Raw genomic sequence first — 230,686 nt, 5'->3', positions numbered from 1 at the left:
GTCGCGCGGCGCGGCGTCATCCCGCAACGACCTGATCCTCCGCTGGTACTCAGCCGCCACACGTTCGCTCTCGGCAACGTTCTGCATGAGCCAGGTGGTCATCAGGTACTCCTGCACCTTGCGCAGCATCGGGAACCCGGGCCAGTCCCGCAGGTCACGCCCGTACGCGGCCACGAAGTCGGCGTACTGCTCCTTCGTCTGCCACCCGAGACTGTGGTGTTCAACCGAGGTGACCATGAGGTCCCACTCCGGGTGGTCGAAGCTGAAACGCTCGAAGTCGATCAGCACGACCTCGTTGCGAGCGTTGACCATGAGGTTCTGGACATGCGCGTCCCCGTGGACCGGCCCCTTCCCAGAGTCGAAGTGCAGCTCCCTCAGCTCCCGCCGCAGCACCTCACCACGCCCCCGCAGGAACTCCCGGTCGGCTTCCGGAATCCCGGCAGCCCGCTCTACCCGCAGGTCGGTACGCCCCAACACGTCGTAGGCGGGCAGTTCCAGGCCGGCGGGCAGTTCAAGCGCGTGCAGCTCCCGCAGTACACCGCCCAACTCCCCGTACGTAGGCTTGCGATGGCCCTCGTTGATCAGATGCCAGAAGGTGACCGGGCACCCCTCCACCACCACCGGCTGCTCAACGTCATCCACGACGCGAGCCGCAGGAACCCCCTCAGAGGCGAGCCAGCGGGAGACCGCCACCTCGCGTCGTGCTGAGGCGAGGTACTCCGGGCCCCGCGCCACACGCACCACCACGGACGGCGAGTCCAGGCGGAACAGCGCGTTCTCGCCGAAGCGCATCAACCGAGCCGTCTCGCCGTCGAGACCAACCTTCCTGCACGCGGCAGCAACCACCCGCGCAGCCCCCGCCGAACTGAACCCGTCCTCCGATGCCCGAGCCACCTCAGACGCCATGCCGGTACCAGCTCCCTAGTCGCGCGACCCTCCCCCACGCGCGTCAACGGCGACCAACCTCGCGCACGGCGGACACGACGTAGACCGTACCCACTAGGCTTGGGATGAACGAGTTCAGAGTTGACGGCCCCTGGCGAGACGCTCTCCACAGGCGTACGCCACAAGCTCACGAGCAGGCAGCGCGGTTCACTGCCGAGCGGTCGACCGCGTTCCCCAGTCGCGTCAGACGGATGATCCACCCGGACTTCGACATCCCAAAGCCCACGGAGCCCATCCGCCATATCCGTATCGGACTGGCCGCCTCAGAACTATTTTCCCTCACACGCTCGCAAGCGGCAGGGAGAGGGCGGGCGCCCATAAGGCGTCAGAGGCGCCAGAAGGCTTTGGCGGACGGCGATGAGCGCGCTATGTGTCACGACGCGCAAGAACAGCAGTACGAAGCCGCCTTTCCCAGCCACTACTGTGTACGATGCGTTCGAATCCACGCCCGGGTCCGGCCAACAGTTCCAGACGCGTGAGACGGCTCAACGCCTCCCACTGCTCGAACATGACATACAATGCATTGCCGTACTCAACATTTTCAAAAGCAACCAAATTGGGAGCAAAACGCGCTCCTACGTATCGCTGAAATCCACTCGTTCCGTAAATTAGTTCACTTGGGGAAAGGTCAAGGAGCACACCCATCCGCTCCTCCAGCATTGTTCGGCGCGAGTCACTATTAGCAATACCGATTCGCCGAGACAAATCAGAAAGCACCCCATCGCGCGCCCCAACAGGCAGGAACTCCCAGGCGACCGAAACGGAACTCAGCCACTCCGAGTTAGACACTTCGCTCTCTACGACGTCTACAGATCCGACGTTCTCCTGGAGGAGCGATAGGGCGAATACCAGTTCGCGTACTTCCTCTACAGATCGGTGAAATATTCGATTCACACGAAACACAATGGAAATTTCATCACTGAAATCTTGGGCAATAGCTACGGAGATGGTAATTTGCTGCCCGTGGAGCACCTCGACCGGGTAGACAAAGCGACTAAACGTCGTCGTGTGACTTCCTTTTCCCCAGTCCCCGAAATTGGGCGTCTCGACACTCCAGGTCCGTTCAACCTTGGGAAGGTCAGACCGCCGCACCATCTTTCCCACAAGGTTCCACCGCGAGAAACGACCGTTTTCAGCTGACGGCAGGACAGTCTCAAGTGAGTGGACTTCACCGTTCCGAAACTGGACCCCGAGACTTTCGACTGCCCCCTCATCGAGTGACTGAATTGAGTAGGCTTTGCGAACGCCGACCTGGTAGCTGTCCCCCCGCAGCGCATCGATCTTCGCCTGGATCCCGTCGGGAACCTTCCTGAAGCTCTTCTTACCCACTGACGCCTCCGGGTGACGAGAGGCAGACTCCCGTTCGGCAGCGTCTACCAAGGAGGTAAGGCTTACCGATGTAGGGTCTGCACGACACGACCAATGCGCAGGTCCATGTTCCGAGGCTTGACTGCAAGTCAAAGCTCCACTGGCCTGTTGGGCTCTTCTGGATCCAGTAGAGCACTCCTGACGTTTAACCAGCAACCATTCCGTGCAGTCGGATTGTGGTCAGTATCGAGGCCCGCAACAAGGCCCAGTGATGTGTGCGCACGCTAAGGGCTGGCTAGCGCCCGTACCAGGTGCTGAGCGGATGCTCGCGGGGTCGTGACAGCCTGCAGACATGACAGAGTTGCGTGTTCATGCGGGTCGCCGCACGCCATCCAGATTCACTACGCCTTGCCGGACGGCGCCTGGTGTGTGGAGCTGAGCGAGACCGTCCCGCCGCCCGACCACGGCAACGTCGGCGAAGTCCCGACACCAGGAACCGCCCAACGACCCCACCGTCCCAAGCGGCCGACCCAAGAAGCCGTCCAGCATCACCGACATCTCAGACCGGGAAACCGCGACGACCGTCCCATGACAGACGTCACCGACGCGGACCCCTGCCAGAAACCTCCGGGCACCCTGCCCAGCCGCCGCATCCCCCACGCCGCAGAGGGTCTCATGGAGGGTCCGCTAGACCCACTCCACCTCGGACCGAATGCCTTCGCCGCTCGCCGGCACCGGCACCGGCGTACGGGAGGAGGCCGAAGGCACCAACCGACGGGGACGCGGAGGACGCACCGCGGTCATCAGCGCGGCCACCTCCTCCTCGCTCGCCCCCGCAAGCGCCTCAATCACCCGATCGAGTGCCCCCCTCGCGTCAGTGGGCATGGCCGCTCGACGCGGGCTCCGAGCCGGCGTTCTTCACCGTCAGCGGCAGCAGCTTCTTGCCCGTCGGGCCGATCTGGATGGCGGTGTCCATCTGGGGGCACACGCCACAGTCGAAGCACGGGGTCCAGCGGCAGTCGTCGACCTCGGTCTCGTCGAGGGAGTCCTGCCAGTCCTCCCAGAGCCAGTCCTTGTCCAGGCCGGAGTCCAGGTGGTCCCAGGGCAGGACCTCCTCGTAGCCGCGCTCGCGGGTGGTGTACCAGTCGACGTCCAGCCCGAACCCGGGCAGCACCTTGCCCGCGCACTCCATCCAGCGGTCGTACGAGAAGAACTCGCGCCAGCCGTCGAAGCGGCCGCCGTCCTCGTACACCGCGCGGATCACCGCGCCGAGGCGGCGGTCGCCGCGCGACAGCAGGCCCTCGACGATGCCGGGCTTGCCGTCGTGGTACCGGAAGCCGATGGAACGGCCGTACTTCTTGTCCCCGCGGATCTTGTCCCGCAGCTTGGCCAGCCGCGCGTCGGTCTCCTCGGAACTGAGCTGCGGCGCCCACTGGAACGGCGTGTGCGGCTTGGGCACGAAGCCGCCGATGGAGACCGTGCAGCGGATGTCGTTGGAGCCGGAGACCTCGCGGCCCTTGGCGATCACCCGGGTCGCCATGTCGGCGATCTGCAGGACGTCCTCGTCGGTCTCGGTGGGCAGGCCGCACATGAAGTACAGCTTCACCTGCCGCCAGCCGTTGCCGTAGGCCGTGGCGACCGTGCGGATCAGGTCCTCCTCCGAGACCATCTTGTTGATGACCTTGCGGATGCGCTCGCTGCCGCCCTCGGGGGCGAAGGTCAGGCCGGAGCGGCGGCCGTTGCGGGTCAGTTCGTCGGCCAGGTCGATGTTGAACGCGTCGACCCGGGTGGACGGCAGCGACAGGCCGATCTTGTCGTCGGTGTAGCGGTCGGCCAGGCCCTTGGCGATGTCACCGATCTCGCTGTGGTCGGCCGACGACAGCGACAGCAGGCCGACCTCCTCGAATCCGGTCGCCTTCAGACCCTTGTCGACCATGTCGCCGATTCCGGTGATGCTGCGCTCGCGCACCGGGCGGGTGATCATGCCCGCCTGGCAGAAGCGGCAGCCGCGGGTGCAGCCGCGGAAGATCTCCACCGACATCCGCTCGTGCACCGTCTCGGCCAGCGGCACCAGCGGCTGCTTCGGGTACGGCCACTCGTCCAGGTCCATCACGGTGTGCTTGGAGACCCGCCACGGCACGCCCGACGCGTTCGGCACGACCCGCGCGATGCGGCCGTCCGGCAGGTACTCGACGTCGTAGAAGCGCGGCACGTAGACGCCACCGGTCTTCGCCAGCCGCAGCAGCAGTTCCTCGCGCCCGCCGGGGCGGCCCTCCGCCTTCCAGGCGCGCACGACGTCGGTGATCTCCAGGACCGCCTGCTCGCCGTCGCCGATGACGGCGGCGTCGATGAAGTCGGCGATCGGCTCCGGGTTGAACGCGGCGTGCCCGCCGGCGAGGACCACCGGGTCGTCGATGCCGCGGTCCTCGGCGTTCAGCGGGATGCCGGCCAGGTCGAGGGCGGTGAGCAGGTTGGTGTAGCCCAGCTCGGTGGAGAACGAGACGCCGAAGACGTCGAACGCCTTCAGCGGGCGGTGCGCGTCCACGGTGAACTGCGGGACGTCGTGCTCGCGCATCAGCGCCTCGAGGTCCGGCCAGACGCTGTAGGTGCGCTCGGCCAGCACGCCCTCGCGCTCGTTGAGCACCTCGTAGAGGATCATGACGCCCTGGTTGGGCAGGCCCACCTCGTACGCGTCCGGGTACATCAGGGCCCAGCGCACGTCGCAGGCGTCCCAGTCCTTGACGGTGGAGTTGAGCTCCCCTCCGACGTACTGGATCGGCTTCTGGACGTGCGGGAGGAGTGCTTCCAGGCGCGGGAAGACCGACTCGACAGGCATCAGAGTGTCTCGGTGTCTCTCGTGTGCTGGCAGGGGACCATCCAGCGTAACGCGTCGGGGCCCGGGGCCGCTCCTTCGCGGGCGGCCCCGGGCCCCGGGCACGGTTCGGTGAGTCCGCTACGCGGACATCGGGCGCTGTATGCGGACCGACTGCAACAGGCCCAGCCCGATCCAGATCGCGAACATCGACGACCCGCCGTAACTGACGAACGGCAGCGGGATGCCGGCGACCGGCATGATGCCGAGCGTCATCCCGATGTTCTCGAAGGACTGGAAGGAGAACCAGGCGACGACGCCGGCCGCGATGATCGTCCCGTACAGGTCGGTGGCCTGGCGGGCGACCCGGCAGGCGCGCCACAGGATGACCCCGATCAGCAGGATGATCGCGATCGAGCCGACGAAGCCGAGCTCCTCGCCCGCGACCGTGAAGACGAAGTCGGTCTGCTGCTCGGGCACGAACTGGCCGGTGGTCTGCGAACCGTGGAACAGCCCCTCGCCCAGCAGCCCGCCGGAGCCGATGGCGATGCGGGCCTGCGCGGTGTTGTAGCCGACGCCCGACGGGTCGAGGGCGGGGTTGGCGAAGGCGGCGAAGCGGTCGATCTGGTACTTGTTCAGCAGGTCGAGCTTCCAGATCGCCAGCGCGCCGGCCGTGCCCGCGCCGATCAGCCCGAAGACCCAGCGCTTGGAGGCGCCGGAGGACAGCAGCACGCCGAGCACGATGACGACCAGGACCATCGTCGAGCCCAGGTCGGGCATGAGCAGGATGACGCACATCGGCACCACCGCGAACCCCAGCGCCTGGAGCACGGTGCGGTGGTCGGGGTTGAGCTGGTCGCCCGCGTCCACCTTGGCCGACAGCACCATCGCCATGCTCAGCACGATGGCGATCTTGGCGAACTCGGACGGCTGGAGCGAGAATCCGCCGCCCAGCACGATCCAGGAGTGCGCGCCGTTGACCGTCGAGCCCAGCGGCGAGAGCACCGCCAGCAGCAGGACGATCACGATGCCGTAGAGGATGGGGATTATCCCGCGCATCCTGCGGTGGCCCAGCACGATGGTCCCGACGCACAGCCCTATCCCTATGGCCATGTTCATCAGGTGGCGGATCAGGAAGTACTGCGGGTCGCCGTGGTTGATGGAGGTACGGCCGCGGGTCGCCGACCACACCAGCAGCGAGCCGACGCCGGACAGCGCGAGCGCCGCGGCCAGCATCACCCAGTCCATCCGCCGCACCGCGGAGTCGCGGGCCAGCAGCTTGGACAGCGTGCCGCGCTCCGGGCTGAAGCGGCGGACGGTGAAGTCGCCGAAGCCGGTGCCGCTCGTCACGTCTGGTACCTCCGGCCGAACGGCAGCTTCTGGTGGCGGTCGGGTTCCAGGGCGGTCAGCGAACCGGCGTCCGCCCCGGACGAGCCGCCCTCCAGGGAGTTGGCGAAGGCGTCAGGGCCGGGGACGTCGTAGGCGGCCTGGGAGACGAGCCCGTCGGTGTCGATCTTCGGCAGGGCGACCTGCGGCGAGGGCATCATGGCCTTGCTCGCGTCGATCGAGCCGTTGGACTGCACGCCGTACAGGTGGTTGTAGATGTCGCGCACCGCGAGACCCGAACCACCGGAACCCGTACCACCCTGCGAGATCGTCATCACGATCGCGTAGTCCTTGGTGTACGTGGAGAACCACGAGGTGGTCTGCTTGCCGTAGACCTCCGCGGTACCGGTCTTGGCGTGCAGGGTGATCTTGTTCTGCGGCCAGCCGCCGAACTTCCACTCCGCCGTACCGTCGGTGATGACGCCGGCCAGCGCGTTGTCGATGTACTTCAGCGTGGCCTGGGAGTCCGGGAGCTTGCCGACCGCCTTCGGCTGGATCGGGGCGACGTTCTTGCCGTCGGCGCTGACCACGGCCTTCCCTATGGTCGGCTGGTAGAGCGTGCCGCCGTTGGCGATGGCCGAGTAGATCATCGCCTCCTGGATCGGGGTGACCAGGGTGTCGCCCTGTCCGATCGCGTAGTTGACGGAGTCACCGGCGCGCATCATGTAGCCGTCGGCGCAGTCCTCACGGGCGATGTCGGTGCTGTAGTCGTGCTTGCCCGTCTTGGCCTGGGCGCACCACGACTTCTTCATCGCCTGGTAGTAGTCCTTCTTCCACTGCCGGTCCGGGACGCGGCCGCCGACCTCGCCCGGCAGGTCGATGCCGGTCGTCTCACCGAGGTGGAACTCGTGGGCGGTCTTGTAGAACCAGTCCTTCGGGCTCTTCGGGTTGTTCCCGCCGTCCTTGAGCCACTGGTCGTAGGCGAGCCGGTAGAAGACGGTGTCGCAGGAGACCTCGAGCGCGCGGCCGATGCTGATGTCGCCGTAGGACTCGTTCTCGTCGTTGTGGAAGACCTGGTTGCCGATGGAGAAGCTGGAGGTGCAGGGGTAGTCGCTGGCGCCGAGGTCGTAACCGGCCTGCGCCGCCGCCGAGGTGGAGATGACCTTGAAGGTCGAACCGGGCGCCGACTGGCCCTGGATCGCCCGGTTGAGCAGCGGGTAGTCCGAGGAGGGGTCGGTGAGCGCCTGGTAGTCCTTCTCCGAGATGCCGCCGACCCATTCGTTGGGGTCGTACGTCGGCTCGCTGGCCATCGCGATGACCTGGCCGGTGTGCACGTCCATCACGACCGCGGCGCCGGAGTCCGCCTTGAAGTTCTCGTGGGTGACCGGGTCGTAGGTCGTGCGGGCCTCCTTCATCGCCTGGTTCAGGTCCTTCTCGGTGAGGGCCTGCACGCGCGAGTCGAGGCTGGTGACGAGGTCGTTGCCGGGCTGCGCCGGGGTGTCGCCGGCGTTGCCGATGACCCGGCCGCGGTTGTCGACCTGGTAGCGGGTCACGCCGTTCTTGCCGCGCAACTCGCTGTCGTAGGTGTGCTCAAGGCCCGAGCGGCCCACCTGGTCGGAGCGCTCCAGGGTCGGCTGCCCGTTCTTCATGGACGCCTGGATCTCCTGGTCGGTGACCGGCGAGAGGTAGCCGAGCACCTGGGCCGCGCTGGCACCGCTGGGGGATCCGTAGTGCCGTACGGCGGTGGGCTGGGCGGTGATGCCCGGGAAGTCCTCCCGGCGCTCCATGATCTCCAGCGCCTGCTGGCTGGTGGCCTTGTCGGTGATCGGGACCGGCTGGAAGGGCGAGCCGTTCCAGCACGGGCGGGGGGTGTGCGCGTCGCAGAGCCGGACCTGGTCGGCGATGTCCTGGTACGACATGCCGAGGACGCCGGCCAGCCGGGTCAGCACCGCCTTGCCGTCGTCCTTCATCTGCATCATGTCGGTGCGGTTGACGGTGACGACCAGCTTGGTCTGGTTGTCGGCCAGCGGCACGCCGTGGTCGTCGAGTATCGAGCCGCGCACGGCCGGGGCGACGACGTTCTGGATGTTGTTGCTGGCGGCTTCCGCGGTGTACTGCTGCCCGTCGCGGATCTGGAGGTACCACAGCCTGCCGCCGAGCGTCAGCAGCAGCGAGACGACGAGGATCTGGAGGATGACCAGCCGGATCGTCACCCGCTGGGTGCGGCCCGTTTCGGGGATATTAGACATGGCGCGTAGCGCTTCCGCTGGGGGTGGTGGCGGGCGACGGGTGGGAACTCACAGCTTGCGGCCTCCCTTGAGCAGGCTGTCGCGCTGGCCGCCGGGGCGCATGCGGGTGAGGCGGTTGCCGGAGCGGGCGTTGCCGGCGCTCATCCAGCGGTACGGGCTGGGCCCCCCGGCGCCGGTGTCCGAGGCCATCGGGTCGCGGTCCAGCCGTCGCGCCAGCGCCATGATCCACGGCACGGTGAACGGTGCCAGCAGCAGGTCGTAGACGAGCGCGGTGAACAGCAGGCTGACGATGCCGACATGGCGGGCGGCGGTGTCACCGACCAGGGCGCCCACACTCGCGTACAGCAGGGTGGACAGCACCGCGGCACCGGCGACGACCGTCATCGGCAGCGCGGCGGAGCGCAGTTGCCCGTTCTCCGGCTTGGTCAGGCCGGCCAGGTAGCCGATGACGCACAGCACGAGGGCGTAGCGGCCGGCGGCGTGGTCGGCGGGCGGGGCGAGGTCGGCGAGCAGTCCGGCGAAGAAGCCGATGAGGCAGCCCGCCACGTGTCCGTAGGTCATCGCGAGGCCCAGGACGACCAGCATCAGCAGGTCGGGGACCGCGCCCGGCAGGTGCAGCCGGGCCAGCACGCTGACCTGGATCACCAGGGCCAGGACGACGAGGACCGCGGGGAGCAGGATCCGGTTGACGCGCATCGGTCAGAATCCGTCCTGTGAGTCGGGGCTCTCGGACGGGGTGTCGCTGGGCGCTCCGGAGGGCGCGCCGGACGGCTTGCCCGAGGGCGCTCCGGAGGGGCCGACCGTGACGGTGACCGTCGGTGTCGGCTTCACCTGCGGCTTGGGCGGCAGGACGGTGTCGCGCGGGTCGGTCCTGGGCGGTACGACGACCACACCGACGATGTCCAGTTCGGAGAAGGAGACGAACGGCTGGACCTCGACGGTGCGGGTCAGCGCGCCCGCGCCCGGGTCTATCCTCACGACCTTCCCGATCGGCACCCCGGGCACGAAGGGCTTGTCGCCCTGCGAGCCGAAGGTCACCAGGCGGTCGCCGACGTGCACGTCGGCCCGGCCGTCGAGCAGTTGGTCCTTCATGGGCCGGTCGCCCTGGCCGGTGCCGAAGCCCAGCTCCATCGACTTCTCCATGCGGGTGCCGACGGTGAAGTCGGGGTCGCAGGCGAGCAGCACGGTGGAGGTGGTGGCACTGGCCGTGGTGACCCGGCCGACCAGTCCGTCGCCGTTGATGACGGTCATGTCGCGCTGGATGCCGTCGTTGGTACCCGCGTCGATGGTGATGGTCCAGGAGAAGCCCTGGGCCGCTCCTATGGCGATGACCTGGGCGCCCTTGATGCCGTACTGGCCGGCGCCCGCGGTCTTCAGCAGCTTGTCCAGTTCGTTCGCGCGGTTGCGGGTGAGCGCGCTGGAGCCGAGCTGCTGCTTGAGCTTCTCGTTCTGCAACTGCAGCTGGGCGATGCGGTCGTGGCGGGAGCCGGAGTCCCGGACCGCCGCTATGGCGTTGCCGACCGGGTTGACGGCGGAGGCGACCCCGTTCTCGACCGGGCCGAAGACGGCGGCGGCCGCGCTGCGCGCGCCGTTCAGGGGGGACTGGTCGCCGCCGCGGATGTCCGCGGTGATCAGGGCGAACGCGATGGCGACCAGCAGGACCAAGAGCAGCCGGCTCTCTTTCGTGTCCCTCACGTGCGGCGGCCGTGCCTTCCTCGTCGGACCGGTCGGCTACGGGACCAGGCCGGTCAGCGATGTCGTGTGCGGATCGGCGTCCCCGGGGCGGTGACCGCTCCGGGGACGCCGCGTGCTCATCGGCGGGGCTGGGCGTCCAGCACCTGCTGGAGCGCCTCGAACTCCTCGACGCACTTGCCGGACCCGAGAGCCACCGAGTCCAGCGGGTTCTCTGCGATGTGGATCGGCATGCCGGTCTCGCGGCGCAGCCGTTCGTCCAGGCCGCGCAGCATGGCGCCGCCGCCGGTCAGCACGATGCCGCGGTCCATGATGTCGCCGGACAGCTCGGGCGGGCACTTGTCGAGGGTGGTCTTGACCGCGTCGACGATCGCGTTGACCGGCTCCTCGATGGCCTTGCGGACCTCGCCCGCGGAGATGACCACGGTCTTGGGCAGGCCACTGACCAGGTCCCGGCCGCGGATCTCGGTGTGCTCGTCCTGGTCGACGTCGTACGCGGAACCGATGGTGATCTTGATCTGTTCGGCGGTGCGCTCGCCGAGCAGCAGGCTGTACTCCTTCTTGACGTGCTGGATGATGGCGTTGTCCAGCTCGTCACCGGCGACCCGGATGGACTGCGCGGTGACGATGCCGCCCAGCGAGATGACGGCGACCTCGGTGGTGCCGCCGCCGATGTCGACGACCATGTTGCCGGTGGCCTCGTGCACCGGCAGGCCCGCGCCGATCGCGGCGGCCATCGGCTCCTCGATGATGTGCACCTGGCGGGCGCCGGCCTGGCTGGAGGCCTCGATGACGGCGCGGCGCTCGACGCCGGTGATGCCCGAGGGCACGCACACGACGACCCGGGGGCGGGCGAGATAGCGGCGCTTGTGGATCTTCAGGATGAAGTACCTGAGCATCCGCTCGGTGATCTCGAAGTCGGCGATGACGCCGTCCTTGAGCGGACGGACCGCCACGATGTTGCCAGGGGTGCGGCCGATCATCTTCTTGGCTTCGGCGCCGACCGCCAGGATGCCGCCGGTGTTGGTGTTGATGGCGACGACAGACGGTTCGTTGAGGACGATCCCGCGACCCCTGACGTACACCAGCGTGTTGGCGGTGCCGAGGTCGACAGCCATGTCACGGCCGATGAACGACATGTTGTTCGCCATGAGGATACGTCTGGCCTTCCCGAGCTGGAGCGACTGGAGCGATGGGGGGTGTGAGGGCGCGACGGTGCTGCGTGCTGCGGGGTCCGTAGCGGAGGTTCCATCTTAGGTGTGCCCACCGGACCGGGGGTGAGGGCACCTCGGCCATTGTCAGCGGAACACAGCGTGCTTCCCCTGTAATGGTGACGTCGTGTCGGAGCGAATGGTTCCCTTGGATCCTCCGGCATATGCCACCCGGCGACCGGTGTCAACCCGGTCGCCGCATGACGACCCGTCAGGCGGACGCGCCGCCCCGTACGGGCTCCCCCGCACGGCCCGGCGCCGCCGGGAACCGCCCGATCGGCGCACCCCGCGTTCCCCCGTCGGGGTCGGCCGCGGGATCCGCCGCGCCGCACCCCGTCCGGCGCCGGTCAGCCCAGTTCGGGGAAGAAGATCTTGATCTCGCGGTCCGCGGACTCCGGCGAGTCGGAGGCGTGCACCAGGTTCTCCCGCACGATCGTGCCGAAGTCACCCCGGATGCTGCCGGGCGCGGCGGCGATCGGGTCGGTCGGGCCGGCCAGCGCGCGCAGGCCCTCGATCACCCGCTCCCCCTCGACGACCAGCGCGACCGACGGGCCGGAGGACATGAACTCGACCAGGGGCTCGTAGAAAGGCCTGCCGACGTGCTCCGCGTAGTGGCGCTCCAGCGTCTCCCGGTCCAGCGTCCGCAGCTCCATCGCGCTGACGGTCCATCCGGCCTTGCGCTCGACGCGGCCGATGATCTCGCCGATCAGGCCGCGCCGAACGGCGTCCGGCTTGAGGAGGACGAGGGTGCGCTGGCTCATGCTGCGGCTCCTTGACGTACTGCGACGTTGCTGCGTACTGCCTGGTGGGACCGGGCACGGCGTCGGCACCGCGGCCCGGACCGCCGACCCTACCGGGCGAAGCTGTCCGGGTGGGCGGCGGCTACGCGCTCGTCGCCGCGGCCTGATCGTTCAGGCGCTTGAACTCGTCGATCCTGCGCCCGAAGTGCACCGCCGCCCACCACAGACCGGCGAACGACGCCCCCAGGAAGAACATCATCGGGATCACCAGACCGGACGCCACCAGCGCGGCCTGGAGCACCCAGCCGACCGCCACCCCGCCCGGGCGGGTCACCAGGCCGCACAGCAGCACGCACAGCGCCATCGCGCTGCCGCACACCGCCCACACGGTGCCCGACGGGTAGCCGGAGAGGTTCATCGCGACCAGACCGGCCAGGCCGATGACGAAGGCCTCCCCGATCAGGGTGCTGGCACACAGGGTTCGCATGTCCGCCGTCTCACTTCCGGCCCAGCAGCAGCCGGGCCTCTCCCACGGTGATCACGGAACCGGTGACCAGGACACCGGCGCCCGCGTACTCACCCTCCTCCTCGGCGAGGGTGATCGCCGCCTCCAGCGCGTCGTCGAGCCGCGGCTCCACCTGGACCCGCTCGGTGCCGAAGACCTCCACGGCGAGGGCGGCCAGCTCGTCCACGTCCATCGAACGGAAGCTGGAGTTACGGGTCACCACGACCTCGGCGAAGATCGGCTCGAACGCCTCCAGCACCCCGCGCACGTCCTTGTCCGCGCTGGGCGCGACCACCCCGACGAGGTGGGTGAAGGCGAACGCCTCCCGCACGGCCTCGGCGGTCGCCTGCGCGCCGGCGGGGTTGTGCGCGGCGTCCAGCACGACGGTGGGGCTGCGGCGCACCACCTCCAGGCGGCCTGGCGAGGTGACCGCGGCGAACGCGCCGCGCACCGTCTCCAGGTCCAGCGGCCGGGCCGGGCCGTTCGCGCCGACCCCGAAGAACGCCTCGACGGCCGCCAGCGCCACTACCGCGTTGTGCGCCTGGTGGGCGCCGTGCAGCGGCAGGAAGACCTGCTCGTAGTCGCCGCCCAGGCCGCGCAGCGTCAGCATCTGCCCGCCGACCGCCACCTCGCGCGCCGTGATGCCGAACTCCATGCCCTCGCGCGCCACCGTGGCGTCCGCCTCGACGGCCCGCTTGAGCAGCACCTGCGCCGCGTCCACCGGCTGCTGGGCCAGCACCACGGTCGCCCCGGCCGCGCCCTCGGCGTCGCCCCTGGGCTTGATGATGCCCGCCTTCTCCTGGGCGATCTCGCCGGGCGTGCTGCCGAGCCGGTCGGTGTGGTCCAGCGAGATGGGGGTGACGACGGCGACCTGGCCGTCGACGACGTTGGTCGCGTCCCAGCTGCCGCCCATGCCGACCTCGACCACGGCCACGTCCACCGGCGCGTCGGCGAACGCCGCGTACGCCATGCCGGTCAGCACCTCGAAGAACGACAGCCGGTGCTCCTGGGCGTCGTCCACCATCTCCACGTACGGCTTGACGTCCTGGTACGTGGCGACGAAGCGGTCGACGGGGATGGGCGCGCCGTCCAGGCTGATGCGCTCGGTGACGGACTCGACGTGCGGGCTGGTGTAGCGGCCGGTGCGCAGTTCGAAGGCGCGCAGCAGCGTCTCGATCATGCGGGCGGTGCTGGTCTTGCCGTTGGTACCGGTGATGTGGATCGCCGGGTAGGCGCGCTGCGGCTCGCCGAGGATGTCCATCAGGCGGCGGATGCGCGTCAGCGACGGTTCGAGCTTGGTCTCGCCCCAGCGGCCGGCCAGCTCCGCCTCCACCTCGCGCAGCGCCTGGGCCTCCTCGGGGGTGCGCGGCCCGGCGGGGGCGTCGGCGGCCTGGCTGAGCGGCACACCGGCGCGCAGGGTACGGCTGCCGGCCTCGATCACCGCGAGGTCGGGATCCCGCCGGGTCTCGTCGTCCACCATCTCGTCGAAGGCGTCGAGGGCGGAGTCGTCGGGAACCGGCTCTTCGTCACGGGGGCGCTCGCTCACGCGGACCAGTCTACGGAAGCCGGACCCCCGGAACGGGCCGGACCCCCGCGCGCCCCGCGAGGGGCGGACGGGGGTCCGGCGGCGCGTGCGCGGGCCCGGGGACTACGCCTCGGGCAGCGAGGCCAGCTGGGCGGTGATCCGCTCGATGTCCGCCTCGGCGGTGGCCAGGCGGGCGCGGATGCCCTCGACCACCTTCTCCGGGGCCTTCGCGAGGAATCCGGAGTTGCCGAGCTTGGCGTTGGCCTGCTTCTGCTCCTTCTCCGCCACCGCGAGGTCCTTGGCCAGGCGCTTGCGTTCGGCGGCGAAGTCGATGGCGCCGGACAGGTCGAGTTCGACCCTGGCCCCGGCCACCGGCAGCGACGCGGTCGCGGTGAAGCCCTCCTCGACCGGCTGGAGACGCAGCAGTGAGCGGATCGCGTCCTCGTGCGGCGCGAGCGGCGTGCCGTCCAGCGTGAGGCGGGCCGGGACCCGCTGGCCGGGCTGCAGGCCCTGGTCCGCGCGGAAGCGGCGGACCTCGGTGATGACCTGCTGGAGGGTGGCGATCTCCGCCTCCGCGGCGGCGTCGCGGAAACCGCTGTCCTTCGGCCACTCGGCGATCACCACGGACTCGCGCCCGGTCAGCGTGGTCCACAACTGCTCGGTGACGAAGGGCACGATCGGGTGAAGCAGACGCAGCGTCACGTCGAGCACCTCGCCCAGAACGCGCCGCGAGGCGTTCGCCGCCTCGCCCCCGGCCGCGAACGTGGTCTTGGACAGCTCCACGTACCAGTCGAAGACCTCGTCCCACGCGAAGTGGAACAGCGCGTCCGACAGCTTCGCGAACTGGAAGTCGTCGTAGTACGCGTCGACTTCGGCGACGACCGAGTTCAGGCGGGACAGGATCCAGCGGTCGGCCGCCGACTGCCGCTCGGCGGGCGGCAGTTCGCCCTCGATCGTGGCGCCGTTCATCAGCGCGAAGCGCGTCGCGTTCCAGATCTTGTTGGCGAAGTTGCGCGAGCCCTGGACCCAGTCCTCACCGATGGGGACGTCCGCTCCGGGGTTGGCACCCCGTGCGAGGGTGAAGCGCACGGCGTCGGCGCCGTAGGCGTCCATCCAGTCCAGCGGGTCCACCGAGTTGGGGTTGGACTTGGACATCTTCTTGCCGTGCTCGTCGCGGACCAGGCCGGTCAGCGCGATCGTGCCGAAGGGGATCTGCCCGTCCATCGCGTACAGGCCGAACATCATCATCCGGGCGACCCAGAAGAAGATGATGTCGTGGCCGGTCAGCAGGACGTCGGTCGGGTAGAACTTCGCGAGGTCCGGGGTCTGCTCCGGCCAGCCCAGCGTGGAGAACGGCCACAGGCCGGAGGAGAACCAGGTGTCCAGGACGTCGGACTCCTGCGTCCAGCCCTCGCCGGACGGCGGCTCCTCGTCCGGTCCGACGCAGACGACCTCGTCGTTCGGCCCGTACCAGACGGGGATCCGGTGGCCCCACCACAGCTGACGCGAGATGCACCAGTCGTGCATGTTGTCGACCCAGTCGAAGTACCGCCTCGACATCTCGGCCGGGTGGATGGCGACACGGCCGTCGCGCACGGCGTCGCCCGCGGCCTTCGCGAGCGGGCCGACCTTGACCCACCACTGCATCGACAGGCGCGGCTCGACGGTGGTCTTGCACCGCGAGCAGTGGCCCACGGAGTGGACGTAGGGCCGCTTCTCGGCGACGATCCGGCCCTGCTCCCGCAGCGCGCCGACGATCGCGGAGCGGGCCTCGAAACGGTCCAGGCCCTGGAAGGGGCCGTGCACGGTGATGACACCGCGCTCGTCCATGACCGTCAGCGCTTCGAGGTCGTGGCGCTGGCCGATGGCGAAGTCGTTGGGGTCGTGGGCCGGGGTGACCTTGACCGCGCCGGTGCCGAACTCCGGGTCCACGTGGGCGTCGGCGACGACCGGGATGGTGCGGTCGGTGAGCGGCAGCTTGATGCGGGTGCCCACCAGGTGCCGGTAGCGCTCGTCGTCCGGGTGGACGGCGACGGCCGTGTCACCGAGCATCGTCTCGGCGCGGGTGGTCGCGACGACGAGGCTGTCGTCGCCCTCGCCGTAGCGGATCGAGACCAGCTCGCCGTCGTCGTCCTGGTACTCCACCTCGATGTCGGAGATGGCGGTCAGACAGCGCGGGCACCAGTTGATGATGCGCTCGGCGCGGTAGACGAGCCCGTCGTCGTAGAGCCGCTTGAAGATGGTCAGGACCGCGCGGGACAGGCCCTCGTCCATCGTGAAGCGCTCACGCGACCAGTCCACGCCGTCGCCGAGGCGCCGCATCTGGCCGAGGATCCGGCCTCCGTACTCGCTCTTCCACTGCCACACGCGCTCGACGAACGCCTCGCGGCCCAGGTCATGCCGGGACCTGCCCTCGTCGGCGAGCTGCTGCTCGACCTTGTTCTGGGTGGCGATGCCCGCGTGGTCCATGCCCGGCAGCCAGAGGGACTCGTAGCCCTGCATGCGCTTGCGGCGGGTCAGGGCGTCCATGAGCGTGTGCTGGAACGCGTGGCCCAGGTGCAGGCTGCCGGTGACGTTCGGCGGGGGGATGACGATGGTGTACGGAGGCTTGTCGCTCTTGGCGTCGGCCTCGAAGTAACCGCGCTCCACCCAGCGCTCGTACAGCGTCCCCTCTACCTCGGCCGGGACGTACTGGGTCGGCAGATCGTCGGGAGAGCTGGGGGCGGCGCCGCCCGGGCGCTGGTTCGTGTCGGTCACGCCGCAATTCTAGGGGCGGCACGGCGGTGTCTCCGAACGGCTTTGGGTGGGTAACGACGCGGGGCCCCGGGTTTCTGCGGAGGCCGGTCATCCGCAAGGATGTGCGCGCACGAAGTCAACGGGAGGAACCGGAAGTCCATGAGCTACAACCAGCCGCCGCCGAACCCCTACGGCGGTCAGCCCCCGCAGCCCGGTTACGGCGGTCAGCCTCCGCAGCCGGGCTACGGCGCCCAGCCCCCGCAGCCCGGATACGGCTACCCGCAGCAGCCCCCGCCGCCCCAGCAGCCCTACGGCTACCCGCAGCAGGGCGCGCCGCAGCCGGGGCCCTACGGCCAGCCGCCGCAGCCCAACCCGTACGGCCAGCAGCCCGGTTGGGGCGGCCCGCAGGTCCCGCCGCCCCCGGTGCCGCCGAAGAAGAACACCGGCAAGGTGGTCGCCATCATCGCGGCGGTGGTCGTGGTGGTCGGCGGCGGCATCGCGATCGCGGTGAACGCGAGCGGCGGCAGCAGCGGTGACACCGCCAAGGGCGGCAGCGGCGGCACCTCCGGGAGCAGCGGCGGAGGCGGCGGCACGTCGTCGGTGAAGTACAAGCTGGTCCTGCCGGACTCGCTGCCGGGCGGTTACGCGGCGGTGCCGAACCAGAGCAGCCAGTCGCAGTCCGATCAGCAGGCCAAGGCCGCCGTTCTGTTCTCGGGCGTCTCCGGCGGCACCGCGGTCTCCAAGAGCTACACGGCCGGGACCACGTCGATGAGCGTCGTGGGCTCGTACGGCAGCGTCAGCGACCCGGCGTCCGCGGTGGACGGGACCTTCACCGCCCTCAAGGCGAGCATGGCGGCCAGCAACAGCGGCAGCTCGGGCTTCACCATGACCGGGCAGGGCTCGCCGCAGCAGGAGAGCCCGGCCGGGTTGCCGTCCGGCAGCGTCATGAAGTGCCAGTCCTTCGCGATCACGGGCAGCGGCGCCGGTTCCGGCAGCACCATCCCGGTCTGCGTCTGGGCGGACTCCAGCGACGAGGGCGAGGTCGTGCCGATCCAGATGACGCCGGGCGGCGCGATGTCGCTGAGCGACTCCGCCTCGCTGGCGGCGAAGATCAAGCAGGCCGCCGAGGTCAAGGCGTCCTGACGCCCGGCACGAAACCCCTGGCATGAGGAAGGGGCGCCCGGATCGGTCCGGGCGCCCCTTCCTCATGCATGACGCGCGTGCGTTACGCGCTCTTCTCGTGGCGCTCCGTCTCGCCGCCGCGGTTGCGCGGGACCAGCGTCGGGTTCACGTTCGAGTGGACGACGTCCTGGGTGATGACGACGCGGGCGACGTCCTTGCGGGACGGCACCTCGTACATCACCGACATCAGGACCTCTTCCATGATGGCCCGCAGGCCGCGGGCGCCGGTGCCGCGCAGGATCGCCTGGTCGGCGATGGCCTCCAGCGCCGGGAGGTCGAACTCCAGCTCCACGCCGTCGAGTTCGAAGAGCCGCTGGTACTGCTTGACGAGCGCGTTGCGCGGCTCGACCAGGATCTTCAGCAGCGCCTCGCGGTCGAGGTTGTGCACGGAGGTGATGACCGGCAGGCGGCCGATGAACTCCGGGATCATCCCGAACTTCACCAGGTCCTCCGGCATGATCTCGGCGAACTGGTCGACCGAGTCCAGGTCCCGCTTGGAGCGGATCGTCGCACCGAAGCCGATGCCCTTGGCGCCGGCCCGGGACTCGATGATCTTCTCCAGGCCCGCGAAGGCGCCGCCCACGATGAACAGCACGTTCGTCGTGTCGATCTGGATGAACTCCTGGTGCGGGTGCTTGCGGCCGCCCTGCGGCGGGACGGAGGCCGTGGTGCCCTCCAGGATCTTCAGCAGCGCCTGCTGGACGCCCTCGCCGGAGACATCACGGGTGATCGACGGGTTCTCACTCTTGCGGGCGACCTTGTCGATCTCGTCGATGTAGATGATCCCGGTCTCGGCCTTCTTGACGTCGTAGTCGGCCGCCTGGATCAGCTTGAGCAGGATGTTCTCGACGTCCTCGCCGACGTAGCCCGCCTCGGTGAGCGCGGTGGCGTCCGCGATGGCGAACGGCACGTTCAGCATGCGGGCCAGGGTCTGCGCCAGCAGCGTCTTGCCGGAGCCGGTCGGGCCGAGCAGCAGGATGTTGGACTTCGCCAGCTCGATGCCGTCGTCGTGCCCGGGGCGGCCGTTCTCGCCCGCCTGGACGCGCTTGTAGTGGTTGTAGACCGCGACCGACAGGGCCTTCTTCGCCGGCTCCTGGCCGACGACGTAGCCCTCCAGGAACTCGTAGATCTCGCGGGGCTTGGGGAGGTCCTCCCACCGCACCTCGGAGGACTCGGCGAGCTCCTCCTCGATGATCTCGTTGCACAAGTCGATGCACTCGTCGCAGATGTACACACCCGGCCCTGCGATGAGCTTCTTCACCTGCTTCTGGCTCTTCCCGCAGAACGAGCACTTGAGCAGGTCGCCGCCGTCACCGATGCGTGCCACGAGGTGCTTCCCCTTCGCCTGGGTCCCGTCAGTTCGACAGGGCCTGGTGCCTAATATCCGACGGTACCTTGCCGAGGCCCTCGCGCGGGCCCCCCTTGAGCCGACTCGTCCGTGGGACATGCCACGGTTCGACGCCGGCTCAAGGGGTCACCGGCTTGAAGTCAGGCCGAGACCCCGGCCTTCCGGGAGGCCGTGATCTGGTCGACGAAACCGTAGGACAGGGCGTCCTCGGCCGTCAGGATGTTGTCGCGCTCGATGTCCTCACGGATCTGGTCGGCGGAGCGGTTGCTGTGCTTGGCCAGCATCTCCTCCATCTGGGCGCGGATGCGGGTGATCTCGTTGGCCTGGATCTCCAGGTCCGAGATCTGCGCCCGGCCGGTCTCCGTGTACGGCTGGTGGATCAGCACGCGGGCGTTGGGCAGCGCCATGCGCTTGCCGGGGGTGCCCGCGGCCAGCAGCACCGCCGCCGCCGAGGCCGCCTGGCCCAGGCAGACCGTCGCGACGTCCGGCTTGACGAACTGCATGGTGTCGTAGATCGCCGTCATGGCGGTGAAGGAGCCGCCGGGCGAGTTGATGTAGATCGAGATGTCGCGGTCCGGGTCCATCGACTCCAGGCACAGCAGCTGCGCCATCACGTCGTTGGCGGAGGCGTCGTCGATCTGGACGCCGAGGAAGATCACCCGCTCCTCGAAGAGCTTGGCGTACGGGTCGTACTCGCGCACGCCCTGCGAGGTGCGCTCCACGAAGCGCGGCACGATGTAGCGCGACTCCATGCCGTACGCGGCGCGGGGGGCCAGGCCCGGCTGGGCGAGCTGACTCGGGGTGACCATGGGGTTCACCGGGTTGATCATGGTGGGGTTCACCGTCCTGGAAGTGGGGCGTGGGCTGACTCGGGGTGTGCGGTCACTGCGGCGCGGTACGCGCGGGGGCCGGGCGCCGCGGGCCACGAGGGCCCGTCGGGCGCGGTCCCGCGGTGGTCACGCGCCGGTGCCGCCGCCACCGGGCACGTCGGCGGCGGTGTGCATCACCTGGTCGATCAGCCCGTACTCCTTGGCCTCTTCCGCGGTGAACCAGCGGTCGCGGTCGGCGTCACGGTTGATCGTCTCGACGGTCTGGCCGCTGTGCATGGCGGTCAGCTGCTCCATGCGCTTCTTGGTGCGCAGCAGCTGCTCGGCCTGGATCTTGATGTCGGACGCGGAGCCGCCGAGGCCCGCCGAGCCCTGGTGCATCAGGATGTCCGCGTTGGGCAGCGCGAAGCGCTTGCCCGGGGTGCCCGCGGTCAGCAGGAACTGGCCCATGGAGGCCGCCAGGCCCATCGCGATCGTCACCACGTCGTTCTTGATGTACTGCATGGTGTCGTAGATCGCGAAGCCGGCGGTGACCGAGCCGCCGGGCGAGTTGATGTAGAGGTAGATGTCCTTGTCCGGGTCCGCGGCGAGCAGCAGCATCTGCGCGCAGATCCGGTTCGCGATGTCATCGTCCACGGCCTGGCCGAGGAAGATGATGCGTTCGTCGAGCAGTCGGTTGTAGACCGCGTCGCCGAGGCCGGCTCCGGCCGGCGCGCCGTTCGCGGTGGGCATCAGATGTCCCGGCGTCTGGATCTGCGGAGTCGTCACGTATCCACCTGCTCGTTGTCGGACGGCGACACACCGTCTTCGCGTTCTGACCTGAGTGCCGGGGAGCGCCTCGCCGCTGCGTTCCCGCATCGTGCTCCGGCTTCGTTCAAGGGTCTCCCCTGCCCTCGTTACTACGGACCCTAACGCGCAGGTCGGGCCCAGCGATCCCGCACGCTGAACTGTTCGCTGTGAGCGCAGGCTGTGGTGACGGTGCCGACGACAGCTACGACAACGGACCCGGACACGCGCGCATGCGTGTTCGGGCCCGTTGTACGTGGTGCGGCAGGAGTACCGGTCGACGCTCGGCGGAACGGCTCGACCGGCACGGCCGGGTGCCCCGGGGCGGTCCGCCCCGGGGTCCGGCGGGCGGCTGTCAGGCCTCGGTGCCTTCGGCGTCCTCGGCCTCGTCGGTGGTGGCCTCGACCGTCTCAGCGGTCTCGTCCTCCTCCTCGTCGTCCAGGTCGACCTCGGCGCCGTTGGTGTCGACGACCTTGGCGCCCTCGACCACGGTGGCCAGGGCCTTGCCGCGGGCGACCTCGCCGACCAGCAGCGGCACCTGGCCGCCCTCGACGACGGCCTGGGCGAACTGGTCGGGGCTCATGCCGGAGGAGGCGGCGCGGCGCATGAGGTGCTCGGTGAGCTCCTCCTGGTTGACCGACAGCTCTTCCTTCTTCACGAGCTCGTCCAGGACGAACTGGGTCTTGATGCCCTTCTTCGCCTGCTCCTCGACCTCGGCGTCGTACTCCTCCTGGGTCTTGCCCTCGCGCTCCAGGAAGCTCTCCCAGTTCAGCCCCATCATCGGGAACTGGTGGTGCTCCAGGTTGTGCTTGCGGGTCTCGACCTCGTCCTTGAGGAGCTTCTCGGGGACCGGGATCTCGACGAGCTCCAGGAGGGCGTCGAGCACCTTCTCCTGGGCCTGGGTGGCCTGGTCGTACTTCTTCATCCGCTCCAGGCGCTTGACGCTGTCGGCGCGCAGCTCCTCGAGGGTGTCGAACTCGCTGGCCAGCTGGGCGAAGTCGTCGTCCAGCTCGGGCAGCTCGCGGGCCTGCACGGCGGTGACGTCGACCTTGACCTCGGCGTTCTTGCCGGCCGCCGAGCCGCCCTTGAGCTCGGAGGTGAAGGTGGCGGAGCCGCCGGCCTCCAGGCCGGTCACGGCCTCGTCGATGCCGTCGAGCAGCTGGCCGGAGCCGATGGTGTAGCTGACGCCCTTGGCGACGCCGTCCTCCAGCACCTCGCCGTCGACCGTGGCCTCCAGGTCGACCACGACCACGTCGCCGTCGGCGGCGGCGCGCTCGACCGGGGAGGTGGAGGCGAAGCGCTCACGCAGCTGCTCGATCGACTCCTCGATGTCCTCGTCGGAGACCTCGACCGCGTCGACGGTGACCTCGATGCCGGAGAAGTCCGGGATCTCGATCGCGGGGCGGACGTCCACCTCGGCGGTGAACTTCAGCTCCTCGTTGTCGTTGAACTCGGTGATGTCGATCTCGGGCTGTCCGAGGACGTTCAGCTCACCCTCGTTGACCGCCTCCGTGTAGAACTTCGGCAGCGCGTCGTTGATGGCCTCTTCGAGGACCGCACCGCGGCCGAACCGCTGGTCGATGACGCGCGCGGGGATCTTGCCCTTGCGGAACCCCGGCACCGTGACCTGCTGGTTGATCTTCTTGTACGCCGCGTCGAGGCTGGGCTTGAGCTCCTCGAAGGGCACCTCGACGGTGAGTCGAACCCGGGTGGGGTTCAGAGTCTCGACGGCGCTCTTCACGGTTGGGTCTCCTTGGGCTGACATTTGGGGGTATGCGTGGCCGACGAGACGTACTGCCTGGGGCGTCCCGGAGTCCCGCGCCCCTACGTCGCCCCGTATACAGGGCCAGCCTGCATAGTACCGGTAGCCACGGCGGACCTGTCCCGCCGCCCGGAAAGGACTCGAACAAATGGTCGGGGTGGCCGGATTCGAACCGACGGCCTTCCGCTCCCAAAGCGGACGCGCTACCAAGCTGCGCCACACCCCGTTTCAGTGCGACACGTAGAGTACATGCCTCCGCACGCGTCGGCCGCCACATTATGGCGACGGTGACGCGGGGGCGGGGTGGCGACGGGGGGCGGATCGACCGGCTACGATTCGGTGTGCCACAATGACTGGCCGTTGCGGGCGTAGCTCAATGGTAGAGCCCCAGTCTTCCAAACTGGCTACGCGGGTTCGATTCCCGTCGCCCGCTCTGCAACCCGAAGACCCCTGGTGACAGGGGGTCTTCGGCCTTTTGGCGGTCAGAAGTCCGCGGTGGAGAGCGCGAAGCCGAAAGGCTCCGGCAGGTCCACGTCCTTGCCGAACGGCAGCGTGAGGCGCCGGGTGTAGTCGCCCGCGTCGGGGTCGGAGAAGAGCACCGCCTCACGGCGCTCGCGGTCGGCCAGCAGATACAGCGGGATGCCGGCGCGGGCGTAGCAGTGGCGCTTGCCCTCCCGGTCGCCGTGGGCGTTGCCGCTGGTGGCCGCCAGGACGAGGACGACGCCGCCCGGCGGCATCCAGCCCGGGGCGTCCTTGAACACATCCGCGTCGACAGGCGCGACGGTCAGGTCGGGGATCACGTGGTCCCGCGGGCAGCCGCCTCCCACGGGCACCAGGAGCCCTTTGCGTCCCGCCGTGTCCATCTCCTCGGCGGACAAGCGGGTGATCTGCCGGTTGACGCGGGAGACGATCCGCTCGTGGTTGCCGTCGGGAGCGCCGCTGATGACGATCTCCCCTTCGATGAGTTCGAGCGTGAGGTCCTCGGGCGCCTCACGCTCCGCGAGGGCGAAGACCCGCTCGATCCAGGCACCGTCCTCGGCGTCTCCCGACAGCAAGCGCGTGGATGTGACGGTCATACGGCTCTCCTCGCTCGTCGTCCCACACGCTCCCCGTACGGGCCCTGGCCCGGCCCGTACGGGGCGGCACGCAAGAACGCGGGCGCGTGACGTGAACACGCGTCCGGCGGGGGTAGGCGGGACTCAGAACTTTATCTGCGCGATGGAGCTGGCCAGTGAGTTGAGGAAGCGTTGGATGCCGGGGGCCATGCCGGTCGAGGCCAGGAAGAAGCCGAAGAGGATCGCCACGATCGCCCCTCCGCCCTTGATGGACCCACTGCGGATCATCACCGCCAGCACGACCGCCAACAGCACCACTACGGACAGGGAGATGGCCACCAGGGATCACATCCTCGCTCGCTACGCCTCACACCGGACCGGGGGTGCGCCGCCACCGCGCTCCCCCGCGCCGTCCATCGTGCCACCAACGCGCCCTCCAGTGGACCCGACCACGCATTGACACGTGGTCAACTGGCCAATCGGTCACGCGAGATGATCAAAAGGGCACGGTCGTCGTTGACGTCCTTGGCGACCGCGTCGATCAGCGGCCAGGCCGCGCCGTGGAAGCCGCGGGCCACGAAGCGGTCGGCGGCGCCGATCAACCGGTCGATGCCCTCGGACAGTTCACGCCCGGGCGCCTCGACCAGACCATCGGTGAACAGCAGCAGCACGTCGCCCGGCCGCAACGTCCCCTTCACGCCGTCGAACTGGGCCTCGTCCATGACCCCGAGCATCAGTCCCTCGGCCGCCTTCTCCTCCCAGCGCCCGGTCCCCGCGTGCAGCTGGACGGCGGGGAGGTGACCGGCGGAGAGCAACTCGTAGTCCCCGCTGTCGAGATCGAGCACCAGGTGGATCGAGGTGGCGAACCCCTCGTCCCAGTCCTGCCGCAGCAGGTAGCCGTTGGCGGCCGGCAGGAAGCGGTGCGGCGGCAACGAGCCCAGCAGCCCGCCGAACGCGCCGGACAGCAGCAGCGCCCGCGATCCCGCGTCCATCCCCTTGCCGGAGACGTCGGTCAGGACGGCCTCCAGGATCTCGCCGCCGCCGGTGCGCCCGGCGACCACGAAGTCGCCGGAGAACGACTGCCCGCCGGCCGGGCGCAGCGCCATCTGCGCGTGCCAGCCGGGCGGCAGGTCGGGCAACTGGCTCTGGACGCGGATGCGTTCGCGCAGGTCGAACAGCATGGTGCCGCCGCGCCGCCAGGGCACGCCGACCCTGCTGCGGAACTGCGCGATCAGCAGCCCGGCGAACGCGACCGCGCTCACCACCAGCACCGTGCCCGGCGTCACCGCCCGCGCGGCGGCGTCCGGGTAGGGCCCGAGGACGGCGTCCTCGACGACCAGCGCGGTGGCGGCGGCGGTGTAGAGCAGCAGCAGGCTCGCCGGGCGCAGCAGCAGCCCGCCCAGCAGCATCGGGAAGACCAGCGCGGTCGGTGGGCACCAGGCGGGCAGCACGGTGGTGGACCAGGCGAGCGCGGGCACCGTGAGCAGCAGGGTGGTCAGCGGCAGCCACTCGGCGGCGTCACCGCGGAAGTAGTCGACGGCGGACTTGCGCAGGGCGGTCCTGGCCCGGTGCAGCGCCCCGCGCCACCGCGCCACGATCCCCTCCGCGGTCGCCCGCCTGTCAGTCATGTGCGGCGACCCTATCCACCCGTTCGGCGGCGCGTCGATTCGCGACCCGCCGGGTACCGGCCGGATCCGGACCGGGACCGGGACGGACGGTGCGTCCGGGGGTGGGGCGCCGGAAATTCGCTGGGCGGCGCGCGGGGGCGCTGGTAGGCAGGAGGCCATGACGAAAGAGGCGGCAGAGGCGGCAGAGGCGACGCGGGCAGCAGGAGCGACGGCGGGGACGCGCTTCGAGGTGCTGGAGCCGGAGCGGTGGGAGGAGTGGTACGGCGCCCTGGAGCGGGCCTTCGGCGGTCCGCCGGAGGCTCCCGAGGAGCGGGCGTTGTGGCACGGGCTGACCGAGTGCGACCGGTCGCTGGTGGCCCTGGACGGCGACGTGATCGCGGGCGGCGCCTCGGCGTTCTCGTTCCGGCTGTCGCTGCCGGGCGGCGCGGTGGTCCCGGCGGCCGGGGTGACGATGGTGGGGGTGACCCCGACGCACCGGCGGCGCGGGGTGCTGACCTCGTTGATGCGGCGGCAGCTGGACGACGTGCGCGAGCGCGGGGAGTCGCTGGCCGTGCTGACCGCCTCGGAGCCGGCGATCTACGGGCGGTTCGGGTACGGGGCGGCGATCCGGAAGCTGCGGATCGACGCGGAGACCCGGCGGGTGTCGCCGGTCGGGCCACAGGGCACGGACGACGTGCGGCTGCGGCTGGCCGACCCGCGTGAGGCGCTCGGGGCCTGCGAGGCGGTCTACGCGGCGCTGGTGCCGCGCAGGCCCGGGATGCTCGCGCGGCGGCCCGGCTGGGAGGAGCTGCCGCTGCTGGACCCGCAGCGCGATCGCGAGGGCTTCGGGGAGCGGCTGTGCGTGCTGGCCGAGCGGGACGGCCGGGTGACCGGCTACGCGCGGTACGCCACGCGGCTCACGCAGTCCCGCGGCGGGCAGGACGGCACGGTGAACGTGGCGGACGTCGAGGCGCTGGACGCGGCCTCGTACGCGGCGCTGTGGCGCTACCTGTTCGCGCTGGACCTGGTCTCGACGCTCACGTGCCACGACCGGCCGGTCGACGATCCGCTGCTGCACCTGGTCCCCGACATCCGACGGCTGCGCCTCGGCGTGGTGGACTCGCTGCACCTGCGGCTGGTGGACCTCGGCGCCGCCTTGTCGGCGCGGGCCTACGCGGCGCCGGTGGACGTGGTGCTGGAGGTGGCGGACCCGTTCTGCCCGTGGAACGCGGGGCGTTGGCGGCTGACCGGGGACGCGAAGGGCGCGGTCTGCGAGCGGACCACGGACGCGGCCGAACTGTCGCTGCCGACGGGCGCGTTGGCCACCGCCTACCTGGGCGGTCCCTCGCTGGCGTCGCTCGCCGGGGCGGGCCGGGTCGTCGAGGAGCGGGCGGGCGCGCTGGCGGCGGCGTCCCAGGCGTTCGGCGCGGGTGTCGCGCCATGGCTGCCGCACGGCTTCTGATCCGCCGCCGGACCGGGCCCGGGGCGCTTCTGGCCGAAAATCGCCGGGTGCGCCCCGAAACGGGTTTCGCCGCCCCGAACTCGGTTTCCGGGCAGGGGAGTTCAGCGGCTCTGGCAGCGCGGGCACCAGAAGAGGTTGCGGTTGCCGAGGTCGGCGGTGCGCACCTCGGTGCCGCAGACCAGGCAGGGCTGCCCGGCGCGCCGGTAGACGTAGACCTCGCCGCCGTGGTCGTCCACCCGGGGCGGCCGCCCCATCGCCTCGGGCGTGTGCTCGGGGCGGACGGTGTCGATGCGGTTCGCCCTGACGCCCTCGCGCATCAGCGCCACCAGGTCGTCCCAGACGGCGTCCCATTCGGCGCGCCGCAGTTCACGGCCGGTGCGGTACGGGTCGACGCCGTGCCGGAAGAGGACTTCGGCGCGGTAGACGTTGCCGACGCCCGCGACGATCTTCTGGTCCATCAGCAGCGCGGCGACCGTGGTGCGGCTGCGGGAGATCCGGGCCCAGGCCCGCTCGCCGTCGTCGTCCGCGCGCAGCGGGTCGGGGCCGAGGCGGTCGTGTATCGCGGACTTCTCGGCGTCGGTGATCAGCTCGCAGGCAGTCGGGCCGCGCAGGTCGGCCCAGCCGCCGGGGCCGGTCATCCGCAGCCGCACGGTGTCGCCGGCGGGTGGTGCGGTCCCGGGGCCGTGCGCGTACTTGCCGAACAGGCCGAGGTGGACGTGGATCCAGCCGGTGGCGCCGAAGTCGAGGAACAGGTGCTTGCCGTGCGCCTCGGCGCCGTCGAGCACCTGGCCGTCGACGAGGGCGGCGCCGTCCGCGAACTTGCCCTGCGGGCTGGAGGCCCGCACCGGGCGGCCGCCGAACCGGTCACGGTGGTCGGCGGCCAGCCGGTGGATGGTGTGCCCCTCCGGCATGCGCCGCTCAGTCCTGTTGCGGGTGGTGCGCCGGGATCTCGGGGAGCTTGCCGGTCAGCTCGTAGGAGCTGAGCATGTCGATGCGGCGGATGTGCCGCTCGCCCTCGGAGAACGCGGTGTCGAGGAAGACCTCCACGAAGCGCACCGCCTCCTCGGTGGTGTGCATGCGGGCGCCGATGCTGACCACGTTGGCGTTGTTGTGCTCGCGGCCGAGGGCGGCGGTCTGCTCGCTCCAGGCGAGGGCGGCGCGCACCCCCTTGACCTTGTTGGCGGCGATGGCCTCGCCGTTGCCGGAGCCGCCGATCACGATGCCGAGGGCGCCGTCGTCGTCCGCCGCGGTGCGCTCGGCGGCGCGCAGGCAGAACGGCGGGTAGTCGTCGTCGGCGTCGTAGACGTGCGGGCCGCAGTCGACCGGCTCGTGGCCGGCGTCCCTCAGCCATTCGACGAGGTGGTTCTTGAGTTCGTAACCGGCATGGTCGGAGCCGAGGTACACGCGCATGTGTGCAGTCTGTCATGCGCCCCAGGGGCCCCGCGCGGACCCCCACGACACCCTCCGCACATACCGGTGACGCAAACGGGTAGTGGACGCAACGATTCGGACACAGGTATTCCATTCGCGGTCGTGCCTGCGATTCCATGCCTGAACTCGTGACCCGAGAGAGAAGGAAACGGCGCATGGGCGCGCAGCCACCCGTAACAAAGGACGGCCTGGACTCCGGTCACCCCGGAACCGCCGCTTCCGCCCCCACCGGGCACGGCCTCCAGGCCGGACTGAAGAACCGCCACCTGTCCATGATCGCCATCGGCGGGGTGATCGGCGCCGGCCTGTTCGTGGGTTCGGGCGCGGGCATCGCGGCCGCGGGCCCGGCGATCCTGCTGTCCTACGCGCTGGTGGGCGCGTTGGTCGTCCTGGTGATGCGGATGCTGGGCGAGATGGCCGCGGCCCACCCGGTCTCCGGTTCGTTCTCCGCGTACGCCGACCGGGCGCTCGGCCGCTGGGCCGGGTTCACCATCGGCTGGCTGTACTGGTTCTTCTGGGTGGTGGTGCTGGCGGTCGAGGCGACCGCGGGTGCGGGCATCCTGCACGGCTGGGTGTCGGCGGTGCCGCAGTGGGCGTGGGCGCTGATCGTGATGTTCGTGCTGACCGCCACCAACCTCTTCTCGGTCGCCTCCTACGGCGAGTTCGAGTTCTGGTTCGCCGGTATCAAGGTCGTGGCGATCGCCGCGTTCGTGGTGCTGGGCGGTCTGGCCGCGTTCGGCGTGCTGCCGGGCGCGCACGACCACGCGGTCGGGATGACCAACCTCACCGGCCACCACGGCTTCTTCCCCAAGGGCCCGGGCGCGGTGCTCACCGGTGTGCTGCTGGTGGTCTTCTCCTTCATGGGCAGCGAGATCGTCACGCTCGCCGCGGGCGAGTCGCCCGACCCGCGCAAGGCGGTCAGCAAGGCCACCAACAGCGTGATCTGGCGGATCGCGGTGTTCTACCTGGGCTCGATCCTGATCATCGTCAGCGTGCTGCCGTGGGACAGCCCGGCGGTCGCCAAGAGCCCGTACGTGGCGGTGCTGGACCACATCGGGATCGCGCACGCCGGTCAGGCGATGAACGTGATCGTGCTGACCGCGGTGCTCTCCTGCCTCAACTCAGGGCTCTACACGGCCTCCCGGATGGCGTTCTCGCTCGGTGGGCGCGGAGACGCGCCGCGGGCGTTCACCAAGACCACCTCGCGCGGTGTGCCCGCGGTGGCGATCCTGTCGTCGGTGGTCTTCGGCTTCGTCGCGGTCTTCTTCGACTACGCCTATCCGGACTCGGTCTTCCAGTTCCTGCTGAACTCCTCCGGCGCGGTCGCGCTGTTCGTGTGGCTGGTCATCTGCTTCTCTCAGCTGCGGATGCGGCGGATCATCGAGCGGGAGTCGCCGGAGCGGCTGACCGTGCGGATGTGGGGCTACCCGTACCTGACCTGGGCGACGATCGCGCTGATCCTGTTCGTGATCGGCTACATGTTCACCGACTCCAGCGGCCGCGATCAGATGATCATGTCGCTGCTGGCCGCTGCGATCGTGCTCGTCGTGGCGCTGGTGCGGGACCGGATACGCAAGCGGGCGCCGCAGGACTGACCACCCCTGAACGACGGCGAAGGGCCCCGGAGGATCGTCTCCTCCGGGGCCCTTCCGCGTCGTGCGGCCTACCGCTCGCCGCCGTGGCTCACTGCCCGCGGCGCTCCAGCAGCTTCCAGACGGCCGGCAGCGCGCCCATGGCCAGCGCCGCCTTCACCGCGTCGCCCAGCAGGAACGGGGTCAGGCCCTCGGCGATCGCCTGGGTCGCCGACAGGTGGGCGGCGACCGCGAGGTACGGCACGCCGACCGCGTAGATGATCGCCTCGCCCAGCACCATCACGCCCGCGGTGCGCAGGACCGAGCGGTCGGCGCCGCGCCGGGCCAGCGCGCCGACCGCGGCGGAGGCCAGCACCATGCCGAGCACGTAGCCGAAGCTGACGCCCGCGGCGCCCGAGGCACCCCCGGCGAACCACGGCACGCCCGCGACGCCCGCGACCGCGTACAGCAGCAGCGAGAGCATGCCGCGCCGGGCCCCGAGCGCGGTGCCGACCAGCAGCGCGGCGAAGGTCTGGCCGGTCACCGGGACCGGGGAGCCGGGGACGTGCACGGACAACTGCGCGGCGAGCCCGGTGAGCGCGGCGCCACCGGCCACCAGCGCGGCGTCCCGCAGCCGGGCGCGGGCGTCGGTGGAGGCGGGGAGCAGGTCGGCGAGGACCGTTCCGGGGCGGGCGGCTGCGGTGGCGGTGGTCATCGGGTCTCCGGTCGGGCGAGGTACGGGTCGGACCAGGTGACCGTAACCCGGCGCGCTTGAGCGGGACACGGTCAGTCGGCCACAAGGCCGCTCGGGCGACTTGGTGACATCCGTACAAACATCCGGTCATCCCGGCAGGTCACGCCGCGTTCCGCCACCACTGCGAGTGGTGGTCAACGCCTGACGACGTTCCGGACACATTGCGTCAACGAAGTGTCCGGATAGCGAACCGGACGGCCTGCCGGGCGGTGCCGTCCCGCAGACTGTGGCGGTCCCGAACCGCCCCCGACCCCCTGGACGGATCGAGCTTTGAAGCGGATACCCGGGCCCACCGAGACGACCCCGGCGACCGGACCGGTTGCGGGCGAACGCCTCGGACACGGGCTCAAGCAGCGGCACCTGTCGATGATCGCGCTCGGCGGCGTGATCGGCGCCGGGCTGTTCGTCGGCTCCGGCGCGGGCATCGCCGCGGCCGGGCCGTCCATCGTCGTCGCCTACGCGATCTCCGGGCTGCTGGTCATGCTGGTGATGCGGATGCTGGGCGAGATGTCGGCGGCACGTCCGGCGTCCGGTTCGTTCTCGGTGCACGCCGAGCGCGCGATCGGGCCGTGGGCCGGGTTCGCGGTGGGCTGGCTGTTCTGGGTGCTGCTGTGCGTGGGCGTGGCGGTGGAGGCGATCGGCGCGGCCGGGATCATCAGCGGCTGGCTGCCGGGCACGCCGTCCTGGCTGTGGGTGGCGGTCCTGATGGCCGTCTTCTGCGGCTCCAACCTGGCGGCCGTCAGCAACTTCGGCGAGTTCGAGTTCTGGTTCGCCGCCCTGAAGATCGCGGCGATCTCGCTCTTCCTGATCGTGTGCGTGCTGGCGATCTGCGGCGTGCTGCCCGGCACCCACGCCCCCGGCGCCGCCGACCTCACCGGCGACGGCGGATTCCTGCCGAAGGGGGCGAACGGGCTGATCGTCGGACTGCTGGCGTCGGTCTTCGCGTACGGCGGGCTGGAGACGGTCACCATCGCGGCGGCGGAGTCGCGGGACCCGGTGGCCGGGGTGGGGCGCGCGGTGCGCACCGCGATGTGGCGGATCGCGGTGTTCTACGTGGGCTCGATGGCCGTCATCGTGACGCTGATCCCGTGGAACGACCCGGCGGTCGTCGGCCACGGCCCGTACGTCGCGGTGCTCGACCACCTCGGCATCCCGGGCGCGGGCCGGGTGATGGACGTGGTCATCCTCGTCGCGCTGATGTCCGCGATGAACGCCAACATCTACGGCGCCTCGCGGATGGCGTACTCGCTGGTCGACCGGGGGCAGGGACCGCGGGCGCTGCGGCGCACCTCCGGCGGGGTGCCGCGGCGCGCGGTGGTGGCCTCCTCCGCCTTCGGTTTCCTGGCGGTGCTGCTGAGCTACTGGTGGCCCACGACCGTCTTCAGCTGGCTGCTGAACATGGTGGGTGCGGCGGTGCTGGTGGTCTGGGCGTTCATCGCGGTGGCCCAACTGCGCACCCGGCGGCGGCTGGAGCGGGAGGAGCCGCACCGGTTGGTGGTGCGGATGTGGGCCTACCCGTACCTGACCTGGGCCGCGCTGGTGGGCATCGGCGTGGTGCTGGTGCTGATGGCGCGCCAGCCCGACACCCGTACCCAGCTGTACTTCACCGGTGGCGCGACGCTGGCGCTCGCCGCGGCCGGCTACCTGCGGCAGCGCGCGGGCCGCCGGGGCTGAGATCAGTCGAAGATCGGGCCTTCGGTCCTGGTCCGCTTGATCTCGTAGAAGCCCGGGATCGAGGCGACCATCAGCGTGCCGTCCCACAGCCGGGCGGCCTGCTCGCCCTTCGGGGCGGGGGTGACGACGGGGCCGAAGAACGCGATCTGCTCGCCGTCCGAGCCGGGCACCGCGATGACCGGGGTGCCGACCTCGGTGCCGACCAGGCTGATGCCCGCCTCGTGCGAGGCGCGCAGCTCGGTGTCGTAGGCGTCCGACTCGGCGGCGTCCGCCAGGTCGGCCGGCAGTCCGGCCTCCTCCAGGGCGGCGACCAGCGTCTCCCTGGTCTTGGGCTCCTGCCGGTTGTGGAAGCGGGTGCCGAGCGCCGTGTAGAGCGGGCCGAGGACGTCGGAGCCGTACTTCTGCTCGGCCGCGACGCACACCCGCACCGGGCCCCAGGCCTGCTTCATCCCCTCGCGGTACTTCTCCGGCAGTTCGTCGAGACGCGGCTCGTTGAGCACCGCCAGGCTCATCACGTGCCAGCGCACCTGCACCGGCCGGACCTTCTCCACCTCCAGCATCCAGCGCGAGGTCATCCAGGCCCAGGGGCACAGCGGGTCGAACCAGAAGTCGGCAGGGGTCTTCTCGGTCACGGTCTCTCCCAGTGAGTCGTCACGTCCGACGGGTGCAACGCGCGTGACCGGGCCCACATTCCCTGCATACCGCTGATCAGTGCCGCATGCGATGATGCGATTCCTTCAGAGCCCTGAAGGAACCACGGCGCACCCCGCCGTACGCACCACAGCGACCGCCAGCGAAGACGAAGGAGTCACCGTGCCCGGCGAGAACCTGACCCGCGACGAGGCCCACGAGCGGGCCGGGCTGATCCGCGTGGACGGCTACGAGGTGGAGCTCGACCTGCGCTCGGCCGTCCGGCTGGACGAGCCCGCCTTCCGGTCGGTGACCACCGTCAGGTTCGGCTGCGCGCGGCCCGGCGAGTCCACGTTCGTCGACCTGATCGCCCCTTCCGTGGAGACGGTGACGCTCAACGGGCGCGAGCTGGACCCGGCCGAGGTCTTCGACGGCGCGCGGATCACGCTGGACGACCTGGCCGCGACCAACGAGCTGACAGTGGAAGCCCGTTGCGCGTACAGCAGGACGGGCGAGGGGCTGCACCGGTTCGCCGACCCCGAGGACGGCGAGGTCTACCTCTACACGCAGTACGAGCCCGCCGACTCCCGCCGGGTCTTCGCGAACTTCGAACAGCCCGACCTCAAGGCGCCGTTCACCCTCACCGTGACCGCCCCGGCGACCTGGACGGTGCTGGGCAACGGCGAGCAGGAGGGCGCGGCCGAGCCGGTCGGCACCGACGCGGCGACCTGGCGGTTCGTCACCACCGAGCCGATGTCCACGTACATCACGGCGGTCGTCGCCGGTCCGTACCACGTCGAACGCGACGAGTACACGCGGGAGTTCGCCGACGGCACCCGCCTGCGGGTCCCGCTCGGCGCCCTGTGCCGCAGGTCGCTGGCGAAGCACTTCGACGCCGACGACATCTTCACCGTCACCAGGCAGGGCCTGGACTTCTTCCACGACCACTTCGACTACCCCTACCCGTGGGGCAAGTACGACCAGGCGTTCGTGCCGGAGTACAACATCGGCGCGATGGAGAACCCGGGCCTGGTCACCTTCCGCGAGGAGTTCGTCTTCCGCGGCAAGGTCACGCGGTCGTCGTACGAGAGCCGGGCCAACGTCATCCTGCACGAGATGGCGCACATGTGGTTCGGCGACCTGGTGACCCCGAAGTGGTGGGACGACCTGTGGCTCAAGGAGTCGTTCGCCGACTTCATGGGCGCCTTCTCGCAGGTCGAGGCGACCCGGTTCACCGGCGGCTGGATCACCTTCGCCAACCGCCGCAAGGCGTGGGCCTACCGCGCCGACCAGCTGCCGTCCACCCACCCGGTCACCGCCGACATCCACGACCTCCAGGACGCCAAGCTCAACTTCGACGGCATCACCTACGCCAAGGGCGCCTCCGTCCTCAAGCAACTGGTCGCCTACGTCGGGCGGGACGCGTTCCTGGAGGGCAGCCGCCGGTACTTCAAGCGGCACGCCTTCGGCAACACCCGGCTGGAGGACCTGCTGTCGGTGCTGGCGGAGACCTCCGGACGTGACATGGCCGCCTGGTCGCGGGCCTGGTTGCAGACGGCGGGCGTCAACTCGCTCACGCCTGAGGCGGTCTACGACGACGCGCACGGCCGGATCGCCGAACTCGCCGTGCTCCAGGGCGCGTCGGAAGACCACCCGACGCTGCGCCCGCACCGGGTCGCGATCGGCCTGTACCGGCGCGGGGCGAGCGGCGCGCTGGAGCGCTACGCCCGCGCCGAGGCGGACGTTGCGGGCGAGCGCACCGTGATCACCGAACTGGCCGGTGCCGAGCGGCCGGAGCTGATCCTCCTCAACGACGAGGACCTGACGTACTGCAAGGTGCGCTTCGACGAGACCTCGCTCGACACCCTCCGCGACCACCTGGGCGACCTGGCCGACCCGATGGCCCGGGCGCTGGTGTGGTCGGCGCTGTGGAACCTCACCCGGGACGGGCTGCTGCCCGCGCGGGAGTACCTGGGCATGCTGCTGCGCTTCGCGGGACGCGAGTCGGACATCGGGGTGCTCCAGATGCTGCACTCCTGGGCGCACGTCGCCCTCGACCACTACGCGGCGCCCGACTGGCGGGCCGAGGGCGCCCGGCTGGTCGCCGAGGGCGCGCTGCGCGAGCTGCGGGCGGCCGAGCCGGGCAGCGGCCACCAGCTGGCGTGGGCCCGCTTCTTCGCGTCGGTGGCCGGCTCCGCGCAGGACCTGCGGCTGCTGTCCGGGCTGCTGGACGGCGGCTCGGTCGTCGACGGGCTCGACGTGGACCAGGAGCTGCGCTGGGCGTTCCTGGAGCCGCTGGTCGCCGAGGGGGTCGCCGGGGAGGCCGAGGTGGCCGCAGAACTGGCCCGCGACGACACCGCCTCCGGCAAGCGCCACCAGGTGCGCTGCCTGGCCGCGCGGCCGTCCGCCGAGGTGAAGGCGGCGGCGTGGCACGACGTGGTGGAGACCGACACGTTGTCCAACGCGCTGGTGGAGGCCACCATCGCGGGCTTCGCCCAGCCGGGGCAGCGGGAGCTGCTGGCGCCGTACGCGCCGCGCTACTTCGAGGCGATCGCGGACGTGTGGGCGAGCCGGTCGATCGAGATCGGGATGGCCGTCGTGCGCGGCCTGTTCCCCGAGTTCCAGGCGCACCCCGGCACGCTGGACGCGGCCGACGCGTGGCTGGCCGGGCACGCGGACGCCCCGGCGGCGTTGCGCCGGCTGGTGGCGGAGGGCCGCGACGACCTGGCCCGGGCGCTGCGGGCGCAGGAGTGCGACGCGCAGGCGGGGGCGTAGCGAGGGGCCGGAGGGCGGGCGGCGAGGCGGCCCGCCCTCGCTACCGCGAACGGGTGGATCGGCGACCGGAGTTGACGGTGCGCATTGTCGGCCATCGAACGCGCGTACTTTAGCCCTGAACCGTCCCGGTTTGTCGACGGGATCGTAACGGCGGTTAAAGCCCGGGGAGTTGGCGGGAATCGCGAGGGCATGAGCCACGACGCCACACCACTCGGTCCCCGTCCCCTCGTTCACCTGGAGCGCACCCGCCGCAGGGTGATGACCGCCCGCGAACTGCGCGCCCACGGCGTCCCCGCGGCGGTCCTCCAGGAGCGCTGCCGCCCCGGCGGGCCCTGGCAGCAGGTCCTGCCGGACGTCTTCCTGCTGCACGCGGGCCCCGCCTCCGGCGAGGAGCGCGTGCACGCCGCGCTGCTGTACGCGGGCCTGCCGCCGAAGGGGCAGGAGGGCGGCGGCGACGCGATGGTCACCGGTCTCGCCGCGCTGGCCCTGCACGGCTTCACCGGGGTGCCGCCGCTGGAGGCGCTGAACCAGGTGGACGTGCTGGTGAGCCGGGGGCGGAAGGTCAAGGACACCGGGGAGGTCCGGGTCCGCAGGGCGCACACCCTGCCCCGTGCGCGGCACGTCGCGGGGCTGCCGTGCGCCCCGGTGGCCCGGGCGGTGGCCGACGCCGTCGCGGTGCTGGACGACGCGCGGGCGGTACGGGCCCTGCTCACCGAGGCGGTGCGCACCGGCGACTGCGAACCGGCCGCCGTGGTACGGGAGTTGAACACCGCACGGCTGCTGGACCGCCCGCACGTGGTGAACGCGGTCGACGCGCTGCTCGCCGAAGGCCGCGCGATCGCGGAGAGCAGGCTGTACGAGATGGTGCGCCGCTACGGCCTGCCCGACCCGGTGTGGAACGTCGACCTCAGGCTGCCCGGCGGCCCGTACCTGGGCAGCGTCGACGCCTACTGGCCGGACCACGCGGTCGCCCTGGAGCTGGACGCCCGCGCGCCCCGGCACGACGACCCGCAGCTGTGGACGCAGGCCCGGCGCGCCCGGGAGCACCTGGACCGGCTCGGCATCGAGGTGGTCCGCACCACCCCGAAGAAGCTGCGGACCTCGCTGGAGACGCAGGCGGCGGTGGTGCGCACCGCGCTGCTGTCGGCGGCCGACCGCCGACCGCACGGGTACGTGGCGGTGCTGCCCCGGTGAGGCCCGGCGGGGAGTGACGGCGCCCGAGGGCGCGCAGGTCGGCCCGGCCGGGGCGCGTGGCAGGATGGCGCCACAGTCCACCGATCGGACGATCACAGCACACTCCCAGAAGGAGCTCACACGTGCCGGGTACCAACCTCACCCGTGACGAGGCGCGCCGCAGGGCGCACCTGCTGACCGTCGACTCCTACGCGGTCGATCTGGATCTGAGCGGGGCCAAGGAGGGCGGCACGTTCCGCTCGGTCACCGTGGTGCGCTTCGACAGTTCCGAGGCGGGCGCGGAGACCTTCATCGACCTGGTCGCGCCGGGCGTCGCCGAGGTCACGCTCAACGGCGCGTCCCTCGACCCGGCCGAGGTGTTCGCCGACAGCCGCATCGCCCTGCCGTCGCTGCGCGAGGGCCGCAACGAGCTGACGGTCGTCGCCGACTGCGCGTACACCAACAGCGGCGAGGGCCTGCACCGGTTCGTGGACCCGGTGGACAAGGAGACCTACCTCTACACGCAGTTCGAGGTGCCGGACGCCCGCCGGGTGTTCGCCTCCTTCGAGCAGCCGGACCTCAAGGCGTCCTTCCAGTTCACCGTGAAGGCCCCGGCGGGCTGGACGGTGGTGTCCAACTCCCCGACGCCCGAGCCGGTGGACGGGGTGTGGACGTTCGAGGCGACGCCGCGCATCTCCTCGTACATCACCGCGCTGATCGCCGGTCCCTACCACGCCGTGCACAGCACCTGGGAGGGCGAGGGCCGCAGCGTGCCGCTGGGGCTGTACTGCCGCCCCTCGCTCGCGGAACACCTGGACGCCGACGCGATCTTCGAGGTCACCCGGCAGGGCTTCGACTGGTTCCAGGAGAAGTTCGACCACGACTACCCGTTCGCCAAGTACGACCAGCTGTTCGTGCCGGAGTTCAACGCGGGCGCGATGGAGAACGCGGGCGCGGTGACCATCCGCGACCAGTACGTCTTCCGGTCCAAGGTGACCGACGCGTCGTACGAGCTGCGCGCCGAGACCATCCTGCACGAGCTGGCCCACATGTGGTTCGGCGATCTGGTCACCATGGAGTGGTGGAACGACCTGTGGCTGAACGAGTCGTTCGCCACCTACACCTCCATCGCCTGCCAGGCCGCCGCGCCCGGCAGCCGCTGGCCGCACTCGTGGACGACGTTCGCCAACTCCATGAAGACCTGGGCGTACCGGCAGGACCAGCTGCCGTCCACCCACCCGATCATGGCCGAGATCCGCGACCTGGACGACGTGCTCGTCAACTTCGACGGCATCACGTACGCCAAGGGCGCCTCCGTCCTCAAGCAGCTGGTGGCCTACGTCGGCGAGGACGCGTTCTTCCGCGGCGTGCAGACCTACTTCAAGCGGCACGCCTGGAGCAACACCCGGCTGACCGACCTGCTGGGCGCGCTGGAGGAGACCTCGGGCCGCGACCTGAAGGCGTGGTCGCAGGCGTGGCTGGAGACCGCGGGCATCAACGTGCTGCGGCCCGAGATCACCCTTGCCGACGACGGCACGATCGCCTCGCTCGCGGTGCGGCAGGAGGCGCCCGCGCTGCCGGAGGGCGCGCAGGGCGAGCCGGTGCTGCGCCCGCACCGCATCGCGATCGGCGCGTACGACCTGCGGGACGGCCGTCTGGTGCGCACCGATCGCGTCGAGCTGGACGTGGACGGTGAGCTGACCGAGGTGCCGCAGTTCGCGGGCAAGGCCCGTCCGGCGGTCGTCCTGCTCAACGACGACGACCTGTCGTACGCCAAGGTCCGCCTGGACCCGGAGTCGCTCGCGGTGGTCACCGAGCACATCGCGGACTTCACCGAGTCGCTGCCGCGCGCCCTGAGCTGGGCGTCGGCGTGGGACATGACCCGCGACGGCGAACTGCCCGCCCGCGACTACCTGGACCTGGTGCTGTCCGGCATCGGCAGGGAGACCGACATCGGCGTGGTGCAGTCGCTGCACCGGCAGGCGAAGCTGGCGCTCGACCTGTACGCGGATCCCGCGTGGCGTCCGGCCGGGCTCGCCCGGTGGAGCGAGGCGACGGTCGAGGGGCTGCGCGCGGCCACCCCGGGCGGCGACCACCAGCTGGCCTGGGCCCGCGCGCTGGCCGCCACCGCCCGCACCGACGAGCAGCTGGACCTGCTGGCGGGCCTGCTGGACGGCTCGGCGAGCGTGGACGGCCTCGTGGTCGACGACGAGCTGCGCTGGGCGCTGCTGGAGCGGCTCGCGGCGACCGGCAGGGCCGACGGGGCCGCGATCGACGCGGAACTGGCCCGGGACGCCACCGCCGCCGGTGAGCGGCACGCGGCGACCTGCCGTGCGGCGATCCCCACCGAGCAGGCGAAGGCCGCGGCGTGGGCGGCGGTCGTGGAGGCCGCGGAGCCGCTGCCGAACGCGGTGCAGGAGGCCGTGATCGACGGCTTCGTCCAGGCCGACCAGCGCGACCTGATCGCGCCGTACGCGGACCGCTACTTCGCCGCGCTCAAGGGCGTGTGGGAGTCGCGTTCGCACGAGCTGGCCCAGCAGATCGCCGTCCGGCTCTACCCGACGCTCCAGGTGGCGCCGGGGACGCTGGAGGCGACCGACGCCTGGCTGGCCTCCGCCGGGCCCGGCGCGGCACTGCGGCGGCTGGTGACCGAGGAGCGCGCGGGCGTCGAGCGCGCCCTGCGGGCCGCCGCCGCCGACCGGGCGGCGGGCGAGCGGGCCTGACCACCGGGTCGCGGACACGCGTGAAGGCGCCCGGGAGCCGACCCCCCACTGAGGGGGCCGGTCCCGGGCGCCTTCGTCGTTCGCGAGGGCGCCCGAGCGCGTCGGGCGAGCCCGGGGACCACTCAGTCCCGCGGGCTCAGTCCTGCGGCTTCTTGCGCGACTTGTCGGTCACGATGACCAGACCGGCGATGATCACGAAGAGGGCGACGGGAATGCCCACGTAGAGCCCGAGGGTCTGGCCGATGCTCAGACCGGGGCCGGGGTCGTCGCCGCCCGTCGCGAAGGCGGGGGACGACAGCAGCATCATCAGTGCCGTACCGGCCGCGAGGGTGCCGGCGCGCAGAGCGTTCTTGTTGACCACGGTCCAAACGTAGCGAAGGCTCGTCGGGCCCGCGCGCCCGGGGTCCTCGTTAGCGGAGCTAACGGCCCGCCGCGGGCTGTTCGAGACCCCGGCGCACCTCGTCCACCAGGGCGTACAGCCGCTCGCAGGACACCAGCCGCTCCAGCGTGACCGGGTGGCCGCGGCCGTCCGCGACCGGCAGCCGCCAGTTGGGGTAGGCGTCGGAGGTGCCGGGGACGTTCTGCGGGCGCCGGTCGCCGACCGCGTCGGGCAGCCAGACGCCGACCATCCGGGCGGGGGTGCGCACCAGGAAGCGGTGCACCGCCTTGATGGCGCCCTCCTCGTCGTCCGGTCCCTCCGGCAGCAGCCCCTCGGCGCGCAGCAGTTCCAGCCACTCGGTGACGTCGGCCGCGTCGGCGGCGCGTTCCTGCTCCAGCGGGCGGGTCAGCAGGCCCAGCCGGTGGCGCAGCCCCACGTGGTCGCCGGTCAGGCGGGACGCGGTGCTGGGCAGGTCGTGCGTGGTGACGGTGGCCAGGCAGTCGGCGCGCCAGCGCTCCGGCGGCAGCGGCGGCCCGGAGCCCTCCCCGCCGCGTTCGAACCACAGCACGGAGGTGCCCAGCACGCCACGTTCCGCGAGGCGTTCGCGGACACCGGGCTCGACGGTGCCCAGGTCCTCGCCGATGACCACCGCGCCGGCCCGGTGCGCCTCCAGCGCCAGCACGCCCAGCATCGCCTCGGCGTCGTAGCGCACGTAGACGCCCTCGGAGGGCGGGCGGCCCGCAGGCACCCACCACAGCCGGAACAGCCCCATCACGTGGTCCACCCGCAGGCCCCGGGCCCGGCGCAGCACCGACCGCAGCAGCTGCCGGTAGGGCGCGTACCCGGCGGCGGCCAGCGCGTCGGGGCGCCACGGCGGCAGGGCCCAGTCCTGGCCGAGCGGGTTGAAGGCGTCCGGCGGGGCGCCGACCGACATGCCGGGGGCGAGCACGTCCTGCCCGGCCCACGCGTCGGAGCCGTCGGGGTGCACGCCCACCGCGAGGTCGTGGACGATGCCGACGGCCATCCCGGCGTCCTCGGCGGCGCGCGAGGCGCGGGCGAGCTGTTCGTCGGTGAGCCAGGCCAGCCAGGAGTGGAAGTCCACCCGGTCCAGCACCCGGGCGCGGGCCCATTCGGTGCCGGCCGAGCGCGGGTCGCGCAGGTCCCCGGGCCAGGAGCGCCAGTCGGGGCCGTGGAGTTCGGCGAACGCGCTCCAGGTGGCGTGGTCCTCCAGCTCCCGGCCGCGCGCCGCCAGGAAGTCGCAGTACGCGGCGCGGCGGCCGGGCGGCAGCGGCACCTCGCGCACGGCGTCCAGCGCCTCGCGCTTGAGCCGCCACACCGCGTCCCGGTCGATGAGCGCGTCGTCCTCCAGCACCGCGCGCCGCAACTCGCCCGCCCGCTCCAGCAGTTCGTCCACCCGGGCGCGGGCGGCGGCGGGCAGGTAGGCGTACTCGGGCACGTCCCGCACGCGCAAGTAGACCGGGTCGGGGAAGTGCCGGGTGGAGGGGCGGTACGGGGACGGGTCGGTGGCCGCGCCGTCGGCGGCGGGGACGGCGCTGTGCAGCGGGTTGACGGTGAGGAAGTCGGCACCGAGCGTGCGTCCGGCCCACCCGGCGAGTTCCGCCAGGTCGCCGAGGTCGCCCATGCCCCACGAGCGGTCCGACAGCAGCGAGTACAGCTGGACCATGAACCCGAAGCCGCGCCGGGGCGGCCCCGGCAGTCGTTCGGGCACCACGATCAGGGCGGCGTCGGCCTCCCGGCCGTCCGTGGCGCGGGCCCGCAGCCGGTGGTAGCCGAGCGGCAGCGGCCCCGGGGCGGTCGCGGTGGCGCCGTCCTCCAGCTCGACGGTGAGCGCGGTGCCCTCGGGCACGTCCGGCTTGAGCGGCGCGCCCTCGCGCAGGACGACGCAGGGCGGCAGGAGCCTCGCCGCGAGCAGTTCCTCGTGGCGGGCCAGCGCCCGGGCGACCGCGTCGGGACCGGACGCGTCGACGCCCAGGGCCCGCAACGCGGCGACGACGCCCGCTTCGGGGGCGTCGACGGTGATGCCGGGGGTGGTCTCGTACCGGGTCTGTACTCCGTGCGCGGCGGCCAGTCGCCGCAGAGCGTCACCAGCCACCGGGCCGGACGCCCGGTCCGGCCGCTCGGGTCCGCCCATCGCGGTCCGCTCAGCCTTCGGCGCCGACGCCGACCACGGCGGTGGGCTCGCTGGTCAGCGCCGGTTCGACGGCGAGCGGGGGTTCGCTGGTGAGCGGGACGTCCTCCGCCATCGCCGGCTCCGAGGTCAGCGGCTCCTCGAAGCCGCAGTCGCACTCGGAGAAGGCGGACAGCAGAAGATCGGCTGGGACGGGCACGGAGTTCCTCCGGTGGGGGATCGGTCGGGACAGCCGGACATCTGAGCCCTACCCACTGTCCGCGAGCGCATCCCATACTCACCGCACGCGACCGCCCGCACACGGAAGGTCATATCAACGCCAGTTGAGCGTACGGTCGGGCGCCATCCCACCGGCCGGGCGCCGCCTCGTGCGACCCGGGTCCGGCCGCTACGCGAACCCCTCCGGCACCGCGCGGTCCGCCCACGGCGCCGCCTCCTCCAGCTGCGCGGCCAGTGCCAGCAGCGGGCCCTCCTCGTCGTGCCGGGCGCCCAGCATCACGCCGATCGGCAGGCCGTCGCGCGACCAGCCCAGCGGCAGCGACACGGCGGGCAGTCCGGCGATGTTCCACGGCGCGGTGAAGGGCGTGAACGCGGTCTGCGCCGCGAAGTCCGCCTCCGGGTCCGCGTCGTTCCGCAACGCGCCCACGGGCTGCGGGAGTTGGGCGAGCGTCGGGGTGAGCACGGCGTCGTAGCCGTCGATCGCGGTGGCGAACTTCCGCCCGATCGCCTGCATCGCGCCCAGCGCCCGCGCGTACTCGACGCCGGTCACCGCCTCACCGCGCTCGCGCAGCCAGCGGGTCATCGGCATCAGCAGCGCCTCGTCCCGCTTCGGCACCGGGGTGAGGGCGGCGAGCACCGACCACACCGGCGTGAACGCGTCGCGGTCGCCGGGGGCGAGCGGCTGCGGGATCTCGCGGACCTCGTGGCCCAGGTCTTCGAGGAGCGCGGCCGCGCGGTCGCAGGCCGCGAGCACCTCGGGGTCCACCGCGACCCCGGCCGGGTCGGGGTCCGACCAGCGGCCGATCGTCAGGCGGCGCGGGCGCGTGCCGCACCAGTCGAGGAAGAGCCGGTCCTGCCTGCCCGCGGGCCACGGGTCGCCCGGCACCCGCGCCGCGACGACGTCCAGCAGCGCGGCGGCGTCCCGGACGGTGCGGGCCAGCGGGCCGTCCGTGGCGAGGCCGCTGACGTCGCCGCGCGGGGCGGGGCTGACCCGGCCCCGGCTGGGCTTGAGCCCGACCAGGCCGCAGCAGCTCGCCGGGATGCGGATCGAGCCGCCGCCGTCGCTGCCGACCGCCGCCGGGGCGAGCCGGGCCGCCACCGCCGCCGCGGCGCCCCCGCTGGAACCTCCGGCGCCGCGGCTCGTGTCGTACGGCGTGCGCGCGGGCGGCCCGACGCGGCTCTCGGTGTACGCGGGAAGTCCGAACTCGGGGGTGTTGGTCTTGCCGACCATCACCGTGCCCGCCTCGCGCAGCAGCTCGGGGACCCGGGCGCTCGCGTGCGTCACGCGGTCCGCGAAGGCGGCGGACCCGGAGGTGAAACGGACCCCGGCGACCGGCGTCAGGTCCTTGACCGGCACCGGCACGCCCAGCAGCGGCGGGAGCGGTCCGCCCGCCGCGCGCAGCCGGTCGGCCCCCGCGGCCTGCTCCAGCGCCAGGTCGGCGGTGACGGTGAGGTACGCGCCCACGGCGGCGTCGAAGCGCTCGATCCGGGCGAGGTAGTGCTCGGTCAGCGCGACCGCGGAGATCTCGCCGTGCCGTACGGCGGCGGCCTGTTCCAGCAGGGTCAGCTCGTGGGGTTCCGCCATGAGCCGACCCTACGCCGCTGACGGCCCTCAGGGGTGGCCGGTGATCCCCCGCGGCCCTCAGTAGTCCTTGAGCCGCAGGTTGTGGACGACGTCCTCCAGGCGGGGCAGGTCGAGGGCGGCGTCCGCCGTGCCGTCCACCCGGGCCGCCATCCGCTCCCGGCTGGTCAGCGCGATCGCCTGGTTGTCGGCGACGTACTCGCGCAACTCCCTTTCGTACGCGGCGAACGCGGCCCGGTGGTCGCCCGCCGCCGCCTTCAGTTCGCCCGCCAGGACGTACGCGCCGACCATGGCCATGCTGGTGCCCTGGCCCGACATCGGCGAGCCGCAGTAGCCCGCGTCGCCTAGCAGCACCACCCGGCCGCGCGACCAATGGTCCAGGTGGATCTGGCTCATGGAGTCGAAGTGGAAGTCCGCCGCGTCCCACAGGTACTTCACAGCGCGGTCGAACTCCCAGCCCGCCCCGGTCACCCGCTCGGCGACCAGCCGCCGCTGCGCGGTGACGTCCCGCACGTCGTACTCCAGCGGCTGCGCGCTCTCGAAGCCGAGGTAGACCCGCGACTCGGCGTTGCCCCGGGCGCTCATGACGCCGCCGAACACCTCGGCGCCGGGGGCCCCGGCCCGGCAGAAGACCTGCCAGCGGTCCAGGTCCAGGAAGTTGGGAGCGGTGAAGACGGCCAGGTAGCTGCCGAGGTGGCGGATGACGTCACGCTCCGGCCCGAACGCGGCCGCGCGCACCGCCGAGTGCAGCCCGTCGGCGCCGACGACCAGGTCGTAGGTCTCCGGCGGCGCCTCGCGGAACTCGACGCGCACCCCGTCCTCGCCCCGGTCGTCGAGGGCGGTCACGGAGTCGCCGTACCGGTAGGCGACGCCGTCCGGGCGGGCCCGCTGGATGATCTCGTTCAGGTCGTCGCGCATGATCTCGACGTCGGGGCTCGCCAACTCGCCGCCGGTGAGCGTGTGTTCGGTGCTGCGATAGATCTCGCGGCCGGAGCCGTCGACCATCGACATCCCGCGCATGTCGGTGGCGTGCTCCCGCAACCGCGGCAGTATTCCCATCCGTTCGGCGACTTCCAGGGCGGGCCCGCGTACGTCGATGGCCTGGCCGCCGGGCCGGAAGGCGGGGGCGCGCTCGACGACGGTCACCTCGAAGCCGCCGTGGCGGGAGAGCCAGTGGGCGAGGGAGGATCCGGCGATGCCGGATCCCGAGATCAGGACGCGGGTGCTGACGGCCATGGGACTGCTCCGTTTCAGTTCGTCCGGGCGGTACGCGTCCAACCTCCCCCGGGCCGCTGACAGCGGGCTGACCGCGGGCTGACGGACGCCGGCCCGGGGACGCCCGCGGTGTCAGCGCGCTGTCAGGCCCGCGGGCCCTCAGGCATCCGGTCCGCGCTCGCGCCGTTCCTCGCGTTCGCGGTCCCGCTTCTCGATCGCTGCGGCCCTGCGCGCCTCCTCCTGCTCCCACAGCGCCTTCAACTCCAGGGTGCGGGCGTCCAGTTCGAGGGGCTCGTCCTCGTCCTTCCACTCCCCCGCCGCCTTCAGCTGCCGGACGTGGACCTCGATGGGCGGTTCCGGGTCGAAGTCCGAGGGGCGCGGTCCCTCGGGGCCGTCCGGGCCGATGCGGACCATCCGCTCGACCCGGGTGACCCGGAAGCGGCGGCCCGCGACGGTGGCGACGTTGGCGCGCTTGTCGTCCAGCCGGTCGGCGGCGGCCGCGTAGACGGCCCGTTCCTCGTCGTCCAGGCGCATGCTGAACGGCGCCATCACCCGCAGCCAGGACGCCAGGCCGTCCCGCGCGCCCTGCGGGGTGGCGTACGTGACACCGGGGTGGTGACTGCGCCACTCGCCGTCGACCCGCTCGGACAGCGCGAAGACGGCGGGCAGCAGCACCCCGCCCGGATACTCCTCGGCCGCACGCCTGGCGTCCCGGGACACCTCGGGCGGCGCGCCGCGCACGACGCCGACGAAGCGCATCAGGTCCAGCTTGAGCAGCCCGTCCGACAGGCCGGTGCCGGTGAACGGGTCCACGACGAAGCCCTGCGTGCCGCGGTGCGCCCGGTCGCCGTCGCCGACCTCGCCCGGGTCGGGGTCGGACGGGCGCGGCGGCTCGGGACCGCTCGGACCCATGCGCACGAAGTGCGAGGCCCGCACGATCCTGAACCGCTCGCCGCGCACCTCCAGTTCGTCGACCACCTCGCGGTCCATGCGCAGCGCGGCGGCCATCCACTGCCGGGCGGCCCCGGCGTCGTCCTCCTGCTCCGCGGCCTGCGACCGCATGCGGAAGTGCGAGCCCAGCGAGTCGCGGGCCTGCTGCGGGGCGTCGGCGCCGAACTCCGACAGCTCCCACCCGCCGGCGTCGTGCTCGCGGGCCCAGAAGAACTCCGGCGCGCCGACGCCCATCACCCGCGGATAGCGCTCCCTGGCCTGCCATGCCTCCTGCTCCGCGAAGGCCGCGATCGGGCCGTTCAGCGGGGTGACCCGGATCGTCAGGTAGGCGGGCACGCTGTCCTCGAAACCGCCGGGCCCACCGCTGCTGTAGCCGCTCATGTACCGACTGTGCCCGAAGCCCACCGCCGGGCGCCCGTGGATTGGGGGAACTCGGCACTCGGGAGGGGGATTTCGGGCCGGATGTGGTTGGCTTCCGGCGTGATCCCCGACCTTCGTACCGGCCCACCGCACCTCGGCGGCGAACGCGAGACGCTGCGCGCGTTCCTCGACTTCCACCGGGCGACGCTGGAGATGAAGTGCGCGGCGCTGGACGACGAGGCGCTGCGCACCCGTTCGTGCCCGCCGTCCACGCTGACCCTGCTGGGGCTGGTGCGGCACATGGCCGAGGTCGAGCGGGCCTGGTTCCGCCGGGTCTTCGAGGACGACGACGCACCGATGGTGTGGTCGAAGGAGGTGGACTTCCAGGCGGCGTACGACGCGAGCGCGTCGACCCGTGACGAGGCGTTCGCCGCCTGGCGGGCCGAGGTGGAGGTCTCCCGCCGTGTCGAGCGCGCGGCGGCGACGCTGGACGCGCGCGGGCTCCAGCCGCGCTGGGGCGAGGAGGTCTCGTTGCGCCTGGCGATGGTCCACGTGCTGCTGGAGTACGCGCGGCACAACGGGCACGCCGACTTCCTGCGCGAGGCGATCGACGGCGAGGTGGGCGCGTAGGCGCGGGCGCACGCGGTGGGGAGCCGGGCCGTGCGGCCCGGCTCCCCACCGCGGGTGTGCCTCCGGAAGGCGTGCTGCGCGTACCTACACGAAGGCCCGGATGTCAGGCGGAGATGCCGTCGATCCGGGCCATGGCGTCCTCGGCGCCATACGCTTGCAGGTATGGCAGCCATCGCGGGTCCCTATGGCCGGTGCCGATGATGCGCCAGGCCAGGCCGGAGGGCGGGGCGGGCTGATGGCGCAGGCGCCAGCCGAGTTCCGCGACGTGCCGGTCGGCCTTGACGTGGTTGCAGCGGCGGCAGGCCGCCACCACGTTCTCCCAGGAGTGCTGGCCGCCCCGGCTGCGCGGGATGACGTGGTCGACGCTGGTTGCGGCGCTGCCACAGTAGGCGCACCTCCCGCCGTCCCGGGCGAACAGCGCGCGCCGGGTGAGCGGGACGGGCCCGCGGAACGGGACACGCACGAATTTCGTGAGTTTTACGACACTGGGCGCAGGAAGTACGCGGGTCGCGCTGTGCATGAGGGCGCCGGACTCCTCAAGGCAGACGGCCTTGTTGTTGAGGACGAGAACGAGCGCGCGGCGGAGCGGTACGACGCCGAGCGGCTCGTACGACGCGTTGAGGACAAGGACATGCGGCACGGATGCCTCCCTTAATACGCCGGCGGCGCGTGGCTCGCGCCGGGACGATCTCCCCTCAGTGTCGCCGCACTCCTGGTCGTGGCGCCACCATGACCGGGTAACGACCTCAGGGTGTTTTCCCGCACACCTCTTTATATCCACGCATTACGGCCCCGGTAACCGGAGAGGCGTTCGGTCGTCGTCCGGGGGCCCGGCGATTGCCCCGTTAGGGTGGTTGACCGGCCGTCCGCAGGCCGGGGCCCGTTCCGGGCCCGTCCGGACGGCGCGCCCGAAGCCCCCGTCCCGAGGGAAGGTCCCCCACCGTGTCCTGGTCCTGGTCCATGATCGCCGCCGCCTCGCCGGACCCCGGCGACCCCGGTCAGGTCACCCTCGACCACGCCCAGCAGTCCGCCAACAACGCGGCCAACTACGTGCAGGTCCACTGGGCGAACTGGGTCGAGGCGGCCCTGCGGATCATCCTCATCCTGGCGATCGCGATCGTCCTGCGGGCCATGGTCCGCCGCATGATCACCCAGCTGATCTCGCGGATGAACCGCACCGCGGAGTCCCGTGCCAGCGCCGCCCTCGGCGGGCTGCTGGTCAACGCGGAGCGGCGCAGGCAGCGCAGTGAGGCCATCGGCTCGGTGCTGCGCAGCGTGGCCTCGTTCCTGATCCTGGGCACGGCGGCGCTGACCGTGCTGTCGGTGCTCCAGATCAACCTGGCCCCGCTGCTGGCCAGCGCCGGGGTGGCGGGCGTCGCGGTCGGCTTCGGCGCCCGCAACCTGGTCACCGACTTCCTCTCCGGCGTCTTCATGATCCTGGAGGACCAGTACGGCGTCGGCGACACCATCGACGCGGGCGTCGCCTCCGGCACCGTGATCGAGGTGGGCCTGCGGGTGACGAAGCTGCGCGGCGACAACGGCGAGATCTGGTACGTGCGCAACGGCGAGGTCAAGCGGATCGGCAACCTCAGCCAGGGCTGGGCCACCGCGATGGTCGACATCCAGGTCGGCTACGGCGAGGACCTGGACCGGGCCAGGGAGGTCATCACCTCCGCCGCCGAGCAGATGGCCAAGGAGGAGCCCTGGGACGAGGCGCTGTGGGAGCCGGTGCAGGTCCTGGGTCTGGAGACGGTGAGCGCGGACTCGGTGGTGATACGGGCGCAGGCGAAGACCATGCCGGGCAAGGCGACGGGTGTGGCGCGCGAGCTGCGCTGGCGGATCAAGCGGGCGTTCGACGCGGAGGGCATCACGATCGCCGGCGGCAGCGCGACGGCCTCCGACGCCACCAGCACGGACCCGGCCCAGGCGCCGCTGGTCGAGACCTCCCCCGCCTCCGCCGCGGCGGTGTCCGCCCCGGTCGCCCCGGCGGCCCCCGCGTCGGAGACCACCGGCAGCACGGCGATACCGCACCCGTCGACCCCGCCGGACGCCTCGCGGCCGCCGCAGGCCTCGCAGGCGCCGGACGCCTCCAGCACCTCCGGTGCTTCCAGTGCCTCCAGCTCTTCCGGCGCTTCCGGCAAGCAGGCCGAGGACTCCGAGGGCGCGGAGGGCGACGAGAAGCGCCCCGGCCGCCACTCGCTGTTCCGGCGACGTTGAGACGCTGAACGGCGGCGGCCCGGCCGCCGCCCGCCCGCCACGCCGCCCGACGGCCCCCGCGACACCCGTCGCGGGGGCCGTCGGCGTTTCCCCGGGTAACGCTTCGGTCGAGGCGCCCGGAGTACTCGCGGGTAGCCCCTTGACGGGCCTGATGCGGGGGCTTAACTTTCCAGTCACCGATAGGAAAGTTTCCTAATAAAGCGGCGCGGGCACCCCGCCGCGCCGCACCCCGGACCATTACCGTTAGCCGTCGACGCCGTACGAGGGAGGGATCAGGACCGTGGCCGGGACACCGGGAACGCCGCGCGTACTGCGCGCCATGAACGACCGCGCCGCGCTCGACCTTCTGCTGGAACACGGCCCGCTGTCCCGTACCCGGATCGGCGAGCTGACCGGACTGTCCAAGCCCACCGCCTCCCAGTTGCTCGGCCGCCTGGAGGCCGCCGGGCTGGTCGTCGCCACCGGCACGACGGCCGGCCGGCCCGGCCCGAGCGCCCAGCTGTACCGGGTGAACCCCGACGCGGGCCACGTCGCGGCGCTGGACGTGACCCCCGACCGCATCACCGCGGCCGTCGCCGACATCGCGGGCGACGTGCGCGGCGAGCACACCGTGACGACCAGGGGCCGGGGCACCACCCGGACCGTCGGCCACGTCACCGAGGCGATCGACACGGCGGCCACGGCGGCCGGGGTGGAGCGCGCGCGGCTCAACCGGGTCGTCATCGGCTTCCCCGGCGCGTTCGACCCGGTGACCAACGTGCTGCGCTACGCGGGGCACGTGCCGGGCTGGCACTCCCCCGACCTCCTCGGTGAACTCGCCGCCGCCCTCGGCGTCCCGGTCGCCGTGGAGAACGACGTCAACCTGGCGGCCGTCGCCGAGCAGCGCCTCGGCGCGGCGGTCGGCTGCGAGGACTTCGTGCTCTTCTGGGCCGAGGAGGGCATCGGCGCGGCCGTCGTGCTGGGCGGCCGGCTGCACCGCGGTGCCACCGGCGGCGCGGGCGAGGTCGGCTACATGCCGCTGCCGGGGGCTCCGGTGCTGCACAACGTCAGCCGCGCCAACACCGGCGGCTTCCAGGAACTGGCGGGCGGCGAGGCGGTGTTGAAGCTCGCCCGGCAGAGCGGCATCAAGGCCCGCACCCCGCAGGAGGCGATCGCGAAGGCGGTCGCGGACGGCGAGGACGGCGCCGCGGTGCTGGACGAGCTGGCCGTCCGGATGGCCACCGGACTCGCCTCCGTCGTCGCCGTGCTGGACCCGCAGCTCGTCGTGCTGTCCGGCGGCGTGGTGGCCGCGGGCGGCGAGGAGCTGCGTTCCCGGGTCGAGCAGCGCCTTCGTGAACTGGCCATCCCACAGCCCGCGTTGCGGCTCAGCGAGCTGACCGGCAACCCGGTGCTGGTCGGCGCGGTCCAGCGGGCCCTGTCCGCCGCCCGCGACGAGATCTTCGACACCACGGCCGAATAGGCCGGACAGCACGCCCCCGAGCCCCCTCCCCGGACCTCGACTCGACACCCGCGTCCTCGGACGCGACACCCGCACACCTCACCCCGACCCCCGCGCACCGACGCCTGCTTCCGCATGCCCTCCTGGAGGTTCCGCATGTCCACATCCCACAGATTCGCCCGCATATGTACCGCTCTCGCCACCGGCGCCGCGATGACGCTGCTGGCCAGTGCCTGTACCGGGCAGAGCACCGACCAGGCGGGCGACAACCCGAACAAGGACGTCACGATCAACTTCTGGCACGGCTGGAGCGCGCCGAGCGAGCTGAAGGCGATCAACGACGACATCGCCGCGTTCGAGAAGGTCCACCCCAACATCCACGTCCACGCGGTGCCCAACGTCAACGACGACAAGATCAACCAGGCGCTGCGCGCGGGCGGTCCCGACGCGCCGGACGTGGTCTCGTCGTTCACCACCGACAACGTCGGCAAGTTCTGCTCGTCGGGCGCGATGGCGGACCTCGGGCCGTTCCTGAAGAAGTCCGGCATCGACCCGCAGGCCACGTTCCCCAAGCCGATGCTGGACTACACCCAGTACGACGGGACGCGCTGCACGCTGCCGCTGCTCGGCGACGCCTACGGGCTGTACTACAACAAGGACGCGTTCAAGGCCGCCGGGATCACCTCGCCGCCGCACACCTGGTCGCAGTTCCAGACCGACGCCGTCAAGCTGACCAAGCCGAGCGGGAACTCCTACTCCCAACTGGGCTTCATGCCGGACTTCCACGGCTACGAGTCGACGCCCGCGCACTACGCCGCCCAGTGGAGCCCGACCTACTTCGACGCCAAGGGCGACTCCGAGGTCGCCAAGGACCCGGCGTTCGCCCAGATGTTCACCTACCAGAAGGGGCTGGTGAACGCGCTCGGCGGGTTCACTGAGCTGGAGAAGTACCGCAGCACCTTCGGCGACGAGTTCGGTGCCAAGAACCCGTTCCAGACCGGGCAGGTCGCGATGGCCATGGACGGTGAGTGGCGGCTGGGGATGGCGCAGCAGGCGGGCGTGAAGTTCCCGATCGGGGTGGCGCCGCTGCCGGTGCCGGACGACCAGGCCGACACCTACGGCAAGGGCTACATCACCGGCACCGTCGTCGGCATCGCCGCGCACAGCCAGAAGCAGAACGCCGCCTGGGAGTTCGTCAAGTTCATCACCACCGACACCGACGCGGTGGTGGACTTCTCCAACGAGATCCACAACGTGCCCTCCACCCTGGCCGCCCTCAAGTCGCCGAAGCTGAACCAGGACCCGGGCTTCCAGACCTTCGTGGACATCGCGGAGAACCCGAACAGCAACACCACGCCCGCGAGCCCCAACGGCGGCCAGTACCAGGTCACGTTGCAGGACTTCGCCTACAGCTACGAGGCGGGCAAGGTCTCCGACCTCACGGCGGGCCTGAAGGGCGTGGACAAGCAGGTCGACGAAGACACCGCGCAGGCGAAGTAGCGATGGCCGCCTCCCTCACCTCCCCTCCGGCGACGGCTACCGGGCGCACGGTCACGCTGAGGGCGAAGCGCCGCCGCTCGGCGCTGGTCACGCTGGCGTTCCTCGCGCCCTGGCTGATCGGGTTCGCGTTCTTCTTCGCCTACCCGCTGCTGTCGACCGTCTACTTCTCCTTCATGCACTACGACGGCTTCCGGCCGCCGACCTGGACGGGGACGCGCAACTGGTCGTACGTCTTCACCGAATACCCGCTGTTCTGGCCCGCGTTGCGCAACACGCTGTGGCTGGTGGTGGTGATGGTGACCACCCGGGTCGTCTTCGGACTGGGCGTCGGACTGCTGATCACCAGGATCAAGCTGGGCACCGGAGTGTTCCGCACCGCGTTCTACCTGCCCTACCTCGCCCCGCCGGTCGCCGCCACCATGGCGTTCGCCTTCCTGCTCAACCCCGGCACCGGTCCGGTCGACCACCTGCTCGGCGACGTCGGACTGCCGCAGCCCGGCTGGTTCAACGACCCCGCCTGGTCCAAGCCGGCGCTGACCATGCTGGCGCTGTGGGGCGTCGGCGACCTGATGGTGATCTTCATGGCCGCGCTGCTCGACGTGCCGAGGGAGCAGTACGAGGCCGCCGAGCTGGACGGCGCGGGCGCCTGGCAGCGCTTCCGCTTCGTCACGCTGCCGAACATCTCGCCCATCGTGATGTTCGCCGTCGTCACCGGGGTCATCCAGACCATGCAGTACTACACCCAGCCGATGATCGCCGGTCAGGTCGCCAGCGGCGTGATCGGCAACTCCGGGCAGCAGTTCGAGCCCGGCTATCCCGACAAGTCGACGCTGACGCTGCCCCAACTGGTCTACAACCTCGGCTTCCAGCACTTCGACACCGGCTCCGCCTGTGTCATCGCGCTCGTCCTGTTCGCCCTCGCCATGGCCTTCACCGCGCTGCTGATGCGCCGCCGTGGCGGACTGATCCAGGCGGGAGACTGATCCGCCATGACCGACGTCCTCAAGGCCCCGGCCCCGGCGTCCGCACCGGCCTCCCGGCGCGGCACCGACGCCAGGACGGCCCGGCGCAGAGCCGCGCTGGAGTGGGTCGCGATCCACTCCCTCGGGGTGGCCGCCGCGCTGTTCTTCGTGCTGCCCTTCGTCTTCGTGCTGCTGACCTCGCTGATGAGCGACAACCAGGCGCTGACCCGCTCGCTGTGGCCGCATCCGTTCGAGTGGCACAACTACGTGACCGTCTTCCACACCGCGGGCTTCCTGACGTGGTGGAAGAACAGCCTGGTCTACGCGGTCAGCGGCACGGTGCTGACCGTGGTCTCCAGCGTGCCGGTGGCCTACGCGCTCGCCAAGTTCCGCTTCCGGGGCCGCAACACCGCGCTGATGCTGGTGGTCGCGACGATGATGCTGCCGCCGCAGGTCGTCATCGTGCCGATGTACCTGTTCTGGGCCAACCAGATGCACCTGACCGGCACGCTGTGGCCGCTGATCATCCCGATGGCGTTCGGCGACGCGTTCACCGTCTTCCTGCTGCGGCAGTTCCTGGTGACCATCCCCAACGAGTACGTGGACGCCGCCCGCGTGGACGGCTGCGGTGAACTGCGTACCCTGCTGCGGGTGATCCTGCCGATGGCCAGACCGGCGATCGCGGCCGTGGCGCTCTTCCAGTTCTTCTCCTGCTGGAACGACTACTTCGGCCCGCAGATCTACGCGAGCGAGAACCCCGCGGCCTGGACGCTCAGTTACGGCCTGGAGACGTTCAAGGGCGCCCACCAGACCAGCTGGAACCTCACCATGGCGGCCACGATGCTCGTGATGGCGCCGGTGATCATCGTCTTCTTCTTCGCCCAGAAGGCGTTCGTCGAAGGCGTCACACTGACAGGAGTGAAGGGCTGATGAAGCTCGCCGTAGTAGGGGGCGGTTCCACCTACACCCCCGAACTCATCGACGGTTTCGCCCGGTTGCGCGAGACGCTGCCCGTCGAGGAGCTGACGCTGATCGACCCGGCCGCCGACCGGCTGGAGCTGATCGGGGCGCTGGCCCGGCGGATCTTCGCCCGCCAGGGCCACCCCGGCCGCGTCGTCACCACCGGCGACCTGGACGCGGGCGTCGCGGACGCCGACGCGGTGCTGCTGCAACTGCGCGTCGGCGGCCAGGCGGCCCGGCAGCAGGACGAGACGTGGCCGCTGGAGTGCGGCTGCGTCGGCCAGGAGACCACCGGCGCGGGCGGCCTGGCCAAGGCGCTGCGCACGGTGCCGGTGGTCCTGGACATCGCCGAACGGGTGCGCGGGGCCGCGCCTCACGCGTGGATCATCGACTTCACCAACCCGGTCGGCATCGTCACCCGCGCCCTGCTGAAGGCCGGGCACCGTGCGGTCGGGCTGTGCAACGTGGCGATCGGCTTCCAGCGCAAGTTCGCCGCGCTGCTGGACGTCGCGCCCGCCGACGTGCACCTGGACCACGTGGGCCTCAACCACCTCACCTGGGAGCTGGGCGTGCGCCTCGGCGGCCCGCACGGCGAGGACGTGCTGCCCAAGCTGCTCGCCGAGCACGGCGACGCGGTCGCCACCGACCTGAAGCTGCCGCGCCCCCTGCTGGAGCGGCTCGGCGTGGTGCCCTCGTACTACCTGCGCTACTACTACGCGCACGACGAGGTGGTGCGCGAACTGCGCGAGAAGCCGTCACGGGCCGCCGAGGTCGCCGCGATGGAACGCGAGCTGCTCGCCCTGTACGCCGATCCGGCGCTGGACACCAAGCCGGAGCTGCTGGCCAAGCGCGGCGGCGCGTTCTACTCCGAGGCGGCCGTCGCCCTCGCCTCGTCCCTGCTGCGCGGCACCGGCGACGTCCAGGTGGTCAACGCGTTCAACAACGGCACCCTGCCCTTCCTGCCCGACGACGCGGTCATCGAGACGCAGGCGACGGTGGGCGCCGACGGCGTGACCCCGCTGCCGGTACCCGCGCTCGACCCGCTGTACGCGGGACTGGTCGCCGACGTCACGGCGTACGAGGACCTGGCGCTGGACGCGGCGCTGCGCGGCGGGCGCGAGCGGGTCTTCCGGGCCCTGCTCGCCCACCCGTTGATCGGCCAGTACGCGTACGCCGAGACGCTCACCGACCAGTTGATCGCGCACAACCGGGAGCACCTCGCGTGGGCCTGATCCCTTCCCCTCCGCCGTCGCGGCCGGCACGACCGTCCGGGCGGCCGGCCGTGCCGGGCGGCGTGCTGGCGATCGACGCGGGCAACAGCAAGACCGACGTGGCCATCGTCGCCGCGGACGGCACCGTGCTCGGCGACGCCCGCGGCGGCGGCTTCCAGCCCCCGGTGGTCGGCGTGGCCGAGGCGGTCGCCGGGCTCGCCCCGCTGGTGGCGCTCGCCGCGCACGAGGCCGGGATCGCGGTGGACGCGCCGCCGCTGGTCGAGCAGGTCTCCGCGTGCCTGGCCAACGCCGACTTCCCCGTCGAGGAGCAGCAGCTCGAACTCGCCCTGCGCGCCTACGGCTGGGGACGGCACACGCACGTCGCCAACGACACCTTCGCGATCCTGCGCGCCGGGGTGGCCGAGCCGCGCGGCGTGGCCGTGGTGTGCGGGGCGGGCATCAACTGCGTGGGCATGCTCCCCGACGGCCGCACTGCCCGGTTCCCCGCCATCGGCCGGATATCCGGCGACTGGGGAGGCGGCGGCTACCTGTCGGAGGAGGCCCTGTGGTGGGCGGCGCGGGCCGAGGACGGACGCGGCGAGCCGACCGCGCTGGCCACCGCGCTGCCCGCGCACTTCGGCCTGTCCTCGATGTACGCGCTGATCGAGGCGCTGCACCTGGAGGTGGTCCCGGCGGCCGCCCGGCACGAACTCGTGCCGGTGCTCTTCCGCGTCGCGGACGGCGGCGATCCGGTCGCCCGGCGCATCGTGGAACGGCAGGCGCAGGAGATCACCGCGCTGGCCCAGGTGGCGTTGCGCAGGCTGGACCTGCTGGAGTCCGACGCGGTGGTGGTGCTCGGCGGCGGTGTGCTGGCAGCCCGGCACCCGCTGCTGCTGGACGGCGTCACGGCCCGGCTCGCGGCGGTGGCGCCGCGGGCGGTGGCCCGGGTGGTCGGCGCGCCGCCGGTGCTGGGGGCGGCGCTGCTGGGGATGGACCGGGTGGGCGCGGACCCGGCGGCCGTGGCGCGGCTGCGTCAGCATTTCGGTGCCGGCGAGACGTCCGCTGACGTGCCCGCCGACACACCCGCCAACGCGGCCGATCCGGCGGGGCGTTGAGGCTGCCGGTGTCATGAGACCGCCGGACGCCGTCGCCCCGTGGGGGGAGCGGCGGCGTCCGGCACCCTTCAGTCCTCGGTCGTGGCGTCTCAGTCCTCGGTCGTGGCGTCGATCCCGAACAGCCGCGCCGCGTTGTCGTGGCAGACCGCGCGCAGCCACGCGTCGCCCAGGTCGAGCCGGGTCAGGGTTTCCAGCGCGTGGGCGTACGGATAGGGGATGTTGGGGAAGTCGCTGCCGAACAGCACGCGGTCGCCCAGGGCCGCGAGCCTCGGCAGCGCGTCGCGCGGGAACGGCGCCGACCGCTCGGCGAAGTCGGTGAACGCCATCGTGGTGTCCAGCCGGACGTGCTCGTACCGTTCGGCCAGCGCGAGGAAGTCCGCGTACTCCGGCATGCCGAGGTGGGCCACGATCACCGGCAGCCGCGGATACCGGGCCAGCAGTGCGCGCATCGGCCCCGGCCCGGTGAACGCGCCCGGCGCGGGCCCCGAGCCGCAGTGCGTGACGACCGGCGTGCCGCTGTCCTCCAGCAGCCCCCACGCGCCGTCCAGCAGCGGGTCGGCGGGGTCGTAGTCGCCGACCTGGAGGTGCGCCTTGAACACCCGCGCCCCCGACTCCAGCGCCTCGCGCACGTATCCGGTGACACCCGGCTCCGGGTAGAGCGTCGCGGTGTGCAGGCAGTCCGGGACGCGGTCGGCGAACCCCGCGGCCCAGGCGTTGAGCCAGGCGGCCATGCCGGGCTTGTGCGGGTAGATCATCGAGGTGAACGCCCGCACGCCGAAGCCGCGCAGGATCGCCTTCCGCGTCTCTTCGTCCTCGCGGTAGGCGATCGGCCACTCCCGCCCGATCAGCGGCCCCGCGGCGTCGAAGTACGCCCGGACCTTGGCCATGACACGTTCGGGCATGAAGTGGGTGTGCACGTCGATCAGCGCGGTCAGGCCGGCCGCGCGCGTGAACGCGTGCACGCGTTCGCGCTCGGCGTCGTCCTCGCCCGGGTCCCGCACCGCCATCGGCCGTCTCCGTCCTGCTCGCGTGATTCTGCTCGCATGGTTCTGCTCCGGTGGTCCCGCTCGCGTGATCCTGTTCACGTGGTCCTGCCCGGGGTCCTGTTCACGTGGTCCTGCCCGGGGGTCGCGCCGGGGCGCGAGCCGGGGCACGTGCCGGGGCGTTCCAGGCAAGATCGCGGGAAAGCCTAGGAGGATGTCAGTGGGGGTGGCCATACTGCTGGGTGAGAAGTGACGGTACGGTACGCCGTTCGCCCGGCGGGGCGGGCGGCGAGGGGCGACGCCCAGGGGGGAGGGTCACGGTGGCAGGCATGCCGACGCGCGCCGGGGACGACGGCCCGGCGGCGTCCCCGGGCGACGAGCCGACGGCGGCCCCGGGCAACGGCCGCGCGGCGCACCCCGGTTCGGGCGGCGGCGCGGTGCCCGTGGGTCCGACCGCGCTGTCCGGGCTGCCCGCGCCGCGCCGTCCCGTGTGGGCCGAACGCGCCGAGCGACTGCGGTCCGCCGCGACCACGGAACCGGGACGGCTGCGGCTGATCGCCGCGTTGCTGACCGCGCTGCTGCTGGCGTTCGGCACGGTCGCCGCCTGGCAGACCGCGCAACGCGGCGACGCGGCCCGGGCCGTGGCCACCAGTAGTCAGCCGCTGTCCGCCGACGCGGCCGAGATCTACCGCAGCCTCGCCGACGCCGACACCACGGCCGCGACCGGTTTCCTGGTCGGCGGCGCGGCCCCCGCCGACGTGACGAACCGCTACGGCACGGACGTGCGCACCGCCGCGCAGCTGATAGCCAAGGCGGCGGCGCACAACGCCGGTTCGCCGCTCGGGCAGGCCCAGGTCACGCTGCTGAGCGAGCAACTGCCGGTCTACACCGGCCTGGTGGAGACCGCGCGGGCCGACAACCGGCAGGGCCTGCCGCTGGGCGGCGCCTATCTGCGGTACGCCAACGAGCAGATGGCCGGGACGCTGCTGCCTGCCGCGCAGAAGCTGTACCGGGCCGAGACCGGCAGCCTCGGCGTGGACTACGCGCACGCCGAGGCGGTGCCCTGGGCCGCGCTGGCCCTGGGCGCGGTCACCCTCGCCGTGCTCGCCTGGGCGCAGCGGCGGCTGTACCGGCGCACCCGCAGGGTGTTCAACCCGGGTCTGCTGGCGGGCTTCACGGCCACCGCCGCGGCGCTGCTGTGGCTGGCCGGGGGCCAACTGGTCGCCCGCGCCGACCTGCACGACTCCTGGGCGCACGGCGCGCGCTCCCTCGAAGTGCTCAACGCGGCGAGGATCGACGCCCTCCAGGCGCGCGGCGACGAGAACCTGACGCTGGTCGCCCGGGGCGGCGACACCCAGTACGAGACGCTCTACGAACGGGAGACGACCGATCTGGCCGGGCCGGGCCCGGGCGGCGACGGCGGGCTGCTGGGGCAGGCGCTCGCGCTGGCCGACGAGGACGGCGGCCGTGCGCCGGTGCGCGCGGTGGCCGCCGACGTGGTGACGTGGCGCGCCCGCCACCAGGTGGTGCGGGCCGACGACACCAAGGGCGACTACGACTCGGCGGTGGCCGGTGCCATCGGCGGCACGGACTCGGCCGGTCACCTGGTATCGGCGACGACGGGCCAGTCGTTCGACGCGGTCGACGCGGGACTGCGGCAGGCGCTGGACCACGAGACCGGTGAGTTCCAGCGGTCGGCCGGCGCCGCGCGGGACGCGCTGGACGGAGTGCCTCAGGGCGCCGCGGCGCTCGCGGCACTGGCCGTCGCCGGTGCGCTGGTGGGCGTCTCCCGGCGGCTTTCGGAGTACCGGTGAGCTTTGGGAGCACCGGTGGGGTGGGTACGAGGACTTCGGCACCGAAGACGCGGGCCGACGGGACCGACGGCGGGAACGGGACGGCAGGGCACACGGGAGCGACGGGGAGGCCGGGGTGACGCGACGATGAGCGGTGCGGCCGGGAGGCTGACGCGCGGGCTGCGGGGGTGGGGCGGGGTCGGCGCGATGGCGGGCGCCTGCGCGCTCGCGCTGACCGCGGCGCTGGTGCTCGTACCGTGCGAGCCCACCATGGACGCGTCGCCCGGGTCGCCGCCCGGCACCGCGACCGTCGCGGACGGACCCGGCGCGCCGGACCTGGCGCGGGCGCGTCCGGCGTCCGACGAGACGTGCGCGCACCCGGAGGCGAGCCTGCGCCCGTCGACCGCGGCGGGCCCGGCGGTCCGGCGCATCCAGGAGCGCGGCTACCTCGTCGTCGGCGTGGACCAGGACAGTTACCTGTGGGGGTACCGCGACCCGAACACCAACCAGCTCGCGGGCTTCGACATCGACCTGGTCAAGGCCATAGCGCGCGACATCCTGGGCCCCGACCCGAGGATCGTCTACCGCACCGTCCCCACCGACCAGCGCATTCCCGCGGTGCGCTCGCACGAGGTGGACATGGTGGTGCGCACGATGTCGATCACCTGCGACCGGATCCAGCAGGTCGCGTTCTCCACCGCGTACTTCGAGGCGGGCCAGCAGCTGCTGGTGCCCAGGACCGGCACCACGGTGACCGGCTTCGACGACAGCCTGCGCGGGAAGCGGGTGTGCACCGCGTCCGGTTCGACGGGCGAGGCGCTGCTGGACGCCGAACCGCACGGCGCCCGGATCGTGCTGGTCGCCAATCAGATCGACTGCCTGGTACGGCTCCAACTCGGCCAGGTGGACGCCGTGTTGACGGACAACGCGCTCGCCGCAGGTCAGGCCGCCCAGGATCCGGCCGTCCATCTGATCGGACAACCGCTCACCCATGAGCCGTACGGCGTGGCGATGAACCTCGGTGACACGGACCTGATACGCCGGGTCGACGCCGTCCTCGACGCCTACCGCGCCGGCGGCGCGCACAGCCCGTGGACGCGGGCCTACGACAAGTGGCTCGCGCACGACCTGCCGGGGATCAGCGGTCCCCCGGCGCCGCTCTACAAGGACTGACCGCGCCCCGCGACGGACGCCGCCGGGGCGAGGGACGAGGCCGAGGAGGGAGTGCGATGGCGGTGGCGGGATCCACCGGGCCGGTGATGAGCCGGGAGGAGGTCGACCGTGCCCTGGCGCGGCTGGCCAGCGAGCACGAGGCGATCGAGGTCTCGCTGCTGGCCCTCCAGGACCACGCGGGCCGCAGGCTGCTGGAGGGCACCGCGCTCAGCGGGCTCACCAAGGAGCGCTGGGCGTCGGTCGAGCCCGTGATCCCCGCGCTGTGGGACCACTTCGAGGTCTACGGCGCCGCCCTGCGCGCCGCCCGTGAGCTGCGCGGCGACCGGCGCTGGCCGCCGTCGGGCGATCTGGCGGGGCTGACCGAGACGTTGCGCGGCGCGGGCGTGACGGTGCCCGGTGGTGTCCTGCCGGACGTCGGGCACGACGCGCCGGGCGATCCGGTGCTGCTGGCCGAGCCGACCGGCCTGGAGCGGCTGGCCGAGCGGATGAACGACTGGTACGCCGAGGTCATCGCGGTGGTGACGGCGGCGGACGCGGTCTGGTCGGCGCTGCCCGCCCGCGTCGACCTGCTGTCCGCGGAGGCCCGCAGGGTCGAGTCGCTGGCGCGGTCGGTCGGCGTGCGGCCCTCGGAGCACCCGGCCGGGGACGACCTGGAGGAGCTGACCGCCGAACTCGCCGCGCTGCGCGCCGAGGTGGTCGCCGACCCGCTGGCGTTCTGGCTGCCCGCCAAGGGCCGCAGGGCGGGCGGCGGCCGTCCCGACACCCGGCGCTACGAGCGGGCGGAACGCGAACTGGAGGACATCAGACGCGAGGTGGAGGCGGTGCTGCACGTCCGGGAGGACGCCGAGCACCGGCTGATGCGGCTGCGCGACGTGCTGTCGCGGGCCGACCGCACGCTGACCGAGGCGCGGTCCGCGCGCGGCGAGGTGCTGGCGAGGATCGCCGGATCGGTCGTCCCGGCGGTCAGCGGTCCGTCCGCCGCGCTGCACGAACGGCTGGCCGTCGCGGTCGGCTACCACCGGGCGGGCCACTGGCACCGGCTCTCCCCGCTCCTGGACGACCTGGAGGAGCACGCCGACGACGAGCTCCAGCGCGCGCGGGCCTCGTTGACGGCGGTGACCGCTCCGCTGGCGGTCCGCGCGGAACTGCGCGGCAGGCTCGACGCCTACAAGGCGCGGGCCGCGCGGCACGGCACGGCGGACGATCCGCTGCTGGTGGAACGCTATGACCAGGCACGGCGTCTGTTGTGGAGCGCGCCCTGCGACCTGCGGGCGGCGGAAGGCGCGGTGCTGCGCTTCCAGCAGGCGGTCGCCGAGGCGCTGGCGCCGGCCGCCGAGGGGGCGGCGGACGGGGGAGGGAGCGGGGGATGAGGTGCGGCAGACCGGGCTGCGACGGCCGCCTCGAGGACGTCGGCGGCGCCACGCCGTACTGCGACGTGTGCGGCCTGGCACCGGACCCGGTGACGACCCGGGACGGCGACCTGGGCGAGATGGACGAGGGGGAGCCCACCGTCCGCGGTGACAGCGCCTCGTCCGGCGGCTCGTGGCCGTCGCGTTCGTCGTCCTCGCGCCGGTCGGTCTCCGGGCGGCTGTCGCGCTCCTGCGGTGCGAGCGGCGGGCGTTCGGTGTCGGTGCGCGGATCGGGTTCGCACTCGCGCGGCGGCTCGTCGGGCCGTGGCGAGCTGGGCGTGGGCCTGGTGACCGTGCCGCCGGTGCCCAGGAGCGATCCGCGCGCGGCCGTGCTCGCCGATCCCCAGGTCGCCGAGCGCAAGCGGTGGTGCGGCAACAGCGCGTGCGGCGCGCCGGTCGGCCGCTCGCGCGGGGAGCGCGCCGGGCGCACCGAGGGCTACTGCACGCGCTGCGGTCACCCCTACTCGTTCACGCCCAAGTTGCGCCCGGGCGACGTGGTGCACGGGCAGTACGAGGTCGCGGGGTGCGTCGCGCACGGCGGCCTCGGCTGGATCTACCTCGCCCTCGACCACGCGGTCGGCGACCGCTGGGTGGTGCTCAAGGGGCTGCTGGACACCGGCGACAAGGACGCGCTGGCGGCGGCGGTCTCGGAACGGCGCTTCCTCGCCGAGATCGAGCACGCCACCATCGTGCGCATCTACAACTTCGTCGAGCACCTCGACCCGCGCACCGGCACCCTCGACGGGTACATCGTCATGGAGTACGTCGGCGGCCGGTCGCTGAAGGAGATCGCCGCCGCGAGCCGGGACGCCGACGGACGCCGTGAGCCGCTGCCGGTCGAGCAGGCCGTCGCGTACGGGATCGAGGCGCTGGACGCGATCGGCCACCTGCACGAACGCGGCCTGCTGTACTGCGACTTCAAGGTCGACAACGCGATCCAGCAGGGCAGCACGCTCAAGCTGATCGACCTCGGCGCGGTGCGCAGGATGGACGACACGGCCGGGCCGGTCTACGGCACCATCGGCTACCAGGCCCCCGAGGTCGCGAGTGTCGGCCCCTCGGTCGCCTCCGACCTGTACACCGTGGCGCGCACGCTCGCGGTGCTGAGCTTCGACTTCCAGGGCTACTCCAGCGTCTTCGCCGACAGCCTGCCGCCGCCGGACGAGATCGAGGTCTTCTCCCGCTACGAGTCGTTCTACCGGCTGCTGGTGCGCGCCACCGACCCCGATCCGCAGCGGCGTTTCGATTCGGCGCGGGAGATGGCCGAGCAGCTGACCGGGGTGCTGCGGGAGGTCGTCGCGCTGAACACCGGCCGGCCGCGGCCCGCGTTGTCGGTGCTGTTCGGCCCCGAGATCCGCGTTCCCGACACCGAGTTGGTGGCCCCGCTGACCGGCGACCACTCGGCGCTCGGCGCCAACGGCCCGCGCCGCCGCGGTCGTCGGCGCGACGCCCGCCCGGCCGTACCGGCACCGCGCACCGGGGACGGCGACGCGCGCGCTGCCGTACCGCGGACCGTGGCCCCCGGTGCCATGCCCTCCTTCGGCGCGGCCCCCGCCACCGTGCCGCCCGGGACCGTCGCCGATCTCGACCCGCGCGCCTGCGCGCTCGCGCTGCCGCGCCCCTACCCGGACCCGGACGACCCCGAGGCGGGCCTGCTGGCCGGGCTGTCCGGCACCGGCCCCGCCGAGACGCTCACCGCGCTGGCCGCCTCCCCCGCCACCTCGCCGGAGAAGCGGCTGCGTCAACTGCGCGCCCTGCTGGAGCTGGACGACCGCACGGGCACCGCGGCGACGCTGGCCGCGCTGGAGGCCGAACGGCCCGACGACTGGCGGGTGGTGTGGTACCGCGGCCTGGTGTCGCTGGCGACCCGCGACCACGCGAGCGCCGCGAGCGCCTTCGACGCGGTGTACGACGCGTTCCCCGGCGAGACCGCGCCCAAGCTGGCGCTGGCGGTCTGCGCGGAGGCGCTGGGCCAGGCGGACAACGCGGCCGAGTACTACGCGTCGGTGTGGACGACCGACCGGACCTACGTCAGCGCGGCGTTCGGGCTCGCCCGGGTGCGGCTGGCGGCGGGCGACCGGCCGGGCGCGGTGGCCGCGCTGGAGTCGGTGCCGGAGTCCTCCGTCCACCACGCCGCCGCGTGCGCCGCCTCCGTCCGGGCCCGGCTGCGCGCCCGCTCGCCCCGGGAGCCACTGCTGCCGGATCTGCTGAGCGCGGCGGAACGTATCGAGCAACTCGGACGTTTGGGAATCGACGCGGTACGGCGGGAGACGTTGCGGGCGGAGTTGCTGGGCAGCGCCCTGGACTGGGTGCTGGCCGGACGCGACGGCGCGCCGCCCGGTACCGTTCCGCGGACCGCCCTGCTGGGGGACGCCGTGGAGGAACGCGATCTGCGCTTCGGCCTGGAGCGCTCGTATCGCACGCTCGCCCGGCTCGCTCAGCGGGGTGAGGACAGGATCAACCTGGTGGAGGCGGCCAACCGCTTCCGCCCCCGGACGTGGGTGTAACCGATGCCGCAAATGACCGTCTGCCCCTCCTGCGCGGAACACCTCGAACCCGAGGACAGATTCTGCGGCAACTGCGGTACGGCGCTCGTCGCCTCCCCCGAAAGGGAGCGGCCCGTGGCCGGACAGGAGATCCCGCGCCAGCAGCAGGCGCCCGCCGCGACGACCTCCGACGACGCGCGGTCCGACGACGGCGCGGCCGATGACAGGGCTTCCGATGACGGGGCTTCCGACGGCGGAATCTCCGACAGCGGTCCGGCCTCGGACACCGAGGTCTGCGACGAGGACGACGCGCACTCCGGTGACTACGGCCTCGCGCCCCCGGCGCAGAATGTCGACGCGCGCGGGCCGCGACCGCCCGCCGAGCCCCCGGTGCCGCCCGTCGCGGCGGCCGCGCAGCCGCGACCACCCGCGTCCGCCGTGTCGCAGCCGCGTCCCGGAGTCGCCGACCCGCGACAGGAGTTGCTGATGACGGAGACCGGCACGCCGGACGCCTGCGTGGCGTGCGGCGCGGACGGTTCCGGCGACGGCCCGGGCGTGGGCGAGGACGGCGTCTGCCGCCGCTGCGGCCATGTCCAGCCCAAGGAACGCGACCACGTGGAGCGGGAGTTGCCCGAGGTCGCCGCGGTGACCGACCGGGGCCTGCGGCACCACCGCAACGAGGACGCCTTCGCCGTCTCGCGCGCCGACCTGCCGGACGGCGGCCCGGCCGTGATCGCGGTCGTCTGCGACGGCGTGTCCTCGGCGACCCGGCCCGACGAGGCGTCCGCCGCGGCCTGCGAGGCGGCCGACGCGTCGCTGCGGATCACGCTGGCGGCGGGCGGCGACCCGGGCACCGCGATGCGCGACGCGCTGCTGAGCGCGGCGGAGGCGGTCAACGCGCTGGCCGATCCGGAGACCCGCGACGACCCCCACCGCAACGCCCCGGCCTGCACCTGCGTCAGCGCCGTCGTCACCGGCGACCTGCTGACGGTGGGCTGGATCGGCGACAGCCGCGCGTACTGGATCCCGGACGACCGCTCCGGCGAACGCCCGGCGCGGCTCACCGAGGACGACTCGTGGGCGGCCAGGATGGTCGAGGCGGGACTGATGTCGCAGGACGAGGCGTACGCGGACCCCCGGGCGCACGCCATCACCGGCTGGCTCGGCGCCGACGCGGTCGAACTCGACCCGCACACCGCCTCGTTCCAGCCGGACCTGCCGGGTGTGGTCGTGGTGTGCAGCGACGGGCTGTGGAACTACGCGGAATCCGCCGCCGAGTTGGCGGCCGTCGTCCCCGCGGACGCCCGCGCCCATCCGCTGCGGGCCGCCCAGTCCCTCATCGGCGTCGCACTCGACGGCGGCGGGCACGACAACATAACGGTCGCGGTAGTGCCCTTCCCCGTGCGGGCATAGAGGACTCGGGCGGGGAGACAGGGGCCCAGGGGCGTGCACAGGAGGACGGGCGGGGCCGCCCGTCCTCCCCGGGGGGAGTGCTTGACGGATGAACGGCCTTTTCGACGCGGGGACTCCGCGGTTCACCGCGGAGGTCCAGCGGTACGCGTACGTGCCGGAGGGCGGCGGCGACGTCCACGCGGTCGTGACGGTGACGTCACGCGACGACGAAGGCGGCACGGGTGTCCCGGGTGGCGGGGCCGGACTCGCTGGACTCATGCTGCGGTTGTGGACGCCGCGTGGGGCACGGGTGCGGTGGCTGCGGCAGGTGGCGCCCGTGGCCGAGGACCTGACCGGCCGCCGCGAGGAGACCGGGCCGCGCACCGGCGACTACCCGGTCGGCCGCTGGGACCGGCGGGCCCGGGCCTACGACCTCCAGGTGCGGGTGCCGCCCGTCGGCGCGGGACAGGAGATGCTGGCGGCCCGCCTCTCGCTGCTGCGGCCGTCACCCGACCGGGACGAGCCGCCGCAGGTCCTGTGCCAGGCGCTGGTGCGGGCGGTGTGGGCCGGGACCCGGCCGGAGGCGGACCGTACCGCGAAGCTGCTGGCCACGGTGGACGGCAGGGGTGACGAGGGCCGAGCGGCGGACGGTACTGTGCGACTGAGGCGCGAGGTCGCGGACACCGGCCGGCCTGCCCCGCAGACGCGGTCGGTCGTGACGGTGCGCGTCAGGAAGTAGTGCGCGGCGGGCGCCCGCCCGTGGGAGGGGATACATCGACATGGCGACTTGTCCTGGCGGTCACGCGTCACGGAACGCCCAGTGGTGCGAGGTGTGCGGCCGGCCCATACCCGGCGCGGCCGCCCCGGCGCCGCTGCCTCCCACGGAGCCGCTGCCCGTCCTCGACCCGGCGCCCTCCGGCGCCCCCACCGCCGCCGTCGAACGCTGCCCGCGCTGCGGCACCCCGCGCGAGGAGCGGGCGGCGTTCTGCGAAGAGTGCAGCCACCACTTCCCCGGAGCGGGCGCGGCGGGCGCGGGCACGACGGACCCGGCCGGTGCCACGGCGCCCCCTCCCCCGTTCCCGAGCGGCACCTTCCCCGGCGGCGGCTTCCCTCCCCCCTACGAGCGGACCACCTCGCGGCCGTCGCAGACGAACCGCACGGCGGAACCGCTCCCGGAGGACGCCACGATCACCGGCGAGAGCCTGGCACGGGCGGCCGCGGCGACCGCCGACACCACCGGCCAGGCCGGTCAGACTGATCAAGCCGGTCAAGCCGGTCAAGCTGATGACGACGGGGACTTCCTGCTGCCGCCGCCCACCGGTGGCCGCAGGCCCGCCGCCCCCGCCGCCGAGCCCCCGGGGCCGGGGACCTGGACGGCGGTCGTGGCCCCCGACCGCGCGTACTTCACGGCGATGATGGCCCGCAGCGGCCCGGAGAGCGAGGGCCTGTACTTCCCGTCGTACTCCCCCGAGCTGCGCGTCGCGCTCACCGGGCCGCAGGTGGCGATCGGGCGGCGCCGCAACAGCACCGGCGAGGCCCCCGAGATCGACCTGTCGCGTCCGCCGGAGGACCCGGGCGTCTCGCACCGGCACGCGGTGCTGGTGCGCAGGCCGGACGGCGGCTGGGCGGTGGTGGACCAGAGTTCGACCAACGGCACGACGGTGAACGGCGCCGCCGACCCCATCGCGCCCTACCAGCCGGTCGACCTGGCCGACGGCGACCGCGTGCACGTGGGCGCCTGGACGACGATCACACTGCACCGCGACTGAGCGGCGGCCGACGCCCACCGGCTCAACCGCGCCCGGTCAGGTCCCAGGTGCACGGGCCCTCCGGGTCGTCCAGCCACGCCCACTGCCGGTCGCCGTCCACCGTCACCCCGAACCGCTCGCGCCCCGGCATCCCGGCGTCCCGCCACAGCGCGTGGCAGCGTTCCACCTCGGTCCACAGGTCGTACGGTCCGGCGAGGTGCACGGTGCCGTCCCGGTCGGCGCGCGCGGTCGCCCCGTCACCGGCGGTCAGCGCGACGCCCCGGCCCCCGTAGGCCCAGTTGACGTCCAGCTCGCCGACGGCCAGCGTCAGCAGGAAGCGGAAGGAGTCGTCGTCCAGCACCGCGGGCGGCGTCCCGGTCCGCCGCACCCGCTCGCCGTCGCCGACCACGACCGGCGGCGGCACGTACCCACCGGGCCCGCGCAGCGCCACGAAGTACGCGGGCGTGTCCAGGAAGCGGCCCCCCGCCCGGCCGCGTCCGGCCACCCGCAGCGCGATCAGCCCGCCCGCCAGCGGCGCGAGCACCACGCCGCCCGGCACGCACTGCCGGGTCCACGGCGCCGGGACCGCGGCGAGTTCGCAGGTGGCCACGATGCGGTCGTAGGGGCCGCGTTCGGGACAGCCGAGGGCGCCGTCGCCGGTCACCACGGCCACCGTGCCCAGGCCGTCGGGACGCGGGGAGAAGCCCGCCGCGTCCAGGTGCTCGCGCGCGGCGTCGGTGATCTCCGCGTCCAGGTCCACGGTGGTGACCGCCTCGGGCCCGAGCCGGTGCGCGAGCAGCGCGGCGTTGTAGCCGGTGCCCGCGCCGATCTCCAGCACCCGGTGTCCCTCCCGCACCTGGAGTGCCTCCAGCATCATGGCCATCAGTGACGGCTGGCTGCTGGAGGAGACCAGCCTGCCTCCGCTCACCCGCGTCACCAGCGGCGCGTCCTCGTACGCCCCGGTCAGCCAGCGCGTCCTGCGCCGCGCGTCGGGGTCGTCGGCCGCGAGCCGGTCGTACCCGGCGCCGCCGGGCAGCGGCCGGAAGTAGTACGGCACGAACAGATGGCGCGGGACCGCCTCGAACGCCGCTCGCCAGGCCGGGTCGGCCAGCCGACCCGAGTCGGTGATCCGGCGCACCAGCCGGGTCCGCAGCGCGTCGGCGGTGTGCGCCCAGCGATCGGTCCTCACCCTTCCATCGTGCGGCCTGATCCCACGACGGCCCAAGCCGCCGGACGTCATCGTCTGCCACCATGGACGGGTGAATGAGATCCCGCGCGGCACGGTGCAGCAGCAGACGTTCTTCGAGGCGGTCGGCGGCGAGCCGACCTTCCGGCGGCTCGTGCACCGCTTCTACGAGGGGGTCGCGCAGGACCCGCTGCTGCGCCCGATGTACCCGGAGGAGGACCTCGGCCCCGCCGAGGAGCGCCTCACGCTCTTCCTGATGCAGTACTGGGGCGGCCCGCGCACCTACAGCGACAACCGCGGCCACCCCCGGCTGCGCATGCGCCACGTCCCGTTCCGGGTGGACCGCGCGGCGCACGACGCCTGGCTGCGCCACATGCGGGACGCGGTCGACGAACTCGGCCTCGCACCCGAGTACGAGCGGCAGTTGTGGGACTACCTGGTGTACGCGGCCAACTCGATGATCAACACCGCGGACTGAGGGCGCGCGGGCGCCCCGCCGCAGGACCGGGCCGACGCCGCTAGACCGGGCTGACGGTGAGGCCGACGCCTGGTCCGCCCGTGCGCACCACGACCGAGCCGTACGCGGTGCGCAGCCGCAGCCACGGACCCGAGGCGAACAGCGCGACCTCGTCATCGCCTTCCGTGGCCACCTCCGGCGCCCCGGCGGCCACCGTGGCGCGCACCGGGCGCAACAGGCCCAGCGCGTACGCCGCGTGCACCGCCCGCGACGGCAGCGGCGTGCCCTCGTACCCGCGCGACCAGATCTCCTCGGCCAGCGCGTCCAGCCCGGCGCGTGTCCGTTCCTGCGGCGCCAGCGCCTCGGTACGCGTCCTGAACTCCGCGACGATCTCCAGGGCCCGCAGGCGCAACGCCTCGGGCCCGAGGTCGGCGACCTTCCGCCAGCCGCCGCGCGGCGGCAGCAGCCCGGCCCAGGACGGACCGGTCACCCCGGCCGGAACGGCCACCGCGCCCGCCGACTCCTCGACGCCGTCCAGGAGTTGACCGGCGGACACGGTCGCGTCGACCGCGCCGGGCTCGGCGAGCGCGTAGGCCCGCACGGCCAGCACCTCGCCGAACGGCGGCCGTCCGAAGACCGCCAGCGTCGATTCCGGTCCCTGGAGGCGGACCACCGCGGCCTTGTCCCAGCGGACCAGCCTGCCGAGGAAGGCGGCGAGATCCGCCGCCTCCCCGGTGTCGGCCAGCCGGAGCACGGTCATACCGCCACGGCCTCCTCCGGCGCGCGCTCACCGCTGTCCGGCCCCTCGGCCCCGTCGTCCCGGTAGCCCTCCAGGAACTCCCGCTCCTCGGGCGTGAGGCGGCGCGGACGGCCCTCGGTCAGGTCGTAGGGCACGACAACCGTCCGCGCCCGCACGTACACCTGCTCGGCGTCCTTGATCTCGTAGGCGTAGGTCACCGACGCGGCGGTCATCCGCGTCACCCACGTCTCGACGGTCACCGGCTCGTAGGAATGCACCAGCGGGCGCAGGTAGTCGATCTCGTGCCGCGCGACCACCGAGCCGCCCGAGAACGACCCGCGGCCCTCGCCCGGCGCCCGCCGGAACGTCAGGTCGATGCGCGCCTCCTCCAGGTACCGCAGGAAGACGGCGTTGTTGACGTGGCCGAAGGCGTCCATGTCCGACCACCGCAGCGGGCAGCGGTAGATGTGGCGTGCCATCGCGTCCTCAGCCCCGGGTGAGCTTCTTGTAGGTGGCCCGGTGCGGACGCGCGGCGTCGGCGCCGAGACGCTCGACCTTGTTCTTCTCGTACGACTCGAAGTTGCCCTCGAACCAGAACCACTTGGAGTCGCCCTCGTAGGCGAGGATGTGGGTGGCGACCCGGTCGAGGAACCAGCGGTCGTGGGAGACGACCACGGCGCAGCCGGGGAAGTCCAGCAGCGCGTTCTCCAGCGACGAGAGGGTCTCGACGTCGAGGTCGTTGGTCGGCTCGTCGAGGAGCAGCAGGTTGCCGCCCTGCTTGAGGGTGAGCGCGAGGTTGAGGCGGTTGCGCTCACCGCCGGACAGGACGCCGGCCGGCTTCTGCTGGTCCGGGCCCTTGAAGCCGAACGCCGAGACGTAGGCACGCGACGGCATCTCGACCTGGCCGACGTTGATGTAGTCCAGCTCGTCGGAGACGACGGCCCACAGCGTCTTCTTCGGGTCGATGTTGGCGCGGCCCTGGTCGACGTAGGAGATCTTGACGGTGTCGCCGACCTTGATCCCGCCGGAGTCCGGGGTCTCCAGTCCCTGGATCATCTTGAACAGCGTGGTCTTGCCCGCGCCGTTGGGGCCGATCACGCCCACGATGCCGTTGCGCGGGAGGGTGAAGGACAGGTCGTCGATGAGGACCTTCTCGCCGAACGCCTTGGACAGGTTGTTGACCTCGACCACCACGTTGCCCAGCCGCGGGCCCGGCGGGATCTGGATCTCCTCGAAGTCCAGCTTGCGCATCTTGTCCGCCTCGGCGGCCATCTCCTCGTAACGCGCCAGACGCGACTTGGACTTGGCCTGCCGCCCCTTGGCGTTGGAGCGCACCCACTCCAGCTCTTCCTTGAGGCGCTTGGCCCGCTTGGCGTCCTTCTGGCCCTCGACCTTCAGGCGGGAGGCCTTGTTCTCCAGGTAGGTGGAGTAGTTGCCCTCGTACGGCAGCGCCCGGCCGCGGTCCAGCTCCAGGATCCACTGGGCGACGTTGTCCAGGAAGTACCGGTCGTGGGTGACGGCGACGACGGTGCCGGCGTACTTGGCGAGGTGCTGCTCCAGCCACTGCACGGACTCGGCGTCCAGGTGGTTGGTGGGCTCGTCCAGCAGCAGCAGGTCGGGCGCCTCCAGCAGCAGCTTGCACAGCGCGACGCGGCGGCGCTCACCACCGGAGAGGTTGGTGACCTGCCAGTCGCCGGGCGGGCAGCCCAGCGCGTCCATCGCCTGCTCCAGTTGCGCGTCCAGGTCCCAGCCGTTGACGTGGTCGAGCTGTTCCTGGAGCTTGCCCATCTCCTCCAGCAGCGCGTCGCTGTAGTCGGTGGCCATCTGCTCGGCGATCTCGTTGAACCGCTTCAGCTTGGCCATCGTGTCGGCGGCGCCGTCCTGCACGTTCTCCAGCACGGTCTTGGAGTCGTCCAGCGGCGGCTCCTGCAGCAGCATGCCGACCGAGTAGCCGGGGGCGAGGAACGCGTCACCGTTGGACGGGTGCTCCAGACCAGCCATGATCTTCAGGACGGTCGACTTTCCGGCGCCGTTGGGGCCGACGACGCCGATCTTCGCTCCGGGCAGGAAGCTCAACGTGACATCATCGAGGATCACCTTGTCGCCGTGGGCCTTGCGGGCCTTGCGCATGGTGTAGATGTACTCAGCCAAGAGAAACCGTCCGGACCAATCTGGGGATGGGCAGATACACCCATCTTGCCGTACGCCCGGCACCGCACGGAAACCCGCGCCCGAGCCACCCGCACCGGGCCCCCCGCCCCATGCCGAAGCGGTCACCCAGCGTCATCCTCCGGCCGCGCGGTACCGCGAAGGCCCCGGTACGCCCTGGAAGGGGCGGCCCGGGGCCTTCGTCCGGGCCGGATCAGGCCGCGCCGCCGCCCTTGCGCTTGCGCAGGAAGAAGACGGTGCCGCCGCCCACCACGACCAGCACGACCGCCATGCCGCCGATGATCGGGGTGGCGCTGCTGCTACCGGTCTCGGCCAGACCGCCACTGCTGCCGCCGGTGCTCCCGCCGGTGGTCGACGAGGTGGTGCTCGACGAGGGGACCGGGCTCGGGGTGCTGCCGCCACCGGTGTTCTTGCAGTCCAGCACACCGGAGAACGTCTTCTTGAAGCCGTTCGGACCGCTGATGGTGATGGAGTAGGCCTGGCCCTCCTTCACCGGGACCGTGATGGTCTGCGACTTGCCCGGCTGGATCGTGTAGGTCTTGCCGGCCAGCGAGAAGGTGAACGCGTCGTCGCCCTGGTCGGTGGCCGTGACGTCCACGCCGCTCTTGGCGCAGTCGACCATCGCGGAGACCGCCGGTATCGCGCCCTGCTTCGCCCAGCTCGCGGTGGCCTGCGCGGCGACCGTCGAGGCGGACGAGCCCGCGAGGATCTGGGTCTGCTTGCCCACCGACCGGCCGACGCCGATGAACGCCCGTCCGATCGGCACCGTCGTGGTGGCCTGCACCGACAGCCCGGCGCTGCCCGGCGCGGTACCGGCCGGAACGTCGAAGTAGACCTGCGTGCCGTTGGCCGCGTCGGTGATCGCGTGACCGCTCTTGTCGACCAGCTTCACACCGGCGGGCGCACCGGCGCCCAGACTCAGCTGGGCGGAGGTGGCGTTGGTGTGGACGGTGACCGGGCCGATCTCGGTGCCGGCCTTGCCGGAGACCGAGGGCGGGCTGACGGTCAGCGACGCGGAGGGCTCGGCGAGGTCCTGCTTCTGCTGCGACAGCCACTCCGAGAGCTTCTCGGCGTTGGCGTCGTCGGCCGTGACCTTCACGTGGTCGGAGTAGCGCCAGATCGCGACCTGGGTGCCGGCGGCGGCCTCGTCCTTGGTCAGGTGGGGGACGCCGGCCTCGGAGGCGAGCTTGGAGAGGTCGTCGACCTGGGGGTAGGAGTTCTGGAGGATCCAGCGGATCTTGCCGGCGTCGGGGTTGGTCGCCAGCGAGGTGCCGCTCCAGGGGCTCTCCTGGTACGTCTCGCCCGGGCTGGTCGGGTGGTGGATGTCTATGCAGTAGGTGGTGAGGTCGCCGCCGCCGTCGATCGTCATGTCGAAGAGACCGGCCTCGACCTGGCCCTCGCCCTGGACGTGCGCCGTTCCCTTGGCCACCAGGCCGCCGAGGGTGCCCGCCGCGCCGCCGGCCTGCGGGGTCTGATCGGCGAACGCGGTCCCGGCACCGGTGATCGCGCCGACCGCGACGAGGCCGGAGGCCAGGGCGGCCGCGGCAAGACGGGTGGCGGCCCGCCTCCGTACAGTGAACATGGATTTCCCCTCCGGGCGAGACGGGACTTCAGGGGCGTCTCGCCTCCAGATCCGACCCCCGTGCTACCCGACGGATCCTAGAAAGCCGCCGCACCATGACCATCGGTAATCACAGCCGGGATCCGATTCGAATCTGAATCGTTATTTGAATCACGCATGATTCCGGGATTATCGATAAATCCGCTGGGCGACTTCCGCTCCGGCAAAGAGGATGAATTGGCGAGAGTTCACCGCAAATTCACCTCCAGGGCGCTTTCCCGGCTAATCGCTGGCGAAGAACGGCATTCTCCGCCAGCAGCCCGATCCCGGAGCATGCCCCGCGTTCCGGGCGTTCAGGACGGCACCAACTCCCGCTCCTCGGAGGGCCGTTGAGACTCGGCGTCGCCGGTCTTCATGGACTTGGCCTGCACCTTCGCGGGCGGTGACGGGTCGGGGAGCGGATCCACCAGCTCCGCACGCGCTTTGAGTACCCGTCGGAAGGCGGAGGTGCCCCTCGACATGTCGTGACCGACGGCCACGGCGTCGATACTGGCCGACACGAACCCCTGCCCCTTGTCCTCCCGTTCATGCACGCGCAGTCGCCCCTGGACGACGAGTGGTTCGCCGATGCCGACGGATCCCGCGACGTTCTCGCCGAGCGTGCGCCACGCCCAGACGGTGTAGAACGACGTGTGGCCGTCGTTCCAGCGCTCTTCGGTGCGGTCGTAACGGCGTTCCGTGGTCGCCAGTCTGAACCGGGTGACGGGCACTCCGGTCGAGGTCTGCTTCAGTTCGGGTTGCGTCGCGACGTTTCCGACGATGGTCACCAAGGTCTCGCTCATGACGGTGATCCCCCTCAGGTCCGGCCCCTCCATGGCGCTCTCCGGCACATCGGCTGCGCCGCGCTCGCCACTTCGGGTGCGTTCTGTGTTCTGTGTCCTGCGTTCCGTGCTCTGTTTTTCGTGCTCTGTGTTCCGCGTTTGCGCTTGCGCTTGCGTTGGCGCTTCTGCTTTCGCGTTGGGACCAGGTTGCGCTGATTTGGCAAGGAGTGGGAGAAGTAGTCGTTTTCTGGGGATGGGCGAGCGTCTGTGGAAAACTTCGCCACCCGGGAGGGGGAACGGGGGCCGAGTGCGGCGGGTCCAAGGGCCGGGCGGCGGCAGGATGTGCGCCCTCGCGCTCGACGGCATGGGCACGGGGGCCGCGCGGGGGCTCATGTCCCGCGCATTCACGGCGGGGCTGCGGGGCGCCGGGGTTGCCGGGCTCCGGGCCCACGTCCAGCGCGATCGGCCTCGCGGCTGTCGGGAGCTGCGCCCGGCCCTGCGAAACGGCACAACGCCTGCCGGGGCCACAACCGCACGTCCCGCGTGATCCGTCTCGCGTTCGTCTGAGAGCTGCGCCCAGGCCCACGCGGTCGGAGCCACAACTACCGGGTACCGAGCCGACCCCTCCCCCGAAGACGGCCGCGGGCTCAAGCCCCCGCGGTCGAAAGTCCCACCGCGTCAGGTCGGCGGGCTGCGGACACGCGAGCCGTAGCCCCTCAGGCCTCAGCAGCCCCCAGACCTCCGCAGCCCCTCAGACCTCCGCAGCCCCTCAGGCCTCAGCAGCCCTCGGCTCAAGCCTCCGCAGCCCCCGGCTCAGCCCTCCGCCGCGCCCAGCTCACCCCTCCGGCACCCCGCCTCACCCCTCCGCCGCGCCCAGCGCAGCGACCCCGTACTGGTCCCGTACCTCCTCGTACCGCAGCAACTCCGCCGCCACCGGCTCCAGTACCCGCGCCCTGCCGCAGTCCGCCGCGGCGTCGCGCAGCGCGCGTTCCGCCTGCTGGCCGAGGCGGCGGGCCGGGGCGCGGTTGACGGAACGGCAGACCCAGGACAGGACGGGACCCCCCGCCAGGCCCACGCCGCACAGCGCCGCCGGCACCCACAGCGGCACCGACGACGTGCCGGCCGCGGTCACCACGAAGGCCACCGCCGCTACCGCCGCCAGCAGGGCCAGGCACCACTGGGTCAGGGCCACCGCGGACCACCAGCGCGGAGCGGCCACGGTGCCGGAGTCCGCCTTCTCCATCGCCGCGTCCAGGGCTTCCGGGAGCCCGCGTTCGCCGCGCCGCGCCGCCTCGTGGACGGCGTTGGCCCACGGCTGCGGCAGCCCCTCGGCGGCCGCCTCCGCCAGCGAACGGGTCGCCTCGGCCACGACCGGGCGGGCGGCGCTCAGGCGTCCCCCCTCGCCCCACCCGCCCGGGCCCGTCGGAGTCTCCGCACCCCCTGAAACCCCTCCCCCGGTGAACGGCCGCCGCACGCGCCCCCATCGGACCCCGCACGCCTTGCGGCCCGCGTCCGTCCAGTCGCGTTCCGTCGTGCGGCCGACCGCCTCGGCGCCCACCGCGTCGGCGAGCCGGGCGACGAACCCTTCCCGTGCCGCGTCCGTCAGCCCCGCCGCCCCGTGTCCGACGTACACCGGCCGCAGCCGTTCCGTCACGTCGTCCAGGTCGGCGGTCAGGCGCCGGTCGGCGGCGTCCCTGGCGGCGACCACCTCGCCCAGCGCGGCCCGCAGTTCGGCGACGCCCTCACCGGTGAGCACGGACGTCGCCAGCACGACCGCGCCCGCCTCGCCGTGCTCGCCCAGCGCGAGGCCGTCCTCGTCCAGCAGTCCTCGCAGGTCGTCCAGCACCGCTTCGGCCGCTTCCGTGGGCAGCCGGTCCACCTGGTTGAGCACGACGAGCGACACGTCGGCGAGTCCGGCCAGCGGCCGCAGGTAGCGTTCGTGCAGCGCGGCGTCCGCGTACTTCTCCGGGTCGACCACCCACACCACCGCGTCGACGAGTTCGAGTACGCGGTCCACCTGCCGCCGGTGCTCGTCGGTCGCCGAGTCGTGGTCGGGCAGGTCGAGCAGGACGAGACCGGTGAGTCCGGCGTCCGACCCGCCCGGCCGCGTGTGCACGCCGTCCAGCAGGCTGCGGCGGGCGAACCGCGCGTGCGGCGCGATGCCCAGCCGGTCCAGCAGCGGCGCGGCGCCCCGCGGGTCCCAGGCGCAGGCGAACGGCTCGCCGGTGGTCGGCCGCCGCACCCCCACCTCGGAGAGTTCCAGCCCCGTCAGCGCGTTGAAGAGCGAGGACTTGCCGCTTCCGGTCGCGCCCGCGAGCGCCACGACGGTGTGGTCGAGCGAGAGCCTGCGGCGCTCGGCGACCCGGTCGAGCAGCGCGCCGGCCGCCACGAGCGCGTCGGGTTCGACCCGGGTGCGCGAGAGCCCGAGCAGTTCGCCGAGCGCGTCGACACGCCGTTGCAGGGGGTCGCGCCGAGTGGTTCCGAAGCCTCCTCCTGCCCGGGCCCCGGTCTCCGCGCCCGGCCCGGCTCCTGTTCCGGACGCCGTTCCGGATGGCCCCCGTCGCGCGGGTTCGACTGTCGTGGTCACCAGGCACACACCTCACGCATCTCGCTCATCGCCCAACCCGCCACATACCGCGGCCGTTTGCGGCCGTTTTCAGTACAACCCATCAGAAAATCCGCTCATCACCTCCGCGCTCTCCCGCCGCTCCCGCGATCGCGTCCAGCACTTGCGCAGCACCGAGTGCTGGCTGACCAGTGCCGCCTGCTGGCCGGGCGCGACGTCGAGCGCGTCCAACGGCACGAGCCGCGCGATGCGTTCGCCGTCCATCAGCTCCTCCAGCAGGCAGTCGAGTTCGTGCCGCGCCCGGTCCCGCATGCGTACGGCGGCCTGCCCGCCCAGCAGTCGCGCCAGCCGTTCCCCGGCGCCGTCCGCGCGCCCGGCGCCCAGCAGCGCGGTGCCGAGCAGAGCGGCGACGTCCTCCGGGTCGGCCGGAACGCGCATCCCGTCGCGGGCGAAGCGCACCTCCTCGTACGCGAGATCGGTGAGCGCGGTGCGCCAGCGTTCCACCGCGCGGCCGATGCGGACCGCGACCTGACGCGGTTCGGCGTCGTACGACGGCGCGGCCGAGCCCGCCCGGTCCCGGCGCCAGCTCGCGGCCGCCGTCTCGTCCGCCGCCGCCACCGCGGTCCGCAGCAGCGTCGCGAGCCCTTCGGCGAGCGCGCCCTGCAACGCCTCGGGACCGCAGGCCGGGTACCCCCGCCACAGCGCCTGCGCCTGCCCGGACAGCACCTCGCCGTCGCGCACGGCGTCGGCGACGAGGTCGGCGGCGCCGGTGTACGCGGCGGCGACGTGGCCCGACAGGCGGACGACGGCGGCGTGTTGGGCGGCGGAGGCTCCGGCCAGCGCGGGCATCCGGGTGCGCAGGGAGTCCAGCACGCCGTCCGCGGTCCGGTGCGCGGCGACGTGCCGTGCGGCCGGGTCCTGCGCGCAGTGCCGCAGCCAGTCGGCGAGTTGGGCGACCGCGGTACGCGGCAGCAGCCCGCCGCCGTCCGCCGACTCGGGCAACTCCGGCACGGTGAACCGGGGGACGTCGCCCAGCCCGGCCCGCGTCAGGAGCGCCGCGTAGTGGTGCGAGACCTCGGCGGCGATCTGGTGCGGCACCCGGTCGAGCACGGTGCCGAGGGTGACGTCGTACTCCTTGGCGGAGCGCAGCAGGTGCCACGGGAGCGCGTCGGCGTAGCGGGAGGCGGTGGTCACCAGGATCCAGATGTCGGCGGCGCACAGGAGCTCGGCGGCGAGTTCGCGGTTGGCGCCGACGAGCGAGTCGATGTCGGGCGCGTCCAGCAGCGCGATGCCGGGCGGCAGCGAATCGGCGACTTCCAGCCACAGGGCGGGCCGTTCGCGGCGCGCGGGGGTGTCGTCACCGCGGGCGTCGGCGGTGTCCGCGTCGACGCGCGTCAGCCCGGGCAGCACCCGTGTGTCCGCGAACCACTCACGGTCGTGCGGGTGACAGACCAGCACCGGTGTGCGGGTCGTCGGCCGCAGCACCCCCGCCTCGCTGACGCGGCGTCCGACCAGCGAGTTGACCAAGGTGGACTTGCCCGCGCCGGTCGACCCGCCGACGACGGCGAGCAGCGGCGCCCCGGGCGAACGCAGCCGGGGCATCAGGTAGTCGTCGAGCTGATCGAGCAACTCGCACCGTGTCCGGCGGGCTCGCGCCGCGCCCGGCAGCGCCAGCGGAAAGCGCGCGGCGTCGACTCGTTCGCGCAACACCGTCAGCGCGTCAATCAACTCGGGCCGTACGTCGAGGATCGCCACATGCGAAGAATGACCGAATTTGAGATTGTTTTGAAGCACACCCGCCGCCCACGAGCCGACCAGGACCCATGCGGCTGAGCGCTGTGAGCCAGCTGTGACCGGAGGGTCGCTTGCGCCCCGGGCATAACGAGTGCACAACACCCGGCCCAGGAGGCGTGAAAAGCGGTGCGGGATTCGGACTCCCCTGCGATTATCAGATCGCTTCACCGAACCTACACATCGTGGTACGGAGGTGAAGCAACCGGTATGGCGTCCGCAGCGCTCTATCCTTGTCCCCGGCAAGGTCAAGGACCCGCCGAGCCCACAGGCCCGGTCGGCCCCCAGCCCCAGGGTCAAGGACCAGCCCGCGCCGCGGCCGCGTCCCGGCCCCCGTAGCTCAGTGGATAGAGCAGGCGCCTTCTAAGCGCTTGGCCGCAGGTTCGAGTCCTGCCGGGGGCACACACCGCTCTCCCACCAGGGGTTTCACCTCGGCGCCCCCTTCATCTGGCGCACGCATAGCGCCAATTGACCAAGCGCACCGTCGCGCCTCTGGCCTCGTACGGCGTCACGGTCGCCCCGGTCGGCCACCCCGCCCGCACGTCGACATCTGCCCGCGCCGACTCACCTTGATTCTGTACCTACCAGTATGTACGGTCGCCTCATGGACACCGCCGACCGGCTGATCGAGAGCACCCGCGAACTTCTGTGGGAGCGCGGCTACGTGGGCACCAGCCCCAAGGCGATCCTCCAGCGCTCGGGAGCCGGACAGGGCAGCATGTACCACCACTTCACCGGCAAGCCGGACCTCGCGCTGGCAGCGGAGCGCCGGACCGTGGACGAGATGCGCGCGACCGTCGACGCGCTGCTGTCCGGGCCGGGGACCGCGCGGGAGCGGATCGCCGTCTACCTGCGCAGGGAGCGCGACGTGCTGCGCGGCTGCCCGGTCGGCCGGCTCACCATGGACCCCGACGTCGTGGCGAGCCCCGAACTGCGCGCCCCTGTCGAGGAGTTGTTCACCTGGCTGCGGGGACGGCTGACCGCCCTGGTCGCCGAGGGGCAGGCGTCCGGCGAGTTCGCGCCGGGCCTCGACCCGGCCGACACCGCGGCGGCGATCGCGGCCACGTTGCAGGGCGGCTACGTGCTGGCCCGCGCCTCGGACTCGGTCGAGCCGTTCGACCGCGCGGTCTCCGGCATCCTCGCCCTGCTCGGGCCCACTCCGTGACGGACCGGCCGCGCCGCCACCACTCCACCTCCTCAGGGGGACCCGTGTACGCCATGCAGTACGAACTCACCCTGCCCGCCGACTACGACATGGGGATCATCCGGCGCCGGATGGCGACCAGGGGCCCGGCGCTCGACGACTTCCCCGGGCTCGGCTTCAAGGCCTACCTCGTCCGCGACCGCGCCGACGGCTCGCCGGTGAACGCGTACGCACCCTTCTACCTCTGGCACGACACCGCCGGCATGAACCGCTTCCTGTGGGGCGGCGGCGGATTCCAGGGCATCGTCCGGGACTTCGGCCGCCCGGCGGTGCGGCACTGGACGGGCGTCGGCCACGAACCGGGGCCGGACCGGGCGGCGACGCCGACGACCGCCGTACGCCACACCGAGCCGGTGCCAGAGGGCGCGGACCTCGCCGAGCTGGCGGAACGCGAACTCGCCACGCTCCGGCGACGGGCGGCCGAACCGGGCACCCACTCGGTCACCCTGGCCATCGACCCGTACCGCTGGGAACTGGTCCGCCTCACCCTGCGGACGGGCGACCCGGCGGCGGCCGTCGTCACGGTCACGAAGGAGGCCACACAGGAGGCGGGGGCCGGGGCGACCGCGTACGAGGTGCTGCACCTGAGCAGGCCGGGGCTCGACGACCTGCCGACGGGACGGCACTGGTAGGCGCTCCCCCGTTCCCCCCGGCGGCTCGTACCCGGCGCGGAATGTCACCGTTACGCCGGGTCTCCGTCACAGGTGATCAACAGCGGCGGGTGGTGACGATGCGTTCCACCCGGAAGGCGGAGGGTGACTGATCGACAGCCGCTGCCCTTCTGGGAGGTGCGAGAGATGGCCGACCGGACCCTGTGGTCCTACGCGCAGATCGCCGCTCACATCCGTGTGCGGATCGACACCGTGCGCTCCTATCGCAAGCATGGCCTGCTACCCGAACCGGACGTCGTGGAGGGCGGAAAACCCATGTGGTACGCGGACACCATCAGGACGTGGAGCGCGCGCAGGCCGGGCAACCGGTCCCGGCGCGATTCGTGACGACAACCCCCTGAGCGCGCGCCCGGCGCGCTCCGGCTCACGGTCCCGTCTGCCCCGCGCGATCCGCGACGGGCCAGGCGGGACCGGCCTCCGGAGCCCCCACGGCACCCGGCGCCGGGACACCGGCCGCCGAACGGGTCACGGTGCGGGACGGCGTACGGGCCGCGGTACGGGCCTTGCGGCGGGCGACGGCCTGCACGAGACCGCCCACCGTGGCGACCGCCGCAGACACGCCGAGGCCGAGGCCGAGCGCGTAGAGCGAGTTGGCGGTGGCCCGGCCGCCGAGGTAGCCGATGCCGACCGAGTAGGCGGCCCAGATCGCCTCGGCGATCGAGGCGCCGACGAGGTAGCGGCGGGCCGGGTAGCCGACGACGCCCGCGGCGAGCCCGCCGACCAGCCGCCCGCTGGGCAGGAAGCGGCAGCCCGCGACGAACGGGACGCCGTACCGCTGTATCCGGTCGGCCGCCCAGTCGAAGAGCTGACGGCGGCGGCCGCCCCGGTAGACCCTGCCGAGCACCGGCCCGCTCAGGGCGCGCCCGGCGCGATGGATGAGCAGGTCACCGGCGAGCGCGGACCCCGCGACCACCAGCAGCACGAACACGATGTCCAGCCTCCCGCGCGCGGCCAGCACGCCACCGGTCACCAGCAGCGCGGCGTTCGGCACGAGGGGCGGAGCCGTAGTGACGGCCAACGCGAGGTAGGCCCACAGCGTGTCGTCCGCCATGTGCCGGGCAAGGGTGGACGTGAAGTCCAGCGAGTCCAGTACCGACACAGTTGATGAAACGCCCATACCACCGCCCTTCATTCCGGCACCCGGCGGGATTCCGGCACCGGACGAGCCGCACCCCGACACCGAGCCGCGTCCCGACACGCCGCGGTCGTGGCGCCGATCACCGCGATGGATACCCCCAGGGGGTATGGTGAAGGAGTTACGACCCGCACTTCCCTAAGGACGTTCCATGACCGCCAACGAGTCCAGCGCCCCGGCCGTCGACACCGTCACCGTCGCCTACAGCGTCTCCGGCATGAGCTGCGGCCACTGCGAGAAGGCGGTGAGCGAGGAGCTGTCCGCGCTGCCCGGCGTGGTCTCCGTCGCCGCCGACGCCAAGGCCGGCCGGGTCTCGGTGACCGCGACCGCCGTGCTGTCCGACGACGCCGTGCGCGCCGCGATCGACGAGGCGGGCTACGAGCTCACCGGCCGCGCCTGACTCCTTCCGGTCGCGGAGCCCGGTCAGCGGCCGAGGAGTTCGCCTCCGTTGCACTGGAGGATCTCGCCGGTGACGAACCCCGCCTCCGGTGACGCCAGGAAGACCACGGCGGCGGCGACGTCCGCCGGGCGGCCCACCCGGCCGACCAGCGTGCGTCCCGCCCGCCGGGTCAGCTCGGCCTCGTTGAGCCGGGAACCGAAGAACTCCGTTCCCGCGACCGTGCCCGGCGCGACGATGTTGCAGGTCACGCCCTGCGGGCCAAGCTGCGCCGCCAGCGAGTGGTTCCAGGCGTGCAACGCGGCCTTCGACGCGCCGTACGACCCGCCGCCGCGCAGCGCGGCCAACGACGTGACGGTGATGACCCGGCCGCGCTCCGGGGTGAGGCGGTCGCGTACCGACTCGGTGAGCAGCACGGCGGTCAGCACGTTGCGTTCGAAGTCGCCGCGCCAGCGGGCCAGCACGGCGTGCGGACCCGGGCCCGCGGCGGCCTCGCGGCTGCCCGCGTTGTTGACCAGGACGTCGATGCGGTGCGGCAGCCTGCCGAGCACGGTCTCGACGTCGTCGGGGTCGGCCAGGTCGCAGACGACCGGCGCGACAGCCCGGCCGTGCGCCGCCGTCAACTCCGCCGCCGCGGACGCCAGCACCTCGCGGCGCCGCCCCACGATCACCACGTCGTCCCCCGCCGCCGCGAACCGCCCGGCGATCGCACGGCCGATGCCTGTGCCGCCTCCGGTGACCACGACGGTGCGCGGGCCGTCCGGGGCCCGGTCGTGCGACGGGGACACGGCTTCGGCGGCCGTGGAGGACTCGCCGTCCACCTCGACCACCGCACCCGCCATGCCGACCGTCTCGTTCTGCGCCATACGTTCCGCCCGCCCCAACACCCGCTCCCGACTGGGCGTTTAACGCTACGCGATGGCCTTCGCGGGCCCGGCGCAGGGTGCCGTCCCACCGAACGGCATCGACGGGGGTCGTACATCTGGCGTATGCCGTGGGGATTTGGCAGCGTCCGGCGCCCGATCAAGGGAGACCTAGATCACACTCTTGGCAACGTAACCATGGAGGGGGGTCGTTGGTCTAACCGAACGATCACCGGGCTCCCGGCGGACCCGGTGACGACGAGGACGTGCCGTCTTGGGGGATGGCGTGTCCGCGTGGCCGGGGCGAAGTGCCCGGAGAGCTTGAGCGGCCCTCCCGGACTGTTTCGTCCCGGCATGGCGCGAGCGGCCGTGGGCCGCGCGCACTGAGACGCCCGGTACGGACCCGTGGGGGGATCCGCTTCCGGGACCCAGAGCGCCCCGCGCCGGACCCGTGGGGGGATCCGGCCCGGGGCGCTCGTTTCATCTCTCGCGGGCCGCGACTCTTGCGGGCCGCGGACAGCGGCTCATTCCGGGCCGCGGCCGGTGTCGGCGGACCGCCCTCGGCCCGCCTGCCCGCTTCGGCGTATTCGGGTCAGCGGGACTCGACCGGCACGTAGTCGCGCAGGTCCACGCCCGTGTAGATCTGGCGCGGGCGGCCGATGCGGGAGCCCGGCTCCTTGATCATCTCGTGCCACTGGGCGATCCAGCCGGGCAGCCGGCCGAGCGCGAACAGCACGGTGAACATCTCCGTCGGGAAGCCCATCGCCCGGTAGATCAGACCGGTGTAGAAGTCCACGTTCGGGTAGAGCTTGCGGCTGACGAAGTAGTCGTCGCTGAGCGCGTGCTCCTCCAGCTTGAGCGCGATGTCCAGCAGCTCGTCGGACTTGCCGAGCGCGGAGAGGACGTCGTGCGCCGCCGCCTTGATGATCTTCGCCCGGGGGTCGAAGTTCTTGTAGACCCGGTGGCCGAAGCCCATGAGCTTGACGCCGTCTTCCTTGTCCTTCACCTTGCGGATGAAGGTGTCGACGTCGCCGCCGGTGGCCTTGATGCTCTCCAGCATCTCCAGCACGGCCTGGTTGGCGCCGCCGTGCAGCGGGCCCCACAGCGCGTTGATACCGGCCGAGATCGAGGCGAACATGTTCGCCTGCGACGAGCCCACCAGGCGCACGGTGGAGGTCGAGCAGTTCTGCTCGTGGTCCGCGTGCAGGATCAGCAGCTTGTCGAGCGCGGCGACCACGACCGGGTCGAGATCGTAGTCCTGCGCCGGGACCGAGAAGGTCATCCGCAGGAAGTTCTCGACGTAGCCCAGGTCGTTACGCGGGTAGACGAACGGGTGACCGACCGACTTCTTGTACGCGTACGCGGCGATCGTCGGCAGCTTGGCCAGCAGCCGGATCGTCGAGAGGTTGCGCTGCTTCTCGTCGAACGGGTTGTGGCTGTCCTGGTAGAACGTCGACAGCGCGCTGACCACCGAGGACAGCATCGCCATCGGGTGCGCGTCGCGCGGGAAGCCGTCGTAGAACCGCTTGACGTCCTCGTGCAGCAGCGTGTGCTGCGTGATGTCGCTCTTGAACGAGCTGAGCTCGTCGACGGTGGGCAGCTCACCGTTGATGAGCAGGTAGGCGGTCTCGAGGAACGACCCGCGCTCGGCGATCTGCTCGATGGGGTAGCCGCGGTAGCGCAGGATCCCCTGCTCGCCGTCGAGGAACGTAATCGCGGACTTGTAGGCCGCGGTGTTCCCGTAACCGCTGTCCAGGGTGACCAGCCCGGTCTGGGCCCGCAGCTTGCCGATGTCGAAGCCCTTGTCACCAACGGTGCTCTCGACCACCGGGTAGCTGTATTCGCCGTCCCCGTACCGCAGTACTACAGAGTTGTCGCTCACGTCATCCCTCACCGACGTTGTGCCTCTTCTTCGAGGTGCCCTGACTGCTTCTACCTTCCCCCATTTGCCGCACAAACGTGCACCCGGGGTCAGCCAGACGGTCGCTCGGTGGCACGCAGTGCCTATCCTCCCCCTTCCCGGGCCGGTTCCACACCTCGGAGCGCGCCGCGCAACCGGTGGTCCAAGGCCGTGAAGCGGCGACCCGCCGACACCGTGCGCACCGCCTGGCCCAGCGCCCGCCGCGAGCCCACCAGCACCACGAGCCGTTTCGCCCGGGTCACGGCGGTGTAGAGCAGATTGCGCTGCAACATCATCCACGCCCCGGTCGTGACGGGTATCACCACCGCCGGGTACTCACTGCCCTGCGAACGGTGGATGGTCACCGCGTAGGCGTGCGCCAGTTCGTCCAGCTCGTCGAAGTCGTAGTCGACCTCCTCGTCCTCGTCGGTGCGCACGGTCAGGCGCTGCTCCTCGACGCTCAGCGCGGTGACCACGCCGACCGTGCCGTTGAAGACCCCGTTCGCGCCCTTGTCGTAGTTGTTGCGGATCTGGGTGACCTTGTCGCCGACCCGGAAGACCCGGCCGCCGAAGCGGCGCTCCGGCAGGTCGGGGCGGGCCGGGGTGACGGCCTGCTGGAGCAGTCCGTTCAGCGTGCCCGCGCCGGCCGGGCCTCGGTGCATCGGCGCCAGCACCTGTACGTCCCGCCGCGGGTCGAGGCCGAAGCGGGCCGGGATGCGCCGGGCGACGACGTCCACCGTGAGCCGGCCCGCCGCCTCCGTGTCCTCCTCGGCGAAGAGGAAGAAGTCGGGCAGGCCCTGGGTGATCGGCGGCACGCCGGAGTTGATCCGGTGCGCGTTGGTCACCACGCCGGACTGCTGCGCCTGCCGGAAGATGCGGGTCAGGCGCACCGCGGGCACCGGCGAGCCGTCCGCCAGCAGGTCGCGCAACACCTCGCCCGCACCCACGCTCGGCAGCTGGTCCACGTCGCCCACGAAGAGCAGGTGAGCGCCCGGCGGCACGGCCTTGACCAGCTTGTTCGCCAATATCAGGTCCAGCATGGAGGCCTCGTCGACCACCACCAGGTCGGCGTCGAGCGGCCGGTCGCGGTTGTAGGCGGCGTCGCCTCCGGGCTTGAGCTCCAGCAGCCGGTGCACGGTGGACGCCTCGGCGCCGGTCAGCTCTGCCAGCCGCTTGGCGGCCCGGCCGGTCGGCGCGGCCAGCACCACCTTGGCGCCCTTCGCCTTCGCCAGCGTCACGACCGACTTCACCGTGAACGACTTGCCGCAGCCCGGCCCTCCGGTCAGCACGGCGACCTTCTCGGTGAGCGCCAGCCGCACCGCCTGCTCCTGCTCGGGCGCGAGGTCGGCACCGGTGCGGTCCGCGAGCCAGGCCAGCGCCTTGTCCCAGGCCACGTCCCGGAAGGCGGGCATCCGGTCCTCCGGGCCGCGCAGCAGCCGCAGCACCTGCGCGGACAGCGAGATCTCCGCGCGGTGGAACGGCACCAGGTAGACCGCCTGCACCGGCTCCCCGCCCTCGGGATCCGGCACCCGCTCGCGGACCACGCCCTCCTCCTCGACCAGCTCGGCGAGGCAGTCGATGACCAGGCCCGAGTCCACCTGGAGCAGCTTGACGGCGTCGGCGATCAGCCGCTCCTGGGGCAGGAAGCAGTTGCCGCCGTCGGTCGCCTGGGACAGCGCGTACTGGAGCCCCGCCTTGGCGCGGTCGGGGCTGTCGTGGGGTATGCCGACGGCCTGCGCGATCCGGTCCGCGGTCAGGAAGCCGATGCCCCAGACGTCGGCGGCCAGGCGGTAGGGCTGGTTCCTGACGACGGAGATCGAGGCGTCCCCGTACTCCTTGTAGATCCGCACGGCGATCGAGGTGGACACCCCGACGCCCTGGAGGAAGACCATCACCTCCTTGATCGCCTTCTGCTCCTCCCAGGCCAGGGCGATCTTCTTGGTGCGTTTCGGCCCCAGGCCCGGGACCTCGATCAGCCTCTTCGGGTCCTGCTCGATCACGTCCAGGGTGTCGGTGCCGAAGTGCTCGACGATGCGGTCGGCGATCCGCGGGCCGACGCCTTTGATCAGGCCGGAGCCGAGATAGCGGCGGATGCCCTGGATCGTGGCGGGCAGGACCGTCGTGTAGTTCTCCACCGTGAACTGCTTGCCGTACTGCGGGTGGGAGCCCCAGCGGCCCTCCATCCGCAGCGACTCGCCGGGCTGCGCGCCCAGCAACGCGCCGACCACGGTGAGGAGTTCGCCGGCGCCCCGGCCGGTGTCGACGCGGGCGACGGTGTAGCCGTTGTCCTCGTTGGCGTACGTGATCCGTTCCAGGACGCCCTCGAGGACGGCCATGCGGAACTCGCCCATCGCGAGCCTCCTTTCGCGGTCGACGACCGTCCGGGTGGACGATCGCGGTCGGTGTGGGTCTGCCGGTCGGGACCGCATCCCGGGGGGCTGATGCGGGCCCGGTTCCGCGGTGCGGGCCCGGTTCCGCGGTGCGGCTCCGATGAAGTGATCCGACCGTACCGCCGCCGACCGACATCGCGGGGGCCCTGTGGATAACCTCGTAACGGGACATGACAGGCGTGGATCGGTCGGAGGGCACGGCCCCGCGAGCGAGTGGTCGGGGCAGGGCTCCTGCGGGGCCACGGTTGGGCCCGCGGGGGCAAGGCTGGGCCTGCGCGAGGCGAGGCCGGGCCCGCTTGAACAAGGAACGGCCCCCGCGGCCAAGAATCGGACCGGACACGTCGGAACCGGACACGTCGCCATCGGACCCCGACAGGCAGGAGGTACCCGTGCCCGCTGACGGCTTCGACCTGCTCGTCGTCGGATCGGCCAACGCGGATCTGGTGGTCGGCGTGGAGCGCAGGCCCGCCGCGGGCGAGACCGTGCTCGGTTCCGACCTGGCGACCCATCCCGGCGGCAAGGGCGCCAACCAGGCAGTCGCGGCGGCGCGTCTGGGCGCCCGCACGGCCCTGCTGGCCAGGGTCGGCGACGACGCCCACGGCCGACTGCTGCTCGAAACGCAGTGCTCCAGCGGCGTCGACGTGTCGGGCGTGCTGGTCGGCGGAGCGCCGACCGGGGTCGCGCTGATCACCGTGGACCCGGCCGGCGACAACAGCATCGTCGTCTCCCCCGGCGCCAACGCCCGTCTGACCCCCGAGGACGTCCGGGCCGCCGGGAGGTCGTTCGACGCCGCGCGCGTGGTGTCGCTCCAGCTGGAGATCCCGCTCGACACGGTCGCGGAGGCGGTGAGGGCGGCGGTACGGGCCGGGGCGCGCGTCGTCCTCAACCCCTCACCGCCCGCCGCACTGCCCGCCCAAGTGCTGGCGGCGTGTGACCCGTTGGTACTCAACGAGCACGAGGCCCGGCTGCTGCTCCGGGACGATCCCGCGTCGGCACAGGACACGCCGGAAGCGTGGGCGGAGGCGCTGGCCCGGCTCGGACCGCGGTCCGTCGTCGTCACACTGGGCGGCTCCGGCGCGCTCGCGGCGCGTTCCGGCGGGGCGGCCGTCCGCATCCCCGCGCCGCACGTCCGCGCCGTCGACACCACGGGAGTGGGGGACGCCTTCACGGGCGCGCTGGCCTGGCGTCTGGCGCGCGGGGCGGAGTTGGAGGAAGCCGTGGAGTACGCGGTACGGGTCGGCGCGGCGGCGGTGACCCGGGCGGGGGCGCAGGAGGCGTTTCCTACAGAGGGCGAAATCGCGGGGGCCTAGCGGTGCCCGCCGCGCGGCTCACGTTGGGGGAACGCGCGGTGCGTCGGGGAACACTCCGCGCGCCGAGGCGAGAACGGCTCGTGGTCGGGGCGAGAACGGCCCTGAAGGCGGAAGGGGTCCGGCAGTGGCCGGACCCCTTCGCGTTTCCCCCCATCGGTTCCCCGAGCCCCCCTCGGGAACCTCATGACCAGTACGACACCGCACGTAGCCGGATGGTTGCACCCAGCTTCCAAGATTTTTTCGCGAGGTTCGTCTCCTCGGTACCCGGCACCCCGTCCCCGACCCCTGAGCGCCTGAGCTCCGACCGCCTAAGCGTCCGACCGCCCGACCGCCTGAGCGCCCGACCGTCCAAGCGCCCGCGCGCCTGCAAGGGCGAACTCAGAGGACGAAGTCCCGGAAGCGTCGTGCCGTTTCGGCCACCACCTCGCCCCCCGGCCGTTCCCACAGCGCGGGATTGAAGACCTCGACCTCGATCGGGCCGTCGTAGCCCGCGCGGTCGACCAGTTCGCGCAGGCCCCGCAGGTCGACGCAGCCGTCGCCCAGCTGGCCCCGGCCGAGCAGGGCACCCTCCGGCAACGGCGTCACCCAGTCCGCGAGCTGGAACGCGGCGATCCGGCCGTCGGCGCCGGCGCGGGCGATCTGCTGCGGGGTCCGGTCGTCCCACCACACGTGGTACGAGTCGACGACCACCCCGACGCGTTCGGAGGGGAAACGTTCCGCGAGGTCGAGCGCCTGGGCGAGGGTCGAGACGACGCAGCGGTCGGACGCGAACATGGGGTGCAGGGGCTCGATCGCCAGCCGGATCCCCATGTCGGTGGCGTACGGGACGAGTTCGGCGACGGCGTCGGCGACGCGTTCCCGGGCGGCGGTCAGGTCGCGCTCCCCCGGCGGCAGGCCACCGGAGACGAGGACGAGGGTCGAGGTGCCGAGGCCCGCTGCCTCGTCGACGGCGGCGTGGTTCGAGGCGAGGGCGGCTGCCCGCTCGGCGGGGTCGACGGCGGTGAAGAAGCCGCCCCGGCACAGCGAGGTGACGGTCAGACCGGCCTCCCGCACCGCCCTGGCCGCCCGCGCGACCCCGAACTCCCGGACCGGGTCCCGCCACAGGCCGACCCCCTGGATGCCGAGCACCGCGCAGGCCTGGACGAGCTCGGGGACGGAGAGCTGCCGCACGGTCTCCTGATTGACACTGAGTCGAGTGAACCCCTGATCACTTGGTTGACCAGGGCCTTCCGCAGGCCCCCGATTGTCAGTGGTCACTGATTGACTCCATGGAGAGAGAGGAGGGATGCCATGCGGGAACGAGCCAGCCCCGGATCGGGGAAGAGGCCCAGCCCGTCCGCGAGCTGGTAGGCGCGGGCCAGGTGCGGGAGTGATCGGGCGGAGTGCAGGCCGCCGACCATGGTGAAGTGCGACTGGTGCCCGGCGAGCCAGGCGAGGAGCACCACTCCCGTCTTGTAGTGACGGGTCGGGGCCCGGAAGAGATGGCGGGACAACTCAACAGTGGAGTCGAGCAGAGCCCGGAAGCCCTTCCGGTCGCCCGCGCCGAGGAGGCGCAGCGCCTCGGCGGCGGCCGGTGCGAGTGGGTCGAAGGCCCCGAGCAGGGCATGGCTGAACCCCTGGTCGTCACCGTCGATCAGCTCGGGGTAGTGCAGGTCGTCCCCCGTGTAGCAGCGGACGCCGTCCGGCAGGCGCCGACGCAGGGCGATCTCGCGGTGCGCGTCGAGGAGCGAGACCTTGACGCCGTCCACCTTCCCCGGATGCGCGGCGATGACAGCGAGGAACGCCTCGGTCGCCGCGTCGAGTTCGGTGCTGCCCCAGTAGCCGGTCAGCGCCGGGTCGAACATCGGGCCCAGCCAGTGCAGGACGACCGGTCCCGAGCACTGGCGCAGCATCTCCCCGTAGACCTCGGCGTAGTCGTCGGGCCCGGCGGCCAGGGCGGCGAGGGCGCGGGATGCCATGAGGACCGGCTGCGCGCCGCAGTCCTCCACGACGGCGAGCTGTTCCTCGTACGCGGTGACGACCTCGGACAACGTGCGGGCCGGGGCGGCGAGTTGGTCGGTGCCGACGCCGCAGGCGATGTGTCCGCCGACCGCCTTCGCCTCGGCGGCGGAGCGGCGGACCAACTCGCGGGCGGCGGCCCAGTCCAGGCCCATGCCGCGTTGCGCGGTGTCCATCGCGTCGGCGACACCGAGCCCGAGGGCCCACAGATGACGGCGGAAAGCGAGCGTCGCGTCCCAGTCGACGGCGGCGGGGGCATCCGGATCCCCCACCGTGCGGAAGGGGTCGGCGACGACATGCGCGGCGGCCAGCAGCACGCGGGGAAGGGGCGGTTGGGCTGCGGGGCCCTCGTCCCCCGGCGACGCGGTGTCCTGCGCCGACACCCGTCCTCCCGACACCCGTCCTCCCGGCGCCGCGACGTCCTGCGCCGCCCCCTGCGGCCGCCCTCCTCCCGACGCCGCCGTACCGCCCTCCGCCGCATCGTCCGAGCCCGCACCCTCCGGCCACGCACCCGCCGCCGCGCCCTCCGCCCCACCACCCCGCGCCGCCGCCCTCCGCCGCACGTACGGCGCCGGATCATCGCGCGGGACGTACACCCGCAGGCGTCCCCGCTCGTCGGGCAGAGCGATCCCCGGGGTCACCGGGTCAGCTCGGGGACGTCGAGGCGGCGGCCCTCCGCCGAGGAGCGCCGGCCGAGTTCGGCGAGCTGGACGCCGCGGGCCCCGGCCAGCAGGTCCCAGGACCAGGGGCCGTCGGCGGCGACGTGGCGCAGGAAGTGTTCCCACTGCTCCCTGAAGGCGTTGCCGAAACCGCCGGGTTCGTTGTCGGGGACCTGCTGCCACTGCGCGCGGAAGCGGTCGGCGGGCGGGCCGTCCGGGTCCCAGGCCGGCCTCGGGGTGGCCGAGCGGTGCTGGACGCGGCAGTCGCGCAGGCCGGCGACGGCGGAGCCGTGGGTGCCGTCCACCTGGAGTTCGAGGAGCTCGTCGCGGTGGACCCGCACCGCCCAGGAGGAGTTGAACTGGGCGACGGCGCCCGAGGCGAGCTGGAAGATCCCGTAGGCGGCGTCGTCGGCCGTCGCCTCGTAGGGCTCGCCGTCCTCGTCCCAGCGGCGCGGGACGTGGGTGGTGCTGAGCGCCTGGACGGAGGTCACGCGGCCGAACAGTTCGTGCAGCACGTAGTCCCAGTGCGGGAACATGTCGACGGTGATGCCGCCGCCGTCGCGGACGCGGTAGTTCCAGGAGGGGCGTTGAGCGGGCTGCCAGTCGCCCTCGAAGACCCAGTAGCCGAACTCGCCCCGCACCGACAGCACGCGCCCGAAGAATCCGCCGTCCACCAGGCGGCGCAGTTTGCGCAGGCCGGGCAGGAAGAGCTTGTCCTGCACCACGCCGTTGCGCACCCCCGCCTCGCGGGCCAGGCGGGCGAGTTCGAGGGCCTCCTCGAACGACGTGGCGGTGGGCTTCTCGCAGTAGACGTGCTTGCCGGCGGCGATGGCGCGGCGCACGGCGGGCACCCGGGCGGAGGTCACCTGGGCGTCGAAGTAGACCTCGACGGCGGGGTCGGACAGCACGGTGTCCAGGTCGGTGGACCAGTGGTCGAGACCGTGGCGGTCGGCGAGTTCCCTCAGGGCGGTTTCGCGGCGGCCGACGAGCAACGGCTCGGGCCACAGGACGGTGCCGTCGCCGAGCCGGAGTCCGCCCTGCTCGCGGATGGCCAGGACGGAACGGATCAGGTGCTGGCGGTAGCCCATGCGGCCGGTGACGCCGTTCATCGCGATGCGGACGGTCCTGCGGGTCACGTCGGGTCCTCTCCGTCGTCGCTGCCGCCTGCCCGCAATGCCCCGTAGCAAGCGCTTTCCGTCCGGCTACGCTAGCGATCCCCGAAAGGACACTTCAAGAGGTCGTGCCAATGGCGGAAACCGGCGCGCCCCCGCTGAGTCCTTCCGGCCGTACGGCACGTATGACGTGCGGTGGAGAGAACGAGTACGGAGGAAGTACGACGATGACCACGACCCTGGCCGATGTGGCGGCGCGCGCGGGGGTGTCCTCCGCGACGGTCTCCCGTGTGCTGAACGGCAATTACCCGGTCGCCGACCACACCCGCGAACGGGTGCTGCGGGCCGTGGAGGACCTGGAGTACGTGGTCAACGGGAACGCCAGGGCGCTGGCGGCGGCGACGTCGGACCTGGTCGGGGTGCTCGTCAACGATGTCGCGGATCCGTTCTTCGGCATCCTGGCCAGCGCCGCGCAGGCGGAGATAGCCCGCGGCGGTGACGCCGATGAGCAGGGGCGGGCGGGCGCGCCGGGTGGCGGCAAGCTGGCCGTGGTCTGCAACACGGGCGGTTCGCCGGAGGCGGAGTTGACCTATCTGACCCTGTTGCACAGGCAGCGGGCGGCGGGCGTCATCCTCACCGGCAGCGCGGTGGAGGGCTCCGACACCGACGCGATCGCCGACCGGCTGGCCCGGCTGGCGGCATCGGGGACGCGGGTCGTGCTGTGCGGGCGGCCACCCTTGCCGGCCGGGCCCTTCGAGGAAGGGGCGGGCGAGCCGGAGGGCGGCAACCCGGTGATGACGCTGGGGTTCGACAACCGCGGCGGCGCCGAGCAGTTGACCCGGCATCTGATACGCCTCGGGCACCGCCGCATCGGGTGTGTGGCGGGACCGGTCGACCGCACCACCACCCGGCACCGCCTGGAGGGCCACCGCAACGCGCTGGCGGCGTACGGGCTGGCGCGCGAGTGCGGCGGGCTGACCGCGTACGGGTACTACGACCGGTCCAGCGGCCACCGCGCCGCGCGCGAACTCCTCGACCGCTGCCCCGGCCTGACCGCGATCGTGGCCGCCAACGACACGGTGGCGCTCGGCGTGATCGCGGCGCTGCGCGAGCGGGGGTTGCAGGTGCCGCGGGACGTGTCGGTCACCGGTTTCGACGATCTGCCGTTCAGCGTGGACGCGACGCCGGCGCTCACCACGGTGCGGCTGCCGTTGCACGAGGCGGGGGCGCGGGCGGGGCGGCTGGTCATGGGGCGCGAGACGACGCCGGGCGGTGGAGTGGCACTGGTGGAGGGCGAGTTGGTGATACGGGAGTCCACCGCGCCCCCGCGCGAAAGCTGACCACCCAGTGCCCCCTGCGCGCCCCCGGGAGCGCGCCCCTCACTTCCGCGTAAGCCCTGTCGGGCGGACCCACCCCCGACATACCCTTGTCGGAGACAACGGTGTGACAACCGATTTCCGAAGGGTGGGCTCTCCCATGACCGCGAAGGACGCCCCCTGGCTCGGCCCCACGGTCGACGCGATCCGCTCGTTCAACCGCTTCTACACCAGCCTGATCGGCGCGCTCGACTACGCCGGCCGCCTCGGCACCCCGTACTCGCTCACCGAGGCCCGGGTGCTGTACGAGCTGAACCAGCAGGAGCGCACGGCGGTGCCGCGGCTGCGCGAGACCATCCGCGCCGAGGCCGCGCACCTGAGCCGGGTGCTGGCACGGCTGGAGAAGGCGGGGCTGGTGGTGCGCGAGGAGCATCCCACCGACCGCCGGGTGCACCTGGTGCGGCCGACCGCGGCCGGGCGGGAGGCGGCGGCGCTGCTGGACGAACGTTCCTGGGAGGCGGTCGGCGACCTGGTGGCGCGGCTCGGCGAGGGCCAGCGCCGGAGACTGACCGAGGCGCTGCGGACCGCGCAGGAGGTGCTGTCGCGCCCCAGGGTGGGCACGGTGGTGCTGCGCGGCCCGCGCCCCGGGGACCTGGGCTGGGTGATCCGGGCCAACGGGGCGCTGTACGCCGAGCAGTTCGGGTGGAACGAGGAGTACGAGGCGCTGGTCACCCGGATCGTGGGGGACTTCGCGAGTGGGCACGATCCGGCTCGCGAGGCGCTGTGGATCGCCGAGTTCGACGGCGAGCCGGTCGGGTGTGTGATGTGCGTGCGGGAGAGCGACGAGACGGCGCGGCTGAGGCTGCTGCTGGTGGCGCCCACGGCGCGGGGGAACGGCGTCGGCGACCGGTTGGTGAGCCAGTGCGTGTGTTTCGCGCGGCAGGCGGGGTACCGGGAGATCGTGTTGTGGACCAATGACGTGCTGGCGGCGGCCCGGAAGATCTATGAGCGGCACGGGTTCGAGCTGGTGGCGGAGAAACCCCACCACAGCTTCGGCAAGGACCTGATGGGACAGGACTGGGTGATGACACTGTGAGGCTCGCGTTCTCCACTCTCGGCGTGCCCGGACTGCCGGTGGAGCAGGTGGTCGGGCTGGCGCGCGAACACGGCTTCCACGGCGTGGAGTTGCGCGCCGACCGGGACGAGGAGCCGGTGCACGCCGGGCTGGACGGGGACGCGCGGGCCCGGGTGCGGGAGGTGTTCGGGGCCGCGGGGGTGGAGATCCTCTGCGTGGCCGCGTACACGCGGGTGGCGGCGCCCGGGGCGGACGATCCGGTGGTGGAGGACCTGCGGCGGCAGGTCGGGCTGGCGGGCGATCTGGGCGCGCCGTTCGTGAGGGTCTTCCCCGGCGGGAGTGGGCCGCAGGACGACGCGGTGGCGGCGCGGCGGCTGGCGGCGGCCGCGCCGTACGCCGCGGAGCGCGGAGTGCGGGTGCTGGTCGAGACGCATGACTCGCATCGCACGGCCGCCGATCTGGCGCGCGTGCTGGGGCCGGTCGGGCACCGGGCGGTGGGCGCGCTGTGGGACGTGCTGCACACCTGGCGCGGCGGCGAGGAGCCCGCCGCGTCGTATCCGGCGCTGGCGCCGTATCTGGGGTACGTCCAGGTCAAGGACGTCGCGTCGGCGGAGGAGTTGACGCCGTTGCCGTTGGGGCGCGGGGTGGTGCCGCTCGACGGGTGCGTGGAGGTGCTCAGCCGCGAGGGGTGGGACGGCTGGCTGTGCTGGGAGTACGAGAAGCGGTGGTATCCGCAGGCGGCCGGGTTGCCGGGGCTGCTGGACGCGGGGCGGGAGCATCTGATGCGGCTGCTGGGCGAGTTCGCGTAGGACGTCGGGGCGGGTCGGGCGGTCAGGCGGCGGTGTCGGCCGGTTCGCCCGCGAAGGTGCGCCACAGTTCGGCGTAGCGACCGTCGGCGGCGAGGAGTTCGGCGTGCGTGCCGTCCTCGACGACCCGGCCGTGGTCCATGACGACGACGCGGTCGGCGCGGGCGGCCGTGGTCAGGCGGTGGGCGACGACCAGGGTGGTCCTGCGCACCGCGAGGCGGTCGGCGGCGGCGTTGACCACGGCCTCGGTCGCCAGGTCGAGCGCGGCGGTCGCCTCGTCGAGCAGCAGCACGTCGGGGTCGACCAGTTCGGCGCGGGCCAGGGCGATGAGCTGGCGCTGTCCGGCGGACAGGTTGCGGCCGCGTTCGCCGACGCGGTGCAGGTAGCCGTCGGCGAGCGTGGCGATCATCTCGTGGGCGCCGACCGCGCGGGCGGCGGTTTCGACCTCGGCGTCGGTGGCGTCGGGACGGCCGTAGGCGATGGCGTCGCGGATGGTGCCGGGGAAGAGGTACGGCTCCTGGGGGACGACGCCGAGCCTGCGGCGGTAACCGGTCAGGTCGAGGTCGCGCAGGTCGAGGCCGTCGACGCGCACGGCGCCGCCGGTCGGGTCGTAGAACCGGGCGACGAGCTTGACCAGGGTGGACTTGCCGGCGCCGGTCTCGCCGACGAAGGCGACGGTCTGCCCGGCGGGGACGCGCAGGTCGATGCCGGCCAGTGCCTCCTCGCCGTCGCCGTAGGCGAAGTGGACGTCGTCGAAGGAGATCTCGCCGCGCAGGCCGGACGACGGTACCGGCACGGGGCGTTGGGGCAGCGGGGTCGTGGTGGGCAGGCGCAGGAGTTCGGCGATGCGGCCGAGCGAGACGGACGCCTGCTGGTAGCCGTCGAAGACCTGGGAGAGCTGCTGGACGGGTGAGAAGAACAGGTCGATGTAGAGCAGGTAGGCGACGAGGGCGCCGGCGGTCAGGGTGCCGTCACCGACCCGGCCGGCGCCGACGATCAGCACGAGGGCGGCGGCGACGCTGGAGAGGAACTGCACGAAGGGGAAGTAGACGGATATGTACCATTGGCCGCGCACCCGGGCCTGGCGGTAGGCGTCGGAGCGTTCCGCGAAGCGGCGGGCGCCGGCGCGTTCGCCACGGAACGCCTGGACGACGCGCAGGCCCGCCACGTGTTCCTGGAGGTCGGCGTTGACGACGCTCACCCGGTCACGGGCCAGGCCGTACGCGCGTACCGACTTGCGGCGGAAGACGATGGTGGCGGCGATCAGGGGCGGGAGGGTGGCGAAGACGACGAGGGCGAGTTCCACGTCGAGGGCGAGCAGGGCGACGAGGATGCCGAAGAAGGTCAGCAGGCTGACGACGGCGGTGACCAGGCCGGTCTGGAGGAACGAGCTGAGGGCGTCGACGTCGGTGGTCATGCGGGTCATGACGCGGCCGGTCAACTCGCGTTCGTAGTAGTCGAGTCCGAGGCGCTGGAGCTGGGCGAAGATCTTCAGGCGCAGGGAGTACAGGACGCGTTCGCCGGTGCGGCCGGTCATCTGGTTCTCGCCGACCTCGGCGGCCCACTGGACGAGGACGACCAGGAGGGCGAGGCCGGAGGCGGACCAGACGGCGCCGAGGGCGAGGCGGTCGACGCCCTGGTCGATGCCGTGCCGGATGAGGATCGGCAGCAGCAGGCCGCCCAGCGCGTCGGCCGCGACCAGGGCGAGGCTGATCAGGAGCGGGGCGGTGAAGCCGCGGAGCATGGCGCGCAGCCCGAAGTGCGGTTCGGCGGCGCGGACGGCGGTGTCGTCGATGTCGGGGGTGTCGGTCGCCGGGGGCAACGCGGCGACGCGGGCGAGCAGTTCGGGGGTGGCCGGCATCCCGGCGAGGGCACCCGCCATGCCGGGCCCGGCGGCAGCCGAGGCGGTCGCCACGCCGACCTGGCTCTCCCCTCGAGCGCCGCGATCGGACCTGGGCCACAGCTCGGGCGTGATCCCGTCGGCAGCCCGTCCCTCCGGCTCGGCCCCGCCCTCCCCCACGACCCGCACGCGCCCCGCCGGATCCGGCGACCACGCGTCGTCCCCAGCGAGTTCGTCCGGGTCGGTCAGCAGGCGGCGGTAGAGGGCGCAGCGCTCCTGGAGTTCGTCGTGGGTGCCGACGTCCACCAGGCGTCCGTGGTCGAGTACGGCGACGCGGTCGGCGAGGGCGAGGGTGGAGCGGCGGTGGGCTATCAGGAGGGTGGTGCGGCCGCGCATGACCTCGCGCAGGGCGTCGTGGATCTCCGCCTCGACGCGGGCGTCCACCGCGGAGGTGGCGTCGTCGAGCAGCAGGAGGCGGGGGTCGGTGAGGACGGCGCGGGCGAGGGCGACGCGCTGGCGCTGGCCGCCGGAGAGGGTGAGGCCCTGTTCGCCGACGACCGTGTCGTAGCCCTTGGGCAGGGCGGAGATGAAGCCGTGGGCCTGGGCGGCGCGGGCGGCGGCCTCGATCTCGGCGTCGGTGGCGTCGGGGCGGCCGTAGGCGATGTTGGCGCGGACCGAGTCGGAGAACAGGAAGCTGTCCTCGGGGACGAGGCCGATGGCGGCGCGCAGCGAGTCCAGGGTGAGGTCGCGCACGTCGGTGCCGCCGACCCGTACCGCGCCGCCGGAGACGTCGTAGAAGCGGGGCAGCAGCAGGGAGACGGTGGACTTGCCGGAGCCGGAGGCGCCGACGACGGCGAGCGTCTCGCCGGGTTCGACGCGCAGGCTGAGGTGCTCCAGTACCGGGCGGTCCGGGTCGTAGCCGAAGGTCACGTCGTCGAACTCGATGTCGGCGTCCGCGTCGCGCGGCAGTGCGCGGGCGTGAGGGGACTCGGTGATCCCCGGTTCGGTGTCGATCAGTTCGTAGACCCGCTCGACGCCCGCGCGGGCCTGCTGGCCGACGGTGAGCATCATGGTCAGCATCCGCACCGGGCCGGTGAGCTGGGCGAGGTAGGTGGAGAAGGCGACGAAGGTGCCCAGGGTGATCTGGTGGTGGACGGCCATCCAGCCGCCGAGGGCGAGCATGGCGACCTGCCCGAGCGCGGGGACCGCCTGGAGGGCCGGGTTGTAGCGGGCGTTGAGGCGTACGGTGCGCAGCCGGGCGGCGAACAGGCGCAGGCTGACGCGGCGCAGCTTCTCCTCTTCCTGCGTCTCCTGGCCGAAGCCCTTGACGACGCGGACGCCGGTGACCGCGCCGTCCACGACTCCGGCGACGGCGGCGGCCTCGCCCTGCGCGTACCAGGTGGCGGGGAAGAGCCGGGTGCGGCTGCGGTTGGCCAGGAACCACAGGGCGGGGGCGACGGCGAGCGCGATCAGGGTGAGCAGCGGGGAGAGCACCGCCATCACGACCAGGGACATCACGAACAGCAGCAGGTTGCCGAGCATGACGGGGATCATGAACAGCAGGCCCTGGATCAGCTGGAGGTCGCTGGTGGCGCGGCCGACCACCTGCCCGGTGTCGAGCGCGTCCTGCCGGGCGCCGTCGAGCCGCGAGATGGTGCGGAACATCGCGGTGCGCAGGTCGTACTGGACGTCGAGGGCGAGGCGTCCGCCGTAGTAGCGGCGCACGTAGGTGGAGGCGTAGACGGCGAGCGCGGCCACCACCATCAGCGAGGCCCACAGGCCGACGGAGCCGGTGTGCCCGGCGACGACGTCGTCGATGATCAGACGGGGCAGCAGCGGGACGAGCGCGGTGACGGCCATGCCGACGAGGGAGGCGCCGAGCGCGAGCAGGACCGCGTGGCGGTAGTGCCAGCTGTCGGCGGTGATGCGCCGCAGCCAGCCCTGGCCGGGGCGTCCGCCCGCGCTCCTCGCGCGGCCGTCGCCGGGCCCGTCCGGGCCCCCGGCGGGCCGTTCCGTCGTGCTCGCGGTCCGCGTCGTCGCCGCCACTCAGTGCCTCCCGTCGCGTCGGCCGCCACCCGGCCGCGCCCGGAAGGCTGCAACGCCGGGGGAAGCGGATTTCATCCGTCCGCAACAAAAAGCGGGTCCCAGGTCCGAGCCCGGTAGGGCGAAGGACCTAGGACCCGTGGGGGCGTGCGCGGGGTCAGCCCTCGCGGGACGCCGCGATCTGCCGGGACATGATCGTGGTCAGCTCGTACGCGGTGTGGGAGGCCGCGACCGAGGTGATCTCGGCGTGGTCGTAGGCCGGGGCGACCTCGACCAGGTCGGCGGAGACCAGGTGGCAGGAGGCCAGGCCGCGCAGGATCTCCAGCAGTTCGCGGGAGGTCAGGCCGCCCGCCTCGGGGGTGCCGGTGCCGGGCGCGTGGGCCGGGTCGAGCACGTCGATGTCGATGGAGATGTACAGCGGGCGGTCGCCGATGCGCTCGCGCAGCTGCTGGGCCACCTCGTCCACGCCGCGCCGCATGACGTCGGCGGAGGTGACGATGCCGAAGCCCATCTTCTCGTCGTCGGCGAGGTCCTGCTTGCCGTAGAGCGGGCCGCGGGTGCCGACGTGGGAGAGGGCGGAGGTGTCGAGGATGCCCTCCTCGACGGCCCGGCGGAACGGCGTGCCGTGGGTGTACTCGGCACCGAAGTAGGTGTCCCAGGTGTCGAGGTGGGCGTCGAAGTGCAGCAGGGCGACGGGGCCGTGCTTGCGGGCGACGGAGCGCAGCAGCGGCAGCGCGATGGTGTGGTCGCCGCCCAGCGTCATCAGCCGGGCGCCGCCGTCCAGCAGGTCGTCGGCGGCGGCCTGGACGGTCTCGACGGCCTCGTTGATGTTGAACGGGTTGACCGCGATGTCACCGGCGTCGGCGACCTGGGCGAGGGCGAACGGGGAGGCGTCCTGCGCCGGGTTGTAGGGGCGCAGCAGGCGGGACGCCTCACGGATGGCGTTGCCGCCGAAGCGGGCGCCGGGCCGGTAGGAGACGCCGCTGTCGAAGGGGACGCCGACGACCGCCACGTCGGCGGCGCCGACCTCGTCGATACGCGGCAGCCGCGCGAAGGTGGCGGGCCCGGCGTAACGCGGGACGCGGGAGGAGTCGACGGGGCCGCGCGGCCCGGTGCTGCTGGTCATGGTGGGTGTCCCCTTGGTCAACGTTGATCAATATTGATCAACGTGGGTCGGCGAGGTACGGGTGGACGTCGGGCGCCGGTGCGGGGCGAGGGCGGTCGGCGGCCGTCTCGATAGGAAACCCTAGGTCGCCGTGGGGCGACGCTGAAGTGTACGTTTCCTCCATATCGGAAGCCTTCGCTGAACGGTTCGTCCATGCCCGAGTTGACCCCGCCCACGCCCGCGGTGCCGTTGGCGGCGCTGCTGGACCACGCCGACCTGGGCCTGCGCAGGCTCGCCGGGCCTGATCCCGGGGGTGTCGCGGTGCGGTGGGTGCACGCGAGCGAGATGGCCGATCCGGTGCCGTACCTGCTCGGCGGCGAGCTGTTGCTGACGGCGGGCGTGCACTTTCCCCCGGAGGACGCGACGGGGGCGGCGGACGTGCTGGACGGATACGTGGCACGGCTGGCGCGCGGCGGGGTGGCGGCGCTGGGCTTCGGGGTGACGCCGGTGCTGGAGGAGACCCCGCGGGCGCTGCCGCGGGCCTGCGAGCGGTACGGGGTGCCGCTGGTCGAGGTGCCACCGGGGACGCCGTTCGCGGGGGTGGCGCGGGCGGTGTGGCAGTTGATGGCGCAGGCCAGGCACCGGGAGCTGCGGCGGGTGGCGCAGGCGCAGCAGGGGCTGGCGGCGGCCGCGGCGGCGCCGGACCCGGTGCCCGCGGTGCTGCGGCAGCTGGCCCGGCGGCTGGGCGCGCGGGCCTGCGTGCTGGGGTCGCGGAGGGAGGAGCTGTACGCGGCGGGGCCGGTGCCGCCGGACGACGTGGCGGAGGCGATGCGGGAGCTGGCCGGGGTCGTGCGGAGCGGGCGGGCCGGGGCGCCCACGACGGCGGCGGAGGCGGCGGGCGGACGGCGGCTGCTGGCGCACGCGCTGGGCGAGGGCGGGACGGCGGCACTGGTGCTGGCGATGCCGGAGGGCGGTGAGGCGGGCGGAGCGGCGATCGCGGGGGTGGCCGCCGTCCTGCTGTCGCTGCTGACCGCCCGCGACCTGGGCGCCGCCTCGGCCGATCGCACGTCCGCCCTGGTCAGGCTGTTGCTGGGAGCGGACTCCGAGACGGTCGCACCGCTGCTGTCCGGGGCGCCGGAGCCGTGGTGGACGGTGGTGCACGGCCACCGCCGCGACCCCGCCGACCCGTCGCCGCGCGCGTCCGCCGCCGCGCTGGCCGCCGCCCTCGGCAGCCCGCTGGCGGACGCGGAGGAGGGCGGGCCGGTGCGCGTGCTGGTGCCGGAGGAGACGGGGGCGCCTGGGCGTGAGCAGGTCGCGGTGCCGGGCTGGACGCTGGGGGTGAGCGCGCCGGCCAGGACCGCGGAGCTGCCCGGTGCGGACGCCCAGGCCGGGGCCGCGCTGCGCAGGGCGGTCGCCTCGCACACGGCGGTGGTACGGCACCGGGCGGCGGACGACGGTATCGGGGCGCTGCTGCCGCCGGAGGACGCGCGGGCGTACGCGGCGGCGCGGCTGGCGCCGGTGGCCGGTTCACCGGCGTTGCTGGAGACGTTGCGGACGTGGCTCGCGCTGCACGGCGGCTGGGACCGTACGGCGGCGGCCCTGCGGGTGCACCGCAACACCGTCAGGCAGCGCGTGGCGAGGGCCGCGGACCTGCTGGACGCGGACCTGAACGACCCCGACGTCCGAGCCGACCTGTGGCTGGCCCTGCGCCACCTGTAGGCGGTCGTGGCGAGGCAGGCTCACGCGGTCGTGGCGAAGGCACGAGCCGGTCACGCCTTCGTCTCGATCGCCCACCCCCCGTACACCCGTTCCCCGGCACGCGACAATGAAGGCATGCCCACAGTTCACGCACCGTCCCGCACCGCCCTGACCGAGCACCTGATACGCACCCGTATCGCCGGAGCCGTCGCCACCAGCCGCGAGAACAACCTCGACCACTACCGCGAGCTGGCCGCGGGCAACCGGTACTACTGGCTGGGTCTCGACCTCGGCGACCGGTGGCAGGACGAGGACGCGGTGCTGGAGCTGATGGCGGAGCGCTGCGGGGTGATCGCCGACCCGGCGTACCGCTCGGGCCAGGACACCATCGACCCGGAGCTGACGGTGGCCGCGCTGGACCGGGCGGCGGCGACGCTGCGCAAGGCGGCCGAGGGCGGGCGGCGGGTGCTGCTGGCCACCGGCCACCCCGGCGGGCTGCTCGGGGTGCACCAGGCGACGGGGGCGGCGCTGCGCGCGGCGGGCTGCGAGGTCGTGACGATCCCGGAGGGGCTGTTCGCGGACGAGGGGCGGGTGCTGCAGATCGGCGGCGTCGCGATGCTGCTGCGCGGCGCGGCGCTGGTGCACACCCACTCCCCCGACCCGATGTCGGCGATCCTGGACGCGTTGGAACGCGAGGGGCGGCCGCTGCCCGACCTGGTGGTCGCCGACCACGGCTGGGCGGGGTGCGCAGGCCGGCGCGGGATCGACGCGGTCGGGTACGCGGACTGCAACGACCCCGCGCTGTTCGTCGGCGAGACGGAGGGCATGCTGGAGGTCACCGTGCCGCTCGACGACCACGTGGCGCCGCACTACTACGACCCGATGACCGCGTACCTGCTGAACGCGGCCGGGCTCGCCGGATAGCCGCTCAGGCGCGCGGGACGCGCACCACGCCCTCCTGGATGACGGAGACGGCGAGCCGTCCGTCGCGGGTGTAGATGCGCGCCGTGCCGAGGCCCCGCCCGCCGGACGCGGACGGCGACTGCTGGTCGTACAGCAGCCACTCGTCGGCGCGGAACGGCCGGTGGAACCACATGGCGTGGTCCAGGCTGGCGCCCACCACGTCGCCGACCGCCCAGCCGCCGCGCCCGTGCGCGAGCAGCACGGAGTCCAGCAGCGTCATGTCGGAGACGTAGGTGGCCAGGCAGACGTGGAGCAGGGGGTCGTCGGCGAGTTCGCCGCGGGTGCGGAACCACACCTGCGAGCGCGGCTCGCGCGGCCGCCCGACGCTCAGGTAGGGCGGGTCCTGGGCGTACCTGAGGTCGACGGCGGCCCTGGCCTCCAGCAGCCGGTCCACCACCGAGGGGTCGGGGAAGTACCCGGCGTGCTTCGGCAGCACCTCCTCCGCGGGCGGCAGCGTCTCGGGGTCGGGCGCGTCCGGCATGGGCTCCTGGTGCTCCAGCCCCTCCTCGTACGTCTGGAACGACGCGGACAGGTGGAAGATCGGCTGCCCGTGCTGGACGGCCACCACCCGGCGGGTGGTGAAGGAGCGGCCGTCGCGGATGCGGTCGACCTCGTAGACGATCGGCGCGCCGGGGTCGCCGGGGCGCAGGAAGTAGGCGTGCAGGGAGTGGGCGTGCCGGTCCTGCGGCACGCTGCGGCCCGCGGCGACCAGGGCCTGGGCGGCGACCTGGCCGCCGAAGACCCGGGGGACGACGGCGGGGCGGCTGCGGCCGCGGAAGATGTTCGCCTCGATCCGCTCCAGGTCGAGCAGGTCGAGCAGGTCCTTGAGCGGGGCGTCCATCGTCGGCTCCGGTCTTCCGCTCACAGGCCCATGGACTTGGCGATGATGGACCGCATGACCTCGCTGGTGCCGCCGTAGATGCGGGTGACGCGGGTGTCCGCGTACAGGCGGGCGATGGGGTACTCCATCATGTAGCCGTAACCGCCGTGCAGTTGCAGGCACTTGTCGATGACGCGGGCCGCGACGTCGGTGCAGAACAGTTTGGCGGAGGCGGCGTCGGCCGGGGTCAGCTCGCCCGCGTCGAGGGCGTCGAGCGCGCGGTCGACCACCGCCTGGGCGGCGTCCACCTCGGCCTTGCAGTCGGCGAGCACGAACTTGGTGTTCTGGAAGCCCGCGACCGGCTTGCCGAAGACGGTGCGCTCGCGCACGTAGTCGGTGGCGAAGCGGATCGCGGCGGCGGCCTGGGAGTAGGCGCCCAGCGCGATGCCGAGACGTTCCTGCGGGAGGTTGTGCGTGAGGTACTCGAACGCCTTGCCCTCCTCGCCGAGCAGGTCCTCGACGGGGACGTGGACGTCGGTGAACGACAACTCGGCGGTGTCGGAGGACTTCAGGCCCAGCTTCTCCAGCTTGCGGCCGACCGCGTAGCCCTCGCTCTTGGTGTCGACGACGAGGATGGAGATCCCGCCACGCCGGTCCTCGGGGGTCGGCGCGGAGGTGCGGCAGCAGACCAGGACGCGGTCGGCGAGGACGCCGCCGGTGATGAAGGTCTTGGCGCCGTTGAGCACGTAGTGCGTGCCGTCCTGCGACAGCCGGGCGGTGGTCTTCATGCCCGCGAGGTCCGAGCCGGTGCCGGGCTCGGTCATGGCGATCGCGGTCATCATCTCGCCGGTGACGAACTTCGGCAGCCAGCGCTTCTTCTGCTCGTCGTCGGCGTACTTGAGCAGGTACGGCAGGCACAGCGCGGTGTGCACGCCGCTGCCGCCGAAGCTGACGCCCGCGCGGGCGCACTCCTCGGAGATGACCGCGTTGAACTTGAAGCTGGTCTCACCCGCGCCGCCGTACTCCTCCGGCACCTCGATGCCGAAGACGCCCAGCTCGCCGAGCTTGTAGTAGAAGTCGCGCGGGGCGTGTCCGGCCTGCTCCCACTCGGGGTAGACGGGGGTGACCTCGGTGGCGATGAAGTCGCGGATCGTGGACCGGAACGCCTCGTGGTCCTCGTTGAACACCGTGCGGCGCACGCTGGCCTCCTCAAGCGCGTGGGCGGGACCGGCCGGCGGGATCCGGCCCGGCGGCCGATGGAAACCGGCCTAAGCAAGCGCTTGGCAAGTTACTTCTCGGTTGGCGGATCTGTCCAGCGCCTCTCTCCACCGGGCCCCGGCCCGCTCCTGCGGCGGCTCGCCCTGCCCGCCCAGGGCTCAGCCCGGCTCCCCCTTGCCGTCCAGCGCCGTGAACGCGCCCAGCGCGAGCCTGCGCAGCAGTGCGGCGGCGGCCTGGCGGCCGGACAGGTCGCCACGGGTGCCCAGGTGCGGGGTGGAGTTGAGCAGGCCGAAGACCGCGTGCACGGCGGCTCGCGCCTGCGACTCGCCGGCGTCCGGGTGCACCTCCCGTACGACCTCCACCCACAGCTCGACGTACTGCCGCTGCAACTGCCGCACCAGCTTGCGGTCCGACTCGCGCAGCCGGTCCAGCTCGCGGTCGTGCAGCACGATCAGCGGGCGGTCGTCGAGCGCGAAGTCGACATGGCCGCGCACCAGGGCGTCCAGCGCCTCGCCTGCCGAGTCCGCGCGGGCGATGCGGTGCTTGCCCGCGGCCAGCAGCCTGCCGCTGATGCCGACCAGCAGCTCGGCGAGCATCGCGTCCTTGCCGGCGAAGTGGCGGTACAGGCCGGGGCCGCTGATGCCGACGGCGGCGCCGATCTCGTCGACGCCGACGCCGTGGAACCCGCGCTCGGCGAACAGCTGCGCGGCCTCCTTGAGGATCTGCTCGCGCCGGGTCGCCCCGGCCTTCGTCGGCTGCATGCAGAAGATTCTAGACATTCCGCGTTAGCGAGCGTTAACCTTGGCCTCAAAGACGTTAACGGTCACTAACATCGGTGGCGGACGGCGGCCCCGCGCGGTCGTCAGCCATCACCCAGGGATCGCTCCGGCGACCACCCATCGCGTACGTGTGCAAGGGAGCCCACGACATGCGTGACACGGCACCACCCGCGCTGCGCAGCGCGGCCGATCCGGCCTCCGACGCCTTCGCGGCCAACGCGGCGGCGCACGCCGAGCTGTCGGCCCGGCTGCGCGAGAAGCTCGCCGCCGCGCGGCTGGGCGGCGGGGAGAAGTCCCGCGCCCGGCACACCGCGCGCGGCAAGCTGCTCCCCCGCGACCGGGTGGACGGGCTGCTCGACCCCGGCTCGCCCTTCCTGGAGCTGGCGCCGCTGGCCGCGGACGGGATGTACGAGGGCCAGGCCCCGGCCGCCGGTGTGATCGCCGGGATCGGGCGGGTCTCGGGCCGCGAGGTGGTGGTCGTCGCCAACGACGCCACCGTCAAGGGCGGCACGTACTACCCGATGACCGTCAAGAAGCACCTGCGCGCCCAGGAAGTCGCCCTGGAGAACCGCCTGCCGTGCGTCTACCTGGTGGACTCCGGCGGCGCCTTCCTCCCCCGGCAGGACGAGGTCTTCCCCGACCGCGAGCACTTCGGCCGGATCTTCTACAACCAGGCCACCATGTCCGCCCGCGGCATCCCGCAGATCGCCGCCGTCATGGGCTCGTGCACCGCGGGCGGCGCCTACGTGCCCGCGATGAGCGACGAGGCGGTCATCGTGCGCGACCAGGGCACGATCTTCCTCGGCGGCCCGCCGCTGGTGAAGGCGGCCACCGGCGAGGTGGTGACCGCCGAGGAACTGGGCGGCGGCGAGGTGCACTCCAAGGTCTCCGGCGTCACCGACCACCTCGCGCAGGACGACGCCCACGCGCTGCGCATCGTCCGCGACATCGTCGGCACGCTGCCCGTCCGCGGCGCGCTGCCGTGGTCCGTGGAGCCCGTCGAGGAGCCCGCGGTCGACCCGGCCGGGCTCTACGGCGCCGTCCCGGTCGACTCGCGTACGCCGTACGACGTGCGCGAGGTCATCGCGCGACTGGTGGACGGCAGCAGGTTCGCCGAGTTCAAGGCGGAGTACGGCACGACGCTGGTCACCGGCTTCGCCCGGCTGCACGGCCACCCGGTCGGCATCGTCGCCAACAACGGCATCCTGTTCGGCGAGTCCGCCCTCAAGGGCGCGCACTTCATCGAGTTGTGCGACCAGCGCGGCATCCCGCTGCTCTTCCTGCAGAACATCTCCGGTTTCATGGTCGGCCGCCAGTACGAGGCGGGCGGCATCGCCAAGCACGGCGCCAAGATGGTCACCGCGGTCGCCTGCACCCGGGTGCCGAAGCTGACCGTGGTCATCGGCGGCTCCTACGGCGCGGGAAACTACTCGATGTGCGGTCGCGCCTACTCTCCGCGATTCTTGTGGATGTGGCCCAACGCGAAGATCTCCGTGATGGGTGGTGAGCAGGCCGCCTCGGTGCTCGCCACCGTCAAGCGCGACCAGCTGGAGGCGGCGGGCGAGCAGTGGCCCGCCGAGGACGAGGAGCGCTTCAAGGACCCGATCCGCGCCCAGTACGAGACGCAGGGCAACGCGTACTACGCCACCGCGCGGCTGTGGGACGACGGCGTGATCGACCCGCTCCAGACCCGCACGGTGCTGGGCCTGGCCCTGACCGCCTGCGCCAACGCGCCCATCCCGGACCGGGGCCCGCTCGCCCCCGGCTACGGCGTCTTCCGGATGTAGGGGGGAGCACTCTCATGGACCTGACACACCAGACCCCGCTGGACCCGACTCGGCGGACCCACCGCACGCGGCCGATGTTCGACACCGTGCTGGTCGCCAACCGCGGCGAGATCGCGGTCCGGGTGATCCGCACCCTGCGCCGCCTGGGCGTGCGATCCGTCGCCGTCTTCAGCGACGCCGACGCCGACGCCCGCCACGTCGCCGAGGCCGACACCGCGGTGCGCATCGGCCCGCCGTCCGCCGCCGACAGCTACCTGCGGATCGACCGGCTGCTGGAGGCCGCCGCCCGCACCGGCGCGCAGGCGGTCCACCCCGGCTACGGCTTCCTCGCCGAGAACGCGGCGTTCGCCCGCGCCTGCGAGGACGCCGGGCTGGTCTTCATCGGCCCGCCCGCCGGCGCCATCGAGCTGATGGGCGACAAGATCCGCGCCAAGGAGACGGTGAAGGTCGCCGGTGTCCCGGTCGTCCCCGGATCCAGCGGCAGCGGCCTGAGCGACGAGCAACTGATCGCGGCGGCACGGGAGATCGGCACCCCGGTGCTGCTCAAGCCGTCCGCGGGCGGCGGCGGCAAGGGCATGCGGCTGGTGCGCGACGAGGCGCTGCTCGCCGACGAGATCGCCGCGGCCCGGCGCGAGGCGCGCGGTTCGTTCGGTGACGACACGCTGCTGGTCGAGCGCTGGATCGACCGCCCCCGGCACATCGAGATCCAGGTGCTGGCGGACGCCCACGGCACGGTCGTGCACCTCGGCGAGCGCGAGTGCTCGCTGCAACGGCGCCACCAGAAGGTCATCGAGGAGGCCCCGTCAGTCCTGCTGGACGAGGTCACCCGGGCCGCGATGGGCGAGGCCGCCGTGCAGGCCGCCCGCTCCTGCGGCTACGTGGGCGCGGGCACCGTGGAGTTCATCGTGCCGGGCGCCGACCCGTCGGCGTACTGCTTCATGGAGATGAACACCCGGCTCCAGGTCGAGCACCCGGTGACCGAGCTGGTGACCGGGCTCGACCTGGTGGAGTGGCAGGTACGGGTGGCCTGCGGCGAGCCGCTCGCCTTCGGCCAGGACGACGTCACGCTCACCGGCCACGCGATCGAGGCCCGCGTCTGCGCCGAGGACCCGGCCCGCGGCTTCCTGCCCTCCGGCGGCACGGTGCTGGCGCTCGACGAACCGAACGGCGACGGGGTGCGCACCGACTCGGGGCTCAGCGAGGGCACCGAGATCGGCAGCCTCTACGACCCGATGCTCTCGAAGGTCATCGCCTACGGCCCGGACCGCCCGACCGCGCTGCGCAAGCTGCGGGCGGCGCTCGCGGACACGGTGATCCTCGGCGTGCAGACCAACGCGGGCTTCCTGCGGGAGCTGTTGGGCCACCCCGATGTGGTCGCGGGGGCGCTGGACACCGGGCTGGTGGAGCGGGACGTGGACACGCTCGTCGACGACGCCGTGCCCGACGAGGTGTACGCGGCGGCGGCGCTGTTGCGGCAGGCGGCCCGCGTGCCGGTGCCGGACGCGGGCGGCTGGGTGGACCCGTTCGGCTCGGTGAGCGGCTGGCGGCTCGGCGGCGATGCGGCGTGGACGCCGGTCGACCTGCGGGTGCCGGGCCACGAGCCGGTGCGGGTGCTGGTGCGCGAGGGCGAGGTCAGGGTCGGCGACGGCGAACCGGTGGCGGCGTGGGTGCGCGGCGACGGTACGCGGGTCGTGCTGCACCACGACGGCGTCACCCACGTCTTTCACCGCGCCGGTGACTGGCTCGGCCGCGACGCCCACACCTGGCATGTCGCCGGGTACGACCCGGTGGAGGCGGCGCTGCGCGGCGGCGCCGGGGCGGCCGGGACCGACACGCTGACCGCGCCGATGCCGGGCACCGTCACGGTGGTCAAGGCGTCGGCCGGGGACGAGGTGACCGCGGGCCAGAGCCTGCTGGTGGTCGAGGCGATGAAGATGGAGCACGTCATCGCCGCCCCGCACGACGGCACGGTCGCCGAGATCAACGTCACCCCCGGCAGCACGGTCGCGATGGACCAGGTCCTCGCGGTCGTGATCCCGCACGACAGCGACGTCGTCCCGCACGGCAGCGACAGCGAGAGCGAGGCGGACCGGTGACAGCCATCGACGAACCGGGCGCCAAGCCCTCCGGGCTGCCCATGGTCCTGCCGGAGCCGGGCCTCCCCGCCCGGGTGCGGATCCACGAGGTCGGCGCGCGCGACGGGTTGCAGAACGAGAAGGCCACCGTGCCGACCGAGGTGAAGGCCGAGTTCGTGCACCGCCTCGCCGACGCGGGGCTGACCACGATCGAGGCGACCAGCTTCGTGCACCCCAAGTGGGTGCCCCAACTCGCCGACGCGGAGGCCCTGATGCCACTGCTCGGCGATCTGGACGGCGTACGGCTGCCGGTCCTGGTGCCCAACGAACGCGGGCTGGACCGGGCGCTGGCGCTCGGGGTGCGCGAGATCGCGGTGTTCGGCAGCGCCACCGAGTCGTTCGCCAAGGCCAACCTCAACCGCACCGTCGACGAGTCGCTGGCCATGTTCGAGCCCGTGGTGGCCAAGGCCAGGGACGCCGGGGCGAGCGTGCGCGGCTACCTGTCGATGTGCTTCGGCGACCCCTGGGAGGGCGCCGTGCCGGTGGACCAGGTGGCCGGGGTGGCGAAGCGGCTGGCGGACCTCGGCTGCGACGAGCTGAGCCTCGGCGACACCATCGGCGTGGCCACCCCGGGCCACGTCACCGCCCTGCTGACCACGCTGGGCGAGGCGGGGCTGCCCGCCGCGCGCCTCGCGGTGCACTTCCACGACACCTACGGCCAGGCACTCGCCAACACCCTGGCCGCCCTCCGCTTCGGCGTCACCACCGTGGACGCCTCGGCCGGAGGACTCGGCGGCTGCCCCTACGCCAAGAGCGCCACGGGCAACCTCGCCACCGAGGACCTCGTGTGGATGCTGACCGGTCTCGGCATCGACACCGGGGTCGACCTCGCCCGCCTCACCGCCACCAGCGTGTGGATGGCCGGGCACCTGGGCCGACCCAGCCCGTCCCGCACCGTCCGCGCCCTCTCCCACGAGGAGTAGTCACCATGTCGATCGACCACCGGCTCCCCGCCGAATACGAGGAACTGCGGCGCACCGTCGAGCAGTTCGCCCACGACGTCGTCGCGCCGAAGATCGGCGACTTCTACGAGCGGCACGAGTTCCCGTACGAGATCGTGCGCGAGATGGGCCGCATGGGCCTGTTCGGCCTGCCGTTCCCGGAGAGCTACGGCGGCATGGGCGGCGACTACTTCGCGCTCTGCCTGGCGCTGGAGGAGCTGGCCCGGGTCGACTCCTCGGTCGCCATCACCCTGGAGGCCGGGGTGTCGCTGGGCGCGATGCCGATCTTCCGCTTCGGCACCGAGGAGCAGAAGCGCGAGTGGCTGCCCCGGCTGTGCGCGGGCGAGCTCCTGGGCGCGTTCGGGCTGACCGAGCCGGAGTGCGGCTCCGACGCGGGCGGCACGCGGACCACCGCGCGGCTGGACGAGGCCACGAACGAGTGGGTGATCAACGGCACCAAGTGCTTCATCACCAACTCCGGCACCGACATCACGGGCCTGGTCACGGTCACCGCCGTCACCGGCCGCAAGGAGGACGGCCGTCCGGAGATCTCCGCGATCATCGTGCCGTCCGGCACCCCGGGCTTCACGGTCGCGGCGCCGTACTCCAAGGTCGGGTGGAACGCGTCGGACACCCGCGAGCTGTCCTTCGCCGACGTCCGCGTGCCGGCCGCCAACCTGGTCGGCGAGCGCGGCCGGGGGTACGCGCAGTTCCTGCGGATCCTGGACGAGGGCCGGATCGCCATCGCGGCGCTGGGCACCGGGCTGGCGCAGGGCTGCGTGGACGAGTCGGTGGAGTACGCGAAGACCAGGCAGGCGTTCGGCAAGCCGATCGGCGCCAACCAGGCGATCCAGTTCAAGCTGGCCGACATGGAGATGCGCGCCCACACCTCGCGGCTGGCGTGGCGGGACGCGGCGGCGCGGCTGATCAGCGGCGAGCCGTTCAAGAAGGAGGCGGCGCTGGCCAAGCTGTACTCCTCGGAGTCCGCGGTCACCAACGCGCGCGAGGCCACCCAGATCCACGGCGGCTACGGCTTCATGAACGAGTACCCGGTGGCGCGGTTCTGGCGGGACTCGAAGATCCTGGAGATCGGCGAGGGCACCAGCGAGGTGCAGCGCATGCTGATCGCCCGCGAGCTGGGCGTGACGGCGTAGTCGTTCGCGCTCCCCGTAACGGTCGCCCTCCCCGTGACCGTTCGCCCTCCCCCGCACCGCCGACTCAGGCCGTGGCCCCGCTCCGGGCCGCGGCCCGAGCGCGTTCCCGGGACGCGTCACCCCGTACGCACGCCATCCGAGTGCCGTTTCCCACGACGCCTGCCCGATATCGGGCAGGATTGTTGCGGTGCGCGGGCCGGATCGCGCAGGATCGTCCGGTGCTCGAACGCCGGGTGTCCCACGACGACCTCATCGACCACCTGGTGCGGACCACACCGCTGCGACGCGGCGAGGCCGCCCGGGTGGTGCTGGACGTCCTGGCGTACTTCGACGAGTCGGCGGAGGACTTCGTCCGCCGCCGGCATCGGGAACTCCAGGCCAGGGGCCTGGCGAACGCCGAGATCTTCGAGCGGATCGCCGAGGAGCTGCCGCATCGCGCGGTGTCCCCGCCGGAGTTCTCGCTGCGGCAGCTGCGCCGCATCGTCTACGGCTGAGAAGAGCCGAGGACAGCCGGAGACGGCTGAAGGCGGCCGGAGGGCACGGCCGAGCACGACGGCAAACGACCGACCCAGGGAGGGCCCAGTCATGTGCGGGATCGTCGGATACATCGGGAAGCGGGATGCCGCTCCGCTGCTGCTCGAAGGGCTTCAGCGGCTTGAGTACCGCGGCTACGACTCCGCCGGTGTCGCGGTGGCCGGCAAGTCCGGCGCGCTCAGGACGGTCAAGGCCAAGGGCCGGGTGCGCGAGCTGGACGACCGGCTGCCCAAGCGCTTCACCGGCACCACCGGCATCGCCCACACCCGCTGGGCCACCCACGGCGCGCCCAGCGACGAGAACGCCCACCCGCACCTGGACGCCGAGGGCCAGGTCGCCCTGGTGCACAACGGAATCATCGACAACGCCGCGGACCTGCGGGCCAAACTCGTGGCGGACGGCGTGGAGTTCGCCTCCGAGACCGACTCCGAGGTGGTCGCCCACCTGATCGGGCGCTCCTCCGCGGACACCCTGGAGGCCAAGGTCCGCGAGGCGCTGGCCGTGGTCGAGGGCACGTACGGCATCGCCGTGCTGCACGCCGCGTTCCCCGACCGGATCGTCGTCGCGCGCAACGGCTCGCCGGTGGTGCTGGGCATCGGGGAGAACGAGATGTTCGTCGCCTCCGACGTCGCCGCGCTGGTCCGCCACACCAACCAGGTCGTCACGCTGGACGACGGCGAGATGGCGACCCTGAAGGCGGGCGAGTACCGCACGTACACCACCGAGGGCAGCCGCACCTCCGCCGCGCCGACCACGATCGAGTGGGCGGCCGAGTCGTACGACATGGCCGGGCACGACACGTACATGCACAAGGAGATCTGCGAGCAGCCGGACGCGGTCGACCGGGTGCTGCGCGGGCGGATCGACGACCGCTTCGCCACCGTGCACCTGGGCGGCCTGGGCATCGACGCCCGCGAGGCGCGCGGGGTGCGCCGGGTGAAGATCCTCGGCTGCGGTTCGGCGTACCACGCGGGGCAGATCGGCGCCCAGATGATCGAGGAGCTGGCCCGCATCCCGGCCGACGCCGAGCCCGCCAGCGAGTTCCGCTACCGCAACCCGGTGGTCGACCCCGACACCCTCTACATCGCGGTCAGCCAGTCCGGCGAGACCTACGACACGCTGGCGGCGGTGCAGGAGCTCAAGCGCAAGGGCGCGCGGGTGCTCGGCGTGGTCAACGTGGTGGGTTCCGCGATCGCCCGGGAGACGGACGGCGGGGTGTACGTGCACGCGGGTCCCGAGGTGTGCGTGGTCTCCACCAAGTGCTTCACCAACACCGCGGTCGCCTTCGCGCTGCTCGCCCTGCACCTGGGCCGGGTGCGGGACCTGTCGGTCGCCGACGGGCGCCGGATCATCGAGGGCCTGCGCAGGCTCCCGGAGCAGATCGCGGAGATCCTGAACGGCGAGGACGAGATCAAGCGGCTCGCGGCGCGCTACGCGGACGCGAAGAGCATGATGTTCGTGGGCCGGGTGCGGGGCTATCCGGTGGCCCGCGAGGCGTCGCTGAAGCTCAAGGAGGTCTCGTACGTGCACGCCGAGGCGTACCCCGCCTCCGAGCTGAAGCACGGGCCGCTCGCGCTGATCGAGCCCGAGGTGCCGTCGGTGGCGATCATCCCCGACGACGAGCTGCTGGAGAAGAACCGGGCGACGCTGGAGGAGATCAAGGCACGCAGTGGCCGGATCCTTGCGGTGGGCCACCGGGTGCACGAGATCGCCGACGACACGGTCGTCGTCCCCCGCAACGAGCCCGAGCTGGACCCGATCCTGCTCGGCGTCCCGCTTCAACTCCTCGCGTACCACGCGGCGTTGGCGCTCGGCCGGGACATCGACAAGCCGCGGAACCTGGCGAAGTCCGTGACGGTGGAATAGCGGTCACCACGAAGGGGCGCGGGGAACTGCGCGCTCAGCCAGTACGGACTGGTGGTCGAAGAACTACCGCAGGCACCGCGGCGGGTGGCCATCCGCAGATACGTCGTGGCTGGTCGCGCAGTTCCCCGCGCCCCTGACGGGGCTTACGGGATCACAATCACCGGGCGCTGCGCGCGCCGCGCGAGGCGGCCCGCCACCGAGCCGAAGATCTTGCCGATGATCCCGTGCGTGCCGCCCACGACGATCGCGTCGGCGCTGTACTCGCGGCCGACCTCCTCCAGTTCGTGGCAGATGTCGCCCCCGCGCTCGACCAGGATCCAGGAGACGTCGCCCAGGTGGTCCGCGCAGGCCAGCTCCAGGCCGAGGACCTCCGTGCGGTGGTCGGGGACGTCCACGAAGACGGGCGGCTCGCAGCCGGCCCAGACCGTCGCGGGCAGCCGGTTGGCGACGTGGACGATGATCAGCCCGGAGCCGGCCCTGCGGGCCATGCCGATCGCGTAGGCGAGCGCCCGCTCGCTGGAGACCGATCCGTCGAAGCCGACCACCACCCCGTGCTGGAACGCCGGATCGCAGTGGTGGTGGGTCTCGGCGGCCGTCTCGGGCTGGGCCGTGCCGAAGTCGGCGATCGGCTTGCCGTCGGCGGGGTCGGGGAACTCGTAACCGGCCATGATGGGGTTTTCGGGGGAGGCGGCGCCTGCGGCGTCGCTGGAGCGGACAGGTCTGGCGTGCACACCGGTGACCGCGGGACCGGCCGACAAATGGCCGGTATGGGCATTGCCCTCCCACTGCCTCCAGGGTACGGCGACGGCATGCTGCTGCACAGACAGGCCAGGCATTCCGCCGCGATGTCGGTAACCCGAAGTTCCCGAGAGAATGCCGGAGCCGGGCGTGAAGCGCAACGCCCATGGCCGCCGGACGCGGGTATTGCGTACCCCGTTTCACCCCTTCGGTAACCCTCCCCGCGTCAACCGCCGGAGGCCGGATTCACCGTACGAGGGAAGGCCGCGAACCGTCCGTCCGGCTTGGGCCCTCGGTCGTCAGGACCGGCCGCCCGGCCCGTGTTCCCGGCGATGACCTGCCCGTTCAACGACCGGGCGGCCGGTACCCGGCCGAACCGGACGACCGGCTTCCGGGGCGCGCTCCGGCGCACACCTCAACGCAAGTCGCACAACGGCGCGTTGGCGGGTGGTGCGGGCTTGTTCGACGTCTCTTTTCGGCCAACTTCCCACGGTGACCGCGGGGTCGGGAACAAGAGTTCCCCACCCCCTCTCGACCTGCGCGAACATGACGGCGCAGAATGCCCAAAGCCAGCCACACCAGGGAGTTACCGGCAGACGGGCCCGAGGCGCACTTCCCACCGGGCCCGGTCAGTGGAACGCTTCGTGATCGAATGCTTCGCGCCAAGTTGTCATGTCGACTTAGTACCGGATGGTGAACTTGTCACCTCATCCGCAGCGAACGCAGTAGATTCGATCTTGGGTAACACGGCGGGGGAAACGTGCAGTACCGAAAGGACGTTGCTTCTACCGAGGGGGGCTCATCCGCCATGACCCAGGACTCCAGGACCGGAGCGGCGACGGAGGTCATCACCCCGTCAGTCCGTGTCGCGTCCCAGGCGGGCAGCGGCACCACCACGGCGGTGCCGGGACGCAAACTCTCCGCACGGCGCCGTAAGGAGGTCGTCGCCGTACTGATGTTCAGCGGCGGCCCGATCTTCGAGAGCTCGATCCCGCTGTCGGTCTTCGGGGTGGACCGGCAGGACGCCGGGGTGCCGCGCTACCGGCTGCTGGTCTGCGCGGGCGAGGACGGCCCGCTGCGCACCACCGGCGGCCTGGAGCTGTCCGCGCCGTACGGGCTCGACGCGCTCGGCCGGGCCGGCACCATCGTGGTGCCCGCCTGGCGTTCCATCTCCCAGCCGCCGCCCGCCTCCGCGCTGGCCGCGTTGCGAAGGGCGCACGAGGAGGGGGCACGGATCATAGGCCTGTGCACCGGCGCCTTCGTGCTCGCGGCCGCGGGCCTGCTGGACGGCCGCCCGGCCACCACCCACTGGATGTACGCGCCGACGCTCGCCAAGCGCTACCCGTCGGTCCACGTCGACCCGCGCGAGCTGTTCGTGGACGACGGGGACATCCTCACCTCCGCGGGCACCGCCGCCGGGATCGACCTGTGCCTGCACGTGGTGCGCACCGACCACGGCTCCGACGCGGCCAACGCGCTGGCCAGGCGGCTGGTCGTGCCACCGCGCCGCAGCGGCGGCCAGGAGCGCTACCTGGACCGGTCCTTACCCGAGGAGATCGGCGGGGATCCGCTGGCCGAGGTCGTCGCGTGGGCGCTGGAGCACCTCCACGAGCAGTTCGACGTGGAGACGCTGGCCGCCCGCGCGTACATGAGCCGTCGCACTTTCGACCGCCGTTTCCGTTCGCTCACCGGCAGCGCGCCGTTGCAGTGGCTGATCACCCAGCGGGTGCTCCAGGCGCAGCGGCTGCTGGAGACGTCGGACTACTCGGTGGACGAGGTGGCGGGCCGCTGCGGCTTCCGGTCGCCGGTGGCGCTGCGCGGGCACTTCCGCAGGCAGCTCGGCTCCTCCCCGGCCTCGTACCGGACGGCGTTCCGCGCGCGCCGTCCGCAGGATCCCGCGGACCGGGCGGACCGGGGTGCCGACGGGCGCCCCGACCGCCCGGAACGCCTGGAGCGCGGCGAGGGGCCACGCGGTGAGACGCTGCCGCACCAGCGCAGGGGACCCGGTGCCGAGAGCGGCGGGGTGGACCCCGGCCGTACGGAGCCCGACCCGCACGCGATACGCCTGACCGAGCAGCACGGGCGGGCGGACGCCGCGGAGCTGGCCGGGCTGGTCAGGGCCGCGGGGCTGACCAGGCTGCGCCCGGAGCGTGCCGGGGGCCGTCCGGCTCCCGGGCAGGTCCTGGGCCAGCAGGCCGCTCGCAGCACGGCGATGCCGGGTCAACGCGATCGCCCCGTAGGGTGAGACGCATGAACGACCGCATGGTGTGGATCGACTGCGAAATGACCGGGCTCTCGCTGCGCCATGACGCGCTGATCGAGGTCGCCGCCCTCGTCACGGACTCCGAGCTGAACGTCCTGGGCGAGGGGGTGGACATCGTGATCAAGCCGCCGGCCGAGGCGCTGGAGACGATGCCGGAGGTGGTGCGTGACATGCACACCGCCTCCGGCCTGCTGGAGGAGCTGTCCGGCGGCACCACGCTCGCCGAGGCGGAGCGGCAGGTGCTCGACTACGTCAGGTCCTGGGTGAAGGAGCCGCGCAAGGCGCCGCTGTGCGGCAACTCGGTCGGCACCGACCGCGGCTTCCTCGCCCGGGACATGCCGGAGCTGGAGCAGCACCTGCACTACCGCATCGTGGACGTCTCCTCGGTCAAGGAGCTGTCCCGGCGCTGGTACCCGAGGGCGTACTTCAACAGCCCGCCCAAGAACGGCAACCACCGGGCACTCGCCGACATCCGCGAGAGCATCGCCGAGCTGCGGTACTACCGCGAGGCGGTCTTCGTTCCGCAGCCGGGCCCCGACACCGACACGGCCCGCGCGATCGCCGCGAAGCACGTCCTGCCCGGGCGCGAGGGCTAGCCGCCTTTCCGCGCCGCGGGGCCGTCCCGGCCGACGCCCCGCCGCGCGGAAAGGTGGCAGCGAGCACCCTGGAAGACCCTGTATGCTTCTTCTCGGCCGGTGCGAGAAGCGCCGGTGATGGTGGGTGTAGCTCAGCTGGTAGAGCACCTGGTTGTGGTCCAGGATGTCGCGGGTTCAAGTCCCGTCACTCACCCTGATGACCTGGGGCCCGATCCGCACGGCGGATCGGGCCCCAGGTCTTTTCGTGTCTCTGCTCACGTCGCGACGCCCGGCGACTCCTCCACGCCCGCGCAGGGCCCGCGCGGCGCCCGCGTCCCGGGCCGCGAGACGGTCCGGCGGGGTGGGGGGCGCATCGGCTAGGGTCGGCGCGAAATGGTGGGAGTGTCCCTGACGCGCGTCCGGACCGGGGACCCGCGCACGCGGGGGCACGTGCGTACGGAGGGGTACGAGCTATGAGCGAGCGGGACGGCGGCGGAGGCCGGGAGCAGGCGGACCTGCGCGACCTCGGCCAGGCGGCCAGCGTGGACGACTCCGCGCGGGCCGAGCTGCTGCGGCTGCGCTCCAGCATCGACAACCTCGACGCGGCCCTGGTGCACCTGCTCGCGGAGCGCTTCAAGTGCACCCAGCAGGTCGGGCGGCTCAAGGCGGCGCACGACCTGCCGCCCGCCGACCCGGCCCGCGAGGTCGCCCAGATCGCCCGGCTGCGGCGGCTGGCGGAGGAGGCGCACCTCGATCCGGCGTTCGCCGAGAAGTTCCTGAACTTCATCATCGAGGAGGTCGTCCGCCACCACCGCGCGATCGCCGACGAGACCGGCAACGGCAGCGGCGGCTCCCCCACCCCGTAGCCCCCGCAGGACATGGTCGTACCGCCCCGGCCGTCGGTGGGGTGCCGGCCGGGGCGGTACGGGCTCAGGGAAGAACCGGGAGCTGACGCCCCGTCACTTCGTGTACGTGGAGAACGCCTTGGCGAACGCGTTCGGCGCCTGGGTGATCGACGAGCAGGTCGGGGACGCGTAGGACTGGGCGCCGCCGTCGCACTGCTTGTCGCGGGTGGCGGACCACATCGACAGCCAGGCCAGGCCCTTGGACTTGGCGAACGCCACCAGCTTGCTCGCGTCGTCGAGGGTGAAGATCTCGGAGCTGGTGTCGTTGACGCCGATCATCGGGGTGACCGCGATCTTGTTCCAGGCCGCGCTGTCGGAGATCCCCAGCACGCTCTTGACCTGCGCCTCGGTGGCGGTCGCCGCGTCGATGGCGTTCTGGCCCATGTCGCTGGGGAAGCTGGCGCCGTAGTCCATCGCCATGACGTTGACCGCGTCGATGTCCACGCCGTTGGTCTTGGCGTCGGTCAGCAGGTTGACGCCGTCCTGGGTGAGGCCGGAGGGCAGCACCGGGAGGGTGAAGGAGACCTTCAGGCCCGGGTGGCTCTTCTGGAGCTGGGCGATCGCCTGGTCGCGGCGGGTGTTGGCGGCGGTGTTGCCGAGCGCGGCGCCCTCGACGTCGAAGTCCACCTTGGTGAGCTTGTACGCGTCGACGACCTGCCCGTACGCGGTCGCCAGGGCGGAGGCGGAGGAGCAGGTGGTGGCCAGCTCGTTGCCGTTGGCGCCGCCGAAGGAGACCCGCACGTCGCCGCCGTCCGCGCGCAGCGCGTCGATCTGGCCGGCCGTGCTGTCGTCGCCGACCGCGGTCACGCCGCCCCACTTCGGGGTGCAGGAGCCGCCGTCGGTGATGAAGGCGAGGTTGTACTGCTTGACGCCGGTGGCCTTCTCGGCCGCCGTCAGGTCGAACGGCGGGTAGAGCGAGGTGTCGACGTACGGTGCGAAGCCCGCGTCGGAGGAGCTGCCGCCGCTGGTGGGGGTGGCGGTGGGCGTCCCGGTGGGCGTCGTGGTGGGAGTGGAGGTGGGCGTCGGCGTCGCGGTGGGCGTCGGCGTCGGGGTGGAGGTCGGCCGCCCGGTCGGGGTGGGCGTCGGGCCGTCGTCCACCGAGCACTTGGCGCCGTCGATCAGGCAGCCGGTGGGGGCCGCCGCGCTGCCGCCGGAGGAGGTGGCGACGAAGCCCACGGTGACCGACTTGCCCGCCGGGATGGAGCTGTCCCAGTCCTCACCGGTGACGGTGACCTTGCCGCCGCTCGCGGTGTACTTGCCGTTCCACAGCGAGCTGATCGACGTGCCGGAGGGCAGGTCGAAGGTGAGCGTCCAGTGGTCGAGCGCCTGGTCCGAGGGGTTGGTGACGACGTACTGGCCGGTGTAGCCGCCGTCCCAGGTGCTGGTCGCGGTGTACGCGGCGCCCAGCGTCGCGGCCTGCGCCGAACCGGCCAGGGCGAAGGCGGTGCCGGCCATCGCCGCTGCCACGACGACGGCGCCGATGGCCTTGACCTTGCGGCTGGGACGGCGGCGGTGCGAAGAACTCATAGGGGGTTGACCTGCCTCACGGGGGTGCGTCGATGTGGGGGCGGCAGCACGCTAGCGGCAGGGAATCGGACAAAAGCCCAGTTCAGGGCGGGGGTTGGGGTTCTTATGGCGGGCTTAAGGCAGTGATCGGCGACGATTATGGTTCAGACCTTCGACGGCCGTTCGCCCGTGCGGAACGCCTTCCCGGGGACGCCGTGCGTGCGGCGCCGCGCCACCTCGTCGTCCATCCCGCGCCGCGTCGGCTCACCCGGTGACCGCGTCCGCCGCGGCCGTCGCGCGGACGCAGTCCGAGCCGCAGCCGCACCTCGGTGCCGCCCAGCACCGAGCGGCCCAACGCGACGTCGCCCCCGGTGGATTCGGCGACCCGGCGCACGATGTCCAGGCCGAGCCCCGTGGAGCCGGGACCGCCGTCGCCCTGGCCCCGGCGCAGCGCGGTCGCCGGGTCGCCGATGCCACCGCCCGCGTCGGAGACCAGCACGATGACCGTGTCGTCGCCGGTGTGCACGTCCACCGCGAAGGCGGTGCCCTCGGCGGTGTGGCGGAAGACGTTGCCGAGCAAGGCGTCGAGGGCGGCGGCCAGTTCGGCACGCGGTACCGGCACCCGCACCGGGCGGTCGACGCCCGCGGTGCGGGACGTGCGCCCCTGGTCCTCGGCGAGCGCCGACCAGAACGCCATCCGCTCGCGTATCACCTCGGCCGCGTCGCACCCGGCGGCGGTGGGCGCGGCGGTGCGCTGGGCGCGGGCGGTGCGGATGATCTGGTCGACCTCGCGCTCCAGTTGGGCGACCGCCTCCCGGGTCTGCTCGGCGGCGGGGCCCTGGCCGAGGGAGGCGGCGTTCAGGCGCAGCACGGTGAGCGGGGTGCGCAGCCGGTGCGAGAGGTCGGCCGCCAACTCGCGTTCGTTGGCCAGTAGTTGGCTGACCTGGTCGGCCATCGAGTTGAACGCGGCGGCGGCCGAGCGCAGTTCGCTGGGCCCGCCCTCCTGGACCCGTACGCCCAGGTCGCCGCGGCCCAGGTCGCGGGCGGCGGTGGCGAGCCTGCGGGCCGGGCGCACCAGCCGGGTGCCGAGCCGGTCGGCGACCGCCACCGAGCCGACCACCAGCCCGGCGCCGACCAGCGCGAGCACCAGCCATGCGGTGGTCACGCCCCGGGTGACGTCCGTCTCCGGCACGTAGACCTCGACGACGGCGAACCCCGAGTCCACGGCGGTCGGTTGCAGCAGCGCGTAGCCGCCGGGGACGGTGAGGGTGAAGGCCTTGCCGAGGCGGGCGGCGGCGGCCACGTCGGCGCCGGTGGCGTGGCCGCGGCCGATCTCGACGCCCGCGCTCGCGCCCGTTCCCGCACCGGCCGCGGTGCCGCCGTCGCCGGGCACGTGCACCGCGATGCGGCCGTCCGCGCCCGCCTGGGTGGAGGCGACCGCGCGTTCCAGCTGGGTACGGTCGGTGGTGATGGCGAGCGCCGGGTCGATGGCGGCGGCTTGGCGTTCGGCGTTGGTCAGGGCGCGGTCGCGGGCCATCTCCCGGACCACCAGGCCCAGCGGCACCGCGAAGGCCAGCACGACCATGACGGTGACCGCGACCACCACCTTGACCAGCGCCCATCTCATCGCGACGGCTCCGGGGCACGCGGCGACGGCGCCTCGATCTTGACGCCGACGCCGCGCAGCGTGTGCAGGTAGCGCGGGCTGGCCGCGGTCTCGCCGAGCTTGCGGCGCAGCCAGGACAGGTGGACGTCGATGGTCTGGTCGTCGCCGTAGGACTGCCGCCACACCTCGGTCAGCAGTTCGCGGCGCGGCACGACGACGCCGGGGCGGGCGGCGAGGAACGCCAGCAGGTCGAACTCCCGCCGGGTCAGGTCGAGCCGTACGCCGTCCAGCTCGGCCTCACGGCGCTGGGTGTCGATGCTCAACTGCCCGACCCGCAGCACCTGCGACGCCTGCGTGCCGCGGGTGCGGCGCAGCACGGCGGCCATCCGCGCCGACAGGTGCTCCACGGAGAACGGCTTGACCAGGTAGTCGTCGGCGCCGTCGTTCAGCAGCCTGACGATCTCGGTCTCGTCGTCGCGCGCGGTGGCGATGATCACGGGCACGTCGGTGATGCCGCGCAGCATCTTCAGCGCCTCGGCGCCGTCGAGGTCGGGCAGACCGAGGTCGAGCACGACGACGTCGAACCCGACCTGGGCGACCTCGCGCAGGGCCTCCAGCGCGGTGCCGACGCTGCGCACCGTGTGGCCCGCCTCGGTGAGATGCCGGATCAGCGCGGAGCGCACGAACTGGTCGTCCTCGACGACGAGCACACTTGCCATGCCCGGCACCGTACGCCATGCGGTGGCCCTCGGTCCCCGGCGCCGAACCGGCGGTGAGCGCCCGTGCGGGCGGCGCACTGTACCGCGAACGCGCATGTCGCGGGCGGAATCGGACCGGCGTACGCCGGGTGGGGCGGGCGGCGCTTGACGGACGGGCGCGGTGCGGCAGGATGGGCCGCCATGCGACGAGGATTGGTGCACGCCGGGGCGTGGACGCTGGCGACCGGGGCGGCGATCGCGCTGTCGTGGTTCGGCGTCCACACGGTGCTGGCCGGCACCGTCTACGATCCGCCGCGCGCGCTGCCGATCTCCGGCGGCCTGCCCTCGGTCGGTGTGTACGGGTCTCTCGCGCCGGCGCCGCCCACGACCGGGCCGCGGGGGTCGGCGTCGGCCGGCCCGTCGTCTTCCGCACCCCCTTCGCCTTCGGCGTCCATCACGCCCGAGCGCCCGCCCGGCCGGGCCGGTTCCACCGCGTCCGGCGGCGCGACCACGGGCGACGTGCACAGCTACGAGGTGACCGGCGGCCGGGTCGCGCTGGTCCTGGGGTCGTCCTCGGCGACGCTGGTGTCGGCGACGCCGGACAGCGGCTGGTCGACGAAGGTGTGGAAGGAACCGGGCTGGATCCGGGTGGACTTCACCTCGGGGGTGCACACCTCGTCGATCTTCTGCACGTGGAACGGCCATCCGCCCACGGTCCAGACCTACGCGAGCTGACCGCGTCCGCCGACCACCCGTCCGACCGCCCAAGCGCCGGGAAATCACCCGAAGGCGTGACGTGCGTCCACGTTTACCGGAAGACGGACTCCGGAGGGGCGGGTGACGCCTGCGCGGTCGCGTCGGTGACCGGGACCGCGCCGCCGGTGAAGTCCCGCAGGGGGCGGCCGTGTTCGACCCGGCCGGGGTGCGGGTCGGTGGCGGTGCGGCGGGTGAGGTCGGCGACCGGCAGTTCCCGGTTGGCGGCGAGCAGCAGCGCGTTGCCGAAGCGGCGCCCGCGCAGCACCGCGGGGTCGGCGGCGAGCACGATCTCCTCGAAGCGGCTGTGCGCGGTGGCGACCTGGCCGCGCAGGAAGGTGAGCGGACCGCCGTCGGTGAGGTTCGCCGCGTACCAGCCGCCGGGCCGCAGCACCCGGGTGACCTCGTCCAGGAACTCGACGGTGGTGAGGTGTGCCGGGGTGCGGGCGCCGTGGAAGACGTCGGCGATCACCAGGTCCGCCCAGCCCTCCGGCAGCTTCGCCAGTCCCTCGCGGGCGTCGCCGCCGCGCACCCTGATCCGCCAGGAGCGGTCCAGCGGCAGTTCCCGGCGCACCAGGTCGACCAGGGCGGCGTCCACCTCGACCACCTGCTGGGTGGAGCGGGGCCGGGTGGCGGCGACGTAGCGCGGCAGGGTCAGCGCGCCGCCGCCGAGGTGGACGACGTGCACCGGCCTGCCCGGCGGGGCGACCAGGTCGGCCACGTGACCGATGCGGCGCTGGTAGGCGAAGTCGAGGCGGGCCGGGTCGTCGAGGTCGACGTGCGACTGCGGGGCGCCGTCGATCAGCAGCGAGAAGGCGCGGGGCCGGTCGCGGTCCGGGACCAGCTCGGCGGTCCCGCCGTCCACCGTCTCCCGCAGCACCTCGGGGTCCCGTGCTCTGCCGCGTCGCTTCGTGCCTGCCACTCCCCCAGTATCGGCCCCCGGCGCGTCAGGCGGCGGGTCGGGCCGGACGCCGGGCTACAGGCCGTCCGCCGCTTCGAGGGTGCGGGCCGCCTCGCCGAGCGCCATGCGCAGCAGCACGGGGTCGGTCACCGGGTGGCTGCCGCGCGGCGGGACCAGCCATCCGGCGCCCGCGACCGGCGGCTCGTCGGTGAACCGCGTGCCCCGGCCGTCGGTGCGGGTACAGGCGCTGCCGGGCAGGTCCCAGCCGCCCGCGGTGCCGGCCGGCACCAGGAACCCGAGGGTGTCGCCGCTGGTGTCGTGCAGCACCGGGCCCACCCCGGTGCGCAGCCGCAGGATGTCGACCGCCTCCAGGCCCTGCCGGGACGGGACCGTCACCAGGTCCCAGTCCGGCGCGGGGGGCATCGGACGCGCGAGCGGTTCCTGCCGGGCCGTCGCGGCCGGCCCGTGCGCCTCACCGGTGTCCAACAAGGGAAACCCTCCTCGCCTCGCTGTCGGGGCTGCCGCACACGACACTGCCCGCACACCGTGCACAACGCGCGAGTGGCGTCAACGCTACGTGTGCGGACCGCCGCAAAGGATGGCAGTTCATGGCGAATCCGGGGTGAGATATCCCGTTTGTAGCCAATCTTGTGCTGAACAGCCCGTACCGGTGTGGTCACAGCCGGTACCGTCGTCCCGCCGATCCAGCCCTCAGCACGACCAAGGGGAGGCCTCCCGTGGCACCCTCACCGTCATCCCCCAGGCCGGGACCCGTTCCCAACGCGGCCTTCCGCAGCCTGCGCGGCGACCTGTCGCCGGGCGAGTTCTCGGCCGCGGTGCGCCGCGCCGCGCGCGAGATCGGCGAACGCGTCAGCTGCGACGCGCGGTACGTCGGGCGGGTGGAGTCCGGCGAGATCCGATGTCCCAACTACGCGTACGAGCGGGTCTTCAAGCACATGTTCCCCGGCCGCACGCTGGAGGAACTGGGGTTCGCGCCGCGCGAGGCGGTCCGCGGACGCCGGGCCGGGCCGCAGCGCGGCGCCGACCGGGAACCACCGAGGAACGACGAGGAGAGCGACGTGCTGCGTCGCGCATTCATCACCGGCGGCCCCGCCGTCGCGCTCGGCGCGACCCTGCCGCTGAGCCAGGGCGCCATCCCGACGCCGCGCAGGGTCGGCGACGGCGAGGTGCGGGCCGTCGAGGAGGCGGTGCGGCGGATCAGGCTGCTGGACGACCGGCACGGCGCCGACTCCCTCTACCAGCGGGCCGGGCAGTCGCTGCGCAACGCCTACGCCCTCCTCGACCAGGGCGCCCACCACCAGGCGGTGGCCGACCGGCTGCACGCGGGCTCCGGCGAACTGGCCATCTCGGTGGGCTGGTTGGCGCACGACTCAGGACGGCACGCCGACGCCCGCTCGTACTACGCGGAGGCGCTGGCCACCGCGCGGATGGCCGGGGACCCGGCGCTGGAGGCGCACGCCTTCTGCAACACCTCGTTCCTGGCCCGCGACGACGAGCGGCCGCGCGAGGCCGTGCGCGCCGCGCAGGCCGCCCAGCAGGCCGCGAGCCGCCTGGGCTCGGCCCGGCTGCTGTCGCTGCTCGCGCTGCGCGAGGCGGGCGGCTGGGCCGGGCTCGGCGACCGGCCGGCCTGCGAACGCGCGCTGTCGCGGGCCCAACGGCTGTACGGCAAGGGGCCGTGCGACGCGGACCCGGAGTGGATGACGTTCTACGGCGAGGCGGAACTGGAGGGGCTTCAGGCGCAGTGCTGGTCCCGGCTGGGCGACTACCGCCGCGCCGCCGCCCACGCGCGGCGCGGGGTGGCGCTCCAGGATCCGCACTTCACCCGCAACATCGCCCTGTACAGCGCCGAGTTGGCGTCCGACCTGGCCGCGCTGGGCGAGCCGGACGAAGCGGCGCAGGCCGGGCACCGGGCGCTGACCCTGCTGGGCGGGCGGGTCCGCTCCTCGCGCATCCAGGGCATGCTGGACGGCGCGGCCGCGAGCCTGCGGCCGTACCGGCGGCGCACCGCGGTCGCGGACTTCCTGGCCCGGCACGACGGCCTGGAGGCGTCACCGGCGTAGCGGCGGGCCCGGGCGCGGGGCCGTCATCTCGTCGCGTGCACCCGGGAGTTCAGCTGCCGTCGAGGTGACCGGTGTCGTTCCAGCGCTCGATCGCCGGGGCGCCGTAGGCCCAGCCGAGGACGGACAGCGAGACCGGGTCGAGGCGCAGCGCGGCGCCGAAGGACAGGTCGTGGCCGAGCCAGCGGGCGCCGAGGGCGCGCAGGAAGTGGCCGTGCGCGAAGACCAGCGCGTCGCGGTCGGCGCCGCGCACCCACTCGACCACCTCGTCGGCGCGGGCGGTCATCTGCGCCACCGACTCACCCTGCGGGGCGCCGTCCCGCCACACCAGCCAGCCGGGCCGGACGGCGCGTATCTGCTCAGGGGTGAGTCCCTCGTGGGCGCCGTAGTCCCATTCCATCAGGGTGTCCCACTCCTTGGCCCGGTCGCCGAAGCCGGTCAGCTCGCAGGTCTCGGCGGCGCGGGCCAGCGGGCTGGTACGGACCTCGGCGTCGGGCAGCGCGTTCCACGGCGTGCCGTGCAGCCTGGCCCCCAGCAGCCGCGCGGTGCGGCGGCCCTCCTCGGTGAGCGGGACGTCGGTGCGGCCGGTGTGCCGGCCGGTGCGCGACCAGTCGGTCTGGCCGTGCCGGACCAGGAACAGGCGCGGGGCCGGGGACATGCGCGGGGGCCTTTCGACGGACGGGCGTCACTGTCTGACGGGACACGGTCCCGTCACAGTCCGACGGGACACGGTCCTCACCGGATCCGGACCGGGGACTTCCGTTCCATCATCCCCTACCGTCCGGATCGCCGAGCAGCCCCGTCAGCAGGGCGTCCAGTCCGTGCTCGTACTGCGGCATGCCGTCCTGCGCCGCCGCGAGCTGGGGGGCGAGGCCGGTCAGGCAGGGGTAGCGGTCGGGCGGCAGGCCCGCGAAGCGCGAACGCAGTCGTTCCGCCGGGTCGTCGCAGCCCTGCGCGGCGCGCACCTTGCGTCCCCGCGCGGTCCACAGCGCGGCGCCCACCGTGTACTGCATCACCGCGGTGTACGCGCGGGCCGCGGCCGGACCGTCGAGCCCGGCGCGCCGCAGCAGCCCGAGGGCGCGCTCGGCGAACAGCGTGCCTTCGTCGCCCTGGACGGGGCGAGTGGCGAGCAGATGCAGCACGGAAGGGTGCTCGGACAGCAACCGGTAGACCGCCCGGCACAGTTCGCGCAGTTCGGCGTGCGGGGGGCGACGGGCGTCCGCGGGCGGCAGTTCGACCTCGGCGAACAGCAGGTCGCGCACCGCGTCGATGATCTCGTCCTTGCCCTGGAAGTGGCTGTAGACGGCCATCGTGCCGACCCCGAGCCGCTGGGCGAGCGCGCGCATGGTGAAGGCGTCCGGGCCGGCGTGGTCGAGCAGGTCGACGGCGGCGGCCAGGACGCGGTCGCGGTTGAGGGTGCCCCGCGGGGCACGGGGACGGCGTGACGAGCGGTCGGTCATGGGCGGCACGGTCCGGGGAGACGGGTGAACGAGGACGTGGGGAGACGGTGGGACGGAGGTACGGAAGCGCGGTCGGGTCGGCCGGGGGGACGGGACGGGTGGGGCCGCGGTGGACTTCCGTTGCCGCCGTGAAGCATGCCACTGATGAGGCAACCACCGCCCACCGCCCGGCGTCCTACCGCGTACCCGGCCACCCGTCGCCCTAACGTACGGCGTACGGTAGAGCGCTCGCGCGAAACCGGCGCGCGAGGGCTCGGCCCGCGGGGCCGACGGAAGAGGGAGACGCCGACGGATGTCCAGCACCGCAGCCCGCGCCCGGGGCGCGTCGAGGAGCAGGCCCCGCTGGTGGGCGGAGCTGCCGCTGATCGCCGTCGTCTACGCCGCCTACTCGGCCGGCCGGCTGCTGGTCGCCGGTGACACCTCGTCCGCCGTCCGGCACGCGCGCGCGATCCTGCACGCCGAACGCCTGCTGCACATCGACCCCGAGCACCTGCTCAACTCGGTCTTCACGCACACCGCGTGGCTGGGCGTCCCGGCCTGCTTCGCGTACGCGACGCTGCACTACGTCATCACCCCCGGTGTGCTCATATGGCTGTGGCGTCGGCACAGCGGCCACTACCTGTTCATGCGCACCTGGCTGATGATCTCCACCCTGATCGGGCTGATCGGCTTCACCCTCTTCCCCACCGCGCCGCCGCGACTGCTGCCCGCCGGGTCCGGGTTCCACGACACGCTGGCGCAGTACGCGTCGTTCGGCTGGTGGGGCGCCGACGCCAGCGCGCCGCAGGGCATGGGCGGGCTGACCAACCAGTACGCGGCGATGCCGAGTCTGCACGTCGGGTGGGCACTGTGGTGCGGGATCATGCTGTGGCGCTACGCGCGCAACCCGCTGGTCCGGGCGCTGGGCGTGGCGTATCCGGTCGTCATCACGCTGGTGGTGCTCGGCACCGCCAACCACTATCTGCTCGACACGCTCGCCGGGGTGCTGGTGATGGGGATCGGGCTGCTGCTGACACGGCCCGTCCGGTGGCTGGTGGCCCGGGTCCTGGCCGCCCTCGCGGGGGCCGCCACGGGAGCCACCGCCGCTGGAAGCGCCGCGACGGGCGCCGGAGCGGTGGAGACCGCGGGCGCCGCCGGGGCGTCGGAGACCGCGGGTGCCGGCGCGGTGGAGACCGCGGGCGGCCGCCGGGCGGTCGAGGTGGCCGGGTCGGGGGCCGCCGCGCGGACCGGGCTTCCGCTGCCCGCGCAACGGCACTCCACCGAAACGATTCGTCCCGTACGCCGCTAGGCCCTCCGTCCGCCGTGTCGGGCTCCGTTCGCCCGCCGCGGACGGCGCGTTGCCGGTCGCGGGAGGCGCGCTGTCAGTGGCGGATGCCAGACTGCCGGGCGTGAACGACTTCAGCGACAGCCGGTCCGCGGCCGTGGACCAGCGCGCCCGGTGGGCCGGGCTGCGCGGGCCCGGGGTGCCGCCGCGCCCGCTGGACGCCCGGGCGCTGGCGGCGCTCGCGGCCAATCCGGGGTGCGGGCGGCGTGCCGTGCTGGACGCGGCCGGGGTCGACAAGGGCGCGGTGGCGCGGGCGCTGGGCTCGCCGGAGCGGTTCGGCCAGTCGCAGTTCGCGTTCGCCCGGGGCAACGCGTTCGAGGCCCGCGTCAAGGCGGACGGCTGCGCCGAGTTGCTGCGGCTGCTGGGCGCGGCGGAGGGCGAGACCGCCGACCTGCCGGACCTGGCGGCGGCGGGCCCCGAGGGCCGCGTGGCCCGCACCCGGCTGGCGCTTCAGGAGGCGACGGCGGCCAGGCGCTGGACGCTGCTGGACCATCCGCTGCTGGTGCTGGAGGTGGCGGGCGCCCCGGTCCACCTGGAGCCGGACGCGGTGGCGGTGCGCCCGGACGGCGGCTGGACGGTGGTCGAGGTCAAGTCCTTCCCCGTTCTGGACGGCGTCGCCGACCCGGTGAAGGTCGGCGCGGCGGCGCGGCAGGCCGCGGTGTACGTGCTGGCCCTGGAGCGGCTCGACGCGAGCGCGCCCCGGCCGGACGTGCTGCTGGTGTGCCCGAAGGACTTCTCCAACGTGCCGACTGCCGAGCTGGTCGACGTCCGCAGGCAACTGGCGGTCACCAGGCGGCAGTTGGCGCGGATGACGAAGGTGGAGCGGATCGCGGCGACCCTGCCGGAGGGCACGACGTTCGACGTCACGCGGGAGCGTCCGCCGGGCGAACTGGCCGAGGCGGTCGAGGCGGTGCCCGCCGCGTACGCGCCGGAGTGCCTGGACAGCTGCGAACTCGCCTACCACTGCCGGGACCGGGCGAGGGAACGCGGCGCGGTCGAGGCGCTGGGCCGCTCCGTGCGGGGCGAGCTGGGCACGTTGACCACGGTGGAACGGCTGCTGGCGGCGGCGTACGGCGACCGGGACGGCCGGGACAGCCGGGACGGGGCCGAAGACGAGCGGGATGGAGACGGCCGCGACGTCGATCCGGCGGCGGTGGCCCTGCGCCGGGCGGCGGCGCTGCGGGCCGAGGCGCTGGGGCGGGAGGCGTCATGTCGGTGATGACGACGCTGGCGCGGGCCGAGGCGGTGGCCGCCGGGCGGGCCCGTCCGCTGGCGACCGTGCGACACCGGTGGCTGTCCGAACGGCCGCTGGTCATCGTGCCGTTGACCACCGCGGGCGAGGTCGGGGCACCGCTGGGCGCGCTGGTCGGCACCGACCGCGACCAGCCCGGACTGCTGGTCGTACCGCAGCCGCGCGACCGCGACCTGAGGTCGGCGTTCCTGGCCGAACTGGCCGACGCGGTCCTGCCGTACGTCACCGTGTACGAGGACGCCGTCGAGCTGGAGCCCGGCAAGGAGACCGATCCCGAGACCGGCAAGAAGGTGGCCGTCGAGCGCGAACTGTGCGCCGAGGCACCGCAGTTGATCGTTCCGAACGCCGCCGGGATCGACTACGTGCGGCTGCTCGGCCGGGCCACCCGCTTCCGCCGCACCGCCGAGGAGAACCCGGACGAGCCCTACCCGGCGCCCTCCCGCGTCCCGCTGCTGGGCCGCTGGCTGACGCACTTCGGCGAGCGGGCCCGGGTGCCGGGCAGCGCGCTGCTGGTGGCGATGACCGATCTGCTGACCCGGCACTGGGCGACCGGCCAGAGCGGTCTTGAGGACCAGCACCTGGGCGCGCTGCTGGGCTGGATCGACCCGCCGCCCGGCCTGACGGGACTGGAGGCGGCTACGCGCGCGCAGGTGGCGCGGGACGAGCGCGGCCTGCTGGTCAGCCCGCCCGCCGGGCCCGCGACCGACCCGGTCTTCGACAACAAGGCGCTGGCGCCCGCGATGGCGCGCTACGACGCGGCCCGTACCCGGGGCGCCGATCCCTCCGCCGCGGTGGCGGAGATCGCGGCGCTGCTGGAGAGCCAGGCGCGGCCCGCTTGGGACGACGTGTGGCGCGGCGTCGACCTGCTGCGCGAACTGCCGCCGGGCGGCCACGTGGAGGAACGCTGGAAGCGGGACCGCTGGTCGTTCACCGGCCACCGGGACCGGGTGCGCGCCGGGGAGCCGCCGCAGCCCCGGCGGGACGACGCGATCGCGGCGGCGCAGAAGCTCGCCGGACGCGAGACCGCGCAGGCGCGGCTGGACGCGGGCGAGGCGCTGGACGATCCGCTGGTGATGGCGGGGCGGCGGCTGGCCGGTGAGGCGCTGGCGGGCGAGGTGACCGCGGTGGAGATGGCCTACTCGGCGGCGAAGGTGCCCAGGCCCCGCCCGCTGGTGACGCTCGCCACCGACGACCTGCCGCACCTGGACGAGGGCGGCAGGCTGTACCGCGCGCTGCCGGACGGACGCGTGCAGGAGGCGGAGTTCACCGGATGGGTGGACCAACGGGCGCTCACCGTGAGGCTGTTGAACGGCATGGGGCGCGGCAAGGAGCCGGACGCGGGCACGGTTCCCGCGGTCGGCGACGCGGTGTGCTGGACGCTGTTCGAGCACACCGCGCGCGGCGGCCCCGATCTGCCCGACGCGGACTCCACCCCGTGGACGCATGGCGGCCCGCCGTCCGCCGCGCCGGTGGCCGGGCCGCCCGATCCGGTGACCGGGGAGGACCTGTTGTGAGCGAGACCGTGACCGCCCCCGTGTCCGGCGACGACCGTCCGGGCGACGACCCGGCGTCCGCCGCCGCCCGGGCCACCGAGGCGATCCTGCGCGACGCCCGGCACGGCACCCGGCGCGGTGTCGTGGTGGACTCCCCGCCCGGTGCGGGCAAGTCGACGCTCGTGGTGCGCGCGGCCCGCGAACTGGCCGCGTCCGGCGAGCGGTTGATGATCGTCGCGCAGACCAACGCCCAGGTGGACGACCTCGCCGACCGGCTCGCGACGGCCGACCCCGAGCTGGCGGTGGGCCGCTTGCACGGCTCCGACTCGCCGCCCGACCCCGTGCTGGACCGGCACCCGTCGATCCTGAAGTCGGCGAAGGTCGCGGACCTGCTGGAGCGGCAGGTGGTGATCGCGACCGCGGCCAAGTGGGGCTACGTCAAGGACGTCGAGCCGTGGCGGCACGCGATCGTGGACGAGGCGTACCAGATGCGCTCCGACGCGTTGCTGCGGGTGGCCGGGCTCTTCGAACGGGCGCTGTTCGTGGGCGATCCCGGGCAGCTCGACCCGTTCAGCGTGGTGGGCGCCGAGCAGTGGGCGGGACTGTCCTACGACCCGTCGGCCAGCGCGGTCGTCACGCTGCTCGCCCACAACCCCGATCTGCCGCAGCACCGGCTGCCGGTGTCCTGGCGGCTGCCCGCGTCGGCGGCGCCGCTGATCTCCGGCGCGTTCTACCCGTACACGCCGTTCCGCAGCGGGACGGACCACGGGGACCGGCGGATGGCGTTCGGCGTGGCCTCGGACGGCGGGGCGGCCGACCGGGTGCTGGACGAGGCGGCGGTCAGCGGCTGGGGCCTGCTGGAGCTGCCCGCCCGGCACACCCCGCGCACCGATCCGGAGGCGGTCGCGGCGGTGGCGCTCGTGGTGCGCCGGATGCTGGAACGCGGCGGGGTGACGGTCAGCGAGCGGTCCGACGAGCCCGCGCCGCTGACCGCCGACCGGATCGCGGTCGGCACCGCGCACCGCGACCAGGCGGCGGCGGTCCGCTCGGCGCTGGCCGGGCTCGGCGTGACCGGCGTCGCGGTGGACACCGCGAACCGGTTGCAGGGGCGGGAGTTCGACGTGACGGTCGTGCTCCATCCGCTGTCCGGGCGGCCGGACGCGACCGCGTTCCACCTGGAGACCGGCCGCCTGTGCGTGCTGGCCTCCCGGCACCGGCACGCCTGTGTGGTGGTCTGCCGCGCGGGCGTCGAACGGCTGCTGGACGACCACCCCTCCACCGAGCCGGTGCAGCTCGGTGTGACGGTGAAGTTCCCGGACGGCTGGGAGGCCAACCACGCGGTACTGGCCCGGCTGGCGGAGCACCGGGTGCGGTGGGAGGCGTAGGTCGGGACCCGGGGCCGCGAGCCTCCGGGGGCTTGCGCGGGTGCGGGAGAATGGATGGCGGTCCACAACCTGGAGGTAGGGAGATGTCCGAGCCGAACTCGGCTCAGCAGACGCCGGACGCCGCCGCGGGCCGGCCCAGGATGCGGCCCGCGCCGCTGCTCTTCGAGCCCGAGGCCGCCGCGGACGATCCGGAGCACTTCTTCGACCTGGAGTCGATGGACGACCCGGGCGAGCTGCTGGAGCGTTCCACCGAACTGGCGCTGGCCTTCCGGGCGGCGGCCGACCGGGCCACCGAGTTCCAGGCGATGGCTGCCGCGCAGCTCGCCGACCCCAAGCGCTTCGACCGCGCGACGGTGGAGTCGATCGCCCGGCGGGCCGACTGGTCGGAGGACTACGCCCAGCGGATGATCGAGTTCGGCACGGATCTCCTCCGGCAGCGGCCGACGGTCGACTGACCACCGAGGCGGCCGTGCGGATCCGCCGTCCACCGCCCGTTTCACGCCTGATGCACGTGCAGCGGCACAAGCCGCCGCACCGGCGGATGCACGCGTGAATGCACGGGCATCATGGGCCGGTGGCATATGCGGGCAGGGTACCGCCGAGGGTCCCGGGCTGTCCCGAATTCCGGCGATCCGGGCAACCGGAACCGCGTCCGCCGGTAGATGTATCTGCCATGACCGACATGACCTGGGACATCCGGAACGGTGACGTACGGCCCACCGACCCCCGCCGCACCGGCGTACCGGGGCTCGACCTGTGGCAGGCCGACACAGCACTGCACTCCGAGTACGTCACGGTCGACGGCGCCGAGTGGCTCGCCTCCGCCAGCGCCTTCCCGCGCAGCGTCAAGGCGCTGTGGTCGGCCCGGCCCTCGGCGCCGAGCGTGCTGCCGTGCGGCACGGTGTTCGACGTGGTCAACCTGCCCGCGCTGTTCGGCCGCCGGATGCTGGAGCGACTGTGGACGGCGGGGCCCGGGTGCGGTCCGGTCGCCCTCCAGAACAACCGCGTCCTGGTCTTCGCCGAGCCCGGCACCGCCGACCGGCTGCCGTCGCTGCTGTCGTGGGAGGAGTGGGGCGAGCGGGTGCCCCGGCCGCTGTGCCACGGCGCGGGCGACGCGGTGACGGTGCCGCCGCTGGTGCCCGATCCGCCGCAGGTCTCCGGCGACGCCTCCGGCACCGGCACCGGCGACACTTTCGACCCGGCCGAGGGTGGCGGTGAGGGCGGCGCGGCGCGATGTACGTCGCGCTGGCTGGTGGCGCCCGGCGTACGCGATCCGTGGCTGCCGGGGGCCGCGGTCCTGCTGTGGGCCTGCCTGCGCGCCGCCAGAGCGGAAGGGACCGCTCCGGCCTGAGCCACGCCCGCCCGGGCCTGCGCACTTACCGATTTTTCCTGGGCCGGAACGGGATGCTAAGGTCTTCGACGTTGGCCGGGCGCCGCTAGCTCAACTGGCAGAGCAGCTGACTCTTAATCAGCGGGTTCGGGGTTCAAGTCCCTGGCGGCGCACCATCACGGCAAGTCCGTTGACCTGGGCGTCTCACCTTTTCGGGTGAGGCGCCTCCGTCATTTCCGGGCTCCAGCCGTTTCCGGGCCTCAGCCGCGTCCTGGCGCCTTCGCGCCGAGCGGCATCATCTTCACCGGGCGCGCCTCGCGGTCCTCGCCCAGGAAGTCCAGCAGCAGCCGGGTGACCAGGGCGGGCTTCTCCAGCGGCAACGCGTGCGACGTGCCGGGGACCACCGCGAGCTGCGCGTCCGGCAGCGCGGCCACCATCTCGGCGCTGTGCTCGACCCGCACCCCGTCGTCGTCCCCCTGCATGACCAGCACCGGAACGGTGATCCGGGCGAGGTCGGCGAGCTCGATGCCGGTGCCCGCCCGCCACATCCGCAGCAGCTTGGCGAAGACCACCGGGAAGTGGCCGGGGCCGTCCGGCGACAGCGGTTCGTACTGCGGGGCGAACATCCCGGCCAGCAGCTCACGCGAGGCGTCGTCGTGGATCAGCGCGTCAGCCGCGGGCGTGGCGCCCTCCCGGGTCACTCCGCCGCCGATCACCACCAGGCGTTCGACCAGCTCCGGGTGGCGCAGCGCGAGGTGGAGCGCCACGGTCGCGCCGTCGCTCCAGCCGACGACGCGGGCGGCCCGCAGGCCCGCGGCCGCCATGAACGCGGCGGTGTCGTCGGCCATCGCCTCGTACGACATCGGCCCGTCGACGTCCGGCGTGCGGGCGTGGCCCCGCCGCTCCGGCACGTGGACGTCGTACCGCTCGGCGAGCGCGGGCGCCTGGCCCCACCAGCTGAACGCGCCGGTCCCGCCGCCGTGCAGGAGCAGCACGGGAGGCCGCTCGCCGTCGCCGCCGCTGCCCCAGCGTTCGTAGTACGTGGGGAGCGCGCCGGCGAGCAGCCGGTGGGCGGTGCCGGGCGGCGGGGGCTGCCAGGCGGCGGCGTCGGGCAGCGGCGGGAAGGCGGATCCGCTCTTGCGGCTGTCCTCTTGGCCTGCGGATTCCTGGGTCGGTGCTGTCGCTCGCATGTGGTCTCCCCGTTTCCGGCCGGTCCGGCTTGCCGCGCGGAACCGACTTGAACACTGCTCAATTGAACACTGCTCAAGCTAGGTCGGTACGCTGAGTCCCGTCAAGGCGGTCAGGCGGGAAGGGAGCGCGCGGCCATGCCACTGCGGCGCGAGACGGTGATCGAGGCGGGGCTCGGCCTGCTCGACGAGGTCGGGCTCGACAAGCTCACCACCCGGGCGCTGACCACCCGGCTCGGCGTCCAGCCCGGCGCGCTCTACTGGCACGTCAAGGACAAGCGGGAACTGCTGGGCGCGATGGCCGAACGCGTGATGGACGAGGCGTTCGCCGCGCCCTCCCCGGCATCCGGCGACTGGGCCGAGGACGTGACCGCGTTCGCGCACGGGATGCGGCGGGCGCTGCTCGCGCACCGGGACGGCGCGCGGCTGGTCGCCACGTACACCCCTCTCGGGCGGTCCGCGCTGCGGGCGGCGGAGGACGGACTGGCGCTGCTCACGGCGGCGGGCGTGCCGCTGGCGCTCGCGGCGCACTTCGGGGACACGCTCACCGGTTACGTCACGGGCTTCGTGATGCAGGAGCAGGCGGTCGGCGGGGTCGGGGACGCCGGGGCCGACCTGGCGGCGTACCCGCTGCTCAGCCGCTGGGCGCGGGAGGGGACGCCGCCGGACCGGGACGCGGCGTTCGCCTCCGGGGTCGGGCTGATCGTGGACGGACTGCGGGGGCGGATCGGGTAGGATCTACGACGTCGGTGAGCGCCGCTAGCTCAACTGGCAGAGCAGCTGACTCTTAATCAGCGGGTTCGGGGTTCAAGTCCCTGGCGGCGCACGGTTCGGCCACCCCCTGCGCGGGGGTGGCCTTCTTGCGTTCCGATCGATGTGGCTGGGGTTTCGCCGCCCACCCACCCGCCCACAGGTCCTGCCGGTGGCCTCGCGGGGCTCCGCCCCTCCCCCCGGACGCGGGGGCTCCGCCCCCCTGCACCCCCGGGCCTGCGACACCTCCGCCGTCGCCCCTTTCCGGCACGCTCGCTCGCCGGGGGCTCCGCCCCCTGCACCCCTTCCCCTGCACGTCCCGCTCCCCCGAGCCCCACCCCCGCAAAAACCACCCTCACCCCCTCCCCACCCTCACCGTCCAACCCCCCTCCGCGTTCCGCCCCAGCACCCTCACCGTCAAACCCCTCGTCCTGAACGTCGAACCCACCCCGTACGGCGCGTCGTTCAACGAATTGAACGCACTGCTGCTGTACGTGCACGCCGCCGTCCTCGGGTGGGCGTCCATGATCTGGACGGGGCCCTGGCCCGACGGGACATCCGTGCGGACCCGGTAGATCAGGACGCCCTCCGTGCAGGCCTGGCCGTCGTTGCCGAGCGCCCTGCGGGCCTCCACCACGTACGCCGTCGTCCTGCCGAACGGCACGATCACCGCCTTGCGTCCGCCGGGCACTTCCAGCGGGGACAGGGCCACCTCCCGGGTGCCGGGACGGCTGACGCAGGCCACCTGCGCGTCGGTCAGCCAGCCCAGGCGCCATTTGTGCCAGGCCAGCGGCTCGCCTTGGAGGCCCCAGTCGAGCGACATCGTGTCCCACTGGCCGGCCAGCGTGTCCGTGCGGGCGAAGTCGTCGACCGCGTAGAGGTCGGGCAGGCCCAGGATGTGGCCGTTCTCGTGGGCCAGGACCCGGGGGCCCGCCTGGTCGTGACCGTAGATCACCGAGACGCGGTCCAGGTGGGTGCCGCTCTCCGTGGTGGCCGCGTTGCCGCCGGTCCAGGTGACCGACAGGACCGTGCGGTCGGCGGGCGGGCCCGCGTTGGGGGCCGCTATGACGTTGACCAGGTCGTAGCCCCGGAAGTCCACCGTCCGCCCCACGACCGCCGCCAGGTCCCGCATCATCGCGCGGTGGACCGGCCAGCCGTAGCCGCGCGTTATCCCGTACGCGGAGAACGGGTGCGGCATCCTGAACCACCGCAGCACCGGCACCGGTTCGTAGCGCAGCCTGCCGTACGAGGCGCGGTCGTACCACTGCTGCACGAACGGGAAGAACTCGTCGTAGCGCGCCTTCGCCGACTCCTTCGCGGGCGCGTCGGGGAAGTCGATGAACAGCGTCAGCGCCCGCAGCACGCCCGTCGAGCGCGCGTACTCACCGCTGCGGGTGGCCGGGAAGCCCTCGGACATCTCCACGCCCGGCGCCGCCCGCAACGCGCAGGGGCGGCCGGGCGGCGCGGCCGCCGGGGCTCCGGACGCGACCGTCTCCACCCCCACCGCGCAGGCCGCCACCACCCCGAGCACGCCGACCAGCAGCGCCACCCTCGTGCGTATGCGGCGCCAAACGCCGCTCCCGCCACCGGATATCACGGCTCCACCACCGTGACCCGCCAGTCACCGGCCGCGGTGCGCGCGTCCACCCGCACGTCCACCGTCTCGTGCGCCGACGGGCCGAAGCGGTACGCGTACGACTCCCCCGCGCCCAGCGGCGCGTCCGCCAGTTGGGGGCGCACCGAGGCGCCGTAGCACGCGCCGGTGCGCGGATGGCCGTCCAGGACGCGGATCGGGCCCTCGCCGGTGTCGACGTCGCTGCGCACCTCGTACAGCAGGACGCCCTCGCGGCAGGCGGTGACGTCGTTGCCGCGCTGCGCCCTGGCCTCGACGGCGAGCGCGGAGGTGGCGCTGGTGCGCACCACGACCAGCTTCGTGCCGCCCGCCGTCTCGACCGGGGTGAGCGTGCGGGTGGTCCTGGTGCCGGGGTGGTCCACGCAGGCGACCTGGGAGCGGTCGATCCAGCCGTACTTCCAGCGGTGCCAGGCGAACAGGTCGGGTGCCAGGCCGAACTGGCTGCCCATGAGGTCCCAGTCGCCGACCTGCGCGTCCCAGGAGTCGGCCGCCGCGTCGCCCGCGCTGCCGCCGCCGGGTGCGGTGGGCGGCTGGCGGTAGAGGTCGGGCAGGTCGAAGACGTGGTTGGTCTCGTGGGCGAGGACGTTGGGGTCGGGCGGGTGGTGCTCGAAGACGGTGACGACGCTCTTGAGCGACGTGCCGCCGGCCCGCAGCGGCTGGTCGAAGCTGACGACCTTGGTCGCGTCCGAGTCCACGCCCGGCGCGTCGGGGTCGGCGACCAGGTAGACCACCGGCACGCCGCGCAGGTCGTCACCCCGGCCCACCAGCGCCAGCGCGTCGCGGATGTAGCGGGTGCGGTCGGCCGGGCTCCAGGCGCGGGCGATGCCGTACGCGGTGGAGGGGCGCGGCATGCGGTACCAGCGGCGTGTGATCCGCGGGCGCAGCCGGAAGCGGCCGTACGAGGCGCGGTCGAAGAACTCGGTGGTGGCGGGGAAGTGGTCGGCGGCGAGGACGCCGGTGCCGACGTCGGGGGTGTGGTCGGGGAAGGACAGGAAGAACATCGCCGCGTTCACCTCGCCCAGCGGGCGCGGGTAGGCGGCGTCCCAGGCGGACAGGCCCTCGGAGTGCCGGGCCCCGGTCGTCGCCAGGGCGCACGGGCCGTTGGCGGAGGCGGCCTGCGCGGGCCCGGCGGCCAGCGCCCAGGCGACCAGCGCGAGGAACCCCACGGCCAGCGCCGCCGCCCTGCGCAGGGGGTACGGCTCGGGCCCCTCGAAGGCATCGCCGTCCATGCCCCCGAAGTCGTCGCCACCGCCTTCGAAGGCGCCGTCTCCGGCCCCGAAGTCGTCGCCATCGCAGGCGTCATCGCCTTCGCACGCGCCGCCTCGCACACGACCTCCCCGGACGGGATCGGGCCACTCCGCTGACCTGATCCACCCTGGGGCTGTTCATCCTCTTATGTCCTTTTCTGATAGTCCGCTCGTGTCATCGACACAACACCGGCCCAGGCATCACGTACGGTGATCACCGATCGGGAACGATCACATCGGATCAACGGGGCGCCAAGGCGTGCGCGATCGGCGCAAGATCGGTCAACGCGCCCCGTGGGCGCTCCCGCGTGCCGAGAATCACCACGATGACGGTGGCTCAGAGCCGTCGCGAACCACTATGATCGCCACATTTCCGCGCGGGAAACCGCTCTCATGGTTTCCCGGGACCTCCGTACGACCGACTGTGTGAGACGACTGCTATGCGGGAGCAAGCTGACGGCGGACCCTTGGTCGGCCGATCCGGCGAGCCCGCCGCACCTCCCCCGCCGGTGACCGACGGTGACGACAGGTCTCCCGGTCGCGGCGGTCCACCCGGCCCGCGACTGCGCGACTACCACGCCGCGTTCAACGCCGCGCGCACCGCGATGGCCCTGGTCGACCGGGACGGGCGGCTGCTGGCCGCCAACCCCGCGCTGGGCTCGCTGCTCGGCGCCGACCCCGACCGGCTGGCCGACCGCCGCGCCGCCGACCTGGTGGGGCTCGGCGGGGACGAACGCGTCCGGGACGCCTACCACGACGTGTTGCGCGGCGGCCGGGACCGGCTGCGCTGCACCTGCCGACTGAAGCACCCCGGTGGTCAGGCCCTGTGGGCCGAGGTGACGCTCGACGCGCTGCGGCAGGAGGGCACCGGCGAGGCGGCGGCGGCCGCCGGGGCCGCGCTGCTGTCCGTCGAGGACGTCAGCGAGCAGCGCGAACTCGCCGCCCGGCTGCGGCACTTGCAGATGCACGACCCGGTGACCCGGCTGCCCAACCGCGCCCTGTTCTTCGAACGGCTCGGCGCCGCCCTGCGTCCCCCCGGCCACGCCCGGGTGGGCATCTGCTACCTGGACTTGGACGGCTTCAAGGCGGTCAACGACACCCTGGGCCACGCGATCGGCGACCGCCTGCTGTTCGCGGTGGCCGGACGGCTGCTGGCCTGCGTGGCGGAGGGCGGTCATCTGGTGGCCCGGCTGGGCGGCGACGAGTTCGCGCTGCTGGTCGAGGAGTCGGACGGCACCGAGCAGACGACCGCGCTGGCCGACGCCGTACTGGCCGCGCTGCAACGGCCGTTCGACCTCGAAGGCCACCGGCTCGCGGTCTCCGCCAGCATCGGCGTGGTCGAGCGCCCGGCCGCGGGCACCTCGCCGACCGGCCTGATGCAGGCCGCGGACACCACGCTGTACTGGGCGAAGGCGGACGGCAAGGCCCGCTGGGCGCTGTTCGACCCCGAGCGCAACGCGCACCGGATGACCCGTCAGGCGCTGTCCAGCACCCTGCGACAGGCCGTGGAACGCGGGGAGTTCAGGTTGGAGTACCAGCCGCTGGTGGCGCTGGACGGCGGGGCGCTGCGGGGGGTCGAGGCGCTGGTGCGCTGGGACCACCCGCAGTTCGGGATGCTGGCGCCGAACCGGTTCATCGGGCTGGCCGAGGAGAACGGTGCCATCGTGCAGCTGGGCCGCTGGGTGCTGGCGGAGTCGTGCCGCCGGGCCCGGGTCTGGCAGAAGGACCACCCGGACGAGCCGATCTCGGTCAGCGTGAACGTGGCGGTGCGTCAGGTGTGGGACTCCGACCTGGTCGCGGACGTGGCCGGAATCCTGGACGACACCGGACTGCCCCCGGAACTCCTCCAGTTGGAGCTGACGGAGTCGGCGGTGATGGGATCGGCGGGCCGTCCGTTGCAGGCCCTGCACGCGCTGCACGAGATGGGCGTGCGCATCGCCATCGACGACTTCGGCACCGGCTACTCCAATCTCGCCTACCTCAGCCGTCTTCCGGTGGCCGCGCTGAAGCTGGACGGATCGTTCGTGCGCGGCTTCCGCGACCCCGAGCACCCCAACCCCGCCGACGAGACGATCGTGGTCGCGCTGGTCGAACTCGCCCACCGGCTGGGCCTGACGGTGACCGCGGAGTGCGTGGAGAGCGCGGAGCAGGCGGAACGGCTGCGGCGCATCGGGTGCGACACGGGTCAGGGCTGGTTCTACTCGCGGCCGGTGGCGCCGGAGCGCATCGCGGAGATGCTGGGCACCCCGGCCCACAGCGGCTGACGTGGCGCGGGGCGATGCCCGGCGAGCGGTGAGGGGCGGCTTTCTCACTCGCCGGGCATCGCGGGAAGGCGGACTCCGCCGGGCGCGTCAGGCGACGCCGATGTCGTCCGCGTAGTACGTGCCCTGGCCGTACCACCCGTGGACGTAGATCGTCACGCTGGTGGTGTTCGCACCGGTGGTGAAGGAGGTCGACAGCTTCTGCCAACTCCCGCTGGTGCTGGTCCAGGTGGAGGTGTCCGTGGTGCCGGTCCCGGAGTCACCGAGGTAGACGTAGGAGCCGTCCACGTAACCGCTCAGCGTGTACTGGGTGTCGGGCTTCACGCTGATGGTCTGCTGGCACTGCGCGTCGTCACTGCTGGACGCGGCGCCGGCGAGGGCGTACGTGCCGCCGTGCACGGTGGTCTTCTGCACGCTGCCCGTACTGCCGGAGCAGGTCCACGGGGACAGCGCGCCGCTCTCGAAGTTCCCGTTGACGACACCGCCGGAGCCGGGGTTCCCGCCGGTCGAACCGCCGGTGGTCGTACCGCCGGTGGTGGACCCGCCGGTGGTCGAGCCGCCGGTCGTGCTGCCGCCGGTGGTCGTACCGCCGGTGGTGGAGCCCCCGGTCGTCGAGCCACCCGTGGTCGAACCCCCGGTCGTGGAACCGCCCGTCGTGGAACCGCCCGTGGTCGAACCGCCCGTCGTGGAACCGCCGGTGGTCGAGCCCCCGGTGGTGCCGCCGCCCGGCGTGCACGTCCCCGCGCTGCCGTTGACGTCGTTCACGGTGTCGTTGAAGAGCGTCGCCGCCTGGTCGAGGTCGTACAGCGAGAACATGAACTCGCCGCCGAGGCCGTTGCAGTGCAGGTAGTCCGCCTTGGCCTGCAACGACTGCGCGTCCTCACCGGTCCAGAAGTTGGTGCCATCGTAGAAGTAGGCGGCCTGCGCCGAGGGATCCCAGAAGGTGTCGCTGGGGTTGTCCACGACGCCCGTCAGTTCCTTGTACATCCGCACGCCCGGCACGTTGCCGGAGTCGGCCGAGCCCGCGGCCGGTCCTGTCGCGGTCTGGAACAGGCCGTGGTCGCTGCCCGCCGGCACGCCCGTCCAGCCCCGGTAGTAGAACGGCACCCCGAAGTTGAGTTTGCTCGCGGGGAAGCCGCCCGGGATGCCGTACTGCGAGTCGCCGACCGTGTACGCCTTGATCGCCTCGTCGTCCGAGTACTTCTCGTTTCCGGGCGCGATGGGCGAGCTGGGGTCGTTGGGGTTGTCGTAGATCGGCGAGGCGTGGTTGGTCGGGCCGGTCGGCTCGAACCCGCCGTGCATGTCGTACGTCATCGGGTCACCGAAGGTGAGGTACTGGCCGATCTTGTCGGTCTCGATGTCGGCGATCTTGTCCTGGCCGGCCGGCAGGGCCGCGGACAGGGCGTAGGTCTTGCCGTCCGCCTTGCCCTGGGCGTCGAGTTCGGAGCGGAACTCGGCCAGCAGCGCGGTGAAGTTCTGCTTGTCGCTGGGGCTGGAGTGGTTGCCGAGGTGGCCGCCGCCGCCCGGGTACTCCCAGTCGATGTCGAAGCCGTCGAAGATGCCCGCGGCGCTGCCGGCGCCGCCGTAGCCGCCCTGCGAGGGCAGGTTGCCCTTGATGAACATGTCGATGCAGGACGAGACGAACTTCTTGCGCGAGGCGTCGGTGGCCGCCACGTCCGAGAAGTACTTGGAGTACGTCCAGCCGCCGATCGACAGCAGCACCTTGAGGTTGGGGTTCTTCGCCTTCAGCTCCTGGAGCTGGTGGAAGTTGCCCGCGATCGGCTGGTTGTAGACGTCGGCGGTGCCGTCGACGCTGATGTCGCTGCCGAACGACTTCTGGTAGTCGGCGAACGCGTCCTCGGCGCCGTCACCGGCGTTGGGGTCGGACTCGCCGCCCGGGTCGGGGTCCGACGCCTTGGTGCCCTCGAAGCAGGTCAGGTTGGTCGGGTCGATGTTCTCGAAGTCGTAGATGAGGTAGTTGAGCTTGCCGGCCATGCCTTCGTCCTGGACGTTCTTGAGGTAGAAGGCGTTCTGGTAGACCGACCACTGGTCGTAGTAGGCGACTTTCAGGCCGCCGCTGGTCGTGGACGCGCCCGTGGTGTTGTCCGCGGAGACGGCCGAGGTCCTCGGGGCTGACGAGGCGTCGGCGGTTCCCGCGGCGAGCAGCGCGCCGAACGCGCCGATGCCGAGTGCCGCGGCGGCCAGGGCCGCGGTCCAGGGTCTGACGGCCTTCCGGCCTTTGCGAGGTGTGCGCACAGGGACGACCTCCTGGTGGGGGTGATTGTCTCTGGGATACCGACACGTCAAGTACACGTCAATGGTCTGGACTAATCGTGGACTAGACCAATATGCCCACTGGAGCGCGACGCGGCTGATGGGGCCGGGAGTGCCCGCGGGAACCGCCTCGACGGCCGGAACCGGCGGAATCCCGAACCCCGTTCCGCCCGGCCGCGCCGACCCGGTATGTTGAGGCCCGTACTTTCATGGGGGGTTCTTGTGCACACCAACGACGTCCTCGTCCGCCCGTCGCCGCGTCGCGGGACCGTCGGCGGACGCCCGGCGGCCGGCCCCACGCAGGCCTGACACCGCGTACGGGATCTCCCGCACGTCACCACCGGCGAGCACCGTCGCTCGCCCCCGTGGGCGACACCGGGCGGAACTCCCGCCCTCCTCCCACGCCTTCCGTCTCCGCGGATCCTCCGGGCAGTTCGGCATGCCCGGAACGCGCCGGCCCACGTCCGGCTCCGCGGCCCGCGACGGATCGACGAGAAGCCGATGACCTGAACAGGAATGAGCTGTGAGACGCACTTCGCGAGGCAAGGGCAGCAGGAGAAGAGCGAAGAGAACCGGCACCATAGCCGGGCTGGCGGCCCTGCTGGGCGCCGCCGCCTTCGCCGCCAGCACCTTCCTCACCACGCCCGGCGCCCAGGCCGCGGCCGTCACGCACCCGGTGATCTGGGGCCTGGAGTCGGGCTCGATCAGCGCCGACGTCGGCGGCAACGGGATCGTCGGCGGCAGTGCCACCGCCGACACCATGAGCGGCAAGGCGTCCGGCCTCGCCCCCGGCATCGACTCCTGGTTCGTCTCGCAGGCCGCCACGGCCGCCAACGTCAACCAGATGAACGTCTCCCGGGCGGCCGGCGCCGTGCCGATGATCGCGTGGTCCCCGCAGGGCACGCTGAGCCAGATCGCCTCGGGCGCGCAGGACGCGCAGCTGACGTCGATGGCGCAGTCGCTGGCCGCCTACGGGCACCCCTTCTACATCCGGCCGTTCGCCGAGTTCAACACGCCGTGGGAGACCTACAGCCTCGGCAAGTCGGGCAACACCCCGCAGGCGATGAGCGCGGCGTGGAAGCGGATGTTCGGCATCTTCCGCAAGTACGACGGCTCCAACGCGCTGTTCGTGTGGACGGTCGGCTACTCGGGCACCACGAACACCGTCAAGCCGTCCTGGCCCGGCAGCGGCTACGTCAACTACGTGGGCATCGACGCGTACGACTGGTGCACCTCGGCGTCGTGGTGCCCGGGTGACCAGTACCGCTACAAGAGCATGCTCGCCCTGCTGCGGTCCTTCGACGCGGGCCGCCCCACGATGCTGGCGGAGACGGCGACGGGCCTGAACACCGCGGGCAAGGGCGCCTGGCTGTCCAACGCGCTCTCCGCGTCCAAGGCCGACGGCCTGTACGCGGTCATCTGGTTCGACGAGGCGCTCCAGGGCCAGCCGGACTGGAGGCTCGCGGTGCCGCCCGCCGCGGCGCCCAGCGAACACTCCGCGCTCCTGCAGACGATGGTCGCCTCGCCGCGCTGGGACTCGATCACCACGCTGGAGAAGTACGCGGTCAGCGCCCGCTGGAACTGATCCGCTCCCGGCTCTTCCGCTCCCGGCCTCCGGCTCCCGGTCAGGCCGTCCCCGGTGCGGGCATCGACGCGATGACCGCGCTCAGGTCCTCGGGCGACAGGGCCGGGCCCTCGGTGGCCAGCGACCACTGCCACACGCCGTCGGACCAGGTGTGCACGAAGACCTTCGGGTCGGCGAAGATGCCGCCCAGGTACGGGGGTTCACCACGGCGACGGCGGGCCAGACGGGCGGCGACCGGGCCCCGCGCGCGGCCGGGGCCGAGGGTGACCGCGTCGAGGCCGAGGTCCAGCACGAGCAGCCCGCTCGCCAGGTCTCCGTCGATCACCCGGGGGGCGGGGCGCGGGCCGGGCCAGTGGCCCGGCAACGGCAACGGCCGCTGCCGCCAGGCGGACCTGGCGGCGGCCAGCCGTTCCGCCCAGGCGGCCCGCGCCGCCTGCGCGTGACCGGGGTCGAACAGCTCGTCCGGCAGTGATCCGGGGAACGCCAGGTCCGTCAGCTCCTCGCGGTACTCACCGTCCGGCGTCTCGGCCAGCAGGACGAGCGGATGCTCGGCGTCCAGCACGACGCGCAGCCGCCCGGCGTGCGGCACCTCCAACAGCCACTCCGCGGCCTCCCGTCCGGCCCGCGCGTGCGGGCGCGGCCCGCTTCGGGGCACGGCTCCGGCGAACGGCCCGGCGCCCCCGGCCGCCACCAGCCGCCGCGGCGACCCGGCGAAGTCCCAGGAGAACCCGCGTGCGGGAGAGCCGCCCTCGGCCGGGGCGGCGACCCACAGCGCCTCCCCCGCCGCGCCCAGCGCGTCCCGGCGGACGCCGCGCCACCAGCCGGGCGGGCGGTACGCGAAGGTCTCGACGACGCCGACCCGGCCGGGCGTCATCCCGTTGCCGGGGTCGCGGCGCTGCCTGCGCACCCGGTACGTCCCGGTCATCGCGGGAAGCGGCCGGGTGGCCGCCGTCCGCCACCACGCCTCCCAGGACGGCACCACCACGCCGGCCCCCTTCATAGCGCCCTGCCCTCTCCAACGACCGCGCGGCGCCGCCGGTTCCGGGGGCGGTCCTCGGGGTCGGGGCCGACGTCATCCGGCCGGGAGGCCGTCAGCCCTTCGGCAACTCGTAGGCGTCGGCGATCAGTTCGTACGAGCGCAGGCGTTCCTCCGTGCCGTGGGCGTTGGAGGTGATCATCAGCTCGTCGGCCCCGGTGCGCTTGGCGAGCGCGTTCAGGCCCTCGCGGACCGCGTCGGGGGTGCCGTACTCGACGTTGGCCAGCCAGGAGTCCACGAAGTCCCGCTCGATCTCGCCGAACGGGTGCGCCTCGGCCTCCTCGGGCGTCGGCACCAGACCCGGGCGCCCGGTCCGCAGCCGCAGCATGGCGAGGGCGCCGGTGAGCACCTGGCGGCGTGCCGCGCGGTCGTCGTCGGCGGCGAAGGCCTGCACGCCGATCAGGGCGTACGGGCGGTCCAGCACGGCGGACGGCCGGAACGCCTCGCGGTACAGCTCCAGCGCCGGGACGGTGTTGTGCGCGGAGAAGTGGTGGGCGAAGGCGAACGGCAGCCCCAGCTCACCGGCGAGCCGGGCGCTGAACCCGCTGGACCCCAGCAGCCACACCGGCGGACGGCCGGGCGACTGGACGCCGCCGGGCACGCTGCTCTGCACGGGCCCGGGCACCGCGTGGATGCGGGCGTACGGGTGGCCCTGCGGGAAGTCGTCGTCGAGGAACCGGATCAGTTCGGCGAGCTGCCGGGGGAACTCGTCGGCGCCCTCGTGCGCCTGGTCGCCGCGGCGCAGCGCGGCGGCGGTGGCGCCGTCCGTCCCCGGCGCGCGGCCCAGACCCAGGTCGACCCGGCCGGGGGCGAGCGCTTCGAGCGTGCCGAACTGCTCGGCTATCACCAGCGGCGCGTGGTTGGGCAGCATCACGCCGCCGGAGCCCAGCCGGATGGTGCCGGTGTGGGCGGCGAGGTGGGCGAGGATGACCGCGGGCGAGGAGCTGGCGACGCCGGGCATGGAGTGGTGTTCGGCCACCCAGAAGCGGTGGAAGCCGCGGGCCTCGGCACGCCGGGCCAGCTCGGCGGAGGTGCGCAGCGCCTCGGTCGCCGTCCGGCCGCTGCCCACGGTGGCCAGGTCGAGCACGGACAACGGCACGGGAGCGGTGCCCCGCGCGGGGCCCCTGATCTCGTCGGCGGCGATGGTCTCGTCGGCCACCTGCTCTCGCCTCCTGCGGTACGGGAACGTGTCACCCACAGCCAGCCGGTCCCGGCCCCGGCTTATTCCCACCGCCGCCGGGTGCTTCCACCGATTGTTGACAACGTTCGCCGGGCGTCCCTAGCGTGGCCAGTCCACAGCCGAACCACAGCTCCCACGCCCGTCCGCGCAGCTCTCACCCCCGTCCGCCCAGCCGGAGCCCGTCCGCGAGCGCATCGTCCAGCGTCACCAGGCTCACGTTCCGGAAGCGGTTTCACGTCATGACTGGTCCCGAGACGGCTCCCCGGGCCGCTCCCGACTTCCCCACCGTGCTCGTCGTCGGCGACGACCCGCCGCGCCAGCTGGCCCGGCTGAACCGCAGGGCCCGGGTGCTGCGGGCCGGGTCCGCGGACCATCGCGCGCTGTGCGCGCGGCTGCCGCTCGCCGACGCGCTGCTGGTGTGGGACTTCGCCTCCGACGCGGTGCGCGACGCGTGGCCCGCGGCGGGGGCGCGGGTGCCGGCCTGGGTGCACACCGCGAGCGCGGGCGTCGACCGGCTGGTCTTCCCCGAGCTGGTGGCCGCGCCGACCGTGCTCACCAACGCCCGCGGGATCTTCGAGCAGCCGGTGGCGGAGTACGTCGCCGGGCTGGTGGTGGCGATGGCCAAAGACTTCCGGGGGACCTGGGAGCTGCAACGGCAGCGCCGCTGGCGGCACCGTGAGACGATGCGGGTGGCCGGAACGCGTGCGGTGGTGGTCGGGGCGGGCCCGATCGGCCGGGCGATCGCGAGGACGCTGGCCGCGCTGGGGGTACGGATCGAACTCGTCGGCCGCACCCGGCGCGACGCCGACCCGGAGTTCGGGACGGTCCACCAGGCGGGGGCGCTGGCGCGGCTGCTGCCCGCCGCGGACTGGGTGGTGTGCGCGGCGCCGCTGACCCCCGCGTCCCGGGGCATGTTCGACGCGGCGGCGTTCGCCCGGATGCGGCCCTCGGCACGCTTCGTCAACGTCGGCCGCGGCCCGCTGGTGGTCGCCGACGACCTGGCCGAGGCACTGCTGACCGGGCGCATCGCGGGCGCGGCGCTGGACGTCTTCGAAGACGAACCCCTCGACCAGGACCACCAGTTGTGGGACATCCCCGGCCTGTTCGTCTCCCCGCACATGAGCGCCGACACCTTCGGCTGGCAGGACGAGCTGGCCGAACAGTTCCTCGCCAACTACACCCGCTGGACCACCGGGGCCCCTCTCTTCAACATCGTCGACAAACGCCTGGGTTACGTGCCGGTCGACCCCCGCCCCGCGCCGTAGCCCTCCCGAAGGCCCAGGTCACCCCTGCCGAGCGGGCCGATGGCGGTCAAGTCCCCTACGAAGAAGGCTCGTTGACACGCTGGACGCCGCATAACGGATCGGTATCGGTTGCCCATGGGATCGCCGGTTCCGGGTAGCGGCGCGCCAGCACCGCACTGCCTGTCGTGTTCCGGACAGGCGGATCGGATCAACGGCGCCTGGAGGGTCATGAGTCACCCGGTACGAGGCACAGGGACGACGACGGACAGACGCTCCGCGAGAACGGCGGGCCCCGCGGGAGGCGGGCGGGCGGGGCCGGGGAGACGGCGAGTGCTGGCCGCGGCGGCCGGGGCCGGTGCGGGGATGCTGGGGCTCGGCGCCTGCGCCAGGGTGGACACCGCGCAGGCCACCGACGGCGGCAATCTGCTGCAACGGCTGCGCAAGCAGGGCACCGTACGGCTCGGCATCGCCGGGGAGATCCCGTACGCGTACATCGACAGGAACGGCCATCTCACCGGCGAGGCCCCCACGGTCGCCGGCGAGATCTTCAAGCGGCTCGGCGTGCCGCGCGTGCAGCCGGTGCCGATCGACTTCGGGTCGCTCATCCCCGGTCTGCGCTCCGACCAGTTCGACGTGATCGCGGCGGGGATGTTCATCAACCCCACGCGCTGTCAGCAGGTGCTCTTCTCCGACCCCGACTACCAGGTGCAGGAAGCGCTGCTGGTCCCGCAGGGCAATCCGAAGAAGCTGCGCACCTTCGACGACATCGCGCGGACGAAGGCCACGATGGGCGTGGCCACCGGCGGCGTCGAGATCGGTTACGCGAAGGCGTCGGGCGTTCCCACCGCCCGCATCGACATCTTCAACGACCCGCTCAGCGGCCTGGAAGGCCTCCAGGCGGGCCGCATGGACTGCTTCACCGGCACCAGCCTGACGCTGCGTCAACTCCTCGCCACCGGCCACCATCACGGCATCGAGCTGACCGAGCCCTTCGTGCCCGTCGTCGGCGGCAAGAAGCAGTACGGCGCGGGCGGTTACGGCTTCCGGCCCGGCGAGACGAGGCTGCGCGACGCGTTCGACGGGCAGCTGCACGCGTTGCGCTCCAGCGGTGAACTGCTGCGACTGATACGGCCGTTCGGCTTCACCACGACGGAGACGACGACGCTCACCGCGAAGGAGTTGTGCCGCGGATGACGACCGGACTGTACGAACTGCTGCTGCGCGGGCTGTGGCTCACCGTCCAGCTCACCGTCTTCAGCGCCGTCCTCGCCGCCGCCGTCGCCTTCCTCGCCGGGCTCGCGAGGCTCTCGCGCCGGTGGATCGTGCGCTTCGTCGCGGGCGTCTACGTGGAGTTCTTCCGTGGCACGTCCGCGCTGGTGCTGATGTTCTGGCTGTTCTTCGCGCTGCCGCTGCTGGGCTGGCAGCTCGCCGCGCTGTGGGCGGGCACGCTGGCGCTGGGCCTGTCCTACGGCGCGTACGGGTCGGAGATCGTGCGCGGCGCGCTGCGCGCGGTGCCCCCGGCGCAGCGTGAGGCGGCGATCGCGCTGAGCTTCACGCCCGCGCAGCGGATGCTGCGGGTACTGCTGCCGCAGGCGCTGCCGGAGATGGTCCCGCCGTTCGCCAACCTGCTGGTCGAACTGCTCAAGGGCACCGCGCTCGCCTCGGTCCTGGGCATCGGCGAACTCGCCTTCAGCGCCCAGCTGGTACGGCTGGCGACCGGCGACAGCGCCCAGGTCTACGCGATCATCCTGGTGATGTACTTCGTCGTCGCCTTCGTGATCACCCGGGCGATGCGGCTGCTGGAGCGGCGGGCGAAGGCGTCGGTGGGCAGGGCGCCGGGACGCTCGCGCGGCAGGCCGACGCGGGTGCCGCCGGGCGCGATCGACCCGGCCGTGGGCGCCACCGCGACGGTGGGCGGCGGCACGGCGGGCGGCGGCACGGCGGGCGGCGCTTCCCCGGGGACGGCGGCGGCCGGAGGCACGGCGACCGGAGGTGATGTCGCGTGAGGACGTGGGACTGGTCGTACACCGGGCACGTCATGCCCGACCTGCTGCGCGGGCTGCTGGTCACCGTCGAGGCGACCGCGCTCGGTTCGCTGCTGGCGTTCGCGCTGGGGCTGGTGTGGGCGCTGGCGTTCCGCGCGCCCACCCGGTGGGTGCGCTGGCCGGTGCGGGCGGTGGTGGAGTTCGTGCGCAACACCCCGTTGCTGGTGCAGTTGTTCTTCCTCTTCTACGTGCTGCCCTCGGCGGGCCTGACGTTCTCGCCGCTGGCCACCGGCGTGTTCGGGCTGGGGCTGCACTACTCGACGTACACCGCCGAGGTCTACCGCGCCGGCATCGACGGCGTGCCGCCCGGGCAGTGGGAGGCGGCGACCGCGCTGAGCCTGCCGCGGCGGCGGGTGTGGATCGCGGTGATCCTGCCGCAGGCGATCCGCCGGGTCGTCCCGGCACTCGGCAACTACGTGATCGCGATGTTCAAGGACACCCCGATGCTGGCCGCGATCACCGTGCTGGACATGCTCAAGCAGGCCGAGGAGGCGGGCGCGGAATCGTTCCGCTACACCGAACCGATCACCGTGGTCGGCCTGCTCTTCGTGCTCATCGCGTATCCGACGTCCCTGCTGATGCGAGCCCTGGAGCGCCGCCTTGGTACCTGAGACCCCCGACCCCGCAGCCGAGCGCCCCGACGACGCGTCGCCGAAGGCCGACCCGGCGCCCGAACGCCCCGACTCCCCCGAGCCGTCAGGTGATTCCGTCGGCACACCGCTGGTCCGCTTCGAGAAGGTCTGCAAGCGGTTCGGCGACACCGTCGTGCTGGACCGGCTGGACCTGGACGTCGAGGCCGGCCGGCACGTCACCCTGATCGGGCCGTCCGGCTCCGGCAAGACCACCATCCTGCGCCTGCTGATGACGCTGACGCAGCCGGACGAGGGCCGCATCCTCATCGACGGCGCCCCGCTGGACGCCCGCGCCCGCAAGACGATCGGCATGGTCTTCCAGCAGTTCAACCTCTTCCCCCACATGCGGGTCCTGCGCAACGTCACCGAGGCGCCGGTGCACGTCCTGGGCATGGACAAGGACGAGGCGGCCGAACGCGCCAAGGGCCTGCTGGAGATGGTGGGTCTGGGCGACAAACTGGACGCGCGGCCCTCGCAGTTGTCCGGCGGCCAGCAGCAGCGGGTGGCGATCGCCCGGGCGCTGGCGATGCGGCCGCGGGTGCTGCTGCTGGACGAGGTGACCTCCGCGCTCGACCCGGAACTGGTCGCCGGAGTGCTGGACGTGCTGCGCGACATCGCGCGCGGCACCGACATCACGATGGTGTGCGTGACCCACGAGATGAACTTCGCGCGCGACATCTCCGACTTGGTGGTGATGTTCGACGGCGGACGGGTGGTGGAATCCGGGCCGCCGGAGGCATTGTTCCATTCACCCCGCCATGAACGGACCCGGGAATTCCTGAGCGCGGTGCGCTGAATCGCCGGTGCTCGCCCGGAAGGGGCCGTGTGCCGCGTCGAGTATCCGTGCGGCGCACGGCGGTTCCCTTTTCCCGTGGTCCATGACCATGGCATATGCCGAAGTGGCCCGCCCCTGCTCGCGCCCGGGGCGGGGAGCCGTGAAGTGGTCAATCGGGGTCCATAACCGGCCCGTTGGGGCTATCGTGGATTCCGGTTCAGGTGTCGGTCGCGGCTTCGTCGAGCCGACGGGTCGTGGCCGGAGGTCACCTTGACGAGGCGAACGGTTTGACGAGGCGAACGGTCACACCTGCGAGGGGGACCCCGTGGCACTGGAGCACCGGCAGATGACGCCTGTCTACGCCATCCAGTACGCGATCCGGGTGCTGGAGACCGTGGACCGCCACGGCCGCGACGTGACGGCCGCGCAGCTGGCCCGGGAGATCGACGTGCCCGCGGGCCAGTTGTCCCAGCTGCTCGCCATGCTCCAGCACGAGGGCTATCTGCACGCCTCCGCCGACGGCGCCTACGTGCTGGGCGACTCCGCCATACTCCTCGGCAGCGGCACCCGGCAGCAGGCGCTGACCGACAAGATCAGGACGGTCCTCACCCGGCTGCGCGACGAGGTGGGCGCCGCCGTCTACTTCAGCCGCTACGACGAGGGCGAGGTCCGCATCGTCGACTACGCGGACGGCCCGGCCGCTCCCAAGGTCAACGAGTGGGTCGACTTCCGTTACGCGGCGCACGCCAGCGCGGTCGGCAAGTGCCTGCTGACCCAGCTCGACGCGGACGGACGGCGCGAGCACGTCTCGCGTCACAAGGTGGCCCGGCTGACGTCGAAGACGATCACCAACGAGGACGTCCTGCTCAACACCCTCGACAGCCAGCCGCCCACGGTCCCCACGCTGGACCTCCAGGAGTACGCGGTGGGCACGGTGTGCGCAGCGGTCCCGGTGACGGTGGGCAGCACGGTCGGCTGCCTCGCGGTCTCCATGCCCCTGGACAGAGCCCACCGCCTGAAGAAGGCAGCCGACACCCTCAACAAACGCTCGGCCCCGGTGCTGCTGTCACTGGCGATCTGACCACGCGCACGCGGAAGTCCGGACTGCAGAAGTGAAGGGCCGGTCCCGGACGGGACCGGCCCTTCACTTCTGCAGTCCGGGGTGCCTCAGCAGGGTCCCTCGTCCTGCCAGACGCCCGAGCCGCCCGTCGAGGGGGCCTCGCCCTGGGTCCACCACTTGGCCTTCCAGGTGTGGCCCTGGTAGGAGACCTCGTCGCCGCCGGTGTAGACCGCGGTGGCGCTGTAGGCCGCGGCGGTGCAGGTGCCGGAGGTGGGCGGGGGGCTGGTGGGCGGCGTGGTGGGCGGGGTCGCGCCGGCGAACTCCACCGAGTACTTGGTGAAGTCGTACGCGCCCTGCGGCACGCTGCTGCACGAGCCGGAGGTCTGGCCGTTGTTGTCCGGCGGGCTGCACTGCCGGTCGCGGTTGACCGACCAGAAGGTGAACCGCGCCATGTGGTTGCTCTCGGCGTAGTTCAGCACCGTCTGGAAGTCCGACTGGTAGAAGTACTCGCCGCTGTCGCTGCGGCCGTTCATGCCGGAGTAGCCCTCGTGCGCGTACGCGGTCGCCTGGTCCCAGCCGAACGTGGACTGGAGCATCTGGTTGAACGCGGTCAGCGCGGCGGTCTGCGAGGCGGCGCCGTTGAAGCCGCCGTCGAACGGCATGATGGAGAACGCGTTGGGCGTGAAGCCGTCCGACTTCGCCTGGTCCAGCATCTGCTGGCCGAACCATCCGGTGCCGGCCGAGGTGCCGGGGGTGGTGACCGAGAGGTAGATGCCGGGGTTGTCCTGCTGGAGGATCTTGGCGGCGCCGATCTCGTTGGCGACGGCCGCGGTGTTCTCGTACTCCGGCTCTTCGAGGTCGAAGTCCATCGCCTTGAGCTGGTACTTGTCGATCACCTGCTGGTAGGCGGCGGCGGTCGCGGCGGGTGTGCCGCAGGCCTGGCCGAGCTTGGTGCCCGCGTAGCCGCCGACCGAGGCGGACACGTCGCCGCCCTTGGCGCGGATCTCGGAGATCACGCTCGCGACCGAGGTGTCGGAGGAGACCGGGTCGGTGCCGTCCCAGGTGGGCGTACAGCCGCCGCCGCTGGGCGCGAGGATGAACGCGAGCTGGAAGGCCTTCAGTCCGGTGGCGTCCATCACCGCGCCGGGGTCCGGCGGGTCGTTGTCCAGCGGCATCAAGTACGGTGCCGCCGCGTACCAGTTGCTGCCCAGCGCGGTGGCGGTGGACGTGGTGGCGTCGGTGGTGGCCGCGTGGCTGGTGGCGGCCATCGTGGTGAGTCCGGCTACGGCGAGGGCACCGGCGGTGGCGGCGCCCAGCAGGGTTCTGAGGCTGCGGCCTCTGCGCGTACGTGACACGGGTTCCGTTCCTCCAGGGGTGGGGGCGGAGGTTGGTACAGACCAATACCGGACAGCGTGGGGGCGCTGATGGGTGCACGTCAATACTTTGGTCTGGACCAGTTGGCGAGGAAACGACGCCGGAACGGCACGGGAACGGCACGGGAACGGCGCCCGGAACAACGAGAAAGGGCGCCCTCCTGAGGAGGACGCCCTTTCCCACGATGTGCGCCGCCAGGGACTTGAACCCCGAACCCGCTGATTAAGAGTCAGCTGCTCTGCCAGTTGAGCTAGCGGCGCGAGCCGGCGCCTCGGGCGCCTGCTTGTGAGGAAGACTCTACCTGATGAGAGCGGGTGGTCAGGACCACGCAAGCCTGGCGGCGGCGGGTCACACGAGCGCGGGGCCGAACCACCTCTCCAGCGCGTCGGCCAGCGCGGGCCCGCCCGCCCAGGCGACCACGCCGTCCGGCCTGACCAGCAGACCCTTCAGCCCGGGCCGCGCCTCGCAGGTCGTCGTGACCAGGCTCACACGGTCCGCGTAGGGAGCGGCGGCCTCGCGCAGCGCGGCGTCGTCGGCGAGGTCGAACAGCAGGGCCCGGCCGTCGTGGCAGTGGTCGGCGAGCCGGGTGCCGTCCGCGAGCACGAGGTCGGGCGCGCTGCGGCCGAGCAACGTGCCGGGCTCGGCGGGGACGGCGGGACCGCCCGGCGCGGTGAGCGCGTCGGGGCCCGCGAGCACGTCCGGGCCCGAGGCGTCCGGGGCGGCCTCCTCCCGCTCGCGCGGGGCGACGTCGTAGTGCTGCCAGACGCCGGAGATCCGCTTGACGAAGTACGTGGTCCCCGACGGCGTCGCCATTAGGTCGGCGACCACCGAGCGCAGGGCCCGGGAGTGCGCGTCCGGCCGCATCAGCAGCACCTGGGAGCGGGTCCAGTCCAGCACCCAGGCGCCGATGGGGTGCCGTTCGGCGGTGTAGGTGTCGAGCAGTCCCTTGGGCGCCCGGCCGCGTACCGTCGCGGCGAGCTTCCAGCCCAGGTTGACCGCGTCGCCGATGCCGAGGTTGAGGCCCTGGGCGCCGAACGGCGAGTGGACGTGGGCCGCGTCGCCCGCGAGCAGGACCCGGCCGAGCCGGTAGGTGGACGCCTGGCGGGCGTTGTCGGTGAAGCGGGTGGCGCTGCGCACCGCGGTGACCTTCACCGGCACGCCGGACACCCTGCGCAGGCTGGTCTGCAACTCCTGCGCGGTGACCGGCGCCTCGCGGTCGGCGGGCGGCCCGTCGAACTCGACGGTGAGGATGCGTCCGGGCAGCGGGCCGTTGACGTAGACGCCGGTGTCGGTGCGGTTCCAGCCGGGGCGCAGTTCCTCGTCGCCGGTCATCTCGACCAGCGCCTGGTGGCCGGTGATCTGCCCCTCGGTGCCGGGGAACGGGAACGCGGCGAGCTTGCGCACGGTGCTGCGTCCGCCGTCGCAGCCGACCAGCCATCCGGCGCGCAGCGAGGCGGCCCCGTCCGGGCCCTCCACCGCGACGGTGACGCCCTCCTCGTCGTAGTCGAGGTTGGCGACCGCGACGCCGCGCCGCACGTCCACGCCGAGGCGCCCGGCCCACTCCCCCAGGATCCGTTCCACGTCCTGCTGCGGGACCATGCCGATGCCCTCGATGGGGCCGCGGTCGGTGAAGTCGGGGTCGGCGTCGTCGACCAGCGAGCCGTCGAGCATGATGCCCGCGTAGTGGCCGAGCGGCCGGGCCGGCAGCCCGCCCGGCGCACCGGCCGGCCGCTGCCGCATGAACCGTTCGAACCGCTCGCGCTGCGTCGCCTGCGCCGCGCGCAGCGCGGGCAGCAGGCCGCGGCGGTAGAACGCCTCGATGGTCGGGGCGTTGATGGCGCCCGCCTTGATGGTCGTATCGGGCTCGGTGAGGCGCTCGACGACGATGACGTCCACCCCGGCCAGCGTCAGCTCGCACGCGAGCATCAGCCCCACCGGCCCGCCCCCGGCCACGATCACATCGGCATCCATGAGGCCGACTGTACGAGGGCGAGCCTGTCAAATCGACGGTTTCCGGCCAACCCCCGCCGCAAGGAGTGGAGTTCGCGGCGGGGGCGGGGCACGGCGGTCGGGCGTCAGGCGGCGTGGCGCCAGTGCGGGGCCGGGGTGGTGAGCCAGGTGCCCGCGGGCCGGTGGGCGCGGTCGGCGCCGGGCCAGCGCAGGATGGTGGCGCCCGCGGCCTCCTCGGGCGCGGGGGCGGCGGCACGGGTCCTGGCCGCGGCGAGCAGGACCGCGGTCACCACGGCCAGTTCCTCCGCGCTCGCGTTGCCTCGAACGATGCGGATGTCAGCGTCCATCGATGAATTCCTCACTCACTGCGGCTGGTTGCCGTGCTTGCGGCTGGGCAGGGGGGCGTGCTTGGCGCGCAGCACCGCGAGCGCGCCGATCAGACGGGAGCGGGTCTCGGCCGGGTCGATGACGTCGTCCACCAGGCCGCGTTCCGCCGCGTAGTAGGGGTGCATCAGCTCGCGTCGGTACTCCTCGATGCGGGCCGCCCGGGTCGCCTCGGGGTCGTCGGAGGCGGCGATCTCGCGGCGGAAGACCACGTTGGCCGCGCCCTCCGCGCCCATCACCGCGATCTCGTTGGTCGGCCAGGCCAGCGACAGGTCGGTGCCGATGGAGCGCGAGTCCATGACGATGTACGCGCCGCCGTAGGCCTTGCGCAGGATGAGCTGGATGCGCGGGACGGTGGCGTTGCAGTACGCGTACAGCAGCTTGGCGCCGTGCCGGATCACGCCGCCGTGCTCCTGGGAGACGCCGGGCAGGAAGCCGGGCACGTCGACCAGGGTCACCAGCGGGATGTTGAACGCGTCGCACATCTGGACGAAGCGGGCGCCCTTCTCGGACGACTCGATGTCCAGCACGCCGGCGAGCGAGCTGGGCTGGTTGGCGACGATGCCGACGACCTTGCCGTCGAGCCGGGCGAGCGCGCAGACCAGGTTGGGCGCCCAGCGCTCGTGGATCTCGAAGAAGTCGCCGTTGTCGACGACCTCCTCGATGACCTTCTTGACGTCGTAGGAGCGGTTGCCGTCCGCCGGGACGAGGTCGAGCAGCGCGTCGTTGCGGCGGTCGGCCGGGTCGTCGGTGGCGACGGCCGGGGCGAGTTCGCGGTTGTTGGACGGCAGCAGCGACAGCAGGAAGCGCACCTCGGCGAAGCAGGTCTCCTCGTCGTCGTACGCGAACGTGGCCACGCCCGTGGTCTCGGCGTGCACGTCGGCGCCGCCCAGCGCGTCCTGGCTGATCTGCTCGCCGGTGACCGCCTGCACCACGTCGGGGCCGGTGATGAACATCTGCGAGGTGCCGCGGACCATGAAGACGAAGTCGGTCAGCGCCGGGGAGTAGGCCGCGCCGCCCGCGCAGGGCCCGAGCATCACGCTGATCTGCGGGATGACGCCGGAGTTGCGCACGTTGCGCTGGAAGATGCCGCCGTAGCCGGCGAGCGCGGTGACGCCTTCCTGGATACGGGCGCCCGCGCCGTCGCACAGGCCCACCACGGGCGCGCCGGCCGCCTCGGCCATGTCCATGATCTTGTGGATCTTCTGGGCGTGCGCCTCGCCGAGCGCGCCGCCGAAGATGCGGAAGTCGTGCGCGTAGGCGAAGACCGGGCGGCCGTCGACCTGGCCCCAGCCGATGACGACGCCGTCGGTGTACGGCTTCTTCGCCTCCAGGCCGAAACCGGTGGCCCGGTGCCTGCGCAGCGGTTCGACCTCGGTGAAGGTGCCCTCGTCGAACAGCAGGGCGAGGCGTTCGCGGGCGGTGAGCTTGCCCTTGGCGTGCTGGGCCTCGGTCGCGCGGTCGCTGGGGCCGCGCTCGACGTCGCGCCGGATCAGCTCCAGCTCGGCGGCCCGGGAGCGGGCGTCGGCGGGGGCGGCCGGGGCGGGTGCCGGGGCTGCGGTCTGACCGCTCGTACGGGGGCGGTCGTCGGTGATGCTCATGTGCTTCCTTCCCTCCGGGCGGTCGTGGGTTGCCGCGCGGCCGGGCCAGGTTGGGCGCGGCCCCTCGCGGACCGCTTGAGCGGGGGTGGGCGCGTCAACGCGGGCGGACGGGGGCGACGGGGCACACGCGTGAGGGCGCCCGCCCGGTGGTGGACCTCCGGGTGGCGCCCTCGGATCGTCAGCGGCGCGCCGCTGCCTCGTGCGGGGTCCGCGCCGCGTACGCCTGGATCGCGGCGAGCAGTTCGGCCTGTTCGGCGCAGGCGGCCGCGTCCGGCGAGCCGTGCTCCGGGTCGCGCACGGCCCGGGTGAACGCGGTGACCGTGGCGACCGCCTGGTCGTCAGGTTCGAGCACGACCGGGGTGGTGCCGCTGGGCCGCTCGACCAGCAGCACGGGGTGGTGGTCGGCGGGCGGGGTGAAGGCGCGCTCGACACGGATGCGGCCCTCGCTGCCCCACAGTTCGTACGCCGACCGGTACGCGTAGCCGATCCCGAAGGAGAGCTGGGCCATCACGTCGCCGCCCGGCGTCGTCAGCAGCGCGGCGCCGGAGGTCTCCACCTCGCGGCCGGGTTCCGCGTACAGTCCGGCGCCCAGCAGCCGCAGGCCGGGACCGAGCAGGTGCAGCGCGGCGCGCACCGGGTACAGACCGACGTCGAGCAGCGCGCCGCCGCCCAGGTCGCGCCGGTAGCGGATGTCGCCGGGCGGCAGTTCGGGGATGGCGAAGGAGGCCGAGAACGAGCGCAGCGCGCCGATCTCGCCGTCGGCCACCATCTTGCGCACCGCCGCGTGCTGGGCGTGGTGGACGAACATCACGTTCTCCGCCAGCACCAGTCCGCGTTCCGCGGCGAGTCGCAGCAGCTTGCGGGTGACCGCGGGGTCACCGGTGAGCGGCTTCTCGGCCAGCACGTGCTTGCCCGCGCGCAGCGCCGCCTCGACCCACTCGGCGTGCAGGGCGACGGGCAGCGGCACGTAGACCGCCTCGACGTCGTCGCGTTCCAGCAGCGCCGGATAGCCGGTGACCGCCGCGCAGCCGTAGCGGGACGCCGTCTCCCGCGACTTGGCGCCGTCGCGGCTGGCGACCGCCGCCAGCTCGGCGCCGGACGCCGCCGCGAAGGCGGGCAGCATCCGGCGCCGGGCGATGTCCGCACACCCCAGCACGCCGATCCGGACGGGCCGGGGAGTCCCGTTCCCCGGTCCGTCGTCGATCAGCTCAGGCATTCCTGCCCCCTCCCATCGCGTTGAGGCAGGCAAGCAGCGTACGGGCTTGGACGTTGACGTAGTGGCCGTGACGCACCAAAGACGCCAGTTGGCCGGGGGTGACCCAGCGGAAGCCCTCCGGCGGGTCGAGTTCGGCGCCGGGCTCGCCGTCGAGGACCTCCACGACCAGGTAGCGGGCCTCGGCGTTGAGGAAGCGGCCGCCCTCCTCGGAGTGCACCGCCTCGTAACGCACCCGGGCGGGCTCGGCGTTCAGCACCAGGTCCAGGAAGGGCGGGCGGTCCTCGTCCGGCAGGTCCTCGTGGTTGCCCGGGGTGCACTGCACGGTGGGGCTCAGCTCGATGGTGTCCAGGAAGCCGCCCTCGACGCGGGCGTTGACCAGCACGTGCAGCACGCCCTCGATGGAGCGGGCGAGGAACGCGCACACCCCGGGGCCGACCGGCTCGATCAACGGCTGGGTCCAGCGCGCGACTTCGCGGCTGCCCGCCTCGACCTTGACGGCGACCACGTCGAAGAAGCGGCCCTGGTCGTGGCTGATCCGGGTCTCGTCGCGGGTCCAGTCCGGCAGGCCGGTCAGCGGTACGCGTTCGGCGTGCACGTCCGGGGCGGAGCGCTGGGCGGTGAACCACGACAGCAGTTCGGTGTCGGAGTGCAGCGCGCCCGCGTCCGGGGTGCGGGCCCGGTCCAGCGCGGCGGCGAACGAGCCGTCGACCGCCCAGTCGAAGGTGCCGTCGGCGGCGAAGTGCCGCGGGCCCTCGGGTCCCATGGGAACGGTGGACAGCACGGTGCGCGAGTCCATGTTCACCACGTTGTCCTGGTGCAGCAGTTCGCTGATCTGGCCGAAGGTGAGCCAGCAGAAGTCGTCGTGCAGCGGCACGTCGCCGTGCGCCTCGACGATCATGTTGCGGTTGGACTTGTGGAAGAACCACGAGCCGTGCTCGGACTGGAGCACGTCGGTCAGGACCCGGCCGAGTTCGGGACGCAGGAAGTACTCGATGTACTTCACGTCGGCGCCCTGGTGGACCTTGGTGTAGTTGGAGCGGGTGGCCTGCACGGTGGGCGACAGCTGGAGCAGGTTGCGGTTGCCCGGCTCCATCTTGGCCTGCATCAGGCAGTGCAGCACCCCGTCGAACTCCTTGACCAGGATGCCCAGGATGCCGACCTCGGGCTGCTTGATGATCGGCTGGTGCCACTCGCGGTACGGCCCGGTGTCGCTGGTGACGCGCATGCCCTCGACGGTGAAGAACCGTCCGCTGCGGTGCACCAGGTTGCCGGTGCCGTCCTCGAAGGACCAGCCGTCCAGCTCGTCGAACGGGATCTTCTCCACCTTGAAGACGTTGGCCCGGCCGCGGGCGGCGAGCCACGCGGGGAAGTCCTCGGTCTTCAGGTGCACCCCGCGGGTGGTCTGCGCCGAGCGGGCGAAGCGGGCGGGCAGCCCGGCGTCGTCGCGGGCGGTCAGCAGCGGGGAAGCCGGCGGTGCGGCGAAAGTGGTCATGGTCGTCCCTCCCTGGTGGGTCGGCGGCCCGCCGCGCGCCGGGCCGGTGCCCCGGTGACGCGCGGCGCGGTCCGCCGCGATGTCATCTGCCGCCCGCAACCGTCAGCGCTTCGCCGGTGATGTTGCCGTTGGCCGCCGAGCCCAGGAACACCACCGAGCGGGCGACTTCGTCGGGGGTGCTCAGCCGGGTCGTGGGGGTCGCCCCGGACTCGCGGTCGCGCACGGCCGCGGGCAGCCGGGTCAGCACCGCCGGTGTCGCGGTCAGCCCGGGGCAGACCACGTTGACCAGGACGCCGCTGTCGCCCAGGTCCCACATCAGGCTGCGGGCCAGCCCGTGCAGTCCGGCCTTCGCGGCGCCGTAGAACTCCTGCCCGAGGTTGCCGTCGAGCGCGTTGTGCGAGGACATCAGCACGATCCGTCCCCAGCCGCGCCGCCGCATCCCCGGCACCGCGCACTGCACGGTGCGGATCGCCGGGGCGAGGTTGTCGTCCAGCACCGGGCGCCACTCGGACTCCGGCACGTCCTCGAAGCGGGTGCCGCGCTCGCGCCTTTTGCCGTAGCGCACGGCGCCCACGACGAGGACGTCCAGGCCGCCCCAGCGTTCCTCGACCGCCGCGACCGCCCGTTCCGGCGAGCCGGCCTCGTCCAGTGCGTACGGCACCGGGAAGGCGCGGTCGTCGGCCGCACCGAGTTCGGTCGCGAGTTTCTCGGCGGCCTCGGTGTCGCTGCGGTAGGCGACGGCGACCTTCGCGCCCTCGGCCCAGAAGGCGCGGGCGATCTCGCGGCCGATGCCTCCGGTGGCGCCGGTGACCAGGACGACGCGTCCGGTCAGGCCGAGATCCATGGACGGCGTCCTTCCGTGCGGGGGTGGTCGGGCGTGCGGTGCGAGGGCGTGCGGCGGGCGCTCACGCGCGGCCCGGTCACGCGGTGCGGGCCAGACCCGCGGAGGCGACGAACTCCCGGACGGAGGAGGCGATGTAGTCGATCATCTCCTCGGTCAGGCCGGGGTAGATGCCCACCCAGAAGGTCTGGTCGGTGATGATGTCGCTGTTGGTCAGGTCGCCGACGATGCGGTGCGGCTGGTCGACGTAGGCGGGGTGGCGGGTGAGGTTGCCGGCGAACAGGCGGCGGGTGCCGATCTTGCGGTCCTCCAGGAAGTCGACCAGCTCGGCGCGGGAGAACGGCGCGTTCGGGTCGACGGTGAGCACGAAACCGAACCAGCTCGGGTCGCTCTTGGGCGTCGCCTCGGGCAGCAGCAGGTACGGGGTGCCCTCCAGGCCGTCGCGCAGGCGCTTGAAGTTGGCCTTGCGGGCGTCGATGAACGAGTCGAGCTTGGCCAGCTGGGTCAGGCCCAGGGCGGCCTGAAGGTCGGTGGCCTTCAGGTTGTAGCCGACGTGGCTGAAGATGTACTTGTGGTCGTAGCCCTGCGGGAGCGTGCCCATCTGGTAGTTGAAGCGCTTGAGGCACTTGTTGCTCTCGCCCGGCTCGCACCAGCAGTCCCGGCCCCAGTCGCGCAGGCTCTCCACGATGCGGGCCAGCGCCAGGTTCGAGGTGAGCACGCAGCCGCCCTCGCCCATCGTCAGGTGGTGCGCGGGGTAGAAGCTGACCGTGGTCATGTCGCCGAAGGTGCCGGTGAGCTGCCCGTCGTAGAGCGAGCCGACCGCGTCGCAGTTGTCCTCGATGAGGAACAGCTCGTGCTCGACGGCGAGTTCGGCGATCTCCGCGACCGGGAACGGGTTGCCGAGCGCGTGGGCGATCATGATGGCCCGGGTCTTCGGCCCGATCGCCGCCTGCACCCGCTCGACGGTGGTGTTGTACGTGCCCAGCTCGACGTCGACGAAGACCGGGACCAGGCCGTTCTGCAGGATCGGGTTGACGGTGGTGGGGAAGCCCGCCGCGACGGTGATCACCTCGTCGCCGGGGCGCAGCCGGCGGTCCTCCAGCTGGTGCGAGGTGAGCGCGGACATCGCCAGCAGGTTGGCGGACGAGCCGGAGTTGGTCAGATGGGCCTTGCGGCGCTTGAGGCGGCGGGCGAACTGCGACTCGAACCGACGGGAGCTCTTGCCCGCCGCGATCCGCATGTCGAGCGCGGCCTCCACGAGCGCGACCCGGTCCTCCTCCTCGAGCACCGCGCCGGACGGCCAGATCTCCGTGACACCGGGCTCGAACGGCCGGGTGTCGCGCTGCTCCTGGTGGTACTTGCGCACCTCGTCGAGCACAAGCGCCCTTTGGTCGCTCATCTGAACTACCTCCGTGATCGGTTCGGCACGGTGCCCGCGCCCGTCACGCCAGACCCTGCACCCCGGGGCTCGAACGGCCCTCGATACCCGATCGCGCTCACCGGGCCACCGGCTGGCGCAGCATGTCGCGCAGGGTGACGTCCAGCGGGCGGCGTGGACGCCAGCCGAGCGCGCGGTGCGCCGCGGTGATGTCGTAGCGCTGGCCGCTGATGGTGCCGCGCACGCTGTCGCAGGCGCGTTCCTCGACGACCTCGACCGGGATGCCGGACAGCTCCACCATCCGGTGCACCAGCATCCGCACGGCGACCGCCTCGCCCCGCGCCACGTTGAGCACGGTGCCGGGGCCGCCGTCCGGCACGCCCCTGGCCGACTCCAGTACCGCGTCGCACACGTCGCGCACGTCCACGAAGTCGCGGAACGACATCAGCGGCGACAGCCGCAGGGCGGGCGCGGGACGGCCCGCGGCGACCTCGGCCTGGGCGGCGGCCAGGTGGTGGGCGACCATGCCGGGCAGGCTGTCCGGCGGGGCGCCGCGGCCCAGGATGTTGGAGACCCGCAGCACGACCACCTCCAGCAGGCCGGCACCGGCGACGGCCAACAGGGCCTGGGTGCCGGCGAGTTTGGCGCGGCCGTAGCCGCTGTCGGGTCGCGGCGCGAGCTGCTCGGAGGCGGTCACGCCGGGCGACACCGGCCCGTACTCGTGCACCGAGCCGAGGTGCACCACCCGGGGCGGGCGCGGCAGCGAGGCCGCCGCCTCGGCCAGCTTGGCGGGCAACTCGGCGTTCAGCAGCGCCATCTGATCTTCCGTCACCCCCCAGACGGCGCCCGCCGAGTTGACCAGGGCGTCCGGCTCCGCGGCGGCCAGCAGCCCGGCGATCTCGCCGGGCGAGGCGGCCGCGAGGTCCAGCGCGATCCCGTCGGGGCCGGACTCGCGGCGGGCGACCCGCACGACCCGGTGGCCGGTGGCCTCGAAGGCCGCACACAGGTGGCGCCCGGCGAAGCCGGTACTCCCGAACACCACCACCGTTCTCGCTGTCGTTTCAGTCACGGCCACACGTACCTCTCTCGTCTCGTCCGCAGACGTGAGCGCCGGCCGGGACCGCAGTGGGGGTGCGGCACCGGCCGGCGATCCGTCCTCGTGATCAGGCCGCCGCGCCGTCCTGGTGGCGGGACGGCCGGGGCAGCACCGGGTGGGCGTGGACGCCGGGGCCGCCGTCCCGTCCCGGCCCGGCGTCGCGGCGCGCGTTCTCCTCGACGTGGGCGAGCAGCAGGCGTTCGGCACGGTCGGAGACCTTGCCGGTGCCGACCATCAGCACCAGCACCGCGCCGACCAGGATCACCGTGGACATCCACACCATGGTGTCCACCGGCAGGGTGTAGGCGCCGATCACCCGCAGCACGCAGTCGCCGAGCAGCCCGAGCCCCCACAGCAGGCTGACGTTGGAGATGCCGCGGCGGAACGCCGGGGAGGTGGCGCGCAGATGCTCCCAGGCGGCTTCCTTCTCGGCCTCCCCCTTGGTCATCATCGGCCGCATCGCGTTGGTCATCAGCGGCTGGCGGGTGAACGCCGACCAGGCGATGGACAGGCCGATCACGCCGGTGCCCAGCGACTCCTTGGCCAGCATCAGCCGCGCGCTGCCCGTCATCGCGCTGATGCCTGCGCCCGCGACGGTCACCACGAGCATCAGCAGCGCCAGGCCGTTGACCTTGCGCTCCCTGGTCAGGCCGAAGACGGTGCGGATCATGGGGACGACGCCGCTGAGGATCAGGGAGTCGACCGAGCTGAGCTTCGCGGCGTCGTGCAGGACGTAGTAGAGGGCGGTGGGGACGGCCACGTCGATGACCAACGGGCGCAGTGCGGTGACCAGTTGACTCGACGACGACGGATCCGGGCGCGCCGGACCGCCTGCCGTCGCGGGGTTCGTCATGGGGGAATCTCCTTGTCTCGGGCGCGCGGCACGAGCCTCGCGCGCCTCAGGCTGACAGCCGGGACTCGAGCGGCGCCTGAGCCGTGCTCGGGTCCGCGTCCAGCGGGAAGGCGTCGATGGCCCGCAGGTGGTAGTCGGGGCCGAAGCCCAGGCCGGCCACTTCCGGCACGAGGGTGCGCAGCTTGTGGATGGAGATGGTGTGCCGGGCGCCCGCGTCCCGGTACTCGCGCCGCGCCCGCGTGCCGAGGCGGCGCTCCAGCCGGTCCACGACGCGTTCGACCGGGACCGCGTTGCCGGAGGCGACGTTGACGACCTCGCCGTTCGGAGCCCGGGCGAGCAGGTGGTCGATGACGGTCACGGTGTCGTCGACCGCGATCAGGTCGCGGGCGGCGCCGCGGTGGATCTCCACCCGGCCGGCCCGGATCTGGCTGACCAGCATCGGCAGCAGCTGGTGCGGCGGCTGGCCGGGGCCGACCAGGTGGCCGAGCCGCAGCACCAGGTGATCGGCTCCGGAGGCGGCCAACTGCCGCTCCATCGCCAGCTTGTGGTGCCCGTACGGGGTGCAGGGCACGACCGGGGTGTCCTCCTCGGCGGGGCCGGTCACCCGGCCGTACATGCCACTGGAGGAGGTGGAGAAGAACAGCAGGCGGCGGCCGCCCGCCTTGCAGCGGGCGGCCACCTCGGCCAGCAGGTCCGACTCCCGCCGGAAGTCGGCGGCCGAGGTGCCGCTCGCCCAGGACACTCCCGCCGCGAGGACGACGGTGTCGTGGTGCCGGTCGGATAGGGGCGCGAGACTCCGGGCGAGGAAGCCGTTTCCCACGATGTCCATGCGGTGTCCTGATCTCGGGGGACTGATCTCGGAACTGATCTCGGGACTTGTCTCGGGGACCGTTCCCGGAGGGCGGGAGACGGTCAGCGGGCGGCGGCGGCCACCGGCCGGTCACCGCGGTCCGCCGCCTCGGGCCGCGCGGCGGAAGGGCGGCGCAGCCCCAGCTTCTCCAGCGCGGGTCGCGGTCCGCCGGTCGCCAGGTCCGCGCCGGACGCCGCGACGTAGCCGTCGGGCCGGATCAGCAGCCAGTTGCCCGGTACGAGCCCCAGTTCCTCGCGCAGTCGCCCTTCCGGGTCGGCGAGCGCGCCGGGCACCTGCTCGTCGCCCACCACGCGCACCCGCACCACGCCCTCGTACCCCTCGGCGATCTCGCGCAGCGCCACCCGGTCCCGCTCGCGGCCGCAGGCCAGCAGCGTCCAGCCGCTCTCGCGCAGCTCGGCGAGCAACTCCCGCCAGCCGCTGGAGCGCACGGCCCCGGCGGTGGTGACCCGGCTGGCGCGCGAGCCCGGCGGCAGCACCGCGTCCTCGGGCACGCCGTCGCCCAGCGACAGCGGGCTCGCGTCGTAGCGCAGGTCGAGCGCCGACATGCCGCCCATGATCTTGCGCTCGATCTTCGACTTCAGCGGCGGCACCGAGCGCACGAAGGTGAACAGCGCCCGCAGCGCGGCGGCCGCCCAGCGGTTCTTCAACTGCACCAGGATCGTGGCGAACCGGGTGGACGCCAGCAGGCTCGCGCCGACGGGCACGCGCTCCGCGCTGTAGGTGTCCAGGATCGTGCCGTCGGCCTGCCCGTGGATGACCGAGGCCAGCTTCCAGGAGAGGTTGTACGCGTCCTGCACACCGGTGTTCATGCCCTGCCCGGAGGCGGGGCTGTGCACGTGGGCGGCGTCGCCCGCGACGAAACAGCGGCCGGAGCGCATGGTCGGGATCATGCGCTGCTGAATGGTGAAGACCGACACCCAGGTGGGCGCCTCGACCGTGACCTCCGCGCCGGTACCCGCCTTGATCTTGCGGGCGAAGCGCGCCGCGATCGCCTCGTCGTCGCCGTCGTAGCTCGCGTCGCGGGTGTCCAGCAGCCGCCACTTGCCCGGGTCGGGGAACGGCACCAGCATCACGGTGCCCTCGGGGGTGCGCATCCAGTGGATGGAGTCGCGCGGCAGTTCGCACTCCACGACCGCGTCGGCGATCAGCCAGGTCTCGCTGCTGTCGCCGTGCAGCGGCAGCCCGAGGGTCTTGCGGACGGTGGAGTGGCCGCCGTCGGTGCCGACCAGCCAGTCGGCGGTGACGGTCTCCACCGTGCCGTCGGCGTGGGTGAGTTCGGCGGTCACACCGTCACCGGTGTCGCGGAAGGAGGTCAGCTTCGTCTTCCACTCGACCTCCACGCCGCGCCGCGCGGTCGCGGTGCGCAGCACCTCCTCGGTGACGACCTGGTCGACCATGAGGGTGTAGGGGAAGCGGGTGGGAAGCCTGCTGTAGTCGGTGTCGAAGCGGATCAGGCGGCGGCCGTTCTGGTGCAGCGTGAAGTGCTCGACGCGCTGCCCGCGCGGCAGCAGCTCGTCGACGACGCCCATCTGGTCGTAGGTCTCCAGGGTGCGGGCGTGGGTGGCCAGCGCCCGGCTGGTGACCGCGGGGCCGTCGGCGGCGTCGACCAGCCTGACCCGCACACCGTGCCGGGTCAGTTCGTGGGCGGCGGTCAGCCCGACCGGTCCCGCGCCGACCACCAGCACCTGCGGCCGCTCCTCGTGCGCGGCGGTCATCCCTGCTCCCCTTCGTTCTTGATCGGCTTCCACCAGCCGGGGTTGTCCTGGTACCAGGCGACGGTCTCGGCGAGGCCCTGCTCGAAGGTGACCTCGGGCGCGTAGCCCAGTTCCTCGCGGATCTTGGTCTCGTCCAGCGAGTAACGCAGGTCGTGGCCCTTGCGGTCGGCGACCCGCACGACGGACGACCAGTCGTTGCCGGTCAGTTCCAGCAGCTTCTCGGTGATCTGGCGGTTGGTCTGCTCGTTGCCGCCGCCGACGTTGTAGACCTCGCCGGAGCGGCCCTTGGTGAGGACCAGGTGGATCGCCCGGCAGTGGTCGGCCACGTGCAGCCACTCGCGGATGTTGGCGCCCTCGCCGTACAGCGGCACCTTGCTGCCCTGGAGCAGGTTGGTGACGAAGCGCGGGATGAGCTTCTCCGGGTGCTGGTACGGGCCGTAGTTGTTGGAGCAGCGGGTGATCGACACGTCCAGCTTGTGGGTGCGCCAGTAGGCGCGGGCGATCAGGTCGGAGCCCGCCTTGGACGCCGCGTACGGGGAGTTGGGCAGCAGCGGCCACTCCTCGGTCCACGCGCCCTCGTCGATGGAGCCGTAGACCTCGTCGGTGGACACGTGCAGGAAGCGGCTGACCCCGGTCTTCAGGCAGCCGTCCAGCAGCGTCTGGGTGCCGCCGACGTTGGTGCGCACGAACTCGGCGGCCGACTCGACGGAGCGGTCGACGTGGGACTCGGCGGCGAAGTGCACCACCGCGTCGTGCCCGGGCAGCAGTTCGTCCACCAGGTCGGCGTCGCAGATGTCGCCCTGGACGAACTCCAGTCTCGGGTGCGAGGCCGGCAGATTCTCCCGGTTGCCCGCGTAGGTGAGCTTGTCCAGCACGGTGACGTGGGTGCCCTCGGAGCCGGCGTAGCCGTCCTGGAGCAGGGTGCGCACGTAGTGCGAACCGATGAATCCGGCGGCGCCGGTGACGAGAAGCCTCATGCCGCGACCTCGATCCGGGTGTGGTCACCGACGACCAGCCGGTGCTTGCGGGTGGAGTTGTCGCCGCTGCTGACGGCGGCCGAGCGGCCGATGACGGAACCGTGCACCGCGTGCACGCCGCTGACCGAGGCGCCGTCCAGGGCGATGGAGTAGTCGATGTGGGTGCCGACGAGGGAGACCTGCGCGCCGATGGAGGTGTGCGGGCCGATCCGGGAGTCCTCGACCAGGCTGTCGGGGCCGATGATCGCCGGGCCCTCGATGAACGAGCGCACGATGCGGGCGCCGGGGGCGACGACGACCGGGCCGATCAGCACGCTCTCGTCGTCCACCTGGCCCTCGACGTCGCGCACGAGGTGGTCGAGGAGTTCCCGGTTGCACTCCAGGACGTCGTCGACCTTGCCGGTGTCCTTCCAGTACCCGGTGTACTCCTGGGCGCGCACGTCGGCGCCGGAGGACACCAGCCACTGCACGGCGTCGGTGATCTCCAGCTCGCCGCGGGCACTGGGCTCGATGGCGTCGGTGGCCTCGTGGATGGCGGCGGTGAAGAAGTAGACGCCGATCAGCGCCAGGTCGCTCTTGGGCTGCTGGGGCTTCTCGACGAGTCGCTCCACGACGCCCTCGGCCCCGACCTCGGCGACACCGAACGCCCGGGGGTCCTCGACCCGCTGCACCACGACCTGGGCGGCCGGGCCGACCTCGCGGAAGCGCTCCGCGGCGCCGGTGATGCCGTCCGGGAGCATGTTGTCGCCCAGGTACATCACGAAGTCGTCGTCGCCCAGGAAGTCCTTGGCGATCTGCACGCAGTGCGCGAGGCCGCGCGGGGCGTCCTGGCGCAGGTAGGTCAGGCGCAGGCCCAGCTCCTCGCCGTCACCGAGGACGGCCGCGATCTCGGGCTCCCGGTCGCCGACGATGATGCCGATGTCGGTGACGCCGATGTCGCGGATGTTCTCCAGCACGTGTTCCAGCACGGGCTTGTTGGCTATCGGGATGAGCTGCTTGGGCATCGAATAGCTGAACGGCCGCAGCCGGGTACCCGTGCCGCCGGACAGCACCAGAGCCTTCATCGGAAACTCCTCTCTCACCATGTCTCATCATGTTCAGTACGGTTCGTGGATGACACGGGCCGGATGTCCCGGTCCGTGCCGGTGGCGGTCGGACCATGAGGGCAGGCGGTGGAGAAACCCTCGAACCGCCGTGCCGGGCGCGGCCGTTCAGGCGGCGGCGCGGGGTGCGGCCGGCTCGGCGTGCCGTTCGGCCGGGGCCACCGCGGTCAGCAGTTCCTCGAACCGGTCGGTCACGTCGTCCAGCCGGGCGCGGGTCAGGGGGTCGGGTTCGCGCCGCCCGTCGGGGCCGCGCACGGCCGCGTCGGAGGGCACGAAGACGGCGTCGGTGATGGCGACCGGCCGCATCGACGCCAGCACCGGGCGCAGCCCGTAGTCCACGGCGAGGGCGTGCGCCATCGAGCCGCCGGAGGCCAGCGGCATGACGACCTTGCCCTCCAGGGCGTACTGCGGCAGCAGGTCGAGGAAGGCCTTGAGCAGCCCGGAGTAGGCGGCCTTGTAGACGGGGGTGGCGAGCAGCACCGCGTCGGCGGCGATCAGCCGGTCGACGGCGTCGCGCACCGCGGGGTCCTCGGTGTCGGCGGCCAGCAGCGCCGCCGGGGGCAGTTCACGTACCGGCAGGGTGTCCACCGGGTGCCCGCGGCCCCGCAGCCGCCGCGCGGCCAGGCCCAGCACCTCCTGGGTGAACGAGGACGGGGACGGGCTGCCGGAGACGGCCAGGATCGTCGGCATGGGTGGGTCCTTGTCGTCGGTCGGTGTCTTTCGTGACGTCTTCTACGGAATGGAGTCGTCGGGGATCAGGCCGCGGCGGGCGCGGCGTCGGAGTCCGTGACGGCGTTCGCGGCGCCGGTGAAGCGCTGCCGCAGTTCGCCGACCAGGTCGAGGGAGGACAGGACCTGCGCCGAGTCGCCCACGAAGTCGACCAGGCAGGCGATCTCGTCGGCGCCGGCCGCGCGCACCCGCTCGGCGGTGGCGGTCACCTCGTCCAGCGAGCCGATCAGCGAGTTGCCGGACAGGTAGCGGTTGACGCCGAGTTCGGCGAGCTTGCGCTGCGCGGCCTGGGCGGCCAGCACGTCGCGGCCCTGCTTGCCGCCGCTCATCCGGCCGCCCGCGGTGACCGCCTTGGACTCCAGGTCGATGGCGGTCAGCAGGTAGTCGCGCAGCCAGCCGCCGCCGGTCGCCCGCGCCTGCGCGGAGTCCTCGGCGAGGAAGGTGTGCATCATCACGGTGATCTTCCCCGGACCCTCCCAGCCGTGCTCGGCGCGCGCCGCGCGGTAGATCGCGGCCTTGTCCGCCAGCGACTCGGGGTCCTGGTTCTCCAGGTGGGTGAGGATGTTGCAGCCCAGGCGGCCCGCCTCGCGGAAGGTGCCCTCGCTGCGCGAGGCGGTCACCCAGATCTCCAGCTCGCGCTGGACGGGACGCGGGAAGACGCTGAGGGTGACCTCCTTGCCGAGCGGGTCGGGCCCGGTCCAGCTGCCGGTGCGCCATGCCTCGCGGATCGCGTCCACGTCGGCGACCATGCGCGCGCGGCGGCCCTCGTAGGCCTCGGGGGCGAGCACGAAGTCGTTGACGTTCCAGCCCGATCCGACCGAGATCGCGGTGCGCCCGCCGGAGATGCCGTCGACCATCGCGAAGTCCTCGACCACGCGGGCGGTCGGGTGCAGCGGGGTGACGACGCTGCCGGCCCGGATCTGCACGCGGCTGGTGACGGCGGCGATCGCGGCCGAGGAGACCGCGGGGTTGGGGAAGGCGCCACCGAAGCGGTGGAAGTGGCGCTCCGGGGTGGAGACGAAGGCGAGGTCCAACTCGTCGGCGCGGCGCGCGCAGTCGAGCATGAGCCGGTAGGTCTCCCCCGCCTGGTCGCCGACCGCGGCGAAGAAGAAGACGCCGAAGTCGAGCGGTCCGCCGCCCTGTCGCCGCTGGCTCGCGTTCATCTGACTCCTCCTGGACACCGGATCTCGCGTGTGGTCGGCACATCTCCCGGCTGCTTCCCGGGGGCCTCCCGCGTGTGGTCGGCACACCTTGGGGTGCCTGGCTCGACGCCCGCTGGACCGGTGGTCAGGCGGGCGCGGCCCGGGCTGTAGCCGGGCTCCAGGACCGCTCCAGGTGCGGCCGTCACGATCGGCTCACCGGCCCACGGGCCCTAACGGGAGGAGAGTCATGCGCTGGGACGACATCCACGTCGCCGCGGTGGGCACCTGGCTGCCGGAGCCGGTCTCCGCTGCCGATGCCGTGCGCGAGGGCAAGTACACGGCCGAGCGGTACGAGACCTTCGGTTACCAGTCGGTGCTCCAGGCGGAAGATGTCGCGCCGCCGGACATGGCCGTGTACGCCGCCGAGTCGGCGCTCAAGCGCTCCGGCGTGGCACCCGAGGAGTTCAGTCTGCTGATCCACGGCAGCCTGTGGTTCCAGGGCCTCGACATCTACCCGACCGCCTCCTACGTGGCCGCCCGCACGGTGGGCCGCTCGGTGGCCGCGCTCGACGTCCAGCAGCGCTGCAACGTCGGCGTCAGCGGCGTCGAACTGGCCGCCGCCCACCTGAAGTCGGGCCTGCGCGGCGGCAGCGCGGTCATGCTGACCACGGCCGACCGCTGGGCCGCTCCGGGCGTCAACCGCTGGGAGCTGCACGACATCAGCACCTACGGGGACGGCGGCACCGCCGTGGTGGTCTCCAGCCAGGGCGGCTTCGCCCGGCTGCTGTCCACCGCGACCGTCGCCGACAACTCCCTTGAGGGGCTGGCCCGTGGCGACCAGCCGTTCCTGTCCGCTTCGCCGGCCGCCGCCGAGGGTATCGACCTGACGAGGCGCAGCCACGAGTACATGGAGGCGGGCGACGAGAAGGAGATCGTGCTGCGCATCGCCCGGGTCATGCTCCAGGCGAAGAAGGAGGCGCTGGCCGACGCCGGGATCGGGACCGCGGACCTGGCCCGCGTCGTCACGCCCAACACCGGCCGCCGCAAGGGCGACCACCAGGTGCACCATCTGATCGGTGTCACCGAGGAGCAGACCACCTGGGACTACGGCCGCACCACCGGCCACATCGGGGCAGGCGACTGGGCGGCGGGCCTGGCCCACTTGATCGACACCCGCGCCGTCGAGCCGGGCGACAAGGTGATGCTCTTCGGCGGTGGCGCCGGGTACACCTGCACCGTCGCCGTTCTGGAGATCAACGAGGTGCCCCAATGGTGACCGCGATCGAGACCCCGACCCCCTCCGGCAGCGACGCCGCCGACGTCACGGTCGGCGACCTGCTCGCCGCCGCCGTCGCCGCCCGCCCGGACTCCCCCGCCGTCAGCGACCGCGCCGGCACCTGGACGTACGCCGAACTCGACGCGTACTCCCGGGCGTTCGCCGCCTGGCTGGACGCGCGCGGCGTGCGGCGCGGGGAACGCGTGCTGGCCCGGGTCGGCAACACCCGGCAGTTCGTGGCGATGCTCTTCGGCACGCTGCGGCACGGCGCCGTCTTCGTGCCGGTCAACCCGGCCATGAAGTCCTTCCACCTGAAGTCGGTGACCGCCGACAGCGACCCGGTGCTCGTCATCGGCCAGGGCGAGGACACCGCGCTGCTCGCCGGGCTCACCGACCGCCCGGTGCGTGAACTGGGCGCGCTGTGGGCGGAGGTCGAGGCGCTGCTCGGCACCGGGCGGGACGCGGCCGGGCCCGTCGTCAGCCCCGACGACCTCGGTCTGCTGATCTACACCTCCGGCTCCACCTCGGCGCCGAAGGCCGTGGTCAGCCCGCACCGCCCGATCGTCTTCGCGGCCCGCGCCATCCAGGCGGTGCTGGGCTACCGCCCGGACGACGTGGTGCTGGTCGCCATCCCGCTCTCCTTCGACTACGGGCTCTACCAGGTCTTCCTGTCGGTGATCGCCGGCGCCCAGGTGGTGCTGACCGAGCCGGACCGCCACCTGCGGCTGCTGAGCACCCTGCACGACCACGGTGTGACGATCGTGCCGGTGGTGCCGTCGCTCGCCGAGATGCTGCTGCGGCTCGCGGGCCGCGACAAGCGCACGGCCGCGGTAAGGCTGTTCACCAACACCGGTGCCGCGCTGACCGCGCCGGTCATCGAGGCGCTGCGGCGCACCTTCCCGGCGGCCCAGGTCTCCCCGATGTTCGGCACCACCGAGTGCAAGCGCATCACCGTGCTGACCCCGGACGGCGACCTGGCCAAGCCCGGCTCGGTCGGCCCGGCGCTGCCCGGCACCGAGGTGATGATCCTGGACGAGGACGGGCGCGCCCTGCCGCCCGGCGAGATCGGCGAGATCGCGGTGCGCGGACCGCACGTCATGGCGGGCTACTGGCGGGCGCCGGAGATCACCGCGCAGCGCTTCCGGCCCGACCCGGTCACCGGCGAGGTGACCCTGCACACCGGTGACTACGGGCACATGGACACCGACGGCCACGTGTACTTCCAGGGCCGGCGCGACGACCTGTTCAAGCGGCGCGGGGTGCGGATGAGCTCCCTGGAGATCGAGAGCGCCGCGCTGGACATCGAGGGCGTCGAGGCGGCCGCCGCGATACCGCCGGGCGACGGGTTCGACCTGACGCTCTTCGCGGTGACCTCGCTGGATCCGAACGAGGTGGTCGAACGCCTCAAGGACCGCCTGGAGGACGCGAAGGTGCCGGCCGAGTGCCGGGTGCTGGACGCCCTCCCGCTGACCCCCAACGGCAAGACCGACCGGCGGGCCCTGCGCGGCCGGCTGACCGACGAGGCCGCCTGACCAGGGCGTCCGTGACCCCATTCGCCACCATCGCTAGGAGAAACCCCATGGCACACGAGTGGGACGAGCGGTTCGCGAGCCTGCTGACCGCGGTCCTTCCGCCGTCCGCCCGCGACGCCGGGCTCACCCCCGACCTGGACCTGAAGAAGGCGGGACTCGACTCCCTCGCCACCATCGAGCTGCTGGTCTCGCTGGAGGACGAGTACGGGGTGGAGTTCCCCGAGGAGGTGCTGACCGGCGCGACCTTCGCGACGCCCGCCGCCCTGTGGCGGGTGCTGAGCGCGCAGGGCGCCGGCCGGGCCGAGGCCGGCCCGCTGGCCGCCTGACCTCCTCGCAGCTCCGTCAACTTCCTTACCAAAAGCAGCAGTTGGCCGACCACCACCGCACCGACAGGAGTCATCCCATGAACGTCACCCACATCATCATCGCCCTCGTGGCCGTCGCGATCATCGCCGGCGTGCTGAAGGTCGTGAAGCGCGGCAAGGGCTGATCCGGCCCGCCCCTCGGCCGGACACCACGGGCGGGGTCCACGCGAAAGGCGTGGGCCCCGCCTTCCGCGTGCGGGGCCTCGCGAGGGCGTACGGGGACGGCCTGTCGGCCTACGGGCGTGCGCGGGCGCGCTCCAGGCAGGTGCGAGGCGCGCTCTACGAGGACCCGTCACCCTCATGGTCCGAGACCCACGACCCCGGGGCCGGCCCGACTGCCGTTCCCGTCCCCGACAGTCTCGAGGAGCATCGGATGCGCGTACTGATGACGACGACGCCGGTGGCGACCCACATGGTCCCCATGGTGCCGCTGGCCTGGGCGCTGCGGGCCGCCGGGCACGAGGTGCTGGTGGTCGGGCAGCCGGACGTGGAGGCGACGGCACGCGCCGCCGGCCTCGGCACCGCGATCGTCGGCCCCTGGTTCCACACCAACGACCACCTGCTGCCCTATCTGCCGCCCGGCAGACGCCCGTTGGAGCTGCTCGGCCGTCCCAAGGAGCAGGACCTCGCGATGGGCTGCAAGGTCTTCGCCGGGCACGCCCGCTACATGGTCCCGCGCTACCTGGAGATCGCCCGGCAGTGGCGGCCCGACCTGGTGATCGGCGAGGAGCTGGAGTTCGCCGGGCTGGTCGTCGCGGGCGCGCTGGGCGTTCCCGCGGTACGGCACCGGTGGGGCGTCGACCCGTTGTCGCACACCGTGCGTACCGCGGCCGAGTTCATGCTCGGCGGCCTCGCGCGACGCAACGGCATGGACGGCGTGCCGCGGCCCGACCTGATCCTCGACCCGTGCCCGCCGTCCGTCCAGCACGAGGCCGCCGAGCCCGGCTCGCCGATCCGCTTCGTGCCGTTCAACGGGGGCGGCACCCGGCCGGAGTGGGCGGCGCGCAAGGAGACCGCGCGCCGGGTGTGCGTGACGCTGGGCGGCCAGACGCTGGTGCTCGGCGGCATGACGCTGGTGCGGCACCTGCTGGAGGCGGTGGACGGTATCGAGGACACCGAGGTCGTCTTCACCGTGGACGCCGCGCACCAGGGCGAGTTGGGGGCGGTGCCGCGCAACGTCCGCGTCGTCGAGCCGACTCCGCTCACCCTCTTCCTCGACTCCTGTGACGCGGTGGTCCACCACGGCGGCTGCGGCACGGCGATGACGGCGACCGCGTTCGGGCTGCCGCAGCTCGTACTGCCGCAGATCATGGACCAGTTCGCGTTCGCCGACGGGATGTCCGCGGTGGGCGCCGGGCTCGGCCTGGACACCGCGGCCGCGCAGGACGACCCCGCGGTCGTGCGGGCGGCCGTCGAACGCCTGCTGGGCGAGCCCGGCTTCGCCGCCTCGGCCCGCGAACTGGGCGACACCATGGCCGCCATGCCGACCCCCGCCGAGGTGGTCGCCGACCTGGAGCGGCTGGTGGGCGCGCGTGCCGCCCTCACCGACGTCGCCGCCTGACGGGACGCCGGCGCCGCCACGCCGGTCCCGTCCCCCGCACCCGGCCACGTCCCCGGCCGCGTTGCGCACCACGCACCGACCCCACCCACGGAGGACCGCCAGCATGAGCGACGGCAGCAAGCAGGTCGCCGCGGCAGACGATGCCGCACCCGCCCATGGGATGACCGAATCACAGATCCAGATCTTCTCGCTCGGGGCGCTCGCGGCCATGCTGCTGTCGCTCCTGGACGAGAACATCGTCTCCACCGCCGCCTGGCCGATCGCCAAGGACCTCGACCCGGCGCACGGCCTGAGCAGGCTGCCGTGGCTGATCGCCGCGTACGTGCTGTCGGCGACCGCCACCCAGCCGTTGTACGGCAAGCTCAGCGACATGTTCGGGCCGAAGAAGGTCTACCTGTTCGCCATCACCGCCTTCCTCGGCGGCAGCGCCCTGTGCGGATTCGCCCAGAACATGGGCGAGTTGATCGCCTTCCGCGCGGTGCAGGGCCTCGGCGGCGGCGGGCTGATGAGCCTGACGCTGATCATCCTGGCCACGCTGATGCCGCCGCGCGAACGGGCCGGCGGCTCCGGCATGGGCGGCGGGGTGGTCGCCCTCGGCATCGTGGTGGGCCCGCTGCTCGGCGGGTTCCTGTGCCAGCACCTGTCGTGGCGCTGGATCTTCTACGTCAACCTGCCGCTGGGCATCCTGACCATCGCCATCACCCTCGCCACCCTGCACATCCCGGCCCGCCGCACCGAGCACCGCGTCGACCTGCTGGGCGCGGCGCTGGTCACCGCGGGCGCCACCGGGCTGCTGCTGGTGGCCCGTTGGGGCGGCACCACGTACGGCTGGTCCTCACCGCAGCTGATCGGCTACGCGGCGGCGAGCGTCGCCCTGCTGGTCGTCTTCGGCTGGTGGGAGACCCGGGTCGCCGAGCCGATCCTGCCGCTGTCGCTGTTCCGCCAGCCGGTCTTCCGGATCGGCGCGCCGCTCCAGTTCATCGGCGGTTTCGCGGTGCTGGCGGTGCCGGTCTACGTGGTCACCTACCTCCAGATCACCCGCGGCGTCACCGCGGAGGGCGCGGGCGTGCGGCTGGTGCCGATGGCGGCCGGTGTCATCGCGGTGATGTTCACCTCCGGCAAGATCATCACGCGGCTCGAACGCTTCAAGCCGGTGCTGCTGGTCAACAGCGTGGTGGCGGTCGTCGCCCTGGCGCTGTTCGGCACGATCAACGCGCACACCTCGACGCTGGAGGTGAGCGGGCTGCTGGTGCTGCTGGGCTTCGGGCTCGGCGGCGTGGTGCAGGTGGTGCTCCAGACCGTGCAGGCGGCGGCGGAGCCGGAGCGGCTGGGCGTCACCACGTCGGGCACCCGGTTCTTCATGACGCTGGGCAGCGCGTTCGGCACGACCGTGCTGGGCGAGATCCTCAACCACCGCCTGGCCCACCTGCTGCCCGGCGGCATGACCGGTGCCCCGCACGCCAAGGTGGCCCCCGCGTACGCCTCCGCGACGTCGCTGACGTTCCTGGTGGCGGCCGGGCTGATGGTGGTGGCGCTGGGGCTGGCGTTCCTCATCCCCGACGTACGGCTCGACCCCATCGAGGAGGAGGAGCAGGCGCCGCAGCAGTCGGCCGCGCCGCTGGCGTCCACCGAGACGGAGGCGATCCAGGCGGCCTGATCCCGTCGTCGAAGGCGCCCCGCACCCAGGAAGCACACCGGGGCGGGGCGCCTTCGCCGTGGGGAGCCCCGTAATCGAACGTGAGCAACCGTGAACTTCCGCTCGGGCAACCGTGAACTTCCGCTCGGGCAACCGTGAAACCCCCGCATCCCCCGAGGGAGATCCCGATGCGCGTCCTGATGTTCAACACCCCCGTCTCCACCCACTTCACCCCGCAGGTACCGCTGGCCTGGGCGTTGCGGGCGGCCGGGCACGAGGTGCTGGCCGCCGTCCAGCCCGACGTCGTGCCGACCGTCGAGTCCGCGGGCCTGAACGCCGTCGCCCTGGGCGACCCGTACCGCGCCGGCGACATGCTCACCGGCGGCATGACGGGCACCACGAAGCGCATGATCGAGGTGCGCGGGCGGACCAAGCCGGAGGAGATGGCGAGCGGTGCCAGAGCGTGGGTGGTGCACGCCAAGTACCTGCTGCCGGAGTACCTGGACTTCGCGCGGGCCTACCGGCCCGACCTGATCCTGTCCGACATGCTGGAGTTCACCTCGTTGATCGTGGGCGGGGTGCTGGGCGTGCCGGTGGTGCACCACCGCTGGGGCCTGGACCCGATATCCACCCCGGCCCGGCCGCACGCCCGGTTGGGCCTGAAGGGCACGTGCGAGCGGTTGGGCCTGCCCGGGCTGCCCGACCCGACGGTGCTGCTGGACCCGGTGCCGGAGGAGTTGCGGGTGGCCGACGCGACGCCGGGCGTCCCGATCCGCTATGTGCCGTTCAACGGGCCCGGGTTGATGCCGGAGTGGCTGCGGCTGGAGAAGCCGGAGGGCCGCCGGGTGGTGGTGTCGCTGGGCTCGCGGGCGATCCTGCTGAACGGCCCGCGGCACATCGCCACGGTGCTGTCGGCGTTCGAGGGCATGGACGACGTGGAGGTGCTGGCGACGGTGCCGTCGGCGGACCACGGGGCGTTGGAGGGCCTGCCGGAGAACGTGCGGCTGATCGACCCGGTGCCGCTGCACCTGCTCCTCCCGACGTGCGACGCGATCGTGCACCACGGCGGCGCGGGCACGGCGATGACGTCGACCGCGGCCGGGGTGCCGCAGCTGGCGCTGCCCGAGCTGCTCGACATGTTCACCACGGGCGACCGCCTGGCGGCGGCCGGGGCGGGCATCACGCTGGACACCGCGGAGGCTCAGGCGGACGTCCCGCTGCTGCGCGACGCGATCCGCGCACTGCTGACGGAGCCGTCCTACGCGACCGCGGCCCAGTCCCTGCGCCGCTCGATGGCGTCGATGCCGTCCCCGGCGCGAGTGGTCCAGGACTTGGAGAAGCTGGTGGAGTCCTGAGCCGACGTTCCACAACGGGGGCCCCTGCGCGTGCGCGGGGCCCCCGTCGCGTTGGCCTACGACGTCTTCCTGTCGAGGGAGGTCGGGGTACCGCAGTGCTCGTCGCCGCCGGTCAGATCGTCGCGCACCAGGACGAGGAGCCGCGTCAGCCGCGAGCGCTGGCTGTCGCTCAGCGAGCGGAAGAGGCCGTCCTCCACCTCCCGTTGCGCGGTCGCGGCGTCCGAGAGCCGGCGCTCCCCCGCCTCCGTCAGCACGACCAGGTGGCGGCGCCGGTCGCGGGGGTCGCGCGTGCGCGTCACCAGCCCCTCGGTCTCCAGGGGGTTGAGCTGGGTGACGAGCACGCTGGCCGCGGTGTCCGTCTCCGCGGCAAGGTCGGTCTGCGCCAACGGGCCGCGATCGTGGAGCAGTCCGAGGATGTGGAACTGCCGCGGTGTGAGGCCGTTGGCGGTGTGCGCGTCCCTCAGGCGGCGCATGGCCTCGTGCCCCAGGAGGGCGAGCATGAGGCCGGGGCTGTCGCGGTGCTCGTCGAGCAGCGCCGGGCCGGAGGGGGTCGAGGTAGCCGAGGTCACCCGTTAACTTTACCTCACGAGATCGTGTAGCTTGCTAAACGAATTAAGCATGTGAATGATTGAGGGAAGCGCGCTTCCGCCTCCGCACCGTCACCCGTCACCCGTCACCTGAGGAACGCCATGCCCTCCACCCGTCCGCCCCTGCTCCCCGATCCCACCGCCGACCTGGGTCTGCGCGGCGCACGTGCCGTCGTCACCGGAGGAACCCGCGGCATCGGCGCCGCCACCGTGCGCCGTCTGGCCGCGGCCGGCGCGCGCGTGGTGGCCGTGGCCCGCAACCCGGCCGACGTTCCGCCCGGGGTACACCTGGTGACCGCGGATCTGACCACACCCGTCGGGGTGGAGCGGGCGGCAGCCTCGGCACTCGACCTCCTGGGCGGCGTCGACGCGCTCGTCGACAACGCCGGACGCAACGCCCAGGTGCCCGACGGCGTCCTCGCCGCGACCGACGAGGACTGGCAGACCAACCTCGAAACCAACCTGCTGTCCGTCGTCCGCCTCGACCGCGCCCTCGTCCCGCACATGACCGCCCAGGGCCACGGGGCGGTCGTCCACGTCTCGTCGAACGCCGCCCGCTACCCCCAGCCCAACGGTGTCCCGTACGCCGCCGCCAAGGCCGCCCTCAACGCCTACAGCAAGAGCCTCGCCCTCGCCTGCGGCCCACACGGCGTACGCGTCACCGCGGTCATGCCCGGAGTCATCGAGACCGAGGCCGTCGAAGCGCACCTGCGGCAGACGGCGGAACGCGACGACCGCGACCTGGACACCGTCCGCGAGGAGTTCCACCGGCGCCTGGCAGCCCCCCTGGGCCGCCCCGGACGCCCCGAAGAAGCCGCAGAACTGATCGCCTTCCTCGCCTCCCCCCGCGCCTCCTACCTCACCGGCACCACCATCTCGCTCGACGGAGGCATCCTCCCGACGCTCTGACGAGCCATCAGGGTGTGCGCGTGGCACCAATGGTGCGCGTCCTCGGATGCCGGTTCGTCACGACGGACCTGGGCCTGCGCTCCGACGGCGTCTGGCGGGCGGGGTGGAGGTCGGGGGCGGCCAGGTCAGCGAACTGGCCGCCACAGCGGGCTGGGCCTTGAGGCCGCTGGCCGCCCATGACAGGCTCGCCGCCCGTGATCGATGATGTCGCGAAAGAGCATCTGCACCGGACGCTGCGAGAGATGCGTGGCGCGATGCTCTGGAAACTCGACGGCCTGAGCGAGTACGACGTCCGCCGCCCCCTGACGCCGACCGGCACCAACCTTCTCGGCTTGGTCAAGCACCTGTCGATCTGGGGGTCCAGGTACTTCGGCGAGGTCTTCGATCGCCCGTTCCCTGAACCTCTTCCACGGTGGAACGACGCCGGGGAACCCGGCTCCGACCTGTGGGCGACCGAGCACGAGACACGCGAACAGATCATCAGCCTCTACCGTCGCGTAGGAGAGCACGCGGACACGACGATCAGCGCTCTCGCGATCGATTCCCCCGGATATGTTCCCTGGTGGCCACGCCCCGACGTGAAGCTGTTCGCCGTCCTGGTCCACATGCTCACCGAGACCAGCCGGCACGCGGGCCACGCCGGCTGACGCCGCGGCACCCCTTCGGCTTGGCACACGGGCGACTTGCCTCGGTTCCCACCCCGTGGCGCCGCAACTCGATACCTTTGTAGGGCAGTTAGTTGATGGGGGGACTCTCACATGAAGCATGGGGATGCGGACTACCTTGCCGCCCGGGATGCCACGGTGGAGATTCTGAGGGGGTGGGCCCGAGAGGGCCGGACCGGCACCTATAAGACGTTGAGCGAAACCCTGGCACCGGAACACCGGGTGCACTACCACGGCTTGATGATGTCGCTTCTGCTGGCGGACGTCTGCCGCCAGGACAGCACCGGAGCCGCTCCAATGCTTTCGGCGCTGGTGGTCAACGGCGCCAGCCGGAAGCCCTCAGGCCAGTTCTTCGAGCTGGCCGTCACCGAGTTCCACCGACGCGACCCGGACTGGACCTGGGAGCGAGAGCGGGACGCGGTATTCGAGCGATACAGCCGCCCGGCCTCGCTGTGAGTCCTGCCCGCGGATAGCCGCCCCGCACGTCATACGCGCCACCGAGGCGCAGGTCGCGAAGTCCACCTGCCATGGGGAGTGTGTTTCAGCTCGCGCGGGGTGGCGCGTACATTCACACGCACCGACCGCTCCGTCGCCTGGCGGATGGACCACGCGGTACGACAGCATCGGATTGTCCGCGCGGGACAGCCTGGCCGTGTTCAGGCAGGGTTCAGCCGCGGGCGAGCAGGAGGGCCAGCGGACCGGCGGTAAGCAAGAAGCGGCCCCTTCGGGCCGCGTCGACCGCGTCGTCCAGCGGCCACCACGACAGCCTGAAGTCCTGCTCGATGGGAGTGAGTTCCTGCGGTCCGAGCGTGAGGTCACGCGCCTCGTAGAGATGCACGCGGGCCGGTGAGGCGAGGGTGATGGCGTAGGAGCCGAGAGGCCGCCACGAAGCCGCGGTCACGCCGGCCTCCTCGCGCAGCTCGCGGGCGGCACACTGCGGCGGGGTCTCGCCGTCCTCCATCCGCCCGCCCGGCAGGAACAGGTACTCGCCGCCGTGCGCGGGGAAGTGCGCGCTGAGCACGGCGACGAGTCCTTGACGGTCCTGGGCGACGATGACGCAAGCGTCACGGGTGGGCGGCGTCGTCATGCCCGGGAGCGTAGCGCCGCCAGCGCAGCATCATGGCGAACGGGACGGTTGTGACGGCAGGGTGGATGATTCCGCGGCCGTGGTAGCCGTCCTCGCCGGTGACGCCTCCCACGCACACGCCAGTCCGGCCGCCTCTGCACACTCCGTCGCACGAGTCACGTGGGCACGCGCATTCCATCACTCTTCGTATTCACATCGTCGCTTTGTGAAGCTAGGCTCTCCAAGCGAACGATGCCCCAAACGGGTTCGGGAGACGAGGAGTTACCCACCATGGCCCAGCGTCCGCGCGAGCTGACCCCGTTCGTGTCCGCACGTCACCTCTTCGGGGCGGAGTTACGCCGCCACCGCGAAGGGGCGGGCCTGAGCCTCGAACGCCTCGCGGCGATCGTCAAGTACAGCCGGAGCCATCTGTCCCGCGTCGAGATCGCGGAGGTGATGCCGCCGCCTGATCTGGCGGAGCTGCTCGACGCGGCGTTCGGCACGGACGGCATCTTCGGCAAGGTGTACGAGCTCGCGAAGCGCGAGGTCCACCCGGACCGGTACCGGCGTCACATGGAACTGGAGGCACGGGCGCGGGTCATCGAGGAATACGCGGGCCAGGTGATTCCGGGACTTGTGCAGACGGAAGACTACGCACGAGCGCTGTTTCGTGGAGGCAACCCCGGCGCCTCCGACGAGAAGATCGAGGAGTTGGTCAACGCCCGGCTGAGCCGTCAGGAGTTGCTGCGGGGCAAGTCCTCGCCATACCTGTCACTCGTCCTCGACGAAGCGTCCCTGCGGCGTCAGATCGGTGACAACGAGGTCATGCGCGCGCAGTTGACCGCCCTGATCCCCATGGTCGACACACCGGCCGGTGTCGTACAGGTCCTGCCGTTCAGTCACGGCGCGCACGCGCTGACGGGCGGCTCGATGAGGTTCCTCACGCTCGCCGACCGGAGCGTCGTCGCATGGGACGAGAGCATCGACAGCGGCATCCTGCTGGAGGATCCGGAAGTAGTCACGGCCTACCAACGCGCATACGATCTGCTGAAGGCGTACGCCCTGTCGCCGAGCAGAACGGCGGCGTTCATCACATCCGTCCTGGAGGCGCTTCCCTCATGAGCAACACCCCGGACCTCACCCGGGCCGTCTGGGTCAAGTCCACGTACAGCAACGCCAACGGCGGGAACTGCGTCGAGTGGGCCCCCGCTCACGCCGTCTCCGGTGTCGTTCCCGTGCGTGACAGCAAGGATCCTCACGGGCCCGCGCTGCTCTTCGCCCCGCGGGCGTGGAGCGCGTTCATCGGCGCGGTGAAGTCCGGGGAACTCCCGGCCCTCGGCTGACCGGCTCGCTGTCAGGCGAGGACGCGCGGGGCCCGAGGGACCTCCCTCCTGGTCCGTCGACCCACGCGGCGGCCGTCAGACGGGCTGCCCCATGGGCCTGACGGTGACAGTGTTGACGTCGACGCCGTTCGGCCGGCTCATCGCCCACACGATGGACTCCGCCAACTGATCGGCCGTCAGCAACATGCCCTCCGGGACGCCGCCGCCCACCACGTCCCAGAACGGCGATCCTGCTCAACCCGGGCCGCTTCCTCCGTGGTCGGTTCGTCAGGCGAACGCCATCTCCGGCAGATCCCAGCCGGGGCCGTCCTCGGAACGCCACCAGCCGCGCTGGCGTTCGGCAGTGACGGTGATCCCGCATTCGTCACGTTCCGGCGCGGTGGGGAACAGGGCGTGGAGTTCCTCGATCGTGTCCCACAGGCGTCGCGGGCCGATGTGATGGACGGTTCCGGTGTCGTCGGCGGTGGCCGTCGAGCCGTCCGGGGTCCAGAAGCCCACGGCGCGGACGGCGCCGTCGGCCTCCGCATCGGGCCACGTGCAGGAGGTGCAATAAACAGCAGGAGGACGCCTCCACGGGCGTCCTCCCCATGCACCGGACCTGAGAGGGTTCAGTGAAGATCCGACCGGACCTCGGTCAGTCGATGCCTTCGACGATGCGGAAGTCCCGCTCGACGCCGTCGGAGAGGGCGACCAGCGCCTCCTGGTAGGCCGCACTTTCGCGCGCCGCGACAGCCTGCTCGAAGCTGTCGAACTCGACCAGGACCGTGCGCTCGGCGATTCCGGCGTCATGCGCCACAACCCGACCGCCACGGACGATGGTCCGGCCGCCCCCGGCCTTGACGGCCGGACCAGCCAGCTTGTTGTAAGCAGCCAGCTTCTCAGGGTCTGAAATGGTGCGGTAGACGCTGACCCAGTAGCCCTTGGGCATGAAACCTCCAGTGTCGGGATGAGTGCATCTGACTTACGGGTTGGTCTCGGACGAGCGTCGGCGGGCGAGAGCGAGGCTTGTCAGCGTCGTGATCGCCATGGCGCCGATGCCGACCAGCGCCGCGGTGGTGTAGGCGCTGTCGTCGGGGAAGAGGCGGCCGGGGCCGGTGCCCGCGGCGAGGATCAGGCCGCCGATGGCGCTGCCCAGGGAGTACCCGACGCTGCGGACGACGTAGTTGAAGCTCATGGCGCTCGACGTCTCGCTCTTGGGGGTGACGGCCAGGATGACGCCGGGCATCGCGGCCGAGAAGCCGCCGACGCCGAAGCCGAGCACGCCCATCGCCGCGAACAGGTCGGCCAGGTCCGACCGGGCCGCCGCGAACAGGGCGAACCCGGCGCCGACCACGACGGCGCTGCCGGCCAGGAGCAGGGGGTCGGCGATCCGCGTCCGGACCCGCGGCGTGAGCTTGCCGGCGACGAACCCCAGCACCGAGAACGGGATGAGGACCAGCCCGGCGACGAAGGTCGTCAGCCCGAAGCCGTAGCCTGCGCCGTGCGGCGTCTGCGCGTACCGGGTGATGAGCGTGAGCAGGAGGTACATGCCGATCCCGCCGACGAACATGGCGAGGTTCGCCCCGGCGACCGCGGGGTGCCGCACCGCCCGCACATCGACCAGGGGCGTCGTGCTGCGCAGCTCGATGACGGCCCAGACGCAGAGCAGCACCACCGTGGCGACGGCGAGGCCCGTCGCCACGGCGAGGTGCCGGCTCCACAGATTCCGTTCGCCGGCGAGGAACAGCACCAGGAGCAGCGCGGCAGCCAGGACGACCGCGCCTGCCACGTCCACGTGGGCGGAGCGGCCTTCGGGGGCTTTGGGCATGGAGCGCCACGCGGTCAGGAGGGCGGCGGCGGTGACGACCAGGCCAAGGCCGTAGGCGGCCCGTACCCCGCCAAACTCGGCGAGCAGTGCGGCCAGCGGGTAGCCGACGCCGGCCCCGATGATCGAGACCACCGAGATCAGGGCGATCACGGCCGTGCTGCGCTCCTCGGGGAGGTGGTCCCGGGCCACGCCCATCATCAGCGCCGTCAGCCCGAGCCCGACGCCCTGGGCCGCCCTGCCGGCCAGCAGCCACGCGAACGGCAGCGGCAGCACGGTGAGCGCGCTGCCGGCGACGACGACCGCCAGCGTGGCGAGGATCGTGGCCCGCCGGTGCGGGCCGGCTCCCAGCCGACCCAGGACCGGCGTGGCGACGGCGCCACTGAGCAGCGCGGCGGTCAGCGTCCACTGCGCGCTGCCGAGCGAGACGTGGAACGAGGTCGCCACGCTGGTGATGAGCGGCGTCCCGAGGCTGGCGACCGCCGCCACGACCAGAGCGATGAACATCAGGGCGGGGACCAGTAGCCGCGCCTCGGAACGCGCCACCGGGAACGCCTGCGCCGCGACCCCGCCGACCGGGTGCCCTGTCACTGCTTCGGCCTTTCGCGGTCCTGGCTTTCGAGCTCTGCCAGATGCTTCAGCGCCGGAAGGGCCGCCACCAGCGCCTCGATCTCGTCGCCGGTGAGCTCGCCGATCAACCGTTCGAACGCGTGGACGCCCGCTTGGCGCCGCGTCCGGACATAGGAGGCGCCGGCCTCGGTCAGGCACACCAGCGTGACCCGCTTGTCGGACGCGTCGCCCCGGCGCTCGACCAGGCCGGACTCCTCCATCACCCGGACCAGGGCGGTCATCGCGGGCTGGGTGACACCCTCGACCGCGGCCAGATCGGTGATGCGCCGCGGGCCGGTCCGGTCCAGGGTGGCCAGGGTGGCGGCGGACGTCAGGCTCATGTCCCTGGGCAGGCGTCTCGCGGCCCTGGTGGCCAGGCCGTAGAGGGCTGCCCCGATGGCGGCGGCCGCGCCAGGAGCGGTGTCGTGACGACTCATGCTCGAAGCATAGCGTTTTTATATTCATAGTTTATGTAAATGGTCGACTGTCGCCGGCTCCACAGCCTGCGCGCGGGGCCCGGGGTACTGATCCCAGGCCCCTCCTGGTCCGTTCCTGGTCCGTCGACCCACGCGGCGGCCGTCAGACGGGCTGCCCCATGGGCCTGACGGTGACAGTGTTGACGTCGACGCCGTTCGGTCGGCTCATCGCCCACACGATGGACTCCGCCAACTGATCGGCCGTCAGCAGCATGCCTTCCGGGACGCCGCCGCCCGCCACGTCCCAGAACGGCGTTTCGACCCGGCCGGGGGCGATCAGGGTCACCCCGACGCCGTCAGCGGTCACCAGGCGCCGGGTGTTCTCGGCGAGTCCGGTCAGTGCCCACTTGGTCGCGCCGTAGAGGTTCCCGGGGGTGTGCACGAGTCCGGCCACGCTGCCGACCAGGACGATCCGGCCATGGGTCTTCTTCAGTTCCTCCAACGCGGCCCTGATCAGCAGGGCCGGGCCGAGCACGTTGGTGAGCACCATCTCGCGCCAGCCCGCCGGGTCACCGTCGGCGATGGTGCCGGGCGTGGCGAATCCCGCGTTGGCGACGATCGCGTCCAGGCGGCCGAACGCGGTGACGGCGGCCCGCACTGCGCCGCTGACGACCTCGAAGTCCGCTGTGTCGCCCGCGAACGTCAACAAGCCTTCCGGAGAACCCAGTTCACCGGCGAGGCGCTTGAGCCGTTGCTCGTCTCGACCGGTGATGACGACGCGGTGCCCCTGCTCCAGCAGGAGCCGGGCGGTGGCTGCTCCGATACCGCTGCCGCCTCCGGTGATCAGGGTGACGGGAGAACTCCCCATGGCGATGTCCTTCCGGGTGGGCTTGTCGGCGCGGACCGGGCGAACAGTGCTGCGGTATGACCTCCGCCGCAGGTCCGTGCGACAGAGCCCATCACTTCGAGCGCGCTCGATGTCAACCGGTCCCTGGGCTCCACCACCACGCAGCCGCCTCTCCGATCGCCGCCTCGCCGTGCGCTGCTGCCGCCTTCGACGTTTGCGGCGCTCAGTCGGTCTGACGCGATCCGGTGGCATGGGCAGCGAGAATCGTCTGCTCCTCCGCCGCGGTAGCGGCGGAACCGTCGTGCGCGGACGGCGAACCGATCGCGCGTGCCGCGAAGGCACTCCGGGCAAAACAGCTAGGACGGCCGGGAGTTGGTCTCCCGGCCGCCCTCACCGCTCAAGCCCTCACCGCTCAAACCCTCAACGCCTCAGTCCACGAACAACTCCCCCGCGATCGCGATCGTCGGGTTGCCGTAGGCGATCTTGCGGAGGATCTTGCCGTAGGCGGGGGTGTGTTTGAGGATCGCGGCCAGCTTCGGGCGGACTCTCGTCGCGAAGGCGCCGTGCGCCAGCATGGCCTTGCTCTGCATGCGCTGGGTGCGCATGACCGTCGCGATGTCGGCCGCCCTGCGCTCCTCGAACGCGCCCAGCACCGCGGCGCTCGCGTCGCCCCGGCGCAACGAGTCCACCAGGATCGGGTGGAGCAGGACCGCGTCCTGGATGGCCAGGTTGATGCCCTGCGCGCCGATCGGGCTGTGGGTGTGCGCCGCGTCGCCGATCAGGACGAGGCCGTCCACCGCCCAGGTGTCGGCGCGGCCGGAGAAGACGTCGAGGAGGGTGAGGTCCTTCAGGGAGGTGATCTGTTCGCGGATCAGATCGGCGTAGGGCGGGACCGCCTTCGCCAGTTCTTCCTTGGTGTGCTCCAGGCCCTTCGCCACGACCTCCTGGTAGCCGCCGTGCGGCAGCGTCCAGCCGATCTGGACCTTGTCCGGCCACGAGTCGTACGCGAGCACCGGGGCGCCCTCGGCCCGGAAGACCCGTACGTCGCGTTCGCGGTCCGAACCGCCGGACGGGACGGTGAGCTTGAACCACAGGACGTCCAGGTCGAAGACGTCCGAGCGGCCCGCCTCGATCCCGGCCAGCCTGCGGACCTTGGAGAAGCGGCCGTCCGCGGCCACCACGCAGTGCGCGGAGACGGTCAGCTTGCCGGACGGGCCGTCGGCGGTGACTCCGGTGATCCGGCCGTCGGCGTCCTTGACCAGGCCGCCCGCCCGCCTGCCGTCCAGGTAGCTGAATCCCTCGAACTTGCCGCAGTGCAGGAGGAGTTCGTCCAGTACGTGGGCCTGGGGAATGCTCAGCAGGTGGTCGTAGGGGGTGGGCAGCGAACGGTAGTCGATGTCCAGCAGGGCCCGGTCGCGTTCGACCAGGCGGAACCGCTGGTGCTCGTGGCAGCCGCGGGTCCTGGCTCCGGCCAGCACCCCCAGCTCGTCCAGCAGCCGCATGGCGCCCGGCTGGAGGATCTCGCCGCGGAACTCCCGCTGGTGCGCCCGGGAGCGCTCGACCACCGCGACCCGCACGCCCGACTTCAGCAGCAGCAGTGCCAGCGTCAGCCCGGCCGGGCCGCCGCCCACCACGCAGATGTCGGTGTCGACGGCCTCCGCCGCGTGTCCTTCAGCCATGGTGTCGGTCTCCTTCCGCGGTCAGGCCCGCGCGCCCTCGGGCGTACGGGTGCCGGCCACCGGGGCGGCGGTCACGGTGCGGATCGTGGCGAGCGCGGTCAGCGCCGCGTACTGCGGCAGCGCCTTGGCGGTGGCGAACCCGTCGCGGTCCTCCCAGCGGGTCACCGCGGTGTACTTGCCGGGCGTGAACAGCGACTTGGCGAGGTCGGCCCAGGCGAATCCGGCGGCGCGCGCGGCGGCCTGCGCGTAGGCGGCGTAGGCGGCCTCGAACTCCTCCTGGTCGCCCTTGGCCTCGATGAACTCCAGCGCCACCAGCGGCGCGTCGCCCGCGCTCGCTTGTCCCTCGACGCTCAGGACGCCCAGCGACGGGTCGGCGACCACGTCGACCAGCTCGTGGAACTCCTTGGCGTGCGCCTGGAAGGTGTCGCTGGCCATGACCGCCTGGAACGACTCCGGCTTGTCCCACCAGCCGAAGTTGACGTACGTGGCCGGCTCGTCGTCCTGGCGGACCGCCTGGTGGGCCTGGAAGCCCTCGCGCTCGCGCATCCACTGCACGTGGGTGCCGAAGCGGTTCTCGAACGCGGCCGCCTCGTCGGGGTTCTTGAGGGTGAAGACGTTGACCACGGTGAAGTACGTCATGCTGATGCCCTTTCAGGAACGGCGGGGAGGGACTGCCATGCGCCACGCTCGACGAGCTGGTCGCGCAGCATGCGGCGCTGGATCTTTCCGTTGCCCGAGCGCGGGATCGTCCCGACCGTCTCGGCGTAGCGGACCTGCTGGTAGTACGGGAGCCGGGAGTTGACCTCTTCGAGGACGCCTTCCAGCGAGGCCCCGGCGCGCAGCACCAGCAGCGCGCCCGCGACCGCGGTGCTGAACGGGTCGGGCAGGTCGAAGACGACGGCCTCGCGCACGGCGGCGTGGCCGAGCAGCGCGCTCTCCACCTCCGAGGGCGCGACGAGGAAGTTGTCGCACTTGAAGACGTCCTTGAGGCGGTCGACGAGGAACAGCCGCCCGTCGGCGTCCACCCGGCCCGCGTCCCCGGTGGAGAACCAGCCGTCCGGCTCCAGGCCGGTGCCGTCCGGGCCGCCGAGGTAGCCCAGCATGACCTGCGGGCCGCGCAGCTGGATCTCGCCGACCGCGTCGGGCTCGGTGAGCACGGCGCGGGTGTCGATGTCCACGACCCGGCACTCGGTGCCCGCGACCGGGGTGCCGACCGAGCCGTGCACCGGGTGGTCGGGGTCGTCGCTGTGGGTCAGCGGCGCGGTCTCGGCGAGGCCGTAGCCCTGGAAGACCGGGATGCCGAACCGCTGCGTCAGGCGGCGCGCGGCGGCCACCGGCAGGCCGGAGCCGCCGGAGGCGATCCGCTTCACGGTGGTCAGCCGCAGCCCTTCCAGCGAAGGGTCGGCGGCCAGCCGCGCGAGGCGTACCGGCAGGCTGTAGAAGTGCGTGGCGCCGTAGCGGTTGGCGGCGGCCACCGCCTCGGCCGGGTCGGGCCCGGCGAACAGTACCTGCGTCGCACCCGCCCGGAACGCCGAGTTGAGGTGCATCGGGTGGTAGGTCGGCAGGTGGTTGACGGCCACCGCGTCGCCGTCCAGCTTGTGGGCGGCGGCGATCTGGGCCGCGTTGACGGTCACGTTGCGGTGGCTGAGCCGTACGGCCTTGGGCAGGCCGGTGGTGCCGCTGGTGAACTGGATGACGGCCACGTCGTCCGGCGCGGCCGGAACCGGCGCGAAGTCCGTCGCGGCTCCCGCGGCGAGTGTGTCCATGGTCGGCTCCTGCCCCGTCGCGGGGCCGATGAGCACGATGTGTCGAAGCGAGGGCAGCCGGTCGCGTACGGCGGCGAGCCGCTCGTACACCGTGGCGTCCACGAACGCCGCCTGCGCGCCGCTGAGGGTGAGCACGTGCAGCAGGGCCTCTTCGCGCATCAGCGGGTTGACGACGGCGGCGACGTGACCGGCGCGCGCGGCCGCGTAGTAGGCGACGGCGAAGTCGGGGTGCAGTACGGAGGCGGTGGCGACGACCGCGCCGGGTTCGGGCAGCAGCTCGCGCAGCGCCGAGGCGACCGCGGTGACCTTGCGGTCCAGCGCCGCGAAGCCGATGCCGCGGCCTTCGGCGATGACGGCGGTGCGGCCCGGGTGGGCGGCGGCCGCCTCGCTCAGCAACGCGTCCACGCGCACCGGGACCGGCGGCAGTCCCGCCAGGTCCCGGGCGCGGCCGTCCGTCGGCTCAGCCACGGCGGCCCTCCGCGTACGCCTTGGAGTGCTGGAGGGTGACACCGGAGTTGGTGGACAGCGCCTTGTGCACGTACTCGCGCGCGTCGGCGGCGGTCTTGCCCTCGCCGAGGATGCGCTCGATGGTGTCGGTGCGCAGGGTGACGGTGTGCGTGGAGGAGACGTCGACACCGGTGCCGCTGGGGGTGATCAGCCACTCGCCGGTGTGCGCGGTCATCAGCAGCGGCACGGTGGTCTGCTTGTAGACGATGCGGCCGGGGGCGAAGCACACGCGCACCGACTCGGTGGTGTGCACGGAGCCGTCCTTGGTGCTGGTGTCCATCCGCATGACCTGGAGGCCCGGGGTGTCCTCGGTCAGGTCGAGCTTGGCGACGTGCGGCAGGCGCTCGGGCCACAGGTCGGAGCGGTTGAGGAAGTCGAAGACGTCCGCGCCGTCGCCCTCGACGTGCACGGTGTCGGTGAAGCTGAACACCAACTCACCGAGTTGGTCGGCGAGTTCGGCGACCTCCTTGATGCCGGAGAGTTCCTTGCCGCTGTTCTCGTCGAGCGCCTTGTTGATCCACTCGACGTTGGCCGGGTCGTCGTCGATGGCCTGGAAGTCGTGCTTGAGCTGAAGGCGGCTGGTGTCCTCGCCGGTGGCGGTGACGATCCACTCGCCGCCCATCGCGGCCACCGGCGGGGTGGACACGTCCTGCCGGAAGGTCACCCGCAGCGTCTCGGGGTCGAGGGTGCGCACCGACGACCAGGTCTTGACCTCGCCGTTGGCGGTGGCCCAGATGCGGATGCGCTCCAGGCCCGCCTCCTCCTCCAGGCGCTCGACGTGGACGTTGGGCTTGAAGTGCTGCGGCCAGGTCTCGACGTCGGCGATGATCCCGTAGACCACCCGGGCCGGGGCCGCCACGTCGATCGCATGGGTGGTCTCGTGCGTCGTCAGCCGCTGTTCAGTGACGGTCATGGTCTGGAAACTCCAACTCGACTAGGGCGTAACGCGATCGGGGTGCGGGGGGATCAGTAGTTGCCCAGGCCGCCGCAGACGTTGAGCGCCTGCGCGGTGATGGAGGCGGCGGTGTCGGTGGCCAGGTAGCCGACGAGACCGGCCACCTCCTCGGGCGTGGAGTAGCGGCCCAGCGGGATCTTGGCCTGGAAGCGCTCCAGGATCGCGTCCTCGGAGGTGTCGTAGGCGGCCGCGTAGCCCTGCCGCACGCGGGCGGCCATCGGGGTCTCGACGTAGCCCGGGCAGACCGCGTTGACGGTGACGCCGGTCTTGGCCAGCTCCAGGCCGAGGGCCTTGGTGAAGCCGACGACGGCGTGCTTGGAGGCGGAGTAGGGCGCGCCGAGCACGACGCCCTGCTTGCCGCCGGTGGACGCGATGTTGATGACCCGGCCCCAGCCGCGGTCCTGCGCGCCGCCCGCGTTGAGGAACTCGCGGGTGGTCAGGAAGACGCTGTTGAGGTTGGTGTCGATGACGTCGTACCACAGCTCGTCGGCGATGCCGGCGGTGACGCCACCGCCGCTGCGGCCCGCGTTGTTGACCAGGACGTCGACGCGGCCGTACGTCTCGACGGCGGCGGCGAGCAGTTCCTTGACCGGCTCGGGGCGGCGGACGTCGGCGACGGTGCCGGCGGCCTCGATGCCCTCGTTGCGCAGTTCCTTGACGGTGGACTCCACGCTGTCGGCGTTGCGGGAGCAGATGAACACCGCCAGGCCCGCGTTCCCCAGGGTCCTCGCCACCGCGAGTCCGATTCCGCTGGTGGATCCCGTGATCAGGGCCACGCGGCGCTGCTGTTCGTTGCTCATGCTGTGCGCTCCTTCCGGCTGTCGACGGGGAACAAGGTGCCGACGCGGCCTCGCGACGGGATCGAGCCGAGCTGGACAGCGCGGGCTCCGTCCGCTGTCCAGCGGTCCGCGAGGGGTCGTGGCGAGGCTTCCGGCCGACGCCACGTCACCACCCGTCGGACGGCACGCTCGCGTTCCCAACGCCCCGTCAGTCGCCAGGTTCCGGCGTTCCCGGACCGTCCCGTGAGGCGGGCCCGGACCATCCCGTGAGGCAGGAGAGGACCACCATGACCGTGACGCAGGAAGCACCGGCCATCGGCTCCGTGGAGCTGTACCAGCAGGTGCAGCAGTACTACGCGCGCCAGATGCAGCTGCTCGACAGCGGCCGGGTGGAGGAGTGGGCGCAGACCTTCACCGCCGACGGCGTCTTCGCCGCCAACGCCCACCCGGAGCCCACTGTCGGCCGGGAGGCGATAGCGAAGGTGGCCGGGCAGGTCGTCGCCGACTACAACGAGCGCCGCATCCAGCGCCGCCACTGGCTCGGCATGGTCAACATCGAGCGCCAGGAGGGCGGTTCGGTGTTCGCCCGCTGCTACGCGCTGGTCTTCGAGACCCCGCACGGCGGCCAGGCGTACGTGAAGGCCAGCACCACGTGTGAGGACGAGCTGGTGCACGAGGGTGGCGAGTGGCTGGTCAAGCACCGCCTCATCACCCGTGACGACCTGATCTGACGCCGCGGCCGGGCCCCAAGGACCCACGGCAGTGCCCCGGGACTCCCCCGCCCGAGGCACTGCCGTGCTGCGTTCGGTCGCCCGCAAGCGGGGCCGGTGACGACAGGGGTTCACCGGCGGGCCCGTACGAGATCCCACGGAGGCATCCCATGCGTGTGTTGTTCACGACCTGGGCGGAACCCGCCCACCTCTACAGCCTGATCCCGCTCGCCTGGGCCGCCCGCACGGCCGGGCACGAGGTGCGGATCGCGGCGCCGCCGTCCATCGTCCCCGCGGTCTCGCGCGCCGGTCTGGTCGGCGTCGCCGTGGGCCGCGACGTGGCCGTCCAGCAGATCAAGCAGCGCGCCGACCTCGCCCCGTGGCGGGAGCCGGGCCGCTGGCCGAGGCACTGGGCGGCGCACCCGGAGAGCCTGGACGACGGGCAGCGCGCCGTGCTCGCCGCGCTCGGCGACAAGCAGGTCGCCGTGGCCGAGGCGATGGCGGACGACCTGGTGGCGTTCGCCCGCTTCTGGCGGCCGGACGTCGTGGTGCACGACAACCTGACGTTCGCCGGTCCGGTGGCCGCCGCCGCGACCGGGGTCCCGGCGCTCGGGCACACCTGGGGCAGCGCCACGGTGATGCGGGTGGAGCTGACCGGGCTGCGGGGCGCGCCGCTGGACAGCTACACGCGGCTCTTCGAACGCTTCGGTGCGGACCCGCAGGCCGGTCCGGTGGGCTGGCTGGACCCGAGCCCGCCGTCGATGCGCCTGCCGGACCCGCTGCCGACCCGGCGCTTCGCGATGCGCTACGCGCCGTTCAACGGGCCGGGTCTGGTGCCGGGTTGGGTGCACGTCAAGGGGCGCTCGCCTCGGGTGTGCGTGACCTCCGGGATCTCCAGCACCAAGGTGCGCCCCGGTGAGCTGCCGGAGATGGTCGGCCGCACGCTGCGCGCGCTGGTCGCGCGGGACGTCGAGGTGGTGCTCGCGGTCGGCCCCGGGCAGGCCGCGAACCTCGGCGGTCTGCCGTCGGGGGTGCGGGTGGCCGAGTCGGTGCCCATGAACGCGTTGCTGCCCACCTGTGCGGCCGTCGTCCACCACGGCGGCTCGGGCACGGGGCTCACGGCCGCCGCGGTCGGGACGCCGCAGCTGGTGCTGCCGCGGATCCCGGTGACCGCCGAGATCGGTGAACGCGTCGCGGACTTCGGCGCGGGCCTGATCCCCGACTTCGCGGACCAGGACGACCCGGAGGTCATCGGCGCCTGCGTCGACCGGCTGGTGACCGAGCCCGCGTTCGCCGGGGCCGCCGCCGCGCTGCGCGCCGAGATCGCGGCGCAGCCGTCGCCCGCCGCGACCGTGGACCTGCTGGAGCGGATCGCGCTGGGCGGCCCGGAGGCGGTGCGCGAGGCGGCGTGATTTCTGTCGTACGCGTCAGGGCGTACGCGTCAGGGCCGCCCGGCGAGGCACTGCCGGGCGGCCCTGGTGCGTGCGTGCGTGTGCGTACGTGCGTGCGTGCGGGGGGCGTACGTGCGGTTACGCGGCGAGCGGGCCGCTCTCCGGCGCGCGCATCGCCGTCCAGTGCGCGTCCACGTAGTCCAGGCACTGCTGCCGGGAGGAGGCCTCCAGCTTCACGGTCCAGCCGGCCGGGACCGCGGCGAAGGCGGGCCACAGGCAGTGCTCCTGCTCGGCGTTGGCGAGCACCAGGTAGAAGCCGGACGGGTTGGCGAAGGGGTTGGTCATCGGGTGCCTCCGGGTGGTCGGCGGGCGGCCGGGCGCAGGGGCGCCCAGCGTGGACCTCCAGCGTGTCCGGCCCCGATCGAGCGGCGCTCTCGCGGCGTTGGACCGGCGCGTGAGCCCGCGCGCGGCACGGTGTCCGCGCGTCACGGGCGTCACCATAGGCATCCTCCGCACCAGCCGACCGGGCGCCCGGTCCTGGCGTGAAACCGACGGCTCCAGCCCGCCTCCGAAGCCCTTCCAGCCGGATACGTGACGCTTGCGACAACGCATCCGAACACGTCGCAGCGCCCGTAAGGGGGAGTTGACCGGCATGACCGATGTCCAGGGTGCCCTGCGCCCGTTGACGGCCACGCCGACCGGGGTGATCCGCGCCCGGTTCGGCCGGCACACGGTGGCGGACGACGACGCGGCGGCCGACGCGCTCGTCGTGCGCCGCACCGAGCGACTGCGCGCGGCGGCCCGCGACCTGACGGTGGACTGGCCCGCGCTCGCGATGGCCGCCGTCGCCGCGTACCTGCACCGGATCACCGGGGAACGGGCGCTGACGCTCGGCCTGGCGGTGGCCGTCCGGCGTGATCCGGCCACCCGGCGCCCGGCGTCGGGGCGCGGGCCACAGGCACTCACCGGCGACGTGCTGCCGCTGCGCCTCGACCTCGGCCCGGAGACGACCGTCGCCCAGCTGGTGCGGCAGGTGTCGGTGGACCGCAGGCTGCTCGGCCCGGTGGTGACCGTCGCCCACAACCTGACCGGGGCCGGACCGGTCCCCGACCTCGCGGTCGTCGCGTACGAGGACCCGGACGGCGCGGGCGTGCGCATCGACTTCCAGGCCAACCCGCTCTACGACGCCGAGCAACTCGCCGCGCACCAGCGGCGTTTCGTCGACTTCCTGGACACCATGGTGCTGGCCGCGCCGGACACCGCGATCGGGCTGCTGGACCTGCTGAGCGCGGACGAACGCCGCCGGGTCCTGGTCGAGTTCGCGGGCGCGGCCCGCCCGGCGCCCCGGCATACCGTGCCCGGCATGATCGCCGCCCAGGAACGCCGCACCCCGGACTCCGTCGCGGTCTCCGCTCCCGACGCCACGTTGACGTACCGCCAACTCGACGTGCGCTCCGACCGGTTGGCCGGGGTGCTCGCGGCGCGCGGGGTCGGGCCCGGGCGGGTGGTGGCGCTGGCGCTGCCCGCCTCGGCGGAACTGGTGGTGTCCGTGCTGGCGGTGCTCAAGACGGGCGCCGCCTACCTGCCGCTGGACCTCGGGCTGTCCGCCGACCGGCTGGCGTTCCGGCTGGCCGACAGCCGCGCCGCGCTGACGGTCACCACGGCGGCGCACGAGGACGCGGTGGCGGCGCTGCCCGGCCCGGCGCGGCTGGTGCTGGACGGCAGGGGCCAGGTCGGCGCGCGCGAACCCCGTTCCGACCGGGGCCAGTTGACCGCGCCGGGCCCGAGGGACGCGGCGTACGTGCTGTATCCGGACGCGGAGGCCGCCAAGGGCGTGGTGGTCGAGCACCGCTCGCTCGTCGACCACCTCGCGTGGTGCCAGGTGCGCTACCCGCAGCTCCAGGGCGCGACCCTGCTGCACCTGCCGGTCGCCGACGACCTGACGGTCACCGCGCTGCTGGGCCCGCTGGTCTGCGGCGGCCAGGTGCGCGTCGGCGCGCTGGAGGCGGACGCGCCGCGCACGCTCGGCAGCGCGCCGCTGACCTTCCTCAAGACCACCCCGGACGCGCTCCGGTCGCCGGCCGCCGCGCCGAGCGGGCTGCTGATGCTGGGCGGCGGCCCGGTGGACGGCGAGGCGCTGGCGCGCTGGCGTGAGCGGCACCCGGGCGTCCCGGTGGTCTACTCGCACCGGCTGACCGAGGGCACGGTGGACTGCCTCGGCTACCGGCTCGACCCCGGCGACGCGACCCCGGAGGGCGTGCTGCCGATCGGCCGCCCCTTCCCCCGCACCCGCGTCTACGTGCTCGACAGCGCGTTGCAGCCCGTCCCGGTGGGCGTGGTCGGCGAGTTGTACGTGGCGGGCGCCGGGCTGGCCCGCGGCTACCTGGGCGATCCGTCGCTGACCGCCGAGCGGTTCGTCGCCGACCCGTACGGCGCCCCGGGCACCCGGATGGTGCGCACCGGGGAGCTGGTGCGCTGGCGCGAGGACGGCAACCTGGAGGCGGTCGGGCGCGTCTGACCCCGGCTGCCCACGCCATGACGGTGCCGCCGCCCCCTCCCCCGTGAGGAAGGAGGGGGCGGCGGCACTGTCATGTCGTTCCCGCGTCAGGAGCGTCCCGCCTTCAGGGGCGGCCCGCCCCTCAGGAGCGGCCCGCCAACTCCTCCAAACGCGGCACCAGTTGGGACGGCAGTGGCATCGCCCGCACCTCGTCGGCGCAGCGCTGCGCGTCCTTCGCGTAGCGCGGGTCGCCGAGCAGCGTGTCCAGCGCGGTGCGCAGCCGGGCCGGGTCGTCCTGGTCGCCGTGGTCCACCGCGAAGCCCGCGCCGCTCGCGGTGATGCGCTCGGCGTAGACGTCCAGCGCGGGCAGCGCCTGCGGGAGCACCAACTGCGGCAGTCCCGTCGCCAGCGCGGTCAGCCCGGTGCCCGAGCCACCGTGGTGGACGACGGCCGCGCAGCGGTCCAGCAGCAGCGACAGCGGCGCGGGCGCGACCACCTCGACGTTGCCGGGCACCGGCCCGAGCAGTTCGGCGTGCGCGTCGCTGAGGGTGAGCAGCGCGCGGACGCCGTCCATCCCGTCGAAGGCCCGGGCCAGCGCCGCCAGCCCGCCCACGCCCAACTCGTCCACGGTGCGCGGGCTGTAGGAGACGCAGACGACGCGCTCGCCGTCGCCGCGCGGCCGCCAGTCGGGGTAGCCGCCCGGCCCGTTGTACGGCACGAAGCGCACCGGCTCGCCGGGCGCCGCGCCCTCGGGCCGCATGCTGGGCGGGCAGGGGTCGAGCAGCAGCGCCGGGTCGGGCAGCCCGCCGTCGGAACCGGCCTGCTCCGCCAGCGGCTTCAGGGCCCGGCGGGCGGGCTCGCGGGCCTGCGTGGTCAGCACGTCGGGCCCCCAGCGGTGCACGACGGCCGGGATGCCGAGGGCGCCCGCGACGATGGGCCCGGAGAACTCCACCGGGTCCGAGATGATCAGGTCGGGCCGCCACTCGCGGGCCAGCGCCAGATAGCCGTCGAGGACCCGGCCGACGCGGGCCTGCCAGCGCGCCGCGAGCGCGTCCCAGTCCGGCTGCCACCCGCGCGAGCCGTTCGACGCGGACGCGCCGCCCGCCGGTTTGCCGGACGGCTTGGGAGGTCCGGCGGGTCCGGGGCGCACCGCGACCTCGGCGGTGTGCAGCCCGGCGCCGCGCGCGGTCTCCACGGTCAGCGGCTCCCCGCACAGCAGGACCTGGTGCCCGGCGGCCTGGAGGGCCCAGGCGAGCGGGACGATGGGGAGCAGATGGGTTCGTACCGGGGCCACCACGAGCAGTACGCGCATGGTCGACTCCCCTTTCTCATCAGGGTGTTGGGGGTGTTCGGTGCGGGGAGCCGGGGATACGCGGACGGCCGCCGGCACCGGTCTCCCGGTACCGGCGGCCGTCGCACCGCGCTCCGCCCGGTGGATCAGGCGGCCTGCTGGGACTGCGCCAGGCTCTCGTTGATGAAGTCCAGCAGCAGCCGCGGCGTGGTGGCCTCGGCCACCGTGTCGTCCGACAGCCGGATGTCGTAGTCCCGCTCGATGCGGCCGGTGGTCTGGAGCACCGCGAGGGAGTCGTAGCCGAGGTCGGCCAGCGCGGTGTCCAGGACGTCGCCGTCCAGGTCCACGCCTTCGGCCTCACCGGCGCACTCGCGCAGCAGGTTGGTCAGTTCGGAGAGGGTCATCGCGAAACACCTTTCGTATACGTTCGGCAGGGCGGAACACAGTGGTGGGGCAGGTGGTACGGGGTGGCTCAGTCGGCGGTGACGACGGCCGCGGCGTTGAAGCCGCCGTTGCCGCGGGCCAGCACCAGCACGGTGCGCACCGGGTGCGGCCGCACGGCGGTGACCAGGTCGAGGTCGATGCCCTCGGCCTGCCGCTCGACGTTGACGGTGGGCGGGATCAGCCCGTCGCGGATGGACAGCAGGGCCGCGGCCAGGTCGAGCGCCGCGCCGCCCGCGTAGAGGCGTCCCGTCATCGTCTTCGGCACGGTGACCGGCACCCCGCGCGAGCCGAACAGGCCGCTGATGGCGTCCGCCTCCTGGCGGTCCAGTTCCTCCACGCCGGAGCCGTCGGCGAAGACCACGTCCACGTCGGCGGTGCCCACCCCGGCCTCGGCCAGGGCGAGTTCGGCGGCGCGGCGCAGGCCGGGCTCGCCGCCGGTGCCGGGCTTCGGGTCGAAGGTGGCGGCGTATCCGGCGAGCCGTCCGTAGACGCGGGCGCCGCGCTCGCGGGCCTCGTCGGCGTCCTCCAGGATGAGGATCGCGCCGCCCTCGCCGGGCACGTAGCCGCGGGCACGGGCGTCGAACGGCACGAAGGCGCTGTCGGGTTCGTTGACCGGGCTCAGGCGCGCCCCGGCGAGCTGCGCGGTCCAGCCCCAGGGGCAGATCGCGCCGTCCACGCCGCCGGTGACGATCAGGCGGGAGCCCTTGCGCAGCTGGCGGCGGGCCTGGGCGACCGCGTCGAGGCCGCCCGCCTGCTCGGTGACCAGGACGCCGGAGGGGCCGCGCATGCCGTGCCGGATGGAGATCTGGCCGGAGTTGACGGCGTAGAACCAGGCGAAGGACTGGTACGCGCTGACGTACTGCCCGCCCTTGCTCCACAGCGCCTCCAGCTCGCGCTGGCCGAACTCGAAGCCACCGGCCGAGCTGGCGGTGACCACGCCCGCGGCGAACTCCGGCAGCTGCGCCGGGTCGACACCCGCGTCGTCGATGGCCTCCTTCGCCGCGTACAGCGCGAGCCGCGTCATGTGGTCGGTCTGCGGCAGCAGGCGGCTGGGGATGTGCTCCTCGGCGGTGAACCCGGGCACCTCACCGGCGAGTTGCGCCGGGTAGCTGCTGGGGTCGAAGCGGGTGACGCGGTCGATGCCGTTGGTGCCGGCCAGTGTCGCGGCCCACCAGGCCTCGGTGCCGAGCCCGTTGGGGGCGGCGACACCGATGCCGGTGAACAGCGCGGTCCTGGCCCGCTGCGGCGATCCGGCGGAACGTTCCAGCACTGGGGTGGTCATCAGGCGGCCCTCCGTTCCGGCCGGTTGAGCACCATCGCGCTCTGGAAGCCGCCGAAGCCGCTGCCCACGGTGAGCACGGTGTCGATGGTCTTCTCGCGGGCGGTCAGCGGCGTGTAGTCCAAGTCGCACTCCGGGTCCGGCTCGTGCAGGTTCGCGGTCGGCGGCACGACACCGTGCTCGATGGCCAGCGCGCAGGCCGCCACCTCCAGGGAGCCGATGGCGCCGAGCGAGTGCCCGATCATCGACTTGATGGAGCTGACCGGGGTGGCGTACGCGTGGTCGCCGAGGCTGCGCTTGAACGCGGCCGTCTCGTGGCGGTCGTTCTGCTTGGTGCCGGAGCCGTGCGCGTTGATGTAGTCCACGGCGGTGGCGTCGAGACGGGCCTCGTCCAGCGCGACCCGGATGGCCTCGGCCATCTCGGCGCCGTCGGGGCGCAGACCCGTCATGTGGTAGGCGTTGCTGCGGGAGGCGAAGCCGCCGATCTCCGCGTAGATGTGCGCGCCGCGGCGGCGGGCCTGCTCCAGCTCCTCCAGCACGAAGACCGCGGAGCCCTCGCCGAGCACGAAGCCGTTGCGGGTCTTGTCGAACGGCCGGGAGGCGTGCTCCGGGTCGTCGTTGCGCGGCGAGGTGGCCTTGATGGCGTCGAAGCAGGCCACCGACACCGGCGAGATCGGCGCCTCGGTCGCTCCGGCGATCATGGTGTCGGCGCTGCCCTCGCGGATCAGCTCGACCGCGTGACCGACCGAGTCCAGGCCCGAGGTGCAGCCGGTGGAGACCACCGCGGTCGGCCCCTGGGCGCCGACCGTCCAGGCGACCTCCTTGGCGAACGAGGCGGGCACGAAGTAGTCGAACAGCTGCGGCACGGCGTAGTGGTGGTCCACCACCCAGTCCTGGCCGCCGTTGCTGACCACCGCGTACTCGCTGTCCAGGCCCATGGTGGCGCCGACCGCGCTGCCGACCGTGACACCGGTGCGGAACGGGTCGAGGGCGGCGATGTCCAGACCGCTGTCGGCCACCGCCTCCCGCGCGCTGACCACGGCGAACTGCGCCGCGCGGTCCAGGCGCCGGATCTCCTGCGGGGTCAGGCCCTCCTTGACCGGGTCGAAGTCCGCCTCGGCGGCGATCCTGGACCGGAACGAGGAGGCGTCGAAGAGCGAGATCGCCCGGGTCGCGGTGCGTCCCTCGGTGAGCAGCGACCAGAAGTCCTTGGTCCCCACCCCGCCGGGAGCCACCACGCCGATGCCGGTGATGACCACCCGCCGGCTCATCGCTGCCTCCCCGAGGGCCGTGCCGCCCGCGCCGCCAGGGCCCGGGTATTGGTTGTCTTCACGGCCACATCACCTCTCTGCTCGGTCGATCTCGTGCTCACGACTGTCACTCCCCCCTCTCAAAGCGCGCTCAACTCGGGCCGGAGGCCGTCCGATCGCGCATACCGCAGGTCGAGGGCGGCCTCCCGCAGCGCCAGCGGCGCCGCCTTGCCGCGTACGAAGAAGTGCGAACCGGTCACCGTGCGCAGCTCGAAGCCGCCCGGCGCGTAGTCCGCCCACTCGGCCATCCCGGCCAGCGGCGCGATCGGGTCCTCCGCCGAGGCGAGCGCCAGCAGCGGCGCGCGCAGCGGCGAGTGCTCGATCTCGCACAGCGCCTCGGCGAGCCGCAGGTCGTCCCGCAGCGCCGGAAGCACCCTGCGCTCCCACACGTGCCCGCCGTGCGCGGCCTCCGGCGGCAGGGTGTCGTACGACACCAGCAGCCGCAGCAGGTCCAGGTCGGGCAGGTCCACCCCGCGCACCACCGGGGAGCGCAGGTGCGGGGGCTGCACGGCGCCGACCGACACCAGCGACGGGCCGCGCTCGCCCAGCCGTTCACGGTGCCGGGCGAAGGTGTAGGCGACCAGGCCGCCGAGGCTGTGCCCGTACAGCAGGTACGGGCGGTCCAGCAGCGGTCCGATCAACTCGTCGAGTTCGACGAGGAGTTGTTCGGGGTCGGTGATGCGGGCCTCGCGCACCCGGGTCTCCCGGCCCGGCAGCAGGACGGGCACCACCTCGGCGGCGTCCCCCAGGACGTTCTGCCAGGGCGCGAAGCAGGACACGCCCGCGCCCGCGTGGTGGAAGCAGAACAGCCAGGGTCTGGCGGCCTCCCCCGCGTCGCCGGTCACTCGTCCACCAGGGCCACGGCCCGGGTCCAGCCCGCGCCGGCGCCCGCGATCTTCACCGGGAAGCACGCCACCTGGAAGCCGAACGGCTCCGGCAGGGCGTCGAGGTTGGCCAGCCGCTCCACCTGGCAGTACTCGCGGCGGCGCCCGGCGAAGTGCGCGGGCCACAGCACCGAGCGGTCGCCGGTCTCCTGGTAGCGGCGGATCATGTCGGTGAACGGTGCGTCCAGGCTCCACGCGTCGGTGCCGATCACCCGCACCCCGAGGTCCAGCAGGTAGTCGGTGGCGGGCCCGTCGAGCCCGGCGAAGTCGGTGAAGTACCGCGGCGTGCCCACATGTTGGGAGGCACCGGTGTGCAGGATGACGATGTCCAGCGGCTTCGGCTGGTAGCCGATGTCGGCGAGCGCCTTCTCCACCCGCGCCCGGTCGATGACGCCGACGCCGACGTCCCGCACGTCCAGCACCACGCCCGGCCGCCAGAACCAGTCCAGCGGCATCTGGTCGATGTGCCGGGGCGTGCCGTAGTCGCCCTGGGAGCCGTAGTGCGAGGGCGCGTCGACGTGGGTGCCGGTGTGGCTGGTGAGCGTGAGGGTGTCCAGGGAGAGCAGTTCACCGCCCGGCAGGTCGGCCGGGTCGAAGTCGAGACCGAAGTGGGTCTTCATCTCCTCGGCCATGTGGCGGGCGCCCTCGGCGGGCGTCATGATCTCGTGGACGATGGGGTCCGGCTCCCAGCCGGACGCGTCGACCGGAGACGACAGGTCTATGACGGGCACGGTGAAACCCCCTGAATGGACTGCACGGGCTGGTGAGCGGTCTGCGCCGCACACTGTGCGGGCCGGTGCTGGAGACCGGATGGAGTCAGACCGAGGCCCCGCTCGAAGGGACCGAGCGGGGCACTGGGTCGGTGCGTGGTGTGCGGTGCCGTGACGGCCGGTCGGCCGTGGCGGCGTGGGGGGATCCGGAAGGGGCGGGGCGGGCGGGCGTCCGGGTGGGGGGCACCGGGCGCGGGGGTCAGGCGGCGAACAGGTCGAGCACGGGACGCCGCTGTTCGTGGGCGAACTCCAGCGCGGGGTCCCCGGACAGCACGGCCTGGTGGAGGCGTTGCAGCCGCGGGGAGGGCTCGAGACCGAGTTCGTCCACCAGGCGCCCCCGCAGCGCCTGGTAGACCTCGAGCGCCTGCCACTGCCGGCCGGACCGGTAGAGCGCCGCCATGCACTGCGCGTGCAGCCCCTCGTGCAGCGGGTGACGCCTCGTCAGTGCCGTCAACTCACTGACCAGTTCGGCGTGCTGACCGAGCATCAGTTCCGCGTCGATACGGCGTTCCAGGACGCCCAGGCGGCTCTCCTCCAGCCGGACCAGCTCGATCTCCAGCATCGGCCCGACCTTGACGTCCACCAGCGCGGGACCGCGCCACAGGCCCAGCGCCTCGCGGTAGAGCCGGGAGGCGCTCCTGGCGTCGCCCTCGTCGGCGGCCTTGCGGCCCTCGGCGACCAGCCGGTCGTACTCGTGCACGTCGACAGCGCCCGGCTGGACCTGGAGCAGGTAGCCGCCGTGCCGGGTGACCAGGACGTCCTTGCTCCCGTAGAGCGCGTCAGGGCCCAGCGCGGCGGTGAGCCGGCGGCGCAGCTGAAGGATGTAGGTCTGCAACGTGGTGAGCGCGCTGCGGGGCATCTCCGAGCCCCAGATCTCCTCCATCAGCGTCGGCACCGGCAGCACCTGGTTGGCGTAGACGGCCAGCAGCGCAAGGATCTGACGGGGCTTGCCCGCGGTGGGGACGATCGACACGCCGCCCGTCTCCGCGCTCAGGGGCCCCAGGACCTTGATGTCCATTGCTTCCTCCGTGGCATGGTCTGCCCGATGCTCCGATCGGTTCGGTACGGGCTTTTCGAGCGTTACGAAGGTCCCATCCCGCTACCCCGCGCCGACAGTGCCGTACTCCTGAAGCGGGCGTGCGTTTCCACTGGTCCGAGGCATGAGATTTTCACGTGCGCCTCGTGAGCGCGGCACTGGTGACCACCCGGCCGGTTTCAGCAGACTCGGTGTCACCTCGAGGGCGGCGCCACCGCAAGTCCGGCGGCCCGCGAGCGAGTTGGTGATCCACCCATCACGGGTTCACAACGGGAGACGACGATGAACGCGAAGAGCGCCGGTACCACGATCGGCTACGACGACCTCGTGATCGAGGAACTGGTCAGCGACCTGGCCACCACCGAGGCGCAGGGCTGCACCATCCTGTGCCAGAGCTCCCTGGTCGAGGCCGACCGCAGAATAGCCGCCTGACCCATGGCGGTCCCGGGGGACAGCAGCAGCGCGCTGCTGGGATTTCGACCGCATCTGCGCGTGGAGCAGGTACCCGGCGAAGCCGTGTACGTGCTCTCCGACCAACGCGTCACCGCGCTTCACGGCGAGCAGATCGCGCGGCTCGCTCCGCTCCTGGACGGCACCCGATGCCTGGAGAAGGTCATCGAGGACGCGTCCGGCACCTTGTCCGCACAACAGATCGCCCGGCTCATCACCCGGCTCACCGAGGCCGGACTGGTCTCCGCCCGCCCGAACGCTTCTCTGGCATGCGAGGCAGCCGCCGAGCACGCCTACTGGGAGGCCGCCGGCTTGGACGGCACCGACGCCACCACGGCACGCGCCACGAGTTCCGTGTACGCGATGTCGGTGGGGGGAACCGCTCTCACCTCGCTCCAGCAGTCCCTGGCCGCGGCCGGGCTGCGCACGCTGCCGCCGCGTCTGGCGGACAACGCCGACCTGACGGTCGTGCTCTGCGACGACTATCTCAACCCCGAACTGCGGGCGATCGACGCCGCGCACCGCGCGGCGGGGCGGCCCTGGCTGCCGGTGACGATCGACGGCACCCACCTGTGGGTCGGGCCGTTCTTCGGCCTCGCCGAACGCGCCTGCTGGGCGTGCCTGGCGGACCGCCTGTGGCGTGGCCGGCAGGTCGAGGCCCACGTACAGCGCAGTCTGGACCGTGACGGCCCGGTGCCGCGGCTGGCCTTCGGGCTGCCGGCCACCCGTCAGGCGGGACTGCAACTCGCCGCGCTGGAGGCGGCCAAGTGGCTGGCGGGACACCGCCACCCGGGCCAGCACCAGCTGTGGTGCCTGGACAGCCTCTCGCTCCAGGGCGGCCACCACCCGGTGCAGCGCCGCCCGCAGTGCGATGCCTGCGGCGACTTCGGTCTGGTCGCCGCGCGGGTCTCGGCGCCGGTGGCGCTCGGCTCCCGGCTGAAGAACGACACGGCGGGCGGCGGCCACCGGGCGCTCACCCCGGCCCAGTTGATGGAGGCCTACGGTCATCTGCTCGACCCGGTCACCGGGCTGGTCAAGGAGATCCGCCGGGACCAGCGGGGGCCTGAGTTCCTCAACTCCTTCCACGCGGGCCTCAACCCGGTCGCCGACCCGCGCGGCATCGGCGCGGTCCGTGCCTGCCTGCGCAGCACCAGCGGCGGCAAGGGCACCACGCCGGAGCAGGCCCGCACCGGCGCGCTGGCCGAGGCGCTGGAGCGGCACTCGGGCTACTTCCAGGGCGACGAGCCCACCGTGCACGCCAGTTACCGCGAGCTGGCGGACCGGGCGGTCCACCCGGACGCCGTGCAGCTCTTCGACGAGCGGCAGTTCGCCGATCGCGAGCGGTGGAACGCCGGGCACTCCCTCGCCTCCCAGGTGTGCGACCCGTTCGACGAGGAGGAGGCGATCGACTGGACGCCGGTGTGGTCGCACACCGAGCGCAGGCACAAGCTGCTGCCGACCGCGTTCCTCTACTACAACGTGCCGCAGCCGCGCGGCGCCGCGTACTGCATGGGCCACTCCAACGGGAACGCGGCGGGCGGCAGTCCGGAGGACGCGGTGCTCCAGGGCTTCCTGGAGCTGGTGGAGCGGGACGCGGTGGCGCTGTGGTGGTACAACCGCACCCGCCAGCCGGGCGTGGACCTCGACGCCTTCGCCGACGAGTGGAACACCGAACTGCGCCGGGTGCACGCCTCGTTGCTGCGCGAGGTGTGGGCGCTCGACCTGACCTCGGACTTCGGCGTCCCGGTCTTCGCCGCGGTCTCGCGCCGGGTCGACAAGCCCGCGCAGGACATCATGTTCGGCTTCGGCGCGCACTTCGATCCGCGGACCGCGCTGCGCCGCGCGCTGACCGAGCTCAACCAGCTGCTGCCCAACGTGCTCCAGGCGCAGGCCGACGGCACCGGCTACGGCATCCGCGACCCGCGGGCGCTGGAGTGGATGCGGGAGGCGACCACGGACAACCAGCCGTACGTCGTCCCCGACCCCGCCCGGCCCGCAACCCGTCCCGCCGACCATCCCTACACCCCCAGGGCGGATCTGCGCGACGACATCACGGCCGTGGAAGGGCTGCTGGCGGAACGGGACATGGAACTGCTGGTGCTGGACCAGACCCGGCCCGACGTGGGGCTGCCGGTCGTGAAGGTGATCGTGCCGGGCCTGCGCCCGCACTGGCCGCGTTTCGCGCCGGGCAGGCTGTTCGACGTCCCCGTGGCGCTCGGCAGACTCACCCGCCCCACCCGTTACGAAGACCTCAACCCGGTCCCGCTCTTCCTGTGACCGGAGTCCACGCGCCCATGCGACCGACCACTCCCCCGAGGACGGTTTCCATGACGATCAACGGCCTGGCGGCACCCGAGCTGTCGGAGTACTGGTCGCTGCGCGAGGACACCCACGCGGAGTCCGGTGCGGGCCCCGACGGCCCGCTGGTGGTCAAGACCCCGGACGGGGAACTGCGTGTTCCCCGTCCGAGCGGTCTGCTGCGCGAGGCGGTGCGCCGGATGCTGCTGGGCTCGGTGTCGCTGCGCAACGTCGTCCACGACTTCCCCGGGTACAACACACCCGAGGAGGCCCCGGGCGAGGGCGCGCGCGAACTGCGCAGTGAGCTGGCCCAGTTGGGCGCCGTGACGGTGCGCACCCTCGCGCTCGGCGCGGAGCCGCTGCTGTCGGTGATCCCGCAGGCCCCCGGTGCCCACCTCGTGCCCCGGCCGCTTCCCTACCGCGGCCGGGTCCGGCTCGTGCGGTCCGCGGCCGTGCGGTACGAGGGCGCCGGGGCGGTGCTGGAGGCGCCGGGGGCCCGCTTCCGCGCGGAGTTCCACCGCCCCGAGGCGTTCCGCCTGCTGGCGGGGGTGGGCACCGAAGGGGTGTACGACCCGGCGGGTCTGCTGGCCCTGACCGAACCGGCGTTGCCCGGCCCGGCGGTCGCCGCCGCGCTGGCGTACCTCACCGCGGCCGGCCTGGCGGAGGTCACGGCCGCCCGCCCGCCCGGCGGCCCACGCGGGGCCTGATACCGGGTCACACCGTCCGCTTCCGTCCCGATCGGCGGCCCCTTCCGTTTTCCCGGCCCTCCGGTAGATTCCCGGTGGGGGGGCGCTCGAGCCATCACCCGACAGACCTGCAAACGCTGGGGGAGCATTGAGGGTCGCAGAGTTCGGCAAACGAGCATCGGATTCGCTGAGAACCGTCCGGGACGACCTTCCGGTGCGGCTCGCCGTCGCGGCCACGATCGCCGTCGTCGTGGGTTTCTGCGCGATCGACGCCGCGTTCGTCGTCCAGGAGCGCCCGTCGACGGTGGCGCTGTGCACGGCCATGGCGTGCTTCGCCGGCATCCTGGCCACCCAGTTGATCCACTCCTTCCCCCGCCTGGTGCCGCTGCCACCACGCGCCCGTTACGCGACGCTGGGGCTCCAGGCGGTCCTGTCGTTCGTGCCGTACTTCTTCTTCGGCCAGGCGTTCATCGGGATGCCTCCGCTGCTGGCCGCCTCGATGCTGCTCGTCCTGCCGCCGGTGACCGCCTGGCCGCTGTTCACCGCCGTCACCGCGGGGAACGTCGCCGTGGTGTTCCTGCTGGGGGACGGCTACGACATCGCGTGGCTCGGGGTGGAGATGCTGATGAACACGCTCATCGTGTTCGGGCTCTCCAAACTCACCGACCTGGTGGCCGAAGTCCACCGCTCGCGCACCGAGTTGACGCGGCTGGCGGTCACCACCGAACGCCTCAGATTCGCCCGCGACCTGCACGACCTGCTCGGCTACAGCCTCTCCACCATCACCCTCAAGTGCGAACTCGCCAACCGCCTCGTGCCCCGCGACACCACCCGCGCCCAGCACGAACTCACCGAGATCCTGCACACCAGCCGCCAGGCACTCGCCGACGTGCGCACCGTCGCCCGCGGCTACCGGCAGATGAACCTGGCCGACGAGGCCGAGACCGCCCGCACCACGTTGGCCGCGACCCAGATCCACACGACCCTGCGCATCGACTCCCGGCCCCTGCCGCCCGACGTCGACACCGTGCTCGCCACCGTCCTGCGCGAGGGACTCACCAACATGCTCCGGCACAGCAAGGCCGAGCACTGCGCCATCACCACCACCCACACCAAGGACACCATCCGGCTGCACCTCACCAACGACGGCGCCGCCGGGCAGCCGGACCGCGGCCCGGCGGACAGCGACAGCGGAAGCGGCCTGGGCAACCTCACCACCCGCGTCGCCCGCCTCGGCGGCACCGTCACCGCCCGGCACGCGGACGACTGGTTCCACCTGACCGCCGAACTCCCGCTGCGTCCCGAGCGACCGGGCGGCGACAGCGAACGCGGCCAGCGGCGGCCCCGGCCGGTGCAGCAACCCGCGACCCTGGCGCCGCGCACCGCCACCACGCTGGTCGTCGCCGCGCTGTGCGCCTACCTCTTCCAGGGCGCCACGTACATGTACCAGTCGAAGTTCCCGGCGGAGAAGCTCACCTGGGCGGTCGTCACGCTCACCGCCGGGGTGCTGCTCCAGGCCCGGCAGTCCTTCCCGCGCGTGCCCTCCTCGCGGCCGCTGCGCCACCCGCTGGCGACGCTCACCGCGCAGATCGCCCTGTCGTTCGTGCCGTACGCGGTGTTCGGGGCGTACTGGTGGGGGCTGCCGGGGCTGGTGGCGGGCACCGCGCTGCTGATCCTGCCGAGGGCGACGGCCTGGACGGTCTTCGGCACCGCCGACCTGCTCAACCTGGCGATCCTGTGGGACCTGGGCCTGCACAACTTCGTGACGCTGCTGTACATCGGCTGCATGGCGCCGATGACCGGGCTCGTCGTGTTCGGCCTGTCGCGGCTGAAGGACCTGGTGGTGGAGGTGCACCGCTCACGCGCGGAGCTGACGCGGCTGGCGGTGACCACCGAACGCCTCAGATTCGCCCGCGACCTGCACGACCTGCTCGGCTACAGCCTCTCCACCATCACCCTCAAGTGCGAACTCGCCAACCGGCTGGTGCCCCGCGACACCACCCGCGCCCAGCAGGAGCTGGCCGAGATCCTGCACACCAGCCGCCAGGCACTCGCCGACGTGCGCACCGTCGCCCGCGGCTACCGGCAGATGAGCCTCGCCGACGAGGCGAAGGCCGCCCACAGCATGCTCACCGCGACCGGCATCCGCACCACGGTCGACGTCACCGACACCACCCTGCCGACGGACACCGACACCGTGCTCGCCACCGTGCTGCGCGAGGGCCTCACCAACGTCCTGCGGCACAGCAAGGCCGAGCACTGCGCCATCAGCACCGCGCAGGCCGGGGGCGCGATCGTGCTGCGGCTCGCCAACGACGGCGCGTCCACGGCGACCACCGCGCCCTCGCTCACCGACCAGGGCAGCGGCATCGGCAACCTCACCACCCGCGTCAGCCGGCTCGGCGGCAGCCTCACCGCCCACCACGAGGACGACTGGTTCCACCTCACGGCGCGAATACCGCTGCCCGTCCCGGCCACGGCGGGCGCCTGACCCGGGGCACGCGGTGACCACGACGCGCCCCGGGGGGTACGCGTCCGGGCTCCTGGGGTCCGGGCTCGTCCGGCTGACGGGACTGACGACGCACGTACGGCGGTCGCACGCGGAACCGGCGGAACCGGCGGGGTCCGCGGTGACCACCGAACGCCTGCGGTTCGCCCGGGACCTGCACGACCTGCTCGGCTACAGCCTGTCCACCATCATCCTCAAGTGCGAACTCGCCAACCGGCTCGCCCCACGCGACCCGTTACGCGCCCAGCGGGAACTGGCCGAGGTCCTGCGCACCGGCCGTCAGGCCCTGGCCGACGTGCGCACCGTCGCGCGCGGCTACCGGCGGATGAGCCTCGCCGACGAGGCCGAGAGCGCCCGTGCCACCCTCACCGCCGCCCGGGTCCGCGCCGCCGTCCGGGTCGGCGCCCGGCCCCTGCCGCCCGAGGTCGACACCGTTCTCGCGACCGTCCTGCGCGAAGGGCTCACCAACATGCTCCGGCACAGCAAGGCCGCCAACTGCGTCATCACCACCACCCGCACCGGGGACACCGTCCGCCTGCGCCTGGTCAACGACGGCGCCACGCAGCAGCCGGGACCCGCCGACCCCGAAGGCGGCCTCGACAACCTCACCAGCCGCGTCACCCGCCTCGGCGGCACGCTCGACGCCCACCACGAGGGCGAGTGGTTCCACCTCACGGCCGAACTCCCGCTCACGCGGGCCGGAACGAGCGGGAAGCGGAGGGCGCGGCGGCGCGCGGAGCCGGTCCAGCCGGCGGTGACCGCGGAGCGGCTGCGGTTCGCGCGGGACCTCGACGAGCGCCTCGGGCGCGGTCTTTCGCTGATCGTCCGCCGGTGCGAGCGCGTGCACGGCCTCGTGCCGCGCGACGCCGCCCGCGCACAGCGCGAGATCGCCGACATCCTGCGTATCAGCCGCCGCACGCTGGCCGAGGTGCGGGCCGTGGCCCGGGACTACCGGGAGGCCGGGGCGCCGCGGGGGGCGGAGTGCTAGAGCCAGCCCGCCTCGCGGGCGATGCGGATCGCGTCCACCCGGTTGCGGGCGCCCAGCTTGGTGACCACCGTGGTCAGGTAGTTGCGCACGGTCCCGGCGGACAGGTAGAGGCGGGAGGCGATCTGGGAGGGCTCCTCGCCGTCCGCCGCCATGCGCAGCACCTCCAGCTCGCGTTCGGTCAGCGGCGAGCCCCCGGTGTCCAGCGCGGCCAGCGCGAGCTGCGGGTCGATGACGCGTTCACCGGCCGCCACCTTGCGGATCGCGGCGGACAACGCGTCGGGTTCCGCGTCCTTGAGCAGGAACCCGGAGGCGTGCGCGGCCAGGGCGCGGCGCAGGTTGCCCGGGCGGCCGAGGCTGGTGAGGATCAGGGTGCGGCACTCGGGCAGCGCGGAGTGCAGGGCCTGCGCGGCGGTGATGCCGTCGGTGCCGGGCAGGTCGATGTCGAGCACGGCGACGTCGGGCCGCAGGGCCTGCGCGGTGGGGACGATCTCGGCGCCGGAGGACAACTCCGCGACGATCTCGATGTCGTCCTCCAGGTCCAGCAGCGCGACCAGGGCTCTGCGCAGCATGTGCATGTCTTCGGCTATGAGGATCCGGATCACGCTTCCCCCGTCTTGCAGGTTCCTACCGTCTGGCCGGTTGCCGTGATCCCGATTATCACCCTCGCGAATGGACGTACGAGCGACAACGCACCCAACTCAAAGCTTTCTCACGGTGTGCGAGGCTCATTGTCCCTTGTTCTCCGAGCGGCTGAGCAGGTCGACGACCTCGCCGAGGAACCCCTCGTCCAGCATGGTGTCCACCGAGGTGTCGCCGTCGCTCTCCGCGCCGGAGTCCTGGCAGGCCACGCTGACCAGATAGCGGTCCGGCAGCCAGAACGTGCCGAACGACCACTCGCCCCGGGACGCCTGGCGGCCGTCGGGGGTCAGCAGCGAGGTGCCGTCGGAGCCGAAGCCGAACTGGTTGAAGCCCAGCCGCATGCCCTGCCCGAGCGCCTTGGTGTACGCCTCCTTCAGCGTCCAGATCCGCAGCAGTTCGCGTTCGCGCGCCGGTTCCGGCAGCTCGGCCAGCAGCTCGCGTTCCGCCGGGGTGCACAACTGCCGCTCCACGGACGCGTACTGGATGCGGCGGTCGGCCAGCTCGGTGTCGACGCCGATCCGGCCGCGCCGGTTGAGGCCGACGACCATCAGGTCCTTGGTGTGGCTGAGGCTGACGTCCACCTGGTCGCAGCCGCGCAGGTACGGCCGCCCGCCCGGCTTGTACGCCAGCTCCACGCTGTCCGGCGGCACGTGCAGGGCGGCCCCGGCCGCGTAGCGCACCATGAGCCGGGAGGCGGCGAACCGGGAGCGCGCCTCGGGGTCGGACAGGCCGCTGAAGCGCTGCCAGTCGCGGCTGCCGAGCAGGTTGCGCAGCTCGGGGTCGGCGAGCGCCGCGGGCAGCCATTCCTGCCAGTAGGCGTGCACGACGGCGTGGCCGGTCCAGCTGACCGACTGCCGCACCTTGCTCCACGGCCCCTCGATGCCGGGCATCGAGATCGGCTCGGCCAGTGTCGTACGGTCCGCGGCCCACGCCGTACGCTCCGTGTCCCGCGCCAGACGGCCGTTCACGTTCCACCACCTTCCGCAAGGGGAGCCGCGTAGAGGTCGTAGGCGCTCCCCGCACGGAAACGTTCCACCACCTCGTGCAGCACCCGGTCCACACAACCGGTGGGCGGCGCGGGCAGGGCCAGGCCCAGCCTGCCGCCGAGTCGTTGCAGCGCCAGCACGGCCCAGGAGGGGTCGGCGAGGAAGCCGCCCGCGCCTCCCGCACCGCCCGCGCCCGGCACGCCTACCCCGCCGTGCGCGCCGCAGGCGTCGCCCGCGGGTCCCGTCGCGAGCCGTTCCCACGTCGCCAGCACCGCGCCGGCGGCCGAGATCAGGGCGTGCCGGTCGGCCAGGGCGCACATCTCGGGGTTCGACAGCGCCGCGCGGTCGCCCACCTCCAGCTCCCGGCAGCGGTCGTGCAGCGCCCACAACTCGCGGACGAACGCGTCGGCGTAACCCTTGAGCGTGGCCTGCGCGTCGCCCGGCACGGCGCTGTCGCGGATCCGGGTGGCGGTCGCGGCGAGCCCGGCGGCCAGCAGGTCGTCGCCGCCCGCGAGGCCGAGCGCCGCGAGGTCGAGTTCGGGCAGGTCGGCGCCGGGGCGGAAGACCGCGTCCGGCGGCTCCGCGGCGCGGAACCAGGAACGCCGTGCCAGCAGCGGGAGTTGGGGGATGACCACGGCCTGGCAGGCGGCGGTCCCGGCGTGGCCGAGGCCCGCGGCGGGCAGGTCGCGCAGCAGTTTCGACAGCGCGCCGCGATCCCCGTCGCCGTCCCCGCCGTGGTAGCCGGAGGCGCCCAGCACGGTGGCCAGTTCCTCCAGGTCGTCGCGGAGCAGGTCGGGCACCAGGTACTTGACCTCGGCCGCCGCCAGGTGCGCGCCGTCCGGCACCAGGTGCAGCGCGCGCAGCGCGGTCGTGGCCATCGCGTCGGCGGCCAGCAGGTCGGCGAAGACCCCGGCGAGCAGCGGCCGGTGCCGTCCCTCGGGCCCGCCGGGGCGTCCGGCCAGCGCGGCGGCGACGGCGGTGCGCAGCACGGTGTCGACGGAGGCGATCACGGCGGCGGGGATCAGCGAGCGGTTGAGCTGGAAGGTGCGCAGCGCCAGCCGCACGCCCTCGCCGTACGATCCGACCAGCGCCTCGGGTCCCACCGCGCAGTCGTGGAAGGCGTATCCGCCGAAGTGGCAGCCGCGCATGCCGGTCGTCAGCTTGCGCGGCAGCGCCTCCATACGGCCGGGCGGCAGCCGGTCGGGGTCGACCAGCAGCACCGAGTGGCTGCCCGCACCGGGCGTGGACGGCAGGTTGCGGGCGTAGACCACGAGCGCCTCGGCGCGATGGGCGTTGATCACCATGTCCTTGCGGCCGGTGAGCGAGAAGCCGTCCGCCGTCCGCTCGGCGCCCACCTCGCCGCGCAGCAGTCCGCTGCCGTGCGCGAGGGAGTGGTGCACGATGGTGGCCCGTCCGCCACCGCACAACAGCCGTGCCAGCGACCGCTGTTGCTCGGGCGAACCGGCCACCCAGACCGCGGAGGCGGCGAACAGCGAGGTGATGCCGTGGCCGAAGCCGAGCGCCACGTCCCGCCGGAAGACCGGCCGCAGCACGCGCGCGAGGGTGTCGGCGCGGGTCAGCCGTCCGCCGAGGGCCGCGGGCACCAGTTCGGCGCCGAAGCCCTCGTCGGTCAGCAGCCCCTCGGCCTCGGCCAGCAGTTCCTGCCGCTCCTCGGCGGCGAGCAGGGCGCGGAAGCCGAGCGGGTTGCCGGGGTCGCGGGGATCGCCGAAGCGCCGCTCCAGATGCGCGACGCGCTCGGCGACATCCGTCGTGACGTCCGCTGTGGCGTCCGTCGTGGCGTCCGCGACCGCGGTCGTCCCCGTGTTCACGCCGGCACCCTCTCCCTCGCCTGCCGTGGGATCCGGGCGGCGCTCAGTGCCCGCACCGGTTCCTCCAACTCCTCGTACAGTGGCCGCAGTTCGCCGCGCAGGAACAGCTCGCGCATCTCCGATCTGCGGACCTTCCCGCTGGTCGTGCGTCTGACCGTGCCGGGACGCACCAGCAGCACGGCGTCCGGGATCGCCCCGAACTCCTCCGCCAGCACCCCGCGCACCCGCGTCGCGAGGTCCGCCAGCTCGTCGCGGCCCCGGCCGATCGCCCGCACCTCCTGCACGACGGCCAGCAGCCGGTTGGCCTCGCCCACCCCGAACACCGCGGCCGACGCGAACTGCGTTCCGCAGTGCGGCAGTTGGCGTTCGATTTCCTGCGGGTGCAGGGAGCGCCCGGCGACCAGCAGCACGTCCTTGATGCGTCCGGTGACGTAGACCTCGCCGTCGTGCACCGCGCCCAGGTCGCCGGTGCGCAGGAATCCGCCCTCACCGGTCGTGGTGGCGTTGCCGAAGGCCTCGGCGGTCTCGATGGGACGCGCCCAGTAGCCCCGGGCCACCGCCGGTCCGCGCACCCACAGCTCTCCTATGGCACCGTCCGGCAGCTCGGCCGAGGTGCGCGGGTCGACGACGCGGACCTCGGCGCCGCCCGCCGGACCGCAGGCGACCACCTGCTGCCGGGTTGCACCGGACGGGCACAGCGCCGCGTCCTGCACCCCGCGCACCGCGGCGGGTCCGTCGCCGCGTCCGACGCTGACCAGCAGCGTCGCCTCCGCGAGGCCGTAGCCGGGGGTGAGCGTGCCGGGCCGCAGCCCGGCGGCGGCGAAGCGCTCGGTGAACGCGCGCAGGTTGTCCGCGCCGACGGGTTCGGCGGCGTCCACGGCCCGTTGCAGGCGCGAGAGGTCGAGCGCGGCCAGTTCCTCGTCGGTGACCTCCCGCACGCAGCGGGCGTACGCGGAGTCCGGCGCGGCGACGTGCGTGACGTCGTACCGGTCGATCGCCTTCAGCCAGCGGCCCGGGCGGGCCAGGAACAGCCGCGGCGGCATCAGCACCACGGTGGCGCCCAGCCACAGCGGGTGCAGCAACTCCCCCACCAGGCCCAGGTCGTGGTGGAACGGCAGCCAGCCGCCGATCCGCGACCCGGCGTCGGTGCCGAGGGCGTCGCGCAGCGCGGTCATGGTGGCCAGCAGGTTGGCGTGGCTGACCATGACGCCGCGCGGCGCGGCGGTGCTGCCGGAGGTGTACTGGATCAGCGCGAGGTCGTCGCCGCCGATCGCGGGCATCCGCCACTCGGCGGCGACCCGCTCGATGCCCGCGCGGTCGGCGGCGAGCGCGCCGCCGTCCACCGCGAGGCAGGCGACCCCGCCGCGTCCGGCCTGCGCCAACTGCCGTGATACGTCCGGCGCGTGGGCCGCCTCGGTGAGCACCAGGTGCACCGCGGCCTCCGCGACGATCGCGGCCGTGCGCTCGGCCGCCGCGCGGGAGACCGCGGGCGGCGGCACCGGCACCGCGACGGCACCCGCGTACAGGCAGCCGAGCAGCGCCTCGGCGAAGGACGGACCGGTGTCCAGCGCGAGCATGACCTGCCGTCCCGCCGCCCCGTGCCCGGCCAGCCGCACTGCCAGCGCCCTTGCGCGCAGGTCGAGTTCGCCGTACGTCACGGCGGCGCCGGACTCGCCCGAGGTGTCGAGCGGCACCAGCGCCGGAGCGTCCCGGCGGCCGGCGAAGCGCGCCACCAGGGCTTGCGTGAGGCTCGTGGGTGTTGGCATCCCCTCAACTCCCCGTTTCGGCGTTCCCTTCGCACGCGGCGACCGCCGTGGGATCCCGGTCAGGGGCTCCCGTCGTGGCGGCGGCGTGCGTGGTCCATGCTGCGCGCCGGGGCTCGACAGGGGCTCGAACATCGATGCTGGTCGCGGCGGGGTCCGCCTCGTGCGCCGGGCCGCTCCAGCGACGCTCGACCGGCGCTCCGGCCCGCGTTGTTGTGCTGGCACCGGACGGGGAACAGCCGCGGGACTTTCCGAGGGGACAAGGGATCGCATGACCATCGACCAGAGCACGCGAGCGGGGGCGCCCGCGGGGACCGCCGGCACCGCTTCCGCCGACGGGATCAAGCCGCTTCCGGTGTGGTTCTTCGGCTTCGAGGCGATCCTGGCGTCGGCCTACGACATCGTCAAGGCCTACCCGAAGGCGATGTACCTCCTCGGGGCGCTGGTCCTGCTCAACCTGATCCTCACCGCGACGGTGCTCAGCAGCCGGGTCAAGCTCGCCCGCCGCCTGTGGCGCAGCAAGGGCACCCGCAAGGTGGCGATCGCGCTGGTCGTGCTGCGGGTCGGCAGCCACTTCGTGATGGGCGCGCTGGGCACGCAGGTGAACACTCCGGCCGAGCACATCTCGTTCGCGGTGGGCATGGCGGTGCTGACCGTGTGGATGCTGTGGTTCGTGCAGCGCACCGCGCTGCGGGCGCTGGCTCGCGAGGACGCGGCGCGAGCGGCCTCGGGCATCGGGTAGGATTCCGGCATCGGTGGGCGCCGCTAGCTCAACTGGCAGAGCAGCTGACTCTTAATCAGCGGGTTCGGGGTTCAAGTCCCTGGCGGCGCACGTCAAGGCCACCCCCTCGGCGGGGGTGGCCTTCTTGCGTCGAGCGCGGGCACGGCAGGCCACAGCGGCAGGCCACACTGGGGGCATGCGCTCCCTCACCTCCGAGCAGACCGACGCCTACCTGCGGCGCATCGGCGCGTCCGGGCAGACGCCGCTGCGCGAGCTGCACCGGCTGCACCAGGTCGCCGTGCCCTTCGAGAACCTCTCGATCCACCTCGGTCAGGACGTCGTCCTCGAACCCGCCGCCCTGTACGACAAGATCGTCGGCGCCCGCCGGGGCGGCTTCTGCTACGAGCTGAACGGGACGTTCGCCCTGCTGCTGGCCGCGCTCGGGCACCGGGTGGAGCTGCTGTCGGCGCGGGTGCACGGCGCGGACGACCGCTACGGGCCGCCGTTCGACCACCTCGCGCTGCGCGTCGAGGAGGCGGGAGCGGGCGCGGTGTGGCTGGCCGACGTCGGCTTCGGCGACCACAGCGCGTACCCGCTGCGCCTGGACGAACGCGGTGAGCAGCCCGACCCGCGCGGCACCTTCCGGATCGCCGGGACACCGGACGGCGACCTGGACGTGCTGCGCGACGGCGTGCCGCAGTACCGCCTGGAGACGCGCCCGCGCGAGCTGCCCGACTTCGGTCCGACGTGCTGGTGGCAGTGCACCTCGCCGGCCTCGCACTTCACCCGTTCCCTGGTCTGCACCCGGCTCACCGGGTCCGGCGGCCGGGTCACGTTGAGCGGGCGCAGGCTGGTGACCACGGACGCGGACGGCTCCCGCCGCGAGGAGGAGCTGCCCGACGACGAGGCCGTGCTGCTGGCCGCGTACCGGGACCGGTTCGGCATCGATCTGGACCGCACCCCGCGCCCGCCCGCGTGAGGTTCCGTAGAGTTCGCCCATCAGGGGATTTCCTCGACGTGTCGTGGTGAAGGGGTACGGGATGGGCGCGGGGGCCGGGGGCGGCGGAGTCGTCGACGCGGAGCTGATGGTCGCGGAGGCGCGCAAGGCGTTCTTCACGATGTTCGCGTTCATGGCGGTCGTCTGGCTCGTCCAGCTCGCCAACTGGGGCGACGGCTACGCGCTGTCCCGGCAGTACGGCATCGTCTCCGGGCAGGCGGGGCGGCTGCCGGACGTCCTGACCGCGCCGTTGCTGCACTGGAGCTGGGCGCACATCGAGAGCAACTCGGGCCCGCTGTTCGTCTTCGGCTTCCTCGCCGCGTACCGGGGCGTGGTCCGCTTCCTGGGCCTGAGCCTGCTGGTCGCGGTGGTCAGCGGACTCGCGGTGTGGATCTTCCAGGGCGGCGGCACGGACACGGTGGGCGCGAGCGGCCTGATCTTCGGGTACTTCGGCTACGTGGTGGTGCGCGGGCTGTTCGACCGGCACCTGATCGACACGCTGATCGGAGTCGTCATGGCGGCGTCGTTCGCGTACCTGGTCACGATCGCGGTGCCGGGCACGCCCGGGGTGAGCTGGCTGGCGCACCTGGGCGGACTGGTGGGCGGCGTGGCCGGAGCGTGGATCTTCCGCGACCGCCGCCCCCGCCCGGCCGTGAGCAGCGGCGGAACGGGCACGGGAGGCGGCGCGATCGTCCCGTCCCGCGGCACGCCCGCGTCCGGCGACCGGGCCGACCTCCACAAGGAACTGGGCGATCTGGGCCTGCTGTAGGTCGCGGGCGGCGGCGTGCCGGTCAGCCCTCTGCGAGCACCTTGCCCAGGAAGTCGTCGACGTTGGCCAGCATGCGGTCGACGCGCTCTTCCACGGTCAGCGACTCGCGGTAGCGGCTGACCAGGGCCGAGGTCTTCCTGCCGCGCACATACAGCGGGCAGGCGAGGTCGGCGCACATGTAGGCGCCCACCGTGTCGCCGTCGCGCCCGCGTGCGCCGACCCGGCGGGCGGCGAGCAGCGAGACACCGGAACCGGGGTGGCCGGTCAGGCACAGCGAGCAGATCGTCGTCTTGACGAAGCTGCGCGGCCCGCCCTGCGGCACCCGCAGCGTCACGCCGATCACCTCGTCGCCGCGCGGGGCGACCAGGTAGCCGCGGTCGGGGGCGCCCGGGTCGCGCCAGCCGAGGAAGTCGAGGTCGGACCAGGGCAGTTCGGCGAGCCCTCGCGGCAGGCTGATCCGGCGGGCCTCGCCCTTGGAGCAGTTGACGAAGGCCGAGCGCAGGTCGTGGTCGTCGAGGGGGTCCATGTGACGCGAAGCTAACAGCGGCGCGGGGCGGCTGTCGCCCGATTATCGGGGCGGGATGTCCGGGGGCGCCGGGCCGGGGCGATCGGGGGAGCCGGGCCGGGGCGATCGAGGGCGCCGGGCCGGGGCGGCTGGAGGCGCCGATGCCGGGCGTTCGGGGCGCCTGCCAGAAAACATGAGCATCCCTCTTGTTTTGCTACCCGCAGGTATCTAGCCTCTGTGGCCGACAGCCACTGTTCCCGGTGACCGGAACGAACCCCCGATCCGGTCACCCACGCCCCGCGCGCAACGCGCTCACCGCACCACCCGTTCACCGCACAGCAGCTCGTCGCACATCGCGCTCACCGCACGCCAGCTCGTCGTACCACCCGCTCGTCGCACCACCGCTCCTCGCCACCCGGGCGTCCCCGGGCGGTCATCCCTGCGTTCACAGGAGCACGCGTGACCAGACCAGCACTGGCGAAGGCCGCCGCCCTCACCGCGGCCGCACTCCTCGGCGTCCTCGGCGCGGGCACCACCGCCACCGCCGCGCCCACCACCGCACCGGCCACCGCCGCCACCACACCGCACGCCGCCCTCTCCCCCGCCATCGTCTCCATGGGCGACAGCGCCATCTCCGGTGAGGGCGCGGGCACCGACACCGACGACGGCTACGTCGCGGGGACGGACGGCCCCAGCGACTACTGCCACCGCAGCACCAAGTCGGAGATCTTCGACACCGGCCTGTCCGGCGTCACCGCCGTCGACCTCGCGTGCTCCGGCGCGCAGACCGGCGACCTGGTCAGCGATCCCACGCTGGCCAAGACGACCGGCGGCGGCAGCGGCGACTTCGGCGAGCCCAAGCAGGACGCCCAACTCGCCCGGACCGCGGCCCAGTACGACGTGAAGATGGTCGTCGTCACCATCGGCGCCAACGACGACTTCGACTTCAGCGGGATCATGGAGAGCTGCCTCGGGCAGTACTTCCCGATCCCCCAGTCGCAGGGCTGCCGCGACACCATCGGCAGTGCGACGATCACCGCCCGGGCGAAGGCGGTCGTCCCCAAGATCGAGGCGGCGCTCACCGACGTCCGGCAGACCATGCGCACCGCCGGATACGCCGACGGCAGCTACCAGTTGGTGATGCAGTCGTACTTCACGCCGATCACCCCGGACATCCGCACCAACACCTACGCGGGCAAGGTCGCCGACGGCTGCCCGGCGTTCCCCGAGGACCTGGCGTGGGGCCACAACTGGGTCGTGCCGCAGCTGGACGACGCGCTGCGCACGGCGGCCGAGGCGGTGCCCGGCGTGCGCTTCCTCGACCAGCGCCGGGTCTCCTACGGCCATGAGGTCTGCGCCGAGATGACGACCTCGCCGTACGAGTACACCAACGGCGACGTCATCGACACCAGCGAACTGACCCGCAACGGCTGCGACTACTCCATCGGCATCCTCGGCCTGTGCGAGGACGAGATCCGCCAGTCGTACCACCTGAGGGTGGCGGGCTACGAGGGCGAGGGCGCCTGCCTGGGCGAGTTCTACGGCGAAGCCGCCCAGCAGGAGGCGTACTGCACGCTGGACGACGCGGACGGCACGACGATCGAACCGCTCACGCCGGGACAGCCGTTCCAGGACAAGCCGGAGGACGGCTCCTGGTACCAGCTGACCAACCACGCCACCGGCCAGGTCCTGGACCTCTCCGGCGGCGGCAGCTACGGCGACGACACCGACGGCCGTCCCGCGATCACGTATCCGGCGGACGGCGGCCTGAACCAGTCCTTCGTCTTCGAGGCGAAGTCCGGCGGCTCCTACGAGCTGGACTTCAGCGGCAACCGTGACATGTGCCTGGACGCCAACGGCGCGTCGACCGCGGCCGGCACGGCGTTGCAGCAGTGGGGCTGCGACGGCGGCGCCAACCAGCACTGGGTCTTCGAGTCCGCGGGAGGCGGCCTCTACAAGCTGGCCGACTCCCAGGACACCTCGATGGTCGCCACCCTGGGCACCAGCGCGAAGACCGACTCCTCCGGCAACCCGGTCACGGTCCTGCAACCCGACACCGGCGCGTCGACCCAGCTGTGGCAACTGACGAAGCTGGGCATCGTGTACCTGCCGTAGAGCACTGTCCCGAGTCCGTCCCGAAATCCGTCCCGAGTCCGTCCCGAACCCGACCCGCACGAGGACCGCTGCCGGAACGTCGCGGCAGCGGTCCTCGTCGTTCGGTGCCGTCCCCTGTCGCCGGGCGTTGATATGGACATGACCTTTCTGTGGCGCTACCGTGACGGCACTTGGTCTAGACCGCAGCAGCCCCCGTGCGTGCGCGCGCACACCCGTAGAACACCCCCACGTTCTCCCGAGGTGACCCATGCGCAAGACGAGCAGTCGTACCAGCCCCGCCCGCGTCCGGCGCCGCAGGCTCGCGGTGGCCGTCGTGGTGGCCGGGGTCGTCGGTGCCTCCGCGTTGGCCACCGGAAGCGCCAGCAGCCACGGCTACGTCAGTACCCCGCCCAGCCGCCAGGACCTGTGCGCCAACGGCACGGTGACCGACTGCGGCGACATCCAGTACGAGCCGCAGAGCGTCGAGGGCCCCAAGGGCTTCCCGGCCGCCGGGCCCGCCGACGGGTCCATCTGCAGCGGCGGCAACGCCCGCTTCGCCCAGCTCGACGACCCCAGGAACGGCCAGTGGCCGGCCACCCAGCTCACCGGCGGCCAGACCTACGACTTCACCTGGACGTTCACCGCCCGGCACGCCACCACCGACTTCGAGTACTTCATCACCAAGAACGGCTACGACCCCACCAAGCCGCTGACCAGGGCGGAGCTGCAACCGACGCCGTTCCTCACCGTCCCGTACGGCGGCAAGCCCCCCGCGAGCAACACCATCACCCAGCAGGGCGTCATCCCGTCCGGCCTCACCGGCAAGCACCTGATCCTCGGCGTGTGGAACATCGCCGACACCGGCAACGCCTTCTACTCCTGCGCCGACGTGCAGTTCTGACCGTCTCCGGGCGCTCACTCCGCCGAGCACTCCGCCCTGCCGGGCCCCGCGCGCACCGTCGCGCGGGGCCCTCTCGCGTGCGTCCCGGTGCACCCCACGCGCCCCCACCGCGCACCCTTGGCGAATACCTCGTACTAAGAGCTAAAATTATGGAGTGACTACGGCGGCCGACATCTCCGACGCGCTCGCCGACGCCCTCGGTGGCGTCCAGCGGCTGATCCGGCGCAGGCTGCGCCGTGACACCCCCGTGCCGCGGCTGCGCGGCGCCCAGATCGAGCTGATGCGGCTGGTCGCCGCCAACCCGGGCCTGCGGGTGTCGGCCGCCGCCAAGGAGCTCTACCTCGCGGGCAATTCGGTCTCCACGCTGGTCAACCAGCTGACGGCGGCCGGGCTGTTGCGCCGGGAGACCGATCCCGGTGACCGCCGTTCCGCGCTGCTGCTGACCACCCCCGAGGCCGAGGCCCGGCTGCGCGACTGGCAGGAACGGCGTTCCGCGCTGGTCCACCGCCACGTGGACGCACTGTCAACGGACGACCAGGCGGCGCTCGCCGCCGCGCTACCGGCACTGCGCAGGCTCGCCGAGAGCCTGCGCGAGGAAGTGGAGGAGCAGTGACTGACGACGCTGGTGCCGCCGCCCGAACGCGTTCCGCCGACGCCGAACGCGTGAACGCCGAGCGGGAGGCGACCCCCGAGGCCGTCGTGTGCAGCGGCCTGAACTACGCGTTCGGCGAGACGAAGGCGGTCGACGGCCTCGACCTGTCGGTGTCCGCCGGTGAGTGCTTCGGCCTGCTCGGCCCGAACGGCGCGGGCAAGACCACCGCGATCCGCTGCGTCACCACCCTGCTGCCGGTGCCGCCCGGCATGGTAACCGTCTTCGGCCACGACCCGGCGAAGGAGAAGATGGCGGTGCGGCGGCTGCTGGGCTACGTGCCGCAGCAGTTGTCCGCCGACGGCGGGCTGACCGGGCGGGAGAACGTCTCGTTGTTCGCCCGGGTCTTCGACGTCTCCCGCCGCGAACGCGCCGCCCGGGTCACCCAGGCGCTGGAGGCGGTCGACCTGACCGACGCCGCCGACCGGCTCGCCAAGACCTACTCCGGCGGCATGGTGCGCCGCCTGGAGCTGGCGCAGGCGCTGGTCAGCGCGCCGAGGCTGCTCATGCTCGACGAGCCGACCATCGGCCTGGACCCGATCGCCCGCACCAGCGTGTGGGAGCACATCAACGCGGTGCGCAAGGCGACCGGCATGACCGTGCTGGTCACCACGCACTACATGGACGAGGCGGACCAGTACTGCGACCGCGTCGCCCTGATGCACAAGGGCACCATCCGCGCCCTGGGCACCCCTGAGCAGCTGCGTACCGAACTGCGCGAGCGGCGGGCGGACGGCTCGGCGCCGACCCTGGAGGACGTCTTCCGCGACGTCGCCGGCAGTGGTCTCGATGAGGGAGGAGATTTCCGCGATGTCCGCAGCACCCGCCGCACCGCGTCCCGCGTCGGCTGAGGACGCGGCCACGCAGGCCGTCCGCCGACTCGACCTGCTGCTCGCCCCGCCGCCCGCCCGCACCGGCTGGCGCATGCTGCCCGCCCGGGTCGGCGCGATGTGCGCGGTCGAGCTGCAGAAGCTGCGCCACGACCGCACCGAGCTGTACACCCGCGCGGTCCAGCCCGCGTTGTGGCTGCTGATCTTCGGCGAGACGTTCACCCACATCCACGCCATCCCGACCGGCGGCATCCCATACCTGGACTACCTGGCGCCGGGCATCATCGCGCAGTCCGCGATGTTCATCGCCATCTTCTACGGCATCATGATCATCTGGGAGCGGGACGCGGGGATCCTGACGAAGCTGCTGGTCACCCCGACGCCACGGTTCGCGCTGATCACCGGCAAGGCGTTCGCGGCGGGTGTGAAGGCGCTGATCCAGGCGGTCGTGGTGATCGTGATCGCGGCCGTGCTGGGCGTCTCCCTGACCTGGAACCCGCTGCGGCTGCTCGGGGTCGCGGTGGCGGTCATCCTGGGATCGGCGTTCTTCTCCTGCCTGTCGATGTCGATCGCGGGCATCGTGCTGACCCGCGACCGCCTGATGGGCATCGGGCAGGCGATCACCATGCCGCTCTTCTTCGCCTCCAACGCGCTCTACCCGGTCGCGGTCATGCCCGGCTGGCTCCAGACCCTCAGCAAGATCAACCCGCTGAGCTACCAGGTCGACGCCCTACGAGGCCTCCTCCTCGGCACCCATTCCCACCTGGGCATGGACTACCTGGTCCTGGTCGTCGCCGCGGCCGCGGGCGTCACGGTGGCGTCCTCACTGCTGGGACGACTGGCACGCTGACGCCGTGGCCCACCGCGCGCCAAGAGCGGCTTTCGGCCAACCCAGCTGAAATCGTTGGCCGTTGACAATGGTGCCGTGCGAGCCTTCCTGTGTACCCGCTGTGCGTTCGGCGCGGCGGGGCACACAGGGGGAGGTACCACCAGCATGCGATGCACTCGATCCTCGGCGACCATCGTCACGGCCGCCGCACTGGCCCTCGCGATGGGATCGTCCGCCGCGCGGGCCGACGACGCGGGCGTGGCGAAGTCGTTGACCACGAAGGCGGCCGGCGAGGTCTGCACGGCGACCGTGCAGAGCCCGCACCGGTCCAGCGGCGCGAAGGACGGCCGCATCCTGTTCAAGACCCGCGTCACCTGCGAGGGCGACATCCCGGCGGTGACCGTGAACATCCGCGGCAGCCTGGAGGAGGGGCCACTGGTCGGTCCCAAGCGCATCATGACCACCTCGGACCAGAGCCAGGTGATCAAGACCGGCGGCACGGCAACGTTCTACACCCCGCTGGCCAACGGCAAGCAGGTCAAGGCGGCGGGCACCTACACCGGTTTCATCACCGGCGAGATCACCGCCCCGGCTCCGGGCAACATCGGCACGGCCCAGAGCAAGACCGTCGTCATCAAGTGAGTCCCGCCCCCGCCGGGCGCGGCCGAACCTAGGATGGGCCCGTGCGGACGCGAGTGGTGGATCCCCGGGACGTCGAGTGGGAGCAGGACGAGCCGCGCTACCGGGTCTACTTCTGGGACCGGGAGCGCGTCACCTCGCACGAGTTCGCCGTCACCGACGCCGGGGTCGACGAGGCGCTGGCCTGGGCGCGTCAGCGGGCCGGGGCCGAGGGGTGGGCGTACACCTTCTACGTCGAGGTGGCGCCGCCGCACGGCCCCGGCCTGGTGCGACTCGAAGGGGTCGCCGGGGACCCCTTCGCGTAGCCGCCGTCTACGCGGGCACCGCGCGGACCAGCACCAACGAGCCCTCGTAGGACGGCTGTTCACGCAACGCGCCGTACCGCGCGTCCCACGTGCCGTCGGCCAGGTCGCGGCGCAGGCGGCCGGTGTACGCGTCGGCGGTCGCGGTATCGACGAAGCTCCACGCCGAACACGCCTGCCGGGCCGCCGGGTCCAGGAGGCGTTCGGGGCGGGCGTAGTACGCCTCGTTGAAGCCGTCCGTGCAGTCCGCCGGGATCGGCACCGGCTCCACGCTCACCTCGCCGCCGAGCGCCGCCGCGATCGTGGCGACCGACGGGTAGCGCCGGGCCTCGGTGTCGAGGACGCCGGGCGCGTACGCGTACAGCCAGAAGTCCGTCACGCGGGCCGGGTCGCAGGTCAGCACCGCGACCGGGCCGCGCGCCACCCGCCGCATCTCCCGCAGCCCCGCCGTCACGTCGCTCCACTGGTGCACGCTGAACGTGGTCATCGCCGCGTCGAACGAGCCGTCGGCGAAAGGCAGTTCCTCCGCGACCGCGTCGATCGCCGGTGCCAGATGGGAAGGGCGCTGCGCGCGCATCGACGCGGACGGCTCGACGGGCGTGACCTCGGGCGCCGCCGCCTCGTAGGACCCGGCGCCCGCGCCGACGTTGACCACCGTGCGCGCCTCGCCCAGCGCCCGCGCGATGGCCTGCGCGATACGCGGGTCGGGCCGCCGGAAGTCGGCGTAACCCCCGCCTATCGCCGCGTAGTCGGCGTCCCCGGCACTGCCGTCACTCGTACGTCCACCAGTCATGCACCGCAGCCTACGACCAGAGATCACCTCGCACGCGTGCGTGCTCGTCGTTCCGGTCGGCCGCCCTCCGACGGCCCACCGGCCCGCTCACTCCGCTTCGTGGCTCTCCGGGTTGCGGGCCGCCAGGGTCAGGCCGGCGGCCACTGCCAGGGCCGCGATGATGCCGGCCAGCAGCACCGCCGCGTGGCCGGCGAAGGCGCACAGGGCCACCAGGACCGCCGCGACCGGGAGGATCGACTGCTGGGCCGCGCCGCGCTTGGAGTGGCGGGCGTGCAGGAGCCACAGGGTGAACAGGAAGACCGCGCTGGGGCCGGTGACGGCGAACGACGCGCCGGTGGTCGTCAGATGGGCCTTGCCGACCGCCTGTTCCACCGCCACCTCGATGCCCGCGCCGATCGCGGCCGCCGAGGAGAAGACCACGTAGTGACCGTAACCCCACAGGAACGCCTGGCGGTTGCCGCGCAGGTGGCCGTGGATGGGGACCGCGAAGTAGATCCACCACGCGGCGAAGACGATGAGCAGGCCGCCCGCCGCGATCGGCAGCAACTCCCCCAGCGCGTCGTGCTCGTCGATGGCCGACTGGACGGCGACGGTCGCCGCGGAGACCGTCTCGCCCAGCACGATCAGGGTGAACAGGCCGTAGCGTTCGGAGATGTGGTGCGGGTGCCAGGCCGTCTGGTGGCCGCGCTCGGCGATCACCGGCACCAGCAGTTCGGCCACGATCACGCACAGGAACCCGGCGACCCGCCCGGCCCCCGCGGGCACCAGCAGCAGCGCCGCCCAGCACACCTGGCAGACGACGACCCCGCCCGCGTACGTCAGCGCGGTGCGCCGCGCCGGGCCGCGCTCGCCGTATGCCGCGCGCAGCCACTGGAAGGTGAGCGCGAGCCGCATCACCACGTACCCGAGCACCACGATCGCCAGGTCGCCGTCGAACGCGCGCGGCACCCCGGCGGCGTAGATGAGGACGCCCGCGATCTGGACCAGCGTGGCGATCCGGTACGGCACGTCGTCGGTGTCGTAGGCGGAGGCGAACCAGGAGAAGTTCATCCACGCCCACCAGATGCCGAAGAAGACGAAGAGGTAGCCGGTGACGGCATGTCCCGGGTGCCCGTCGGCCGTCGAGTGCACCAGCCGGGTGCCCGCCTGGGCGACCGCGACCACGAAACACAGGTCGAAGAAGAGTTCCAGCGGGGTGGCCACCCGGTGCGCTTCGGTGCGGCTGCGGGCGGTCATCCGGCGGGTAGTCGAGGCGTTCATGCCGGATACTCTCGACCACGACCGCCACGACGGCCGCGCGTGACACCCCGGTACGCCGCCGGGGCAGCCGCTCAGGCCAGCCCGCGCAGCATGAACCGCCAGTACAGCAGCGGCAGTCCGTACCGCTTGACGTACCACATGTCGCGCCGCTCGTGCGTGGTGTCGAGCAACGGGATCGTCGGCGTGTGCGTCATCGCGTAGTCGAACTCGGCCAGCAGCATCCGGTCGCGGGCCGTGGTGATGGGGCAGGAGGAGTAGCCGTCGTACGAGGCGGTCGGCTCCCGTCCGGCCAGCGAGTCCAGCAGGTTGCGGACCACCACGGGGGCCTGCTTGCGCACCGCCGCGCCCGTCTTGGAGTTGGGCGTGGACCCCGCGTCGCCGAGCGCGTACACCTCGGGGTGGCGCACGTGCCGCATCGTGTGCCGGTCGACCTCCACCCAGCCGCGCGGGTCGGCGGCGTCCGCCAGCGGTCCGCCGGCCAGCCAGCGCGGGGCGGTCTGCGGCGGTACGGCGTGCAGCAGGTCGTAGCCGATGGTCTCTGCGGCCCCGTGCGTGTGGTCGGTGACGACCGCCTCGCGCGCGTCCGGGTCCACCCGCGTCAGCTCGCTGCTGAGCCGGACCTCGATGCCGTAGCGGGCGGCGACGCGTTCCAGTTCGGCGGCGAAGACCGGCAGCCCGAACATCGTGGGCGTCGGCAGCACCAGCACCACCCGGATGTCCCCGAGCACGCCCCGGCGGCGCCAGTGGTCGGCGGCGAGATAGGCGATCTTCTGCGGCGCGCCACCGCACTTGACCGGCCCGGACGGCATGGTGAAGACGGCGGTTCCCGCACGCATGCCGCGTATCAACTGCCAGGTCTTCGGCGCGAGTTCGGGCAGGTAGTTGGTGGAGGCGTACGGGGTGGAGCGCACCGCGGGCGCCATGCCGGGCACCGCGTCCCAGTCGAGCCGGATGCCGGGGCACACGACGAGGCGGTCGTAGCCGATCTCGCCGCTGTCGGCGGTGGCGACGGTGTGGGCGACGGGGTCCACGCCGACCGCGCGATCGCGCACCCAGCGCACCCCCTTCGGCACCACGGACGCCTCGGGCCTGGCGCTGGCGGCCATCGGGGCGCGCCCGCCGCCGACCAGGGTCCACAGGGGCTGGTAGTAGTGCGTGGCGGAGGGTTCGAGCAGCGTGACGCCGGTGACGCCCGCACGGCGCAGCCGGGCGGTGACGGTGATCCCGGCGGTGCCGCCGCCGACGACGAGGACGCGGGCGTGCTGACGGGGCATGAGAAGACCTCCTGGGGGGGGCGGGGGTTGGCGGTGCGCGAACGTGGCGGGGGGGGGGGGGGGGGGGGGCGGGGGGGGGGGGGGGGGGGCGCCCCCCCCCCCCCCCCCCCCCCCCCCG

197 protein-coding genes, 8 tRNA genes and 1 pseudogene (1 of these 206 cut by a window edge) are annotated in these 230,686 nt (G+C 72.7%); 95 read left to right on the top strand and 111 right to left on the bottom strand.

Annotated features, from left to right (window positions below; all coding sequences use genetic code 11):
* From K7472_RS17065 to K7472_RS17010, 12 genes are all read right to left on the bottom strand, one after another.
* Positions 1-906, bottom strand: partial view of an aminoglycoside phosphotransferase family protein gene (locus K7472_RS17065; protein ID WP_222978858.1) — the 5' portion only. It extends 15 nt beyond the left edge of the window; the window shows 906 of its 921 coding nt (coding positions 1-906); the start codon lies at positions 904-906; its stop codon lies beyond the left edge, outside the window.
* A 405-nt stretch (positions 907-1,311) separates the two neighbouring features.
* Positions 1,312-2,274: a hypothetical protein gene (locus K7472_RS17060; RefSeq protein ID WP_222978856.1), complete on the bottom strand. Its 963-nt coding sequence runs from the start codon at positions 2,272-2,274 to the stop codon at positions 1,312-1,314.
* A gap of 853 nt (positions 2,275-3,127) precedes the next feature.
* A complete protein-coding gene (locus K7472_RS17055; protein ID WP_222978854.1) occupies positions 3,128-5,089 on the bottom strand; it encodes a TIGR03960 family B12-binding radical SAM protein in 1,962 nt (653 codons plus the stop codon).
* Positions 5,090-5,206: 117 nt separating this feature from the next.
* Positions 5,207-6,415, bottom strand: coding sequence for a rod shape-determining protein RodA (rodA, locus tag K7472_RS17050; protein ID WP_222978846.1), 1,209 nt, complete (start codon positions 6,413-6,415; stop codon positions 5,207-5,209).
* Positions 6,412-8,640 (bottom strand): penicillin-binding protein 2, encoded by a 2,229-nt coding sequence (gene mrdA, locus K7472_RS17045; RefSeq protein WP_222978844.1) that lies wholly within the window; start codon positions 8,638-8,640, stop codon positions 6,412-6,414. Before mrdA ends, rodA begins: the two co-directional genes overlap by 4 nt.
* A gap of 48 nt (positions 8,641-8,688) precedes the next feature.
* A complete protein-coding gene (gene mreD, locus K7472_RS17040; RefSeq protein ID WP_222978842.1) occupies positions 8,689-9,336 on the bottom strand; it encodes a rod shape-determining protein MreD in 648 nt (215 codons plus the stop codon).
* A gap of 3 nt (positions 9,337-9,339) precedes the next feature.
* Entirely contained in the window at positions 9,340-10,335 is a 996-nt protein-coding gene (gene mreC, locus K7472_RS17035) for a rod shape-determining protein MreC (RefSeq protein WP_222978841.1), read from the bottom strand.
* A gap of 116 nt (positions 10,336-10,451) precedes the next feature.
* Positions 10,452-11,471 carry a rod shape-determining protein gene (locus tag K7472_RS17030; protein ID WP_222978921.1) on the bottom strand — a complete coding sequence of 340 codons (1,020 nt, stop codon included), beginning with the start codon at positions 11,469-11,471 and terminating at the stop codon, positions 10,452-10,454.
* A gap of 419 nt (positions 11,472-11,890) precedes the next feature.
* The gene (gene ndk / locus K7472_RS17025; protein WP_222978834.1) at positions 11,891-12,304 is read right to left on the bottom strand and encodes a nucleoside-diphosphate kinase; all 414 of its coding nucleotides are present in this window, start codon (positions 12,302-12,304) and stop codon (positions 11,891-11,893) included.
* 121 nt (positions 12,305-12,425) lie between these two features.
* Positions 12,426-12,770: a DUF4233 domain-containing protein gene (locus K7472_RS17020; protein WP_222978832.1), complete on the bottom strand. Its 345-nt coding sequence runs from the start codon at positions 12,768-12,770 to the stop codon at positions 12,426-12,428.
* A gap of 10 nt (positions 12,771-12,780) precedes the next feature.
* The gene (gene folC / locus K7472_RS17015; protein ID WP_308013953.1) at positions 12,781-14,334 is read right to left on the bottom strand and encodes a bifunctional tetrahydrofolate synthase/dihydrofolate synthase; all 1,554 of its coding nucleotides are present in this window, start codon (positions 14,332-14,334) and stop codon (positions 12,781-12,783) included.
* A gap of 102 nt (positions 14,335-14,436) precedes the next feature.
* Complete coding sequence (locus K7472_RS17010) at positions 14,437-17,070, bottom strand: valine--tRNA ligase (protein ID WP_222978830.1); 2,634 nt, start codon at positions 17,068-17,070, stop codon at positions 14,437-14,439.
* 138 nt (positions 17,071-17,208) lie between these two features.
* Here K7472_RS17010 and K7472_RS17005 point away from each other — a divergent pair, with 138 nt between their 5' ends.
* Positions 17,209-18,192 (top strand): hypothetical protein, encoded by a 984-nt coding sequence (locus K7472_RS17005; protein WP_222978828.1) that lies wholly within the window; start codon positions 17,209-17,211, stop codon positions 18,190-18,192.
* Between the two features lie 82 nt (positions 18,193-18,274).
* Here the strand turns inward: K7472_RS17005 and clpX are convergent, their stop codons facing one another.
* From clpX to K7472_RS16980, 5 genes are all read right to left on the bottom strand, one after another.
* A complete protein-coding gene (gene clpX / locus K7472_RS17000; RefSeq protein ID WP_222978827.1) occupies positions 18,275-19,558 on the bottom strand; it encodes an ATP-dependent Clp protease ATP-binding subunit ClpX in 1,284 nt (427 codons plus the stop codon).
* Between the two features lie 161 nt (positions 19,559-19,719).
* The gene (locus tag K7472_RS16995) at positions 19,720-20,388 is read right to left on the bottom strand and encodes an ATP-dependent Clp protease proteolytic subunit (RefSeq protein ID WP_289679039.1); all 669 of its coding nucleotides are present in this window, start codon (positions 20,386-20,388) and stop codon (positions 19,720-19,722) included.
* A gap of 147 nt (positions 20,389-20,535) precedes the next feature.
* Positions 20,536-21,138: an ATP-dependent Clp protease proteolytic subunit gene (locus K7472_RS16990; RefSeq protein WP_199239241.1), complete on the bottom strand. Its 603-nt coding sequence runs from the start codon at positions 21,136-21,138 to the stop codon at positions 20,536-20,538.
* Positions 21,139-21,547: 409 nt separating this feature from the next.
* Positions 21,548-22,933 (bottom strand): trigger factor, encoded by a 1,386-nt coding sequence (gene tig / locus K7472_RS16985; RefSeq protein WP_222978825.1) that lies wholly within the window; start codon positions 22,931-22,933, stop codon positions 21,548-21,550.
* Between the two features lie 170 nt (positions 22,934-23,103).
* A tRNA-Pro gene (locus K7472_RS16980) sits at positions 23,104-23,180 on the bottom strand.
* Positions 23,181-23,316: 136 nt separating this feature from the next.
* Between K7472_RS16980 and K7472_RS16975 the strand changes: the two genes are divergently transcribed.
* Positions 23,317-23,387: transfer RNA gene (locus tag K7472_RS16975), tRNA-Gly, on the top strand.
* Between the two features lie 49 nt (positions 23,388-23,436).
* Here the strand turns inward: K7472_RS16975 and K7472_RS16970 are convergent.
* The 3 genes from K7472_RS16970 to K7472_RS16960 form a co-directional block, all read right to left on the bottom strand.
* On the bottom strand, positions 23,437-24,030 hold the full coding sequence (locus K7472_RS16970; protein WP_222978821.1) for a Uma2 family endonuclease: 594 nt from the start codon (positions 24,028-24,030) through the stop codon (positions 23,437-23,439).
* Positions 24,031-24,153: 123 nt separating this feature from the next.
* Positions 24,154-24,348 (bottom strand): hypothetical protein, encoded by a 195-nt coding sequence (locus K7472_RS16965; RefSeq protein ID WP_109447301.1) that lies wholly within the window; start codon positions 24,346-24,348, stop codon positions 24,154-24,156.
* A gap of 128 nt (positions 24,349-24,476) precedes the next feature.
* Positions 24,477-25,637 carry a PP2C family protein-serine/threonine phosphatase gene (locus K7472_RS16960; RefSeq protein WP_222978819.1) on the bottom strand — a complete coding sequence of 387 codons (1,161 nt, stop codon included), beginning with the start codon at positions 25,635-25,637 and terminating at the stop codon, positions 24,477-24,479.
* Positions 25,638-25,794: 157 nt separating this feature from the next.
* Here K7472_RS16960 and K7472_RS16955 point away from each other — a divergent pair, with 157 nt between their 5' ends.
* A complete protein-coding gene (locus K7472_RS16955) occupies positions 25,795-27,078 on the top strand; it encodes a GNAT family N-acetyltransferase (RefSeq protein ID WP_222978817.1) in 1,284 nt (427 codons plus the stop codon).
* 101 nt (positions 27,079-27,179) lie between these two features.
* Here K7472_RS16955 and K7472_RS16950 read toward each other — a convergent pair whose 3' ends face one another.
* Together K7472_RS16950 and K7472_RS16945 are read right to left on the bottom strand one after the other, a co-directional pair.
* A complete protein-coding gene (locus K7472_RS16950; protein ID WP_222978815.1) occupies positions 27,180-27,989 on the bottom strand; it encodes an Fpg/Nei family DNA glycosylase in 810 nt (269 codons plus the stop codon).
* A gap of 7 nt (positions 27,990-27,996) precedes the next feature.
* On the bottom strand, positions 27,997-28,488 hold the full coding sequence (locus K7472_RS16945) for a ribose-5-phosphate isomerase (RefSeq protein ID WP_222978813.1): 492 nt from the start codon (positions 28,486-28,488) through the stop codon (positions 27,997-27,999).
* A 176-nt stretch (positions 28,489-28,664) separates the two neighbouring features.
* Between K7472_RS16945 and K7472_RS16940 the strand changes: the two genes are divergently transcribed.
* Positions 28,665-30,104: an amino acid permease gene (locus K7472_RS16940; protein WP_222978810.1), complete on the top strand. Its 1,440-nt coding sequence runs from the start codon at positions 28,665-28,667 to the stop codon at positions 30,102-30,104.
* Positions 30,105-30,192: 88 nt separating this feature from the next.
* On the opposite strand, the gene K7472_RS16935 is transcribed toward K7472_RS16940, so the two are convergent.
* Complete coding sequence (locus K7472_RS16935; RefSeq protein WP_222978808.1) at positions 30,193-30,795, bottom strand: biotin transporter BioY; 603 nt, start codon at positions 30,793-30,795, stop codon at positions 30,193-30,195.
* A gap of 405 nt (positions 30,796-31,200) precedes the next feature.
* Between K7472_RS16935 and K7472_RS16930 the strand changes: the two genes are divergently transcribed.
* On the top strand, positions 31,201-32,508 hold the full coding sequence (locus K7472_RS16930) for an amino acid permease (RefSeq protein WP_222978915.1): 1,308 nt from the start codon (positions 31,201-31,203) through the stop codon (positions 32,506-32,508).
* 2 nt (positions 32,509-32,510) lie between these two features.
* On the opposite strand, the gene K7472_RS16925 is transcribed toward K7472_RS16930, so the two are convergent.
* Positions 32,511-33,140 (bottom strand): DsbA family oxidoreductase, encoded by a 630-nt coding sequence (locus K7472_RS16925; protein WP_222978807.1) that lies wholly within the window; start codon positions 33,138-33,140, stop codon positions 32,511-32,513.
* 181 nt (positions 33,141-33,321) lie between these two features.
* On the opposite strand from K7472_RS16925, the gene pepN (K7472_RS16920) reads away from it, so the two are divergent.
* The 3 genes from pepN (K7472_RS16920) (at position 33,322) to pepN (K7472_RS16910) (ending at position 39,809) form a co-directional block, all read left to right on the top strand.
* Positions 33,322-35,913, top strand: a complete 2,592-nt coding sequence (gene pepN, locus K7472_RS16920) for an aminopeptidase N (protein WP_222978806.1) — start codon at positions 33,322-33,324, stop codon at positions 35,911-35,913.
* Positions 35,914-36,102: 189 nt separating this feature from the next.
* Positions 36,103-37,107 carry a hypothetical protein gene (locus K7472_RS16915; RefSeq protein ID WP_222978805.1) on the top strand — a complete coding sequence of 335 codons (1,005 nt, stop codon included), beginning with the start codon at positions 36,103-36,105 and terminating at the stop codon, positions 37,105-37,107.
* A gap of 122 nt (positions 37,108-37,229) precedes the next feature.
* Positions 37,230-39,809: an aminopeptidase N gene (gene pepN, locus K7472_RS16910; protein ID WP_222978802.1), complete on the top strand. Its 2,580-nt coding sequence runs from the start codon at positions 37,230-37,232 to the stop codon at positions 39,807-39,809.
* Positions 39,810-39,945: 136 nt separating this feature from the next.
* Here pepN (K7472_RS16910) and K7472_RS16905 read toward each other — a convergent pair whose 3' ends face one another.
* From K7472_RS16905 to K7472_RS16880, 6 genes are all read right to left on the bottom strand, one after another.
* Positions 39,946-40,170, bottom strand: a complete 225-nt coding sequence (locus K7472_RS16905) for a hypothetical protein (RefSeq protein ID WP_222978800.1) — start codon at positions 40,168-40,170, stop codon at positions 39,946-39,948.
* A 58-nt stretch (positions 40,171-40,228) separates the two neighbouring features.
* Positions 40,229-42,340 (bottom strand): 4-alpha-glucanotransferase, encoded by a 2,112-nt coding sequence (gene malQ / locus K7472_RS16900; RefSeq protein ID WP_222978798.1) that lies wholly within the window; start codon positions 42,338-42,340, stop codon positions 40,229-40,231.
* A 10-nt stretch (positions 42,341-42,350) separates the two neighbouring features.
* Positions 42,351-42,536 (bottom strand): hypothetical protein, encoded by a 186-nt coding sequence (locus K7472_RS16895; protein WP_222978796.1) that lies wholly within the window; start codon positions 42,534-42,536, stop codon positions 42,351-42,353.
* A gap of 189 nt (positions 42,537-42,725) precedes the next feature.
* The gene (locus K7472_RS16890) at positions 42,726-44,141 is read right to left on the bottom strand and encodes an amidase (RefSeq protein ID WP_222978794.1); all 1,416 of its coding nucleotides are present in this window, start codon (positions 44,139-44,141) and stop codon (positions 42,726-42,728) included.
* A gap of 57 nt (positions 44,142-44,198) precedes the next feature.
* Entirely contained in the window at positions 44,199-45,374 is a 1,176-nt protein-coding gene (locus K7472_RS16885) for an FAD-dependent monooxygenase (RefSeq protein WP_222978791.1), read from the bottom strand.
* A 138-nt stretch (positions 45,375-45,512) separates the two neighbouring features.
* Positions 45,513-46,685 (bottom strand): DUF5954 family protein, encoded by a 1,173-nt coding sequence (locus tag K7472_RS16880; protein ID WP_222978789.1) that lies wholly within the window; start codon positions 46,683-46,685, stop codon positions 45,513-45,515.
* A gap of 99 nt (positions 46,686-46,784) precedes the next feature.
* On the opposite strand from K7472_RS16880, the gene K7472_RS16875 reads away from it, so the two are divergent.
* Positions 46,785-47,294, top strand: a complete 510-nt coding sequence (locus tag K7472_RS16875) for a DinB family protein (protein WP_222978787.1) — start codon at positions 46,785-46,787, stop codon at positions 47,292-47,294.
* Positions 47,295-47,397: 103 nt separating this feature from the next.
* Here K7472_RS16875 and K7472_RS16870 read toward each other — a convergent pair whose 3' ends face one another.
* On the bottom strand, positions 47,398-47,934 hold the full coding sequence (locus K7472_RS16870; protein WP_222978785.1) for an HNH endonuclease: 537 nt from the start codon (positions 47,932-47,934) through the stop codon (positions 47,398-47,400).
* Positions 47,935-48,236: 302 nt separating this feature from the next.
* Between K7472_RS16870 and K7472_RS16865 the strand changes: the two genes are divergently transcribed.
* The 7 genes from K7472_RS16865 (at position 48,237) to K7472_RS16835 (ending at position 56,697) form a co-directional block, all read left to right on the top strand.
* Positions 48,237-49,511, top strand: a complete 1,275-nt coding sequence (locus tag K7472_RS16865; RefSeq protein ID WP_308013952.1) for a mechanosensitive ion channel family protein — start codon at positions 48,237-48,239, stop codon at positions 49,509-49,511.
* 319 nt (positions 49,512-49,830) lie between these two features.
* A complete protein-coding gene (locus tag K7472_RS16860; RefSeq protein WP_222978911.1) occupies positions 49,831-50,970 on the top strand; it encodes an ROK family transcriptional regulator in 1,140 nt (379 codons plus the stop codon).
* A 192-nt stretch (positions 50,971-51,162) separates the two neighbouring features.
* Complete coding sequence (locus K7472_RS16855; protein WP_372457981.1) at positions 51,163-52,449, top strand: ABC transporter substrate-binding protein; 1,287 nt, start codon at positions 51,163-51,165, stop codon at positions 52,447-52,449.
* Between the two features lie 2 nt (positions 52,450-52,451).
* Positions 52,452-53,432 (top strand): carbohydrate ABC transporter permease, encoded by a 981-nt coding sequence (locus K7472_RS16850; protein ID WP_222978783.1) that lies wholly within the window; start codon positions 52,452-52,454, stop codon positions 53,430-53,432.
* Between the two features lie 6 nt (positions 53,433-53,438).
* The gene (locus K7472_RS16845) at positions 53,439-54,341 is read left to right on the top strand and encodes a carbohydrate ABC transporter permease (protein ID WP_222978782.1); all 903 of its coding nucleotides are present in this window, start codon (positions 53,439-53,441) and stop codon (positions 54,339-54,341) included.
* Positions 54,341-55,603, top strand: a complete 1,263-nt coding sequence (locus K7472_RS16840; RefSeq protein WP_222978781.1) for a 6-phospho-beta-glucosidase — start codon at positions 54,341-54,343, stop codon at positions 55,601-55,603. The genes K7472_RS16845 and K7472_RS16840 overlap by 1 nt, the downstream gene beginning before the upstream one ends.
* A gap of 50 nt (positions 55,604-55,653) precedes the next feature.
* Positions 55,654-56,697, top strand: a complete 1,044-nt coding sequence (locus tag K7472_RS16835) for an N-acetylglucosamine kinase (protein WP_308013951.1) — start codon at positions 55,654-55,656, stop codon at positions 56,695-56,697.
* A gap of 89 nt (positions 56,698-56,786) precedes the next feature.
* Here K7472_RS16835 and K7472_RS16830 read toward each other — a convergent pair whose 3' ends face one another.
* On the bottom strand, positions 56,787-57,704 hold the full coding sequence (locus K7472_RS16830) for an amidohydrolase family protein (protein ID WP_222978780.1): 918 nt from the start codon (positions 57,702-57,704) through the stop codon (positions 56,787-56,789).
* A 305-nt stretch (positions 57,705-58,009) separates the two neighbouring features.
* On the opposite strand from K7472_RS16830, the gene K7472_RS16825 reads away from it, so the two are divergent.
* The 7 genes from K7472_RS16825 (at position 58,010) to K7472_RS16795 (ending at position 67,702) form a co-directional block, all read left to right on the top strand.
* Complete coding sequence (locus K7472_RS16825) at positions 58,010-59,494, top strand: GlnX family signal transduction membrane protein (protein ID WP_252395720.1); 1,485 nt, start codon at positions 58,010-58,012, stop codon at positions 59,492-59,494.
* A gap of 126 nt (positions 59,495-59,620) precedes the next feature.
* Complete coding sequence (locus K7472_RS16820; RefSeq protein WP_222978779.1) at positions 59,621-60,646, top strand: glutamate ABC transporter substrate-binding protein; 1,026 nt, start codon at positions 59,621-59,623, stop codon at positions 60,644-60,646.
* A 56-nt stretch (positions 60,647-60,702) separates the two neighbouring features.
* A complete protein-coding gene (locus tag K7472_RS16815) occupies positions 60,703-62,016 on the top strand; it encodes a hypothetical protein (protein WP_222978777.1) in 1,314 nt (437 codons plus the stop codon).
* A complete protein-coding gene (locus K7472_RS16810) occupies positions 62,013-64,562 on the top strand; it encodes a serine/threonine-protein kinase (RefSeq protein ID WP_222978775.1) in 2,550 nt (849 codons plus the stop codon). Before K7472_RS16815 ends, K7472_RS16810 begins: the two co-directional genes overlap by 4 nt.
* A gap of 3 nt (positions 64,563-64,565) precedes the next feature.
* A complete protein-coding gene (locus K7472_RS16805; RefSeq protein ID WP_222978768.1) occupies positions 64,566-65,954 on the top strand; it encodes a PP2C family protein-serine/threonine phosphatase in 1,389 nt (462 codons plus the stop codon).
* Positions 65,955-66,042: 88 nt separating this feature from the next.
* Positions 66,043-66,672, top strand: a complete 630-nt coding sequence (locus K7472_RS16800) for a hypothetical protein (RefSeq protein WP_222978766.1) — start codon at positions 66,043-66,045, stop codon at positions 66,670-66,672.
* A 40-nt stretch (positions 66,673-66,712) separates the two neighbouring features.
* A complete protein-coding gene (locus K7472_RS16795) occupies positions 66,713-67,702 on the top strand; it encodes an FHA domain-containing protein (RefSeq protein ID WP_222978765.1) in 990 nt (329 codons plus the stop codon).
* A 22-nt stretch (positions 67,703-67,724) separates the two neighbouring features.
* Here the strand turns inward: K7472_RS16795 and K7472_RS16790 are convergent, their stop codons facing one another.
* Positions 67,725-68,921, bottom strand: coding sequence for a methyltransferase domain-containing protein (locus K7472_RS16790; protein ID WP_222978764.1), 1,197 nt, complete (start codon positions 68,919-68,921; stop codon positions 67,725-67,727).
* A gap of 19 nt (positions 68,922-68,940) precedes the next feature.
* Between K7472_RS16790 and K7472_RS16785 the strand changes: the two genes are divergently transcribed.
* Positions 68,941-69,345, top strand: coding sequence for a globin (locus K7472_RS16785; RefSeq protein ID WP_222978763.1), 405 nt, complete (start codon positions 68,941-68,943; stop codon positions 69,343-69,345).
* A gap of 40 nt (positions 69,346-69,385) precedes the next feature.
* Here K7472_RS16785 and K7472_RS16780 read toward each other — a convergent pair whose 3' ends face one another.
* The 7 genes from K7472_RS16780 to K7472_RS16750 all read right to left on the bottom strand — a co-directional run bounded on the left by K7472_RS16780 (position 69,386) and on the right by K7472_RS16750 (position 78,935).
* Positions 69,386-70,084, bottom strand: a complete 699-nt coding sequence (locus K7472_RS16780; RefSeq protein ID WP_222978762.1) for a DUF8010 domain-containing protein — start codon at positions 70,082-70,084, stop codon at positions 69,386-69,388.
* Positions 70,081-70,542 carry an acyl-CoA thioesterase gene (locus tag K7472_RS16775; RefSeq protein WP_222978756.1) on the bottom strand — a complete coding sequence of 154 codons (462 nt, stop codon included), beginning with the start codon at positions 70,540-70,542 and terminating at the stop codon, positions 70,081-70,083. The genes K7472_RS16780 and K7472_RS16775 overlap by 4 nt, the downstream gene beginning before the upstream one ends.
* A 7-nt stretch (positions 70,543-70,549) precedes the next feature.
* Complete coding sequence (gene ettA, locus K7472_RS16770) at positions 70,550-72,214, bottom strand: energy-dependent translational throttle protein EttA (RefSeq protein WP_222978754.1); 1,665 nt, start codon at positions 72,212-72,214, stop codon at positions 70,550-70,552.
* Between the two features lie 211 nt (positions 72,215-72,425).
* Positions 72,426-73,814 carry a Cys-Gln thioester bond-forming surface protein gene (locus K7472_RS16765; protein WP_222978752.1) on the bottom strand — a complete coding sequence of 463 codons (1,389 nt, stop codon included), beginning with the start codon at positions 73,812-73,814 and terminating at the stop codon, positions 72,426-72,428.
* 332 nt (positions 73,815-74,146) lie between these two features.
* Positions 74,147-74,635, bottom strand: coding sequence for a single-stranded DNA-binding protein (locus tag K7472_RS16760; RefSeq protein WP_222978750.1), 489 nt, complete (start codon positions 74,633-74,635; stop codon positions 74,147-74,149).
* Between the two features lie 835 nt (positions 74,636-75,470).
* The gene (locus K7472_RS16755) at positions 75,471-77,201 is read right to left on the bottom strand and encodes a GTPase (RefSeq protein WP_308013949.1); all 1,731 of its coding nucleotides are present in this window, start codon (positions 77,199-77,201) and stop codon (positions 75,471-75,473) included.
* 69 nt (positions 77,202-77,270) lie between these two features.
* Positions 77,271-78,935 carry a dynamin family protein gene (locus tag K7472_RS16750; RefSeq protein WP_222978746.1) on the bottom strand — a complete coding sequence of 555 codons (1,665 nt, stop codon included), beginning with the start codon at positions 78,933-78,935 and terminating at the stop codon, positions 77,271-77,273.
* 365 nt (positions 78,936-79,300) lie between these two features.
* On the opposite strand from K7472_RS16750, the gene K7472_RS16745 reads away from it, so the two are divergent.
* The 4 genes from K7472_RS16745 to K7472_RS16730 all read left to right on the top strand — a co-directional run bounded on the left by K7472_RS16745 (position 79,301) and on the right by K7472_RS16730 (position 81,173).
* Positions 79,301-79,373: transfer RNA gene (locus K7472_RS16745), tRNA-Arg, on the top strand.
* A gap of 202 nt (positions 79,374-79,575) precedes the next feature.
* Complete coding sequence (locus tag K7472_RS16740; protein ID WP_222978744.1) at positions 79,576-80,136, top strand: TetR/AcrR family transcriptional regulator; 561 nt, start codon at positions 79,576-79,578, stop codon at positions 80,134-80,136.
* Between the two features lie 44 nt (positions 80,137-80,180).
* Entirely contained in the window at positions 80,181-80,807 is a 627-nt protein-coding gene (locus tag K7472_RS16735) for a DUF4865 family protein (RefSeq protein WP_222978742.1), read from the top strand.
* Positions 80,808-80,972: 165 nt separating this feature from the next.
* On the top strand, positions 80,973-81,173 hold the full coding sequence (locus K7472_RS16730) for a MarR family transcriptional regulator (RefSeq protein ID WP_222978741.1): 201 nt from the start codon (positions 80,973-80,975) through the stop codon (positions 81,171-81,173).
* A gap of 37 nt (positions 81,174-81,210) precedes the next feature.
* On the opposite strand, the gene K7472_RS16725 is transcribed toward K7472_RS16730, so the two are convergent.
* Complete coding sequence (locus K7472_RS16725) at positions 81,211-81,963, bottom strand: DedA family protein (RefSeq protein WP_222978739.1); 753 nt, start codon at positions 81,961-81,963, stop codon at positions 81,211-81,213.
* Positions 81,964-82,132: 169 nt separating this feature from the next.
* Between K7472_RS16725 and K7472_RS16720 the strand changes: the two genes are divergently transcribed.
* Positions 82,133-82,381, top strand: a complete 249-nt coding sequence (locus K7472_RS16720; protein ID WP_222978737.1) for a heavy-metal-associated domain-containing protein — start codon at positions 82,133-82,135, stop codon at positions 82,379-82,381.
* Positions 82,382-82,404: 23 nt separating this feature from the next.
* On the opposite strand, the gene K7472_RS16715 is transcribed toward K7472_RS16720, so the two are convergent.
* From K7472_RS16715 to recD2, 3 genes are all read right to left on the bottom strand, one after another.
* Positions 82,405-83,244 carry an SDR family NAD(P)-dependent oxidoreductase gene (locus tag K7472_RS16715; RefSeq protein ID WP_252395719.1) on the bottom strand — a complete coding sequence of 280 codons (840 nt, stop codon included), beginning with the start codon at positions 83,242-83,244 and terminating at the stop codon, positions 82,405-82,407.
* A gap of 589 nt (positions 83,245-83,833) precedes the next feature.
* Complete coding sequence (locus K7472_RS16710) at positions 83,834-85,123, bottom strand: citrate synthase (protein WP_222978735.1); 1,290 nt, start codon at positions 85,121-85,123, stop codon at positions 83,834-83,836.
* Positions 85,124-85,245: 122 nt separating this feature from the next.
* The gene (gene recD2 / locus K7472_RS16705; RefSeq protein WP_252395718.1) at positions 85,246-87,492 is read right to left on the bottom strand and encodes an SF1B family DNA helicase RecD2; all 2,247 of its coding nucleotides are present in this window, start codon (positions 87,490-87,492) and stop codon (positions 85,246-85,248) included.
* 428 nt (positions 87,493-87,920) lie between these two features.
* On the opposite strand from recD2, the gene rbsK reads away from it, so the two are divergent.
* Entirely contained in the window at positions 87,921-88,841 is a 921-nt protein-coding gene (gene rbsK, locus K7472_RS16700; protein ID WP_308013948.1) for a ribokinase, read from the top strand.
* A 378-nt stretch (positions 88,842-89,219) separates the two neighbouring features.
* On the opposite strand, the gene K7472_RS16695 is transcribed toward rbsK, so the two are convergent.
* The 3 genes from K7472_RS16695 to K7472_RS16685 form a co-directional block, all read right to left on the bottom strand.
* Entirely contained in the window at positions 89,220-90,098 is an 879-nt protein-coding gene (locus K7472_RS16695; RefSeq protein ID WP_222978723.1) for a sugar phosphate isomerase/epimerase family protein, read from the bottom strand.
* Positions 90,095-91,222 carry a dihydrodipicolinate synthase family protein gene (locus tag K7472_RS16690; RefSeq protein ID WP_308013946.1) on the bottom strand — a complete coding sequence of 376 codons (1,128 nt, stop codon included), beginning with the start codon at positions 91,220-91,222 and terminating at the stop codon, positions 90,095-90,097. The genes K7472_RS16695 and K7472_RS16690 overlap by 4 nt, the downstream gene beginning before the upstream one ends.
* Before the next feature lie 254 nt (positions 91,223-91,476).
* Positions 91,477-92,634: a Gfo/Idh/MocA family protein gene (locus K7472_RS16685; protein ID WP_222978719.1), complete on the bottom strand. Its 1,158-nt coding sequence runs from the start codon at positions 92,632-92,634 to the stop codon at positions 91,477-91,479.
* Between the two features lie 203 nt (positions 92,635-92,837).
* On the opposite strand from K7472_RS16685, the gene K7472_RS16680 reads away from it, so the two are divergent.
* From K7472_RS16680 to K7472_RS16670, 3 genes are all read left to right on the top strand, one after another.
* Complete coding sequence (locus K7472_RS16680; RefSeq protein WP_222978716.1) at positions 92,838-93,950, top strand: LacI family DNA-binding transcriptional regulator; 1,113 nt, start codon at positions 92,838-92,840, stop codon at positions 93,948-93,950.
* Between the two features lie 136 nt (positions 93,951-94,086).
* Complete coding sequence (locus tag K7472_RS16675) at positions 94,087-95,022, top strand: bifunctional helix-turn-helix transcriptional regulator/GNAT family N-acetyltransferase (RefSeq protein ID WP_222978715.1); 936 nt, start codon at positions 94,087-94,089, stop codon at positions 95,020-95,022.
* A complete protein-coding gene (locus K7472_RS16670; protein ID WP_222978714.1) occupies positions 95,019-95,810 on the top strand; it encodes a sugar phosphate isomerase/epimerase family protein in 792 nt (263 codons plus the stop codon). Before K7472_RS16675 ends, K7472_RS16670 begins: the two co-directional genes overlap by 4 nt.
* A 22-nt stretch (positions 95,811-95,832) precedes the next feature.
* Here the strand turns inward: K7472_RS16670 and K7472_RS16665 are convergent, their stop codons facing one another.
* The gene (locus K7472_RS16665; protein WP_252395747.1) at positions 95,833-99,582 is read right to left on the bottom strand and encodes an ABC transporter ATP-binding protein; all 3,750 of its coding nucleotides are present in this window, start codon (positions 99,580-99,582) and stop codon (positions 95,833-95,835) included.
* 265 nt (positions 99,583-99,847) lie between these two features.
* Complete coding sequence (gene speB, locus K7472_RS16660) at positions 99,848-100,816, bottom strand: agmatinase (RefSeq protein ID WP_222978710.1); 969 nt, start codon at positions 100,814-100,816, stop codon at positions 99,848-99,850.
* A gap of 192 nt (positions 100,817-101,008) precedes the next feature.
* On the opposite strand from speB, the gene K7472_RS16655 reads away from it, so the two are divergent.
* Together K7472_RS16655 and K7472_RS16650 are read left to right on the top strand one after the other, a co-directional pair.
* Complete coding sequence (locus K7472_RS16655; protein ID WP_222978709.1) at positions 101,009-102,514, top strand: PucR family transcriptional regulator; 1,506 nt, start codon at positions 101,009-101,011, stop codon at positions 102,512-102,514.
* Between the two features lie 114 nt (positions 102,515-102,628).
* Positions 102,629-103,417 (top strand): phosphatase, encoded by a 789-nt coding sequence (locus K7472_RS16650; protein ID WP_222978707.1) that lies wholly within the window; start codon positions 102,629-102,631, stop codon positions 103,415-103,417.
* A 4-nt stretch (positions 103,418-103,421) separates the two neighbouring features.
* Here the strand turns inward: K7472_RS16650 and tesB are convergent, their stop codons facing one another.
* From tesB to K7472_RS16635, 3 genes are all read right to left on the bottom strand, one after another.
* Complete coding sequence (gene tesB / locus K7472_RS16645) at positions 103,422-104,297, bottom strand: acyl-CoA thioesterase II (RefSeq protein WP_222978705.1); 876 nt, start codon at positions 104,295-104,297, stop codon at positions 103,422-103,424.
* Between the two features lie 20 nt (positions 104,298-104,317).
* Positions 104,318-105,475 (bottom strand): acyl-CoA dehydrogenase family protein, encoded by a 1,158-nt coding sequence (locus tag K7472_RS16640; protein WP_222978704.1) that lies wholly within the window; start codon positions 105,473-105,475, stop codon positions 104,318-104,320.
* A gap of 177 nt (positions 105,476-105,652) precedes the next feature.
* Positions 105,653-106,255 carry an SACE_7040 family transcriptional regulator gene (locus K7472_RS16635; protein ID WP_222978703.1) on the bottom strand — a complete coding sequence of 201 codons (603 nt, stop codon included), beginning with the start codon at positions 106,253-106,255 and terminating at the stop codon, positions 105,653-105,655.
* Positions 106,256-106,422: 167 nt separating this feature from the next.
* Between K7472_RS16635 and K7472_RS16630 the strand changes: the two genes are divergently transcribed.
* The 6 genes from K7472_RS16630 (at position 106,423) to glmS (ending at position 114,690) form a co-directional block, all read left to right on the top strand.
* On the top strand, positions 106,423-108,060 hold the full coding sequence (locus K7472_RS16630; protein WP_222978702.1) for a carboxyl transferase domain-containing protein: 1,638 nt from the start codon (positions 106,423-106,425) through the stop codon (positions 108,058-108,060).
* A gap of 74 nt (positions 108,061-108,134) precedes the next feature.
* A complete protein-coding gene (locus K7472_RS16625) occupies positions 108,135-110,156 on the top strand; it encodes an acetyl/propionyl/methylcrotonyl-CoA carboxylase subunit alpha (protein ID WP_222978899.1) in 2,022 nt (673 codons plus the stop codon).
* Between the two features lie 41 nt (positions 110,157-110,197).
* Positions 110,198-111,118, top strand: a complete 921-nt coding sequence (locus K7472_RS16620; RefSeq protein WP_222978901.1) for a hydroxymethylglutaryl-CoA lyase — start codon at positions 110,198-110,200, stop codon at positions 111,116-111,118.
* Positions 111,119-111,123: 5 nt separating this feature from the next.
* Positions 111,124-112,290: an acyl-CoA dehydrogenase family protein gene (locus tag K7472_RS16615; protein WP_222978701.1), complete on the top strand. Its 1,167-nt coding sequence runs from the start codon at positions 111,124-111,126 to the stop codon at positions 112,288-112,290.
* 218 nt (positions 112,291-112,508) lie between these two features.
* Positions 112,509-112,784 carry a hypothetical protein gene (locus K7472_RS16610; RefSeq protein ID WP_222978700.1) on the top strand — a complete coding sequence of 92 codons (276 nt, stop codon included), beginning with the start codon at positions 112,509-112,511 and terminating at the stop codon, positions 112,782-112,784.
* 91 nt (positions 112,785-112,875) lie between these two features.
* Positions 112,876-114,690, top strand: a complete 1,815-nt coding sequence (gene glmS, locus K7472_RS16605) for a glutamine--fructose-6-phosphate transaminase (isomerizing) (RefSeq protein ID WP_222978698.1) — start codon at positions 112,876-112,878, stop codon at positions 114,688-114,690.
* Positions 114,691-114,833: 143 nt separating this feature from the next.
* On the opposite strand, the gene K7472_RS16600 is transcribed toward glmS, so the two are convergent.
* Positions 114,834-115,358: a universal stress protein gene (locus K7472_RS16600; RefSeq protein ID WP_222978697.1), complete on the bottom strand. Its 525-nt coding sequence runs from the start codon at positions 115,356-115,358 to the stop codon at positions 114,834-114,836.
* Positions 115,359-116,236: 878 nt separating this feature from the next.
* Between K7472_RS16600 and K7472_RS16595 the strand changes: the two genes are divergently transcribed.
* From K7472_RS16595 to K7472_RS16580, 4 genes are all read left to right on the top strand, one after another.
* Positions 116,237-117,673 carry a helix-turn-helix domain-containing protein gene (locus K7472_RS16595; protein ID WP_372457979.1) on the top strand — a complete coding sequence of 479 codons (1,437 nt, stop codon included), beginning with the start codon at positions 116,237-116,239 and terminating at the stop codon, positions 117,671-117,673.
* A gap of 5 nt (positions 117,674-117,678) precedes the next feature.
* Positions 117,679-118,287: an oligoribonuclease gene (gene orn / locus K7472_RS16590; RefSeq protein WP_222978695.1), complete on the top strand. Its 609-nt coding sequence runs from the start codon at positions 117,679-117,681 to the stop codon at positions 118,285-118,287.
* 120 nt (positions 118,288-118,407) lie between these two features.
* Positions 118,408-118,480: transfer RNA gene (locus K7472_RS16585), tRNA-His, on the top strand.
* Between the two features lie 259 nt (positions 118,481-118,739).
* Positions 118,740-119,132, top strand: a complete 393-nt coding sequence (locus tag K7472_RS16580) for a chorismate mutase (RefSeq protein WP_222978693.1) — start codon at positions 118,740-118,742, stop codon at positions 119,130-119,132.
* A 93-nt stretch (positions 119,133-119,225) separates the two neighbouring features.
* On the opposite strand, the gene K7472_RS16575 is transcribed toward K7472_RS16580, so the two are convergent.
* From K7472_RS16575 to K7472_RS16565, 3 genes are all read right to left on the bottom strand, one after another.
* Positions 119,226-120,698, bottom strand: a complete 1,473-nt coding sequence (locus K7472_RS16575) for a glycoside hydrolase family 18 protein (protein WP_222978691.1) — start codon at positions 120,696-120,698, stop codon at positions 119,226-119,228.
* Between the two features lie 136 nt (positions 120,699-120,834).
* Entirely contained in the window at positions 120,835-122,304 is a 1,470-nt protein-coding gene (locus K7472_RS16570; RefSeq protein WP_222978689.1) for a sensor histidine kinase, read from the bottom strand.
* Complete coding sequence (locus K7472_RS16565; protein ID WP_222978687.1) at positions 122,301-123,002, bottom strand: response regulator transcription factor; 702 nt, start codon at positions 123,000-123,002, stop codon at positions 122,301-122,303. The genes K7472_RS16570 and K7472_RS16565 overlap by 4 nt, the downstream gene beginning before the upstream one ends.
* A gap of 180 nt (positions 123,003-123,182) precedes the next feature.
* Here K7472_RS16565 and K7472_RS16560 point away from each other — a divergent pair, with 180 nt between their 5' ends.
* Complete coding sequence (locus K7472_RS16560; RefSeq protein ID WP_222978684.1) at positions 123,183-123,716, top strand: hypothetical protein; 534 nt, start codon at positions 123,183-123,185, stop codon at positions 123,714-123,716.
* A 73-nt stretch (positions 123,717-123,789) separates the two neighbouring features.
* On the opposite strand, the gene K7472_RS16555 is transcribed toward K7472_RS16560, so the two are convergent.
* Complete coding sequence (locus K7472_RS16555; RefSeq protein WP_222978682.1) at positions 123,790-124,656, bottom strand: spermidine synthase; 867 nt, start codon at positions 124,654-124,656, stop codon at positions 123,790-123,792.
* A gap of 54 nt (positions 124,657-124,710) precedes the next feature.
* Complete coding sequence (locus K7472_RS16550; RefSeq protein ID WP_372457978.1) at positions 124,711-125,124, bottom strand: hypothetical protein; 414 nt, start codon at positions 125,122-125,124, stop codon at positions 124,711-124,713.
* A gap of 248 nt (positions 125,125-125,372) precedes the next feature.
* Between K7472_RS16550 and K7472_RS16545 the strand changes: the two genes are divergently transcribed.
* Positions 125,373-126,716: an NsdA family TPR-like regulatory protein gene (locus tag K7472_RS16545; RefSeq protein WP_222978676.1), complete on the top strand. Its 1,344-nt coding sequence runs from the start codon at positions 125,373-125,375 to the stop codon at positions 126,714-126,716.
* A 49-nt stretch (positions 126,717-126,765) separates the two neighbouring features.
* Here K7472_RS16545 and K7472_RS16540 read toward each other — a convergent pair whose 3' ends face one another.
* A complete protein-coding gene (locus tag K7472_RS16540) occupies positions 126,766-127,371 on the bottom strand; it encodes a histidine phosphatase family protein (RefSeq protein ID WP_222978675.1) in 606 nt (201 codons plus the stop codon).
* 109 nt (positions 127,372-127,480) lie between these two features.
* Complete coding sequence (locus K7472_RS16535) at positions 127,481-128,173, bottom strand: TetR/AcrR family transcriptional regulator (RefSeq protein ID WP_222978674.1); 693 nt, start codon at positions 128,171-128,173, stop codon at positions 127,481-127,483.
* A 292-nt stretch (positions 128,174-128,465) separates the two neighbouring features.
* On the opposite strand from K7472_RS16535, the gene K7472_RS16530 reads away from it, so the two are divergent.
* From K7472_RS16530 to K7472_RS16500, 7 genes are all read left to right on the top strand, one after another.
* Positions 128,466-129,461 (top strand): phosphatase PAP2 family protein, encoded by a 996-nt coding sequence (locus K7472_RS16530; RefSeq protein WP_222978667.1) that lies wholly within the window; start codon positions 128,466-128,468, stop codon positions 129,459-129,461.
* A 100-nt stretch (positions 129,462-129,561) separates the two neighbouring features.
* The gene (locus tag K7472_RS16525) at positions 129,562-130,716 is read left to right on the top strand and encodes a hypothetical protein (RefSeq protein ID WP_308013945.1); all 1,155 of its coding nucleotides are present in this window, start codon (positions 129,562-129,564) and stop codon (positions 130,714-130,716) included.
* Complete coding sequence (locus K7472_RS16520) at positions 130,707-132,263, top strand: hypothetical protein (protein ID WP_222978666.1); 1,557 nt, start codon at positions 130,707-130,709, stop codon at positions 132,261-132,263. The genes K7472_RS16525 and K7472_RS16520 overlap by 10 nt, the downstream gene beginning before the upstream one ends.
* On the top strand, positions 132,260-133,627 hold the full coding sequence (locus tag K7472_RS16515) for an AAA family ATPase (RefSeq protein ID WP_308013944.1): 1,368 nt from the start codon (positions 132,260-132,262) through the stop codon (positions 133,625-133,627). Before K7472_RS16520 ends, K7472_RS16515 begins: the two co-directional genes overlap by 4 nt.
* An 83-nt stretch (positions 133,628-133,710) precedes the next feature.
* The gene (locus K7472_RS16510) at positions 133,711-134,082 is read left to right on the top strand and encodes a DUF8844 domain-containing protein (RefSeq protein WP_222978665.1); all 372 of its coding nucleotides are present in this window, start codon (positions 133,711-133,713) and stop codon (positions 134,080-134,082) included.
* A gap of 218 nt (positions 134,083-134,300) precedes the next feature.
* Positions 134,301-134,978, top strand: a complete 678-nt coding sequence (locus K7472_RS16505) for a bifunctional DNA primase/polymerase (protein WP_252395717.1) — start codon at positions 134,301-134,303, stop codon at positions 134,976-134,978.
* 79 nt (positions 134,979-135,057) lie between these two features.
* Positions 135,058-135,133, top strand: a tRNA-Lys gene (locus K7472_RS16500).
* Positions 135,134-135,217: 84 nt separating this feature from the next.
* Here the strand turns inward: K7472_RS16500 and K7472_RS16495 are convergent.
* Entirely contained in the window at positions 135,218-136,147 is a 930-nt protein-coding gene (locus K7472_RS16495; RefSeq protein WP_222978664.1) for an alpha/beta fold hydrolase, read from the bottom strand.
* Between the two features lie 135 nt (positions 136,148-136,282).
* Here K7472_RS16495 and K7472_RS16490 point away from each other — a divergent pair, with 135 nt between their 5' ends.
* Entirely contained in the window at positions 136,283-136,879 is a 597-nt protein-coding gene (locus tag K7472_RS16490; protein ID WP_222978663.1) for a TetR/AcrR family transcriptional regulator C-terminal domain-containing protein, read from the top strand.
* An 18-nt stretch (positions 136,880-136,897) separates the two neighbouring features.
* Positions 136,898-136,970, top strand: a tRNA-Lys gene (locus K7472_RS16485).
* 279 nt (positions 136,971-137,249) lie between these two features.
* Here the strand turns inward: K7472_RS16485 and K7472_RS16480 are convergent.
* Together K7472_RS16480 and K7472_RS16475 are read right to left on the bottom strand one after the other, a co-directional pair.
* A complete protein-coding gene (locus tag K7472_RS16480) occupies positions 137,250-138,443 on the bottom strand; it encodes a M6 family metalloprotease domain-containing protein (protein WP_308013943.1) in 1,194 nt (397 codons plus the stop codon).
* A 44-nt stretch (positions 138,444-138,487) separates the two neighbouring features.
* Positions 138,488-139,855, bottom strand: coding sequence for a M6 family metalloprotease domain-containing protein (locus tag K7472_RS16475; protein WP_308013942.1), 1,368 nt, complete (start codon positions 139,853-139,855; stop codon positions 138,488-138,490).
* A 359-nt stretch (positions 139,856-140,214) separates the two neighbouring features.
* Here K7472_RS16475 and K7472_RS16470 point away from each other — a divergent pair, with 359 nt between their 5' ends.
* Positions 140,215-142,038 carry a putative bifunctional diguanylate cyclase/phosphodiesterase gene (locus K7472_RS16470; RefSeq protein ID WP_222978662.1) on the top strand — a complete coding sequence of 608 codons (1,824 nt, stop codon included), beginning with the start codon at positions 140,215-140,217 and terminating at the stop codon, positions 142,036-142,038.
* Positions 142,039-142,125: 87 nt separating this feature from the next.
* On the opposite strand, the gene K7472_RS16465 is transcribed toward K7472_RS16470, so the two are convergent.
* Positions 142,126-144,291: a glycosyl hydrolase family 18 protein gene (locus tag K7472_RS16465; protein WP_222978661.1), complete on the bottom strand. Its 2,166-nt coding sequence runs from the start codon at positions 144,289-144,291 to the stop codon at positions 142,126-142,128.
* Positions 144,292-144,832: 541 nt separating this feature from the next.
* Here K7472_RS16465 and K7472_RS33460 point away from each other — a divergent pair.
* Positions 144,833-145,894, top strand: a complete 1,062-nt coding sequence (locus tag K7472_RS33460; RefSeq protein ID WP_222978660.1) for a glycosyl hydrolase — start codon at positions 144,833-144,835, stop codon at positions 145,892-145,894.
* Between the two features lie 40 nt (positions 145,895-145,934).
* Here K7472_RS33460 and K7472_RS16455 read toward each other — a convergent pair whose 3' ends face one another.
* The gene (locus K7472_RS16455) at positions 145,935-146,879 is read right to left on the bottom strand and encodes a hypothetical protein (RefSeq protein WP_222978659.1); all 945 of its coding nucleotides are present in this window, start codon (positions 146,877-146,879) and stop codon (positions 145,935-145,937) included.
* 106 nt (positions 146,880-146,985) lie between these two features.
* Positions 146,986-148,089, bottom strand: coding sequence for an LLM class flavin-dependent oxidoreductase (locus K7472_RS16450; protein ID WP_308013941.1), 1,104 nt, complete (start codon positions 148,087-148,089; stop codon positions 146,986-146,988).
* 260 nt (positions 148,090-148,349) lie between these two features.
* On the opposite strand from K7472_RS16450, the gene K7472_RS16445 reads away from it, so the two are divergent.
* The 6 genes from K7472_RS16445 to K7472_RS16420 all read left to right on the top strand — a co-directional run bounded on the left by K7472_RS16445 (position 148,350) and on the right by K7472_RS16420 (position 153,887).
* The gene (locus K7472_RS16445; protein ID WP_222978657.1) at positions 148,350-149,375 is read left to right on the top strand and encodes a D-2-hydroxyacid dehydrogenase; all 1,026 of its coding nucleotides are present in this window, start codon (positions 148,350-148,352) and stop codon (positions 149,373-149,375) included.
* A gap of 342 nt (positions 149,376-149,717) precedes the next feature.
* On the top strand, positions 149,718-150,548 hold the full coding sequence (gene ehuB, locus K7472_RS16440) for an ectoine/hydroxyectoine ABC transporter substrate-binding protein EhuB (RefSeq protein ID WP_252395736.1): 831 nt from the start codon (positions 149,718-149,720) through the stop codon (positions 150,546-150,548).
* Positions 150,545-151,360, top strand: coding sequence for an ectoine/hydroxyectoine ABC transporter permease subunit EhuC (ehuC, locus tag K7472_RS16435; RefSeq protein WP_222978654.1), 816 nt, complete (start codon positions 150,545-150,547; stop codon positions 151,358-151,360). The genes ehuB and ehuC overlap by 4 nt, the downstream gene beginning before the upstream one ends.
* Positions 151,361-151,392: 32 nt before the next feature.
* Entirely contained in the window at positions 151,393-152,010 is a 618-nt protein-coding gene (ehuD, locus tag K7472_RS16430) for an ectoine/hydroxyectoine ABC transporter permease subunit EhuD (protein ID WP_252395735.1), read from the top strand.
* Positions 152,000-152,827: an amino acid ABC transporter ATP-binding protein gene (locus K7472_RS16425; protein WP_372457977.1), complete on the top strand. Its 828-nt coding sequence runs from the start codon at positions 152,000-152,002 to the stop codon at positions 152,825-152,827. The genes ehuD and K7472_RS16425 overlap by 11 nt, the downstream gene beginning before the upstream one ends.
* Before the next feature lie 325 nt (positions 152,828-153,152).
* Positions 153,153-153,887: an IclR family transcriptional regulator gene (locus K7472_RS16420; protein ID WP_222978880.1), complete on the top strand. Its 735-nt coding sequence runs from the start codon at positions 153,153-153,155 to the stop codon at positions 153,885-153,887.
* An 86-nt stretch (positions 153,888-153,973) separates the two neighbouring features.
* Here K7472_RS16420 and K7472_RS16415 read toward each other — a convergent pair whose 3' ends face one another.
* The 17 genes from K7472_RS16415 to K7472_RS16335 form a co-directional block, all read right to left on the bottom strand.
* The gene (locus K7472_RS16415; protein WP_222978651.1) at positions 153,974-155,221 is read right to left on the bottom strand and encodes a chitinase; all 1,248 of its coding nucleotides are present in this window, start codon (positions 155,219-155,221) and stop codon (positions 153,974-153,976) included.
* 206 nt (positions 155,222-155,427) lie between these two features.
* Positions 155,428-155,500 (bottom strand) — tRNA-Lys (locus K7472_RS16410).
* An 88-nt stretch (positions 155,501-155,588) separates the two neighbouring features.
* Positions 155,589-157,211 (bottom strand): FAD-dependent monooxygenase, encoded by a 1,623-nt coding sequence (locus K7472_RS16405; RefSeq protein ID WP_222978649.1) that lies wholly within the window; start codon positions 157,209-157,211, stop codon positions 155,589-155,591.
* 104 nt (positions 157,212-157,315) lie between these two features.
* Complete coding sequence (locus K7472_RS16400; RefSeq protein WP_222978648.1) at positions 157,316-157,537, bottom strand: acyl-CoA carboxylase epsilon subunit; 222 nt, start codon at positions 157,535-157,537, stop codon at positions 157,316-157,318.
* A 15-nt stretch (positions 157,538-157,552) separates the two neighbouring features.
* Complete coding sequence (locus K7472_RS16395; RefSeq protein WP_222978647.1) at positions 157,553-159,175, bottom strand: acyl-CoA carboxylase subunit beta; 1,623 nt, start codon at positions 159,173-159,175, stop codon at positions 157,553-157,555.
* Between the two features lie 178 nt (positions 159,176-159,353).
* Positions 159,354-160,391, bottom strand: coding sequence for a Gfo/Idh/MocA family protein (locus K7472_RS16390; RefSeq protein ID WP_222978646.1), 1,038 nt, complete (start codon positions 160,389-160,391; stop codon positions 159,354-159,356).
* The gene (locus tag K7472_RS16385) at positions 160,384-161,883 is read right to left on the bottom strand and encodes an NDP-hexose 2,3-dehydratase family protein (RefSeq protein ID WP_222978645.1); all 1,500 of its coding nucleotides are present in this window, start codon (positions 161,881-161,883) and stop codon (positions 160,384-160,386) included. Before K7472_RS16385 ends, K7472_RS16390 begins: the two co-directional genes overlap by 8 nt.
* An 82-nt stretch (positions 161,884-161,965) precedes the next feature.
* Complete coding sequence (locus K7472_RS16380; protein ID WP_222978644.1) at positions 161,966-162,727, bottom strand: SDR family NAD(P)-dependent oxidoreductase; 762 nt, start codon at positions 162,725-162,727, stop codon at positions 161,966-161,968.
* 76 nt (positions 162,728-162,803) lie between these two features.
* On the bottom strand, positions 162,804-164,123 hold the full coding sequence (rfbH, locus tag K7472_RS16375) for a lipopolysaccharide biosynthesis protein RfbH (RefSeq protein ID WP_222978643.1): 1,320 nt from the start codon (positions 164,121-164,123) through the stop codon (positions 162,804-162,806).
* Positions 164,124-164,220: 97 nt separating this feature from the next.
* Entirely contained in the window at positions 164,221-165,171 is a 951-nt protein-coding gene (locus tag K7472_RS16370) for an NAD-dependent epimerase/dehydratase family protein (RefSeq protein WP_222978642.1), read from the bottom strand.
* Positions 165,172-165,265: 94 nt separating this feature from the next.
* Positions 165,266-166,051: a VC0807 family protein gene (locus tag K7472_RS16365; protein WP_222978640.1), complete on the bottom strand. Its 786-nt coding sequence runs from the start codon at positions 166,049-166,051 to the stop codon at positions 165,266-165,268.
* Between the two features lie 46 nt (positions 166,052-166,097).
* Complete coding sequence (locus K7472_RS16360; protein WP_222978639.1) at positions 166,098-166,880, bottom strand: NAD-dependent epimerase/dehydratase family protein; 783 nt, start codon at positions 166,878-166,880, stop codon at positions 166,098-166,100.
* An 83-nt stretch (positions 166,881-166,963) separates the two neighbouring features.
* Entirely contained in the window at positions 166,964-168,637 is a 1,674-nt protein-coding gene (locus tag K7472_RS16355; protein WP_222978638.1) for an FAD-dependent oxidoreductase, read from the bottom strand.
* Positions 168,634-169,614: a dTDP-glucose 4,6-dehydratase gene (rfbB, locus tag K7472_RS16350; RefSeq protein WP_222978637.1), complete on the bottom strand. Its 981-nt coding sequence runs from the start codon at positions 169,612-169,614 to the stop codon at positions 168,634-168,636. Before rfbB ends, K7472_RS16355 begins: the two co-directional genes overlap by 4 nt.
* Positions 169,611-170,678, bottom strand: coding sequence for a glucose-1-phosphate thymidylyltransferase (locus K7472_RS16345; protein ID WP_222978636.1), 1,068 nt, complete (start codon positions 170,676-170,678; stop codon positions 169,611-169,613). Before K7472_RS16345 ends, rfbB begins: the two co-directional genes overlap by 4 nt.
* A gap of 147 nt (positions 170,679-170,825) precedes the next feature.
* Positions 170,826-171,407: an NADPH-dependent FMN reductase gene (ssuE, locus tag K7472_RS16340; RefSeq protein ID WP_222978635.1), complete on the bottom strand. Its 582-nt coding sequence runs from the start codon at positions 171,405-171,407 to the stop codon at positions 170,826-170,828.
* A gap of 65 nt (positions 171,408-171,472) precedes the next feature.
* On the bottom strand, positions 171,473-172,609 hold the full coding sequence (locus K7472_RS16335) for a MupA/Atu3671 family FMN-dependent luciferase-like monooxygenase (RefSeq protein WP_222978634.1): 1,137 nt from the start codon (positions 172,607-172,609) through the stop codon (positions 171,473-171,475).
* Between the two features lie 226 nt (positions 172,610-172,835).
* On the opposite strand from K7472_RS16335, the gene K7472_RS16330 reads away from it, so the two are divergent.
* The 7 genes from K7472_RS16330 to K7472_RS16305 all read left to right on the top strand — a co-directional run bounded on the left by K7472_RS16330 (position 172,836) and on the right by K7472_RS16305 (position 180,313).
* Positions 172,836-173,864 (top strand): ketoacyl-ACP synthase III family protein, encoded by a 1,029-nt coding sequence (locus K7472_RS16330; RefSeq protein WP_222978633.1) that lies wholly within the window; start codon positions 172,836-172,838, stop codon positions 173,862-173,864.
* A complete protein-coding gene (locus K7472_RS16325; protein WP_222978631.1) occupies positions 173,858-175,396 on the top strand; it encodes a class I adenylate-forming enzyme family protein in 1,539 nt (512 codons plus the stop codon). Before K7472_RS16330 ends, K7472_RS16325 begins: the two co-directional genes overlap by 7 nt.
* Positions 175,397-175,443: 47 nt before the next feature.
* Entirely contained in the window at positions 175,444-175,722 is a 279-nt protein-coding gene (locus tag K7472_RS16320; RefSeq protein WP_222978629.1) for a phosphopantetheine-binding protein, read from the top strand.
* Positions 175,723-175,763: 41 nt separating this feature from the next.
* Positions 175,764-175,886, top strand: a complete 123-nt coding sequence (locus tag K7472_RS33245) for a hypothetical protein (protein WP_289679015.1) — start codon at positions 175,764-175,766, stop codon at positions 175,884-175,886.
* A 248-nt stretch (positions 175,887-176,134) separates the two neighbouring features.
* Entirely contained in the window at positions 176,135-177,322 is a 1,188-nt protein-coding gene (locus K7472_RS16315) for a nucleotide disphospho-sugar-binding domain-containing protein (RefSeq protein WP_222978628.1), read from the top strand.
* 103 nt (positions 177,323-177,425) lie between these two features.
* Complete coding sequence (locus K7472_RS16310; RefSeq protein WP_222978626.1) at positions 177,426-178,979, top strand: MFS transporter; 1,554 nt, start codon at positions 177,426-177,428, stop codon at positions 178,977-178,979.
* Positions 178,980-179,146: 167 nt separating this feature from the next.
* Positions 179,147-180,313, top strand: a complete 1,167-nt coding sequence (locus tag K7472_RS16305; protein WP_222978620.1) for a nucleotide disphospho-sugar-binding domain-containing protein — start codon at positions 179,147-179,149, stop codon at positions 180,311-180,313.
* A gap of 56 nt (positions 180,314-180,369) precedes the next feature.
* On the opposite strand, the gene K7472_RS16300 is transcribed toward K7472_RS16305, so the two are convergent.
* On the bottom strand, positions 180,370-180,882 hold the full coding sequence (locus K7472_RS16300) for a MarR family winged helix-turn-helix transcriptional regulator (RefSeq protein WP_308013939.1): 513 nt from the start codon (positions 180,880-180,882) through the stop codon (positions 180,370-180,372).
* 120 nt (positions 180,883-181,002) lie between these two features.
* Here K7472_RS16300 and K7472_RS16295 point away from each other — a divergent pair, with 120 nt between their 5' ends.
* From K7472_RS16295 to K7472_RS16285, 3 genes and pseudogenes are all read left to right on the top strand, one after another.
* Entirely contained in the window at positions 181,003-181,809 is an 807-nt protein-coding gene (locus K7472_RS16295; protein WP_222978619.1) for an oxidoreductase, read from the top strand.
* 194 nt (positions 181,810-182,003) lie between these two features.
* A pseudogene (locus tag K7472_RS16290) lies at positions 182,004-182,450 on the top strand (DinB family protein); the annotation flags it as partial.
* A gap of 117 nt (positions 182,451-182,567) precedes the next feature.
* Positions 182,568-182,930: a hypothetical protein gene (locus K7472_RS16285; RefSeq protein ID WP_222978617.1), complete on the top strand. Its 363-nt coding sequence runs from the start codon at positions 182,568-182,570 to the stop codon at positions 182,928-182,930.
* A 211-nt stretch (positions 182,931-183,141) separates the two neighbouring features.
* Here K7472_RS16285 and K7472_RS16280 read toward each other — a convergent pair whose 3' ends face one another.
* Positions 183,142-183,561 (bottom strand): NUDIX hydrolase, encoded by a 420-nt coding sequence (locus K7472_RS16280; protein WP_222978613.1) that lies wholly within the window; start codon positions 183,559-183,561, stop codon positions 183,142-183,144.
* A 270-nt stretch (positions 183,562-183,831) separates the two neighbouring features.
* Here K7472_RS16280 and K7472_RS16275 point away from each other — a divergent pair, with 270 nt between their 5' ends.
* A complete protein-coding gene (locus tag K7472_RS16275; RefSeq protein WP_222978876.1) occupies positions 183,832-184,662 on the top strand; it encodes a helix-turn-helix domain-containing protein in 831 nt (276 codons plus the stop codon).
* Positions 184,659-184,883 (top strand): DUF397 domain-containing protein, encoded by a 225-nt coding sequence (locus tag K7472_RS16270; RefSeq protein WP_222978612.1) that lies wholly within the window; start codon positions 184,659-184,661, stop codon positions 184,881-184,883. The genes K7472_RS16275 and K7472_RS16270 overlap by 4 nt, the downstream gene beginning before the upstream one ends.
* Before the next feature lie 267 nt (positions 184,884-185,150).
* Here the strand turns inward: K7472_RS16270 and K7472_RS16265 are convergent, their stop codons facing one another.
* The 10 genes from K7472_RS16265 to K7472_RS16220 all read right to left on the bottom strand — a co-directional run bounded on the left by K7472_RS16265 (position 185,151) and on the right by K7472_RS16220 (position 194,266).
* Positions 185,151-185,381: a hypothetical protein gene (locus K7472_RS16265; RefSeq protein WP_222978611.1), complete on the bottom strand. Its 231-nt coding sequence runs from the start codon at positions 185,379-185,381 to the stop codon at positions 185,151-185,153.
* A 136-nt stretch (positions 185,382-185,517) separates the two neighbouring features.
* Entirely contained in the window at positions 185,518-185,811 is a 294-nt protein-coding gene (locus K7472_RS16260) for a DUF1330 domain-containing protein (RefSeq protein ID WP_222978610.1), read from the bottom strand.
* Positions 185,812-185,844: 33 nt separating this feature from the next.
* Positions 185,845-187,278: an MFS transporter gene (locus tag K7472_RS16255; RefSeq protein WP_222978609.1), complete on the bottom strand. Its 1,434-nt coding sequence runs from the start codon at positions 187,276-187,278 to the stop codon at positions 185,845-185,847.
* The gene (locus tag K7472_RS16250; protein ID WP_222978874.1) at positions 187,275-187,637 is read right to left on the bottom strand and encodes a MarR family winged helix-turn-helix transcriptional regulator; all 363 of its coding nucleotides are present in this window, start codon (positions 187,635-187,637) and stop codon (positions 187,275-187,277) included. Before K7472_RS16250 ends, K7472_RS16255 begins: the two co-directional genes overlap by 4 nt.
* 238 nt (positions 187,638-187,875) lie before the next feature.
* Positions 187,876-188,580, bottom strand: a complete 705-nt coding sequence (locus K7472_RS16245; protein ID WP_222978608.1) for an SDR family oxidoreductase — start codon at positions 188,578-188,580, stop codon at positions 187,876-187,878.
* A 407-nt stretch (positions 188,581-188,987) separates the two neighbouring features.
* Positions 188,988-190,238 (bottom strand): FAD-dependent monooxygenase, encoded by a 1,251-nt coding sequence (locus K7472_RS16240; RefSeq protein WP_222978607.1) that lies wholly within the window; start codon positions 190,236-190,238, stop codon positions 188,988-188,990.
* Positions 190,239-190,259: 21 nt separating this feature from the next.
* A complete protein-coding gene (locus K7472_RS16235; protein WP_222978606.1) occupies positions 190,260-190,877 on the bottom strand; it encodes an antibiotic biosynthesis monooxygenase family protein in 618 nt (205 codons plus the stop codon).
* On the bottom strand, positions 190,874-192,472 hold the full coding sequence (locus K7472_RS16230; protein ID WP_308013938.1) for a class I adenylate-forming enzyme family protein: 1,599 nt from the start codon (positions 192,470-192,472) through the stop codon (positions 190,874-190,876). Before K7472_RS16230 ends, K7472_RS16235 begins: the two co-directional genes overlap by 4 nt.
* The gene (locus K7472_RS16225) at positions 192,465-193,424 is read right to left on the bottom strand and encodes an aromatase/cyclase (RefSeq protein WP_222978605.1); all 960 of its coding nucleotides are present in this window, start codon (positions 193,422-193,424) and stop codon (positions 192,465-192,467) included. The genes K7472_RS16230 and K7472_RS16225 overlap by 8 nt, the downstream gene beginning before the upstream one ends.
* 53 nt (positions 193,425-193,477) lie before the next feature.
* On the bottom strand, positions 193,478-194,266 hold the full coding sequence (locus tag K7472_RS16220; RefSeq protein WP_222978604.1) for an SDR family NAD(P)-dependent oxidoreductase: 789 nt from the start codon (positions 194,264-194,266) through the stop codon (positions 193,478-193,480).
* Positions 194,267-194,532: 266 nt separating this feature from the next.
* Between K7472_RS16220 and K7472_RS16215 the strand changes: the two genes are divergently transcribed.
* The gene (locus K7472_RS16215) at positions 194,533-194,976 is read left to right on the top strand and encodes a nuclear transport factor 2 family protein (RefSeq protein ID WP_222978603.1); all 444 of its coding nucleotides are present in this window, start codon (positions 194,533-194,535) and stop codon (positions 194,974-194,976) included.
* A gap of 149 nt (positions 194,977-195,125) precedes the next feature.
* Complete coding sequence (locus K7472_RS16210) at positions 195,126-196,367, top strand: nucleotide disphospho-sugar-binding domain-containing protein (protein ID WP_222978602.1); 1,242 nt, start codon at positions 195,126-195,128, stop codon at positions 196,365-196,367.
* Positions 196,368-196,484: 117 nt separating this feature from the next.
* On the opposite strand, the gene K7472_RS16205 is transcribed toward K7472_RS16210, so the two are convergent.
* Positions 196,485-196,691, bottom strand: a complete 207-nt coding sequence (locus K7472_RS16205; RefSeq protein WP_222978595.1) for an MbtH family protein — start codon at positions 196,689-196,691, stop codon at positions 196,485-196,487.
* 307 nt (positions 196,692-196,998) lie between these two features.
* Between K7472_RS16205 and K7472_RS16200 the strand changes: the two genes are divergently transcribed.
* Positions 196,999-198,864, top strand: a complete 1,866-nt coding sequence (locus K7472_RS16200) for an AMP-binding protein (protein ID WP_222978593.1) — start codon at positions 196,999-197,001, stop codon at positions 198,862-198,864.
* A gap of 121 nt (positions 198,865-198,985) precedes the next feature.
* On the opposite strand, the gene K7472_RS16195 is transcribed toward K7472_RS16200, so the two are convergent.
* From K7472_RS16195 to K7472_RS16165, 7 genes are all read right to left on the bottom strand, one after another.
* Positions 198,986-200,155 (bottom strand): nucleotide disphospho-sugar-binding domain-containing protein, encoded by a 1,170-nt coding sequence (locus K7472_RS16195; RefSeq protein WP_222978591.1) that lies wholly within the window; start codon positions 200,153-200,155, stop codon positions 198,986-198,988.
* A gap of 125 nt (positions 200,156-200,280) precedes the next feature.
* Positions 200,281-200,538 carry an acyl carrier protein gene (locus tag K7472_RS16190; RefSeq protein WP_222978589.1) on the bottom strand — a complete coding sequence of 86 codons (258 nt, stop codon included), beginning with the start codon at positions 200,536-200,538 and terminating at the stop codon, positions 200,281-200,283.
* Between the two features lie 68 nt (positions 200,539-200,606).
* Positions 200,607-201,860: a ketosynthase chain-length factor gene (locus K7472_RS16185; protein ID WP_222978587.1), complete on the bottom strand. Its 1,254-nt coding sequence runs from the start codon at positions 201,858-201,860 to the stop codon at positions 200,607-200,609.
* Complete coding sequence (locus tag K7472_RS16180; protein ID WP_222978585.1) at positions 201,860-203,128, bottom strand: beta-ketoacyl-[acyl-carrier-protein] synthase family protein; 1,269 nt, start codon at positions 203,126-203,128, stop codon at positions 201,860-201,862. The genes K7472_RS16185 and K7472_RS16180 overlap by 1 nt, the downstream gene beginning before the upstream one ends.
* A 119-nt stretch (positions 203,129-203,247) precedes the next feature.
* Positions 203,248-204,012, bottom strand: a complete 765-nt coding sequence (locus tag K7472_RS16175) for a thioesterase II family protein (RefSeq protein WP_222978583.1) — start codon at positions 204,010-204,012, stop codon at positions 203,248-203,250.
* Complete coding sequence (locus K7472_RS16170; RefSeq protein WP_222978581.1) at positions 204,009-204,782, bottom strand: cyclase family protein; 774 nt, start codon at positions 204,780-204,782, stop codon at positions 204,009-204,011. Before K7472_RS16170 ends, K7472_RS16175 begins: the two co-directional genes overlap by 4 nt.
* Before the next feature lie 238 nt (positions 204,783-205,020).
* Complete coding sequence (locus K7472_RS16165) at positions 205,021-205,839, bottom strand: AfsR/SARP family transcriptional regulator (RefSeq protein ID WP_222978579.1); 819 nt, start codon at positions 205,837-205,839, stop codon at positions 205,021-205,023.
* A gap of 300 nt (positions 205,840-206,139) precedes the next feature.
* Here K7472_RS16165 and K7472_RS16160 point away from each other — a divergent pair, with 300 nt between their 5' ends.
* The 5 genes from K7472_RS16160 (at position 206,140) to K7472_RS16140 (ending at position 212,788) form a co-directional block, all read left to right on the top strand.
* Positions 206,140-206,289 (top strand): hypothetical protein, encoded by a 150-nt coding sequence (locus K7472_RS16160; RefSeq protein ID WP_222978577.1) that lies wholly within the window; start codon positions 206,140-206,142, stop codon positions 206,287-206,289.
* A 3-nt stretch (positions 206,290-206,292) separates the two neighbouring features.
* On the top strand, positions 206,293-208,584 hold the full coding sequence (locus K7472_RS16155; RefSeq protein ID WP_222978574.1) for a TOMM precursor leader peptide-binding protein: 2,292 nt from the start codon (positions 206,293-206,295) through the stop codon (positions 208,582-208,584).
* A 50-nt stretch (positions 208,585-208,634) separates the two neighbouring features.
* The gene (locus K7472_RS16150) at positions 208,635-209,312 is read left to right on the top strand and encodes a hypothetical protein (protein ID WP_222978564.1); all 678 of its coding nucleotides are present in this window, start codon (positions 208,635-208,637) and stop codon (positions 209,310-209,312) included.
* Between the two features lie 193 nt (positions 209,313-209,505).
* On the top strand, positions 209,506-211,782 hold the full coding sequence (locus K7472_RS16145) for a sensor histidine kinase (protein WP_222978558.1): 2,277 nt from the start codon (positions 209,506-209,508) through the stop codon (positions 211,780-211,782).
* Between the two features lie 139 nt (positions 211,783-211,921).
* A complete protein-coding gene (locus K7472_RS16140; protein ID WP_308013937.1) occupies positions 211,922-212,788 on the top strand; it encodes a sensor histidine kinase in 867 nt (288 codons plus the stop codon).
* Here the strand turns inward: K7472_RS16140 and K7472_RS16135 are convergent.
* The 4 genes from K7472_RS16135 to K7472_RS16120 form a co-directional block, all read right to left on the bottom strand.
* Complete coding sequence (locus tag K7472_RS16135; RefSeq protein WP_222978556.1) at positions 212,785-213,390, bottom strand: response regulator transcription factor; 606 nt, start codon at positions 213,388-213,390, stop codon at positions 212,785-212,787. The two genes, K7472_RS16140 and K7472_RS16135, sit on opposite strands and share 4 nt — an antisense overlap.
* A gap of 123 nt (positions 213,391-213,513) precedes the next feature.
* On the bottom strand, positions 213,514-214,395 hold the full coding sequence (locus tag K7472_RS16130; RefSeq protein ID WP_308013936.1) for a 4'-phosphopantetheinyl transferase family protein: 882 nt from the start codon (positions 214,393-214,395) through the stop codon (positions 213,514-213,516).
* Positions 214,392-216,242, bottom strand: coding sequence for an acyl-CoA dehydrogenase family protein (locus tag K7472_RS33455; RefSeq protein WP_222978555.1), 1,851 nt, complete (start codon positions 216,240-216,242; stop codon positions 214,392-214,394). Before K7472_RS33455 ends, K7472_RS16130 begins: the two co-directional genes overlap by 4 nt.
* A complete protein-coding gene (locus K7472_RS16120; RefSeq protein WP_222978554.1) occupies positions 216,239-218,008 on the bottom strand; it encodes a fatty acyl-AMP ligase in 1,770 nt (589 codons plus the stop codon). The genes K7472_RS33455 and K7472_RS16120 overlap by 4 nt, the downstream gene beginning before the upstream one ends.
* 268 nt (positions 218,009-218,276) lie before the next feature.
* Here K7472_RS16120 and K7472_RS16115 point away from each other — a divergent pair, with 268 nt between their 5' ends.
* From K7472_RS16115 to K7472_RS16100, 4 genes are all read left to right on the top strand, one after another.
* A complete protein-coding gene (locus tag K7472_RS16115) occupies positions 218,277-218,747 on the top strand; it encodes a hypothetical protein (protein ID WP_252395715.1) in 471 nt (156 codons plus the stop codon).
* 17 nt (positions 218,748-218,764) lie between these two features.
* Positions 218,765-218,837, top strand: a tRNA-Lys gene (locus K7472_RS16110).
* Between the two features lie 85 nt (positions 218,838-218,922).
* Entirely contained in the window at positions 218,923-219,705 is a 783-nt protein-coding gene (locus K7472_RS16105; protein WP_222978552.1) for an arylamine N-acetyltransferase family protein, read from the top strand.
* Between the two features lie 61 nt (positions 219,706-219,766).
* Positions 219,767-220,492: a rhomboid family intramembrane serine protease gene (locus K7472_RS16100; RefSeq protein ID WP_222978550.1), complete on the top strand. Its 726-nt coding sequence runs from the start codon at positions 219,767-219,769 to the stop codon at positions 220,490-220,492.
* Between the two features lie 22 nt (positions 220,493-220,514).
* On the opposite strand, the gene K7472_RS16095 is transcribed toward K7472_RS16100, so the two are convergent.
* The gene (locus K7472_RS16095; RefSeq protein ID WP_222978547.1) at positions 220,515-221,018 is read right to left on the bottom strand and encodes an FBP domain-containing protein; all 504 of its coding nucleotides are present in this window, start codon (positions 221,016-221,018) and stop codon (positions 220,515-220,517) included.
* Between the two features lie 438 nt (positions 221,019-221,456).
* Between K7472_RS16095 and K7472_RS16090 the strand changes: the two genes are divergently transcribed.
* The 7 genes from K7472_RS16090 (at position 221,457) to K7472_RS16060 (ending at position 227,244) form a co-directional block, all read left to right on the top strand.
* Complete coding sequence (locus K7472_RS16090; protein WP_222978545.1) at positions 221,457-223,112, top strand: RICIN domain-containing protein; 1,656 nt, start codon at positions 221,457-221,459, stop codon at positions 223,110-223,112.
* 247 nt (positions 223,113-223,359) lie between these two features.
* Entirely contained in the window at positions 223,360-223,992 is a 633-nt protein-coding gene (locus tag K7472_RS16085) for a lytic polysaccharide monooxygenase auxiliary activity family 9 protein (protein WP_222978543.1), read from the top strand.
* A 154-nt stretch (positions 223,993-224,146) separates the two neighbouring features.
* The gene (locus K7472_RS16080; protein WP_222978541.1) at positions 224,147-224,605 is read left to right on the top strand and encodes a MarR family winged helix-turn-helix transcriptional regulator; all 459 of its coding nucleotides are present in this window, start codon (positions 224,147-224,149) and stop codon (positions 224,603-224,605) included.
* Between the two features lie 50 nt (positions 224,606-224,655).
* Entirely contained in the window at positions 224,656-225,492 is an 837-nt protein-coding gene (locus K7472_RS16075) for an ABC transporter ATP-binding protein (protein ID WP_222978866.1), read from the top strand.
* Positions 225,452-226,321, top strand: a complete 870-nt coding sequence (locus K7472_RS16070) for an ABC transporter permease (protein WP_222978539.1) — start codon at positions 225,452-225,454, stop codon at positions 226,319-226,321. The genes K7472_RS16075 and K7472_RS16070 overlap by 41 nt, the downstream gene beginning before the upstream one ends.
* Positions 226,322-226,465: 144 nt before the next feature.
* Positions 226,466-226,942: a hypothetical protein gene (locus K7472_RS16065; RefSeq protein ID WP_222978536.1), complete on the top strand. Its 477-nt coding sequence runs from the start codon at positions 226,466-226,468 to the stop codon at positions 226,940-226,942.
* A 41-nt stretch (positions 226,943-226,983) separates the two neighbouring features.
* Positions 226,984-227,244 carry a hypothetical protein gene (locus K7472_RS16060; RefSeq protein ID WP_222978535.1) on the top strand — a complete coding sequence of 87 codons (261 nt, stop codon included), beginning with the start codon at positions 226,984-226,986 and terminating at the stop codon, positions 227,242-227,244.
* Positions 227,245-227,251: 7 nt separating this feature from the next.
* On the opposite strand, the gene K7472_RS16055 is transcribed toward K7472_RS16060, so the two are convergent.
* From K7472_RS16055 to K7472_RS16045, 3 genes are all read right to left on the bottom strand, one after another.
* A complete protein-coding gene (locus K7472_RS16055) occupies positions 227,252-228,034 on the bottom strand; it encodes a class I SAM-dependent methyltransferase (RefSeq protein ID WP_222978534.1) in 783 nt (260 codons plus the stop codon).
* Between the two features lie 87 nt (positions 228,035-228,121).
* Positions 228,122-229,294, bottom strand: a complete 1,173-nt coding sequence (locus K7472_RS16050) for a low temperature requirement protein A (protein WP_222978533.1) — start codon at positions 229,292-229,294, stop codon at positions 228,122-228,124.
* Positions 229,295-229,365: 71 nt separating this feature from the next.
* Positions 229,366-230,568: an NAD(P)/FAD-dependent oxidoreductase gene (locus K7472_RS16045; protein WP_222978531.1), complete on the bottom strand. Its 1,203-nt coding sequence runs from the start codon at positions 230,566-230,568 to the stop codon at positions 229,366-229,368.
* Between the last annotated feature and the right edge of the window lie 118 nt (positions 230,569-230,686).

The sequence above is a fragment of the Streptantibioticus parmotrematis genome (genome assembly GCF_019890615.1).
Taxonomy (GTDB): Bacteria; Actinomycetota; Actinomycetes; order Streptomycetales; family Streptomycetaceae; genus Streptantibioticus_D; species Streptantibioticus_D parmotrematis.
This window is presented reverse-complemented; position numbering and strand designations above follow the sequence as displayed.

Excerpts from the sequence above, each read along its gene's own strand:
- K7472_RS17055 (WP_222978854.1), bottom strand. The coding sequence starts at position 5,089 with ATGCCTGTCGAGTCGGTCTTCCCGCGCCTGGAAGCACTCCTCCCGCAC.
- mrdA (WP_222978844.1), bottom strand. The coding sequence starts at position 8,640 with ATGTCTAATATCCCCGAAACGGGCCGCACCCAGCGGGTGACGATCCGG.
- mreD (WP_222978842.1), bottom strand. The coding sequence starts at position 9,336 with ATGCGCGTCAACCGGATCCTGCTCCCCGCGGTCCTCGTCGTCCTGGCC.
- K7472_RS17030 (WP_222978921.1), bottom strand. The coding sequence starts at position 11,471 with ATGTCGTTCATCGGCCGTGACATGGCTGTCGACCTCGGCACCGCCAAC.
- ndk (WP_222978834.1), bottom strand. The coding sequence starts at position 12,304 with ATGAGCCAGCGCACCCTCGTCCTCCTCAAGCCGGACGCCGTTCGGCGC.
- K7472_RS17020 (WP_222978832.1), bottom strand. The coding sequence starts at position 12,770 with ATGCGAACCCTGTGTGCCAGCACCCTGATCGGGGAGGCCTTCGTCATC.
- K7472_RS17005 (WP_222978828.1), top strand. The coding sequence starts at position 17,209 with ATGAGCTACAACCAGCCGCCGCCGAACCCCTACGGCGGTCAGCCCCCG.
- K7472_RS16995 (WP_289679039.1), bottom strand. The coding sequence starts at position 20,388 with ATGGTCACCCCGAGTCAGCTCGCCCAGCCGGGCCTGGCCCCCCGCGCC.
- K7472_RS16990 (WP_199239241.1), bottom strand. The coding sequence starts at position 21,138 with ATGCCCACCGCGAACGGCGCGCCGGCCGGAGCCGGCCTCGGCGACGCG.
- K7472_RS16970 (WP_222978821.1), bottom strand. The coding sequence starts at position 24,030 with ATGACCGTCACATCCACGCGCTTGCTGTCGGGAGACGCCGAGGACGGT.
- K7472_RS16960 (WP_222978819.1), bottom strand. The coding sequence starts at position 25,637 with ATGACTGACAGGCGGGCGACCGCGGAGGGGATCGTGGCGCGGTGGCGC.
- K7472_RS16955 (WP_222978817.1), top strand. The coding sequence starts at position 25,795 with ATGACGAAAGAGGCGGCAGAGGCGGCAGAGGCGACGCGGGCAGCAGGA.
- K7472_RS16950 (WP_222978815.1), bottom strand. The coding sequence starts at position 27,989 with ATGCCGGAGGGGCACACCATCCACCGGCTGGCCGCCGACCACCGTGAC.
- K7472_RS16945 (WP_222978813.1), bottom strand. The coding sequence starts at position 28,488 with ATGCGCGTGTACCTCGGCTCCGACCATGCCGGTTACGAACTCAAGAAC.
- K7472_RS16940 (WP_222978810.1), top strand. The coding sequence starts at position 28,665 with ATGGGCGCGCAGCCACCCGTAACAAAGGACGGCCTGGACTCCGGTCAC.
- K7472_RS16935 (WP_222978808.1), bottom strand. The coding sequence starts at position 30,795 with ATGACCACCGCCACCGCAGCCGCCCGCCCCGGAACGGTCCTCGCCGAC.
- K7472_RS16930 (WP_222978915.1), top strand. The coding sequence starts at position 31,201 with ATGATCGCGCTCGGCGGCGTGATCGGCGCCGGGCTGTTCGTCGGCTCC.
- K7472_RS16915 (WP_222978805.1), top strand. The coding sequence starts at position 36,103 with ATGAGCCACGACGCCACACCACTCGGTCCCCGTCCCCTCGTTCACCTG.
- malQ (WP_222978798.1), bottom strand. The coding sequence starts at position 42,340 with ATGGGCGGACCCGAGCGGCCGGACCGGGCGTCCGGCCCGGTGGCTGGT.
- K7472_RS16890 (WP_222978794.1), bottom strand. The coding sequence starts at position 44,141 with ATGGCGGAACCCCACGAGCTGACCCTGCTGGAACAGGCCGCCGCCGTA.
- K7472_RS16885 (WP_222978791.1), bottom strand. The coding sequence starts at position 45,374 with ATGGCCGTCAGCACCCGCGTCCTGATCTCGGGATCCGGCATCGCCGGA.
- K7472_RS16880 (WP_222978789.1), bottom strand. The coding sequence starts at position 46,685 with ATGAGCGGCTACAGCAGCGGTGGGCCCGGCGGTTTCGAGGACAGCGTG.
- K7472_RS16860 (WP_222978911.1), top strand. The coding sequence starts at position 49,831 with ATGAACGACCGCGCCGCGCTCGACCTTCTGCTGGAACACGGCCCGCTG.
- K7472_RS16855 (WP_372457981.1), top strand. The coding sequence starts at position 51,163 with ATGACGCTGCTGGCCAGTGCCTGTACCGGGCAGAGCACCGACCAGGCG.
- K7472_RS16850 (WP_222978783.1), top strand. The coding sequence starts at position 52,452 with ATGGCCGCCTCCCTCACCTCCCCTCCGGCGACGGCTACCGGGCGCACG.
- K7472_RS16845 (WP_222978782.1), top strand. The coding sequence starts at position 53,439 with ATGACCGACGTCCTCAAGGCCCCGGCCCCGGCGTCCGCACCGGCCTCC.
- K7472_RS16840 (WP_222978781.1), top strand. The coding sequence starts at position 54,341 with ATGAAGCTCGCCGTAGTAGGGGGCGGTTCCACCTACACCCCCGAACTC.
- K7472_RS16830 (WP_222978780.1), bottom strand. The coding sequence starts at position 57,704 with ATGGCGGTGCGGGACCCGGGCGAGGACGACGCCGAGCGCGAACGCGTG.
- K7472_RS16825 (WP_252395720.1), top strand. The coding sequence starts at position 58,010 with ATGCCGACGCGCGCCGGGGACGACGGCCCGGCGGCGTCCCCGGGCGAC.
- K7472_RS16820 (WP_222978779.1), top strand. The coding sequence starts at position 59,621 with ATGAGCGGTGCGGCCGGGAGGCTGACGCGCGGGCTGCGGGGGTGGGGC.
- K7472_RS16815 (WP_222978777.1), top strand. The coding sequence starts at position 60,703 with ATGGCGGTGGCGGGATCCACCGGGCCGGTGATGAGCCGGGAGGAGGTC.
- K7472_RS16810 (WP_222978775.1), top strand. The coding sequence starts at position 62,013 with ATGAGGTGCGGCAGACCGGGCTGCGACGGCCGCCTCGAGGACGTCGGC.
- K7472_RS16805 (WP_222978768.1), top strand. The coding sequence starts at position 64,566 with ATGCCGCAAATGACCGTCTGCCCCTCCTGCGCGGAACACCTCGAACCC.
- K7472_RS16800 (WP_222978766.1), top strand. The coding sequence starts at position 66,043 with ATGAACGGCCTTTTCGACGCGGGGACTCCGCGGTTCACCGCGGAGGTC.
- K7472_RS16795 (WP_222978765.1), top strand. The coding sequence starts at position 66,713 with ATGGCGACTTGTCCTGGCGGTCACGCGTCACGGAACGCCCAGTGGTGC.
- K7472_RS16790 (WP_222978764.1), bottom strand. The coding sequence starts at position 68,921 with ATGACGTCCGGCGGCTTGGGCCGTCGTGGGATCAGGCCGCACGATGGA.
- K7472_RS16780 (WP_222978762.1), bottom strand. The coding sequence starts at position 70,084 with ATGACCGTGCTCCGGCTGGCCGACACCGGGGAGGCGGCGGATCTCGCC.
- K7472_RS16775 (WP_222978756.1), bottom strand. The coding sequence starts at position 70,542 with ATGGCACGCCACATCTACCGCTGCCCGCTGCGGTGGTCGGACATGGAC.
- K7472_RS16765 (WP_222978752.1), bottom strand. The coding sequence starts at position 73,814 with ATGTTCACTGTACGGAGGCGGGCCGCCACCCGTCTTGCCGCGGCCGCC.
- K7472_RS16760 (WP_222978750.1), bottom strand. The coding sequence starts at position 74,635 with ATGAGCGAGACCTTGGTGACCATCGTCGGAAACGTCGCGACGCAACCC.
- K7472_RS16740 (WP_222978744.1), top strand. The coding sequence starts at position 79,576 with ATGGACACCGCCGACCGGCTGATCGAGAGCACCCGCGAACTTCTGTGG.
- K7472_RS16730 (WP_222978741.1), top strand. The coding sequence starts at position 80,973 with ATGGCCGACCGGACCCTGTGGTCCTACGCGCAGATCGCCGCTCACATC.
- K7472_RS16725 (WP_222978739.1), bottom strand. The coding sequence starts at position 81,963 with ATGGGCGTTTCATCAACTGTGTCGGTACTGGACTCGCTGGACTTCACG.
- K7472_RS16720 (WP_222978737.1), top strand. The coding sequence starts at position 82,133 with ATGACCGCCAACGAGTCCAGCGCCCCGGCCGTCGACACCGTCACCGTC.
- K7472_RS16715 (WP_252395719.1), bottom strand. The coding sequence starts at position 83,244 with ATGGCGCAGAACGAGACGGTCGGCATGGCGGGTGCGGTGGTCGAGGTG.
- recD2 (WP_252395718.1), bottom strand. The coding sequence starts at position 87,492 with ATGGGCGAGTTCCGCATGGCCGTCCTCGAGGGCGTCCTGGAACGGATC.
- K7472_RS16680 (WP_222978716.1), top strand. The coding sequence starts at position 92,838 with ATGACCACGACCCTGGCCGATGTGGCGGCGCGCGCGGGGGTGTCCTCC.
- K7472_RS16675 (WP_222978715.1), top strand. The coding sequence starts at position 94,087 with ATGACCGCGAAGGACGCCCCCTGGCTCGGCCCCACGGTCGACGCGATC.
- speB (WP_222978710.1), bottom strand. The coding sequence starts at position 100,816 with ATGACCAGCAGCACCGGGCCGCGCGGCCCCGTCGACTCCTCCCGCGTC.
- K7472_RS16655 (WP_222978709.1), top strand. The coding sequence starts at position 101,009 with ATGCCCGAGTTGACCCCGCCCACGCCCGCGGTGCCGTTGGCGGCGCTG.
- K7472_RS16650 (WP_222978707.1), top strand. The coding sequence starts at position 102,629 with ATGCCCACAGTTCACGCACCGTCCCGCACCGCCCTGACCGAGCACCTG.
- tesB (WP_222978705.1), bottom strand. The coding sequence starts at position 104,297 with ATGGACGCCCCGCTCAAGGACCTGCTCGACCTGCTCGACCTGGAGCGG.
- K7472_RS16635 (WP_222978703.1), bottom strand. The coding sequence starts at position 106,255 with ATGCAGCCGACGAAGGCCGGGGCGACCCGGCGCGAGCAGATCCTCAAG.
- K7472_RS16630 (WP_222978702.1), top strand. The coding sequence starts at position 106,423 with ATGCGTGACACGGCACCACCCGCGCTGCGCAGCGCGGCCGATCCGGCC.
- K7472_RS16625 (WP_222978899.1), top strand. The coding sequence starts at position 108,135 with ATGTTCGACACCGTGCTGGTCGCCAACCGCGGCGAGATCGCGGTCCGG.
- K7472_RS16620 (WP_222978901.1), top strand. The coding sequence starts at position 110,198 with ATGGTCCTGCCGGAGCCGGGCCTCCCCGCCCGGGTGCGGATCCACGAG.
- K7472_RS16615 (WP_222978701.1), top strand. The coding sequence starts at position 111,124 with ATGTCGATCGACCACCGGCTCCCCGCCGAATACGAGGAACTGCGGCGC.
- glmS (WP_222978698.1), top strand. The coding sequence starts at position 112,876 with ATGTGCGGGATCGTCGGATACATCGGGAAGCGGGATGCCGCTCCGCTG.
- K7472_RS16600 (WP_222978697.1), bottom strand. The coding sequence starts at position 115,358 with ATGGCCGGTTACGAGTTCCCCGACCCCGCCGACGGCAAGCCGATCGCC.
- K7472_RS16595 (WP_372457979.1), top strand. The coding sequence starts at position 116,237 with ATGACCCAGGACTCCAGGACCGGAGCGGCGACGGAGGTCATCACCCCG.
- orn (WP_222978695.1), top strand. The coding sequence starts at position 117,679 with ATGAACGACCGCATGGTGTGGATCGACTGCGAAATGACCGGGCTCTCG.
- K7472_RS16580 (WP_222978693.1), top strand. The coding sequence starts at position 118,740 with ATGAGCGAGCGGGACGGCGGCGGAGGCCGGGAGCAGGCGGACCTGCGC.
- K7472_RS16575 (WP_222978691.1), bottom strand. The coding sequence starts at position 120,698 with ATGAGTTCTTCGCACCGCCGCCGTCCCAGCCGCAAGGTCAAGGCCATC.
- K7472_RS16570 (WP_222978689.1), bottom strand. The coding sequence starts at position 122,304 with ATGAGATGGGCGCTGGTCAAGGTGGTGGTCGCGGTCACCGTCATGGTC.
- K7472_RS16565 (WP_222978687.1), bottom strand. The coding sequence starts at position 123,002 with ATGGCAAGTGTGCTCGTCGTCGAGGACGACCAGTTCGTGCGCTCCGCG.
- K7472_RS16560 (WP_222978684.1), top strand. The coding sequence starts at position 123,183 with ATGCGACGAGGATTGGTGCACGCCGGGGCGTGGACGCTGGCGACCGGG.
- K7472_RS16540 (WP_222978675.1), bottom strand. The coding sequence starts at position 127,371 with ATGTCCCCGGCCCCGCGCCTGTTCCTGGTCCGGCACGGCCAGACCGAC.
- K7472_RS16535 (WP_222978674.1), bottom strand. The coding sequence starts at position 128,173 with ATGACCGACCGCTCGTCACGCCGTCCCCGTGCCCCGCGGGGCACCCTC.
- K7472_RS16530 (WP_222978667.1), top strand. The coding sequence starts at position 128,466 with ATGTCCAGCACCGCAGCCCGCGCCCGGGGCGCGTCGAGGAGCAGGCCC.
- K7472_RS16520 (WP_222978666.1), top strand. The coding sequence starts at position 130,707 with ATGTCGGTGATGACGACGCTGGCGCGGGCCGAGGCGGTGGCCGCCGGG.
- K7472_RS16510 (WP_222978665.1), top strand. The coding sequence starts at position 133,711 with ATGTCCGAGCCGAACTCGGCTCAGCAGACGCCGGACGCCGCCGCGGGC.
- K7472_RS16505 (WP_252395717.1), top strand. The coding sequence starts at position 134,301 with ATGACCGACATGACCTGGGACATCCGGAACGGTGACGTACGGCCCACC.
- K7472_RS16495 (WP_222978664.1), bottom strand. The coding sequence starts at position 136,147 with ATGCGAGCGACAGCACCGACCCAGGAATCCGCAGGCCAAGAGGACAGC.
- K7472_RS16490 (WP_222978663.1), top strand. The coding sequence starts at position 136,283 with ATGCCACTGCGGCGCGAGACGGTGATCGAGGCGGGGCTCGGCCTGCTC.
- K7472_RS16470 (WP_222978662.1), top strand. The coding sequence starts at position 140,215 with ATGCGGGAGCAAGCTGACGGCGGACCCTTGGTCGGCCGATCCGGCGAG.
- K7472_RS16445 (WP_222978657.1), top strand. The coding sequence starts at position 148,350 with ATGACTGGTCCCGAGACGGCTCCCCGGGCCGCTCCCGACTTCCCCACC.
- ehuB (WP_252395736.1), top strand. The coding sequence starts at position 149,718 with ATGCTGGGGCTCGGCGCCTGCGCCAGGGTGGACACCGCGCAGGCCACC.
- ehuC (WP_222978654.1), top strand. The coding sequence starts at position 150,545 with ATGACGACCGGACTGTACGAACTGCTGCTGCGCGGGCTGTGGCTCACC.
- ehuD (WP_252395735.1), top strand. The coding sequence starts at position 151,393 with ATGCCCGACCTGCTGCGCGGGCTGCTGGTCACCGTCGAGGCGACCGCG.
- K7472_RS16420 (WP_222978880.1), top strand. The coding sequence starts at position 153,153 with ATGACGCCTGTCTACGCCATCCAGTACGCGATCCGGGTGCTGGAGACC.
- K7472_RS16405 (WP_222978649.1), bottom strand. The coding sequence starts at position 157,211 with ATGGATGCCGATGTGATCGTGGCCGGGGGCGGGCCGGTGGGGCTGATG.
- K7472_RS16400 (WP_222978648.1), bottom strand. The coding sequence starts at position 157,537 with ATGGACGCTGACATCCGCATCGTTCGAGGCAACGCGAGCGCGGAGGAA.
- K7472_RS16395 (WP_222978647.1), bottom strand. The coding sequence starts at position 159,175 with ATGAGCATCACCGACGACCGCCCCCGTACGAGCGGTCAGACCGCAGCC.
- K7472_RS16390 (WP_222978646.1), bottom strand. The coding sequence starts at position 160,391 with ATGCCTGAGCTGATCGACGACGGACCGGGGAACGGGACTCCCCGGCCC.
- K7472_RS16385 (WP_222978645.1), bottom strand. The coding sequence starts at position 161,883 with ATGACCACTTTCGCCGCACCGCCGGCTTCCCCGCTGCTGACCGCCCGC.
- K7472_RS16380 (WP_222978644.1), bottom strand. The coding sequence starts at position 162,727 with ATGGATCTCGGCCTGACCGGACGCGTCGTCCTGGTCACCGGCGCCACC.
- rfbH (WP_222978643.1), bottom strand. The coding sequence starts at position 164,123 with ATGAGCGACCAAAGGGCGCTTGTGCTCGACGAGGTGCGCAAGTACCAC.
- K7472_RS16365 (WP_222978640.1), bottom strand. The coding sequence starts at position 166,051 with ATGACGAACCCCGCGACGGCAGGCGGTCCGGCGCGCCCGGATCCGTCG.
- K7472_RS16360 (WP_222978639.1), bottom strand. The coding sequence starts at position 166,880 with ATGGACATCGTGGGAAACGGCTTCCTCGCCCGGAGTCTCGCGCCCCTA.
- K7472_RS16355 (WP_222978638.1), bottom strand. The coding sequence starts at position 168,637 with ATGACCGCCGCGCACGAGGAGCGGCCGCAGGTGCTGGTGGTCGGCGCG.
- rfbB (WP_222978637.1), bottom strand. The coding sequence starts at position 169,614 with ATGAGGCTTCTCGTCACCGGCGCCGCCGGATTCATCGGTTCGCACTAC.
- K7472_RS16345 (WP_222978636.1), bottom strand. The coding sequence starts at position 170,678 with ATGAAGGCTCTGGTGCTGTCCGGCGGCACGGGTACCCGGCTGCGGCCG.
- ssuE (WP_222978635.1), bottom strand. The coding sequence starts at position 171,407 with ATGCCGACGATCCTGGCCGTCTCCGGCAGCCCGTCCCCGTCCTCGTTC.
- K7472_RS16335 (WP_222978634.1), bottom strand. The coding sequence starts at position 172,609 with ATGAACGCGAGCCAGCGGCGACAGGGCGGCGGACCGCTCGACTTCGGC.
- K7472_RS16330 (WP_222978633.1), top strand. The coding sequence starts at position 172,836 with ATGCGCTGGGACGACATCCACGTCGCCGCGGTGGGCACCTGGCTGCCG.
- K7472_RS16325 (WP_222978631.1), top strand. The coding sequence starts at position 173,858 with ATGGTGACCGCGATCGAGACCCCGACCCCCTCCGGCAGCGACGCCGCC.
- K7472_RS16320 (WP_222978629.1), top strand. The coding sequence starts at position 175,444 with ATGGCACACGAGTGGGACGAGCGGTTCGCGAGCCTGCTGACCGCGGTC.
- K7472_RS16315 (WP_222978628.1), top strand. The coding sequence starts at position 176,135 with ATGCGCGTACTGATGACGACGACGCCGGTGGCGACCCACATGGTCCCC.
- K7472_RS16310 (WP_222978626.1), top strand. The coding sequence starts at position 177,426 with ATGAGCGACGGCAGCAAGCAGGTCGCCGCGGCAGACGATGCCGCACCC.
- K7472_RS16305 (WP_222978620.1), top strand. The coding sequence starts at position 179,147 with ATGCGCGTCCTGATGTTCAACACCCCCGTCTCCACCCACTTCACCCCG.
- K7472_RS16295 (WP_222978619.1), top strand. The coding sequence starts at position 181,003 with ATGCCCTCCACCCGTCCGCCCCTGCTCCCCGATCCCACCGCCGACCTG.
- K7472_RS16285 (WP_222978617.1), top strand. The coding sequence starts at position 182,568 with ATGAAGCATGGGGATGCGGACTACCTTGCCGCCCGGGATGCCACGGTG.
- K7472_RS16280 (WP_222978613.1), bottom strand. The coding sequence starts at position 183,561 with ATGACGACGCCGCCCACCCGTGACGCTTGCGTCATCGTCGCCCAGGAC.
- K7472_RS16275 (WP_222978876.1), top strand. The coding sequence starts at position 183,832 with ATGGCCCAGCGTCCGCGCGAGCTGACCCCGTTCGTGTCCGCACGTCAC.
- K7472_RS16270 (WP_222978612.1), top strand. The coding sequence starts at position 184,659 with ATGAGCAACACCCCGGACCTCACCCGGGCCGTCTGGGTCAAGTCCACG.
- K7472_RS16260 (WP_222978610.1), bottom strand. The coding sequence starts at position 185,811 with ATGCCCAAGGGCTACTGGGTCAGCGTCTACCGCACCATTTCAGACCCT.
- K7472_RS16250 (WP_222978874.1), bottom strand. The coding sequence starts at position 187,637 with ATGAGCCTGACGTCCGCCGCCACCCTGGCCACCCTGGACCGGACCGGC.
- K7472_RS16245 (WP_222978608.1), bottom strand. The coding sequence starts at position 188,580 with ATGGGGAGTTCTCCCGTCACCCTGATCACCGGAGGCGGCAGCGGTATC.
- K7472_RS16240 (WP_222978607.1), bottom strand. The coding sequence starts at position 190,238 with ATGGCTGAAGGACACGCGGCGGAGGCCGTCGACACCGACATCTGCGTG.
- K7472_RS16235 (WP_222978606.1), bottom strand. The coding sequence starts at position 190,877 with ATGACGTACTTCACCGTGGTCAACGTCTTCACCCTCAAGAACCCCGAC.
- K7472_RS16225 (WP_222978605.1), bottom strand. The coding sequence starts at position 193,424 with ATGACCGTCACTGAACAGCGGCTGACGACGCACGAGACCACCCATGCG.
- K7472_RS16220 (WP_222978604.1), bottom strand. The coding sequence starts at position 194,266 with ATGAGCAACGAACAGCAGCGCCGCGTGGCCCTGATCACGGGATCCACC.
- K7472_RS16215 (WP_222978603.1), top strand. The coding sequence starts at position 194,533 with ATGACCGTGACGCAGGAAGCACCGGCCATCGGCTCCGTGGAGCTGTAC.
- K7472_RS16210 (WP_222978602.1), top strand. The coding sequence starts at position 195,126 with ATGCGTGTGTTGTTCACGACCTGGGCGGAACCCGCCCACCTCTACAGC.
- K7472_RS16205 (WP_222978595.1), bottom strand. The coding sequence starts at position 196,691 with ATGACCAACCCCTTCGCCAACCCGTCCGGCTTCTACCTGGTGCTCGCC.
- K7472_RS16200 (WP_222978593.1), top strand. The coding sequence starts at position 196,999 with ATGACCGATGTCCAGGGTGCCCTGCGCCCGTTGACGGCCACGCCGACC.
- K7472_RS16195 (WP_222978591.1), bottom strand. The coding sequence starts at position 200,155 with ATGCGCGTACTGCTCGTGGTGGCCCCGGTACGAACCCATCTGCTCCCC.
- K7472_RS16190 (WP_222978589.1), bottom strand. The coding sequence starts at position 200,538 with ATGACCCTCTCCGAACTGACCAACCTGCTGCGCGAGTGCGCCGGTGAG.
- K7472_RS16185 (WP_222978587.1), bottom strand. The coding sequence starts at position 201,860 with ATGACCACCCCAGTGCTGGAACGTTCCGCCGGATCGCCGCAGCGGGCC.
- K7472_RS16180 (WP_222978585.1), bottom strand. The coding sequence starts at position 203,128 with ATGAGCCGGCGGGTGGTCATCACCGGCATCGGCGTGGTGGCTCCCGGC.
- K7472_RS16165 (WP_222978579.1), bottom strand. The coding sequence starts at position 205,839 with ATGGACATCAAGGTCCTGGGGCCCCTGAGCGCGGAGACGGGCGGCGTG.
- K7472_RS16160 (WP_222978577.1), top strand. The coding sequence starts at position 206,140 with ATGAACGCGAAGAGCGCCGGTACCACGATCGGCTACGACGACCTCGTG.
- K7472_RS16155 (WP_222978574.1), top strand. The coding sequence starts at position 206,293 with ATGGCGGTCCCGGGGGACAGCAGCAGCGCGCTGCTGGGATTTCGACCG.
- K7472_RS16150 (WP_222978564.1), top strand. The coding sequence starts at position 208,635 with ATGACGATCAACGGCCTGGCGGCACCCGAGCTGTCGGAGTACTGGTCG.
- K7472_RS16120 (WP_222978554.1), bottom strand. The coding sequence starts at position 218,008 with ATGCCAACACCCACGAGCCTCACGCAAGCCCTGGTGGCGCGCTTCGCC.
- K7472_RS16115 (WP_252395715.1), top strand. The coding sequence starts at position 218,277 with ATGACCATCGACCAGAGCACGCGAGCGGGGGCGCCCGCGGGGACCGCC.
- K7472_RS16105 (WP_222978552.1), top strand. The coding sequence starts at position 218,923 with ATGCGCTCCCTCACCTCCGAGCAGACCGACGCCTACCTGCGGCGCATC.
- K7472_RS16100 (WP_222978550.1), top strand. The coding sequence starts at position 219,767 with ATGGGCGCGGGGGCCGGGGGCGGCGGAGTCGTCGACGCGGAGCTGATG.
- K7472_RS16095 (WP_222978547.1), bottom strand. The coding sequence starts at position 221,018 with ATGGACCCCCTCGACGACCACGACCTGCGCTCGGCCTTCGTCAACTGC.
- K7472_RS16085 (WP_222978543.1), top strand. The coding sequence starts at position 223,360 with ATGCGCAAGACGAGCAGTCGTACCAGCCCCGCCCGCGTCCGGCGCCGC.
- K7472_RS16070 (WP_222978539.1), top strand. The coding sequence starts at position 225,452 with ATGTCCGCAGCACCCGCCGCACCGCGTCCCGCGTCGGCTGAGGACGCG.
- K7472_RS16065 (WP_222978536.1), top strand. The coding sequence starts at position 226,466 with ATGCGATGCACTCGATCCTCGGCGACCATCGTCACGGCCGCCGCACTG.
- K7472_RS16055 (WP_222978534.1), bottom strand. The coding sequence starts at position 228,034 with ATGACTGGTGGACGTACGAGTGACGGCAGTGCCGGGGACGCCGACTAC.
- K7472_RS16050 (WP_222978533.1), bottom strand. The coding sequence starts at position 229,294 with ATGAACGCCTCGACTACCCGCCGGATGACCGCCCGCAGCCGCACCGAA.
- K7472_RS16045 (WP_222978531.1), bottom strand. The coding sequence starts at position 230,568 with ATGCCCCGTCAGCACGCCCGCGTCCTCGTCGTCGGCGGCGGCACCGCC.